Below are 230,686 nucleotides of genomic sequence, written 5' to 3' on the forward strand. Positions count from 1 at the left end.
AAAAAGGAGGCTCAGGAAAATGTATAATATCTTATTAGTAGACGATGAGAAACTTACACTGGATTTTCTTTCTGTTTCAATTCCCAGGCAAGATGCTGACTGGAATATTTCACAGACATGTTATGACGGTATTTCTGCTTTAGACTGGTTAGCAAAGAATGATGCAGATCTTATTATAACTGATATTAAGATGCCCGAAATGGACGGGCTGACATTATGTCAGGAAATATTAAAAAACAGGCCCCGCCAGAAAATCATAATCCTTTCTGGTTATGACGAATTCCAGTTTGCCCAAAAAGCCATCAAATTTGGTGTAAAAGACTATTTATTAAAACCCATTTCTCTGCCGAATTTAAAAGAAACGCTAAATACCATAAAAGCCGCACTGTCTGCAGAACAGGCCGAAGAGTATATCTATCACAGCTTACTGGAACTGAACGAAGAAGGGAAGATACAAATTGTATCACGCTTTATCCAGGCGATTATCAATAACTCTTATGTCGAGACCCAATCCCTGCACCCGATGATACATCGGATGAAAATAAACCTTCTGGACGGCGCCGGAATCATTTTGCTCATAAGTATAGATGAAGATATCTTACTCTCTAACGAAATACCGGCAAGTGACATTCCTTTATACAAATATATCCTTTATCGATTGACACTTGAGCTGGCAGAAGAACATCCGGCAAATATATGGATCAGCCTGGATCACAACGAAGATGTGGTGGTGCTTCTGTCAGGGGAAACATATCAATCGGCGTCTCTTCTGGCGAAAGACTTTTTACAGGAAGTCCGGAAAAATAAATTTCCAAATATGGAATTGTCGCTTTCAGCAGGCCAAAGCTCTGCATTCGAGGATATTTTAATGGTAAATGACGCTTACCAGGAGGCGGCGGCTGCATTAAACTGCCGGATATTCAGCCGCTCCAGCCAAATTTATATTTATGAAGAAACAGAGGACATCCTCATATCACGAATCCACAAAATAAACCATTACGTAAAAGCGCTCCATTCGGCAATTGTCAAAGATCAGACCGCTGACCAGCCGCTGATTATTGATTCCATAATCGCATTACTTCCTGATGATGCCCTGCAGAATAGAATTGCCGTCAGCCTCTACTTGATAAAATCTTTAAAGGCCATCCAGAACCTGTGGAACCCGGATGATATTATGTATATTTTATCCTCAATACCGCACATATCCACTGAGCCGGAGATTTCAACGAGTAAATATCTGATAAAGGTTATCGGCCTGCTTTCAGACCGGAAGTATGCAGATATAACTTTTGATACCGACGCGAACCCGGAAGCTAATATAGTCAGTAAAGCACAACAATATATACACCTGCACTATGCTGAGCCGGTCAGTCTTGCATGGATTGCCGAAGAAATCGGCGTTTCACCCAACTATCTCAGCACACTGTTCCATAATGAGATGGGGGAATCTTATATTAAATATCTGACTGGCATACGCATGAAAAATGCGGTCAACTATATGAAAAATAATCCTAATATGAAAATTTATGAGATTGCCGAAAAAGTTGGATATGTGAATGTAAAGCATTTTTCTTATGTCTTTAAGCAATATTACTCGGTCTCTCCCGGCGAGTACCAGCAAAAAAGAGGCTGGGAGAATGAAACAATCTGAGGTGGGAAGGATACTCTCCTTCCCACCTCTTCTATCACTGTTCTAATTGAACAATAACCTCGTATGGCTGTAGTTTCAAAATCTGATGCTGCCTGTAATTTGATAATAAGGTTCCTGACTCCTGTTTGAATAATTCACATCCGACGGTTTGGTCAGAAAAGTTCGCCATTACAGTCATGACTGTATTGTCAAGTTTTCTTTTATACGCCCATATATACTCGGATATTGGATTCAGCAATTCATATTTACCATAGACAATGACCTTATAATTCTTGCGCAGTTTGATTAATGTTTTATAATAACTCAGGATTGAATCGGGGTCATTTCGCTGTTTCTCTACATTGATATCCTGATAATCAGGATTCACTTTCATCCATGGCGCTGCCTTTGAAAATCCCCCATAGCTGCTGTTATTCCATTGCATCGGTGTTCTTGCATTATCACGTCCCAGATTAAATACACATCTAAGAAATTGATCCTCTGTCATAATTTTTTGTTCTTCAACCAGATCACGGTATGCATTTTTAGCCTCAATATCTTTATAGTCTGCAAATGATTCAAATCTGGGATTTGTCATCCCAATTTCCTGCCCCTGGTATATATAGGGCGTCCCCTGTAACATATACAGGCAGGTTGCCAGCATCTTCGCCGATTTTTCCCAGTACAACGGCGTTGATACATCCCCGAATCTAGATACAGAACGGGGCTGGTCATGGTTCTCAAAGTATAAACTGTTCCAGCCCTTGTCAGACAAGCCGTCCTGCCACTTACTCAAAACCTCTATCAAGTCTTTCAGACGATATCTGTTCTCCGTATATTTTCCAAACTGCCCGTAATCGATTGATACATGCTCAAATTGAAACACCATATTTAGCTCAGTGCCATCACAATTCGCGAATTTTGCTGCATCATCTACAGATGCATTCGGTGTTTCTCCAACTGTCATAATGTCGTATTTTGACAGCACTTTCTCATTCATTTCCTGCAGATATTCATGAACACGCGGGCCATTCTCGCAATATGGCGTCAAGTCACCAAAATCTCCGTATGCCCCGGTTACTTCTCCATCCGGAAAAGACGGATTTTTAGAAATCAGGCTGATGACATCCATCCGGAATCCATCTACCCCCTTATCCAGCCACCATGTCATCATTGAGTAAACCTCTTCCCGCAATAAAGGATTATCCCAATTTAAATCCGGCTGCTTTTTAGAGAATATATGCAGATAATACATATCCGTATTATCCTCATATTCCCACGCAGAATTATAAAACCAGCTTCCCCAGTTATTTGGAGCTCCTCCGTTCCTCCCCCTCTTCCAGATATAATAATCGTGATACTTGCTATCCGGCAAAGATCTGCTTTTGGTAAACCATTCGTGTTCATCCGAGGTATGATTTACGACCAAGTCCATCACGATCCGCAGGTTCCGCTTATGCGCCTCAATTAATAAGTGATCAAAATCTTCCATCGTCCCAAACTCTTTCATAATTGCATGATAGTCGCTAATGTCATAACCATTATCCGCATTGGGAGATTGATAAACCGGTGAAAGCCAGATTACATCTATACCCAGTTCTTTCAGATAATCCAGCTTCTGAATAATACCATTGATATCACCAACACCATCATTGTTGCTGTCATAAAAACTCCTTGGGTAAATCTGATATACTACCGCCTCTTTCCACCATTGTTCTCTCATAAAACACCTCACATTTCCAATTTTAACATTGTTTTGCAGCTTGTCCGCACACCCGCCCGCAGGGCATGGATTCCGGTGTACACTTGGGGTTAAGCTGTAACGGTTCAGACAAGCCTGTACTGTTACTATAAGTTTCTTAGCTAAGGATATTTCAAGAGTTTAAACTTGTTTCTATGGCCTGTCAACAGGTTACGGACATAACCTGCTTAGTATACAAAAAGGAAAGGGATAATATATGTAATATGCACATATATTATCCCTTATCCTTCACCGAATTTCTAATAACCAACCGAACCGGCAGCAGAAGATTATGAGTCCCGGTCTCCTTTTCATTAAGTAAATCCAACAGCATCTCGAATGTTTTTTTAGCTTTTCTCGTTATATCCTGATTTATAGTTGTCAGTTTGGGGTGGGAAATACTTGAATACTGATTGTCATCATACCCCGCAATCCCAATATCATCGGGAGCTTTAACCCCCTTCCTGCCTAAATAATTAATACCTTCAACGGCTAAAATATCTGCAAGGAAAAACAGTGCTGTTCTTTTATTCTTATCAGCAAATTCAGCCAGCTCCTCCAACTGTTTCTGCCTCTTTTCGTATACGTCGCTGGCTATAATCATCGGATATGCCTTTAAACGAGAACCTTCTGCCTTTTTTATTGCCTCTTCATACCCCTGCCACCTGGTATAATCGACGCCCACATTACGGTTACCTATCACTAAAATATCTGAATATCCAAGATCCAATAAATATTTAGTCATCAGGTATCCACCCTGTTTGTCCTGCGTTCCGACATTATAAAAATTATCATCTAATATATTATATAAATCTACAGCAACTATAGGTCTCTTTATTAACGCTGCCAGCTTATTATACTCTGTGTGCGTGAAAGTAATTGCCACAAGACCGGCAATGTTCCAGGTCATCACCATCTGATAGATCTCTTCGATACTTTCCGAAGCATACAGCATCATATAGTATCCGGCTTTTCTTATCTCTCTCTCCAGTACGCCAACAAGCTGCCCGTAAAAAGGGTCCGACAAAAATGTATTCTCATAGGATTTACATGTGTGGATTACCACACCGATAATAAGAGGCTTCCCATTTATAAGCGCATTTTTATCCATTCTTTTTACATACTTTGTTTCCTTCAGCACTTTCTCAATTCGTTCGATATTTTTTTTAGAAACTTTTTTTGTCTTTCCATTAATAACATTTGATACGGTTGCAGTACTCACACCCAGCATATCCGCAATCTCTTTAATCGTAGCCATAAGAACCGCTCCTAACATTATTTATGAATAAAATATACCATATCCCCATATTTTAAACAACTCTGCTATAGCCGTGACCAGCTCGGGAGTTTGACAGATAGTTAATTATTATTCTATTTATTAGTTTGCAATTATATAATCACAGGCGCTTTGAATAAATAATAGGAATAATCAAATAATAATTTGTCACCCAATTATGGTATAATTGATGGGTAATGGGAAAATGCATTCCGCTTTTGGATGTTAATTTTTATTTTTGCGTCTGATTGATATGATCAGGACACTTGCTAATATTACCAGTAAGATTGTAGGAACGAAGTATGAATATTTGCCCTGATTGGGTTGGTTTTTGGACTGTTTGGTGGTATCGGGGGGCAGGTCTTCGTTCTCGGGAGCAGACTGTTCGGATTGGTCTGCCGGCTTTGGCTGTTGAGCTTCTCCCTTTACGGCTTCGCCATCTACGGACTGAGTATTTATATCCGTAACGGGCTGGATTTCATCGTAGACCATTGCTGCGATAAGCTGCTGCCCTTCCTGGCTGGGGTGGAGGCCGTCGCCCTGGACGAAGGCTACGATATTGGAGTTGAAAAGGTCTACGACCTGGTAGTCGAATTCTTCTGCTCTTTTTTCGATGATACTGTTCATATTCTGGATGATGTCTTCTACAACCTTATTCATGGTTCCGGGAAGCTGCATATTATAAATGGGGTTGTAGATATTGGTTACGATAATTTGAGCCGTGTCTTTTTTCTGCTGGGTTATAGTCTGCATGGCAGTGGCCCACTCTGCCTCAAAACCTCCATAGTCCCAGCTGCTTAAGGCATCTATGATCTTGAGGATCAGTAACGGATTTTTTTTGACCGCTTCCTGAAGTTCATTCAAAGCCTGAGGTGCACTCCTGAATTTGGTGTCGGAATTCAGGATTTCCTGGGCTTCTTTTTTAAATTCGTTCATAAGGTCGTTGGACCCCATTGTTACAAATATAAGATCCGATTTGTTAAGATTTCTTTTTACCGTATCCCTGGACAGAACCTTTTCATTGAGGCCCTGTGTGTCCAGGCCGTTTTTCGCGTAATTCTGATAGTCAAAATATATCGCATTTTCATCGGCAATCTGCTCGGTCACAAGACGGCCGTAGCAGTCTATTTGATTGACTTTATCTGAAGAATACCCCTTTGCGATGCTGTCCCCAAGAACCGTACAGGTTATAATTTCCTCCCATGCCCTAACGGGCAGTGCCTGCTGCAGGCTGAGGATTACGGCCAGCAGCAGGGCTGATGCTGTTTTCAGGTATTTCTTCATCTGTCCCACTTCCATTTCTGTTTATTCTAATACCCACCTGGTACTGCTTCCCTGCTCTGTCTTTGTCACTGCAAGTTTCCATTCGATCTGTTCTTTTAATTCATTTACATGGGATATGATTCCCACGATTCCTTTTTCACCTGCCAGCTCCTGCAGAATCTGGATCGCCCGCTCTCTTGCCGCGTCATCCAGGGAACCGAAGCCTTCATCCACAAACATCGTCTCCAGACTGATTGCGCCTGCCGTGTTCTGTATGATATCTGACAGTCCCAGCGCCATGGAGAGGGATGCCATGAAAGATTCGCCTCCGGACAGTGTCTTCACATCCCGGACGGAATCGTTGACAAGGTGGTAGACATCCAGATCCAGCCCGGCCTGCCCCTGGCTGCTCAGGTCTTTGATTTCCCGGCACTGCAGGATAAATTCGTTGGAGGTCATCTTGCTGAGCCGCCGGTTGGCGGCATGGATGATCTGCTTGAAATATTTTCTCTGCACATAGGTTTCAAAATCCAGCTTAATACTGCCGTTCAGGGTTCCATTGGCCGTACGGCTCAAGTTGTTGACCATCTCGTACTGCATTGTCAGACCTGCTTTTGTTTCAAAATACTGTTTCAGCTTTGCCCTGGCCTCTTTGTTTTTCTGGTTCTGGCTGTGCAGCTGAAGCCACCTGTCTTTCTGCGCTTTCTGTGAGATGAGCACCTCTTCCAGCTTTTCTTTTTCTTCCTCCAGGTCTGCAGGCTGCTTTCCCTCGCTCTGCTGGCATAGCATTTCATACCTTGTTTTTACTTCGAGGCACTCTTTTTCATACTGGCTGAGTGCTTCGGCTTTCGCTTTGCGTCCTTCTGTCCATTCCAATGCACTGCTGTATTCTTCACGGGACGCAAATTTCTGTGCTTTTAACTCTTCCTGAAAATATTCTTCCTCTTCTTTCTGCTTCGTATTCAATTCCTGGAGCTGTTTTTCCTGGCTCTCCAGAAGTCCGCTTCTGCGCTTCATTTCTTCCATCAATTCCCGGAAATCTTTTCCCTTTTTCTGGAAATTTTTCTTCATTTCTTTTAAATCAGCTTCCAGCTGTTTCAAATGTGCTCTTGCTTCATCCTCTAAAAGGGAACCTCCGGCCATGATATCTTCCGCCGCTTCCTCCAACAGTTTTCTTTCGGAGTCCAGGCGGCTTTTGGATGCCTGAAACTGTTCCTGGCAGGCGGTACGCTCCTGCTCTTTTTGATCCCGCCTTTCCTTGGCCTGCTGCACTTCTTCCTGCCCCGGAGCGCCCTTTAGTATCTCCGCCCTGTGGGGGTGTTCTGTAGAACCGCATACAGGACACGGCTGGCCTTCCTTTAGTTCCTTTGCCAGAATACCGGCCTGTTCCTCAAAAAACTGCTGGTACTTTTTCTCGTAATCCGCAGAGGCCGCCCGGCACTCCTTGAGCACACGTTCCATTTTCTTTAACTGTTTGTGATACTGTTCTTCCAGTTTCCTGATATTCGCATATCTGGGCAGAATATCTTTCAGACGGAGAATCTGTTTTTGAAAAACGGGTTCCTTTTCCTGCAGCTCTTCCTCCAGCTGCTGCAGTTCCTTTTCCTTCTCTGCCGAAACTGCCGTCTGCTCCTCCATCCAGCTTTTTGTCTGCCCCACTGTTTCTTGCAGACGCTTTGCTTCCAGGCTGGTCCGTTTATACTGTTCTTCTTTAACAAGAACTTTTTCGGCCCGCTCACCGTCTTTGATCTGGCGGCTGATCTCTTTCATGCCGCTCTTTTTTTCCTCCAGCTCCTGCAGCCTCTTTTGAACCTGCTCTTTCGACCGAAACAGAATGTTGACCTCTTCCTGGCCGCGGATCGCGGCATTGAGATTCTCGGCCTGCTTCTGCAGCTGTGTATGTTCTTTCTCGGCCTCTGTCTCCATGGACTTCCCCTGCCTGCAGATTTCCTTTAATACGTCCATGACCTCCTCTGCCGGAGGAATTTTCAGCGCCGAAAGCCGCTCCCACTTAGCAGACTCAGCGCTTTTGGCATAAGTCTCCACACGCTCCATCTCACGCAGGCAGTCTTTTGTATTGTCCTCCATGCGGATATAGAGCTGTTTTGCCTCCTCCTTTAATTCTTCCTGTACCTGCCAGTACAGCCTGGTCTGAAAGATTCTGGAGAAAATCTTCTTGCGTTCTTTGGACTCTGCATGGAGCAGTCTCAGGAAATCTCCCTGAGCAATCATTGCGATCTGGGTGAACTGGTTCACATCCAGACCTATGATTTCCTCGATTTTATTATCAATGTCCTTCTTCTTTCCCTGTACCTCTCTGCCGTCTGGCATGAACAGGCTTACCTTGGCCGTCTCTTTTACAAGACGGGGCGAGCCGTCCGCCATCCGGCGCTTTCCGATCCGCAGATATTCGGGGTTTCTTCTGACCGTATATTCTTTTCCTCTGTAGGAAAATGTATACTCTACGAAAGTATCCGTCTCTTCTGATGCATACTGGCTGCGCATCATATTGCCATCGCGCCTTCCTCCGCTGGTTTTATCGTAAAGCGCGTACGTGATGGCATCAAAAATCGTGGTCTTTCCTGCACCGGTGTCTCCGGTGATAAGAAAAAGGCCATGCTGTATTTTTGTAAAATCTATTTCTTCCACATCTGCATAAGAACCAAATGCAGACATTATCAACCTTACCGGCCTCATCTTATTCCCCCTTCACCTTCTCAAATACCTGTTCCAGAAATCCCCTCTCTTCCTGAGACAGCTCCCGGCCCTGGATTTCCTCATAAAACTCCCCAAATACAGACAGCGGATCGGTCAATTCCACCTCATCGTCGTACTCCTCCAAACGCTTTCTGGTACGGGCATTATCCATCCGGATCTCGAGAATGTGGGGATATACTTTTTCCAGCTGTTCCTTTGGCCTGTACGGATCCACCTCATCCGTCAGCGTAATGCTGATATAGTCCTCACAGCTTCCGTTCTCCGCCTGCCCCATGATCTGCTTCATCTCTCCGCGGACCGTACGCACATCCCTGAGCGGATGCAGCGGCAGAAGCTCTACGTGCACCTCTTCCCCCTTTTTGCCGAGTTCCACCACATGAAGCGACTTCGTATCTCCCGCCTCACTGACGGAATACTTCAGAAGGGTCCCGCAGTAACGGATAAAGGGCTCGCCGGCCTGCTGTGCCCGGTGCAGGTGTCCGAGAGCCACATAATCAAACTGCAGGAGGGGCGCGATGTCAACATTGTCAATCCCGCCCACGGAAAACAGCTCCGAATCGCAGGTCTGCGGCGTTTTCCCGTTTCCCGTATAGAACTGGTGGGACAACAAAACATTGCGCTTCTCCCGGTCCGGTGCTTCCCGTTCCAAGATACGCGCGACCGCTTCGCTGTAAGTCTCCGGAATCTCTTCCTCAAAAACACCGCGGACATACCCCGGCTTTAAAAATGGTAGCAGATAAAAGTCCACATCCCCGTATTCGTCACAGAGTGTTACTTTCTTTAAATATTCATCCTTTTCCCTGGGCGCTTCACCTGCAATATATATATTCTGTCTGCCCAGAATTCGGCTGGCGTAGTCGAGCCGCTGGGCCGAATCATGGTTCCCGCTGATCAGAATAACCGCCGGTTTTTCGTCCACGTCAGCCAGTTCCGTCAGAAAATCGTCAAACAGAGAGACCGCCTCCGCCGACGGGACGGACTTGTCATAGATATCTCCGGCTATTACGACTGCGTCAGGTTTAAGCTCCTTCACCTGACTGACCACCTCGTTTAATATATGTCTCTGATCCTCCAGAAGGCTGTAATGGTGCAGTTGTTTGCCAATATGCAGATCAGATAAATGAAAAAAACGCATATGTTTCCTCTTTCTACTATGTTTTCGTTATTTTAATTCACGCTCGGATATCATTCGATTGAACTGATAAATTTTCTTACAAATTCCTTCTTTTCGAGCTCCGTCATCTTCCTGTATATCATATCAAATTACAAAAGAATTTGATACATCTGTTTTCCTGTAATTTATTTCCCGCAGAATACGGTATTAACAGTTTAGAGCGTGTCGGAGGATTTACTGCGCAGACCGTATGAAAACATAGTGGTTGCATGCATCCTATCTACGCTCCACTGCGGTTCGTGCTATACGTACGCCACCCCTTCGCCTCAGACGAATTTTATAATTTAAAAATAATTTTTATCGCTTGACATTCCAGGTATTGTGAAATATAATTTAAATCCAAACAAAAATATTGAAAGCTTTGTTTTCAGAACAATATCCAGTGGATTTTTGCAGTGTAATTGAGTATAATATAGGTAAGCAGATAAACTGCTTTTCACACTTGCCAATAAGTGTTTTTTGGTCGACGAGGCCACTATTGGATGGATAATTTGACCGACGAGGTCTCTCTGGTCCGCCAGAGTAGGGTATGGTTAGCGCCGTACCCTTTTTTCATATAGAGAACAAGGAGATATGATATTGAACGAGTATCTTAGAGCACAAAATAAAACAAATGAAGCTGTCATAACGAACGCTTTTAACTCAGATGAACTTAACAGATTTTCAAAAGCTGATTTTCGTTGGGCTGATAACAGAACAAAACAATTCCGGCATAGGACTGTCAAAAAAGGGGAAATCTATCAGTTCGAATTCGGGAAGAATTATAAACCAGAAATGTCCTATGAACACCGTGGACTGGTAATCGGGGTTAAAAAAAAGTTATTATATGTGCTTCCGGTTTTTTCATATGATTCGTCTAAACACCCGGATGTTTATCATCCTGTTGAGTCCCCTGCTTCAAAAAGTGATTTGTTCCTGATGAAGAGCAGTGATTTTCCATTTTTAAGCCATGACTCTGTACTAAAGCTCAATGACATAAGAACTGTTAGCATCAACCGGATTCTTTACCAGCAAACCGGCCAGATTCCAATTTTATCTGATACATATAAACAGATTGAACAACTTGTCCTTCAAAAATATTTTCCTGGTTTTTATCATGAATTTACACAAGAGCGGCAAAACATTTCTTTACTCGAAGAAAAACTTAAAGAAAGCGTAGATAATCAAAAAGTACTAGAGGCAGAGAACAGAAAATTACAGAATGAAATTCAGTCACTGAAAGATAAGCTAAAAGCCGTCGAAAAACAGTGATTTTGCAAAAGGTACTTCCACACAAACCGGAAGTACCTTTTTCTTTCATCTTTTTATTGACATCCTATATCCCCTCAGTAGCAGTCCCTCCACCCAGGGCAATGTAGCTTCTCTATCTACAGCTTCAGGCCCCGGTATCGATCCAGGCATGCATATATCTCCTGTTTTCTCGGCGCTGCAAGGCACGCCACACTGGAGCCGCTTTCACACAAACTACCCAGTCCGTCTTTTTTTATCTTATTCTCCAACTCCTCCACAACCTTCTGCAGAGTCTTTCTTCCGTCTAAAAAATGTTTTTCCGCATATTTTACACAATACCCCAGAGCAGACACCTGCTCACTGTCAACGAGCTGCTCCACATAGCGCAGGTCTATGGTTTCCCGGTTAATCTGCACAGCCTCCCGGCCCATCGTCTTCATCTTTACCCTGTCATTCCCGCGAAATGCCGGATTTCCTCCCGGGCATCGTGTGAACACGGGTGCTGCTGCTTTTTCATCCGGCCCGCTGAGCATTGGAAAACTTTCGGCCTCTCTTTTCGCAAGAGCGGTGATATCTTTCGGCACATATCTGTCCATCTGGATAATGCAGTCCGCAATATGGAAATATGCCCCGGAACTTCCTGCCACGATGGCAGTTGATATTCCATACTCATCATACAATTCCCTGATCCGTTCGATAAATGGCGTGATGGGTTCCATATCTCTGTGTATCACGCGCTGCATCAGCTCATCCCGTATCATAAAATTCGTTGCGCTTGTGTCTTCATCGATCAGCAGCAGTTTTGCCCCCGCCTCCATGCTCTCTATCACATTCGCTGCCTGGGATGTACTTCCGCTGGCATCCTCTGTGTAGAATCCTCGTGTTTCCTTCTTATTGGGAAGGTCATTTATAAACATGGAAATATCTGTTTTCTTAATGCTGCGTCCATCCTCTGCGCGGATCTTCATTGCGGTGGCGTCTGTAATCACATACTCCCTGCCGTCCCCCGCAATATGGTTATAAACCCCCAGTTCCAGCGCTTTCAGGAGCGTAGACTTTCCGTGGTATCCCCCGCCCACAATCAGTGTGATTCCTCTGCGGATTCCCATTCCCGTTATTTTTCCTCTGTGAGGCAGTTCCAGCGTCACTTTCAGTTCCTCCGGGGAAGCAAAGGCAACCGCCCCTTTCATTGGCCGGGAAGAAATTCCGGATTCTCTGGGCAGAATAGCTCCGTCCGCCACAAAAGCAGCCAGTCCCAGAGCAGGCAGCTGCTCCCGGATATACTGCTGGTCATCCGCTAGAAATGCTGTCTGTTCTATTCTTTTTTTATCGCTTTTCTTATAATACAGAGAGTTTTCCACACAATCGGGCAAAAAATCAAACAATATCTTCATTAATTCCCTGGCATTGATGGTTCTTCCGTTTGCAGGAAAACCGGCCTCAAGCCTTAGTACCAGATCCCCGGTCCGAACATCAATACTGCATGCCGTACGTTCCAGTATCTCCTGTCCGCATCTGCTGACAGAGATCAGGCCGCTCTTGCCCGAACCTTTGGCTTTGAATGCATACTTTTCAACACCGCGTCCGAACTGGCGTGTCAGATAATCCTGCAGAGCAATCCGGCGGTGCACCGTCTCAAACAGCTCTTTTGGAAACCCTGCCGCCGCACCTTTTATATGAATACTTAATTTTGAAGGGGAGGCAAATGGATCTCCCTGTACATGATCGATGGAAAGCTGATACCCGGGGAACTGATAAACACCCTTCGTATCTTTGTAGGCAGGATAACTCTTGTGGTCAATCCTGTTGAGTAAATTTTTTAGTTCTGTTGATGTCTGCATCTTAATGCACTCCTTTTCTATTTTTTGTTCCGGCAGCACTCTCCGGTGTGCCCTATTCTTTTATATCCATCACTGTCCCCATGAAGACAGGAAGTTTCGCCTCACAATCGATGAGCATATAAATAAATGGCCGGTTCAGATATACTATCTTGCGCTCCGTTGGATCAGCCATGGGGGCTCCATCCAGCACCTCTACTGCCGTCGCTGCTCCCGCCTTGGTTCCTTTCTCATCCACCGCAATATAGGTTTTGTGTAATACACGATTAATATAAAGATTCCCCTTAGTTGATGTCCCCAACCCGCTAAAGTCTGCCTGTCCAAAATCAAAGGCATCTGGCATACCCAGCCCCTTCAGAATCTCACTCATCTCTGTATCATACTCATTTTCGAATTTAGGAATCGCCGCATCCACCGGTACGCTCTGTGAGTTGTTCAGAAGGCTCATCAGCTTTTCACCTGTTAAGGAAGAAATATATTCACTCATGCTTATCCCCTCATTCGGAAGCAGTCCTGCAAACGCATATTTTCTGTCTTTATAATATTTAACCAGGCCAGTTGTGTACTCATCTTCCAAGTATTCGTTCTCTTCAGAAAACATCATCTCAGCAATCTGCTCACTTCCGTTTTCCGTTGTAAAAACATCCGCCATGACTTCATTTTCCTTATATATGTTCTCCCATTCGGCATCAAAAGCAATCGCATTGATCAGATACATGATCGCTTCATCCGGAATCTCATCCAGTATATCTTCTATCATACCGTCCGTTTTATCGCTGACCCAATTGTTGATGTCCTTGAGCGTGGAATTATCAAAAGGCGCCTGGTAAAGCTCCGCGTCATACCAGTCTGCGTTTGCCTGCAGAAAATCCGGATTCACGGTCAGACTCTCATCCTCTTTAAACCAGATTGAATTGGCAATATCCAGCTTGTACTTATTGCCGGAAGCCAATGCCTCTTTATAAGCATAGAGGTATGGATTCAGTTCTTCTACGCTCAGCCCCAGCACATCCTCCATCTGTGTGAGGGTCTCCCCTTCTGCCCCATTCGCGGTCATAGCAAGAGCATAGAGCACAGAAACAGGCGATATCAGCACCTCAGAGTTTTCTTGCCGGCTGGCCTCAAACAGGCGCACCGCAAAATCTGCGGCGGCAACAGTATCCTCGTCACGAAGCACGGCTTCTTTGCTGACATCATTGGCCTTTACACCTTTCATTAAGTCTGATGCCTGTACCTTTTTGCCGCAGCCGGATAAAAGAAATGCGCCTGTAAGTACTACTGCAATACAGAATGAAAACATGCGCTTTTTCATAAGGGATCTCCTTTCCTTATTGTATTGAACATGATTGTCAATTGACAGGGGCCGATTTACGCATATTGTATCATTTACAAAGACAATTGTAAAACACATGGGGGCGACTTTTTCAAGAAAATCGGGATTTAGCGACGAGCTTTAGCCTCGGCGCGGATGGGGACGCTCCATAAAGGGATAGCCGAAAACCTCCCGGAGAACATCCATGTCCTTTCAAAAACGCGGCCGCGGACCTAAGAAATTCTAGGCGGGAAACAGCCCTGAAAATGGAGCACCACTGACACATCACGAGAAATCCGATGATTTCTCGCGCTGGGTCAGCTGATTTTTGGATTCGGAATCCAAAAATCTCTCCATTTTCAGGGCTGTTTCCCACCAAGAATTTCTAAGGTCCGCTTTGAGCGTTTTNCCGAAAACCTCCCGGAGAACATCCATGTCCTTTCAAAAACGCGGCCGCGGACCTAAGAAATTCTAGGCGGGAAACAGCCCTGAAAATGGAGCACCACTGACACATCACGAGAAATCCGATGATTTCTCGCGCTGGGTCAGCTGATTTTTGGATTCGGAATCCAAAAATCTCTCCATTTTCAGGACTGTTTCCCACCAAGAATTTCTAAGGTCCGCTTTGAGCGTTTTTGAAAGGACATGGATGTTCTCCGGGAGGTTTTCGGCTATCCCTTCATGGAGCTGGCGCATCCAACCGGTAGGAAAAAGCTCGTTTCTAAGGAGGGGCCTCAAACGGGGGCAGCGTATGGATATAGAATTGGTGGCACTTTTATGTCCCCAGTAGGTGTAAAAAGCAAGGGGATACGCTTCCGGTATCAAAATAATTCAATACGCATCTTGAAGATGAAAAGACACGCATAGCCAATCCACATCCGCTGCCCTGGTCCGGGATCCCACCCGGTTGGCGAGCTCACCTGCCGATTGGATGAGCCAGCTTTATGACAGGGAGGCCGGGGAGGTGCTGGGGCTGTATATGCCGTTGCGAAATGCTGGAATGCGCTTAGTGATTCTTGAACAGCCGATGCCGGATAGGCGGGGAAAAACTTGATCTCCAAATCAAGTTTTTACTGAACCCAGCGCGGGAAATCATCAGATTTCCCGTGATGTGTTCAGTGTACCCGCCTATCCGGCATCGGGTGTTCTAGAATCACTTTGCAGCACGGGTGCATATCGCAACGGCATATACAGCCCCAGCACTTCCCCGGCCTCCCTGTCATAAAGCGTCCCCATCCGTCGACTAGGCTAAAGCTAGCCGACTAAATCCCGATTATGGTTTATAAGTCTGATTGCCAAAAGGATATATGACGTGATATACTAGAAATCAGAGATATCGAAAAGCAATCGCTTTTCATTTTCCAAACGGCGTTTCGCCGAAGTATACCAACACAAAAACTTATTTAACAGCGGAAAAACTTTGATTGAACTTTGTAAGAAATTCTAGTCTTTTGTACCTTCTAAATCCGTGGAATGATAAATAAAAAGCAGGGGATTTCCTTTTGTGTACAATTGCAGCTTTTTCTGCACATGAAAGGAGATTTATGGCAAATGATAACTTTATCATGTTACCGACTGTAGACTTCTGTTTTAATAATCTAATGCAGAATTCTAAAGTCAGAAGAGGCTTTATAGCAGCTCTATTAAAAGTTTCACCCAATGAGATCGAAGATACCTGTATTCTTCCAACTCTGCTTTCCAGGGACACCCCGGATGATAAGCTGGGTATTCTGGATGTGAGGGTACTGCTAAAGGATCGAACCCAGATGAATCTGGAAATGCAGGTAAAATATTTTGAATACTGGGATGAACGTATCCTGTTCTATCTCTGTAAAATGTTTGACAGTCAGCTTAAAAAGGGAGACTCTTATGACAATCTGCAAAAATGTATCCATGTAAGTATCCTGGATTTCAACCATTTTCCTGGTGACAACAGTTGTTACCGCAGTTTTCATTTCCGGGATGACCGGACGGGCAGCCTTTACACTGATAAAATGGAGATTCATATACTGGAACTCAAGAAACTGCCTGCAGGTATACATACCGAGGAGAATATTATTGCATGGGTGAAGTTCTTCAATGGGAAAGACAGAAAGGAGTTTGAACGAATGGCTAAAACAAACGAATATCTGGATGAAGCGTATCATACACTGGTAAATTTGAGTGCGGATGAACAAAAGCGGCTCGAATATGAGGCGAGGGAAAAAGCTCTCAAGGATTATAATACTCAGATTAGCAGTGCCGAAAAGAGAGGGATTCAAATTGGACAGCACGTCGGGGAGCAACGTGCCCGCCAGGTTTTCAAACTGCATATTCGGGGAAAATCTTTCGATGAGATCGCCGAATACTGTGATTTAACTGTTGAGAAAGTAAAAGAAATTCTGGAATAAACCTTGTTAAAAACATCCATTTGGATAAACGAAGCCTGTGCTGTCCCGGTGAAATATTTGACAGCCAGCACTTGGATATCTGAATATTGTGCAAAAAAAGTCTTGCAGGTATATACAGTATTAAAAAATACTGTATATACCTGCAGATTAACATTTGGCAGCCAAAAGCTCTTTTTTCATAAACACCAGAGATTATATATCAGCTTAATCCCTCTGTTTTATCATCATTTTCCAGCTGTTCCTAAGTTTCTGTTTACTTTATCTCCAGTACTTTATAGTCCTGATCTTCTACTGTCTTTTTTAATTCTTCATCTGAGATCTCTGCACTTAAGGTTACGACTGCGGTTCCTGACTCGTGGCTTACTGCCGCTTCATCCACCTGTGAAAGCGCCTCCAGGCTCTTCTTTACTCTGGCCTCACAGTGTCCGCACATCATACCCTCAATTTTCATAGTTTTTTGCATCGTTGTTTCCTCCTCTTTCTTTTTGATTTTTATTTTTTTATCTTTCGCTGCATCATACATTTTAAATAAGTTAAGCCTGAGTGCATTTGTTACTACACAGAAGCTTGACAGGCTCATTGCGGCTGCACCGAACATGGGGTTTAATTTCCATCCGAGCAGCGGGAACCAGACACCGGCTGCCAGCGGAATTCCAATGACATTGTAGATAAATGCCCAGAATAGATTCTCATGGATATTCCGGAGGGTAGCCCTGCTTAACCGGATTGCAGCCGGCACGTCGCTCAGGCGGCTTTTCATCAGGACTACATCTGCCGCATCGATTGCGATATCTGTACCAGCGCCGATGGCAATTCCGATATCCGCCCTGGTCAGTGCGGGTGCATCATTGATTCCGTCTCCCACCATGGCGACTCTGCCCTTACGCTTCAGAGAACGGATCACGTTTTCCTTGCCGTCCGGCAGTACGCCCGCGATCACCTCATCCACTCCGGCCTGACGACCGATGGCCTTCGCTGTCCGCTCATTATCACCGGTCAGCATTACCACATGAATCCCCATGTTCTGTAATTCTTTGACAGCCCGGGGACTGTCTTCCTTAATAACATCTGCTACTGCAATGATGCCAATGAGCTGATTGCTGCGGCTGAAGAATAACGGTGTCTTTCCGTCTTCGGCCAGCTGTTCTGCCTTCTTTCTCATTGCTTCCGGAACTTTGGTATTCTCACTGATAAACTTGAAGCTGCCTCCTGTCAGAAGATCTCCGTCCATTCTGCCGGAAAGTCCATTGCCCGGGAGCGCCTGAAAGTCTGTGATCTCCTGGACATTTTGTATGTCCCGCTCCTCTGCAAGCATAAGGACAGCCCGTGCCAGGGGGTGTTCGCTTTTTTTCTCCAGCCCATAAGCCATAGCCAGGAGCTCTTCTTCTTTCACGCCTTCTGCCGGAAGCATATCTGTTACTCTGGGCTCACCGCTTGTTATTGTCCCGGTTTTATCAAGTGCCACGATCTGCATCTTTCCGGTCTCCTCAAGGGAAACCGCTGTCTTGAACATGATCCCATGCTTTGCCCCCATACCGTTGCCGACCATGATCGCAACCGGCGTCGCCAGGCCCAGGGCACATGGGCAGCTGATAACCAGTACGGAGATTCCTCTTGCAAGAGCGAAGCCGATGGTCTGCCCGGCAAACAGCCATATCAGAATTGTCAATGCTGCAATCGCAATAACCACCGGCACAAATACACCGGATACCCGGTCTGCAACCTTGGCAATGGGCGCCTTTGTTGCCGCCGCATCGCTGACCATCTGAATAATCTGGGAAAGTGTGGTGTCTTCACCGACCCTGGTCGCCTCACACTTGATAAAACCAGAGTGGTTCAGCGTTGCTGCCGATACCGGATCCCCTGCAGCTTTGTCAATCGGAATGCTTTCTCCGGTCAGAGCAGACTCATTTACTGCACTGCTTCCTTCTATAATAATACCATCCACCGGTATATTTTCCCCGGGTCTTACTACAAAGATATCCCCTTTTACTACCTGATCAATGGATACCACTGTCTCTGCTTCTCCGCGCAGAACAATCGCTGTCTTCGGCGCCAGTTTCATCAGGCTCTTAAGCGCATCTGTGGTTCTGCCCTTGGATCGTGCTTCCAGCATTTTTCCTACGGTAATCAAGGTCAGAATCATAGCCGCTGATTCGAAATAAAACTCATGCATGTAGTTCATCACCCCAGCCATATCGCCGTGCATCTGTGCATCAGTCATTGCAAACAGCGCATAGGTGCTGTAGATGTATGAGGCCCCCGCGCCAAGCGCGACCAGAGTATCCATATTCGGCGCCCGATGCCACAGGCTTCTAAAGCCGCTGATGAAAAACTTCTGGTTCACTACCATGATTACCGTGGTAAACAACAGCTGAATCAGTCCCATTGCCACATGATTTCCATCCAGAACTGCCGGAACAGGCCAGTTCCACATCATATGTCCCATCGATACATACATCAACGGAACCAAAAAACAGAGCGATGCGATCAGCCTCTTTTTTAGTATTGGAGTTTCTCTGTCTTTTAAAAGATCATTTTCCGCCGGAGCCTTTGTTGAAGCGCCTGATTTGTCACCGGAAACTTTCGGGGCGGCTTCGTAACCTGCCTCTTCTACTGCTGCAATAATATCAGAAGCCGAAGCGCCGCCTTCTACTCCCATGGAATTTGTCAGCAGGCTGACCGAACAGGACGTAACTCCGGGAACTTTAGCGACCGCCTTTTCCACGCGGGCACTGCAGGCTGCACAGCTCATTCCTGTTACTGAATATTGTTCCATCTTCTGCCTCCTATCTCATTAATTTCTGTAAAGTTACAACCAACTCGTCTATCGTCTCTTCCTTTCCTGCCCTGATGTCATCCGCAACGCAGGTTCTGATATGATTCGCAAGAAGTACTTTATTAAAACTGTTCAGAGCGGCATTAACTGCCGACACCTGTATCAGAATGTCTGTACAGTAAGTATCGCTCTCCACCATTCTTTTTATTCCACGGATCTGCCCCTCAATCCTGTTCAGACGGTTTACGAGATCCTTATATTCCTTCTCTGAACGTTCTTTTTTCTTGTGGCAGCATTCCTTGTTCTCTTCCATTTGTATCACCTCTTTCCAAGGTCATTATATACCCCCACCAGGTATATTGCAAGTGGAAATATTAAAAAATATATTCAAAGGGGGGCGCCTTTGGGGAGCCGGACTTCTGCGGGGCAGGAAACTTCTGGGCTCCTTTTCGAAGGCTGGCCGTTTGCCTAGAGTCACTAGATAAAACCACAGCGAATAGGGAGGCACCAACCGGCATTCACCCCGCAATTCTGATGAATTGCGCGGCTCAGGCCGGCTTAAATGCTGCTTCGAAAGCAGCATTTATCCTCCCTATCCGCTGTGGTTTTTATCAAGTGGCTCTATGGCGCTCTCTATGCCTTCCGAAAAGGTGCCCAGAAGTTTCCTGCCCCGCAGAAGTCCGGCTCCCCACAGGCTGTGTGCTTCCAGTAGGATGGATATGCTTTTTTGGAGGAGGTTCTTGCGGTTGAAGCGGATGGGATTGGATACACGGTGGTTGTAATCTTTTGTTTGGTAATAGCTTTTTGGGATTTTGTTCCTTCTTTTGTTTTATTTTAAACAGCTTTTCTTTGAACGCATTTTGCGACTTCCTGGGCTACTTTGGAGGCTACCCGTTTGTCGAATGGTGAGGGGATGATATAGTCTGGGTTCAATTCTTTTTCGTTTACCAGTGATGCTATTCCACGGGCGGCTGCCAGCTTCATGTCGTAGGTGATGTCTCTTGCGCCTGCGTCCAGTGCTCCCCTGAAGAGACCGGGGAAGGCAAGGACGTTGTTGATTTGGTTCGGGTAGTCGGAACGTCCGGTTCCGATTATTTTTACTCCTGCTTCTTTGGCATCTTCGTAAGTGATTTCCGGCGTGGGGTTTGCCATTGCGAATACGATTGGTTCCGGCGCCATCGTGCGCACCATTTCTTTTGTCAAAATGTTTCCCGCGGAAACTCCTATGAAGACATCTGCCCCCCTGACTGCATCCTGGAGGGTTCCGGTGATTTTCTCCGGATTTGTAAGTCTTGCCAGCTCCAGTTTATGCCCAACGGCAAAGGAACATCCTTCCGCCAGTATCCCTTCCAGGTCACAGATCGTCATATGCTTTACCCCTGCATGAAGCAGCATTTTGGCAATTGCGGTGCCTGCGCTGCCCGGACCGTTAAGTACAACTTTTATGCCGTCTATTTTCTTCCCCACTACCTTAAGCGCATTCATCAGAGCAGCCGTCGTTACAATTGCCGTTCCGTGCTGGTCGTCATGGAAAACCGGTATGTCCAGTTCCTTTTCAAGTCTCTGCTCGATCTCGAAACATTTGGGCGAACAAATATCCTCCAGGTTAATACCGCCGAAACCTGGGGCAATGCGTTTCACGGTCTCAATAATTTCTTCCGTATCTTTCGTATCCAGACATATGGGAAATGCATCCACACCTCCAAACGCTTTAAACAGGATGGCTTTTCCTTCCATGACCGGCATCGCTGCTTTCGGGCCGATGTCACCCAGTCCCAGCACTGCCGTACCATCCGTTACAACAGCTACTAAATTGCCTTTTGCGGTATAGTTATATGCTTTTTTCTCATCCCTGTGTATTTCCATACAGGGCCGGGCAACGCCGGGCGTATAGGCGGTACTTAGGTCTTCCCTTGTTTCCAGGGGAACTTTACTGCAAACCTCGATTTTCCCATGGAATTTTTCATGCATATGCAGTGCTTCTTTTTCGTAATCCATAACTGACACCTCTTTCTTCTTCCTTTACCTGTTATTTGTCTATCCTGTTGTACGATTCACCTTTTTGCATCCTTATGCTTCTATTTATTTTTTGAGCAGCAGCTCTTTCCCTGATATCCCGGGCTCTGTCATATTCTTCACATCCAGTATTTCATTCAGCTCCGCCTCATTGAGCAATCCCTCATCCAGGATCAGCTTTCTGACAGGGACTTTACTTTTCAAAGCCTCTTTCGCCAGTGCAGCAGATTTCGCATAGCCGACATGAGGACAGAGAGCCGTCACGATCCCCACGCTGTTATCCACTAATTCTCTGCAGCGTTCCTTGTTTGCTGTAATCCCATTTACACAATTATCCACAAAAGTCTCCACCGCATATGCCAGTGTATCAATTGACTGAAACAGGCAGTAGAACACGATCGGTTCAAAAGCATTTAATTCCAGCTGTCCTGCTTCGGCAGCCATTGTGATTGTCATATCATTTCCAATAATAAGAAAGGCAACCTGGTTCACAACTTCCGGGATGACCGGATTCACCTTCCCCGGCATTATGGAAGAACCATTCTGTTTTGCTGGCAGATTGATCTCCCCAAAACCGCATCTTGGCCCCGAAGACATCAGACGGAAGTCATTTGCAATTTTAGAAAGCGTTACGGCACAGGCCTTAACTGCCCCCGATACAGCCACAAACGGATCCAGATTCTGGGTGGCATCGATCAGATCATATGCCTGCACAAAATCCATTCCGCTGATCTGTGCAAGGTTCGGAACGATCCGCCGCAGGTATGCTTCATCCGCATTAATACCGGTCCCGATCGCCGTCCCGCCTAAATTCAGAGTCCGCATCTCCTCCTGCGCTTTTTCCATACGGTTAAGATCTCTTTGTATTGCCGCGGAATAAGCCCTGAACTCCTGCCCGAGCCTGATCGGAACTGCATCCTGCATCTGCGTCCTGCCCATTTTTACGATAGAGTCAAATTCCTCCGCCTTCACGCGCAGAGCCTTATGTAAACGCTCCAATTCCTTCCTGGCATTCTTGAGCAGCTTCAGAGAAGTCATCTTCCCCGCCGTAGGTATTACATCGTTGGTTGACTGTCCGCAGTTGACATGGTCATTCGGATGCACAATGGAATAGTCCCCCTTCTGCCCACCCAATATCTCAATTGCACGGTTGGCAATCACCTCGTTAGCGTTCATATTAATGGAGGTTCCTGCGCCCCCCTGAATCGGGTCTACTATAAAAGCATTGTGCAGCTTTCCCTCCAGTATTTCATCACAAGCTTTTACAACCGCCTCAGCAATATGTTTATCCAGCAGTCCGGCCTCACAATTAGTGATCGCCGCTGCCTTCTTAATCTGCGCCAGACTGTTGATAATCTCCGGATGCATTGACAGCCCCGTAATCCTGAAGTTTTCTGCAGCCCGCAGAGACTGAACCCCATAGTAGACCCCTTCCGGAATATCCTTCGTTCCAATCGAGTCCTTCTCAGTCCGGCACTCCATTCCATCCACATTTTTTGTCATAACCATAATATAAGACCTCCTAACCATAACTTCCATTTGCTAGCCATATTATAAATCCAGAATTTTCTATAATCAAAGACATATATTTGTATATCAGATATAAGTATTTGATTATATTCGGGGCATCCATCTGTTTTCTCAATATTCTCAAATTTCGTTTTGCAAGTTTTATGTTAAGAACTTGCAAATTTATATTGACAGCATTATGTGGAAGGTGGTAAAGTACTCTGAAATACCCTAATTTCAAATACGCAAAAATATTATATGAAAGTCAGGAGGTAAAATTATGCATTCCTTGATTCAAAAGTTTATTCTTCCCAAAGAACTTGAAAACATTGTCTCCAACAGCCCAAGTGTGATCATTCCAGAAAGCAAAGAAATGCTCTTTGAACTAATCTTTGGAAATGAGCACACCGACGAAATTGAAGTCCTCTATAATGTAGAAGGCAGAATGGTGCTGGAAGCCACGGTCGCCCGCTGCCGCAATGGCGCTGCCGTCAATTTTGCCGAAGATTATATGCGCCGCCGCGATGCGGATTCTATGCGGATTGGGGATGATCTGCCAACTGATAAGCTCCGGTTTCAAGATGCTTATGGTTATGAATTTTCTTCCGTCAAAGAGCAGACTTTTCAGTGGCTTTCAGGTCAGGAGATAATCATCATACCGTTTAAAGCCGGAGGGGTTGAGTATGGCTACAATTCATTGCTGGTCTGTCCCCGCAACGCTGCATTTTTTGCATTTGCCGTTTCACAGCTTCAGGCGTTTGTGAATGCAAGAACGATAGAAGAACCGTACAGGCCGCGGGCAATTGTCTATGTGGCGCCGCCGTTCCGGCATACTCATTTTCACGGCAGACAGGTCTGTGTACACTGCCGTACCAGCGAATTGCATGAAGTATTTTCCTACAATCTTTATCCCGGCCCTTCTGCCAAAAAAGGGATTTACAGTGTACTTCTTGACATTGGTGAGCAGGAAGGCTGGGTAACGGCCCATGCTTCAGCAGCCCGCATTATTACGCCCTATGAGAATGAAATGGTTATGATGCATGAAGGTGCATCCGGAGGCGGTAAGAGCGAACTGCTGCAGGATGTGCACCGTGAGTCTGACGGCCGCGTCCTTCTTGGCGTCAATACACTGACGGGAGATAAACGCTATATCACCATGAGCGATACCTGTACAATCGAGCCGGTTACGGATGACATGGCGAACTGCAATCCCCGCATCCAGACAGGCAGTGGGAAACTGGCGCTTACAGATGGCGAGGATGGCTGGTTTGTCCGGGTAGACGGAATTACAGAATACGGATGCGATCCGCTTTATGAAAAAATTGCTGTTCACTCTAAGGAGCCGCTGGTATTTTTTAATCTTCAGGCTGTTCCGCGTTCGACCTGTCTTCCGTGGGACCATACCATTGAGTCAGATGGAAAACCATGCCCGAACCCCCGGGTCATCATACCGCGCCGCTTGATTCCGAACATCGTCACCAGCCCGGTGGAAGTCAATGTGCGGAGCTTTGGCGTACGGACTCCTCCGACCACCGCAAAACATCCGGATTACGGCATACTCGGACTGATGCAGGTCATTCCGCCGGCAATTGCATGGCTGTGGCGTCTGGTCGCGCCGCGCGGATACAATAATCCAAGTATTAACGGAAGCTCTCCGCTTGCCGCCGAGGGAGTTGGTTCCTACTGGCCATTTGCGACCGGGCAGCGGGTAAAACAGGCGAATTATCTTTTAGAGCAGATCCTAAGCTGCCCGAAAACAAGATATGTATTGATCCCCAACCAGCACATCGGGATTTACAAAGTTGGATTTGCTGCCGAATGGATTTCCCGGGAATACCTGGCCCGCCGCGGAGGCGTTAATATGAAAATGGACCGTCTGACCCCGGCCCGCTGTTCCCTGCTTGGATATTCACTGAAACAGATGAAAGTAGACGGCCAGTCGATTTCTTCCAAATTCCTTCGTCCGGAAAACCAGGAAACCCTTGGAGAAGCAGGCTATGATAAAGGCGCGGGGATTCTTTACGACTTCTTTGAAAAAGAACTTTCTGTTTACGATACAGAGGAACTTCATCCGGTAGGAAAAGAAATTCTGGAATGCTTTAAAAACCGAGGTTCTGCAGAGGATTACTGCAAGATAATCAAATTAGGACTCCAGCCGTAAGATGACAGATTAGATGGCGGATCAGGAAAAAGATCACAAAAAGGAGGCTGTGCACAGCTGATATGAATCAGTCAGTGCAGCAGCCCCCTGTTTACATCCTTTTATAGAATTTCTTACACTTCGAATATCAAATCGCCATAGGATGGCATCGGCCATACATCTTTATCCACGATCATCTCCAGCGCATCTACCGGTTTCCGTAGATTTTCCATAGCCGGAAATACAGCGGAATGATAGAAGTTCGCCTGTACAGCGCCCTCTTCCTTCTCTGCTGCTTCTTCCGTCACTTTAATCAGTGTTTTCAGATTGGTTTTCGTTTCGACAAGAAGCGCTGATACTTCATTAAGCAGTTCACTCTGCACACTGGTATCTGCCCCGGCAGCCTTTACTGCAAGAATTGTATCTGCAAGTGTCTTTGTATAGTTCATGATTGCAGGGATGATCTGCTTGCTCGCCATATCGATCATGGTGCGGGCCTCAATGTTGATGGCCTTGGCATAGCTTTCGTACTGGATTTCCGCACGTGATTCCAGTTCAGCCCTTGTAAAGACATTGAACTTCTCAAACAAGGTTACCGCCTTTTCAGTCGTCATTGCCGGAATTGCTTCGACCATGGATTTGATGTTCGGAAGCCCCCGTCTTTCGGCCTCCGCTACCCATGCTTCTGAGTAGCCGTCACCATTGAATACGATCTTCTGGTTTTCTATCGCATATTCTTTGATCAGATCGTGAACAGCCATATCAAAGTCGTCAGCTTTCTCAAGCACATCGCATGCTTCTGAAAATGCCTCCGCTACGATTGTGTTTAACACAATATTCGGGGCAGCTACAGAGTCGCGTGAACCAACCATGCGGAATTCAAATTTATTTCCGGTAAATGCAAACGGGGAGGTTCTGTTTCGGTCCGTTGCGTCCTTCGCAAGATCCGGCAGAGTCTTCACTCCGGTCTCCAGCTTTCCGCCCTTAAGGCTATGTGTTGCCTCGCCTGTGCTGACCAGCTGCTCCAGTACATCCTCGAGCTGTTCGCCGAGGAAAACAGAAATGATAGCCGGCGGAGCCTCATTTGCACCTAATCTGTGATCATTTCCCGGGTCTGCAGCCGATTCACGCAGCAAATCTGCATGCCTGTTAACCGCCTTCAGAATACAGGTCAGCACCATCAGAAACTGTGTGTTTTCATGCGGGGTCTTTCCCGGTTCGAGCATGTTGATTCCATCGTCCGTAGTCAGGGACCAGTTATCGTGCTTGCCGGAACCATTCACACCTGCAAAGGGCTTTTCATGGAGCAGGCACTTCATGCCATGCTGGCATGCTACCCTCTTCAGAGTCTGCATTACCAGGTGATTGTGATCTACTGCAATATTCGCTTCCGCATAGATGGGAGCCAGCTCATGCTGTGCCGGCGCTACTTCATTATGCTGTGTCTTTGCCGATACACCTACCTTCCAGAGTTCTTCGTTGACATCCTTCATGAAGGATGCAACTCTCTGGCGTATCGTTCCGAAATAGTGGTCATCCAGCTCCTGCCCCTTCGGAGGCATCGCCCCAAACAGCGTACGTCCTGTATAGATCAGGTCCTTCCTCTGTCTGAATTTCTGCGCATCTACCAGAAAATACTCCTGTTCCGGTCCAACAGATGGAGTCACTTTTTTAGATGTCGTATTTCCAAACAGACGGAGCAGTCTGAGAGACTGTTTGCTGACAGCCTCCATAGAACGGAGCAGAGGTGTCTTCTGATCCAGTGCCTCCCCCTTATAAGAGCAGAATGCCGTCGGTATACAAAGTGTCGCTCCCGCAGCGTCCTGTCTCACAAATGCCGGTGAAGTACAGTCCCAGGCCGTATATCCTCTCGCCTCAAATGTAGCGCGCAGCCCTCCCGACGGGAAGGAGGATGCATCCGGTTCTCCTTTGATCAGTTCTTTTCCAGAGAAGCTCATCAGCACTTTGCCGCTCGGCAGAGGCGCTGAAATGAAGGAGTCATGCTTCTCGGCGGTCACACCTGTCAGAGGCTGGAACCAGTGCGTGTAGTGAGTTGCCCCCTTCTCGATCGCCCATTCCTTCATTTCATGTGCAATGACATCGGCTGTTTCAAGATCCAGTTCCTTTCCTTCCTCTATCGTTCTCTTCAGGTTTTTATAGATTTTTTTCGGCAAACGTTCCTGCATCACAGTATCGTTAAAAACATTTTCCCCAAAAATCTCTGCAACATTGACTAGTTCTGCGCTCATAAATCCTTCCTTTCTCTTCGCTTTTCAAATTTGTAGAACCGGGCAGACTTGCGAATCCCCGTTTTCAATTACTTTATTTTATGGGCCGGCATAAGGCTTATGTATACCCATAAAGTAAAAGGGCACTCCAAGTTATCTTGGAACGCCCTTGTTCGTATCTACGTTTGTCAGTATACCTCAATCGTCCAGGAAATTCAAGTAAAAATTAAAATTTTTATTCAGCTTTACCAACTGATCCAAACAATTCCATTTTTTCCTTAACGGTCTCCATAATTGCATCTGTACCTGGTTTCAGTAACTTACGCGGGTCAAAGCCTTTTCCTTCCAGGTCTTTTCCAGCCTCAATATATTTACGTGTAGCAGCCGCGAATGATAACTGGCATTCTGTATTTACATTGATCTTTGCTACGCCCAGATCAATTGCCTTTTTGATCATATCTTCCGGAATTCCTGTACCGCCATGAAGCACCAGAGGCATGTCCCCAGTCAGCTGCTGGATTGCATCCAAAGTCTCAAAGCTCAGCCCTTCCCAGTTGTCCGGGTATTTTCCATGGATATTGCCGATTCCTGCTGCCAGGAAATCAATTCCAAGGTCTGCAACCATCTTGCATTCCTGCGGATCAGCACACTCGCCCTTACCGATCACGCCGTCCTCCTCGCCGCCGATGGAGCCGACTTCTGCTTCCAGAGACATTCCGTGTTCTTTTACGATCTGCACAAGCTCTTTTGTCTTTGCAACGTTCTCCTCGATTGGATAGTGGGAACCGTCAAACATGATAGAAGAAAATCCTGCTTCCACACACTTCAGGCATCCTTCGTAGCTGCCGTGATCCAGATGAAGTGCAACTGGGACAGTGATGTTGAGTTCTTCCATCATCCCATTTACCATACCTACCACTGTCTTATAACCTGTCATATATTTTCCTGCGCCTTCCGATACACCTAAAATTACCGGAGAGCTGCACTCCTGGGCTGCTGTCAAAATTGCTTTTGTCCATTCCAGGTTGTTGATGTTAAACTGTCCGACTGCGTAATGGCCAGCCTTTGCCTTTTGAAGCATTTCTTTTGCTGATACTAACATATAATCCTCCTTCACTACTATGACTTGCCGGGGTAAACCGGTAAGCATGTTTGTTATCAAATCTTTTTACATTATAGCTTATTGATGGGGAAAAGACAATCTAAAAATCATAATTAATGCTGGCAGGGGGGACGCCAGAGGCGGAACGGGACGGGGACAGACGGAAGCATCTATGTGTCTGGTATGCGGACGCTGCGCTAAGCAGCAGTAAGAGGAAACGCACAAAATCTGCCTGCACTGTACACATTCACCGCCTACTCTGATGAGTAGACGGCTCAGGTGTACAGAAAAGTTGCTTCGGTAGCAACTTTTCTCCGGCAGATTTTGTGCGTTCCCTCTAACTGCTGCTAAGCTCGTTTTATGCATACCAGACACATAGATGCTTCCGTCTGTCCCCATCCCATTCCGCCCCTGGCTGGCTCATCCTGTCAGAAGGAATTATGACCGTCTCCGACGGTATCTTAGGCCGGGTGCGGCGGATGGGGGCGGATGGGCGGAGATGTTTCGGCGGTGGTATTTAGGGGAGGGTTATATTTTTTTGGACAGGTTTATATTGTCATTGCGGACTCGTAGGCTGCCCATATTGCGTCCATTACGTTGGTGGGCTGTTTGGCGTCTCCTATTAGGTGGACATTGTCTGCTTTGATTTTTTCATATAGGTTCTGATCCGGGGTATAACCGACGGATACTACTATGTGGTCGGCTGGGATTTCGTGTTTTACTTTCATTCCCTGCGGGCCGAGGGCGAACATGCGCTTTGCGCGGTTGGCAGCGTTCGGATAGTTCTTTTCTGTTTCACATACAACGGCAATCCCTTCTTTGTAGCTCTCGACTACTGCGTTTTTGATTACTTTGACTTTGTAGTAGTCAAGCAGTTCCATTAACATGTTGTAGTTTGCTGCGGCAAGGCCGAAGGCGTTCAGGATGGTGTCGGCCATTTCTACTATGGTTACTTTTTTGCCTTCCCGGCCTAACATGTAGGCTATCTCGCATCCTGTTAGACCGCCTCCTACGATTAGGACGTTGTCGCCTTTTATGTCGGCGCTTCTGAGGGTTTCTATGGCGTATGTGACGTTTTCGGCATCGAATCCCGGTGTGTCCAGTTTCCTTTCGTTGGCTCCTGTTGCTACGAATATCTCGTCGTATCCTGCGGACATTTCTGCTGTTGCTTCTGTATTCATATGTACATTGACCGGAAGGTCGCTCATTTGTTTTTTGTACCATTTCAGGAGATTTTTATCATCGTCTTTGAAGTCGGGGGTTGCTGCGGCTACAAAGACGCCTCCGAGTTCTCCTGTTTTTTCAAACAGATCTACTTCATGGCCGCGCAGTGCGCAGACTCTTGCTGCCTCCATGCCTCCCAGGCCGCCTCCGATTACCATGACTTTTTTCTTTGTCTCTGCCGGTTTTAATGCGTAGCTCTTTTCTCTACCGCAGGCCGGGTTGACCGCACAGCTGATGTCTTTGCCCTGGAAGATTCTTCCCAGGCACCCCTGATGGCAGGATATACATGGACGTACGTCATCCAGGCGCTCTTCATAGAACTTGCGGCCCAGCTCCGGATCTGCCAACAGCGGTCGGCCCATGCCCATGATATCGATCTGGCCCTCAGATATTGCTTTTTCGGCAAGTTCAGGATCATCAAAACGTCCTGCACATACGACTGGTATATTTACTGCTTTTTTAACTGCCGCCACATCCTTTAAGTTGCAGGCTTTTGGCATATACACCGGCGGATGCGGCCAGAACCAGGAATCATAGCTTCCATTATCGCAGTTGAGCATATCGTAACCGTATTCCTCCAGCATTTTTGCAACTGTTACGCCTTCCTCTAAATCCCGACCCATTTCTTCGAATTCTTCTCCCGGAAGCGCTCCGCGGTTGTAATCCTTCACATAGCTGCGCACACTGTAGCGCACGGATACAGGGAAATCTTTTCCACACTTTTCTTTGATGGCCTCCACGATCTCTTTGGGGAATCTTAAACGGTTCTCCAGGCAGCCGCCATACTCGTCCGTACGTTTGTTGTAGAATCCGATTGCAAACTGATCCAGCAGATAGCCTTCATGGACGGCGTGGATTTCAACGCCATCGCAGCCAGCCTGTTTCACCAGATACGCTGCCTGTGCAAAATTTTCAACGTATTTGTGAATCTCCTCTTTGGAGATTCCCCTGTTCTTTATGGTTGGATCCCATACATTTTGAATCGGCGCCGGCGCCGGAAGCATCTTCCAGTCTGTTTCGTTCTCAATATGCCCTGCTCTCCCCGTCATGGCCGTCAGTTGGACAAATACCTTGGAACCATATTCATGGACTCCGTCCGCCAGATATTTCATCGCAGGTACATATTCATCCGGAAAATTAACCGGATTTCTTACCGGAATCGGTATAATCGGCACTAATCCTGTCACGATCAGACCGGTACCGCCTTTGGCACGCTCAATATAATAGTCCGCGCCGTCCTTTGTATATGCTCCGGTCTTCTGATTCATCAGACGTGGTGAAAACACACCCATCGGCATCATGGCAATGCGGTTTGGCACCTCTGTGTTTCCTACTTTAATCGGCGAAAATAAATGTTTGTACTTTGTAGACATAGACAACTCCTTTCAGCTTTTCAACAAGTTCTGTTAAAATTATAACACTTTATTTGGTGCAAATCTATTGACACAGAATACAATTCGCCGAATGTTATTTTGTTAAAATTGACTATAAACGATACTGTTCAGACCGTGCCGTGCACCCCGCTGCACGGCACGGAGCCGATGACGTGATGGTCTCGGGGCATCTGCACCTCGCCATAGGCGACTTTAAATGGGCAGATGCCGTTACTGTGCACGCCGGCAGGGTGTGCACAATAACTTATAATTGTACTACCGCCTTGTCAAAAAGGGAATACTCGTGTTATCCTAAAAAAAGATTTACACAACATAGACACGGCATGTATCATACCGAATTAGGGGGATTTATGAAGCCACAGACTAACCGCCAGAGACAGGCAATTGCAACAAAACATAAGATTTTCTCCTGTGCAGTATCTCTGTTCGCAGAGAAGTCTTATGAAAACGTAACGGTCCAGGATATCTGTGATAAGGCAGAGGTATCCGTAGGCGCCTTTTATCATCATTTTAAAAGCAAGGAGAATATATTGGACGAGGGTTACCGTCTGTTTGACCAGCAGTCCGAAGAAGCCTGGAAGAACGGACACCCCGATTCTCCGCTGGAGGCCATCCATTTTCTTATCTCAGGGCAGGCCCGCTCTATGGAAGATATGGGCGCCATGGCCGCACTCCAGTATTTTAAACATCAGCTGTCCAGCAGAGAAAAATATATCCTGAACAAGGACCGATTCTTTTATCAGACGATCTATCACGCCGTGCTGGAAGAGACCTCCGCCGGCACCCTTCTGGGCGATCCGGCCGCGATCACAGAAGACATCCTGGGAATTACCAGGGGAATGATCTATGACTGGTGTCTCCACGAGGGCGGATACGCCCTGTCAGAACGTACAAACCACGCGCTGGATATGATTCTCAGCTATTACCAAAAACAGGGGACGAACTAAGGGGGAGAGCTGTCATTAACGCAGTATTTTCTCGACATAGAGGGAGGTAAATTGAACATTACCAGACGATTTGCCCCCCTTTTTGAAATTTTAAGAACAAAAAAATACCGGAACCCTCATTCTCAAAGGATTTCCGGTAATTAGTTAAATGACTCCAAGGGGAATCGAACCCCTGATTCCAGCGTGAGAGGCTAGCGTCTTAACCGCTTGACCATGGAGCCATGTTCTATATTGCTTTCACAAGCGAATTTCATTATACTACACCATTTCCAAATATGCAAGCACTTTTTTAAATCTTTTGTCGATTTTTTCAACGATTTTTTTAATATTTAAAAATCCCTAAAAACGATGTCAAATTTCACCCCCTATTATAACCCTCCCCAATCGACGCTCTTAACATCCGATCGGATGCACTCAGCGAAATAAAGGGATAGCCGCCAGCCTCCTAAGGGCGCATATGCCGTTGCGAATTGCTAAAGCAGGCCTAAGAAATTCTAAGAAGCAGCCAGCTGCGAAAGTGGGGAGCATTTATGATTCCGAATCATAAATGCGGATGGCCCAGCGCGAGAAATCATGGGATTTCTCGTGATGTGCCATCCCGTGCCCCACTTTCGCGGCTGGCTGCTTCTTAGAATTTCTTAGGTTTGTGTCCGCAATTCGCAACGGCATATGCGCCCTTAGGAGGCTGGCGGCTATCCCTTTATTTCGCGCCCCCCTCCAGTCATTTCCGGCATCCACACCCTCATATCCCCTTCTTCCCGGTTCCCCCAGGCAAAATAGGGCACAGCAGTGAGCCGGACCTTTTCAGCGAAAGGCTTTGTTTCCGAATATAAGGAGTCCCATCCCTTCATATGTAATCCGTCCGCCTTAAGAAGCACCATTCCATTCAGTATCCCGCTGCTGCACGTGTACGCTTTTACCTCTGCGTCACATGGAATCCGATAGGCATGCAAAGGCCCCTCCTGGTCCACGGTCTCGAAACAGTATACCACAGGCCCTCTAAGGAAGGCCGCACATCCTGTATCTGCACGCACTTCCGGATTGGCGTACACTCTTCTTATTTTCAGGTCAAACTGTATCCGGACTGTATCCCCTTCCATCCATTCACGCCGCAGATACAGGTAACCTTTTTCTATTTTATCTGCCGCATCTGCTCTACTTCCGTTTACAAGCAGGGTAAACTCTTCTATATAATCAGGTATATGGATTGCAAGCGTAAAATTTTTCTTCGCCTTCGGGTATACCGTATAACATACATCCCCCTCCCACGGGTACCTGCTTTCCACATGAATCTCTGCTTTTTTCAGGTCAGCAGCCTGACCCAGATATAAATGTGAATAAATGATATCCTCTTTTTCAGACCATGCATACGTCCCCAATGATGTCATCAGGCGCACAATATTCGGCGGGCAGCAAGCACAGGTATACCATTTCGGACGTCTGGGCAATACATGTTTATAACCTGCCTGCTTTCCCGATACCCCCTGCACAACCTCCAGCGGATTGACATAAAAAAATGCTTTTCCATCCAGCTGCATCCCGCTCAGAATCCCATTATAGAGCTCTCTTTCCATGATATCCGCATATTGTCCATGGGCCTCAATATCCAGCATTCTCTTTGCAAACATGACCATGGCAATGGACGCACAGGTTTCGGCATATGCGGTGTCATTCGGCAGGTCATAATCAAGAGTGAAGGCTTCTCCTTCCGCTGTGGATCCGATCCCTCCGGTAATATACATTCTTTTATTGACGATATTGTCCCAGAGCCTCCTGCATGCATCATACATGGATTCATCTTTCATCTCCATCGCCAGATCTGCCATTGCCATATACATATAGACCGCTCTCACACTATGCCCCACAGCCTTGTCCTGCTCCCTGACCGGAGCATGGCACTGGGAATACTCCCGGTCCTCAGGATCCATTCCAAAATGTATCCATCCCCGTTTCTTTTTTTCCTCCAGAAAATAATCAGGATTCTTCCCCCGTTCCTCAATAAACCATGATGCAAGCCTTAAGTATTTCTCTGCCCCTGTTGCCTTATACAGCTTTATCAGCCCTACCTCGATCTCCTGATGCCCCGGAATTCCCTGCACCCTGCCGGGCCCGAACCGTGCCTCTATATGATCTGCCAGTCGTTCTGCAACTTTGAGCAGACTGGTCTTCCCCGTCTCATTATAATAGGCTGCGGCGGCCTCCATCAGGTGCCCTGCACAATATAACTCATGACACTCCTGCAGATTCTGCCACTTATGTTCCGGCTCCTTCAGTAAAAAATACGTATCCAAGTATCCGTCTTCTTCCTGGGCTGAAGCGATGCACTCTATGACTTCATCTGCACGTTTTTCCAATTCCGGATTGCTTCTTACCGATAAAGCATACGCAACTCCTTCCAGCCATTTGACCACATCGCTGTCTTGAAATACCACCCCATAAAATCCGTCTTCCCCCTGTCCGGCCGCATTCTTAAAGTTCGCTATGGCATGGCTTTTTTCGATACCGGGTATTTCATCCTTTAAAACTTTTTCCTGATAGGGGATGGCTTCCTCAATAATCAGGTTCTGTATTTTTGACCAAAATGCATCCTTTACTTCTATGTCACTCACTTTTGTCTGGTAAATACTTTCAAATGTCCTCATGTCGATTCTCCTCGTTCCAGCCGCATAGGCGCACCCTTACAACCTTTACATCCGGCTCCACCCAGATTCCAAAGTCTGCCTCATCTCCGTTTCTTCTTCTGTGCACCTCAAACTCTCCGTCTTCATTAAATACGCCTTCTTCTATCGATATAAAATCCAGGCTCCGGGTCAGATGAAAATCACTGCCCGCCAGGTAATTAACAGGCGTCTCACCGTCCGCCGGCAGCAGGTTCAGTTGAAATCCGTCCCCTGCAATTAAGAATTCATTCTCATCACTCTGAATGATAATCCCCCGACCGCGGCATCCTCCCCGCTTCTGCCTCTTAAGATAGTCTTTGTGCTGATAATTATGCCAGTTCCAATCAGTCCCCATGCGCCCTACAAGGGAATTGCAGTTTGTAAAATAAGCAATCCCGACGTAATGACCCAGTTCCAGGTATTGGTACTGGGCGTACTCCTCCTGCATAACCGCCGTCATCGGTTTATCGTGGTAGCGGACAAGCCCTGGCGCCAGCGCCCCCAGAATCTGCAGACTTTCCGCAACAGCCTGCTCCTGGGCGCCAATCTCCCCATCATTTAGGATACTTTCAATCCCAAAGGCACAGATTCCGATTGCCCTATAGTCTGCAACCGCAGAAAACATGAACCTTGAATTCCACTCCAAAAGCCCGGACTCCGGGATAAAAAGAGGATTATCATTTCTGCTGTAGCAGTCACAGCAAGCCATATACCCCTGATTTGTCTGCTGATAGTTATCGGGAGAAATAAAATCAAGCGCATCCGCCACATACTTCCATACATCCATTACCAGGCTGACCGCGCCTCCGGAAGGGTAATCCTTCCCCGGAATCTTTAATCTGTGATTGTCCACCCACACGTTCGTGTATACCGTCGTTTGATAGCATGTACGTCCTCTGCGGGCAACTTCGTTTACATACCCTGCAACCGCATATGCGGTGAATATCTCCTCCGCATGCCTGCCGAAAGCTTCGCTCCAGCTTTGGGTCTTTCTGCCATTCGCTTCCCAGCATCCCGCAACCTGTGAATCCGGAAATGCGACCAGCATTCCCAGCATTTTCTCCGGCAATGGACAAGTAAACGCCTCTGTTGCCCGGCTCCCATAATCTCTTGCGGGGCCGTTCATAATGCCGGGTTCATTCTCTGCCTGAACAGCAAGGATGGTATCACCCTCAGGATCCAGGATGGCAAGACGCTCCATTAACTTTTGAAAAGCCTTCCCGTCCGCCTCCATCGTTTCCCGGCAGTGCGGCGATAAAACAGGGATCTTCGCCCCATTTTCTGCTACTACCCTGTGAAAACGGCGGCCGTCCAGTTTTACCCAGGACGGTGCATACTTGCAGGTACCGTTTTTCCATGTACCAAACCAAAGCACGATCAGATAGAGGCCGTTTTCTCTCACTTTATGGTATATCTGTTCCACATCACCAAAATAAAACTGTCCTTCCTTCGGCTCAATATTCTCCCAATAGACCGGTATCTCTACCGTGTTGCCGCCAACCGCCCTGACTGCTGCGCACGCTTCATCGACCGACGCGCCGTAAGAACTGGAGTTATGGGCCTGGCCTCCTACTACGAACACCTTTTTCCCTTTACTTTCCATAAATCTTTTCATACTTCATCATCCTTTCACTGCCCCGTTTGTGATCCCGCTGATTAACAGTTTCTGTGCAAACAAAAAGAAAATAATAACCGGTATCATGGACAGGCAGGCTGATGCAAACCCAAGATTCAGATTAATGGTAAACTGTCCGAAAAAGTGATACTGCTGAATGGGCAGTGTCCGCATGGCCTCTTTCTGCAATACGATAAATGACATATTGAATTCATTCCACATCCAGAGCACATGCAGAATCCCCACAGTGGAGGTAATCGGCTTCAACAGCGGAAATACAATTTTCCAAAAAGTCTGCCAGATATTGCACCCGTCAATCCGCGCAGCGTCCTCCAGCGCCACCGGTATAGATTTGATGAATCCCATGACCAGATACGATGCGTATGGAAGGCTTGTGCCGATCATCAAAATGATGATTCCCCGGTAAGTGTTGAGAAGCCCCATATTCTTAAACATCTTATAAACCGGTATCATAATCACCTGAAAAGGTATCATGATACCAATAAACAAGGCGCTTCCAAACATTCTGTACAGCCGGCTTTCCTGATTACGGCATATACTGTAAGCCATCATTGCGCTAAATAACACAATTCCCAAGGTAGATACTACCGTTATAAAGATACTGTTTCCAAAAGACTGCAGGAAATTGCTTTTCTCCATAGCCTCCGCAAAGTTGCTCAAATCAAGCCCCTTTGGCAGGCTCCACGTAGATACCGCCGTTTCCGCCGGGGTCTTAAAGGCTGTTACAATACAGATATAGAAGGGGACCAGGAAGATAACCGCCAGCAAAAAAAGCAGTATATTAATCCACATTCCTTTTTTAGAAAATCTTTTTGTTCTCATGCCTCTACCTCCCTGCTCCTGAGTACTTTGGACAGGATTCCCCCGCAGACAATCAGAATCAGTACAAATACAATTGCCACAGCCTGCCCATATCCTGCCTGATAGTATGAATACAGGTTTTTATAGATATGTATGGACACCATCTCACTTGCTTTCCCCGGTCCCCCTCCTGTTGCCGCCATTGTGGTCGCAAATTCTTTGAGACCTCCGATCAGGGTCATTGTCACGCATACTGTAATAGACGGCATCAGCATCGGAACCGTCACACTTTTAAAACTTTGCAGGGCATTCGCTCCATCCACTCTGGCCGCCTCATATAGTTCACGGGAAATATTAGACAGCCCTGCGAGATAGATCACCACATTAATTCCCAAGCCATTCCACAATGCAATTAATACAATACCCGGTATTACAGTCTTATAGTTTCCGAGAAGGCTCATCCCGCCGAACAGAGGGGCCAGCGATTCCCGAAATAAAAAGCTCCAGATAAATGCAGCCAGTACCGTACTCAGGCATGTCGGAAAGAAGAACGCAGTCCTAAGCGCGCCTCTGCCTTTAAATGCACGGTTCAGCCCCAAAGCCACCGCCAGAGACAGCACATTATTCGATACAGTAATTAAAATAGCAAAATAAAAACTATGGCCTACTGAATTCCAGAAATCCGGCGACCTCAGCAGCAGCAGGTAGTTTTTAACACCCACATATTTCATAACCTGGCCGATTCCGTCCCAACTGGTAAAAGACACCTGGATTCCGGAAATAAACGGAATAACGATGGAAAAAATAAACAGGGCGAAACCGGGCAGAAGCAGCGCCGTATACCAGAATTTTTCTTTCGCTTTCTTTCGCTTTTGCATATCATGCCTCCATATGTCAGAATGTGCTTCCTTGTTCTTGCTTCCCGCAGCACGGAATCTGCAGCTCATGTTTACGTCGCCGCAGGGTCCGCGTGCAGGTATAGTAACAGATCAGGCAAGCCCGAACTATTGTAACAGTTCAGACAGGCCTGAACTGTTACCAGTTATAAGCATTACGTGTAAAATCTGCTTGTCTACTGTCTTGATTGTATCTCGTCAAACTTCTTATCCAATGCAGCGGCTGCATCCTCGGGTGTTTTAATTTCCCCAAGCAGATATTTCGTCAGAATCTCCACATTTGCATCGTAATATTCGCCCGTAAACTCATTCTGCATGGATGATACATCGAAGAGTTTTCCTTCATTCATATATGCACTGATTTCACCAAGCGCAGGATCGGCCGCGTCCGGGAGATCTTTGATAACGGATAGCCTCTTGGCGTCGTTCTGCCAGATATTTCCTGACTCCTTACCTGTCATTACCTTTAAGAAGTCCATGACCTCCTGTTTTACCTCTGAGCCTGAATATACGACAAATCCGTCGCCGCTCCATGTCGTCAGCCTGGTATCTTCCGGTTTTTCTGTAGCCGGCACAGGGAAACACTTAATTTCTACATCAGGATTCTTTTCCTGTATGGCACTGATTGACCAGCTGCCGTTAATAACCATTGCCGCTTCTCCTGTAGCTACCATTTCTGTGGCCTTATTCCAGTCTGTGCCAAATTGCTCTTTATTTCCATAATTATGCCGTTCTTTGAACTTTTCCAGGGTCTCCAGAAATGTCTTATCGTCCGCGAATTTGGCATCCCGTGCTTCCAAGTCTTTCATCCAGTCAGGATTCTCCCCCAGAACCTGCTGTAGCATGTCCGCACGGTAATCATTTGTGATTGTCCATGCCTCCTGCGCTCCAAATGCAATCGGAACAACTCCGCTGCCCTCCAGCTTCTTTAACACATCAATAAACTCTGTATATGTCTCCGGAAGCTCTGTAATTCCTGCTTTTTCAAAGACTTCTGCATTATAATAGGCGGCCGACGCATTTGCTTCGAATGGCATAAAGTAGTTCACTCCATCCACTTTTGAGCTTTCCTTTGCACTCTCAATCAGATTGTCCCAGAATTCTGCGCCGCTCAAATCCTCCACATAGCCATTCTCTTTAAACTGTTTCAGGTCTGACGCTGTCAGGTCGAACAGATCCGGGGCATCATCACTTGCAATTTTTGCTTTTAATAAAGTCTGGTATTCATCATAGGAAACCGCCTGTATGTCAAACTCGACACCTGTTTCCTCCGTATATTGCCGGGTGATCTCCTCGATCCATTTTCTGGTGGAATCCTCACTGTAGTGATGAAGCCATTTAATTGTCTTTTTATCTGCTTTCGCTGAGCTGCCGCCAGAAGCATCCTCTGACTTTCCGCCGGAGCATCCCGTTGCAAGTATGGCTGCTGCCATTCCTATGGCAAATAATCTTTTGAATTTCTTGTTCTTATTCATTTTTCCTCTCCTAACTGTTATTTCACTGACTGCCGCACTCATTTCCCTGCGGCATATTATTTTGGGTCCATAAAGATGTTTCAGAAACCGGCGCCGGATTTCTTTTTCATAATTGAATTATATTTCCATAGTTCCCTTTAGTAAACTACATAAACCTTCGAATAAGTGTCAATTTCTTATATATTGTCAACTGATTATTGTATAAGTTTTTGATCATTGATAAAATTCTAATATGGCATATATGCGTAAGACTTTTTGTTTTCTGCCAAAAACTTATACAATAACACGATTTTATGACTGTGTTTTGCCATTGTACGTTTATATAACATAAAAATATGGGTATATTTCTCAGGATGGAGGTAATATAAGAAAAATGCAATTTCTGGAATTTAAAATAGACACCCCCTTATCCTATGATATGGCGGGTAAATTCGAGGCACCGTCTCAAAACTGGATGCATACGGATGAGTATCCCTTGAAAAATTATGAGCTTATCATTCCAACAAAGGATACTTTATATCTGAATTTCGCCAAAAAGAACCACACGATCCCTACCGGTTCTTATATCCTTCTCCCGCCCTGGCAGGCGCCTATGAACCGCAGGATTGGGTTCAGGCCCTCTGCCTGCTCCTTCTACTGGGTTCATTTTGAGGCGGGACATGAGATCATACAGAAAGACATCCCGGCATTGGAGGTAGGAAGCTATAAGAATGCTTTGGCCAAAAACACGCTCTCCATCCCAAACGAAGGAGAGCTTGCGAATGTAGATAAAATCGTCATTCTCATGAAGCAGCTGCAGGATGCCGTTAAGGAACAGTATCCCCCGGGAATCCTGAATTATTTTACTACAACCATACTTTGTGAGCTTCATTTTCAAATGAATCCACTGCTCATTAACAGTGTATCCCAGAAAAAAAGCCAAAAGCAGATATATTACGATATTATTGACTTCGTAAAGCAGAATATCAACCGCCCGCTAAAGGTATCCGATATTGCCGCACATTTTAATTATAACGAGTCTTACCTTTCCCACTTTTTCACCTCGGTTGCTGATATCCCCCTAAAGCAGCTGATCCTGAACCTTAAAATCGATACTGCTAATATCCTGCTTGTGGATACGAATATGACAATCAATGAGATTGCCGCCGAGCTGTCCTTTTCCAGTGCACAGCATTTTGTGAAAGTGTACAAGAGAAAAACCGGACTGACGCCAACTGCATATAGAAATGCTTTTTCACAAAGGCTGTTGTACCACAAGTAAACCATGGTAACAGTTCAGGCAGGCCTGAAGTGTTGCAAACCGTGCGCAGCTGCCCCAAGCCCATCATATGATCGGCACCGGTACAGCGCAGTAGAGTGCACGGTCTGCACAATAACCGGAGAACTTTTTATAAATACAAACTTTAAAGGAGATTCTATGAATAAAAATTATCATCTGCCCAGGTTAAACCGCCAGTCCTTTTATACAAATCCGGCAGCTTACACTGAACCGGGCACAATACCGACCAATCCGGACCCCTATGTTATCAAGTTTAACGGAATCTATTATTGCTATTCTACCGACGAAAACGGAGTCAACGTCAGCAGTTCAGAAAACCTGACGGTCTGGAAGTTTCTCGGCAGGGTTGCAAAGGAGGAGGACAAGCATGATTACTGGGCCCCTTGTGTCATATATGATAACGGTACCTTTTATCTCTATTGCTCTAACACGGGGATTAGCACAAAAGACAATCATCAGGAATATCTCCAGCTGTATACTGCTGCCAGCCCGGAAGGTCCGTTTACTTATGTCAAAACTTTTTTCCAGAAGTTTTCCATTGACGCGCACGTTGTCAGGGACTATGACGGAACCGTCTATTTGTTCTATTCTGTAAATGATTATATGGGAACAGATGAATACCGCCCGGGAACTTCAATTCTCGTGGATCGTCTGATTCATTTCACAGAATTGGCCGGAGAAGAAAAGCCGGTTGTAACCCCCTCTATAAAAGAGGAAATGTTTGAAGAAAACCGTTTCGGGGATGAAAGAGACTGGTATACCGTAGAAGGCGCTTTTTTTCTGCGCAGACATAACCGGGCATATTTGCTTTATGCCGCAAATGCCTACGTACGGGAAAATTATTACCTTGGCTATAGTTTTGCAGAGGGAAATTCGCCCATTCCCGATATTTGCTGGCAGAAATATCCCTCTGACCATACATATTCCCCTCTGGTCTGCAGAAATAAAATGGTGGAGGGCACGGGCCATTGCTCCGTGATACAAGCGCCCAACCTGACCGATGACTGGATCATTTACCATGGAAGGAATCAGGACCGCCCGCTAACGGCACAGACAGAAGAAAGGGTAATGCGCCTGGACCCACTGTATTACAGTGGCTGCCGCCTGCTGACAAATGCGCCTTCTTATGAGGCGCAGGACTGCCCCGAGCCGCCTGCCTATTCGTGTTTTGGAGAATTGGACAGACCGGACTTTCAAAGCACAGAACAAAATGGGATTGTCAGAAAGATCCTGAACCGCAGTTTTGAAAATTATGTGATGGAATGGGATATCGTCAGCCAGCCCACCCACATGGGCGCAAGATATGGTATCTTATTATCTTATTTGGATCACGCAAATTATATCGAATTGCTTTTTGACAGCGGCAGACGCAGCGTTACTGTAATAGAAGAAACTAATCATTTTAAAAAGACAATTTCCAGTTACAGGCTTTCCGCCGTCTACAATCATGAAGTATCCCATCATATACGGGTACTCCGAAATTATAGTCACTTTATGATTTATCTGGACGGAATCTTGATCCTGGAACCAATGATTGATACAGCCTACGGAAAAGTCGGCTTTGTCACCCGGTATACATCCGCTTCCCCTGCATTTTTTGCGGTCACGGAACACACCGGGCTTTATGGCCGGGATTTGTTTTGGCTTTCAAAAATCTTTCGCAGCAGTGAACCACTTTTATTTGACACCGCGGTACACTGCATGACAAAGGCCCCGGCAGTATTGGAAGAGATAAAACCTGCCCGCAGCTATAAAAAATCCATCGAATGTAATCTGCTTAGCAGCGCTTCTTTTCTTCGGGCCGATCTATATGAACAGGAGCAAAAGGTACTTTCCATATTGGTGAAAGGCGGGATTTATCTGATTGTCGGCTATGAAGGCGGACACGGGACCGTGGTGGCGCAATGCCCTTATGCCGAAAAAAACTTTACGCTCTATTTCACGCAGAAAGGGAACAAAACCGCCTTATATCTGGAGCATAATTACTATGCGTTTCAACGTCCCGCAGACAGATCCCAGACGCTTCGTCTGACTGCTTATGAGATTGAGATTGTGGGATATGAAACATCAAGCCTGGCAGGCATATAGCCCGCCAGGCTCCCTATGACTCCCTGCTGCCCTCAATTCTTCCCTTTACGGAAAGATGTTCAATACTTCTCTCCGCCACCATAATCCGAAGCCCCTGCTTCTTGTTTTTAATCACTACATCATCATGTTCCCCGCCGAACTCTCCGTCCAATGTCCATGGAATCTCTTCCACGGATTCAAAACGAATATGGCCTGTGCGGAAGGAATACATATGCTTGGAATCAATCTGCTTAATTACAAGGGAAGCAATAATTTCGTTGAGCTCTATGGGGTTCTTTGGGGTCTTAATCAGCGTTACCTCAAATTCACCGTCATCGAACACTACATCTTTGCCGATAATGCCCTTAAACCCCCCCACAGACCTGGAGTTAGTCACCATGCCAAATACGAACTCATCCTCCAGCACTTCATCGTTATATGTCACCTTAATATGGTAAGAAGGGATATTAAAAATACGCTTCGTGCCCTCCAGCACATAGGCCAGATGCCCCAGCACATTCTTCATACTCTGCTTTGTCTCGTAGGATACATCTGTAAACAAGCCAAACGCGGCAATATAGACAAAGATATCGTCATTAAAAACACCCACATCGCATGGAAACGGAACCCCGTTAGCTGCAGTATCCGCCGCCTCCAGCATATCCTTTGAGATATGCAGGCTGTTGGCAAAATCATTCGTAGTCCCTGCCGGGATATAGCCGACCGGCACCTGCTTATCCCTTTTGGACATTCCCGTCACCACCTCATCCAGCGTGCCGTCACCACCGCTGCAGACAACCAGATCGTAATCGCCCTCATAACTTATGGTCTTAGACAGTGCATCGTGATAGCGCTGCGTCGGATATACCGTCACCTCGTATCCTCCCTTTACAAAAATGTCCAGTACGTCGGAAAGTTTCGGTTTTAACAGCCCCGTTCCGGCGTTTGGATTGTAAATAAACAGCATTTTTTTCATAATCCAGATCTCCTCCATCCTATCCAAACAACAGATCAGCCATAACGCTGACCACAATTATTACTCCATATCCATTCATTATAAAAGAGGCTGCACAAAAGTACAACCTCTTTCCATATAGTTCTTTCTTCTTAATTCTTTATCTCCCGTTATTCTATTTTAAAATGCATCTGACTATTTTTTCTTAGTAAAAAAGGTTTTAATTCCTTCTGCAGCCTTCTGCTCATCTTCGCCTTCTGTTACTACCGTAAGCTTCTCGCCCTCTGAAAGGTTCAGGCTCATCATCCCCATAATGCTTTTTGCATTGATCTTCTTCCCATCTACCCGAATATAAATTGAACTTGAGTACTGGCTTGCCTCCTGTACTAACAATGCGATTGGTCTTCCGTCAAGTCCCTTGTCCTGTTTCACAACAACCGGTGTTTCAATCATAATAATCCTCCTTGTTTTTGCCTAACCTTCTCTGCCATCTCGCTCAGTTTTCTAAGTCTGTGATTGACCCCAGACTTTCCAACGGGCGGTGATAAGAGTTCCCCTAACTCTTTGAGTGTCGCATCGGGATGTGAAAGGCGGGCAAGCGCTACTTCCTCCAGTCCCTCCGACATTTTTTCAAAACCTATTGTATCTCTCAGATATGTAATATCCTCCACCTGTTTGACTGCGGCTGATACTGTTTTGTTGATATTGGCAGTTTCACAATTTACCTTGCGGTTTACGGTATTGCGCATCTCTTTTAGAATCCGGACATTTTCCAGTTCCATGAGGGAAATATGCGCTTCCATAATATTCAGGATATCCACTATCTGCGAGCCTTCCTTTAGATACACAACATAGGACTTCTTCCGCTGGACAATCTTGGCATCCATGGAGAATCCACATATCAGCTCCCGAATCTGACGTGCCATCTTCTCGGAGGCACAGACAATCTCAAAGTGATACGACTTGTTTGGATCACTCATCGAGCCTGCGGCGAGAAAAGCACCTCTGATAAAAGAGCGTCTGCAGCATGTCTGCTGTACAACGAGAGGATTCACAATGTGGACCTCTTCGAATTCTGACTGAAATTCTTCGATCAGTTTTGCTGCCTGAAGGATACGAAGCGCGTCTTCATGCCGTTTTACCACCACAGCATAAGAGACACTTTCCTTCGCAATGTTCCTGCGGATAGAGATATCAGCTTCTATATTAAATGTTTTTGTGATCAATGTAAAGCATTTTCTTGCAACAGCCAAATTTTCCGAATGAATTTTTACGCTGTAATGCCCATAACTATTGATTACGATAGAGCCGCACATACTGATCAGGGCTGCAAGTTCAGCAATCTGGCAGTGCCTTGCGGTGTTCCATTGCTTCGAAAGTTCTTCTTTCACATTTCCAGAAAATGACATAGCTCTCTCCTATTTCGCCTTCGTTATAGCATCTTTCCCAATATCCCGGTGTTCGATACGCACTCCATAACTTTCCTTCGGCTCCAGAAACTGGTACAGGGCGTTTGCAAGCGTAACGGACCGATGCTTGCCGCCAGTACATCCTATGGCAATCACCAGCTGATTTTTTCCCTCCAGTATATAGTTGGGTATTAAAAATTCCATCATTTCAGTTAATTTCCCCAGAAATTCCCTGGCTTTGTCATTGTCCATTACATATTCGCGCACTTCCTGGTCATTGCCTGTCTTCGGCCTCAAATCCATAATATAATATGGATTGGGAAGAAAACGGACATCAAACACCAGGTCGGCATCCTGCGGGATCCCATATTTAAATCCAAACGACATCACCGTGATATAAAGGTTCTTAAAATCCTTCCCTTCCACAAAAATTTTTTCAAGCTCCAGCCGCAGCTCTCGTGTAAGCATCTTGCTTGTATCAAGTATATACGTGGACTGCATTTTTAAGAACGCAATTTTTTCTCTTTCTTTTGCAATGCCAATATCAATGTGCCCTGCTCCGCCCAAAGGATGCTGCCGCCTGGTCTCCTTGTAACGCTTAACCAGAACATCATCCCCGGCATCCAGAAACAGAATCTCGTAGCCCAGCCCGAGCTCATCAATCTGCTTTAGCTTCTCTTCCAGTCCTTTAAAGGCCTGGCCGCCCCGGATATCAATCCCCAGGGCCGCCTTGTCTATCTCGGTATCCGGCGCCGCCAGCATCTCCGCAAACTTCTGAATCAGAGGAATGGGCAGATTATCCACACAGAAATACCCCATATCCTCCAGCATCTTCAGCGCAGTGGATTTGCCGGCGCCCGACATACCAGTTACAATCACAAATCTCATTTCAGAATTCTCCTATCCGTTTCACTTCCGGCTCCAGCCTGACGCCGGATGCCGCCTCCACCTTATCAGCAACCTGCTCCATCAGGGAGATCACTTCTGCTGCCGTAGCGCCGCCCCGGTTAATCACGAATCCGCAGTGTTTCTGTGACACCTGCGCATTTCCCACCTGAAATCCCCGCAGCCCTGCATCCTCTATCAGCCTGCCTGCAAAATACCCCTCCGGCCGTTTGAACGTGCTCCCCGCGCTGGGGTATTCCAACGGCTGCTTTGACACTCTTTTTTCTTTCAGCTCCTCCATATAAGAACGGATATCACCGGCATCTCCCGGCTCCAGCCTGATCACTGCTTCCAGAACAATATAATTCTTTTTGGCAACGATACTCGTTCGGTACCCCAATTCCAACTCATCTTCCCCGAGCGTCTTTACCTCACCTTCCGGAGTCATAACAACCACGCTCTCCAGAACCTGCTTCATCTCACCTCCATAGGCCCCTGCATTCATCATCACAGCTCCGCCCAGTGTCCCCGGTATCCCGGATGCAAACTCAAACCCCTTCAGGCTGTGCGAAAGAGCCTCCGCCGCTATCCTGGACAACAGAGCGCCTGCCTGCGCATAAATCCGATTCTCCTCAGCATGTATCCCACTCATATTTTTATAAATCTGAATCACAACGCCTCTATATCCTTTGTCTCCCACCAGAAGATTGCTGCCGTTCCCCAGAATATAATAAGGCACCTCTTCCTCTTTGCACAAACCGATGACCTTTTTTACGCCTTCGGTATCACAGGGAACTGCAAAATAATCCGCCGGCCCTCCTATACGGAATGTCGTATGGCGGCTCATTGGTTCATCTGCAAAAACGCATTTCTCTCCCAGTATGTCACATAATTTTTCGTATAAACTCATACATGATCTCCAATTCTTTTGAACTTTCACCTCAATCATACAACAAACCCCCGCCAAATTCAACGTTTAGTACGCAAGCTTTAGACTTGCGGAGGGGAGGGGGCGCGAAATGAAGGGGACGCGAAATGAAGAGATCGCCAAAAGCCTTCCAAATGCACCTATGCCGTTGCGATGTGCGGACACGAGCCTAAGAAATTCTAGGAAGCCGACAGCTGAAAAAGCGGGGCACAGGCGACACATCACGAGAAATCCGATGATTTCTCGCGCTGGGTCGCCTGATTTTGTGATTTGGTGATCACAAAATCTCCCCGCTTTTTCAGCTGTCGGCTTCCAAGAATTTCTAAGGCCCGCTTTAGCACATCGCAACGGCATAGGTGCATTTGGAAGGCTTTCGGCGATCCCTTCATTTCGCTGGGCGTATCCAGACGGTAGTTAAGACCCCATCTTGGGGGAGGCTGCGTAACGGGAGCAGCGTATTGATTCGCTTGGTGGATCATTAAAGCCCCATTAGTTTATTAACGGCACGAGTGTACCTGACAGAAAAATGAGCAATTACGCTGTAAAAACACAAAAGTTCCCCTTTACAATTGAGCTCACTTTTTACTGTTCAAAATTTTCGCACATGCAATGCAGTAAATTGCGGAATAAGGTATACCCAAAGGGCACCCCGTAACACATACCCTGACGGGCAGGTCTGCAGTAAACTGCCGAACAATGTATAACTTGCTCTTTCTATGTACCGGATCTATCCAGTATCACCAAACGAATCCATACAATGCCCCCGTCATGGAGCCCACCCTGGCAGGCAGGCTTATCTGCCGATTGGATGCACCCAGCAAAATGAAGGGATAGCCGCCAGCCTCCGAAGGGCACACATGCCGTTCTAAATTGCTAAAGCAGGCCTTAGAAATTCTTAGAACCAGACAGCCGCGAGAGTGGGGAGCTTTTATGATTCCGAATCATAAAAGCGGATGGCCCAGCGCGAGAAATCATCGGATTTCTCGTGATGTGCCATCCGTGCCCCACTCTCGCGGCTGGCTGCTTCTTAGAATTTCTTAGGTTCTGTGTCCGCAATTTAGAACGGCATGTGTGCCCTTCGGAGGCTGGCGGCTATCCCTTCATTTTGCGCCCCCTCCCACCGCACCACTAAAGCCGCACACGAAACTCCACTTGCAAAAAAGCCCCGAATGTTGTATATTTAGGGGGTATACATGCTTTGAGCAATTACGCAATAAAATAATAAAGGAGTGAACAGATAATTGGACTCGAGTGATGCCATACAATTTGTTATATTAATCGTTTTATTGATACTGTCTGCATTTTTTTCATCCGCGGAGACGGCGCTTACCACGGTGAGCAAGATCCGCATGCGTTCTCTGGCAGACGACGGAAACAAACGTGCCAGGATAGTTCTGGACGTTACGGAAAAACATTCCCGTAAGATGCTGAGCGCAATCTTAATCGGCAACAACATTGTAAATATTTCCGCTTCCTCATTAGCCACCACACTGGCCTACAGCTTCGGTGGTTACATGGTCAGCATTGCAACGGCAATCCTGACAGTTGCGATCCTCGTATTTGGAGAGATTACTCCAAAGAGCATGGCAACCTTAAATGCAGTGAAGCTGTCCCTTGCCTATATCCCGGTGATCCGGGCATTTATGGTGGTGATGACCCCATTTATCTTCATCATTAACCTGATCTCACATGGAATACTGTTTATATTCCGCATTGATCCCAATGCCAAGAACAGCGCCATGACAGAGGACGAACTTCGTACGATTGTGGATGTAAGCCACGAAGACGGAATCATTGAATCCGAAGAGAAGGAAATGATCTACAATGTGTTCGACCTGGGCGATGCCCGTGCCAAGGATGTAATGGTGCCGCGTGTACACGTGACATTTGCAGATGTAAACAGTACTTATAAGGAACTGATTGATATTTTCAAAGAAGACAAATTCACACGTCTCCCTGTTTATGAGGATACAACCGATAATGTTATCGGTACCATTAATATGAAAGACCTTCTGCTTTTTGACAGTACGGAGCAGTTTTCTGTGCGCAACATACTGCGCGAAGCATATTTTACTTACGAATATAAAAATATATCCGAGCTGCTCGTGGAAATGCGGGATGCCTCTTTTAATATCGCTATTGTGCTGGATGAATACGGTGAAACAGCCGGTCTTGTTACTCTTGAGGATATTCTGGAGGAAATCGTAGGGGAAATCCATGATGAATATGACGAGAAAGAAGATGACTTCGTAAAGCAGCTTGGCGAAAACGAATATATTATCGAAGGCTCCATGAGCCTGGATGATGTCAATGACCGTCTGGACCTGGAACTGCAGTCTGAGGATTATGACTCCCTCGGCGGTTTTATTATAGAGCATCTGGACAGGCTGCCCGAAGTTGGTGACGAGGTTACGACAGACAGCGGAATTATGCTGGTCGTTGAAACACTGGATAAGAACAGGGTGGAAAGCGTACACGTCTATCTGCCTGAGAAGAAAGCAACCGATGAAGAGGACGGAGAATCCGAGGATCCGGATGACGTCCCGTCAAAAAAAGAATATGGAGAACGGCATAAGGAATACGGCGGATCATAATTCTGCCATGCCAATCATCCTATCGGACTTCCAATTGGCGTCTGAACTGCGCGTAAGCAGTCAGGCTCCATGCGGGGGTCCGATTTTCTTTGGCAGACAGGAACATCCTGGCATTTTCTACATATCATAAAATAGAACAATGTGAAAGGAATCTTTACTTATGCCTTATTCAATCATGTTAGATGCAGGACACGGGGGGCGTGACCCAGGCGCCGTATATAATGGACGCCAGGAAAAAGACGATACTCTGCGCCTTACATTAGCCGTTGGTGAAATTCTTCAGAATCATGATATCGACGTAGAATACACCAGAACTACGGATGTATACGAATCTCCTTATGAAAAAGCAATGGAAGCAAACAATGCGGGGGTGGATTTTTTCATTTCCATACACCGGAACTCTTTTCCCACAGACAACGTAGTATCAGGGGTGGAGTCACTGGTATATGATCTCTCCGGAATTAAACTTGAGATGGCTGAAAATATCAATGAACAGCTCGAGGCCGTAGGATTTGTGAATCTCGGCGTAAAGGCGCGCCCCAACCTGGTGGTGCTCCGCCGCACAAAAATGCCTGCTGTTCTGGTGGAGGTTGGATTTATCAATTCCAACACAGATAACCAGCTTTTTGATGACAATTTCGACGCAATCGCCCAGGCAATCGCTTCCGGGATTCTCGACACACTGGAGATGGATCAGGTGATCGATCCGCCGGGATATAAGGTACAGGTGGGCGCTTTCCGAAATCCCACCTATGCGAACCGGCTGCTGAATGAACTTCTGGAACAGGATTTCCCCGCATCTATCGTCGATACGGACGGATTCTTCCGGGTTCAGGTCGGCAATTACGATACTCTGGACGATGCAACAGCCATGGAACAGCGTCTCAAAAGAGCCGGCTATCCAACCATTATTGTCAGCCGATGACATCTGTCCCTTTTGCCTGCGGTTTTTCCTGCCATGCAGCTCCCCACGATATGGCAGGAATGCCCCTGGACAATACCCTCCGCGAAATGTATGGATTCCCAACATTTGATTTTTTTTCTATTTGTGTTAAACTGGAAATAATATTGGCTGTCCATGCAGGAATGGAGGAAAACTATGGAAAGCATTGAACAAATAAGTACCGGACTGGCGGGGGCAGACGAGGTAATCGGCGGCCTCCGGCCCGGTGATCATATCATCTGGCAGGTGGACACTCTGGAGTCCTACGCATTTGCCGCCCGCAAGTTTGTCAGGCAGGCTGCCGCGGACCGCAGGCGCATCCTTTATATACACTTTGGCAGTCACGCGCCCCTGGTGGATGATGCCGCACTGAAAGACGAAGGCGCTGATTTTCAAATGTATACCATCGATGTCTGTCATGGTTTTGAATCTTTCACCAGCGATATATACCGGATTATCACGGCAGAGGGGAAGCATTGCTTCTATCTGTTCGACTGTCTCACCGAGCTGCAGCAGCACTGGTGCTCCGATTTGATGATCGGGAATTTCTTTCAGGTGGCCTGCCCTTATCTGTCGGAGTTCGAGACGGTTTCCTGTTTTGCGCTTGACAGGAATGCCCATACGCAGGATACCATTGCACGGATCCGGGAAGCTGTGAGGCTTCTTTTGAATCTCTATTTTGTAGACGGAAACTATTATCTGCACCCGCTGAAGGTCTGGGAACGCTACTCCCCCGTTATGTTTCTGCCCCACCTGCTTACAGAATCCGGCGCAGAGTGCATCACGGACAGTGCAAGCTCTGCCGAGTTATTTTCCAGGCTCCAGATTCATACTAAAAAGCTGGATTACTGGGATGTAAGCTTTGAGGAGGCCAAGCCCTATCTGAACGCCGCTTCCGCAGAGCAGGCATATGTAAAAGAGAACCTGCTGAATCTGCTCATCGGACAGCGCTCCAGAATTGCCTCTCTGAGCAGGGAATACTTCACACTGGCGGATCTGATTCAGATCGGCAGCCGGGTGATCGGTACCGGATATATCGGCGGCAAGTCGGTGGGCATGCTTTTAGCTCGCAAAATACTGGAAACGAAAAACCCGGATTTTTACCGGGAACATATGGAGCGGCACGATTCCTATTATATCGGCTCGGATGTGTTCTATACTTACATTGTACAAAATGGCTGCTGGCGCCTCCGGATGGAACAAAAGACGGAGGAAGGATATTTCCGTGCGGCTCCCGCACTTCGGGAAAAGCTTTTGACCGGGCATTTTCCTCCTGCAATCAAGGAGCAGATCATGGTCATGCTGGAATATTACGGCCAGTCTCCCATCATTGTCCGCTCCAGCTCTCTTCTGGAAGATAACTTTGGAAATGCATTTGCCGGAAAATACGACAGTTTCTTCTGTCCCAACCAGGGATCACCGGAAGACCGTTATGATGCTTTTCTCGAGGCCGTGCGCAAGGTGTATGCCAGTGTCATGAGCCAGGAGGCTCTGGAATACCGCAAGAACCGAGGCCTCTCCGGCGAGGACGAGCAGATGGCTCTGCTGGTGCAGAGAGTATCCGGCGATTACCACGGCAAATACTTCTTCCCCCATTGTGCCGGAGTTGGTAATTCTTCTAATCTGTTCGTTTGGGATAAGAACACCGATCCGTCCAAGGGGATGCTGCGTCTCGTATTCGGAATGGGCACCCGCGCCGTAGACCGGGTTAATTCGGACTATCCACGGATTGTGGCGCTGGACAAACCGGAGCGCCCTCCCCTGCTCAACTATGGAGATGAAAGGAAATTTTCCCAGCACTACGTGGATGTGATTAATCTGGAGGAAAATGAATTCCAGACCGTGCCCATCGAGGACACCGCAGGTCTTCCTCTGAAGACCAATATCCGGCTCTTCATGGAACCTGACTACGAGCTTGCCAGACATTTCCGTGAAATCGGCCAGCCGGGCCGCAAAGTTCCGGACATTGTCAGTTTCACCCGCCTGCTGAGGCATACGGATTTTCCCAGGGCGCTTGAAAATATTCTGGCCGTATTATCGCATACTTACGACTATCCCGTAGACATCGAATTCACCTGCAACTTCAATAAACAAGAAGATTACCGGATCAATCTGCTGCAATGCCGCCCCCTGCAGACAAAGGGTCTTGGAAAAACCATAGAATTCCCTGAAAATACGGGCAGGGACCGCAGCTATTTTTCCTCAAAAGGAAACTTTATGGGGGGAAATGTCCGTCTTCCGGTCCACTATATCATTTTTGTAAAAATTAAACCTTACCTGGAGCTGAATGAGCACCAGAAATATGCCATAGCCAACCAGATCGGCACCCTGAACCGTCTGCTTCGGAACCGCCACGCCGTCCTGATCGGCCCCGGCCGCTGGGGAACCACCACGCCCGCCCTGGGTGTCCCGGTGCGTTTCACAGACCTGTGCAGCATGGATGCCATCTGCGAAGTATCCTACGAGAATCTGGGCCTGATGCCCGAGCTCTCCTACGGAAGCCACTTTTTCCAGGATATCGTAGAATCCAACATCTTCTACATCGCCCTGTTCCAGGGGGACAGCCAGGTGCATTTTGACGAAGAAAAAATACTCGCACACCCAAACCTCCTGGAGAACCTGCTAAAAGAAACCACAGAAGAAGAAATCTATTCCGACGTCATCCACGTAGCAGAACTCCAAGCAGAAGGGGTGGAGATATATTCCGATATTGTGGGGCAGCGGGTGGTTTGTGTTTAGAGGGGAGGCCGCCTGTGGAGAGCGGGATGGGAAGGCTGCGGAAACACACGGCGGGTGATTTCGAAGCTTTCCATTTGCGAAGAGCCCGTAACATCAAACCGGGAGCCTCACATGGTCCAACAGCATTCACTGCGTAATCCTGATGGATTACACAGCTCAGGCTGTTTCAGAATCTGCTTCGGAAGCAGATTCTGCCCATGTGAGGCTCCCGCTTTGATGTAACGGGCTCTAATCGCGCATTCTACACTTCCGAAATCACCCGCCGTGTGTTTCCGCAGCCTTCCCATCCCGCTCCCCACAGGCTACGTGCATCCGGACGGTAGGTTCGCGGATCGCAATCTCGGACGGGATAAAAACGGTTGCGGCGGATTGAATTCCTATACAGAAACGAATCGACTGAAGAGGTATACTCAAGATATGTATACTTGCATTGCGTATCCTCGCCCAGGCCTTAACTACACGCCCAGCCATTCCCATCCGCAGCTCCCGTCCCCAGCCCGTCCCGGTTTATGCCCCACCATCCGCCTTGATGCACCAGCGAAGTGTCCGGATGGACGGGAGGCTGCGGGGGTGTATATGCCCTTTTAAACTGCTCAAAGTGCGCTTAGTGCTCCTTGGGGACAATACTGCCGGGAATGTGGGAGGAAACATGATTCCGAATCATGTTTCCGGATGACCCAGCGTGGGAAAATATCAATTTTCCCATGCTGTGTCATCCGTGCCCACATTCCCGGCAGTATTGTCCCCTAGGAGCACTTAGCAAACGGCCGCAATTTAAAAGGGCATATACACCCCCGCAGCCCTCCCGTCCATCCTGGCACGGAGCGTCCCTCCGTCTAGCAGTACCCGTCTGGTGTCCCCATAAACATAATCTGCCCCCCTTTTGTGCCGCCCCCAGGCCCCAGATCGATTACCCAGTCGCTGTTTTGGATGAGCTGCTGGTTATGTTCTGCGACGACTACGGTATTTCCGGCATCTGTTATGCGGTTCAGGAGTTTCAGGAAGTGTTCGATGTCGATTGGATGCAGGCCGGTTGTGGGCTCATCCATGAGATACAGGCTTTTTTTGCCTGAACTGTTCCCGATTAGTTCTTTTGCAAACTTGAGGCGCTGGCACTCTCCTCCTGATAATGTTGTCAGGCTTTGGCCCAGTTGAAGGTAGCCCAGACCTGCCTCCCGGAGAAGATACAGGATTTTTGAGATTTTGGGGATGCCCTCAAAATGGTCGTCGGCTTCTTCTATAGAAAGGTCCAGGATGTCTTTGATGGAAAGACCTTTGTATTTGACGGACAGCACCTGCTGCCGGAACTGATTTCCCCTGCACACGGGGCATACGGCTTTTGTATCCGCAAAGAACAGCATATTGTTGTCCACATAGCCCAGGCCCTGACAGTTTTCGCATCTGCCGCCTGGGGTATTGAATGAAAAATGCCGGGAAGTCAGCCCCGCTTTTTTTGCAGACTCAGTTTTGGCGAAGACCGCCCTGATTTCTGTATATACTCCGGAATAGGTTGCCACATTTGAACGTTTCATTTTCGAGATCGGCGCCTGCCCAATCTCTATGATACTGTCAAATTGTTCCAGGCCTTTTACTTGATTCCCCTGTTTTACTGCGGAACCGCCTGCCGGGCATAGATGGCTTGATTCCCCTGGATGCACCTGGTTTTGCGCTGTTTTTGCTCCGCCTTTTGCAAGAACTTCGAAAATAAGGGTTGACTTTCCGGAACCTGAGGGGCCCGTAATGGCAGTAAAACAGCCGACTGGAATATCTGCGGAAAGATGGTCCAGATTATATTTTACGGCGTTCTGAATCCTGATCTTTCCCTGCGCACTCCGGTAATCCTGTTTCACGGGATGGGGCGCCTGAAGATAGGTTCCTGTCACGGATGCTTTCTGCCGCATGATCTCTTCCAGGGTACCGGATGCGATGATTTCTCCCCCATGTCTGCCGGATCCCGGACCGATATCTATGATATAATCGGCGGCAGCCATGATATCGGTATCGTGCTCAATGACGAGCACCGTATTCTCCAGATCCCGCATCTTTTTTAGTATTTCCAGGAGTCCCGCCGTATCTTTGGGATGGAGCCCTGCAGTTGGTTCGTCCAGTATATAAATCACACCGGATAATTCCGAATCCAGTGCGGCCGCCAGCCGCAGTCTCTGCAGTTCGCCTCCCGACAGAGTAACGATCTGCCTGTCCAGAGACAGATAGCCCAGCCCCACTTTGATAAAGCGGTTCAGTTTAGTCTTTATATCCCGAATATAGGCGTTTACAAGCGCTGCATGCCGTTCTGCCATGGAAACTTCCAGCTGCCCGATCCAGTCCTCTAATTGTTCCAGAGAATAAAACGACAATTCCGGCAGGCGGGTGCCATTTACAGTCACATTTCTGCTCAGTTCGCAGAGACGCTCGCCTTTACAGTCCGGGCAGTCGACAATATCAAAATACGCCTCCAGTTGTCTGGCCTCCCCATTCTTATCTGCCAGCCGCCTCCATAATATCGGCAGCACTCCCTCGAACCTGCCTGCAGCGGTTGTTTTAGGAGGACTGATACCGGGGAATTCCGTTTTAACCCGGCTGCTGTCTATGCCGTTGTATAAAATCTCTTTTTGTATCTCACTGAAACGCTCTACGGGGATGTCTTTGTCTCCTAAAATACCGTAATGCTCAAAAGCGGCATATAAGACTCCCGTCTGATATTTTCCATATTGTTTTTCCCAAAAACGAACCGCACCGTTTTCCAGCGACAGGGTTTCATCGACCACCTGTTCCTTTTTCACGGTATGCACTTTTCCCAGTCCCTCACAGGCCGGACAGGCTCCTTCCTTTGTATTAAAAGAGAAATAGGTGCGGGTAATCTTGTCCATTCTCTTTCCACATTTACTGCAATACATATAGACGTAGAAATCCGCATTGATCTTCTCCGTCTCTTCCCTGCAGTCTGCCGCCGAAATAATCCCGCCGCAGTGCGGGCAGGTACGCATCCCCAGCTTCTCATAGATCATCCGCAGGTCCGTATATATATCCGACTGGGTTCCCACCGTAGAACGGGGATTTCTGTTTCCATCCGTCTGGGAAATCAGGATGGCCGGGGAAGCGCCCTTAACGCTCTCTACATCCGGCTTGTGGATTCCCTCCAGCGTGATTGCCTCGAGATACTGCCTCTGACATTCCTGAAACAGAACATCGATCAGCAAAGTAGACTTGCCCGAGCCGGAAAGCCCCGTAAATACAACCAGTTTATTTTTGGGTATTTGGAGCGAAATATTTTTCAGATTGCCTTCGTTCGCACCAATAATTCTGATATCACTCATGTGATACCTCCTCTTCTTCTTTTTTGCCGGACACCGCACATCCATTTTCAGGTTACATAATCTCAGTATACAATATCACACAGAGGAAGAGGGATTTTTTTAGTGGGGCTGCGCTGAGGCTTTTGCGTCTGTGCTATCGGAGGCCGTAGAAAAAGGAAGGGAGACAGGACTGCTCCTGTTTCCCTTCCTTTTCCATTACGCCGGCCTACTGCTGCCGTCCTGTATCCGATCGCCGGTTTCGTCCGGTTCCCGAACCCATTGCAGCTTTGCAGTCTCTCACAGCGGCCGCTTACCCAATAATAAGTCCTTCCTTTTCCATAACCTGGATGACTTGATTTACATGCTTTTCACAGATTTCGTCTGTTGCAGCTTCTACCATAACACGGATGACCGGTTCGGTTCCGCTTTCTCTGACGAGTATGCGACCCTCGCTGCCCAGGGCTGCGGTTACTTCCTCTACTGCCTTCTGTACCGCCGGATTTTCACGCGCTGTTTTTTTGTCTGTCACGCGGACATTCTTCAGCAGCTGCGGATAGATTTTTACATCTTCACACAGTTTGGCAAGACTCTGCTTCTTTTCCATAATAACTTCCATGATCATCAGGGAAGTCAGCACACCGTCTCCGGTTCTTGCGTGCTTGCTGAATATGATGTGGCCGGACTGCTCCCCGCCCAGCACGTAACCATTCTGAAGCATGTTCTCATACACGTATTTATCGCCGACTGCCGTCTGCTCATAGTTCATGCCCACTCTATCACAGGCTTTGTAGAGCCCCAGATTGGACATTACCGTTGTAACGATGGTGTTATCCTCCAGGCGGCCCTGCTCCATCAGATACTTCCCGCATACATAAAGGATCAGGTCGCCGTCTACTACATTGCCGTTTCCATCTACTGCGATACACCTGTCTGCATCACCGTCAAATGCAAATCCGACATCCAGTTTCTTTTCCCTTACATACTGCTGCAGTATCTCTATATGTGTGGAACCGCAGTTGGTATTAATATTTGTTCCGTTCGGCTCATTGTTGATGACATAGGTTTTAGCCCCCAGCGCATCATAGACACTCTTTGCAATGCTGAATGCGCTTCCGTTTGCACAGTCCAGTCCGATCTTCATGTCTTTAAAAGACCGGGTAGCAAGTGAAATCAAATGTCCGATATAGCGGTTTCTTCCTGCCGCATAGTCAATTGTGCAGCCGATGTCTTCCTTTGTTGCCAGAGGGAGTTCTTCGATCTCACCGTCAATATAGGCTTCTATCTTTGCTTCAACTTCGGCCTCCATCTTATGGCCCTGACCGTTAATCACCTTGATTCCATTGTCGTAGAATGGATTATGGCTGGCAGAAATCATCAGGCCGCAGTCAAAATCTTCCGTCCTCACAACATAAGATACACTTGGTGTTGTTGTAACATGGAGCAGATATGCATCCGCTCCCGATGCGGTTAAGCCCGACGCCAGTGCGTATTCAAACATATAACTGCTTCGTCTTGTATCCTTGCCGATTACGATTCTGGCCTTGTGCTCCCGGCCAAAATACCAACCCAGATAACGGCCTACCTTAAAGGCGTGCTCCACTGTCAATACTACGTTTGCTTCTCCTCGAAATCCGTCTGTCCCAAAATATTTGCCCATATACTTTTCCTCTTATTAATTTGTCTGGTTACATATAATAATGCTTCCTGTTATGGCAGCATTTATTACCATTATATTCTCATCTTCTCCAGGATACAACTATTTTTTTACATACGCCGGACTGCTCAGTCATTACTATTCACGGCCGAAGGCCGCGCATAGTAACGCCCTCTCTCCCCATAGTCAGTCTTTGTGTGCATTATTAGCCTTCCATTTTTTCAATAATTGCTCTTGCTACGCAGATCCCATTGGCTGATGCCTGCTGGAGTCCCCGCGTCACTGCGGCCCCGTCTCCCATGGCGCGCAGACCTGAAACATTTGTTTCAAATTTTTTATCTACAATGACTTTGTTGGAATAGAATTTTACTTCTACACCATACAGAAGGGTCTCGTCACTGGCAATTCCCGGTGTTACTTTATCCAGAGCCTTGATCATCTCATCGATGGAAACCATGATCCGGTGCGGAAATACGAGTGACAGATCTCCCGGCACTGCGTCTTTCAGCGTTGGTGTGATATTATTTCGTAGCAGACGCTCCTCCGTTGTCCTGCGGCCTCTGCGGAAATCACCGTATCTTTGGAGCAGAATTCTGCCGCCGCTCAGCATATTACCAAGCTGTGCAATATGTTTCCCATATTCGGTCGGAGTTTTGAAGGGTTCCGTAAAGTTCTTGGACACCAGAAGCGCAAAGTTGGTGTTATGCGTTTTCATGTCTTTTGATTTATATGCATGCCCGTTCACAACGGCCAGCCCATTTTCATAATATTCCGTTGCCACCTCACCGGATGGATTCGTACAGAATACTCTCACCTTATCATCAAATGTCGGCGTATAGTACACCAATTTCGCTTCGTAGAGTTTTTCATTGAGTTCCTGCATAATCTCATCACGAACTTCCACGCGGACGCCTACATCGATTGTTCCGTTTTTCGTCTCGATATCATGCCCCTTGCAGATGTGTGAGAACCACTCGGATCCCTCTCTTCCTACTCCCGCCACGACCTCCGGCGCATAGAAGGTGTCTCCTTTATCCGTCACGATTCCCTTTACTACGCCATCCTCGATGATAATATCCGTCACCATCGTTTTAAACAGGATTTCCACGCCTGCGTCCAGAAGATGATGCTGGAGGCGCGTGTAAATCTTATAGCCTTCCTCCGTCCCCAGATGGCGGATCGGACATTCTATCAATTTCAGATTGGCACGGATTGCTTTGGAACGAATATCAGTAATCGCTTGCTGGTCTTCAATACCATACACCTTCTCGTCGGCTCCGAACTGCAGGTAGATGCTGTCCGCTTCGTGAATCATTTCCGTGGCTTTATCATACCCCAATATCGCCGGAAGCGTTCCTCCAACATCCGGTGACAGGGACAGCTTGCCGTCAGAAAACGCACCGGCCCCAGCAAAACCGGTTGTAATCGAACAGGGCTTGCAGCCTACGCACACCTTTGTCTTCCGTTTCGGACACTGTCTCTCTTCAATACATCGGCCCTTCTCAACCATCAATACACTCAGATCCGGCTTCTGACGCTTCAGTTCATACGCACAGAAAATCCCGGACGGACCTGCACCAATAATTATTACATCATACTGTTTCATCTTATCCCTCAGCTTTCTCTGAATTCAATTTTCATGTCCCTCTAAGTTATTCGAAGTGTGTGGGAATTGCGTGGGGGTCTGACCCTTTTGCAAAGGGGTCAGACCCCCACGCAATTCCCACACACTTCCCACAATAGAATAGTAGCATACAATTTTCCGGAGAACAAGGCTATACAATTCGCCCAATTTAGGGTAATATATAAGAAGTATAACTTATTATAATGAAGCAAGCCTTATATCTAAGTTTCCTGCATCCAGTACATTGAATAATCATTAACTTGCTGTTATTTTGGGATGTACTGACCGGAGACTTGAGTATAAGGCCTTTATAAATATAACTTGGAGGTTTTATATGATTAAATTAGTAGCCAGCGATCTAGACGGCACCCTTTTGCAGGGAGGTGCGCAGGAACTTCCCCCGCGTTCTATTGAACTGATACACAAACTAACAGAAAAAGGCATTCATTTTGTGTCAGCCAGCGGAAGGCAGTATGATAACCAACGTATCGTATTTGATAAGATTAAGGACGAGATCTCCTACATTGCCGAGAACGGCGCTCTTTGCATCCACCAGGGCAAAGTTATCTCACGTGCCTCAATCGATGACAGCCTTGCTGCCAGAATTATTGCAGAAATCAAACGGGAGAAACACTTTGAGATCGTCGCATCCCGGGAGGACGCCTGCTTTATCGAGGACAATGATCCTGCCTTTGTTAATCACATCGTAAATGTGATGCACAATACTACCAAAATCGTCGACGACATCTCAAAAATCGAAGGCCCTTTCCTGAAAATAGCAATCGGCAACATGTCAGATGGTCCTCATATCGTAGATAAATATCTCAAGCACCTGCAGGATATGTTCAGTAATGAAATCAACGTAGTAACATCGGGAAATATCTGGATCGACTTTATCACCCCGGGCGCCAACAAGGGAACCGCACTGGAAAGAATGATGGAGCTTTTCCATCTCAAACCAGAAGAATGCATGGCCTTCGGCGACCAGTATAATGACATTGAGATGCTCCAGTGCGCCGGAACCAGTTATGCCATGTCCAATGCGGCACCGGGGATCTCCTATTACTCCACTTACGTAACAGACTCCGTAGAAGAAGTACTCGAAGATCTCATCGTGGAACTTGGATGAGTGAGGGGGGGATGGGTCGAGGAGGTCCGCCGCCCTTGCGCCCCCCGCTTCAGCCTGGCTGGGCTTCATCCGATCACAGTACAGCACACTCATTGGGAGGTGTTCAGCGGTGTAAGCGTATGAAATCCCCTTAACACAGCATAGCTGGCGCCAGTACAAACGAATACAAGAGAGTTCTCTCTTTTATTTGCCTACGGCAGTATTATAATCCACCTTCTCCTCTCAATACTGTCCCGCTATACCAGCCCACATCCGCCTCTCCCGTCCGGCTCCCGTCAGATGCAAGCAGTTATTTTGATGCGCCAGCCGCAGGCCCCGGACATAGGGATGGCTGGAAGCGTAGGAACGGTTGTTAGCCGGAGTTAAGTAAAAGAGACGGAAAACCAGGGTGAAAATTGTGATTCCGAATCACAATTTTCCCTGGACCCAGCGCGCGAAGCCTATCAAGGCTTCGGGTGATGTGTCCAGGTTGCCCTGGTTTTCCGTCTCTTTTACTTTACTCCGGCTTACAGCCGTTCCCCCGCTTCCAGCCATCCCTATGTCCGGGGCCTGCGGCGTCCCTTCCCAATCCGCCTACATCCCTAAGCCAAAACTAACGGTATCTCTTCTGCTTCTGCGCGGTTAACATAATCTTTGTTGACTTGATTGTCTGTTATGATCTTATATACATCTTTTAACGGACAGATGACGGACAAGTATCCGCCGCCGAACTTGCTGCTGTCCGCCAGTACGTATATTTTTTCCGTTGCTTTAAGGATTGCCTGTTTTACCTGCATCTGGGATGTGGCTATGGATGTGATTCCCACGTCAAAATTAATTCCGTGTACGCCTATAAATGCCTTATCCACATGGAATCTGGATATGTCCTCCACGGCTTCGTCTCCTATTGTGGCCGCCAGGTTTCCCCCCACCGGTCCGCCTACCATATACAGTTCAACATGCTTTAATCCGGCCAGTTCGATACCGGACATAAGTGAATTAGTCACCACTGCTATGCTTTTTTCCGGATGCTGCTTGATATGCAGCGCTAAATAGAAGCTGGTAGAAGAATCATCGATGATAATTGTGTCCCTGTCTTCAATGCACTCGTACGCACACGCTGCAATCGCTCTTTTCTTGTCCGTGTTCCGGTAAATGCTCTCTGCTGAATACTTTTTTTGAGGATTTTCTTCTATTTTAAGCGCACCTCCATGAGTGCGGATCAGAAGACCGGCCCGTTCCATGCATTTTATATCGTTCCTGATTGTTACTTCAGAACACCCCAGCTCTGCACTCAATTCATTTACACGAACCTTTCCTTTCTCTTCAAGTTCCTGCAATATTTTTCTTCTGCGTTCCTCCATATTTTTCTCCCTACGAATTTCAGAAAAGTACCCTAATCCACACACCACAATTATAAGGAAATATGACGGTTTCCTATTATCATATTTTAGCATACTTTGGAGCCCACAAGAACAGCATTTTCCAATTTTTTCCATTTTTTTAAACTTTTTTAACAAATAAAGCAAACCAACTTCCGTTATCCTCGAATTTCTTCTTCGTTTTATATGTTTGACTATATAAAGGTAACAATACTCCCCGTCATCCCACTAAAAACTGCTTTATCCATTTCTTCAAAATAATACGAAACAGATTGCTCATATACCCAAATTAACCGACTGGTTTTTCCTGCGCAGTGATCGTTATAAGAAGATTGACAGTATGATTCTACCAGGTTCCGGAACTTTATTTGAAATGCAGAAAAACACACAGTCTAATGCAGATCTTAGACTGTGTGTTTCATTCAGATTAGTTATTTATATTTTCAAATATCTTCTTCAAAGACTCCTCGTAAGGCGGTCTGGCGATACCATACTCCGTTACGATCCCGGCAATCAATTCATGGTCGGTTACATCAAAGCATGGATTATACACCTTCACGCCCTCCGGCGCCATACGGTTCTTATACCACATCTCCGTTATTTCTTCTGCGGAACGTTCTTCTATCGGTATAGCCTCTCCGGTCTGCAGCGACATATCTATTGTTGATGTGGGAGCGCATACATACAATGGAATGCCATAATATTTGGCAACCGCCGCAACCACGGAAGTTCCGATCTTATTGGCCGCATCACCGTTCGCAGCTACCCTGTCACAGCCCACGAATACGGCATCAACCCAGCCCTTCTTCATGACCGATCCCGACATATTATCACAGATCAGTGTTACATCCATCCCTGCTTCCTGCAGTTCAAAAGCCGTCAGCCGTGCGCCCTGCAGAAGTGGTCGTGTCTCGTCTGCAAAGATACGGAATCCATATCCTCTCTCCTGCCCAAGGTACATCGGCGCCGTTGCCGTACCGTATTTTACTGCAGCCAGTTTGCCTGCATTGCAGTGGGTCAGCAGCCCATCGCCGGGCTTCACAAGAGTCAGTGCATTCTCACCGATTCTTCTGCATACCTCAATGTCTTCTTCTCTGATACGCTGCGCTTCCCGGCGAAGCAGTTCCTTCACATCTTCCACACCGCAGTCCGGACAGGCCATATGGTCTTCCACTACTGCCTCCATCCGTTCCAGCGCCCAAAAAAGATTCACCGCAGTTGGCCTGGATGTGGCCAGGTAATCCTTTGCCCGCTGAAAAGCCGCACGAAATTCCATCATATCATTCGTCTTCAGATCCTTAACCGCCAGATAAACACCTATGGCGGCCGTCACTCCGATGGCCGGAGCCCCCCTTACTTTCAGCAGGTAAATAGCCTCCCAGATGTCTTCAATATCAGTGAGGGAAAGCAGTTCGATCTTTCCGGGCAGCTGCGTCTGGTCAATAATTACCAGCGCGCCACTCTCCTCATCCAGAGATACCGTATCATATTCAAGAATTGTTTTCGCCATTAATCAATTCTCCTTTACCTTATATTATCAAAGCAGGCACACCCACTTTAATTACCTGTACAGAAAAAGGGTTATTCCCACCTTTCCTCAATATCGCCAATCATATCTACCCGCCTCTGATGGCGTCCGCCCACTTCGAAGTCCGTATCCAGCCACACTTCCACGATCATCTTCGCAAGCTCAGGCCCAATCACCCTTGCCCCGAATGCCAGAATATTGCAGTTGTTATGCATTCTGGCCATACGCGCAGTAAATGGCTCGCTGCAGACTGCCGCACGGATCCCTTTTACCTTATTCGCAGCCAGTGAAATGCCAAGCCCTGTCCCACATATCAGAATGCCCTGATCCACCTCATGATTTGCAACCGCCCGCGCGACGATCTCGCCATATTTGGGGTAATCGCAGCTCTTAGCACTATTTGTGCCGTAATCTACAACCTCATGGCCCCTTTCCTGCAAGTATTCAATAATCTCCGCTTTCATCTCCAACGCTGAATGATCGTTGCCAATACCTATTCTCATCTTTTCCACTCCTCAGTAAAATTTATAGTAACAGTCCAGACAGATCTGTGCATTTACTGCGCAGACCGTGCGAAAGCATGGCGCCACTGGCATCCAGCCCATCGCAAAGCGGTTTAAACAGCTGGATGCAGAACAATTCAGACTTGTCTGAACTGTTCAATATATAAGCCTGCTTCCTTTATCTGCAGTGGTACAGATCTGCCCCGGCAGATAAAACCGTCCTTTATTTTATTGTCTACCATCAAGTCTGAAATGTCAAGTAATCTAATTTTCTTATTACCGCCCTCCGAAGAGTGTGGTTACTGTTCACCCTACGGGCGTGCACAGTAACAGCATCTGCCCATAAAAGTAGCCTACGGCGAGGGGTGCTATGCGCCAGCGGCGCATGTTAAGCACGGACCGAAGCGGAGCGGAGACCAGATGCCCCGAGACCATCACTTCATCGGCTCCGATGCCGTGCAGCGAGGTGCACGGCACGGTCTGAAAAGTAACAGAGTGTGTGCAGTAACAATCTTGCCCCAAAGATAATATTACAGAGCCAGCCGGAATATCTTCTCCACATCTTCTTTTCCAAGTTTTACAAACCCGCCAAGTGATCCGCCTCTTCCGTCACCGTAGCAGCTCTTTTCCGCCATGGCAGGGATATCTTCTTCCTTTGCGCCAAGCTCTGCGAAGGATACCGGCATCCCAATTGAACTGAGGAAGCACTTGAACGCATCAATTCCTGCAAGCGCAGTGTTCATCGGGTTTTCGAAGTCCATCTGGCATCCCCACAGCCTGACTGCAAGCTGTGCAAATCTCATCGGATTGTGTTCCACGGTATACCGCATCCACGCCGGGAATATGACTGCAAGCCCTGCACCGTGTGCACAGTCATACATTGCGCTAAGCTCATGTTCGATATCATGGCTGGCCCAGTCCTGCTGCCTTCCCACACCGCATGTATTATTATGTGCAACCATACCTGCCCACATAATGTTGGCACGCGCTTCATAATGATCCGGATCAGCAAGTACACGGGGCACTTCTTTTACCATGGTAAGAAGTACGGCCTCACAGAGCCTGTCTGTAATCTCAACCTCAGTTGAGTTTGTAAAATAGCGCTCCAAAACATGTGCCATAATATCGGTTGCACCGCAGGCTGTCTGGTAAGCCGGCAGCGTCTGCGTCAGTTCCGGGTTCAGGATGGAAAATGCCGGGCGGATTGCTTCTCCTGTAGCTCCGCGCTTGAACATGCCCTCTTCTTTCGTGATCACGGAATCAGGTGATCCCTCACTGCCGGCCGCCGCGATCGTCAGGATGGTACCCACGGGCAGCGCTCTTTCAACCGCCTTCCCCTGATAAAAGTCCCAGAAGTCGCCCTCATAAACCGCCCCTGCGGCTATCGCTTTCGCGGAGTCAATCGTACTTCCCCCGCCAACAGCCAGTATGAAATCCACGCCCTCATTTCTGCACAGATTGATGCCCTCATATACCAGTCCGCTCCTCGGATTCGGTTTCACGCCTCCAAGCTCAACATACTCAATTCCCTCTGTCTCCAGGGATACCTTCACTCTGTCCAAAAGGCCGGAACGCTTTACGCTGCCGCCGCCATAATGAATCAAAACCTTACTTCCACCAAAACGCTTTACGTAATGCCCTGTCTCCGTTTCTTTTTCTCTGCCAAACACAAAATAAGTAGGACTGTAAAATGTAAAATTTTCCATAATATTTCTCCTCCGTCTTTATTCATAATCTTCTTTCATAAATGTTATCTCAAAGCTGCCCATTGCCTCTTTCAGATGATCAGCGCTGCGCGGCCCGTACAGCGGAACACATGGAAAATCCCTGCATGTGAAGAAGCCAAGAACGACCTGCGTCACCGTTGCCTGATACTTCTCCGTGAGCATCCGGACTCTTTCTGCCAGTCTGATATTTTCCTTTGTATAGTAAGGCGAATCCAGTACGGAATCTTCACCCTTTTCGATGAAATTATGGAAAAAACCGCTGCAGATTCCCATGTATGGCATCGCCAGATTCGCAAAGTTTTCCTTATGATATTCCTGCATCTCATCATCCATATACCGAATGGTATCGTCCTCCAAAGGCATCATAAAGCGGGAACCTATATTGAACAGCATCTGGTTTGCCGCAAATCCCCGGTACCCCTTCTCCCGGCAGCAGCTGTCCGCCGCCTTCATCCGGCTGGTGCTCCAGTTCGAACAGCAATAGTATCGGATCTTTCCTTCCCTTACAAATGTCTCCATCGTCTCGATTAATTCCTCCACCGGTATGGACTCATCATCCCGATGATAAAAATACAGGTCTATATAATCCGTGTGCAGTGCCCGGAGAGACAATTCCACATCATGCCTCATATCGGCTTCCCTCATCCGGCTTTTATGAAGATCCGGTTTTGGGCAGGCCATGTCGGGATGTCCGCCCTTCGTGATCAGCACGATCCTGTTTCTCTTTCCGCTTCTCTCCAGCCAGTCTCCCAGAACCCGCTCACTTCTCCCAATCTCAGGTAACACCCAGTCGGAATACACCCGCGCAGTATCATAAAGATTGCCGCCCATATCCAAAAAAGCATCAAATATGTAATCTGCCTCCTTGCCGTCCCACTTCAGGCCGGCATTCACGCATCCCATCCCCATCGGGGATAATTCCAGATCCGTGCCCGGTATCACAATCTTCTTCATTCGCTCGCTCCTTTCCAATATTTAAGTGCCGGCAGCAATCTATCTCTTACAATTGCCCCGACACTTCTATTATAAATATTCTCTTTACTTTTGTATATACTTCTTCAACGCTTTTATGAGAAGCCAGACAATATAAACAAAAACCGCCAGAACCGTAATGTTTACCGCATTAGCCAGCCCTACCCAAAAGGAAGAATTCCACCACATTATGACGAGAAATATCATCACAACCGCCAGGTAGATGCCCCATCCCACCAAGGCTCTTCCTCTTTTTCCCGGCCTGTCTGGTTTTTCCGAGCCGGTTTTACCGCATTCATCGTGTGACTCCCTCTCCGGTATCAGAAGATAATCCAGAGAGACTCCCAGTATCCGCCCCAGTTGTATTACATTCTCCGTGTCCGGTATCGTATCATTCAGCTCCCATTTGGATACGGCCTGCCGGGATACCCCCAGCAGCGCCGCCAGATCTTCCTGGGACATCCGCTTCTCTTTCCTGTGTTTCTGTATCTTTTCGCCCAGAGTCATATTCTTCGCCTCCTCGTCTTATTATGCCGCTCTTGCCTTACTATACCATCCACTCTTTTTCCTGGCCACCAGATACACTTTACATCGCCGCAACCCGGAGTTGCAGATCGCTTTTACAGGGTATTTTTCCCTAATTTTTATCACGCTCCAGAGCGGGTCTGAAGCGGGTTACACAATTCGTTTATAAGGACTGCGCCCGTTTCTGAAGTAGCGTACATAGCGCACCGCCTCGCAGCCTGCAAGGACGGCTCCTAAAACCATGAATTTATCCGAATACGCCCCCACTACGAATGGCAGAATCGGAGAAGGAAATGTAAAGTACAGAACCTGTGAGAACAGCATCAGCACCGCTGGTACATCTATCAGTATTATTTCCACCCATAGAAAACGTTTCTTCATAATCCCGCCCAAAAGTGTAACCACCACGGCCACCGCCAGCCAATATAGAATCATGGCAATCGTCGCCATATGCCTGTACCCAAGTTCATAAGTCCTTTCAAGCCTGATAGAAGCATAAATATTCACCCACTGATAAACCCCAAATATAACATATACACCAAAAACCAGAATCACTGCCCTCAGCTCTTTCAACGTCTTCATACCTATCCCTCCGCTTCTGTAAAACTTCCCATAAAAAGTACTTTTACACATTCAGTTTAACACAACCGGAGGTTATCCACAATAAGGACGCTCCATGAAGGGATAGCCGAAAGCCTCCCGGAGAACATCCATGTCCTTTCAAAAATGCGGCCGCGGACCTAAGAAATTCTAGGCGGGAAACAGCCCTGAAAATGGAGCACCACTGACACATCACGAGAAATCCGATGATTTCTCGCGCTGGGTCAGCTGATTTTTGGATTCGGAATCCAAAAATCTCTCCATTTTCAGGACTGTTTCCCACCAAGAATTTCTAAGGTCCGCTTTGAGCGTTTTTGAAAGGACATGGATGTTCTCCGGGAGGCTTTCGGCTATCCCTTCATGGAGCTGGCGCATCCAACCGGCAGGAAAAAGCTCGTTTCTAAGAAGGGGCCTCAAGCGGGGGCAGCGTATGGCATTGAATTGTCGGGACTTTTATGTCCCCAGTAGGTGTACATAAGCAGGGGGATACGGCTAACAGTTCATACACATCTTTAAGATGAAAAGACACGCATAGCCAATCCACATCCGCTGCCCTGGTCCGGGATCCCACCCGGTTGGCGGGTTTTCCTGCCGATTGGATGAGCCAGCTTTATGACAGGGAGGCCGGGGAGGCGCTGGGGCTGTATATGCCGTTGCGAAATGCTGGAGTGCGCTTAGTGTTTCTTGAACAGCCGCTGCCGGATAGGCGGGGAAACACTTGATCTCCGAATCAAGTGTTTGCTGAACCCAGCGCGGGAAATCATCAGATTTCCCGTGATGTGTTCAGCGTACCCGCCTAGCCGGCAGCGGCTGTTCTAGAAACACTTAGCAGCACGGGTGCATATCGCAACGGCATATACAGCCCCAGCGCCTCCCCGGCCTCCCTGTCATGAAGCGTCCCCGTCCGTCGACCAGGCTAAAGCTAGCCGACTAAAACCCGATTTACATATTGTCTGGGATGCAATTCCTATTCCAGATTCGCGTGCAAAGAGAACATCTCTTCCTGGGTCCTTCCCATACGCTCCATCAAAATCATGATTATATTATCACAGATCAGCCATGTTGTCTGCTCGAATGCATTTCCCATAGGCTGTACAGATGTAGTCGAAGTCTCCAGTTCACTTTTCGGTGTCACACCAGGAACCTGGATCACCGCATCCGCCATACTGCCGATAGATGCCTGCGGGAAAATAGTAATTACCGCAACCATTGCTCCCTGTTTCTTCGCCTTATCTGCCATCACCTTCAAGCTGCCGGTTTCCCCTGAGCCGGACACGATAACCAGCAGATCTCCCTTCTGGATCGAAGGTGTAGTAGGTTCACCCACGAAGTAAACGGTAAGCCCAAGGTGCATCAGACGGTTGGAGAATGCCCTTGCCACAAACCCGGAACGGCCTGCGCCTGCAACAAATATGCGGCTGCCTTCCTGAATCTTGTCTGCAAACTGTTCCAGCTCCTCCTGCCGGATCTGTTTCGCATTTTCCATCAATTCTTCCAGAATTTTTTTCAAAATCACTGCTTCTGCCATTCTATTCACACTCCTTCATACTGTCTTTAATCGCCTTTGCTGCGCCGGCCGGGTCTGCCGCATGTGCAATCCCGCTTCCCACAATCAGTACCTCAGGCTTTAAAGCCGCATATTCCGGAGTCGTCTCAGGGCTGATGCCGCCGGCAACAGAGATTTTTGCCTTCTCGCAGTGCTTTGCCATGACACGCAGGTCATCTATAGGTTTGCGTCCCGCTGCCTGCTGGTCTGTCCCCACATGCACGGCCATTCCATGTGCCCCCAGTTCCTCCAGCTCACGGATGCGCTTCGGCATATCCGCAACGCAGATCATATCCACCACAATCTCTTTACCATAATGCTCCGCGGCGTCAATGCATCCCTTAATTGTCAGGTTATCTGTTACGCCCAGAACGGTTACATAGTCTGCACCAACTTTCAGGGCTTCTTCTGCCTCGTAATATCCGGCATCCATAATCTTCATATCCGCCAGCACTTCTTTATCGGGAAAGCGCTCCTTAAATATCTGAACCGCGCGCATCCCCTCCTGATAAACAAACGGAGTTCCGATCTCTATGATGTCAATATGCTCCCGCACCTTCTCTGTCAGCTCCAGCGCTTCATCCATTGTCAAATCATCCAGTGCCAATTGTAGTTTCATGCTTTTCTCCTTTTATGAATGGCAACAGTTCAGGCAGCCGTCTGAACTGTTACTATGAATGCTCTTTTACGGTAATAAACTGCTTTGGAACATATACTATTCTGCCGGGTAACGGTAATCCGGTTCTCCGATCGCTCCGCCATTGCCCAGTTCCAGAATAAAACCAAGCTTATCCTCTGAGTCCACATAATAATGGACATCGTTATCAATCCATCCGGTCTGCATGACTTTCATTCCCTTTGCCTCCAGCTCTTCCACATAAGCCTTCAGCTCATCATTATCCGGAATGACCACCTTGAAATGATGCAGGCAGGAACCTTTTCTTTTCAGCGTATCCCAATATACATTCGGCCCTTCGATTGGCTGGATCAGTTCCAGTTCAATGTCCTCATGCCAGCAGACAGCGCAGATAAAGTCAAAACCTTCTGTCTGAAGCTCGCCGTTCACATAGAAATCATGGCATGTGTCCGGACGGAAATGGCGCACATCCCATGGTCCGATCCCAAGAATATCCCAGTAATTCTGCATTGCCTTGTCCACATCTTCCACCAAGATAGCTATCTGTTTAATTAATCCTTTCATTTCCTGTTCCTCCTATTATAATTTTTTACTGTATCCTTCTTGCTTACATTCGGTTATTCCAGATTGGCATGATATTCCCAGAGTCCATCCAGGTCAATCTTTTTATCTTCGATCATCATCATTGCCGTCGTATCGCCAAAGAGCAGCAGAGCCTGCTCAAACAGGGACGTCATGGGCTGTCTGGAATGAATCTCATCTTCCATCTTCGCCCTGCTCTCCACCGGAATCCGCAGAAACAGGTCTGCAACATCCCGTAGACCGCTTGACGGATTACTTCCGATATGGATTACCTTTGCTCCCGCCGCTTTTGCCTTTCTCGCGATTCCGGCGGGAAACAGTGTTTCTCCGCTCCCGGAACCTACCACCAGAACATCCCGGGGGGTAATAGCCGGCTCTGTTATCTCACCTACGATTACGGCCCGTATCCCCAGATGGGCATATCGTTTTGCCATAGCCTCCAATGACAGCAGAACCCTTCCCACACCGACAAAAAATACTTTTTCAGCGCTTTGGATCATCCCGATATAACGGAGCACATCATCGGCATCGATTGCCTCCAGCGCGCATCCACACTCCTCTATGATCACATCATGCATTTCCTTATACTGTTTCTTTTCCATGGGAACCGCCTTCTTTCTCCAAAAATGCTGCCACTTCTGCTTCTTTCGGGATAGATACCTGCGCCCCCATGCGGGATACACAGATTCCCGCAGCCGCATGCGCAAAACGGATGGCGTCCTTCATACTGTCGCCCTTGCACAGGCGGATGGCCAGCGCCGCGCCGAATGTATCTCCTGCAGCAGTGGAATCGACTGCTTTTACTTGAAAGCACGGAATCAGTTCCGCTGCCTTCCCGTCATAGAGTAAAGCACCGCGGGACCCCAGTTTTAGAATCACATACTGGGGGCGCGCCTGATCATACAGCCATTTTGCTGCTTCAACGGCGCGTTCCTCCGTATCGGGATTGATCCCCGTCAGCGCCTCTGTCTCCGCCTCGTTGGGGGATAAGATATAGAGCCCCTGCAGCCGCTCCAGAGGGATACTCATCGCAGGCCCCGCATCCAGGAACACGGGAATGTCCCGCTCTTTTGCCAGTTCATATGTACGATATACGGTCTCCTGAGGCATCTCCAGCTGCATAATTACCATATCGAACTTTTCCGCCTCTAAAGCCGCCTTAACGTCTTCCGCGCATATGCTGCCATTCGCTCCCAGTGCTACATAAGAAACATAGCGCCCGTCAGAATTCAACAGCATCAGCGCAAGTCCTGTCTGCTTCTCTTTGTCAGTTACAATATACTCCGTATGGACTCCGGCTTTTTTCAACTCGTTTTTCAGGGACTCCCCGTTCGTATCTTCGCCGAGCCGTCCCACCATCGTAACATCCGCTCCCTGAAGAGCTGCCGCAATGGCTTGGTTGGACCCCTTTCCGCCTGTAGCATATCCATAATTGCCGCACATAATGGACTCTCCGAATCCCGGTATGGAATTTGCCCCCTCCACGAAAAGATCCATATTCATGCTGCCCACAACTAATATTTTCGGTTTCTCCATAACATCCTCCTGACCGATTCACTTTATTTCCAATCCTTAACTGATAACTGCGGGGCCTCACTGCAATATACATTTGAGGAACCCGCAGAATATATCAGCTGATTTTACTCAGCCTCTGATTTCTTCTCTTGTCAAGGACGAAATTGATAATCAGAACACCAATCAAAGCTATACCCCAGATTAAATCTCTGTAGTAGTTGCTGATGCTTGGGAACATATTCAGATAGGATGACATCATCTGAAGTATGACTACCGCAACGGCGATTCCGGGAATGGTGCCGAAGCCGCCATTCGGATTCACACCGCCCAGCACTGCAATCAGGATACACTGCATCGTGTAACTGCTTCCGAAATCTGCTTTTGCAGAGTTGATTCTTGCAAGACTCAGAAGCCCTGCCACTGCGGATACCAGGCCGGAGAGCATATAGGTACGAATTAATACGGCATTACAGTGGATACCTGCAAATTTGGCCGCTTTTTCATTTGTTCCGACAAGGTATACTCTTGTTCCGAATTTTGTCTTGCTCATAATAAATGTCATGACCACAATCAATATCAAAAATACTACAAAAGAGAGCGGCACATAACCGAACAGCGCTGTAGTCGCAAAGCCGGTATATCCTTCGGGAATACCGCTTACCGTACTGCCGCCGGAGAATATAATCGCAATTCCCATGAACAGCTGGTAGGTTCCCAGCGTAGCCAGCATTGCTGGTATCTTAAGGTAAGATACCAAAAATCCATTGAATGCACCGCAGATCATTCCGACAATCAAAGCAACAAGGATTGCCAATGCAATACTTCCGTTCCCCTGCATCATCAGCCCTGCGATAATACCGCAGAGATTTGCGATATATACGGTAGACAAATCAATTCCTCCGGAAATCATACAGATCCCTACACCAATTGCCATCAGCCCATACTCGGAAAGCTGTTTTGCCATGGTCTGGAAGTTCCCGATCTTGATAAACTCACTTGGCTTTGTAACACAGGCTATCACGATGAAAGCAACAAGTATTATTAATAAACGTTTGATGTTACTGTCCATTTTTTTCATATTATGCCGCCTCCTTCTTTAACCTGGTCTTTACCTTGGCGCCGGCATGGCTCTGAATTGCAGAGATTGCCGTACCTATGATAATAATGGCTCCAATAAATACCTTCTGCCAGTAAACAGAGATTCCAAGAAGAATCAGACTGTTGGATACCATCGTCAGAAGCAGTGTTCCGAGCAGGCATCCCTTCAGGGTTCCGATACCGCCCGTCATTCTCGTGCCACCCAGAATGATGGCCGCAATAACGATCATCTCACCGCCCGCATACTCAGTCGGCAGATATCTCATGGACATGACTGCATAACAGAGTCCTGCCACTGCAGCTATACCGCCGTTTACAACAAAGATTCCGAAACGGATTCCCTTCACGTTAAATCCGGCTCTCTCTGCGGATACTTCGTCGCCGCCGATTGCATACACACCGCGTCCCACAACTGTTTTATTCAGAATCAGGTAGGCAATGATGTAAATAACAATCATAATAACAAATGTCAGCGGCAGTGTGGAACCCAGCCCGCTTTTTGCATTCTTAACTGTTAATAATGACGCTTTTCCAAATGCTGCAAGATTCGCCGGCAGGTCCATTCTCTCTGCCTCGAAAGCCCCCAGCAGGATTCCGCTGAAAATGGAGCTGGTACCCAGTGTTACGATCAGACTTGGAAATTTATACTTTACAATAATGATTCCGTTGAGCGCTCCCATGATACATCCAAATACAATGCCGATAATAAATGTAATGATCCACGGTGCGCCATCCAGCCCCAGACTGTTCGTTACGGTCAGAGCCAGGTAACTGCTCAGCGCCGCAATCAGCGGAAAGGATACATCCGGACCAGTGCTGACAAAAGCCAGCAGTGCACAGATTGCGTAGATAGACGGAACTATCATGGAACGGAGCAGGTCTACGATATTATTGTTAGCGAAAAACAATCCGGATCTCGCCTGTATTACAAGTGACAGAACTACAATGATTAAAAACACATAAAATTCTGTCTGCTTAATCAATCTCTTGAAAAATTTATTCATTTGCACTTCACCCCTTCCCTAGACCGTAGCCTGTGCAAGCGTGCCCGCATTCAGGTCGTCAGCCGACAGATTGCCTGTCACATGTCCCGCCTGCATGACCAGTGCCCTGTCACAGGTTGCAATTACTTCTGACGCGTCATCGGATACAACAATAATTGCCATACCGCTCGCAGCCAGTTCTCGCAGCAGTTTATGGATATCATATTTGGCGCCGATATCCACGCCTACTGTAGGTCCGTTCAGAATTAATACTTTCGGGTGGTTCGCAAGCCATCTGCCGAGAACGACCTTCTGCTGGTTTCCTCCTGAGAGTGTCTGAACCGGGAATTCGTGATTCTTGGTGGCAACCCCGATATCCTTCACCCATTTCGCGGATTCTTCCTCAACCTTTTTACTGCTCAGAATGCCGGCTTTATTAGCCAGCTGGTCCATCTTGCTGACCGTGATATTCCGGATAATCGACTGGGGAAGGAAGAGCCCTTCTGTCAGACGGTCCTCGGGAACCAGGGCAATCCCCAGTTTCTGGGCTTCTGATACACTCTTGATATGCACTTCTTTTCCATCCACCAGCAGCTGTCCGCCTGTTGGCTTGAGCATTCCGAATAATGCCAGAGACAGTTCCGTACGTCCGGATCCCAACTGCCCTGTGACGCCCAGGATCTCTCCCTGATGCAGTTCGAAGCTTACGTTCTCAAATCCGGGAGCGGTAAGGTTTCTTGCTTCCATAACCACATCACCGTACTTGTTTTCATTTACTTCTTTTACAACCTGCGTATCAAAATGACGTCCCGTCATGTAGTAAGCAAACTTTTCCTCTGTCATCTCTTTGGTAGGACAACTGATAACATTTTCGCCATTTCTGAGGATTGTAATGCTGTCTGAAATCTCAAACACTTCATCCAGCTTATGGGATACAAAGAGGATTGTGACCCCATTCTTTTTCAAATCTGTGATAATCTCAAAGAGCCTGGTTACCTCCTTCTTGGTCAGAGCGGTTGTGGGCTCATCCATGATAATCAGTTTTGCATTATCGAGCAGTGCTCTTGAGATTGCAATCAGCTGTTTATCGGCAACCGGAAGCGTCTCAACCAGCGCGTCCAGATCCACATCGAAATTAATTTTTCGGACTGCTTCTTCTGCAATCCTGCGGAACTCCTTTTTGTTGACCAGTTTCTTCTTATTCGCCAGTACCTGGTTAAATGCCAGATTTTCAATTACTGTCAGATTCGGGAAGATTGAAAAATCCTGGTAGATAACCTGGATTCCGGCCTTGATGGCCTCTGCAGGTGTCATGATCGGAAAGCCCTTTCCATCCACTTCTATAGAACCTGCGTCCGGTTTGTAGAACCCGGAAATGACCTTGATAATGGTAGATTTTCCACATCCATTTTCACCTGCCAGACAATGCGTTTCCCCCCGCTTAATTGTCAGATCCACACCTTTGAGAGCATGGACACCGCCAAATGATTTCTTAATTCCTTTTACACAAAGGATATTTTCACTTCCCATCATGTCACCTTGCCTTTCTGTCCTCACTGGGGTAACGTAAATAATCCACCACTTTTCACTTACGTTACCCCAGTCTGGAAAAAAACCGCACATCCCACACGGATGTAAGATGTGCGATTATTACTGTTTTTCCAAAACTCACTTACCTTCAGCTGCCGTCCGGTAAGTCTGATTTCCATTTATAAAATTTAGAAATCGTAGTCGTTGATGTTGTCTTTTGTGATTGTAAGGTCAGCCTGTCCGATGAGACATCTGTTGTCGCCTTCAACCATAGTGATCTTATTGTATCCATCGATACCAAGGTCAGATCCTTCTCCAACTTCCTCACCTGCAAGAATCATAGAAGCAACTTTACACATAACGTATCCAGAGTCTTTTGGATCCCACAGTTTGATTGTGGAGATTGTGCCTGATTCTACGTATGGCTTAAATTCGTTCGGTGTACCTACGCCAACAACCTTAACGTCCAGTCCGAGTTCCTCTACAGCCTTAGCGATACCTGGGCAGTCTGTAGATGCAACACCTGTGAAGCCTTTCAGATCCGGATTTGCTTTCAGGATTTCTTTTGCTCTTTCATAGGATGTATCAATGGATTCTTCTGATTCTGCTGATGGGATTGCACCGTCATTGATCAGTTCCATGTCCGGATATGCTTCCTGCTGACGTTTGTACTGCGCATTTGCATATTCCATATGTGTTGTAGATGTTGTGTAAGCTACCATCAGAGCGTACTTGCCCTTTTCACCCATGTCTTTTGCAAGAGCATCCATGATTGCTGCACCGAAATCGTCCGCTGTAAATGCTTCGGTATCGAATAATGTGTTCTTCTGGTTGGAAGCTTCGTGTGTGATAACTACGATGCCCTGCTCCATAGCGTTCTTCAGGGATGCTTCGATTGCGCCCGGATCGATCGGCACTACACAAAGTGCGTCAACGCCCTGGTTGATCAAATCGTCAATAACCTGTACCTGAGAAGCTGCATCTGCGTTAGCCGGTCCTTTCTGGATTACGTTGATTCCGGTCTCTTCACCGAATTCGTTAACGCCGATTTCCATCCGTTTGAACCAGTTTGCTGTGTTATCCTTTGTTACAACTGCGATTGTCCACTCAGACTTGTCTTTGTCAGACTTGTAATTTGCAATATCAAACAAATCAGTACTGCTTCCTTTGTCTTCCGTTGTGGTCTCTTTCGTTTCCTTCTTTGTGTCTGAGGACGTGGTGGTTTTTTCACTGCTGCATGCCACCATTGAGAGTGTCATTGCTGCCGCTGCCATAATTGCGACAAATTTCTTGAGATTTTTCATAACATTTTTCCTCCTTTTTTGAAAAAATTTATGTGATCGCTCCATGCTTTCGCATGGCCCATTACGGGCATTGTTGCTGCAGACATTATTCTACATTCCGGTGTCTGCTGACCATCTCTTCTTTGCTGATTCCCATCTCTTCTCTCAGCATCATAACCAGCACATCATAGAGAATAAAGAGTGCCTGTTCAAAGAGATTTCCCATCAGCTGCTCTGTAGGAACAAAATCCCCGGTGGCTTTATAAGCCGCTGCCGGCACATTTACTGTCAGGTCTGCAATAGATAAGAGATAACCTTCATTTGATGGCGTTATCAGCGCCAGTGTGGCGCCGTTGTCTTTCGCCATCTTTGCTATATAATTCTCATGACCCACATTCGCGGAGCCGCATGCACAGATCATCAGGTCTCCCTCTCCGATGGACGGTGTGGTATCATCCCAGATCCAGTAAGACTGCTTGCCAAGATGCATCAGCCTCATGGCAAAGGACCGGGTAGACAGTCCTTCCCTTCCCGCTGCCAGCAGGAATATCCTGTCTGTTTTCTTTATGAGTTCCAGAAGATCTCTTACATTGGAATCATCCATTCTGTCAAATACTTCTGTCAGTTCTTTCATCGCCATAGACGATAATTCTTTAAATCTGTCTCCCATATTAACCTCCATTCTCATAATTCCTGAATCCTTAAGACCGGCGTCAGTATGATCTGCTTCAGCGGCCTCTCGGGATATGCGATCCTGTCATTTAGAAGCCGTATTGCCTGACGGCCCATCTGGCTGGCATCCCGCTCAATATAGTTGAACTTGTTGTGAATCACATCGAATGCCTCAATTCTGTCCAGCCCGATACATGCAATATCTCTTGACAGACGCTCGTCCCTTTCATAGAGTGCTTTCAGAAAGCCGAGGCTGGTTCTGTTGTTACAGGTTAGCACTGCGGTGGGGCGGTCCTCCATAGAAAGCAGCTTTTTGGAAAGCTTATATGCTTTCGTCATCCGGTAATCCCCTTCAAATATGTACCGCTTCTCCAGAGGAATACCTGCATCGTGGATGGCTCTCTCATAACCTTTGTAGCGAACCCTGGCCAATACCCTGTCCATCGTCGCATTCAGAAGGCCGATCTTCGTGTGCCCCGCCCTGATCAAAGCCATCGTGGCCTCATACAGACCCTTCTCATCATCAAAAAAAACTCCGTCATACTCCTCCAGACTGTCCGTCTGGCGGTCCATAATCACGATTGGGGCGTTCAGATCTTTCAAAAGCTTGTTGATCTCTCTCTGCTGTTCCCTGGTTGTATAATCAACCGCCGGTGTGTAAAGCAGCCCTCTCACTCTGTGCTCCTTCAGCATCAGCAGCGCTTTCTTATCCTTGTCCGCGCTGTCATCTGAATTGCAGCAGATTAAAGTATAATTGTATTTGTCTGCGATCTCCGTGATCCCCCTGAGCATCTCCCCGAAAAACGGGTTATCAACCTCCGGTACTATCACACCGATCGTATTCGAGCTCTGCCTCGACAGGTTCCGGGCCGTAGCCGAAGGAGAAAAATGGCGCTTCTCCATTATCTCCAGAACCCGTTCCTTCGTCTCCGTCTTAACGGAAGCTGATTCATTCAACACCCGCGACACTGTCGCCTTCGAAACGCCCGCCTCTTTTGCAATATCATTGATCGTAAATTCTTTAGGCATATTTCATTTCCCCCGCTGAATGTTTGTAACCGGTTTCAGTAAAATCATTATTGCACACAACCTCCCCCTCGTCAACCCCTCATCACATTTTCCTCATACTTTCGTCGTTTTTAATGTTTTTAGCACCACATTTTTGTATATATTCCACAAAATAATCGACATATTTTTATCTTTCCATTATCCTCCATATTTCGACATCATCCCCCATATTCCCCCAAAAAGAAAGCGGTTTCTGAAAAACAACTCGAAAAATGTCCCTCATTCCCCCAATTCTCCCCCGTCACATCCAACTCCATCCGCCGTCCCCGTTCCGCGCTCCCTCCATATGCGGCCACATTTCCGTCATGATGAACCAGCCGCTTGAACCGAATACAGGGCTGGCTAAAAACGTAAAAGGACTGTTAGCTGGAGTTAAGGAAAAGAGACGAAAAACCGGGACAAAACTTGTAATTCCGAATTACAAGTTTTCCTGGGCCCAGCGCGCGAAGCCATCAGGCTTCGGGTGATGTGCCCAGGTTGTCCCGGTTTTTCGTCTCTTTTCCTTTACTCCAGCTTACAGTCCTGTCCCGTTTTAAGCCAGCCCTGTATTCGGTTCAAGCGGCGTCCCTTATGCGTTTCAACTGACCGCAATAACCCGCCGCATAAGCCGAATCCCCTCCCGCATTCCATCAATCCCATTCATGAAGCTGGAAGATCCGGCCACAAAGATATCCGCATGTTTTTTAGACATTTCCCCTGCCAGTTCATAACTTACGTTTCCATCAACCTCAATCTCTATATGCTGATATCCCCGTTCGTCAAGATAGTTCCTGCAGTCTTCGATCTTCTGGATCGTCTGCGGGATTGCCTTTTGTCCCGCAAACCCCGGATTTACGGTCATAACAAGAAGACCGTCCATGTCATCCAGGACGTACTGGAGTTCCTCCACTCTTGTCGAAGGATTAATCGCAACCATTGGCTTTGCACCTGTGGCCCTGATTGCCTGAAGTGCCTTCTGCAGATGCTGTGTGCTCTCGGCGTGGACAGAGACATACTCCCCCTCCTGGAAATCAAACCACGCAATTTTCCTTTCCGGATTGTTTATCATAAGATGTACGTCCAGCGGTATATCTGTTGTCTTTCGGAGCTGCCGTACATAATCCGTCCCCAGCGTATAATTGGGCACATATTCACCATCCATAATGTCAATATGAAGGTATTCTATTTTTTCTTCTTCAAATATTTTCAAATATTCATTCAGTTTGTCGATTTCCACACACATCATGGATGGTGATATCTTCTTCATTGCTACCCCTCCTCATTTGGATATACCGTTTTTTCAAATTCTACCAGCTGATCATATTCCTTTTCCACAATTCTGGCCATCTCCGGTGTGAGGCCTGACATATGCTCTGCTTCCAGCCAGGCGTTGGCCATCTCGATCCCCATTTCATTGCCTATGATAAAACCGCCCATGCACAATACATTCGTATTATTCACCGCTTTGGCCCTCCTGGCCTGATACAGGCTTTCACACAGGGCCGCATAGACGCCTCTGTGCTTGTTGCATATAATGCTGACTCCCATACCCGTACCGCATATCGCAATGCCCCTGTCGTATTCCCGGCTCTGAACGCCCTGTGCCACCGCTACTGCCGCTTCCTGGAACAGCACGGGAGCCTCCGGATCTATATCTGTAATATCGTAGCCTTTCTTTAGCAAATCTGCTTTGATCGCATTCTTCAGTTCAAAACCTGCCGGATCGGCACCCATAATAATTTTCAAGATGATTCCTCCTGCCATAATCGATATTTTATGTAACCGCTTTATTAATATTAGTTATATATGGCAATAAATGCCCATATTTAAGGTATTAAGAAAATTTTGTACACTCTATTTTGCTGTAACCGGTTACAAGTTGTTATAAATATAACTCCTTTCCACACCATTTGTCAATGAACTGGCTTTTTATTTTCTAATTTCATAAAATCCCACAAAAAAACCATCAGCATACGGCTATGCATCTTATTTTACATTGTGTAATCTGCACAAACCGTCTCTGATGGTTCATTTTTATCTTCTTTTAAAGGCTCTGCTTTACGAATGGGGATTCAATAATAATATGCCGGTAAGCCCTGTCTGGAAATGCAATGCGGTTAATCAGCTGTTCCAGGGCTTTCTGCCCCATCTGATATGCGTCCCGCTCTATGTAATTGTAGGGAATTCCCAGGATATTCAGCATCTCCATCTTATCAAGGGATACGTTCTTGTAGTCTAAAGGTATTGACCTGCCGCTCTCATACACCGCCTCCAGAAATCCCTTTGTAGTATCATTATTGCAGGTAATTACTGCCGTCGGCTGAACCGGAAGCTTCATCATCTCTTTTGTCATCATATAGGCGCTCTGTATGCTATAATCCCCGAGCATAATATATTCCTCCGGTATGGTCAGTCCGGCCTCTTCCACTGCCCTCTCGAATCCACTCTGCCGCTGCCTGCCCAGCACCCTTTCCTGCGTCCCGTTAATGATTGCAATCCTTGTATGCCCCGCCTCAATCACTTCACGTGTTGCTTCGTACATCGCCGCGCTGTCATCAAAAAACACGCCGTCTACCGGCAGATCTATGTTCCTGTCGGCAATAACCACCGGTGCATCCAGAGTACGCAGGTAGCGGTTCAGTACTTTTCTCTCGTTCTTTTCCTCATAGGAAACTGCCGGTACGTAGATCAACCCCCGTACTCTGTGTCCGGCCAGAATCTCCAATGTCTGCAGATCTTTTTTCTTACTGTCATCCGAATTAAAGCACATGATGGTCAGTTCATTTTTATCGGCAACGTGTATCATACCGCGAAGCATTTCGCCAAAAAACATATTGTCCACCTGCGGCAGTATTACTCCGATTGTACTGGATTTCCTGTTCGACAGATTTCTCGCCGTCACCGAAGGACGGTAATTTTTCTCCTCCATCACCCGCTGGACTGTTTTCCTCGTTTTCTCATCAACTACGTCCGGATGATTCAGTACACGTGACACAGTTGCTTTAGATACACCTGCACATCGGGCTATATCGTTGATTGTTACATTTGGCATCTCTTTAGACCTCGGTTTCATTGGTATCATAATAATTTCGTTTGCTTTCATTATAACTCATCTTTTCCGGGGTTACAATAATAGAACCCTATAAAATCCAGTGTTTTCCATGCTTTTTCCATAAGAGCCGAAAAAGCATATGGACCCCCGGCCGGTATATACACCTGCCAGAAGTCCATATCTTTATCTGATACCAACATTGGTATAAATTTAATGTAGAAATGTAAGAAAGTTATATACGATAGGCACCAATATTGCCGGGAGCATGTTCCCCACCTTGATCATCTTCTTAAACGCCAGATTCACACCGACACAGAATATAAGGACGGAACCTATGCAGGACAGATTCGAAATCAGTGTCTCGTTCATGTAGCCCGATATCAACGAAGCCCCCAGGGTAATTCCTCCCTGATAGACCCCCAGAGGAATCGCAGCAAACATCACTCCAATTCCCAATGTGGATGCGAATACCATCACAATCACAAAATCCAGAAGCGATTTGGCCAGGAGCATCGTATAGTCGCCTGTCAGTCCATCCTGTATAGAGCCTACGATTGCCATTGCTCCGATGCAAATCACCAGTGTAGCCGTAACGAATCCGTTCACAAACTGGGTATCTTTCTTAGCATTTACAAGGGCTTTCAAGGTATCTCCCAGATGTTCCATATGCAGTTCTATATTCAGTGCTTCTCCCAGAAGGCTTCCAAGTACCAGAGAAAATACAAGAAGCATGGTATTCTGCGTCTCCAGCGCCCCTTGCGGGGTAATCTTGAGCAGCCCGGTAAGTGCCCCGCCTATTCCAATAAAAATAGTTGCAATACCGCATGCCTGCATCAGGATATCCTGAAAGCGCTGCCTTAATCCGTTTTTAATCAGTAAACCAATCCCGCTGCCTGCAATTACAGCTGCAACATTGACAATTGTTCCTAACCCCTTCATGCAAATTCTCCATTATCCTGGTAATACACTCCCTGATCTGCGCTGATTTGTCCGCACGCTTTTCCCTCGTGCAGCAATCCTTCCTCTACCGCGTTATTCTGAGCAGTTCTTTTTGCCGCCTCTGTCTCACCGCTGTTCTTCTCAAAAAGCAGGCTTTCGTAGTCTTGTTCCGGCATCGGCCTGTAGAAGACATATCCCTGTATCATATCACAGCCAATGCCGCGCAGTACTTCCGCCTGTTCCTCCGTCTCGATTCCCTCAGCCACTGTTACCACTCCAAACTGCTTCACCAGCTTAATAATCCCCTCTACAAGGAGCCTGTCCTTTTCTTTAGACGTGATATTCGGGAAAAAAGCAGCATCTATTTTCAGGACGTCAACATTCAGATTCTGCACCGTACTAAGTGAAGAATATCCTTTTCCAAAATCATCGATGGAACTGGAGAACCCGGCGCTGTGAAGATCCTCAACGATCTTGCTCAGCTCATCCCAGTTATCAAACAGAATGGTCTCCGTAAACTCGATCTCCAGAAGACTGGGGGGAATGTTATACTTATCCCGTATCTCTGTGTAGATGCTGACAAAATCGCTGTTATAGAACTGGAGGCGGGATACATTAACTGAGACCGGAAGCGCTTGCAGTCCATCATCCAGCAGATGCCTCAGCCACCTGCAGACTTCCTCAAAAATATATCTGTCCAGAAGAGGTATTGTGTAATTTTTTTCAAAGACAGGGATAAAATCACTTGGTGGAATGATTGTGCCATCCGCCTTCTGCCAGCGCGCCAGCGCCTCTGAACAGACAATCTGGTTTGTCTTCAGATCCACTTTGGGCTGATAGTAGACTTTAAATTCTTTATTCTCAAGCGCACTTCCCATACAGCTTTCAATATCTTTTTCAAGGAACAGCTGCCGGCGTATGCTCTCGTTATAAAAGCGGTATCTGTCAAACTTGCCCGTCTTAACAGCCTTTCTGGCAAAATTTGCCCGGTCCATCAGGCCTTCTATTTTCAGGCTCTCTATTACATCCTCAAGACAGCAGAGCCCGCAGCAGACGGATAGAATATGTCTGTTTCCGGAATTGCGCATATAATCTGTGATCTTTTTGTCAACCTCTTTCTGACGGTTCAGGACATCCTTTTTAGTCTCATAGTGTCTTAGAATCACAAAATTATCGGCATTGACCCGCCCGACTACCTCTTTTTCATCCAGGTCTTGTTCCAGTATGCCGCCGTATTCTTTCAGTATACGGTCTCCCCATTCATAGCCGAATACATCATTTATATACTTAAAATCTGCAAAATCCACATAAAAGACAGCGTATTTCAGCCCGCTGTTCTCATCCAGAAACTCCTGTGCAGTCTTTTTAAACTTATCTACTGTATAGACATTAGTAAGGATATCCCTTCCTGCTTTATCCTCCAGGCTTTTATTCGCATGTTCCAGATTCAGCATCTTTCTGAGGCTGGACCAGAAGATCAGAAGCCAGATAAGAACAATGCAGATAATCAACACAACTGTCATCCGAAGAAGGTTCGTTGTACGGTGTTTAGAATATGCCTCTGCTGCAAACACCGTTTCGTTCGCCTGATTAAAATAAATCTCACTGTTTTCAAGCAGCACTTTTGCATCCGTATACCCACCCCGGTAATTATAGATATCTTCTTTCAGGCTTGCCCATTCGGTTGCCAGTTCCCCCAGGCACGCCCTGTATTCTTTATCGTCAGGAAGGATCAGACCATATTTGCCTTCGCCCGCACTCAGATTGTCCATAATGTCGTCCAGGTATGTAATCAAACTATCACTGGGCTGATTGTTCATTTCCAGCTTCACGAGACGCTGGGTGGCGCCGCGGACAATACCGACATAGTTAATTAACTGGCCATAAGACTGCGAACTATAAACCGAACGTAACACAAACACAATTAGAAGATCCATGGCAAGAAAAAAACCAAGAAGAGCATACTTCCATTTTGCTTTCATTCCATTTGCCCTGTGCCTTTGTAACCCAGGGAAATCCCCTGTACAAAAACGCTCCCTTTCCCTCATACTTAATAAATCCTTTATAGATAAGTATAACATGCACAGGTTAATATTTCCACACTAAATGAGCCTTTAGAACAGCCGTATTTTCCGTCTTCGCGAACACTTTATCACGGGACAGTCACAGAACTTCATATCCCGTCCGCCCACCGCCGTATCAATGTCTGCTCTGTCCGTTCCCCATACATTCACTTGGACTGCAGCCGACAAATAAGATTTGCAACAAGAAAATTTCTGCATATACTAATAAAAAAGGAATTTTTATTTATGGCTAATACAATTTATACTCCAATCACCGGTATGATTCGAAACATTACACCATTTTCCGGAGAATGCTGTTCCCAGCTCATCAGTCTGATGACAGATAATGGTCCTGTTAACTTTGTATCCTCTCCCGATACTTACATTGTGAACAATACTTTTTTACTGCCAGGCATGCGTGTCACTGCATTCTTTGATCCAAATCAGCCTGTACCGCTCATCTACCCTCCGCAGTACAGAGCGGCTGTTATCAGTCTTACAATGCGCAATGAACAGATTGCTTATGGGTTCTTTGACCGGAATCTGCTGGCGGCTGATCAGTCACTGCAGTTAAATATCGGTCCTTCAACGAATGTTGTAACGGGGAATGGACAGCGTTTTAACTGTACCATCGGCGGACGAAACCTGATTGTGTTCTATAGCAATACTACACGGAGTATTCCGCCTCAGACTACACCGAGAAAAATCATTGTTATGTGTTGATCTATCGCTTGTAGAATTGATTTGCATTTTAACAAAAAAACCGCAACCCTTGAATACTCAAGGATTGCGGTATTTTTATTATAATTCAGTGCTATGAAATCAATGATTAATCAAGAATCTTAGCAACTTTTCCTGATCCAACTGTACGACCACCTTCACGGATAGCGAATCCAAGACCCTCTTCCATAGCTACCGGGTGAATCAGTTCGATTGTCATCTCTACGTTATCTCCAGGCATGCACATCTCAACTCCGTCCGGCAGATCGCAAACACCTGTTACGTCTGTTGTTCTGAAGTAGAACTGTGGTCTGTAGTTGTTGAAGAATGGTGTATGACGTCCACCTTCATCTTTTGTCAGAACGTATACCTGAGCTGTGAATTTCTTGTGGCACTGTACTGTACCTGGTTTGATCAGAACCTGTCCTCTTTCGATTTCAGTTCTCTGAACACCACGAAGCAGAGCACCGATGTTATCTCCAGCCTGAGCCTCATCAAGCAGTTTACGGAACATCTCGATACCTGTTACAACAGTTTTCTTGATGTCTTCGTGGATACCGATGATCTCAACTTCATCAGATACATGAAGTGTACCACGCTCTACTCTACCTGTAGCAACTGTACCACGTCCTGTGATAGAGAATACGTCCTCTACAGGCATCAGGAATGGCTTGTCTGTATCACGCTGCGGATCTGGAACCCAGCTGTCAACTGCGTCCATAAGTTCCATGATCTTGTCTCCCCATTCTCCTGAAGGATCTTCAAGAGCTTTCAGAGCTGATCCCTGGATGATCGGTGTGTCATCTCCCGGGAACTCATACTCGTCAAGAAGTTCACGGATTTCCATCTCTACTAATTCAAGAAGCTCTTCATCGTCTACCATATCGCATTTGTTCATGAATACTACGATATAAGGTACACCTACCTGACGGGACAGAAGGATATGCTCTTTTGTCTGAGCCATAACACCGTCAGTAGCAGCTACTACAAGAATAGCTCCGTCCATCTGAGCAGCACCTGTGATCATGTTCTTTACATAGTCAGCATGTCCTGGGCAGTCAACGTGTGCATAGTGACGTTTGTCTGTCTCATACTCAACGTGAGCTGTAGAGATTGTGATACCACGTTCTCTTTCCTCTGGAGCTTTATCAATGTTTTCGAAATCAACTGCTGCGTTACCAGCAACTCTCTGAGAAAGTGTCTTTGTAATAGCAGCTGTTAATGTTGTTTTACCATGGTCAACGTGTCCGATGGTACCAATATTAGCATGTGGTTTTGTTCTTTCAAATTTAGCTTTTGCCATTTTGAATAATCCTCCTTAATATATAGCCCATTTTCGGGCATTTTATTGGTTTTCGCTTTTACTCGGCTAATTCTGATTATATTTCAAAAGGCCGGGTTTTTCAAGCCTTTTTCTGATATTTAGGCATTTTTATTGGATAACACTTTTTCCTGTACAGACTTCGGTACCGGCTCGTAGCTCTCGAAGAACATGGAGTAGTTTCCGCGTCCCTGTGTCCTGGAACGGAGGTCTGTGGAATAGCCAAACATCTCGGACAATGGCACAAATGCGCGGACAATTTTACCGCCGCCCAGATCATCCATACCTTCAATACGTCCACGGCGTGAGTTGATATCACCGATGATATCTCCCATATATTCTTCTGGCATTGTGACTTCTACTTTCATGATTGGCTCAAGAAGTACGGGTGATGATTTTCTCATGGCATCTTTGAATGCGAGAGAGCCGGCAATGTGGAATGCCATTTCACTTGAATCGACTTCATGGTAAGAACCGTCATATACAGTCGCATGAACACCAACAACCGGGAATCCTCCGAGGATACCGGACTTCATAGCTTCTTCGATACCCTGGCCTACAGCCGGAATATATTCTTTCGGAATCGATCCGCCGACTACGCTGGAGTCGAACTTGTAAATCTCTTCTCCATTGACATCCATTGGTTCAAATTTAACTTTACAGTGTCCGTACTGTCCACGTCCACCTGACTGTTTTGCATACTTGCTGTCTACGTCTACAGGTTTTGTGAAGGACTCTTTGTAAGCAACCTGCGGTGCACCTACGTTAGCCTCTACCTTGAATTCACGCAGAAGTCTGTCTACGATGATCTCCAGATGAAGCTCACCCATACCTGCGATGATTGTCTGTCCTGTCTCTTTATCTGTGTGTGCACGGAATGTCGGGTCTTCCTCTGCAAGTTTTGCAAGGGATTCTCCAAGCTTGCCCTGAGAAGCCTTTGTCTTTGGCTCAATTGCGAGCTCGATAACCGGCTCTGGGAATTCCATGGACTCCAGGATAACCGGATGCTGTTCGTTACAGATTGTATCACCTGTTGTTGTGAACTTGAATCCGATAGCAGCAGCGATGTCTCCTGCATATACTTTATCCAGTTCTGCTCTCTTATTGGCATGCATCTGAAGGATACGTCCAACACGTTCTTTTTTGCCTTTTGTTGCGTTCAGCACGTAAGAACCGGAGTTTATGGAACCGGAGTATACTCTGAAGTAAGCAAGCTTACCTACAAACGGGTCTGTCATAATCTTAAATGCCAGTGCTGAGAATGGTTCTTCATCAGATGAATGTCTCACCACGTTGTTTCCGTCCGCATCCACACCTTCGATTGGCGGGATATCTGTCGGAGCCGGCATATATTCGATCACTGCATCCAATAACTTCTGGACACCTTTGTTTCTGTACGCTGTACCGCAGCATACCGGAACAGCTGTACACTCGCAGGTTCCCTTTCTCAGGGCAGCCTTCAGTGCTTCAACAGAAGGTTCTTCACCCTCCAGGTATTCCAGCATCAGATCGTCGTCTAATTCGCAGATCTTCTCGACTAATTCTGTACGATACAGTTCTGCGTCGTCTTTCATATCATCCGGAATCTCTACTACAGAAATATCTTCGCCTTTATCATCATTATAGATATAAGCCTGCATCTCCATTAAGTCGATGATTCCTTTGAATTCGTCTTCTTTGCCGATTGGCAGCTGAAGACAAATTGCATTTTTACCAAGTCTGTTCTTGATCTGCTCTACAGCATTGTAGAAATCAGCTCCCAGAATGTCCATCTTATTGATGAACGCCATTCTCGGTACGTTGTATGTGTCTGCCTGACGCCATACGTTTTCTGACTGGGGCTCAACACCGCCCTTAGCACAGAATACACCTACGGCACCATCCAGCACACGAAGTGAACGTTCAACTTCTACGGTAAAGTCAACGTGTCCCGGTGTATCGATAATATTAATTCGATGTTCCAGGGCACCCGGCTTTGGCTGCGTCTTTTCTTCCAAAGTCCAGTGACATGTTGTAGCAGCTGAAGTAATTGTGATACCTCTCTCCTGTTCCTGCTCCATCCAGTCCATGGTCGCAGTACCCTCGTGAGTATCACCTATCTTATAGTTTACACCAGTATAATACAGGATACGCTCAGTCAATGTTGTCTTACCAGCATCGATATGAGCCATGATCCCTATATTCCTGGTCCTTTCTAGTGGATATTCTCTTCCAGCCAAGATTTTTTCCTCCTAATTAAAAACGGTAGTGAGCAAATGCTTTATTTGCCTCTGCCATCTTATGCATATCTTCTTTCTTCTTCACTGATGAACCAGTGTTATTGGCTGCATCCAGAATTTCATTTGCAAGCCTTTCTTCCATTGTCTTCTCACCTCTGTTGCGAGAATAGGTTGTTAACCAGCGAAGTGCAAGAGCCTGTCTTCTGTCTGCTCTTACTTCGATCGGCACCTGATAAGTTGCACCACCGATACGTCTTGCCTTTACTTCGAGAACTGGCATGATATTATTCATTGCTTCCTCGAAAACCTCGATAGCCGGCTTATCAGCCTTTGCCTCAACTCTCTCAAACGCTCCGTATACAATCTTCTGTGCTACACCCTTCTTACCATCTAACATAATGTTGTTGATAAGTTTGGTAACAACCTTATTGTTGTATATTGGATCCGCTAATACATCTCTTTTTTGAGTATGTCCTTTACGTGGCACGGTCCTTCCCTCCTTAATCATTATTTCCGGTCTCTGCCGGGATTAATTCATCGGTACTCACATGTGTCTTTCTATGGAAATCGCGCTTCATGTGCTCGTGGCCGCGGGACCTATCTATAAAAGTCAGCGCTTCATCTTTTGAATGATAATAAGCGCCTGCATAAATCCGCAACCTTTGCTTATTGAACTGCTAATGTTCAATAAGATTCGATAATCATAGTTCTGTTTGTGATACGATTTAACTGTTTAGTTACATAATCTGCTAATTAGACAAACCTTTAAAAGCCGCTTTTATTTTGCGTCTTTTGGTCTCTTAGCGCCGTATTTAGAACGAGCCTGTCTTCTCTTAGCAACACCTGCTGTATCAAGTGTACCTCTTACGATATGGTATCTTGTACCTGGCAGGTCCTTAACTCTTCCTCCACGGATCAGAACAACACTATGCTCCTGCAGGTTGTGTCCTTCACCTGGGATATAGCTTGTTACTTCGATTCCATTAGAGAGACGAACTCTGGCGATTTTTCTCAGAGCTGAGTTAGGCTTCTTTGGTGTAGCTGTCTTAACAGCTGTACATACACCCCTCTTCTGTGGTGCAGATACATTCGTAGCACGTTTCTGCAGAGAGTTGTATCCTTTCTGAAGTGCCGGTGCTGTAGATTTCTTTTCAGAAGTCTGACGTCCTTTTCTAACTAACTGGTTAAATGTTGGCATTCTTTTTCACCTCCTATGATTCTTTCGTTTCCTTCTCACTTATGTGGAAAGGGGTTGCAGATAATCGTAATTATCTTGATTTACGCGCCAAAAAATAATGCCTTTTTATGCACGCTAAATTAGTTTATTACGTTTTTGCGGGAAAGTCAAGGGATTTTCGATGATTTTTACGGAACTTTTTTGTTTCTTGATGTTCAAAGGGGTCAGCCCCCTCTGCAAAAGGGTCGGCCCCCTTTGCAGAAGGGACTGGCCCCTCCTAACAGTTTAGTACGCTTTTCCCCAGTAGACCATATGCTTCGCCGGTTTTCCGCAGCAGATGCACACGTCTGAGAGATGTTCTTCGTCATCCGGGATACATCTGGAAGATGCACCGCCTGTCTGGGTTTTGATTTCGTCTTCACAAGCCTCGTCGCCACACCACATTGCTTTGATAAATCCACGGTTGCCTTGGAATTTTTCGTTCATTTCTTCCATCGTTACCGCACTGTCTATATGAGCATCCAGAAATGCTTTTGCCCTGTCAAACATATCTTTCTGGATTGTTTCCAGAATGTCGCCCAGTTTTGTGGTGATCTCATCCATGGATACGACGATCTTTTCTCTCGTATCGCGCCGGACTACTACAACCTGATTGTTTTCAATGTCTTTTGGACCGATTTCTATTCTGGTCGGGATGCCGAGCATCTCCTGCTCACTGAATTTCCACCCGGGACTCTTCTCCGAATCATCGATCTTCGCCTTATAGCCCGCATCCTTCAGGGCGCCAAGCAACTCGTTCGCCTTCTCGAGAACGCCTTCTTTGTGCTGGGCAATCGGAATCACTCTCGTCTGAACAGGTGCAATTCTCGGCGGCAGCACCAGACCGCTGTCATCGCCGTGCACCATGATAATGGCGCCGATGATTCTGGTGGACAGCCCCCAGGATGTCTCGTATACACTGTGCAGCTCGTTATTCTTATCCGCATATTTGATGTCAAATGCATCCGGAAATGCATTTCCGAAGAAATGGCTTGTTGCGGACTGCAGTGCCTTTCCATCGTGCATCAGCGCCTCCACTGTGTATGTGTCCTGCGCCCCGGCAAACTTTTCACTTTCTGTTTTCCGCCCGGAAATCAGGGGAATTGCCAGGTCATCCTGAATAAAGTCTCTGTATACATCACGCATGGTTAGTGTCCGCTGCTCCGCCTCTTCGTAAGTTGCATGGATCGTATGTCCTTCCTGCCACAAGAATTCTCTGGAACGCAGGAACGGTCTCGTGGTCTTTTCCCAGCGCAATACGGAACACCACTGATTCCATACTTTCGGCAGATCCCGGTAAGACTGCACTGTTCTGCTCCACAAATCACAGAACATGGTCTCTGATGTAGGCCTGATGCAGAATCTTTCCTGCAGTCTCTCCAGGCCTCCGTGGGTCACCCATGCTACTTCAGGAGCAAATCCTTCAATATGGTCTGATTCTTTCTGAAGCAGTGCCTCCGGGATCAGAACAGGAAGATAGACATTCTCTACTCCGGTCTCTTTAAACCGCCGGTCGAGGCCGCTCTGGATATTCTCCCAGATTGCATACCCATTGGGCAGATAATTCAGGCATCCCTTTACTCCCGAATAGTCGCACAGCTTTGCCTCACGGACTACATCTGTATACCATTGTGCAAAATCCTCGTCTCTTGATGTGATTGATTCAACCAGTTTCTTTTCCTTAGCCATAATATGTCTCCTTTTCCATTCTCCAGGGCCCCTGCCCCGTATTTCATGTGTTGGAAAGTCGTGCTGTCCCGGTGTTTTTGTATACTCAGGTATTCGTGGTATGCCGGTTATACATTATTCTGCAGCTTGCTGCAGATCCGCCCGCAGGGCATGAGTTACGGGATGCCCTTTGGGTATACTTAAATATACAAAAACGCCGGGACCTTCTTCCCCTCCAAAAAGGGACCGAAAGTCTCGGCGGTACCACCCTAATTAACTGCATCCCCTGACGCAGCTCACTCAAACACCGTTAACGCCGGTTCTACGCCGTGCTTTCACACAGCAGCTCCCGGGCCGGTTCTATACATTCTCCGCAAAGGCCTCACACCTAACGGCCTCCTCTCTGTATCGTTTCCTGCATATACTATTCCCGTTCATCGCCTGTAGTAACTGTGATTCTACTCGAAAACCCTCTCTTTGTCAAGGGATTCTGCTCCGCTAATCTTAATCCTGACGGCTTCGCCTTGTATCAGTTCAGGAAAGTCTGTCCTGTTACGTTACCTTTCATTCCCTGCGGACTTATACAGTAACGTCATCTTATCCCTGAACCTGCAGCAGCTTCTGTTTCAGCTCGCCCTCCAGACGCATCATCTCCTGCTCTGCCTCACGGCGTTTCTGTCTGCCCTCCTGCTGGATGTGCATCACTTCGTCGAGCGTAGAAATCAGAGATTCGTTCGTCATCTTCAGCGTTTCAATGTCTACAATACCGCGTTCTGACTCTTTGGCAGTTTCAACTGTTGCCATTTTCAGTTTCTCGGCATTCTTACGCAGCAGCTGATTTGTCATGTCTGTCACTTCGCGCTGGGCAGCAGCTGCCTGAGCCGAATGCTCCACACCGAGAGCCAGAACCATCTGACTCTTCCACAATGGTATGGTATTTACGATCGTGGACTGGATCTTTTCAACCATAAGGGTGTCATTCCCCTGCACGAGGCGGATCTGAGGCGCGGTCTGGATTGAAATGGTGCGGGTCAGCTCGAGGTCATGTATTTTCTTTTCAAATCTGTTGCACATGGAGTCCAGGTCTCTGGCGGCCTGTGCATCCTCCGGCAGTCCGTCTCTCTGGGCCTTATTCAGCAGTTCCGGAAGTTTCGTGGTGCGTACCTCCTGCAGTTTCTTTTTTCCTGCCAGTATATACATGGAAAGTTCTTTAAAGTAGGTCAGATTCACCTCATACATTTTATCCAGTATCGCAATATCTTTTAACAGCTGTACCTGATGGTTCTCAAGTACTTTACATATCTGGTTAATGTTTGTCTCCGCCTTAGTATACTTTGACTTCATGGCATTTATTTTGTTAGAAGTCTTCTTAAATATCCCCAGGAACCCCTTCTCTTCCTCTTCATCAAAATCCTTCAGCTCTTTCACTACGCCAGACAAAAGGTCTCCGATTTCCCCCAGGTCTTTCGTCTTAACGTTCTCCAGCGCCGTCTCAGAAAAGTCCGCCATCTTCTTCTGTGTGCCTGCCCCATACTGAAGAATAACGGAAGAATTGGTCAGGTCGATCTGGTTTGCAAAGTTATCGACTGCCCGTCTTTCTTCATCCGTCAATATGTTGTCATCAAATACTACTTCTTCTTTCTCCACGACCTCTACTGCCTGTTTTTGCTCCTGGAAAGGTTCCAGCGTCAGTTCAGGGGTTGCTGCAAATCCTTCAAATTCGTTGTTCATTTTACTTCCTCCATCCGGTAAGTCTGCATCTAATTTTTTTCTACTTTTTAAAATCGTCCTTGGTAAGTCCCTCCTGTGCCAGCATTGTGTTCAGAACCGATATATCGGCCGATACATTCCAGGCCGTATCCTGGAACAGGCTGTCCAGAAGTTTCTCAAACGCTGCATTTAAAGTATCCAGAGTTTTCTCGATCTCACTCTTGGATGAAATAATATTGGCTCCCTGAACCGGCTGTGCATCCAGCTCCTCATAGGCCTCCAGAAGCTTGACTGTTGTCGGAAGATAATACTCCATCATCCGCCGGATATCCGGTAAATTCTCCGGATTCTGTTCAACCCGGTCAAAAATCCGGTCCACCAGGGTCTGTATACGGGATATCTTTGCCGAAATCTCTTCCCCCGGAATCGCATCATTACATTTTTCGATCTTTTTGATATACTCATCCCCCGCCCGGATAATCTCTTTTACCTGCGGGTCCATATTCATATCCTCCTCAGCCCGGCGCGCTTTCTCCAGACGTTCCTCCTGTTTCTGCTTTTCTATGCGCTGCATGAGGTCTGTATACTGGGCATAGGCCTCATTGCTGACGATCAGGCAGGTTCTCTGGCCGTCCAGATGCCCTTGCATGAACCAGCCTTTATTGATCATCTTTTCAAGATCTTTTACGATATACTTGGGGGGTTTTTTCAAACGCTGTGCCAGCTCCTTGATTTCACAGTATTCTTTTCCGCCCATTTCTCTGATATATACACGGAACCGCTTCACTTTTCCAAGAAGACTTGTCCCGACACCAGCGAGAATAGCCCCAACCCCCAGAAATGCCCCCAGCACACACGCTGTTACCCGGAAACTGCTGCTGAAATCAAAAGCAGTAATTCCTACAACCACAACGAGTATCAGCAATAAAAGCATGGAAATTCCCAGTGTATAACCTGCAGCAGCGAGAATAACCCCTCCGACTTTGGTTCCGGTCGTGCTTACAAACAGACGGGTATTCTTCTGAACAGACGGGGAATTCTGCACGTTCCGGTACTGCCGGCCTGCAGCCGCTGCGCGGTCCTGCGTTCTTTGTCCCTGCCATCCCTGTTCCCGTCTTTGTCCGGAATCCGGGTTCCATCGGTAACCTGCGTTTTCCTGCCCCGGGCCTCCCTGATACCTGTATGTATTCCCGTTGGACTGCCGGCGGCTGTTCTGCCAGGATTGATTTTTAAAGTTCTTCGCAGTCTTGTCAACTGCATCCCCTACAGCATCCCCCATTGTATGAATACCTTTTTCCAGTCCATCCATGGCATGATTAACGGTATTTGTAATTGTCTGGTTTAACCTGTTAAAATCCTGGGAATCCACAGCATCCTGCACCGTCCTGCGGATATCTTCCCCAAATCGTTCCCAATCCTGGTTCTTCATCTTTTCCACCTACCTTGTCAGAATATATACAAAAAATCCTGCATAAAACAGCAGAAACAATAAGCCTTCCAGCTTAGACAGTCCCTTTCTGCTGACAGCGCACACATACACCAGAAAACTTGCCGCGATCAGGATCACCGTATCCCAAACCGCAAAAGCATTTACAGTAATCGGTGTAATAGATGCGGAAGCCCCTAAGATCAACAGAATGTTAAATATATTAGAGCCAACCACATTGCCCAGTGCGAGATCATTTTCCCCCTTTTTAGCTGCCACCATTGAAGTTACCAGCTCGGGCAGGGAAGTCCCCAATGCTACTATAGAAAGCCCGATAAATGTCTGACTTAATCCAAAACTCAGTGCAATCTCCGTCGCGCTGTCCACAACAAAGTTGCCGCCGATGATGATGCCAGCTATCCCAATTACAATATAACCCACACTGCGAAGAGGAGTCAAGACTTCATATTCTTCTACAGGCTCTCCCGACTGTTCTATTTGCCTGCGGGAGTACATGGCATCGGTCACTGCGACGCATAAAAATCCGATAAACAGAACCAGAAGAAAAATTCCCACGCCTCTTGTAAGTACGTATTCTCTGTCATTTTCAAGTATGCCGCTGAAATGAAATCCGGTAAGCCCCAGCAATAAAACCAATGTGATTATTATAGAAAACGGGAACTCTCTTTTCAGTATAGACCACTTCACCTGAATTGGACGCACCATCGCGCTTGCCCCAAGTACAACCAGCAGATTAAATATATTCGAACCGATCACATTACTGACTGCAAGGTCATTTTTCCCCTGAAGTGCAGCCGTTATACTGACGGAGGCCTCCGGCATGCTTGTCCCAAAAGCGACGATTGTCAGGCCGATAATGATTGATGGCACCCGTAATATCTTTGCAATGCTTGAACTTCCGTCCACAAAAAAATCCGCACCTTTTATCAGCAGAAAAAAACCTATTATTAACAGCAGATATGTTATCATACTTGACCTCGCTTTTCTTTTATACGATAATCAGTGTAGTCAGATTTTTCTGAAAAGTCAAGGATATACCAGCAAAGGAGTAAATAAAATGAACCCGGACATCTTATATGAAGACGAGGACATCATCGTTTGTGTCAAACCGGCCGGAATACCAACCCAAAGCAGCCGAATAGGAACCCCCGATATGATCAGTATTCTGAAAAACCATATCCATAAAAACAATCCCAGAAAACAGCCGCCCTACCTCGCCGTCATCCACCGCCTCGATCAGCCGGTGGAAGGCCTTCTCGTATTTGCCAAGACGCCTGCTGCCGCCCGGGAACTGAACAAACAGCTGACCCGGTTCGGATTCGGCAAGCATTACCGTGCGCTCCTCACCGGAATCCCCGCCGCCATAGAGGGAGATCTGGCAGATTACCTTGTAAAAGACGGCAGAAACAATACGACAAAGGTCTGCACACCTGAAACTCCGGGTGCAAAAAAAGCGCTCCTGCATTATAAAATTATAGAATCCAGTCCGGATTCTGCCTGTTCACTGGCGGAGATCACCCTGGAAACAGGCCGCCACCACCAGATCAGAGTACAGATGGCACATATGGGAACCCCCATCGCAGGTGACAGAAAGTATGGCCGGGAATCCGAGAAGACTTCTGAGTCCTGCGGGCTTCAGCTGTTTGCCTGCCGTTTGAAGTTTAAACATCCGCGCACAGGCAAAATAATGGACTTCCAGACAGACCGGCTTAAATCAATAAATATCGTCGCATTGTGAAATTTATAACAATCAGGTGCAAAGGGGTCAGACCCCTTTTTTGAAAAAACAGGCTGCTGCAAGCTCGCAAGAGCTGCAGCAGCCTTCCATTTACTACATTTACATTTCCCCAAGAACTGTTTCCGGCTCGTCCTCTATTGACTGGGAATACTTCTCCAGGATTGTACTTTGAATACGCTCTCTGGTCCCGGAATTGATTGGGTGCGCGATGTCACGGTATTCACCGTCAAGAGCTTTCTTGCTCGGCATTGCGATAAACAGGCCCTTCTCACCTTCTATCACTTTAATATCATGGACAACAAATTCGTCGTCAATTGTGATAGAAACAACTGCCTTCAACTTCCCTTCCTTTGCCACCTTGCGCACACGCACATCTGTGATTTGCATAATGTTCAAGTCTCCTTTCTCCGCCTGCATTAGTTCTGCGCCCTATTGAGACATGACTCAATAAGCCTAACCTTTATAATGCATACCGTTCGTTTTTCTCAACTACCACTTTCACACCATTCTCACCAACATGCCTTGTGTTCGCTCTTATCGTATCGCGACTCTCTACTACACAGTTTTCAATGTAAGTATTGTCCCCAAGATAAACGTCGTTCAGGATGATAGAGTTCTTGATAACGCAGTTATTGCCCACAAATACTTTTTTGAATAAAACGGAATTTTCAACGGTTCCGTTAATAATACTTCCGCTTCCAATGAGACTGTTCTTAACAACCGCCCCCGGATTATACTTAGCCGGCGGAAGATCACTGACCTTGGAATTCACCGGTGGAAGCTCCTTAAAGAAATAGCTGCGCACCTCCGGTTTCAGGAAATCCATATTTGTCTGGTAATATGCGTCCACTGTTGAGATGTTACTCCAGTAGCTGTTTATCTTATAACCGTATATTTTCTTCAGATTCTTATAACGAATCAGAATATCGGTTACAAAATCATGTCTTTCCTCTTCTGCACAGTGCTCGATGAGGTCGATAAGCTGTCTTCTCCTGATGACATAGATACCAGTAGAAATCGTATGTGAGTGAGCCACCATCGGCTTTTCCTCAAACTCTTCAATCCTTGCGGATTCATTCATGCGCACGGTGCCAAAGCGGGTAGCGTCCTCCCCGGCTTCCAGATCCTTGCACACAACGGTAATGTCTGCCTTCTTCGCGATGTGGTACTCAAGCACTTTATTATAGTCAAGCTTGTACACCGCATCTCCTGATGTAATGATTACATACGGCTCATGGCACTTCTTCAGGAAATCCAGATTCTGATAGACAGCATCCGCCGTTCCACGGTACCAGTATCCATTCTCCGCCGTAATCGTAGGGGTGAATACGAACAGCCCCCCCTGCTTTCTTCCAAAATCCCACCATTTAGATGAATTCAAATGTTCATTCAGGGATCTTGCATTATATTGCGTCAGCACAGCAACCTTCTGAATATGGGAGTTTGCCATGTTACTCAATGCAAAATCTATTGCTCTGTAACTGCCCGCTACCGGCATCGCCGCAACAGCACGTTTGGAGGTCAATTCCATCATCTTTCTGTTGTTTCCGCCTGCTAAGATTATACCTACTGCTCTCATACACGATCACCTGCCTTTATTAATGTCTCTCCGCTTGCAAGTACTCCGGCGCTGTAATCCTCTATGGACGTAACACCGCTAATGGCGGTATTCTTACCGATCTGCACTCCGGACGGTATTACTGAATTCTCCCCGATGGTTGCGAGGCCGCCGCTATAAACATTCGGTTTTTCTTTGTTCGGGACTTCGCTTCCGATCCCGATCACAGTATCATTGCCAACCTTGGTTCCCTCGGCAATAATCGCCTTATCAATCACGCAGTTATCTCCAATGGTAACATCCCTCATGATAATGGAGTCTCTGATAATGCTCCCCTTACCTACAGTTACACCGCCTCCAAGCACAGAATTATGAATCTCGCCGTAGATCTCCGAACCGTTGCTGATAATACATCTGTCAACTACGGACTGTTCCGAAATATACTGTGGTGGAATATTGGCACTGTTGGTATAGATCTTCCAGAATTCTTCATAGAGGTTGAACTCGGGGATAATATCGATTAATTCCATATTTGCTTCCCAGTAAGAGCTCAGTGTTCCGACATCTTTCCAATAGCCGTTATACTCATATGCAAACATCCGCTTGCCATTCTCGTGGCAGTACGGAATGATATGCTTCCCAAAATCACAATTCGGCTGTTCCGAAAGTTTAAGCAATGCATCCTTCAGTACCTGCCAGCTGAATATGTAGATACCCATTGATGCCAGGTTGCTGCTCGGTTTTTCCGGTTTCTCTTCGAATTCTTTGATCCTGCTCTCATCATCTGTAACGACAATACCAAAACGACTTGCTTCCTCCATCGGTACCGGCATGGCTGCTATGGTGACATCCGCTTTATTCGCCTTATGGAAATCCAGCATCACTTCATAATCCATCTTATAAATATGGTCACCGGAAAGAATCAGCACATAGTCAGGATTGTAAGTCTCCATATAGTCGAGGTTCTGGTAAATCGCATTCGCTGTCCCTGTATACCACTCACTGCTTGTACTCTTCTCGTACGGCGGAAGAATCGTCACCCCTCCGACATTGCGGTCCAAATCCCACGGAATTCCAATTCCTATATGAGTATTCAATCGTAAAGGCTGATACTGTGTTAAAACACCCACGGTATCAACGCCTGAATTAATACAGTTACTGAGCGGGAAATCAATGATACGGTACTTTCCGCCAAATGCAACTGCCGGCTTGGCCACTTTTGCGGTAAGGACTCCCAATCGACTGCCCTGTCCTCCTGCTAACAGCATTGCAATCATTTCCTTTTTAATCATGTCGTCACCTCATTTCTAGTTAGTTGGGTTTATTATAACACACTTTTATCTTCCGCACACATTTTTTACAAATTTTTAGCGGAACGTTTTGCCTTTTTGTTAATTTTGCACAAAAAGAACATCTTTAAAATTTCCCCATATATAGTATAATATAAAAAGCAGTTAATGTTTATGACAAATTTTAAGATTTTTTTAAAGGAGAAGGAATAAATTTATGTATAAGATCAATTTCAAAAAACCAATTCATATCCATTTTATAGGGATTGGCGGCATCAGCATGAGTGGTCTGGCCGAGATACTTCTTAAGGAAGGATTTACAGTATCTGGTTCTGATTCCAGAAAGTCACCACTAACTCAGCAGCTGGAAGACAAGGGCGCCCGGGTATTTTACGGACAGAAGGCCGGCAATATTATAGATGGGATTGAATGTGTGGTTTACACTGCTGCCATCAGCCGTGATAATCCGGAGCTGATTGAAGCCGTTGCACGTAAGATACCGATGCTTACAAGGGCAGAACTGCTTGGACAGCTGATGAAAAACTATAAGAATCCCATTGCCGTTTCCGGAACACATGGGAAGACCACAACCACCTCCATGATTTCTCATATTCTCCTGGAAGGAAATCTGGACCCAACCATATCCGTTGGCGGCATTCTGCAGGCCATCGGCGGCAACATACGGGTGGGGAATTCCGATACCTTTATTACGGAAGCCTGTGAATATACAAACAGCTTTCTGGATTTTTACCCCAGAATCAGCGTTATCCTCAATATAGAAGAAGATCATCTGGACTTTTTCAAAGATCTGGAAGATATCCGTCATTCATTTCACCAGTTTGCATCCCTGCTCCCCCCAGACGGAACTCTTGTTATCAATTCAAATATACAGAACTATGAAGAGATCTGCGACGGGCTTCACTGCAGCGTCATCACTTACGGAAGCTCGCCGGATTCCAACTACAGTGCACAGAATATCAGTTACGACGAGAAAGGCTGCGTCTCTTTTGACCTGCTTCGGAACGGAACTCCCGCAGAACACGTTGTTCTTTCTGTCACCGGAGACCACAATGTTTCCAATGCGCTTGCTTCTATCGCAGTTGCGGAGCTGCTTGGAGTTCCGGCTGATATGATACAGAAGGGGCTGATCTCCTTCTCAGGGACAGACCGCCGTTTTGAATACAAGGGTATCCTAAACGGTACCACAATTGTAGATGATTATGCCCACCATCCCACAGAGATTGCCGCAACCTTAAAGGCTGCAAAGCACTATCCCCACGAAGGGCTGTGGTGCGTATTCCAGCCCCACACCTACACCCGGACAAAGGCATTTTTTCATGAATTTGCAGAGGCTCTGTCCCATGCAGACCATGTGGTCTTAGCAGATATCTACGCCGCAAGGGAAACGGATACGCTGGGAATATCCTCCAGCGATCTGGCGCAGGAGCTCTCAAAACTGGGAACCGACTCACACTATTTTCCGTGTTTTGAAGAAATCGAAGATTTCTTAAGAGAGAACTGTAAACCCGGTGACCTGTTGATAACTATGGGCGCCGGAGATGTAGTAAATATCGGGGAAGAACTGTTAAAATAAAACTTATCCACACTTTCCCCACACAGTTATCTACAAAAAACTCTGTTTTACCCACTAAAAAACACTTTGTCCCTCAACAATAAGGTGCTATAATACCTATACGCATAAGAGTTAAATATATTTAAGACTAATACTGCACCCGCCTGACCTTCCCGCTCAGCGGCCTGATTAACCCCGATTTAACCGGCGCAGATATGACTGCGCTTTCTAAATCTGCCTTAATCATCCCACTAAGCGGAACATCCAGCCGGGCATGTATACGATCTGACATACTCTGGTAAGAAAAGTTCACCGTTCAGGCAGGCCTGAGCGGTTGCAAGAAAAGCGAAGGGTGGGGAAACATAATTTATGAAAACACTGACATTGAAGAATAAATTCCAGACAAACGTGACCCTGGTCACAAATGATTTTATAGATAACTATATGATCCAGGCGAACGGTGAGTTTGTAAAGGTCTATTTATTCCTTCTGAGGCATCTCGATGATCCCTGTTCTTCTCTCACAATCTCTACGATTGCTGATTGTCTGAACAACACCGAGAACGATATTCTGAGGGCCTTCAGATTTTGGGAATCCGAAGGGCTTTTAAGCCTGGAAAAAGATGAAGAAGGCCGGATCATTGGAATTGAACTGGAACGGACGCCCTCCATCGCCCCGAGAAAAGTAACCGCCTTAAAGGGCGCTCCTGCCGCTGCAAAGCCGACAGCCAGGGAGCGGAAGCCTACTGCACAGCCAGCCTCGCAGCCTGCAGCTGTGTGTCCGGCTGAGCCCAAGTCAAAAGCAATTCCCCTGACTTCCTTCAAAGCGCAAAAAGAATTGAAGTCGCTTCTTTTTATAGCGGAACAGTACCTCGGCAAGACCTTGTCCAGCACCGATGTGGACGCTATTACATATTTTTATGAGACGCTCGGCATGTCAGCCGATTTAATCGAATATCTGATTGAATCCTGCGTTGAGAACGGTCATAGAAGTATTCACTATATTCAAAAAGTTGCCCTCTCCTGGTCAGACAGTGGTGTTACTTCGGTTGAACAGGCCCGCCAGCATTCCTCAGCATACAATAAGAACTGCTACACCGTTCTGAATGCATTTGGCATTAAGAACAGAGGACCCGCGGCAGCTGAACTTTCTTATATTAAGAAATGGACGGAAGAATTCGGCTTTACTCTCGATATCATTCAGGAAGCCTGCAGCCGGACTATAACGGCTACCCATCAGCCCAGTTTTGAATATGCTGATTCGATCCTCACAAAGTGGAATGAAAATCAGGTAATCCATCTGAAAGATATCGCTGTTCTGGACGCAGCATTCCAGAAAGAAAAGTCTTCCAGGAAGTCTTCTGACTCCAGGCAGAAGCCAGTCTCCAAGAATCTTAACAACTTCGAAAGACGCGCCTACGACATGGAGTCGCTGGAAGAGCAACTATTAAACAGTAATTAAAAGGAGCATAAACTTGGGACTTAAAGCATCACAATATCAGGCCATTATGCGTGATTATGAACAGCGCCAGCTCCGTAATCACGATAGATTGACCAGACATTATGAAGAGGTGTATAAAAAGCTTCCGGAATTTAAATCGATCGATGAATCCATTTCCATTCTCTCCGTCCAGTACGGCCGCAAGCTGTTGAATGGGGACGACAAGGCCATAGATTCCCTGAAAGAGGAACTGGCGATTCTGCGAAGCAGTAAAAAAGATCTTCTGCATTCCGGAGGATTCCCTGAGAATTATCTGGAACCTATTTATGACTGTAAAGACTGTATGGATACAGGCTACATTGGCAATCAGAAGTGCCACTGCTTTAAGAAGGCGGTGATTGGCATCCTCTATGAACAGTCCAATCTGAAGCAGGTTCTAAAGCAGGAGAACTTCGGTACCTTTTCTCTTGATTACTATTCAAACAATTATATAGACACTAAAACAGGGCGTTCTTCCATGCAGGTAATACAGGATGCCCTTAAGCTATGCCATCATTTCGCCGACACATTCGGAACAGAATTTAACAACCTCTTCCTTTACGGGGACGTAGGAGTAGGCAAAACTTTCCTTTCTAACTGTATTGCAAAAGAACTGATGGACAGAGAATATTCCGTTCTCTACTTTTCATCTTCAAAGTTTTTTTCAATTCTGGCCAAGAATACATTTGACAAAAACAATATTGATGCACAGAATATGTATGAGTATATATTTGACTGCGATTTGCTGATTGTCGATGATCTTGGAACAGAATTCACGAACTCATTTGTGGCATCACAGTTTTTTACCTGCATTAATGAACGGCTGCTCAGCCGCAAATCAACCATTATATCAACCAATCTGTCTCTGGACACTCTGGCCGACCTTTATACAGAACGGTCATTCTCCAGAATAACCAGTAATTACACGATGCTCAAACTGATTGGAGATGATATCAGAATCAAAAAGAAATTAATCAAAAACAGGGAGGAACACTCATGTTACACCGCACAGAAAGAACTCTAGAAAACATTCCAGTAGGCGCTCTGGGCCTGATTCCGGTCGTGGGCTGCGAGGAACTCGGAAAAAAGGTCAATGATTACCTTGTCAAATGGAGGAGGGAAAGTGCCATTGAGCACAAGGATGATGTAGCATTCTCCGGATACGAAAAGGACACTTACATTGTAGACTGTGCTGTGCCGAGATTCGGTTCCGGCGAGGCAAAAGGCATTATCAATGAATCCGTACGCGGGATGGATCTCTATCTTATGGTAGACGTATGCAACTACAATATCACCTACTCCCTGACGGGCAATATTAACCACATGTCACCAGATGACCATTTTCAGAATCTGAAGCGCGTCATTGCCGCAATCGGCGGTAAAGGCCGGCGTATTAACGTCATCATGCCATTTTTATACGAAAGCCGGCAGCACAAAAGAAACGGGCGGGAATCTCTGGACTGTGCACTTGCACTCCAGGAACTTGTCCGCATGGGCGTGGACAATATTATCACTTTCGATGCGCACGATCCAAGGGTTCAGAATGCAATCCCTCTGAACGGCTTCGAAACTGTACCGCCGACTTATCAGTTTATCAAGGGCCTTCTGCGCAATGTTGACGACCTTCAGATTGACACGGAACACATGATGATTATCAGCCCGGATGAAGGCGGCACCAACCGTGCCGTATACCTTGCCAATGTCCTTGGCCTTGATATGGGTATGTTCTACAAACGCCGCGATTATACAAAGATAGTCAACGGACGCAACCCCATTGTTGCCCATGAATTCCTGGGAAGTTCCGTAGAGGGCAAAGACGTCGTCATCATCGACGATATGATCTCTTCCGGTGACAGTATGATTGAAGTTGCGACCGAATTAAAGCGCAGGAAAGCAAAGCGAATCTATGCCGCAGCAACATTTGGCCTGTTCACCAACGGAATGGACAAGTTCGACAAGGCATACGAGGACGGTGTTCTCACAGGAATTCTGACAACGAATTTAATCTACCAGTCTCCGGAGCTCCTGTCCAGGCCATATTATATCAACTGCGATATGAGCAAATATATCGCACTGCTGGTCGATACGCTCAACCATGACGGATCCATCAGCACACTGCTTAATCCGAACGAAAGAATCCAGCATGTTCTTCAGGAATACCGCAATAGATAGGACTAACTTAATTTTTAAATTTTATAAAAACAGTCCTCACAGGCATTTTTAAGTCTGTGAGAACTGCTTTTTTCATTTCAGGTTACAGGTTTCATTTGAATTGGTCTTGTTATATCTCTAGTCTGTCATGGACAGCGCCATTCGAATCATGTCGTCAAAGCTTTCCTGCCGTTCCTTTGTCGAACACTGTTTGCCATTGAACATCAAATCTGCTATTGTGCACAAAGCCACCGCCTTCTTTCCTGCTTCAGCTGCATTGATATACAGCGCCGCAGACTCCATTTCCGCTGCCAGTATTCCCATACTGGTCCATTTATCATACCATTCGTCCGAATAATAAAAACCTTCCCCAGAAATGACCGGCCCCACACGAACCGGAAGCTGATGCTCTTTCCCATAGGCCGCCGCCTTTTCAATCAAAGAATAATCCGCACAGGGCGCCAGAGTCCCCGGCAGTTCAAAATGTACCGCATAGCCGTTATCCGTTGAAGCAGCCATGGCTATCACAATATCCCGCAGCTTCAGGCTTGGATGCATGCCTCCCGCTGACCCGACACGAATAATACTGTCCACGCCATAAAAATGAAACAGCTCATATGAATAAATACTCATAGAACCAGCACCCATACCGCTTGCCATCACAGAAACTTCTTTCCCTTGGTATGTCCCCGTATAACAGTAAATGTTCCGCACATCACTGACCAGCTTTGGTTCACCCAAAAACTTCTCCGCAATATATTTGGCCCGCAGCGGGTCGCCCGGCATTAATACAGTCCTGGCAATCTCACCGTATTTTGCCGCATTATGAATAGTCGGTGTCTGACTCATCGTTATGCCTCCAATTATAATTTCCCACCTAATGCTTCATAGAATGTTTCCTGATATTTCTGTCCATCAATAGCAAATACTGTCCGGACTTTCGGCAGATGTTCCCAACGGAAGTGATCTCTTCTGTCCCATATTGTCATCCCCCTGGTCAGTTGGCCGCCGCAGTCAATCGCCACATTAATTTCCCTCACATCCGTCATGATATCCGGATTCAGGAAGCAGCACATTGCCGTTGTGTCAATCGGACCGTTAATCATAATTCCCTGATCTTCAATGGAATTATTTCCGTCAATATAGTCGATAATTTCCAGAGCATATTTTGCCTGACGGTTATTCAGGCCTTTTAATTTCTCGATTGTCTCCTCTGAAATGTTCACCGCCTCCGGATTGAATGCAATGTCCAGACCTATAGATGTCAGCTTTACATCCGATTCATAGACGATTTTCGCAGCTTCCGGATCTACATAAATATTCCATTCACTCATGGGATTATCTCCGGTAGCATTGCGGAAGGCATACTCTGTAATTCCATAAGCGCCGCCAATATGATAAATCTCCTTAATCAGCGGAATAATTTCGGGTCGGCTCATAAACGCAACTGCAACATTTGTCAGACAGGATGTACAGACAAGCGTCACCTCGCCCGGATTCCCAAGCACCGTATCTATGATCATCTGCGATGGTGACTGATCTGCTGTTTTCAACTTAGGCTCCGGGAAGAAATGATTCCCCAGTCCATCTTCTCCGTGGCTGTACGGATCCTTTGGATACTCACGCAGCATTGGATGCATCATCCCCTGTGCCACCGGGATATCGCCCCGATCCATGTATTCCAGAATTTTAAGGGCATTCGCCGCTGTTTTATCTGCCGGCAGGTTGCCGCTCTCTGTTGTAATCCCCAGGAGTTCCACGTCCGGATGCGTCAGCGCCATAATAATGCACACGGAATCATCCGTACCCGGATCACAGTCAATTATAATTTTTCTTTTCTCGCTCATATCAATCCATTCCTTTCCTTATATTTTATCAATCCCCGGAAACCAGTTTTCTTTCCCGGCGGCTTCTTTCTCCCTGTCCATCTGATGAAGAATTGCGATTCCTTCCAGGGCCAGTTCTATAGAAACTTCTGTTCCTGCCCCTGCTTCAAATTTCTGACCGGAGATAAGATTGTCTGTAACATTAAAAATCGCTCCGCCTCTTCGTTCAAACAGATTACACATTGTCATAATAATAGACGATTCCCGATCCGTGTTGAGCACGCCTGCGCGATTATATGTACCCAGCTTCTGTATATTTTCCGGCTGCAGATAGCCTCCCACAGAAGGGCGCCCATTTCCGACAAAGTCACTGTCCATACACGCAGTTACACCCAGCTTATAGGGGAAACGATACTGCTCGGCTGCCTGAACCATTGCATTGATGACTTCGTAATGACAATATGCAGGAAATCCATCCGCAACATAAGCCCGTGAGGTTCCGTCCTCCCGGTAAACTCCCGTAGTGATCACACAGTCTCCGACTTTCACTTTCTCTGCCACGCCTCCGGAAGTACCCACCCTGAGAAAAGTGGAGCAATCTGTATATTCCATAAAGTCATTGATCGCCAATTCCACTTCCGGACAACCGCTGCCACCGCTGACACAGGTGATTTTTGCCCCTTTATATGTACCTGTATAGCTCAGAAACATACCGGAATTCCCAATGCATTCAGCAGCCGTAAGGCGCTCGGCCAGACGTTCGGCCGGATCCTTTCCGTAGGCCGCCAGAGGGTCACGTACCAAATAGATAAGATAATCTCCCACTTTGTCGATATCCACCTGTGTAATGGCGGGTTTGTTATCCATTACCAGGCCCGGATAGGGAACGTTTTCCCAATATTCATACCTTTCCTGCATCAGCTTGATTGACGGCTTGTTCCGAATAAGTTCACTCTTCTTCATGATATCCTCCTATTCCGACACGATCTTTATATAACACTCTCTGTTACGCGGGCCGTCAAATTCAAGAAAATAAATTCCCTGAGAATGTCCCAGCAACAGATTTCCATCTTCAATAATAAAAGACATGGAAGGACCGATCAGCGTACACTTTACATGCCCCGCAGCATCCTCCGGAGTATCATGCTGATGTTTAAAATCCACTCTGGTCGGTATCAGGCGGCGGATTTCGTCCTGAATGTCCTCGTGCCCCAGCGGATCCCAAAATGAATTCACGGTCAACGCCGCCGTTGTATGAGTAATAAACGCACACATAATCCCACTCTTTACACCGGAATTCTTCACACACTCTTTGATCTGATCTGTCAGAGATATCACTCCGTCTTTTGTTGTTCGAAACTGAATTCTATCCAGCATTTTCAAAACCTCCATCGTTTATCATTTTTAATCCAGCAATACCTTTTCTGAGACCGTGGTAGAATACACGCCTTTTTCTTCTTTCCAGATCCCCTCAAATCCCCGGCTGTAAGGTTCCTCCTTCATTGCCGCAAGATATCCGGCAATGAGAGCCGGAACCATATGCGCAGCCATAGGCTGGAACAGACAGTTCTCAGAATCCGGGGTGAGAAAACGGTATTTTGCCTGAAGGCTTTCATCATTGGTTACCAGTACAAATTCTCTTCCCATCTGGTTCAGCCTCTCTGTCAGCTCGCGGGTACGGCTCTGCGTCTCATTGCCTTTTGCCGCAAACACCATGGTCAGTGTCCGTTTTACATCTTTCACAAAATAATTCACATGAAACCAGTTCTCGCTGTCCAGATGAACAGAAGGAAGTCCCACTGCCTCATACATTTTCGCATGGGCATACCACGCAGTTCCGTAATCGGCGCCGCAGCCTATCATTTCGGTACTGGCCGCTTCTTGAAACGTCCTGGCGGTTTCCAGCGCCAGTTTGCATACTTCTTCTTTGTTATTCAAAAATTCTGCCGGCAGTCGTTTCAGTTCCCGGCGGTACGCATTCGCCTGATCCATCGTATATTTCAGGCGTACTTCGCCCATTCGGATCGCCAGAAGATAGACGATCATCTGCAGTACTGCGTAGGAGCGGATTCCCGGCGATCTTTCGAATTCCGGAATTGCGGGAACAATCACCTTTTCTGCCGCTCTTGCAAGAAGTGAATCCGCATTCGATGTAACTGCAATGGTCAGCGCCCTGTGCGCGCGCATTCTCTCTACCGCCTCAATAACACGGGCTGCCTGCCCGGAATTGCTGATTGCGATTACAAGGGGATCACAGGGAGATTCTCCCACCCATTTCATTTGATAATACCTGGACAATGTGAGGGGGTCTGCCACTTCAACAGGAATCTGAAGAAAACTTTCAAATGACCGCTTGGCGGCCAGGCAGGCGGCATAGCCATCCCCACAGCTTGTCAGAACCACCTTTTTTATAGAGTAAATCTCCGGCGTTGTCAGTATATACCGTACCTGAGGCTCTATCTCAGGATAAACTTCGTCCAGCAGATCAGGCACACTCAAAACCTGACGCAGCATGGAATTCTCAAATCCACTCATTTTCATACCTCCTCCTTACATGATGCTTTTGCCCGTGCTAATGCACGCTCTGTTATTTCTTTTGTAAAAAGCGGGGGTGTACCGTACTGCGCAATAATTTCTGCCGCAGCTGCCGCCCCCATACAGCCTGCCATCTGCGGCTCATAGCCTTCGCAGCAGGCATAAAGTACAGCACCAGAAGAACTATTTCCGCCTCCAGTCGTATCAATAACCTGAATTCCCGGTATGCTCGGACACTGATAGGTTCTTCCCCTCACAAGCATATGCGCGCCCTCAGCACCCCTTCTAAAAAATACCCAGTTTGGAGAAGCCGCAAGAAGTCTCCGCTGCGCTTCCTCTTCATCTGTTGTCCCATATAAAAGGCAGGCCTCGTGTCTGTTAATCGAAAAGACATCAATATCCTTTAAATAGGCCTCAATCACATCTATATTCTCCGGTCTGCAGGCATCTTCGGAGATTTCCCACATCAGCTTGTAGCCAAACCGAAGTTTTCCTCCGATTAAAGCATCGAGATAATCCCGCTCCACGTCTTTAAATACATAAACCCCCTTCGTATTCTGATCGCAGCAGCGAAATACTTCATCTGGCGAAGGATCAAGTGACCGAAACTCCTTCAGCCCAATATTGGGCTCATCCGTTCGGCTGCCATCCGGATAATACTGGATCACAATGGTCGGAGATATATCAGAACGCAGAACCAGTCCCTTTGTTGACACCCCATTATCCTTGTACCACTTTTCATGACGGGGCAGGTATTCCGGCCCGATTCCTCCGCATACTGCCACCTTATCCGTAAAAATCCGCACTCCTGCCAATGCGTAAAATCCCGCGCTTCCGGGCTGATTTCCAAAAACAGTACCATCAGCCAGATGTATTTCATCTGTAGAAACTGTTGTCGCAATTACATATTCCATCTTAAACCACCTTTTTCCATTTATTCTCTGCTGTAAATCGCAGAAATGCTATTTTTTTTCAAGATGAAATCCATCAATAAAAACCGCACTTTCATCCACTACATACCCCGCTGCTCCGCAGAGGTATGCACCTTCTTTGTCTTCCGCCATAATCGTCACATCACCAAAAGATGCTTCCAGCTTATTCCCGCACAGGGTGAACTTCATTGGATATTTTACAAACTGCGCGTAGTGAACACGGCCTTCGGCCAGAACAGTTTCCTTGCCATCCCTGTGTTTTATAATCTGGAACATATCCCCTCCAGATACAACTGCAGCATAATACCTTCGGTGTCCCGTGCTTCTCGCGGCCAATCCTCCCCGTTTATGCAGGCTGAACTTTAACGTGGACGAAACCGTGTAATCTGTAAAATCTCTGGTTCCAATCGTGGCAAGCCCCCCCGGTTCATCATGGCTGATACAATAAGTACAATTTAGATTCGGTGAGAAACACTTTGCGCTGGATACGAACATTTTTGCCCAAAATGGGTTGGTATCCCACATATCCCGCATCATAATCCCTTCCTGATTCAGACATAGGGGTGTATTGCTCCAGTCAATGCTTCTTATAAAAACATCGCCCCGGTAGCGTTTTATACTCGAAAATTCCAAGCCAAACCGTAGTACCGGCAGTCCGCCGTTATCCGGTATATTCCATGAGAGAACCGTTCCCTTTGAGCTTAACCGTGTCCATTCCCCATCCGTTCTCTGCAGCTGTCCATCCCGGTCTGCATACCAGATATAAGGGCGCATATCCGGCCCGTCCTCTCTCGGACAATCCGCACACACGGTTACAGTCTGTCCGGTATAGAGCGTCGGCGAAACATAGGTTTCGTAATTCCGGTATTCTTCATGTATGTCCAAAAATGTAGCCACACTGACATGAGCATTCATTCCCTCGGCCAGTATATCAAAATTCAGCCTGAGACCGTTTCCGGCTCCAATTTCATTTCCGTTGGATATCTTTGGTGCACATTTCGGGTATTCCACATACGGGCAAAGAGTAAATCCCTGCACGCTTCCGGGATACTCAAACGCAAAGCGTTCCCTTCGCTCTTCCCCTTCAATCCCCCGCACTGCCTCGGCGGCGCGTACAATTCTTTTTGTCTCTTTCACGGCATCAGACATTCCTTCACCGCCGTCAGAAGTGATGACCAGCAGCCGGTCCGCTACAGGCCCTCTAAAATCCGGTCCTGACTCAATCCCCTCAATTCCCAGACGGATTCCGTTCAGACAGCCTACATTTCCTGCATTGCAGTCTGTATCCCAGGCTGCAGATGCCCCAATCTTTACCGATTCCGCAAAATCATCACCGGCACAGAGAAGAGACGCCAGCACCATCGCATGATTAGGTACCATATGGCAAGGCCCGGGATAAATGTGGTATCCATATTTCTCATCCAGCCGTTCTCTGACTTCTCTCCAGCCTGACTCCGCTTTACAGATGTTTCTCACATCGTCAACCAGAGATCTCAATTCTTCTGATTGTATAAATCTGACGTTTTCATCGAATAGTTTTTCCAGATTTCGTTGATCGAAAGCTGCTGCTTCCATGGCCCCTAGGAATCCTGCCGCATCTACGGCAATGCCGTCATGGGACACGCTGGCACAGGCGCGTACCAGATAATCTGCATGTTCCGGATCCCCCGGACACATCATGGCATAAGCGTCCATAAAAATCTGAGCGCCGATCTGCTGGGAGAGAACCGGACCATTTTTCTCCATAGAACCACTTTCCGGCGCGGGAATGCCATTCTTCAAATGAAGATAAGCCGTATGCTCCGTAGCGTTTCCCAGACCGCCCCACCAGAGAATCGACCGGTCTTCTATAATGTAATTCAGCCAGGTATCCCCGATCTGCCTGGCAGTCAGGTACTTCGGATATCCGTTGTCCTCCATCGCCCTGAAAAACGCAAAGGTACCGGAAAGGTCGTCATCCGCCACGATCAACGGAAGATTCAGTTCTTCATGAATATAGTACGGCACATCACCAAAACGCTCTATAATACTCTGATACGGCCATCCTTCTACTGGCCGGCCCAGATATACACCGATCATCTTTCCCAGGACCCCGGCGTAAATTTGATTTTTATATTTTTCTGATAATCCCATCTCTTATCTCCTTCCTAAGCCGCAGCCCTGCCGCAGCAATACCGGAAACTATGCCTCCAAAAAGTAAACTACGCTTTTATCCTTTCACGGCTCCGCTTACCATTCCTTCCACAAACCTTTTCTGCATCAATACAAAGAACAGAATGATCGGAGCCACAATAATCACGGTCGCAGCCATGTTTGTACCGTGGTTCGCCGTATTTGTACCGTTCAGCGACATCAACGACAGCATGGCTGTAAAATTCTTCTCTCCTGTCAGGAAAGTAGAAGACACCAGAAATTCATTCCATGAGTTTAATCCTGTAATAATTCCCACCGTCACTAAACCTGGCGAAAGAAGGGGCAAAATGATATGTCTGATCACCTGCAGTGTACTGGCGCCGTCAATACGCGCAGCCTCCTCGAGCTCTTTTGGAATCGCCATAAAAAATGAACGTAAAAGAGAGATTGCCAGGGGAAGTGAAGTGGCGGACAGAATGAAGGATACCGCCACATGATTTCCAAGCCACCCCATTTTTGCATACACGCGATACAAAGGAACAAGAAACAGGTACACAGGCATTGTCATCGTAATCAGAAAATAACTATGTATGACGGTAGTGCCACGTACTTTCCGCCCGCCAATCACATAGGCTGCCAGAGAAGCAAACAGAAGTACTACGATCACCGTGCAACCGGTGTACACGATACTGTTTATAATGCTTTGGCCAAAATTCCCATCCTGCCACGCCTTCACATAATTCGCAAACCCGGCCGAAAATTTGACAGACAGCGGATTCATGATGATATCCACATGGGTCTTAAAGCTGTTCAGCAATACCATCAGCATGGGCAGCATACAAATAAAGGTGAGAAAGATCAAAATAATCATTGATAAAATGGATCTTTTTTCTTTTTTCATGTCCGATTCTCCTTCCTATGATTCGTTGCGGCTCATTCTCGCGTACATAAGCGATGCGACCAGTCCCAGCACCGACATCATCACGGCAATTGCTGCAGATTTTCCAAACTGGAACAGACTGAACGCATAGTTGTAAGTCAATGTTCCCAGCATCTCTGTCGCATGGGCCGGCCCGCCGGAAGTTAGCAGGTATACGTAATCAAACTGAAGGAAGGACTGTATTACAATCAGAACCAACATCATTTTGAAAGTAGGCAGCATGCTCGGGAAATAAATATACCGGAAAAGCTGCCAGCCATTACAGCCGTCCATCGTTGCAGCTTCCACATAATCCATTGGGGTCTGCCTAAGAGCCGAGAAAAATACGATCGCAAGATATCCCCAGTAATGCCAGATATCCGCGGCAGCCACGCCAATCAGCGCAGCGCTCGGTTTTGTAAGCGGGGACGCCATCCACGAAAGTCCAAAGGTAGTTTTCAAAAAACCAACCAGACCGGTAAGGGGACTATAGATCATGTTCAGCCAGATCAGGGCATTGGCAATTGGGGCAATCACATAGGGGAACAGGAACATCACCTGAAACAGAGCGCTCTTTTTCTTCTGCTTCAGAAGGCATACAGCCGCGATCAGGGCAATCGACACCGGAATGACCAGATACATGCCCATCCATTTACAGTTATTACCCAAAGCCTTAATAAAAACATCGTTACCAAGTAATTCCTTATAATTCTGAAGACCAATAAAAGTCATATCTTTTGATACGCCGTTCCAGTCCGTAAAGGAGGAAATAATCGTCGTAACAGACGGTATCAGAATTACGCAAGTGCTTAGAAGAATCGCCGGAGCCATCAGCAGATAATATTGGGTTTTTTGCTTTACTCGTTCAAATGACATCTAAACGCCACCTCTTTCTCTATTCCAGATATAAAAATGGCGGCAGCCTTTCATTTGCGGCCGCCGCCACAGGATTCAACATTCCTCTTCCAGCCAAAAGTGCACAGCAGCTTCATCTGCTTCCTTTGCCGCGCAAATATGCCGTATTTTACTTTCCTGCAGGTGCAGGGCAGATTGGATAAGATCCCGCGTCAAAATCTTTCTGGAACGCATCGTCGATTTCTTTCATGAATGTCTCTGCATCTTTATCACCCAGCCAGACGGAATCTACTTTATACATCAAGTCAAATGCCTCTGCCGGCATATAGGAAGAATTATAATAACCAAAGTTCCCCTCATCGATTGCAGCGCATGCTTCGGTAATCCCCTGCATGAACATCAACGGAAGACCGCTGAACTGTCCCATATCGATCTCGTTTAATGTGGTCAGCGGTACTGCCCAGTATCCCGGCCAGTCCTTTGCCATCTTAGCTACAAAATCATTTGTCATCATCATATCCAGGAATTCTGCACACTCATCTTTATACTCCGTCTGTTCATTGATTGCCAGAAGCCCGGTAGCCCCTACCGTGTAGATAGCTGGTGAGTCCGCACTCGTTGCCGGGAATGCGGTGAATCCGAACGTATCTTTGTCAGCGTAGGACATCAGGTTCTGGATGAACTTCATAGGTCCAAAGTAGAACGGGGCCCTTCCCTCAGCGAGGAGTGCTGCGGAGTCTGCCCAGTCAAGTGACAGGTAATCCGTTCCCAGATATCCTTTTTGATACCATTCTGCTGAAGTTTTAATTGCATCTGTCAGGGAAGCGTCTGTCCATGGCAGTTCATCTGTCAGAGCCGCATATACGTTGTCAGCGCCCCCAAAAGAGTTCAGGAACAGAGAGGTATAGTCTTCATTCGTTGGCTGCCAGCCCTTGCTTCCTGTAACGGATCCATACATGCCTTTTTCCATAGCCTCATCCATAATCTTGGTCAGCTCATTTATGGTTTTCGGAACCTCCCAGTTATTTTCTTTCAGCACTTCCTTGTTATAAACCATACCAATTACATTCATACCCATTGGCAGAGAATAAAGGGAGCCTTCATACATACCGGAATCATACATACATCCCAGGACCTTATCCTTCCATCCGTATTTCTCAGCATATTCATCAAGGTTGGCATATTTTCCTGCCTGAATATAGGTCAGGGCAAGTGACGGAGATGATTCGTATACGACATCCGGCCCTTCGTCAGCTGACAGAGCGACTGCCATATCCTTGTTTACAGAAGAACGATACTCTACTGTCATATGGAAACCGGGATGCGCCTCATTAAACTTGTCCACCAAATGTTTGGACATTGCTTCCTGCTGCTCGGAAGTTGCGCCCCAGAACCACATAGATAATTCCACGGTATCGTCATCTGATTCACTCTTACTTTCTTTCGCATCATCAGAACCTGTTCCGCCGCTTCCGCCACAGGCTGTCAGCATACTGAAACACATTGCCAGTACTAACAAGATACTCAACACTTTTTTCTTCATTTTACAATCTCCCTTCTTTTTTGGTAAAACGTTTTCGCTAACTGGTATATTGCAGCTTTATGCTTATAAATTATCACTCCTCGTTATTTTTGTCAATATAATCATAACATTGCATTTCTTTTTTGGTAGTTTTCCATAAATCAAGAGCATGTTTTTTGTTTATGATTCTGCGAAATTATTTTCCTACTTTCCTTATACCCCTTAGTTAAATCGTTTTATCAAGTATTTTTTCAATTTTTTCTAATAGCAATTGCGGATTTTCAATTTCTCTGCTATAATTTATTCCATAATACAGCGGAGTGGAGTGAGTAAGTCCACTTCTGTTCCCCCTTACCTCAATCTTTGAAGGGGAATACCATAAATATCAGTTTATTTGAAGGAGGCCCCGCTTTGACTTGTACGATTCGTGACATTGCCCAGGCTGCCGGCGTATCCGCTTCCACTGTTTCACTCGTTTTACGCGGCAAAGAAAACCGCATTTCCGAAGAAACAAAACTGCGGGTTCGTCAGATTGCCAAGCAAATGAATTATGTTCCCAACCAGGTTGCTGTCTCACTGGTTACGAAAAAAACCCATACCATTGGATTGATCTATGCCGACATGCTTAACCCCTTTTACTCGGAGCTGGCCGTTGGAGTAGAACGTAATGCGCAGCTTCACAATTACAGTCTGCTGATCTGCAACTGTGATGAACAGGTGGAGCGCTGTATCCATAGTATAGATTTGCTGGAAAGCCGCTGTATCGACGGCTTTATTCTTCAGCCCCCGGAAACGATCAACGCCAGCCCCAAACAGCTGCATGCACTGCAGGAGAAATTAAATACCTGCCGTACTCCCTATGTGATTCTGGATCGTGCGATTCATAACGTATTTCATGATTATGTCTCTGCCGACCATCAGCTGGGAGGATATCTGGCTACAGATTATCTGATTCGGCTTGGACATACCCGGATCGGTTGTATTACGGGTTCCCTCTCTGACTACGGCTCCAAACGCCGTCTGGCCGGATATCAGGAGGTTCTCTCAAAACACGGGATCTCTTATGACCCGTCTCTGATATACGAGGGATTATACCTGATTGAGACAGGTTACCGCGGCGCCATGGAACTGTTTAAAAAAGATATCACTGCCATTTTCGCCTTCAGCGATCAGATTGCGATCGGTGTGCAGCGCGCCGCTTCGGAATGCGGAATTTCCATCCCGGCAGACCTTTCTCTGGTAGGTTACGATGACAGCACAATTTCTCACCTTTGCGCCGTTCCTCTCACCACGATCCGTCAACCAATTGAACTGCTCGGACGCCGTGCATGCGAACTTTTAATTGACCGGATCGAAGAACCTGACCGGGCTCATCAGGATTATTTATATCCGCCTGTGCTGATTCAGAGGAGCAGTTGCTCCCTGCCCCGGCATAATACTACTTTGCTTCATGAGGGCAGAAATGTACCCCCAAAGGATACCCCGTAACTCATGCCCTGCGGAGGAACCGCAATGGCTGCGAAATAAGATTTTTCCAAGATTTTTTATAAAAGTAAAAAGGGCCCTGCTCTATCCACAATATGTTCTCTTTCCAGGCAGAAAAGTATAATGATAGTAACTTGCCTGTTAATGAAGAGAGCATATCTGATAGAACAGTGCCCTTTTAAATATTATAATTATAAAAAATCATTAATCCTTACAAGAGCCCTCCTACAGAGAGGAACAGCGGGGCAAATACAAGCGCAACGATCGTCATAAGTTTTATCAAAATATTGATTGACGGTCCTGAAGTATCTTTAAACGGATCCCCGACCGTGTCGCCTACTACGGCTGCCTTATGGGCTTCACTGCCCTTCCCGCCATGGTGGCCTTCTTCTATGTATTTCTTCGCGTTATCCCAGGCTCCGCCTGAATTGGCCATAAATATCGCCATCAGTACGCCTGTTACCAGCGCTCCTGCGAGGAGTCCGCCCAGTGCATCGGTGCCCAATACGATTCCAACCACAACCGGCACTGCAACTGCCATCACACCCGGCAGAAGCATCTCCCGAAGGGCCGCTTTTGTAGAGATCGCAACACAAGAGGTATAATCCGGTTTATCTGTCCCCTTCATAATACCCGGTTTCTCGCGGAACTGCCGCCTTACTTCTTCAATCATCTTATAAGCGGCTTTTGACACGGAGTCCATGGTTAATGCGGAGAATAAGAATGTCAGCATCCCGCCAATGAAAAGCCCGATGATGACCTTATAATCCAGCAGGTTGATAGACTGCAGCTTGACAGCCTCAGCATAGGACACAAACAGGGCCAGCGCAGTCAGTGCAGCTGAACCGATTGCAAAACCTTTCCCCATGGCTGCAGTTGTATTTCCCACAGAATCCAGCTTATCGGTAATCTCACGTACGGATTCATCCAGTCCGGACATCTCTGCAATACCGCCTGCGTTGTCCGCAATCGGGCCATATGCATCTACCGCCACCGTAATACCGGTTGTAGAAAGCATACCTACTGCCGCAAGTGCGATTCCATACAAACCGTTCGCCTTATACGACACAAAGATACCTGCACAAATCAGAAGGAGCGGAAATGCAGTAGACTGCATGCCGACTGCGATACCACTGATAATTGTGGTTGCCGGACCTGTCTCTGACTGGTTGCCAATCTTTTGAACCGGTTTATAATCTGATGATGTATAATACTCTGTTACACTTCCTATGATTACTCCCACAACAAGGCCTGCGATTACCGCAATGGCCGCCTGGAAACCGTCAAATAACACTTTACTAAGTACAACGGATGCAATAATGACAAGAATCGCAGAAACGTAGCTGCCTCTTGTCAGAGCCTTCTGAGGGCTGGACTTTTCATCTCCTCTTACGAAAAATGTACCGATGATCGATGCCAGCAGACCACAGGCCGCTATTACAAGCGGAAATACCACTCCGGATACTGCTGCCCCGACAGCGCCAAGAGTCAGTGCCGATACAAGGGAACCTACATAAGATTCAAAAAGGTCCGCTCCCATGCCTGCCACATCCCCTACATTATCGCCTACATTATCCGCAATTACTGCCGGATTACGCGGGTCATCCTCCGGGATCCCTGCCTCTACCTTTCCAACCAGGTCCGCTCCCACGTCGGCCGCCTTGGTATAGATACCTCCGCCCACACGGGCAAACAGCGCGATGGACGAAGCTCCAAGGCTGAACCCTGACAGGATGTCTACATTGCGGGTGATGATATAAACCAGGCTCACTCCCAGTGCACCAAGCCCCGCAACACACATTCCCATAACTGCTCCGCCGGAAAATGCAATGGACAATGCCTTATTCATGCCGCTCTCTTTTGCCGCATTTGCCGTCCTGACATTTGCCTTCGTCGCCACATTCATGCCAAAATAACCGGCAAGCGTTGAAAATAGAGCGCCCACCACAAAGCATACTGCTGTAACCCAGTTGCCGATGCCCACACCGATCAGTATGAATAGCACCGCAACGAAAATAACCAGAATTTTATATTCTGATTTCAGGAAAGCCTGTGCGCCTTCACTAATTGCGCCGGCAATTTCCTTCATTTTGTCGTTCCCGGCATCTGCTCTGCTTACTTTTACCGCCAGATATGCGGCAAACAGCAGTGTCAGCACTCCAACTGCCGGAACCAAATACAATAACCTTTCCATAATAACCTCCTAAAAACCAATCCCTTTTAACATATTCCCGGCCTATAAATGATTCAGCACCTCCTTCTTTACCGGGTCTGTTGATCTCATTCTAGCAAAGAATGCAGGAATTAACAATGTATTTTGCAGAAATTGTATTGTATTTGGGAAATTTATTCAATTGGAAGAACTTTATGCACTCCGCATTCCGCCCTCCGTCAATTATCAGAATATCTAAAAGAGGGCGGACGGCGGAGCATTGTGGATCTGTTGAGTTATGCCCCGGTTCCTACTCTTCCGGAACAATGATAAGATCTTTTGGAAAGTGGTTGAGTACTTCGCATCCGTCTTCCGTGATGAGCACAATGTCTTCGATACGGACGCCGATCCCCTCATCCGGCAGATAAATTCCAGGCTCTACCGAGAAGCACTGTCCTGGTTTGATGATGTCTTCATTGACGGAAGATACATCGCCGAATTCGTGGTCTTCCAGGCCAATGGAGTGGCCTGTCCTGTGTGTGAAGTATGGGCCGAATCCTTTTTCCGTGATATAATCACGGCATGCAGCATCTACATCACACATTCTGTTCCCCGGCCTGGCGGCCTCGATTCCTCTTCTGTTGGCCTCTGCGACAATGTCATAGATCTCTTTTGCCCGGTCAGATACTTCTCCTATGAATACAGTTCTTGTCAGGTCCGATGCATAGTTGTTTTTAAATGCGCCTATATCCAGAATTACACAGTCTCCACGCTTTCCTCTGGAGTCATCTGTTACATGATGCGGATCGGCTGCGCCCTTAGCATACGCTGTGATCGGTTCGAAGGATACGCCCTCGCATCCAAGTTCCTTGTATATCTCGCGGATCTTGGCGCTCAGTTCCCTTTCTGTGAGTCCTTTTCCAACCCATGGGATCAGCTTTTCTACCGCAGCATCATTCAATCTGGACGATTCCCGCATCAGCTCCTGTTCTTTTTCATCTTTGATCATTCTGATATAGTCAACAATCATGGAACCGTTCACAAAACGGCTGCCAGCCTCCAATTCCTGTAATCTGAGCAGGAATTTCGCCGGCCAGATTTTATCGATGCCAATTGTTTTATCTTTCTCCACATACTGTGACAGAATCTCAACACCATCCTGTATGTCGTTATACCAGACCAGATCAACCCCAAGATCTTTCTCCTGCGGGAACAGCTCATTGATTACCAGCTTGTGGTTCCCATTCACATTCAGATACAGCGCTAATAATCTTTCTCCCGGAACAATCATCTTTCCCGTCAGCCAGAAAATGGTGAGCGGATCCGCAATGATCATCTGCGGAACGCTTTTTTCTTCCATTGCCCCCAGTATTCTATTTAATTTACTTGTGTCCATTCATAAAACCTCCTTTTTTCTGCATATTTTATGCTTTCTTATAAACATACCTCTGTCATTGTAAGGCTATTCATATGGCATGTCAATAAATCCCCGATGGTACATATTTCCTGCTTCTGTGGGGTGTTTCTCCCTGCTGCAGATCTGGTTTTTACATGGTCTTATTAATTTAATGTGGATTTTTTTTAGGTTTATGATATGCTTGATAATGAGGTGATTATTATTGATGAAAAAAATACTTAGAAATCTGGGGGCTACTCTTCTGTTTCTCGCAATCTCGAGTGTTTTATCCTTTTTATTTTTCCATTTGGGAAATAAAAGTTCCGCAAATATTGCTTTATTCTACATTCTAGCACTCATTCTGATTGCGCTTAACACGGACGGCTACATTTATGGAATCTGTGCTTCGGTCTTCTGCGTTGCAGCGGTAAATGTATTTTTTACCTATCCTTTTTTCCGGATGGATTTTACCCTGGACGGCTACCCGATCACATTTCTGGGCATGCTGGCAGTCAGTATTATCACCAGTACCACTACCACCCGTATAAAAAAACAGAAGGTAATACTGGACGAAAAGGAACGTAAACTGGCAGAGACAGAAAAAGAAAGAATCCGTGCCAACCTGCTGCGTGCGGTTTCCCATGACCTGCGCACACCGCTTACGACCATCATCGGCTCTTCCGCCTCTTGTTTGGAGGATTATGACGACCTTACAGATCAAGAAAAGAGGGAACTGATACACAATATCCATGAGGATGCAGGCTGGCTTTTAAACATGGTCGAAAATCTGCTGACCGTCACCCGGATTCAGGATGATTCCGGAAAAGTGAAGAAGTCGCCTGAAGTCGTGGAGGAGGTCATTTCCGAGGCAATTACGAGAACCCGGAAGCGCAATCCTAAGATAAAGATTTGTGTAAATATGCCGGAAGATTTTCTTATAGTTCCCATGGATGCAACTCTGATCGAACAGGTGCTGATTAACCTGATGGAAAACGCCTGCGTCCATTCACATACTGAAAAACCATTAGAGCTGACCGTAACTAACGAGCGTGATTATGTCAGCTTTAAAATCCGGGATTACGGCATCGGACTGGATGAAATGCAGCTCCCTTATATCTTTGAGGGAAAATACACCCGCAGTGCGGCCGACAGCTACAGAGGCGTCGGAATCGGCCTGTCAATCTGCAAGACTATCATTACTGCACACAGCGGCACGATTACTGCCGCTAACCATGAAAATGGGGCTGAATTTACTTTTACACTGCCAAAGGAGAGGGATCATGAATATGACGCATAAAGTTACAGTTCTGATAATTGAAGATGAAAAGAAAATCCTGACATTTGTAAGTAAAATATTGAAAAAACACGATTACAAGGTCTTATGCGCAGACACCGGCAAAGAGGGGCTCAGTCTGATCGGCTCTCAATGTCCGGACATTATCCTGCTGGATCTCGGCCTGCCTGATCTTGACGGATGTTCGATTATTCAGGAAGTGCGGGCCTGGTCCAGCATACCGATCATCGTAATCTCCGCCCGCTCAGCAGAAAAGGAAAAAGTGGCCGCTCTGGATCTGGGCGCGGATGATTACATCACAAAACCATTTGGCACCTCAGAGCTCCTGGCCCGCATCCGGGCATCCCTGCGCCACAGCAACAGGCTGTATACGGATAGTTCTCTGTACATACGCCCCTACCAGTGCGGCAGTATGCTGCTGGACTTCTCCAAGCGCATTCTTACCATTGACGGGAAAGCGGTACATCTGACGCCTATCGAGTATAAAATAGTAGCCTACCTGGCACAGAACTCCGGTAAAGTCATAACTTATGCCTCGATTCTGTCAAATGTATGGGGGCCCTATGCAGACAGTGATAATAAAATCCTGCGCGTAAACATGGCAAATATCCGCAGAAAAATAGAAAACGATCCCGCGCAGCCGCAGTATATTTATACAGAAGTAGGGGTTGGGTACCGCATGAAAGAAGACGAATTTGACAGCAATTCCCAGCCTTCTTCCGTGTAATCCGCAGTCCGTTTCCCCGTTAAAGTACCGCTAAGAAAACGCCCAAACTCTTTTGGTATACTGCCTTTTCCTTTACAATAAGTCATAAAATGATCAGGAAAAGGAAAGGGAGAGATAAGGCTATGGAAAATATAGGAATGACTATCTTAATGGTAGTGGGAGGCGCTGTGGGCATCTTTTCATCACTTTATATTGCCGTCAGTTTTCCGGCGCTCATTATATGGAAAATATACCGCAAAATACGCTACGGGTATAAGCTGGTGGATTAATTGGCGGATGATCATAAAGACGGACGCCCAAAAGAGAAGGACAACTTGAAGGGGCCGTCGGGAAATGATTGATTCATACTATATATTGCTGCATGACTTCACAGTCTGCCTCAATATGTAGTTTGTAAATTTCATTTCCCGGCGGCCCCTTTATGTTGTCCTGAAAAGGGATTTTGCTATCCCCCAAGGAATCTCACTTTTACTCGGTGACCTCGATTATGGGTGAAATAACTTCCTGGTTTATTACATCTATAAATCCTACGTCTGTAACTGCATACATTGGTATGGCTGCCAGGCAGATGAAGGACAGGAACATAAATGGAATGGTAATCGGTGAACCGAGTTCGTGGATGATTCCGTTGAGTTTCCGTTTCTCGTCCGCAAGCTCTTCTCCTGACAGGTCTGAGAGGAGGCCGCAGATCGGGTAAGATATCTCCGCCAGTATCTCGCCGTTTTTGACGATGTTCTGGCCGCCGCCTATTTCAATCAGGTGGTTGACCGCTATGGCCATGTCTTCGAAGTTTGTTCCCATTACGATAATGTTGTGGTTATCGTGTCCTACGGAAGAGGCAATTGCACCCTCTTTGAGATGGAACCCTCCCATGAATGCTTTGCCGACGTTACCGTTTACCCCGTAACGCTCTACCTGCGCAATGTAGAGTACGTCCTGCTCCACGTCACATTGTACCACACCATTAACTACCGGCAGTTCCGCCTCACGCCCCTGCGTGATCGGTATCCATGGCAGGGTATCCATTACCTTTACTTTTACCTTTTTTGCTCCCTCTGGGGCTTCGATCCGGAAGCTTTCCGGGGTGATTGGGTTTTTCAGTTTCGTGGTGTTTAACAGGCATGGTGCATGCTCTGCCTTTGGATAGGATATGAGGCACCTGCCATTGTCCACGATTTCTTTTCCGCCAGCGATGACGCTTAATACGCGGAAGTCTTCTTCCCCGGTTGTAATGTTGATATCCGCCCTGCGCCCGGGCGCCAGGCCGCCGATTTCATCGTCCAGGTGAAACGCCCTGGCAGCATTGAGGGAAACCATCTGTATAACGGTCGGGAAATCGACTCCCGCCTTCAGTGCCCTGCGCACTGCTTCATCGAGATGTCCATTGTCCACTGCATCGACGGTATGAAGGTCATCCGTAACGATACTGACTCTGGATGTATCCAGTTTCTCTTCCAGGATCGTTTTCAAGCAGTCTGCAAGGTTCTGGGCAGCTGATCCCTCTCTGATCATAAGGTGGCAGCCATTCCTTAATCTGGCAGCCGCCTCCTCTCCGTTCAGGGATTCGTGATCCGTGGTCACTCCGGCTGCAAGGCAGGTATTCAAAGCTGGCCCCATCATATCCGGGAGATGCCCCTGACAGGTCTTCCCAGGCATCTTGTTCGCTTTCTCCATGGACTCCAGCAGATCCGGAAATCCGGATAAGACGTATGGTCCCACAATTTCAGACAGGCCGACCGCATCTTCTCTCTGCAGCGCTTTCTGAATGATTTCGCCGTTAAAATGTCCTCCGCTTGTCTCCAGGTTGGGGGCAAACGGTACATGGGACGGAACAACAAAATACAGCTTCAGGTCCGTCTCCTTTGCTTCTTCGAGCACCGCTTCGATGGCTTCCAGGCCGCCCACAACGCCGACCTCATGAAGATCTGTCATAACTGCTGTGGTGCCGTGCTTTAATACCAGTTCCGCAAAGGAACGGATTGCCAGGCTGGTGCTTTCGGGATGAATATGTCCGTCAATGAATCCCGGGGTAATATAATTTCCTCCCGCATCAATGACCTTTGTATTATCTCCGATTGTATAGTCCACGTCTCCGACCGCCGCAATCGTGTTTCCGCTTACAGCCACACCGCCCTCATAGATCTCTTTTGTATATACATTTACAATCTTTCCATTCTTAACAACGATATCCGCAGGTGTTCTGCCCGCCGCAACTTCTAATAATTTTTTGTCCATATATCTTTTCCTCCTATCTGATATCACACTTTGTTATCTGAAACATACTCCTGCTTCTCATGCACTCAGCTTGTCTCTTAGCAGCGGATAACCGGAAACCGGTCGGGCAGCGTGATTCCAGCTCTCCTGTATATCGCCTCGCTCCGTTCCTGGGCCTCTTTTACGATTGCATCTTCATCCAGTGTCAGCACTTTCCGGTCCTTCATCAGCCATTTTCCATCACACATTGTACTTTCAATGTTCGTGGAATGCATCGCCGTCACAAGCGCCGCTATTCTGTCGTTTACCGGCATCATGGACGGACCATGCGGATTAATCACAATCAGATCCGCTTTTTTGCCTGGTTCCAGGCTTCCGTACACCTGGTCATCCAACAGCGCCCTCGCACCGTTTTTGGTAGCCATACATAAGATATCCTCTGACGGTACCACTGTGGAATCCAGCCGCCATCCTTTATGAATCAGCGATGTGAGCCACATCTCATCCACCATGTCCATGCGGTTGCTGGAAGATGCTCCGTCAGTCCCTATGGAGACGCAGATTTTCTTATCCAGCATCTGCGGGATCTTGGCAAAGCCCAGAACACGCATGGCAGAAGCCGGGTTGTGGGAGACTTTGACATCATATTTTTTGAACAGATCGACTTCCTCGTTTGTCAGCCACACGGTATGTACTGCCAGCAGATTTTTATCCAATACTCCCAGACGGTGCAGATGTGTTACCGTTGGCTCCCCGTAAACTTCTTTCGTATACTCAATCTCGGATTTAGCCTCCGCTACATGCATATGCACGCCCACACGATATTGATCCGCCAGTTCCTTTGTTCTGACAATCAGATCATCCGTATTATTAAAAATCGTCCTCAGCCCAAACCAGATCTGGACTCTTCCATCGGCAGTATTATGGAACTTTTTCAGATCGTCCACCTGCTGATCGAGTTCTTCCTGCATGGTCTTCTGCCAGATCGGAGGGAGCCCCTCCCCACAGTCCATGACGGATTTGGCAAGCTTTCCCCGCAGCCCCGCCTCCGACACGGCTCTTACCATACCACTGACAAACTGGCCGCCCGGCTCGGCAAAACTGGTCACTCCGGAGCGGATCAGTTCGAGACAGCACATCAAAGTCGAAACATATGAATCCTCTTCTGTCATGTTACTCTCAAAGGGCCACATTCTTTTATGAAGCCATGTCATAAAGTCCACATCGTCGCCGACACCGCGGCTGATCTGCTGGGATGTATGTACATGCGTATTGACAAATCCCGGAAGAAGATATCTGCCATTCAGGTCAATTACTTCCGCATCCGGCTTAATCAGCCCAGACTCCACTTTACCTGCTGCCAGAATTTTATCGTCCTGTACCAGAAGGCTGCCGTTTTCATATACCTGGTTTGACTCATTCATGGTTAGAATATAACCATTTTTAAAATATATTTGTTTTGCACTTCCCAATCCATTACCTCCTTTTTCTGACTTTTTGTTCATTATAACGAATATCGTTCGCTTTGTCAATTCACCTATTTGACTGAATAATCTGTTTCTGTTATAATACTGGCATTCAGTTAAAATTACCTGGGAGGTCGTTATGGATTTATCTAAAATCGGTAAAACAATCAAAGACAAACGGCAGGAGATGAACCTGTCACTGCGAGAACTTTCTGCGCTATCGCAGGTAGCAGGAAGCACCATCAGCCAGATCGAAACCGGCAAGACATCCCCAAATCTGCTGACGCTGAAGTCCATCTGTGATACCCTTGACATCCCCGTTTTCTCCCTGTTTTTAGAGGAGGATTCACAGGTACAGCTGGTCCGTTTTGGAGACCAAAAATCATTTGTCAGAAACACAAGCAATGGAAAGGCTTTGACAGAATCTCTGATCATACACGGAAAGAACGAAATGTACGCCGCCACTGTTACAATCCCCTCCGGCGCAGACTCCGGCGAATACGCACGCCATGGCGGAGAGGAATTCGTATACGTGCTGCAGGGAAATGTTACGTTTGAACTCGAAAACAATGGCAGTTATGAGCTGGAAGAACATGATACTCTATATTACCCTAATTATATCGGACACCGGTGGATGAACAAAAAAGAAAAGGAAGCAAAAATCCTGATGGTTTCCACTTCTCCCTATACGTTCTGACCATACCACAATACAGAATACATGAGCCGGGCTGTACTGATCATCCAGTACAGCCCGGCTCATGTATTTTACTGCCGGTACTTTATTTCTAAACGCGTAGATAATCTTCCTGGAAATACCTGGCCAGATTCAGGATTGTTTTTTCCAGGTCTACAACAGTATAGAGTTCTTCTTCTGCCTGAAGAATTGCCTTTTCGATCCAGATCTCCATGAGCGGCCCGGCCTCCGGTCTCTGTATCTCTCTGCAGTTTTCCACAGAAAGGATATAGGGCTCACCCCAAAGTTCAATGCCGAGCTGATAATCCCGGTACCGGCAGACAATTACAATATGTCTGGCCGATGATTTCTCTTCCAGGTCTTTGGTGTGAATAACCGGTATTATCATCCCTTTATAATTGCATACTCCTGTAAAACATTCTGGAAGACAGGGAATTTTCGAGATTTGCAGCCCGGGACATATCTCTGTAATATAAGGAAATTCAAAGGCGTATTTTCTTTCTCTGCCCTGAATGCAGAGCAATTCCGTAGTATTCTCTAATTCCATAGGTTCCCTTTCTCATATAATCCAAACAGCATCTCCAGATCCAGCGCAGTACATACCTTGCCGTTTCCCATAATACTCATACCGCTGACTCCCGTCTTTCTTCGGAAGTCAACCCCGAAGAGAGCCGGCAGCTGTTTTACAACAATTCTCTTTTGTTCATACATACGGTCTGCCATGATGCATCCCTCTTTCTCCGTACCGTGCACATAGACAAGCACCGCAGAATCCGGGCTCTCCCCTTCCAGGCCGTAGAACTTCCGGAGGTCAATCATTGGCACCATTCTGTTCTCAAACAGGATGTAGGAACAGCCTTGATTCTCCTGTATGTTTTTTTTATTTTCTCCATACTCCAGAAACTGATACACGTAGCGTGCAGGCATGGAGAAACGGTATTCGCCCACACGGAAACGAATGCATTCCATGGTAGCCAGTGTCAGCGGCACGGACAGCGTAAATGTACTTCCCCTGCCCTGCTCGCTTTCAATGAAAATATTGCCTCCCGCACTTTCCAGGACGCTTTTTACCACATCCATTCCCACGCCGCGGCCGGAATACTCAGACACTTCCTCTTTCGTGGAAAAGCCGGGCTGCAGGATCAAATCCAGAATCTCCTGGCGGCTGTACTCTTCCACAGGCTTGGTCAGCATGCCTCTTTCTTTGGCCTTCGCGCATATCTTCTCCTGATCCAGTCCCCGACCGTCATCTGCTATAGAGATCAGAACCTCTCCCACGGTACTCTCCACAGAAAAGACCACCTTTCCCCGGCGGTCTTTTCCGGCGGCAGTCCGCTCTTCGGGGGATTCGATTCCATGATCCACTGCATTTCTGATCAGGTGTACCAAAGCCTCGGACACATAGTCCACCACACTTTTATCAGCTTCTATATCTCCACAGTTGGAAACAAACTCCACTTCCTTATCTTCATCCCTGGAGATATCCCTCAGAATCCGCCTCAGCTTCGGCACGATCCGGTCGAGAGGCACCATGCGCATCTCCATCACAGTCCGCTCCACCTCACTGACAAGGCGTTCAAGCTGGTGTGCAGCCCCTTCCCTGATATCGTCCATACCGTTGGATTCCAACTGGTTCTCAAGGGACATCATTTGTATCAGCATCTCTCTTGCCAGATTCTGCAGTTGGTCCAGCCTGTCGCTTCGCACACTGAGAAACTCTGCTTCTTTATTCTCTGCGGCTTCCCTGCCCTGCTGGTTCGCCTCTTTTGGCGCCGGCGCTGGCAGACGCTCCTGGATAACCCTGCACGTCTCCACAAAGAGTCCCCGCTTCAGAATCTCCAGTACTTCTTCTTTGCGTTCGCTTACAAAGCGGATCATCAGGCCCTGTTCGCTGATGATCCCGGAAGTTTCCGGAGCATGCTCCAGATCGGAAGGATATGTTTCCAGATCGCTGCACATTCCTTTCATCTGCCGGACCAGCATAAAGGCCCTGACATTCTCCATTCTGCAGCCTTCTTCAAACAAAATCTGCACAATAACGCCATTCTTTGCCGCCATTTGAGGCGGTATCACATCCTGTTCTGTCTCAGGAACCTCCTCTTTTGTCTCCTCCTGTTCTGACACCTGGCCATTGCTGATCCGGCTCAGATATGTGTCAGCATTTTCCTCCAAAGCCTCTGCATCTCCCGGAACGTAATCCGGCTGAACCATGCGTTTGAGCTCATCTTCCATATAATCCAGCACGGCGAACAACAGGTCAAACAAGTCCGAAGGCACCTCTTTGATCTCTCCTTGCTGCTCCCTGTAATACGAGAATAAATCCTCCACCTTATGCGCCAGAGAGGACAGCTGTTTCAGCCCCATCATTGCGGATGAACTCTTTATCGTATGCATTACACGGAAAATACTGTGGATATCTTCTTTTGAGAAGGCATTTTTCCTCTCAGTGTCCAACAGGACAGCACTCAGCTGCCCTGTCAATTGTTCTGCCTCCAGCAAATATACCTCTAACATCTCTTCTGCATCCGCATCAAAAAATCCCATATTCTTATTCCGCCTGTTCTATGTTCTCATACCATACACTACAGTTTTTCCCATGTCTCTTACCATAGTATAAAGCCTGATCCGCCTTCTCCACACATTCCTCGATCCCTTCCTGCCGCCCATACACATGCATTCCCAGCGTAATGGTACAGGAAAATGTATCACTTCCACAGTTTATCTGAAATCCCTCGACTTCTTTACGGATTGCCTCACTGATCTGGAATGCCTCCGTCTCCGTCACGTTAAACAATGCAACCAGAAACTCCTCGCCGCCCCAGCGCACCACCTTATAATCCCTGCAGATCCCTTCCATGATGTTTGCAATACAGACTAGCGCCATATCACCCGCTTCATGCCCATATGTATCATTCACCATCTTAAAGTTGTCTATATCCGCCAGTATCAGAACGTTCTTCCGTTCCTCCCCTGTACATTTGGTGATATCTTCCACAAGGTCTCCAATCACGTATCTCCGGTTATAAAGCCCCGTTAGCCCATCCCGAAACGCCATATAATTTAATTTTTCCATATTGGAGAGCAGTTCCTTGTTCTGCCTGTCCAGCTCATCCTTCTGCAGCTTAAGCTGAAGATGCGTATTCACTCTGGACATCAGTTCCCCTTTTACAAAAGGCTTTTTAATATAGTCACAGGCTCCCATATTGAAGCCCCTGACTACGTCATCGTCCTTATCTTTTGAAGTCAAAAATATAATGGAAGCGTTATTCTTATCTGCTTCCTTTAGTTTTGGAAACAACTCATAGCCGTCTGTGTCCGGCAGAACCACGTCCAGAAGAATCAGGTCCGGCTGATACTGCCCCATCATCTCCTGTGCCTCCTGCCCCGTATGCGCCTCGCATATAAAGACAGCGGCATCACTCAGCGCAGCCCGTATCTGCTTGCAGATAAGCAGGCTGTCATCCACTACCATTACTATTTTTTTCATCTCCGTGTCCATCGTTCTTCCTCCATCGTTATCCATCTATTTCCACCTGCAGCCAGGATCACAAACGCTTAACAGGGTGGCGTACCGTGCTCACTTCCATTATCCCGTCTTCCGCTGAAAATGTTATCGTACGCCCATAATTGCTTCCTGTGTCCTCCGCTGTAAGACGTATTCTTTCCTCAGACAATACCTGTTTTACTCCTATCACATTCCGTTGACCAATATCCCAATCATTCTCCGCAGTGCCAAACATCTTGGCACCGCCTGCAATTTTTGCCGTAATATACCGTCTCTGTGCACCTTGTCTGCACATCTCATCCAGCAGCTTTCTGGTGCCGTCAGCTGCAAATTTATATTCATTTTTCTGCCCAACCGCATAGGTCCTGTCCGGCAGAATAATATGGGCCATACCTGCGATCCGGATTTTTACATCATACAGGCAGACTCCCACGCAGGAACCCAAAGCATAGGATACCAGCAGTTGACCGGGTCTTGCAGTTTTTCCCTCGGAAATCCCAACTATAATCTTCTCCATAGGTCTACTCCCTGAGTTTTTTAAGCATCAAATCCAGCGAATCCAGTTCCGGCCAGAATAAAATCCGCCCTACAAACGCATACTCTCCCATATGGAATATATTTTCAATCAGCAGAATGCTGTCGCTTACCTTCAGGTGCCTGGCCAGCGGAACCCCCAGTATGGCCCCGCCCATGTCAATGCAAAGATCAGGCACCGACACATCTGTTTCCATTCCTGTCAGTTCTGCCAGAGCGCGTATGTAAGAACCGCACATGATGTTCCCCAGTTCGCTCAGCAAAGACCGCTCCATTTCATCCAGACACGTCAGGCAGCGGTCCGGCTCACCCAGCATCGTTTTCAGGATTGCTTTGGTAAACGCTTCGTCTATCAGGAATAAAAACATCCCCTGCAGTTCCCCGCTCACCTGAACCAGGATCCCAGTCTGCACTGCTTCCTGGATTCCCAGTGTCTCAAATACATCCTGATATCTTACCAGGCGGATACTCGGTATTCCTATCTCAATTACATGCCCCATCATCGCTGAAAGCGAAGAAACGGCATTGCCCGTTCCGATATTGCCCAGTTCAGCCAGCATATCCCTTGTTTCATTATCTAAATCAGTATAAATATTCATACGTGCCACTTCTCTCATTCCTGTATTTCAAACTGCTCCACCAGTTCTTTCAGCAGCTGCGCCTGAGCGGAAAGCTCTTCGCTTGCCGCTGCGCTTTCTTCAGATGTCGCCGAATTCCCCTGGACAATATCTGAAATCATCTCCACACTCTTTCTGATCTGTGTAATTGCCACTGCCTGCTGCGTACTCAATTCGGATATCTGATTGACCATATCATTGACTTTCTGTGCCCCCTCTACAGAATCCTGAAGCGTGTTTGCCGTAATTGCAACCGCTGAACTTTCTTCCTCTACAACCTCTGCATTCTTCTCGGCCAGTTCCGCTGTCAGCTTGGATGCCCCGGCCGTCTTCGAAGCAAGCCTGCGCACTTCTCCCGCTACCACAGCGAACCCTCTGCCGGCCTCTCCCGCGCGGGCTGCCTCTACTGCGGCATTAAGCGCCAGTATGTTCGTCTGGAATGCAATGTCCTCAATCTCCTTCACAATTCCTGCAATTTCTTTTGAGTTTGCTCGTACTTGCTCAATACCGTCCTCTAACCGCCGCATCTGGTTATTGTTTTCCAGAAGCTTCCTGCCCACATCCTCCGCAAACTCTCTGGACATCACGGCGTTCTCAGCGTTTATCTTCACGCTTTCTGCAATCTCATTGATGCTGACAGCCAGCTCTTCGATAGAACTTGCCTGTTCCGCTGCTCCCTGTGCCAGTACCTGTGCCCCATTTGAAACCTGTTCCGCCCCTCCGGATACCAATTCGGCACTGCTGCTGATCTGTTGGATTGAACTGCTCAGCATGGCGCCGATATCCTCCATAGACCTGCCCAGCATTATAAAGTCCCCTTTAAACTCTACCCCGCTGTGATAGTTTAGCCTGCCTTCCCCAAGCGCACGCATCCCTTTTTGTATCTCTGATACATAAAGATTCAGGGAGTCCGCTGTAATACGTATATCATCTGCAAGTTCTCCAAATTCATTTTCAGACTCATAATCCAGGTTGATGCACAATTTCCCGTTTGCGATCTGATTTGCTGCATCCTTTACCTCCCGGATCGGCCTCACTACGCTTCTAGTGATAACGGTCCACAGCCCTATGGTGATCAGAATACATACGGTGGCCAGAATAAACATAATTGAAACGATACGTCTGCTCATCGTGGCAGCTGTATCTACACTCTCTTTCACATCCGCCTTGCATGCACTTATCACTGCTTCCAGTGCATCCCTTGTAACCTGAGACTGGGGTTCGTACTCGTTATAGTACGCATCAAAGGCAGCACTGTCATCTCCCGCCTCGAGATAAGCAAAAACCTGGTCCCTTTTTGTTTTTAACTGTGTAAACTGCGGGGTCAGCTCTTCAACCTCTTCCTTACCGCTCACATAGCCTGTACGTAGGAATTCCGCGCACTGATCGACATTTGCTGCATATTCTTTCGTCCTCTTCAAATATTGCGCTCTATCGACGGCATTATCCGTTGTCGAAAGAATCAAAAGATTTCTTCCTATGCTCTGCATATCCGCTATCATCTCCATTGAAGCCTCCATATTGGCAAAAGGTTCCGTATACAGCTTTTCAATCCTGTCCGACAAGCTTCTGATATTCACAACCGCTGCGCTTACGGTAATCACATAAAGCACGACGATACATGCAAATGCCACGATCAGTTTCTTTCCTACTTTCAGATTCTCAAAATGTTTTTTCATCCGGCAATTCCTTTCATTCATCCCCCTGTTAATCTCCAAGGCAGTATTTTACGACCTTCAGCAGCTCTTCCTTTTTAAATGGCTTTACGATAAATTCCTTTGCCCCTGCCAATATCGCTTTTTGAATCATCATCTCCTGGCCTATGGCAGAACACATCACAACTTTCCCCTCCGGACGTATGCGCATAATCTCTTCCAAGACTTCCATTCCGGACTTTCCTGGCATCGTGATATCAAGGAGCACAAGATCCGGCATCTCCTTCTGATACATCACGATTGCTGTTTCGCCATCTGCCGCCTCAACTATTGATGAAAATCCGCCGCCTTCCAATGCATTGCGTATTGTCTTCCTCATAAACATCGCGTCATCCACGATCATAATTTTCTTATCCATGTATTCTCCTCTTCCCTTTTGTTAGATTTATCCCTTTACGCCGCCGTTCTTCCTGTACACCGACGGATATACCTGCTCGAGCGTCGTCTCGTCACGGGATAAAAGCTCCGCGTGGCCGATAAAAAGATATCCGCCTGGATTCAGGCTCTCCTCTAAGCGTGCAACCAGTTGTTGTCTGGACGCTCTGTCAAAATAAATCATGACATTCCGGCAGAATATGAGATCAAACCGGGAAGCTTCTGTCAGCGCCTCCATAAGGTTATGCTTCCGGAAACGGATATTGTACTTGAGATTATCATCTATCCGGAAACTGTCCCGGTCCATATCCATACAATACTTCTCCTGCCATGCCAGAGGGATATTTTCTATCTCACGGCGCGGATATATCCCCTTTTCCGCCTTGCCAAGCACCTCTTCCGATATATCTGTTGCCAGAATTCTGGTGCTGACGGCCATATTGTGTTTCTCTTTAAACTCATCCAGGCACATAGCCAGCGTGTAGCATTCCTCACCTGTGGCACATCCTGCACACCATATCTGGCAGATCCCGTACTTCTTGCCAAACAGTTCGGGAAATACCTTATCCGCCAGAATAGAAAAATGCACGGATTCACGCATAAAATATGTATAATTTGTGGTCAGCCTGTTCACCATGCCGCCCGCAATCTCTCCCGTACCGTCACTTCTCAGAAGCTTCATGTACTGCGCAAAAGAGGTGACCTGATACCGTTCCAGTTCTTTGGACATCCTGCACTCAATTAGCACTTTCTTTTTATCCAGGTTTATGCCGTAGTGTAATCTGAAATATTCTACAATATCCGCAAACTCCGGCTCTGTCAGCCTAATCACATCTCTTCTCCCCCACTCCGTTTATCACTGGCATCAGATCATCCAAGAACTCTTCCTGTGCGCCTATATCAGCGCATGGTATTCCTATCATACAATCCTCCTGCTCCAGGAGTATTCCGCATGTGTACTCCATGCTTTCCGCACCGACCTGTTTTGTTCCGCTCATCTTAGCCGGATTATAATAGACCGCAATTTTCCCCTGATAGTCTGCTATACCCAGGATCTCTTCCGCTGCCCCGGGTACGCGCTGAATCATAGGCCTGCTGATCACTGCGGTTACTCTTTGTTTGTCTGCGTACAACTGCCTGCTGCCATACTCCAGTCTGATATAGGTGCTGCCAGGCATCCTATCCGGCACGCCGGGCTTCATCCCCCTTTTGACTTCTGCGGATTTCTCCGGCTTTGCCAATATCCCGGGATCCAATGCATATGCCCATACCGCCTCTTCGTTTTTCAGCTTATAGGCGGCTTTCAGATATCTGTTCCCGCTGCAAAGCACCAGATCCGGCAGAGGTATCAATTCCTCGTCGTCCACCTCCAGCATACCGCTTATATGCTCTACCAGCAGCCTGTGACCGCCCTCCTCTTTTAACAGTATTATATATTGTCTGTCGGACTTCCCCATACACCCGCTGCCGCCTGTCATTTGGGATACATCGGCAACAGGCAGGCCATCGGGGATAGTCCGTCCGTCCAGTATTCTCTCTATCTTAGAAACAGGAAGCAGATAATTGAGACCGTCTGTGCTAATAAGCAGATATAGTTTTTCTAAACCGTCCATTTTTCTACCGCCTTCCCTACAATACAGTTAACCTAACTATACTGCATTTTTAGGGGAAACTCAAGATCAGAGTTCTTTTATTTGCTGTTTTATCCTGCCCTCTATTTTCTATCTTTAGCATATTATATTTATGAACAGCAAAAGACTGTCTTAAATAAGGCTTATCAGCAATAATTTCCCCTTAATCTTAAAAACAGACCCCGTGATCAGCGCCAAAGAGTATGTTCCTCTCCAGCCTGCTCACAGGGTCTGTATATTATACCTTATTCTGCAGTTAACTGCGGATCCGCCCGAAGGGCATGCGTTACGGGGTGCCCCTTGGGTATACTTTATTCTTCCCCAAAGACCAGTTCTTCGTCAAGCTCCAGTTCTTCATCAAAGTCAATCTCATCATCGAGTTCAAGCTCTGTGCTTAACTTCACATCACGGTATTTTCTCATACCCGTACCTGCCGGAATATGTTTACCGATGATGACATTCTCTTTCAGACCGATCAGGTGGTCCACCTTACCCTTGATTGCTGCCTCTGTCAGAACCTTCGTCGTCTCCTGGAAGGATGCCGCTGACAGGAAGGAATCTGTTGCAAGAGAAGCCTTGGTGATACCAAGCATGATCTGTTCGCCTGTTGCAGGCTCTTTGCCTTCCGCCTCCAGCTGTTCATTCACTTCTGTGAATTCCAGGACATCTGCCATGGTTCCGGGCAGGAATTCGCTGTCTCCTCTTTCCTCGATGCGGATCTTCTTCAGCATCTGGCGCACAATGACCTCAATATGCTTATCGTTGATCTCAACACCCTGCAGACGGTATACGCGCTGCACTTCCTGGATCATATAATCCTGTACCGCACGCAGTCCCTTAATCTTCAGGATATCATGCGGGTTCACGCTACCTTCTGTCAGCTCGTCACCGGCTGCCAGCTTCGCGCCGTCCTGAACCTTGATACGTGAACCGTATGGGATCAGATATGCCTTGGATTCGCCTGTCTCGTCGTTTGACACGATGATCTCGCGCTTTTTCTTTGTATCGCTGATGGTTGCAGTTCCTGCAAACTCAGTAATAATCGCCAGACCTTTCGGTTTTCTTGCCTCAAAGAGCTCCTCGACACGGGGAAGACCCTGTGTGATATCGTCACCGGCAACACCACCCGTATGGAACGTACGCATGGTCAGCTGTGTTCCAGGCTCACCGATGGACTGTGCGGCAATAATACCGACGGCCTCACCGACCTGCACCGCTTCGCCCGTAGCCATGTTTGCCCCATAGCACTTGGAGCATACACCGTTCTTGCATTTACAGGTAAGAATGGTACGGATTTTTACCGTATCTAAAGGATCACCCTTCGCATTCACACCCTTTTTCATGACTCTCTCCGCACGTCTCGGAGTGATCATGTGGTTCGCTTTCACAAGAATATTCCCGTCTTTATCTCTGATGTCCTCGCAGGAGAAACGTCCTGTAATACGCTCCTGGAGACTCTCAATCTCTTCATTTCCGTCCATGAATGCCTTGACATACATTCCCGGAATATCTTTGCCTTCCTCCGCACAGTCGCTGTCGTGGATGATCAGTTCCTGTGACACGTCGACAAGACGTCTTGTCAGGTATCCTGAATCGGCCGTACGAAGAGCTGTATCGGACAGACCCTTACGTGCTCCGTGCGCAGACATGAAGTACTCCAGTACGTCCAGACCTTCACGGAAGTTGGACTTGATCGGCAGCTCGATGGTACGGCCTGTCGTATCCGCCATCAGACCACGCATTCCGGCAAGCTGTTTGATCTGCTTATCGGAACCACGGGCTCCGGAATCGGCCATCATGAAGATGTTGTTATACTTATCCAAACCGGACAGCAGGGCCTCCGTCAGTTTATCATCGGTTGCCTTCCAGGTCTCGACCACTTCTTTGTAACGTTCTTCCTCCGTGATCAGACCACGCTTGTAGTTCTTTGTGATCCTGTCCACAGTATCCTGTGCTGCCTCAATCATCTGCGGCTTCTCAGGCGGCACGGTCATATCGGAAATGGATACGGTCATCGCTGCTCTTGTTGAGTATTTGTACCCGATCGCCTTTACATCATCCAAAACCTCTGCAGTCTGTGTTGCGCCGTGGGTATTAATGACTTTTTCCAAAATCTGCTTCAGCTGTTTCTTACCCACGTGGAAGTCTACTTCCAGCAACAGCTCGCTGCCTTCGGCCTCGCGGTCTACAAACCCCAGATCCTGAGGGATAATCTCGTTAAACAGCAGTCTTCCAAGTGTTGCATCGATCACTCCTGTCTTCTCACTTCCGTCCGGCATGGTCTTCTTTACGCGGACCTTAATTCTGGAGTGCAGGGTAATATATTCATTTTCATAGGCCAGGATGGCTTCGCTCACGCTCCTGAAGAACATGCCCTCGCCCTTTGCTCCCGGTCTTTCCTGGGTCAGATAGTAGATACCAAGTACCATATCCTGGGAAGGAACGGCAACAGGGCCGCCGTCCGACGGTTTCAGCAGGTTATTTGGTGAAAGCAGGAGGAAACGGCATTCTGCCTGCGCCTCCACTGACAGGGGCACATGGACAGCCATCTGGTCTCCATCGAAGTCGGCATTGTAAGCCGTACATACCAGCGGATGCAGCTTGATCGCCTTACCTTCTACAAGGATCGGCTCAAATGCCTGGATTCCCAGCCTGTGCAGCGTGGGGGCACGGTTCAGCATAACCGGATGCTCTTTGATCACTTCCTCGAGCACATCCCATACCTCAGGCTGCAGCCTCTCAACCATCTTTTTCGCATTTTTTATATTGTGGGCTGTCCCGTTCGCTACGAGTTCTTTCATCACGAATGGCTTAAACAGCTCGATTGCCATCTCTTTCGGCAGACCGCACTGATAGATCTTCAGCTCCGGCCCAACCACGATAACGGAACGACCGGAATAGTCAACACGCTTTCCGAGCAGGTTCTGGCGGAAACGCCCTGATTTACCTTTCAGCATATCGGACAGGGATTTCAGCGCCCTGTTTCCAGGTCCTGTTACCGGGCGGCCGCGGCGGCCGTTGTCAATCAGGGCATCCACTGCTTCCTGCAGCATACGCTTCTCATTGCGGACGATGATATCCGGTGCTCCCAGTTCCAGCAGTCTCTTCAGACGGTTGTTTCTGTTGATAATTCTCCTGTACAGGTCATTCAGGTCGGATGTCGCAAAACGTCCGCCGTCCAGCTGTACCATAGGGCGCAGATCCGGCGGGATGACCGGAATCGCAGTCAGGATCATCCACTCGGGCTTGTTTCCGGATTCCCGGAATGCCTCTACAACTTCCAGACGCTTTACGATTCTCGCACGTTTCTGTCCGGTGGCATTGGTAAGCCCCGCCTGCAGTTCGGTATATTCCTTCTCCAGATCAATTGCCTGCAGAAGTTCCTGGATCGCCTCGGCTCCCATTCCTACACGGAAGGAACCATAGCCCCATTTTTCTTTTTCTTCCTGGTACTCGGCCTCTGACAGTACCTGTTTGTACTGCATATCCGTCTCACCCTTGTCGAGAACGATGTAGGAGGCAAAATACAGCACTCTCTCCAGTGTCCTCGGTGAAATGTCCAGGATCAGGCCCATACGGCTCGGGATTCCTTTAAAATACCAAATGTGGGATACCGGCGCCGCCAGGGCGATATGCCCCATGCGCTCACGGCGCACGGAAGCCTTTGTCACCTCGACTCCGCATCGGTCGCAGACCACGCCTTTATAGCGGATCTTCTTGTACTTTCCGCAGTGGCATTCCCAGTCCTTGCTTGGTCCGAAAATCTTTTCGCAGAAAAGCCCGTCTTTTTCAGGTTTCAATGTTCTATAGTTGATGGTCTCCGGCTTTGTTACCTCGCCCCTTGACCAATCCATTATTTTATCCGGTGAAGCCAGCCCGATTTTGATCGCATCAAATGTTAACGGTTGGTATTGTTGTTCATTATTACTTGTTGGCATATAAATGGCTCCTCCTATTCTTCGTCATCCACAAACTCATCTAATTCGACATCGGCGTCATCGTCAAAGTCGTCTTCTTCAGGTTCCACGTCCTCAAGTTCTTCTCCAACAAACTCCTGCTCCGTAAATCCATGCTCCCCGTAAGGTTCGTTTTCATCACGGTATTTTCTGTCGCCTTCGATAATAGAATGCAGATCAGTCTCGCCATAATCCACGGTTTCCATAATCTCAACTTCTGTATTGTCATCCCGCAGCACGCGTACATCCAGCGCCAGTGACTGGAGCTCTTTTAAAAGTACTTTGAAGGACTCCGGTATGCCTGGTTCCGGGATGTTCTCGCCCTTAATGATGGCTTCATACGTCTTCACACGTCCGACAACATCATCGGACTTCACGGTCAGGATCTCCTGCAGAGTATAGGATGCACCGTATGCCTCCAGGGCCCATACCTCCATCTCTCCGAAACGCTGTCCGCCGAACTGTGCCTTACCGCCCAAAGGCTGCTGTGTAACCAGTGAGTAAGGGCCGGTAGAACGTGCATGGATCTTGTCGTCTACCAGATGATGCAGCTTCAGGTAATGCATGTGCCCGATGGTAACCGGACTGTCGAAAAACTCTCCCGTACGGCCATCGCGCAGGCGCACTTTACCGTCGCGTGTCAGCGGAACTCCCTTCCACAGCTTTCTGTGCTCTCTGTTATCTGAAAGATATTCCAGCACTTCCGGAAGCAGTTCGTCGCCGTGCTTAGCAGCAAATTCTTCCCACTCCAGATTGACATAGTCATTTGCCAGATCCAGGGTGTCCATAATGTCGATCTCGTTCGCCCCGTCGAATACCGGTGTGGAAATATTGAATCCAAGCGCCTTAGCGGCAAGACTCAAATGAATCTCAAGTACCTGTCCGATGTTCATACGGGAAGGCACGCCCAGCGGATTCAGCACAATATCCAGCGGCCGTCCGTTCGGCAGGTAAGGCATATCCTCTGCCGGCAGCACACGGGAAACAACACCCTTGTTACCATGACGTCCGGCCATCTTATCCCCGACGGAAATCTTTCTCTTTTGTGCGATATAGATACGTACTGCCTGATTAACACCAGGAGACAGTTCATCGCCGTTTTCTCTTGTAAATACTTTGGCATCCACGATGATACCATATTCACCATGAGGCACCTTCAGGGAAGTGTCTCTTACTTCGCGGGCTTTCTCACCGAAAATCGCACGCAGCAGTCTCTCTTCTGCTGTCAGCTCTGTCTCTCCCTTCGGAGTTACCTTGCCGACCAGAATATCCCCTGCACGCACTTCCGCACCAATGCGGATGATTCCCCGCTCATCCAGGTCTTTCAGCGCGTCATCGCCGACACCCGGAATATCTCTTGTGATCTCTTCCGGCCCCAGCTTTGTATCACGGGCCTCCGCCTCATATTCTTCAATATGCACGGAAGTATACACGTCGTCCTGCACAAGCCTTTCGCTCAGCAGTACGGCATCCTCATAGTTGTAACCTTCCCAGGTCATGAATCCGATCAGCGGGTTCTTTCCAAGAGCCATCTCACCGTTGGAAGTGGACGGACCGTCTGCAATTACTTGTCCTTCCTCCACCCTCTCACCTTTGTCTACGATCGGTCTCTGGTTGTAGCAGTTGCTCTGGTTACTTCTTAAAAACTTGGTCAGTTTATAGGTCTTCTTGGTTCCGTCATCGTGGCGGATTGTGATATCCGTCGATGTGGAACGCTCAATGACACCGGCCTTTTCTGCAACGATGCAGACACCGGAGTCTACTGCGGCCTTTACTTCCATACCTGTTCCGACAACCGGAGCCTCCGTGGTAAGAAGCGGCACCGCCTGACGCTGCATGTTGGATCCCATCAGCGCACGGTTGGCATCGTCATTTTCCAGGAAAGGAATCAATGCTGTCGCTACGGAGAACACCATCTTCGGGGAAACGTCCATGAAATCAAACTTGCTTCTCTCGTACTCCTGTGTCTCCTCTCGGTAACGTCCGGATACATTTCTGTGGATGAAGTGGCCTTCCTTATCCAGAGGCTCATTGGCCTGTGCCACATGGTAATTGTCTTCCTCATCCGCCGTCATGTAGACTACCTCTTCCGTGACGATCGGATTCTCCGGATTTTCCTTATCTATCTTGCGGTACGGAGCCTCGATGAATCCATACTCATTGATCCTTGCATAAGTTGCAAGGGAGTTGATCAGACCAATGTTAGGACCTTCAGGGGTCTCAATCGGACACATTCTTCCATAATGGGAATAGTGAACGTCCCGCACCTCGAATCCGGCACGGTCTCTTGACAGACCTCCCGGTCCCAATGCGGACAGACGTCTCTTGTGTGTCAGCTCACCGAGCGGGTTATTCTGGTCCATGAACTGTGACAGCTGGGAAGAACCAAAGAACTCTTTTACAGCTGCGGTTACCGGCTTGATATTGATCAGTGACTGCGGAGAAATTCCTTCCTGGTCCTGTGTGGTCATCCTCTCGCGGACTACTCTCTCCAGCCTGGACAGACCGATTCTGTACTGGTTCTGGAGGAGTTCTCCTACCGCACGGATACGTCTGTTGCCCAGATGGTCGATGTCGTCGTCATTTCCCATTCTGTACTCCAGGTGAATGTTATAGTTAATAGAAGCTAAAATGTCTTCCTTTGTGATATGCTTTGGAATCAGATCGTGGATATCTCTGCGGATTAAGTGCTTTAATTCCTCGATGTCTCCGCCGCTCTCCTCCAGGAGCCCCTCCAGTACAGGATAGTATACCTGTTCTGTAACGCCGGCTTCTCTTGGATCAATGTCTACGATTGCCTGAAGGTCTACCATCATATTAGAAAGAATCTTAATGTTACGTGACTCTTCTTCTCCTTCTACCCACAGATAAGGTACAGCTGCATTCTGTATGGTATCGGCAAGTTCCCTTGTGATGACCGTTCCCTTTTCCGCAACGATCTCCCCGGTCAGAGGGCTTACTACATCTTCTGCCACTCTCTGTCCCTTGACACGGTTCTTGAGCGCCAGTTTCTTGTTGAACTTGTAGCGTCCAACCTTTGCGAGGTCATAACGTCTTGGATCGAAGAACATACTGGTGATCAGGCTTTCTGCGCTGTCCACTGCAAGTGGTTCGCCTGGTCTTATCTTTTTATATAACTCTAATAAACCTTCCTGATAGTTCTCGGCTGTATCTTTGCCAAAACTTGCAAGGATCTTTGGCTCTTCACCAAACAGGTCGATGATTTCTGCATTTGTTCCGATACCCAGTGCACGGATCAGCACAGTGATCGGCACCTTTCTCGTTCTATCTACACGTACATAAAAAACGTCATTGGAGTCTGTCTCATATTCAAGCCATGCACCACGGTTTGGGATGACTGTTGCGGAATAAAGTTCTTTTCCCAGTTTATCGTGGGCAATCCCGTAATAGATACCCGGGGAACGAACCAGCTGGCTTACGATTACACGTTCCGCACCGTTGATTACAAAGGTGCCGGTCTTCGTCATAAGCGGAAGATCTCCCATAAATATTTCATGCTCGTTTATCTCATCGTTGTCTTTGTTGTAGAGCCGTACTCTGACTTTCAAAGGCGCAGCGTATGTTGCATCACGTTCTTTACACTCTTCGATGGTATACTTTACGTCATCCTCGCAAAGCGTAAAATCGACAAATTCCAGACTCAGATGACCGCTGAAGTCAGAGATCGGGGAAATATCGTCAAACACCTCTTTCAGTCCTTCATCCAGAAACCACTGGTACGAGTCTTTCTGGACTTCGATTAGATTCGGCATCTCTAATACTTCTTTTTGTCTGGAATAGCTCATGCGTGAACTTTTTCCGTTTGTGATGGGACGAATTCTGTTTTTCTCCATTGACGTTTCACTCCTCATATATTTTTTGGCGGGCTACGAGTCGCCCTTCGTTAGTTCTCTTAATCAGGAAAAGAGCCCTGTGACGTAAAGACAGTCACTACAATGGCATACCTTTCCACAATAGCGCATTTTCTACTATATCACAAAGCTCTTTTCATTGTCAACATATTTCTTACTAATTTACGAAAAACCTCTTGACATCTGTCGATTTCTGTGGTAATAACGAATTCATTCGGCTTATGAGCCTGCCTGAGACTGCCAGGTCCATAGGACATACATTCGGTGTTTTCCAGTACTCCGGCGATTACAGCGGTATCTGTGTAACCGGGAAATGGAGTGATTTGCACGGTTTTTCCCGTCACCTCTTCTGCAGCGCGTTTCAGTTCCCCCAGAAGTACAGAATCTGGGTGTGTTTCTATAGAAGGCCGGTCACCGGTTACCGTATAGCTTCCCTTAACTCCCGGGACCTGCTGTTCGCCATACGCAACGGCCTCTCTTACGATCTTCTCCGCCTTTTTCGTATCCACCGGGGGAACGAGGCGCATATCAACCGTTGCCATGCACTGATCCGGAACTACATAGGGGCTGTACCCTCCCCGGATCTGCCCGAAGGTTACAGTTGAGCGTCCCAGCTCCGGATGAACCGGGCACTCTGCTATTTTCTTTCTTATATAAGTAATCACAAATGCCAGACCCGCGATTGCGTCTGCACCCGCTTCGGGCATGCTGGCATGGGCAGTCATTCCCTGCATCTCCAGTTCGAACCAGGTGCGCCCTTTGTGCGCCATCTGAATCCTGCCATCCGTAGGCTCCATGTCCACGACCCAGTCCTCTGCCGTCACCCAGCCGTCAGCAACCGCCTGTTCAACGCCCCGCATATCCCCTTCCTCATCCACCGTTCCGATAAATACCAGAGGGTATTCCAGCTCCAGGGTCTTATCACGGATCTTGGCCGCTGTTTCCGCAAAAACAGACAGCGCACAGGCCAACCCGCCTTTCATGTCACAGCTTCCCCGGCCAAAAAGTTTTCCGTCTTTTATCTCCCCTGAAAATGCCTCCTTATCCCATCCGGAGCCTTCCACAACCGTATCCATATGGCAGATAAAAACCAGCGCCGGGTGGGAGACCTTTCCCGGAAGAACTGCCCTTATGTTCCGCCGCCCTGGCAGCACCTCAGAATTTTCCGGCTGTACTCCCGCACATACCAGATACCGTTCGATCAATCTGCTTACTGCTTCTTCATATGTGCCCGGATTCGTACTCTCTTTTTGCACCAGCTCCCGGGCCAAATCAACCGCATCCCATTTCTTGTGTTCCATTGCATCCTCCCCGATTACTGACTGTTTCCTAATTATACCATATTAGATTTAGATCTAAAAGGCCCCCCTCCCTTCTTCCCGCGCTTAAAATCAGAAAAACCGGGGCAGTATGGCGGCATTACATGAAATCATAAAGACTTCTTGTCATACTGCCAGGCTGCCCCGGTCTTTCTTATTCTTCCTTTACTCTGGCCTGCTGTCAGGTGGTAAACTCTGCTACTTCCTGAACGCGAGAGCGTTCCACCTCAATTCGTTCTTAAACTGGCGGATTGTTGTTTCATGATCGATATATACAGCCTCGATCCCCATGGCTGCTGCCCAGTCCCCCATCTGTTCTGCCGTCAGGTCATAGGAGAATGCGGTGTGATGCGCACCGCCTGCCAGAATCCACGCCTCCGCTCCCGTCTGCAGATTCGGCTGCGGAGTCCAGAATGCAGTTGCAACCGGAAGTTTCGGCATTGGTTTCTCTGTCTTTTTACAATCAACCGTATTGATAATCAGACGGAACCGATCCCCCAGATCAATCAAAGACGTTGCAACGGCCGGCCCTTCTTTGGCGGTGAACACAAGACGTGCAGGGTCTTCCCTGTCTCCCATGCTCAGCGGCTGCGCCTTGATACTGATCGGCCCGTCTGCGATGGATGGGCAAACCTCCAGCATATGTGCCTGCAGAATCCCTTCTTTTCCAGGCACTAAATTGTAGGTATAGTCCTCCATAAAAGAAGTTCCCTTGGCATCTTTGATTCCCTGGGTCATGATCTTCATAATGCGAACCATGGCTGCGGTTTTCCAGTCTCCCTCCCCGCCGAATCCATAGCCTTTTTCCATCAATCTCTGAATCGCTAGACCGGGAAGCTGTTTCAGGCTGCCGAGATCTCCAAAATGGGTTACGATTGCCTGATAATTTTTCTCTGTTAAAAACCGTTCGAAACCGATCTCAATCCCGGCCTGCACTGCCACATGCTCCCGAAATTCCTTTTCATCCCTTCCCTCAAGAAGGATTTCATATTTATCGTAATATTCTTCTACCAGTGCATCGATATCCCCTCTGGAAACCTGAGCCACTGCTTCTGCGATCTCATTCACCGGATAAGCATCTACTTCCCAGCCGAACTTGATCTGGGCTTCTACTTTATCGCCCTCTGTAACTGCCACGTTCCGCATATTATCGGCTATGCGCATAACACGTACATGGCTGCTCTCGATCACGCCCACACCCGTGCGCATCCATGAACCGATCTTCGCCTGTACCGCTTTATCGCCCCAGAAACCAACAACTACTTTACGTTCCATTTCCAACCGGCTGAAAATATGGCCGTATTCCCGGTCTCCATGTGCCGATTGGTTCTCATTCATAAAGTCCATGTCTATCGTATCATAGGGGATTTCCTGATTAAACTGTGTGTGCAGATGAAGCAGCGGCTTTCTGTACTCCTGCAGCCCCAGAATCCAGGACTTGGCCGGTGAGAACGTATGCATCCATGTAATGACCCCTGCACAGGTTTCATCCGTATTTGCCTCATTGAACGTCTTTCTGATCAGCTCGTTCGTAATAAGCGTTGGTTTCCATACTATTTCGTACGGAATTTCCCCGGACGCATTCAGCGCCTCCACAATCTGCCTGGAATGCTCCGCCACATGCGCCAGACATTCGTCCCCGTATAAATCCTGTGATCCCGTGCAAAACCAAAATTTGTACTGTTTTTGTTTCATGATAATACCTCCATTTCATAAGTATACGTAAAGTTACCCGTAAGGGGAGCGCAAGGGGGGCAGATCCCTCTGCAGAGGGGTCTGACCCCCTTGCACTCCGTTTTCAGAATATTCTCAAATTATTGTCCGTAGTAGGCGTCCGCCCCATGTTTTCTGTAATAGTGTTTGTCCTGCAGCTCCTGCGGTGCCGGCAGAACCTGTGGATTTATCATCTCGCTTCTGGCTGCCATCTTGGCCACCTCCTCCAGCACCACCGCGTTATGCACCGCTTCGCAGGCATCCTTCCCCCAGGTGAAAGGACCGTGGTTTTTGCAGAGTACAGCCGGCATAGAAAGATAATCTTTTTCTTTGAAATAATCTGCAATCAGGACTCCCGTGTTTTTTTCATATGCCTCATCGATTTCTTCTTTTGTCAGGTTTCTGACACATGGTATTTCACCGTACATATAATCGGCATGGGTGGTGCCGTAACAGGGGATTCCCCGGCCTGCCTGCGCCCAACTTGTCGCCCAGGCGGAATGGGTATGTACGATTCCTCCTATATCCGGAAATGCACGGTATAACTCCAGATGGGTCGGGGTATCCGAAGACGGGTTATATGTCCCCTCTATTTTGTTGCCTTCCAGATCCATGACTACCATATCTTCCGGGGTAAGTCTGTCATAGTCCACGCCGCTCGGCTTGATGACAAACCTCCCGGTTTCCTTGTCCAGGCCGCTTACGTTTCCCCAGGTGAATGTCACCAGGCCATATTTCGGAAGCTGCATGTTTGCCTCATAGACTTCCTGTTTCAGTTTTTCTAGCATCTTTATTCCTCCTAATACATCATATAATAATTAACTGCCGCTTAAGCAGACATAAATTACCGATAGCACTGCTCCCCCGGTTCAGAAAGAATGCGCACCGACTTTCGGATGATCATTTCCGGCTTCAGTTCTACGCTTTCTATTTCTTCCCCGCCATCCAGCATTATGAGCATTCTGGATGCCGCCAGGCCTGCAAGTTCTTTTACGGGATTCTGGGCCGAGGTAAAAGGGATTTCACAGCGTCCGGCCAGCTCTGAATTGTCAATCCCTACAATGGAAAGATCCTCCGGAATCCGAATGCCTGCACCCTTACAGATCCCCACCAGCTGATTGGCCACCTCGTCGTTGTAGCAGACACAGGCCGTACATCCCTTGAGCCTCCGCAGGTACCTGCCCTGATCCTCCTGCATCTCCTTCAGTTCACAAGTATCTATCCATGCAATCCGCTCGCTCTTTACCTTAATATCTCCCGCCATCAGGGCATCCACATAGCCCGCGTAACGCTTGTGCCCCTGCCCGTCATCGGATTTAAATATTCCCGCGATCTGTCTGTGACCGCACTGCAGAAGATGCTCCGTCACCATCCGCCCGGCAAGATAATCGTCCAGGCTCACATGCACTCCCTGCAGTTCCGGATAGTAACTATTCAAAAATAAAACCGGTATTTCTCTCTTCTCCAATTCCCGGTAAATGTCCAGATTAGGGTTCGGCAGACCGCTTTTGGTAGGTTCTGCAATAATTCCATCCACAGAATCTTCCCGCAGAAAACCTTTCAATATCATCCGCTCTTTTTCTACCGCATTATAGGTAAATGAGATCTGCAGCGTATAGCCTTCGCGGGACAATTTGGACTCCATCTCCCGCAGCATGCTGGGGAAAATGTACTCGTCTACATAAGTTGTCATAACAGCAATCCGCATGGTTCTGCTGCGCTTTTTCTCCCCCCGTTTTTCCTGCCCTTTTATATAAGTCCCACTTCCTCTGACCCTTTTCACTACCCCCCGGGCCTCCAGGACAGATACCGCATGCCTTGCCGTCTGCCTGCTCACCTGAAAAAGCGAAACCAGTTCATTTTCGGAATAAATCCGTTCCCCCGGCTTTCGCTTTCCCTCATCCAGTTCACGCATAATACAATCTGCAATCTCTTCGTATTTTGCCTTCTCCTCAGCCATAGGTTCCCTCCCTTCCCTTATTGAGCACTCTTGTTGTCTGCGTCCCCTTTAATTTCTCTCCCACCCAGGAGCCTGTTATTAGGGGGCTCTCTGGATATACCTTGTTTACGGCTTTGCTTTCAGGGCTTCCCCATAGAGACATGTATTCTATATATCCTTTGGTTATATTATAACTTTATTATATATTTTTTTTAAATTCAAGACGGAGTCTTTCATAAATGTACATACAACTACTCCTGTTTTTTTGTATTCTGTGCATATAATTTTAAAAGTTGTATGTGTACAACCTTCATTTATAGTATACCCAGACACATAAAAATACCTCATTCATAAAGCTTACCTTCCGCTTTATAAATGAGGCTTTTTACCGTAATTATATAAAACCGCTAATATTCGCCGACTAATGTAGTTTTCAGCAGGTTGGTGTTTCCGGATTTACCCAAAGGTACTCCTGCTGTCAGCACAACTATTTCCCCGTTTTCTACATAGCCCTTTTTCTCTGCGGCCTCGGTGGCATGCAAAAACAGAATTTCCATACTATACTCCTCCCGGATATGCACCGGCAGGACACCCCATGACAGGTTCAGCTGGCGGCACGTATGCTCATCCGGTGAACACCCTACAATCATGCACCCCGGACGGTACTTTGATATCATACGCGCCGTACGCCCGGACTTGCTCACTGTTATAATTGCCTTAGCCCGCAGGTCAATTGCTGTCATACAAGTGGCATGTGAAATGGCTGTCGTCATATCTGTCCTGCTCTCCCTGCCGCGTATGCTGAACAGCTGATTATAATCGATGTCACTTTCCGTCCGCACCGCGATCTTCACCATCGTGCGCAGCGCTTCCACAGGGTAGCGTCCGGCTGCCGTCTCCCCGGACAGCATAATTGCACTTGTCCCCTGATAAATTGCATTTGCAACGTCGGTCGTCTCCGCCCTGGTGGGCCGCGGATTTTTCATCATAGAATCCAGCATCTGCGTGGCCGTGATCACCTGCTTCCCTGCGTTGTACACCTTTCCGATGACAGCCTTCTGTATCACAGGAACTTCCTCCAGCGGTATCTCTACTCCCATATCTCCCCGGGCAATCATGATGCCGTCGGCCGCCTCAATAATGCTGTCGATATTGTCCACACCCTGCTGATTCTCAATCTTGGCGATAATATTAATAAATTCACCTCCGTTTTCGTCCAGAATCTGCCTGATCTCATTTACATCTTCCGCAGAACGAGTAAAGGATGCGGCAATAAAATCAAACCCTTCCCGAATCCCAAACAGAATATCCTCCCGGTCCTTCTGACTGATAAAAGGCATATTTACACTGACTCCCGGAAGATTCACGCCCTTATGGTCAGAGATCACGCCTCCATTCACGACCCTGCAGATTACAGAGCTGCCTTCGATCCGCTCCACGACCAGCCCCACCAGTCCGTCATCTATCAGAATGCTGTCCCCTGGTTTTACATCTTTATACAGATCCGCATAAGTAACCGATACCGCCTCCTGTGTGCCCTCTATCTCTTCCGGTGTCAGAAGAAACTCCTGCCCTTCCTGCAGCTCCACTCTGCCCTCTTTAAACCTGCAGAGCCGGATCTCCGGTCCCTTTGTATCCAAAAGAGCGGCGATCGGCTTATCCAGCCGCTGCCGGACTGCCTTCAGCTCATCCAGACGTTTTTTCTGTTCCTCATAGTTCCCGTGAGAGAAATTGAATCTCGCCACATCCATACCTTCTTTGGCCAGCTGTTCCAGAACCCCTTCCCGGTCAGTGGCCGGTCCCAAGGTACAGATAATTTTTGTTTTCCGCATACAAAATCCACCTTTCTACGCCAGCAGGCTGCCCTCATATCTGCTGACGTTCTCTGATTTTCCAATGACAACAAGGATATCGCCTTCTGCAAATATATACCCGGGACTGATCTCCGTCTCGGTTATTCCTTTATGTTGGATGGCAATAATATTCAGCCCGGTTTTCTGTCTGAACCGTGTCTCCTCCAGGCTTTTTCCTATCACCCTCGTCGGCACCATAACTTCCGATATCTCAACATTATTGTCCAGTGTAATCGAATCCATCACACTGCTTACAAGCATTTTCTTGGCCAGGCGCAGGGCCATGTCGCGCTCCGGATATACAACCTCGGCGCCAATCTTCTCGAGCACCTCCCCCTGGTCTCTGCTGATAGCCTTTGCAATGACCCGCTTAACACCAAGATTGACTACGTTGAGGGTAACAAGGATGCTGGTGTCAATCTTCTCTCCAATGCAGACAACAACCGTATCACAGTTTTGAATGCCGATTTCCTCCAGCACTTCCTTCGTCAGTTCATCTGCAACATACGCAAAATCCGTATAACGCCGCAGTTCCTTCACTTTATATTCACACCGGTCCACCACAATCACTTCCCTGCCGGCTTCAGCCAGTTTTTGCGCCAGCGCTGTACCGAACCTGCCTAATCCTATAATCCCATAACTTTCTGATAATTCTTCTTTTAACATCCTCTTCAACTCCTAACCAATTGTAATATTTTCCTCGGTAAATACCGCGGTGGACGGTTGTTTAAAGCTCCACATTGTAACAATTGTAAGCGCCCCCAGCCTTCCGATAAACATCGTCATTATGATCACCAGCTTACCCGCTATACTCAAATCCGGCGTAATGCCCGTGGAGAGCCCTACCGTTCCAAAGGCAGACGTACATTCAAAGAGCAGCTGCATAAAGGAGTACTCCGGTTCGAGCAGACACATCGTAAATGTTGACGCACAAACCACAATCATCGACAACAATGTAATAATAAATGCCTTAAACACCACTTTTTCCGGGATTTTCCTCTTAAACGCAGTACAGTGCTGGTTGGTTGCCGTACTTTTAATAATATTGAGAAGTACAAACAATGTACTTGTCTTAATGCCTCCTCCGGTTGAGCCCGGTGAGGCTCCGATAAACATCAGTATCGTCAGGATAAATAGTCCCGCAGAAGTAAAGCTTCCGATCGGATATGTTGAGAATCCCGCTGTCCTGGCAGAAACGCTCTGAAAAAAGGCCCCCAGCCAGGTTATGTCTTCCGTACACTTTAGTGATAACGTCCCCACCGCAAGCAACACAATGCTGGTGAGGATTACCGCTTTAGAATGAAGGGACAGCCGCCGGAAGTTTCTGTTTTTCAGTACATCCAGAATGACCAGAAATCCCAGGCCGCCGAATATAATCAGTCCGCAAGTTGTCAGATTCAGGAGCACGTTTCCCTGATATGGTATCAGGTTTGTCAGTCCTCCCAGAATATCAAACCCCGAGTTATTAAATGCGGCTATGGAATGAAACATGCTGATTCCCAGTGCATCCAAAGGTGAATATTTTTGTACAAACACCAGAAAACTCAAGACCGCTCCTACACCTTCGAAGCACAGTGTCATAAAGAGCACATGCTTCACAAGTATGACCATGCCCTGAAAGCCGCTTACGTTCAGTGCCTCTTTCACCAGCAGCCTTTCTTTGAAGCCAATCTTTCTGCCTGCTGCCAGTATAATGCCCACGCCCACAGAGGTCACGCCCAGGCCGCCGATCTGTATCAGCAGCGCCACAACCGTTCTGCCAAAAACCGTAAAATGCTCCGCCGTATCAATCGCAATCAGACCGGTCACGCAGACAGCGCTTGTGGAGGTAAACAGAGCGTCGATCCAATGTACCTCGGCTCCCTCTCTGACAGAAACCGGCAGTTTTAATAATACGGTCCCCAAAAGAATTACACAGGCAAACCCCAGCGTAATCAGCCGGGCCGGCGACTGCTTCTTAAAGAACTCTTTTCCCGCCTGCAATATGAAATTCACAATAATTAACGCTTCCTTTCGTACTATAATTATAAGACTGTACAGAAAGCGCCTGTTCTTTTTTTCCCATCCTGCTCATGCACAAATCCGAATACAATCCTCCATAGAAGTGTATTCACATCCCTCACAAAATGGAACATTAATAAAATAACGCATGGAATTACAGCTATTTTGAATAAAACAGCCAAAATAGAATCAAAATAGACCTTTACCTTCAGATTCCAGTGATTAGGGCTCTGTTCTCTGCCTACAGAAAAAGAGGATGCCCGCGCCCCTCTGTCAGATACAGCAGAATCTGCCAGCTGACCGTTCGCACGGCTGATCTGTGCCCCACCGGGAGCAGAACTTTCCCTGTGCTGCACAGATGTTATAGAATGCCCTGAGACGAGCAGACTTACCGTAAATAACAGTACAGTAAATAAACAGATAGCAATGATTATTTTATTTTCACTTTTTATCTTCATATCCCTTACTCCTGCCTGCTCAAATGCTTCTCTGACACTGTATTTCTTTTCTATTAGATATATGCATTATAGGGCTGAAAGTTCAGGTTGTCAATCCTTAATCAATCCGAAAATCACAGAGGATTTTTTATAGCTGCGAGCACTTAGCGGCCGTATTTTGGCCACTTACGTGCGATGCATAAAAAATAGTTGGCAAGGTCTTTTCGCGCCTTACTTTTTTTATATCGTAACAGTTCATGAAAGCCCGGACTGTTACCTTGCATCACAAAAACAGCCATACCTGCACTAAAGCAGATATGGCTGTATATTAGCGTTTCCGTTACAAAAGCACCCGATTATTTCAGGTTAACTTCTGCTCCTTCACCTTCCAGTTTCGCTTTGAGTTCTTCAGCTTCTGCCTTAGAAACTGCTTCTTTCACTACCTTCGGTGCTCCGTCAACTAATTCTTTTGCTTCTTTTAATCCAAGTCCTGTGATCTCACGAACAACTTTGATTACTTTAACCTTAGAAGATCCAGCGGATACGAGCTCTACATCAAACTCATCTTTCTCTTCTGCTGCTGCACCTGCTCCGTCTCCTGCTGCTGCAACTACAACGCCTGCTGCTGCAGATACACCAAATTCTTCTTCACAAGCTTTTACTAATTCATTTAATTCTAATACTGATAACTCTTTGATCGCTTCGATCATTTCAGCTGCTGTCAATTTAGCCATTTTAATATCCTCCATTTTAGATTATTTTCCGGGCTCCCTGGCCCTCATTTTAATTTCTCACTTTTCGGTTCCCTGAAATCTCAGGTAATCCAGATCGGCTTACTCAGCCGGTGTCTCTGCTGCTTCCTCTGCAGGAGCTTCTGCTGTCTCAGCCGGAGCTTCTTCTGCTGCCGGAGCCGCTTCAGCTGCACATGCATCTGCGCCGCCCTGTTCTGCAATCTGCTTGATAACACGAGCAAAATTGGTAATAGGGGACTGCATACTTCCAAGCAATTTGGAAAGTAACTCTTCTCTTGAAGGAATCTTGGACAGTTCTGTCAATCCAGCTACGTCATATACATTTCCTTCAACTACGCCGCCCTTTAACTCAAGTTTCTGTGCATCTTTTGCAAACTTGCAAAGGATTCTGGCCGGTGCTGTTGCATCTTCTTTCGAGATCGCGATAGCGCTCGGTCCTTCCAGACAATCTGTAAGTCCTTCGAACTCAGTTCCTTCGATCGCTCTCTTAATCATGGTGTTCTTGTATACTTTGTAAATAATACCTGCTTCTCTGAGCTGTTTACGAAGTTCTGTATCCTGAGCTACTGTCAATCCACGGTAGTCAACAAGAACAACTGACTGAGCATCTTTAATCTCTTCTGAAATTGCCTCAACGATTGGTTGTTTTAATTCAACTTTTGCCACGTTCTGGTACACCTCCTTATTTTATTTGTGCGTGTACTGCCAAAAATAAAAGCCCCTGTGTCCAAAGACACAGAGGCTCAATGATTCACATTAAGAATCATGATCTTCCTCGGCAGGCGGTTCAAACTTATGCCTTACGGCACCTGCTGTCTTCGGCAGTCAATTGCTATATTAGATTAGCACTAATTAATATGCTTGTCAATAGTTTTTTTAAGAAACGCAACGCGGCTTCATATCACAACAAATACTTCTTGCCCAAATCAAATACAGGCCTTCCGTTTTCGTCCCATACCACTTCGATCATCATTGTATGTCGGTTCGGATCGTATAACGGATCTCCTGTAATCTCATCATAACAGCGGGCATGAAATACGCAGATATCTTTTGTTCCATCTTCTGATTTCACAAAAGAATTGTGACCCGGTCCAAAGACCCCTTTTTCCTCATCCGTACATAAAACCGGATTCTTGCTTTTCTTCCAATTATTAGGGTCAAGTATGTCCTCAGATCCATGGACAGACAGCAATCCCATACAATACGCCTTACCGGTATCACTGGCAGAATAAGCCACATATATCATCTGATCATGTTTTATGACTGCGGGACCTTCATTCACCCAAAAACCAATCCGTTCCCACTGATAATCAGGTGTTGACAGCAGCACCTGCGGAGTTGCAAGTTTGTCTGGCCGTTCCATTTCCGCAATGTACAGATTCGAAATCTTTTTTCCTGTTCCCGTTTTCTCGGCCCAGATATAGTAGTATTCATTATTGTGCTCCATAATTGTGGCATCCAAAGAAAAGTCCTGAAATGAAAATTCATCACCGTCCGCCGCCTGCATCTGTCCCAGCTCTTCCCATTCATCCAGAAACGGATCATTGCCTTTACACGCAAGTACATAAGGCCTGATAGCCCAAATATCATCCACGTCGCCCGCCGCGTAATAAATGTACCATTTCCCCCATAGATAATGGAGCTCCGGCGCCCAGATATGAATACTTTGTTTTCCTGACAAATGCCGTTTCCACAAAGTTTTTTCTTCCGCCTCTGCCAGGCCTTTGAGGCAATTGGCCCGTCTTAATACAATCCTGTCATATTCCGGAACAGATGCGGTAAAATAATACATTCCGTCAAAATGTCTGTATACCTGCGGGTCTGCCCTGTTCGTTATAAAAGGGGTATTGTATAATGTGGTCACATAATTTTCTCTATTCATATTGCTTCACCTGAACCCGTATCATATTCCAAGAATAGGGCCTTATTTTACAGTCTATATTTTTATTTCCGTCCAGCGCGATCCGGTTGCACAGTGGCTTTACATTTTCATGATTGCATCTGTTATCCGCCTTTATATCGTTATGGAATAAAACGGTATGTTCCGCCTCATGTTCCACACAGAATCCCTGCAGATTCACATCCAATTCTGCTGCTTCGTTTCTTCTGTTCACAAGAAATATAACCAATTCATCTGCTTCTTCATTGAGGATGGCCACCTGATCCAGATATGGAACCTCTTTGTTTTTCTTAGTCCGATAAGACGGCGCCTTTAAGACACTCTCCATTAGAACGCCTCTCCCATATGCAGCCATATGAGAAAATGGGTAAAAAATCGGCTGTACCCAGACCCCGGCTCCCGGTTCCGTCATGATAGCGGCACTGATGTTGGTAAGCAGGGACTGACATGCCGCTTTTACTCTTTCACAGTTTTTAATCATGGCCATCATCATACTTGCAAAAAGCAGAGCATCCTCCATTGTGTAAATCTGTTCACTGAATGCCGGCGCCACCTCCCAGTCTCTGGCATTAACGGAATCCGCCACTTCCCCGCCGGGAATCTCCCAAACTCCCCATTCATCAAAACAGATATCGATTTTTTTATCTGACCGCTTTTTGCTTTTTACAGTATCACAGATTCCGATGACTGTCTGAATATATTCTTCCATTTCTACAGACTGTGACAAGAATTCATCCGTTCCTCTCTCCTGTCCGCCGTAATATTGGTGCAGGGAAATATAATCTGCAAATTCATAAGTGTATTCCAATACAATTCTTTCCCAGTCTGTATACGTTGCCACATCTGTTGACGAACTCCCGCATACCACTGTCTTTATATTTGGGTCCAGAGATTTCATGGCATGCGCTGTCTGCCCCGCCAGTTTTCCATAGTCCTCGGGGGTTTTGTGTCCAATCTGCCATATCCCGTCCATCTCATTCCCAAGACACCATATCGGAATCCCATAAGGATCCTCATGGCCATTTTCACATCTCCAGTCACTATATCGGGTTCCCGCCGGCAGATTACAGTATTCCAAAAGCGACACTGCATTTTCCACGCCCCTCGTTCCGAGATTTACCGCAAATAGAGGCGTGATCTCTGCCTTTTTGGCCCAGTCCATAAACTCATCCGTGCCAAACTGGTTTGTCTCTATGGATTTCCATGCTATTTCCCTGAGCCTGGGCCTTTCCTCTTTTTTTCCCACGCCAGCCTTCCAGTTGTAACAGGATACAAAATTCCCTCCCGGATACCTGACACAGGTAACGCCCATCTCCTTCACTTTCGAAATCACGTCTTTACGGAACCCGTCCTCGTCCGCTTCCTGGTGTCCCGGTTCATAGATCCCGCTATAGACCACTCTTCCCATATGTTCTACAAACGAACCATATAGAAGAGGATTAATTTCTGCTTTCCGAAAGTCTTTGTTTATGATCAGTTCTGCTTTATACATATTTTCCTCCCCCTATTCCTTAACTCCAGAAGTAGCAATGCCTTCGATAAAAAACCTCTGTCCAAATAAAAACAACAATAGCAGCGGGCAGATAGAGATTACTGTCGCAGCCAATGTGGGACCATATTTGATGGAATTGCTTCCTACAAGTACTGCCAGGCCGGCCGACAGCGTTCTGTTTTCTACTGAACTCGTCAGCATCATCGGGTACAAAAGGTCATTCCAGTTATTCATAAAATGATAGATTCCCAGACTGATCAACGCTGGTTTTGACAGCGGTATTACAATACGTCTGTAAATCTGCAGGTTGTTCAGCCCGTCCAGCCTTGCTGCTTCTTCCAAAGATTTCGGAATCCTGGAAAAAAATGAGGTCAGCATATAGATCCCATAGGCGCCGGATGCCCTTGGCAGTATAAGGCCCAGCAAAGTGTCAAGAATTCCCAGCTTGTATTCTTCTATGTATAAAGGAATCATAATAATCTGAAACGGCACCATCATCGTTAATAATATAATCGTGAACAGTACGTTTTTCCCTCTGAACTCCATTCTCGCAAAAGCATACGCTGCCAGTGAATCAAACAACAGGCTGACCAATGTCACGCTGCCCGCAAAAACAACGGTATTCTTCAGCATACTCAATATGGGAATCGCCTCTATCACGTATTCATACTGAGAAGTCAGCCATTCCTTCGGCAGAAAAGCAGGCGGCCATCTAATGACATCTGCATCAGACTTAAAAGAAGAAACTACCAGCCACAGCAGCGGAATGAACACAAGAAGGGCAACGATACATAAAATCACATTACCGGTCACCCCAAATATCCTTCCTTTTTTCTTCATACCTGTTCCTCCTTTCTGCTGATATATTTCCTCATACAAACTGTAATAATGGCTATGATAATGAACAGGTATACAGATATTGCCGAAGCGTATCCCAGATCATGTTCCGTTTTGAAGCCTCTGTCATAAATATAACTCACCAATGTCTCTGTTTTATGCTGTGGCCCGCCTCCGGTCATAACATATATTTGGTCGAAAGCCTGAAAGGCAAGGATAAATGTAGTAACTGCACAAAATCCTATGGTCTGCTTTATAGAAGGTATCGTGATATACAGAAACTTTTTCAGCCCTGTTGCACCATCCAGATCCGCCGCTTCATATAAGGAATACGGAATATCCAGAGTCGCAGCAGTTATAATTGTCAAGGTATATCCAAAATTTCTCCAAACGGTGACCATAATGATTACAGCCATCGCATACGTGGGGTCGGACATCAAATTAGGCATCACGATACCTATTTTCTTAAGCAGGTATGCCAGCATCCCTGAATTGGAATTTAGCAGCATAGACCATAAGATACTGATCGCAGTCATAGAACAGACATATGGAATATAAAAAGATGCTCTCAGAAACTTATGCAGTTTTGTGTTTTTCTGCATGAACATGGTCAGAACCAATGCCAGTAATATCTGAACAGGTACTTCTATTACAGTGAATATAAGAGTATTTTTGGTCGCATTGAGTACACGGGCATCCTGAAACATCTTCAGATAATTCCCAATACCTGCAAATGTAATGTCCTTCATATATAAGTCCATATTCATCATGCTTATCACAAATGCAGAGACCAATGGGATAAATACAAAAACAGTCAGAACAATCATGGATGGGAGAATAAACAAATATGCCGTCTTTTGATTTTTTCCTGCTATTTTTTTTGTCTTCTCCATATTGTTTTACTCCTTTCGCAGTGAAAGTTCTGAAAAAATCAGAACTTTCACTAACCGCCATTATTTTGAAACAATCTCATCCAGTCTGCCTGCCGCATCCTGTACTTCCGTTTTGACATCCGAACCCATCAGGATATTTTCCATCATTGGTTTCATAACGTCATTATCGATCTGAGTTCCATATTCGTACCCCAGATGCCAGTCTCTGCCTATGGAAGAGGCCTCAGAAACACTGTTTAATATCTCATTCGATTTGATATCTTTATCTTCAAGCAGTGAATACGACCAAACCGGGAAACCATTGCGAACGGACCATTCCTTAAGAACGTCATCTGTCAGCCAATGTGCCATAAACTTATAGACCGCCTGACGGTCAGCATCATCTGTCCCCTTCGGAATCATGTAAGAACAGCCGCCCTCTGCTGAGTATGCTCCATCGCTGCCTGACGGCATGGCTGCAATCCCGTAATTCATGCCCAGATCATTGAGTATATTTATGTTCCAAGGACCAGCCAGACACATGGCAATCTGTCCTGACTGGAACATAGTGTCTGCTTCCGCAGACGCCAGACCGTCCGGTGATACGCCAGCCTGCTTTAATTCCTGAAGCCAGGTAAGTGTGTCAATATTTTCATCTGAAATCAAAAGATTTTCGTTTGTGGCTGTGTTAATCACATCTCCGCCATTTCCCCAAAGATACTGCACATAATATCCAAAATCAGTCGGCATGGCCAACCCATATTTTCCTTCTTCCACATTGGTCAGTGCCTTTGCACACTCTTCAAGCTCTTCAAATGTAGAAGGGGGAGCATCCGGATTCAATCCTGCATCACTGAACATATCTTTGTTGTAGTACAGATACTGCAAATTGTACTGCATCGGGACACCGTATAATTTATCCCCCACATAGGATTTCGCTACCACATTTTCATAATAATTGTCTTCATTCGTATTGGTGGTTTTCCAAAAATCACTGATATCTTCCAGTGACTCGTTATTCACATATTCCTGGATGTACTCAATACCCACCAGGATAAACGATGGTGCAGTGCCTGTAGATATGGCTGCAGGAAGCTTTGATTGGAGAGTATCGTTGTCCATGATATCCACTTCTACCTTAATCCCATCTTCATTTGTCTCATTATAGTCATTGATAATTTCTTTTAAAACGTCACCGTCAGAGCCTGTGAACACAGTCCACAGCGACAGCTTCGTTTCATCTGTTTTGGTGCTTTCATCCTTTTTCGCCTCCTGTTTTGTGCAGCCTGCAAACAAGGAACACACCATTGCACACGTTAGTAAGATACTGCTGATTTTCTTAAATTTCATAATATCCTCCTCCTATAGAATTCCTTTCTTTGTTAAATGGATTTTAATATAAAAACCTTAAATTTCTCTTAAAAATGAATAGTTTTTTTGCACTTTAACCTATTTTTTCAATAATACCATGATTTTTTTATATTTTTTGCACAATCTCTTGATTTTTCATTTTTTAATAGATATATTGTATTAGAGGTGATTGAATGAAAGTTTTGATTATTGAAGATACAAAACCCCTGGCGCAGACTCTCGCCGATCTGGTCGGAGAAGCAGGCCATTTTGCTGATCTTGTTTTTGACGGTGACACCGGTCTTGAATATGCGAGAAGCGGTTTATATGATGCGATCGTATTGGATGTCATGCTCCCCGGCATGAACGGATTTGAAATACTTAAAAGTATCCGAAATGAAAAAATAACAACTCCTGTCATGATGTTAACGGCAAGGGGGGATCTGAAAGACCGTATTTACGGATTAGACAGCGGAGCCGATTACTATCTGACAAAACCTTTTGAAACAGAGGAGTTCTCCGCCTGCCTCCGTGCCATTATGAGAAGGCAGAGCCCTATCATTGATGAAGATATGTCATTTGATGATATCACGCTCTCGACATCGCTGCATGAGTTAAAATGCGGTGACAAATGCATTAAATTAAATTCCAAGGAATATGAGCTTTTACGTCTTCTGATGCTGAACCGAAACAACATACTCTCTAAGGACATAATCATCAACAAAGTCTGGGGTTATGACTCTGATGCGACATATAATAATCTTGAGGCCTACATCTCTTTTCTTAGACGAAAACTGCATTTATTATCTTCTAATGTGACAATCTGTATCACCAGAAAAGTAGGATATTATCTAAAAAGCAGATAGATATTCCATTTCCTGAAGAATGTAAAAGGAGACACATGATCAAAAAGCTGCGTAAACAAATCATTGCCACTATCATGAGTGTATTTTCGATTCTGCTGCTTATTATACTTGTAAGTATCTTTATCTCTACCAAAGAAACTTTAGAAAGCAGCTGCTGGGATAAGCTGGAATCGGCCATCTATAAAACCTATTCCAATAAATCCCCGCTTGTTCAGGACACATCCCTGCCTATACTTGTTGTCACAGTAGATTATAAAAACAATGTAAAGCTGCTGGTGAACGACATTGAAAATCTTTCTACAGATGATATCAAAGTGCTTGTCCATGAAGTATTGACAAGCAAATCCAAATCATCCATAATTGACGGACATTTACGTTTTCTTAGAAAAAGTATCGGCATCTCCGACATCCGGATTGCCATTGCGGACATACAGACAGAACAATCGCTCCTGAGAAAACAGTTTTGGCAGCTGTTAATCATTGGAGTCATTTCAATCCTTACCTTTGGGATCTTAAGCGTTGTGTTATCTGAAAAGTTGACAAAACCGGTTCAGAATACAATCTTGTCTCAAAAAGACTTTATAGCCAATGCCTCGCATAAGCTCAAAACACCTCTGACAGTAATACTGTCAAATTCTGAGATGCTGCTGAATGCGGATGAAAATTTTGACAGGGCGGACCGCCATTCCAGGCAAAGATTGAATTTTATACACAGTGAATCCTTAAGGATGAAAGACTTGATCGAGCAGCTTCTCCAGCTGGCCAAACTGGACAGTTCAACATTGCCGGTCCATAAAGAAAAACTGGATTTTAGTTTTCTTGTATGCAACAGCATTCTTACATATGAGCCTATTATATACGATTTAGGAAAAAATTTAGATTTTAATTATATAGAAAATCTTACTGTATCGGGAAATGCTGAAAGTCTGAGACAGGTTGTGGACATCCTGATTGATAATGCAATAAAGTATTCCGCTCCTGAAACGACGATATCTGTTTCACTGACGGCTCCCAAACGAACCGTACAGTTTACCGTTGAAAGCTGTGGAAATCCTATCGGTTCCGGAGATATGAAGAGAATCTTCCAGAAATTCTACCGGATTGGTACAGACTCCGCAGGTTATGGACTGGGGCTCTCCATCGCTCAATCGATCATCGAAGAACATAACGGCTCCATCTGGGCGGAAACTGACGGAATATCTAAGAACAAATTTATCGTTCAGCTTAACAGCGTTACAGATTGATACAGGTAAAACGAACGCAAAAAAGTCCCGCCCAAAAGGCAGGACTTTTTTCTCTATGTCATCAAATTCTGATTAAGCCAGCTTCATTGGGTTGATTTTTACACCAGGTCCCATTGTGGATGTCAGTGTTACACTCTTCAAATACTGACCTTTTACAGCTGCCGGTTTTGCCTTGATGATTGCATCGATAAGCGTCTGGAAGTTGTCCGCTAACTGTTCCTCGGTAAAGGATGCCTTACCGATCGGCACATGGATAATGTTTGTTTTGTCCAATCTGTACTCAATCTTACCAGCTTTGATGTCGTTGATGGCTTTTGTTACATCCATAGTAACTGTACCAGCCTTCGGGTTTGGCATCAGACCTTTTGGTCCGAGTACACGTCCGAGACGTCCAACAACGCCCATCATGTCAGGTGTAGCTACGACAACATCAAATTCAAACCATCCCTCGTTCTGGATCTTCGGGATCAGTTCGTCTCCTCCCACGTAATCTGCTCCAGCTGCTTTTGCCTCTTCAGCTTTTGCATCTTTCGCAAATACAAGGATACGAACCTTTTTACCTGTTCCGTGCGGCAGTACAACTGCACCACGAATCTGCTGGTCTGCATGACGTCCGTCACAACCTGTTCTGATATGAGCTTCGATTGTTTCGTCAAATTTAGCTACTGCTGCTTTTTTAACTAATGCTACTGCGTCTGCCTTCTCGTACAGGTTTCCCTTTTCGATCAGTTTCGCAGCTTCGATATATTTTTTTCCTCGTTTCATCTTAAATAACCTCCTTGTGGTATTGGCGGGATCGTGCCCCTCCCACTTATTTCAACTTCGTTAAGTGTACTAAGCTCGAAAATACCTTACTTAATCTACTATTCTTCAACAACTACACCCATGGAACGGCATGTTCCTGCTACCATGCTCATAGCTGCCTCAAGTGTTGCAGCATTTAAGTCCGGCATCTTTGTCTTTGCGATCTCTTCTAACTGAGCTTTTGTGATCGTAGCAACTTTTGTCTTGTTCGGAACACCTGAACCGGATTTGATGTTGCAGGCTTTCTTGATCAGAACTGCTGCCGGCGGTGTCTTTGTTACGAAGCTGAAGCTTCTGTCATTGTATACTGTGATAACAACAGGAATGATCAGGTCTCCCTGGTCTGCTGTTCTTGCGTTGAACTGCTTTGTAAATTCAACGATATTCACACCGTGCTGTCCAAGCGCAGGACCTACCGGTGGTGCTGGTGTAGCTTTACCAGCTGGAATCTGTAATTTAATATAACCTTCTACTTTTTTTGCCATTTTTAATTACCTCCTTGTGGTATTGGCGGGATCTGAATCCCTCCCACGGTTTTTAATCCATCTTTCTTACTTCTGCGAAACCGAGTTCAACCGGTGTCTCACGGCCAAACAGCTCTACATTGATAGACAGGTTCTGCTTCTGCTCATTCAAAGACTGAATGACCCCCACAGTCCCTTCCCATGCACCGCTGAGCACGGTCACGGTATCGCCTACTGCAAACTCTACGATGACGTTCTCCTGCCTGATTCCGAGTCTGTTCATCTCTTCTTCCTCAAGCGGAACAGGTTTGGATCCGGGACCAACAAAGCCGGTCACGCCTCTGGTATTACGAACTACATACCAGGTATCGTCATTCATAATCATATGAATCATGACGTATCCCGGAAACATCTTCTTCTGGCTGGCTTTCTGGACACCGTTCTTCAGTTCGATCACTTCCTGCATAGGAACCCTGACCTCCAGAATCTGATCTTCCAGATGACGATTTTCAATTGCCTTATCAATATTTGCTTTTACTTTGTTCTCATACCCGGAATAGGTATGAACTACATACCATTTTGCCTCTGACATAAAATCACCTTTCTGCTGCGGCTGTTTACTTAACCAACAGATCAATTCCATATTTTAGGATTGCATCGATTACCGAAATCAATACCCCCAATAATAAAGAAACCGAAACGACTGCCGTGGTCTGTTTTGCAAGTGTTTTTTTGTCTGGCCAAATGACTTTCTTAAACTCTGCCTGAAGCCCTTTAAACCAGCTCTTCTTCTGAGTTTTTGCTGTTTTCTCACCCATGCCATCCACTTCCTTCCAACGACTATTTCGTTTCTTTGTGCAGTGTGTGTGATTTACAGAACTTACAGTACTTCTTCGTCTCCATGCGGTCCGGATGAGCTTTCTTATCCTTGGTCATGTTGTAATTACGATGCTTGCATTCTGTACATTCCAGTGTGATTCTTGTGCGCACAACTTCCACCTCGCTTTTTTCTTATTCACTACGTGTTACATGATGGTTGCGAAGCCATCTAAATTTAGGCATAAAAAAAAGACCTACTTCCATTCGCTAGAGCATTGTACCACAGCAAGCGGACAGAAGTCAAGCCTTTTCGCCAATTCCGGCTATTCTATCACGTGATTTCTTATAATTGCACGGATGCTTTCATTCAGATAGGGCTTCAGCTCCTGATAACTGATCGGATCGTTCTCCAGTATCGTACTGTATGACGTGGAACTGGCAAGCTCTATAATAAGGAAAAGCATGGTCTCGGGCGCCCTCAGTTTTACATCCGGATTTTCTGTTACCATTTTATGAAAGAAGCCCATGACATCTATTTCTGCGTCTGATTCATTTTTCGTAATTGCCTGCCTGAAGATGCCCCAGCTCAGGTTCTTAGAGATAAAACGCAGCACCGCCCTGCTTTTCGCCATCTCGTCCAGGACATAATCTACTATAAATATAATTTTGTCCTCAAATACCGGGATCTGCGCCTGCTCTAATGCATCGTGGGCCGCCATGAAAAGCCGCCCTGCTGTCTTGGCAATCAGCCTGTCCCGGATCTCATACTTGTCTTTAAAATAGAGATAAAATGTCCCCTTTGCCACGCCTGCCTTCTGAACGATGTCGTGGATCGATGTCTTGGAAATCCCCTGTGTCAGAAACAAGTCATATGCACTTTTAAACAGTGCCTCTAATTTCTGCTGCTTGTTTTCGTCAACTTTTCCCATAATATTCCCCACTCTTTCGATTATTTTTTCGTATCTGTCCAGACCATTATAATTTCAAAATGACCCAAAGTCAACTTTTCTTTTAAATATTATTGACTTTTGGTCATTTTTATTGTATATTACTTTTAGTCTTAAAAAATGACTAATAGTCATAATTTAAAAGGGAGGCATGAAACATGGTAAATGCAGGTAAAAAAATAGTGAAGTATCGGGTTGTCATCCTGATACTCGGCATTTTACTTCTGATACCATCGGCTTTGGGATTCCTAAAAACCAGAGTCAACTACGACATACTTTATTATCTGCCCGACAATATCGATACGATGAAGGGGCAGAACATCCTGATGGATGAATTTGGAAAGGGCGCTTTTGCAATGGAAGTTGTGGAAGGCATGAATACCAAAGATGTTGCTGAAGTAAAGGAGAAGATTAAAAGTGTAGACGGCGTTGCAGACGTCATTTGGTATGATTCCATAGCGGACACTTCCATGCCCATTGATATCCTGCCTGATAAACTGAAAGACGTGTTCAAAACTGAGGATGCCACTCTGATGGCGATCTTTTTTGATGACACGACTTCCGCAGACAGCACTATGGATGCCATAACGGAGATCCGCAGTGTTACAAATAAACAATGCTATCTGAGCAGCATGTCTGCAGTGGTCACCGACATCAAGCAGCTCTCTGAAAAGGAAACGCCAATCTATGTACTCATCGCCGTTATCCTGAGCTGTATTGTGCTTTCTGTATTTATGGACTGCTGGATACTGCCTGTTTTCTTCATGCTGAGTATTGGAATGGCAATCCTCTATAATATGGGAACCAATTACTTTCTCGGAGAGATTTCCTATATTACTAAGGCTTTGAGCGCGGTGCTCCAGCTTGGAGTTACCATGGACTACTCTATCTTCCTGTGGCACAGCTATCAGGAGAACCAGCAGCGTTACCCGGGAGATAAGGAGCGGGCAATGGCCCACGCGATTTCCAATACATTTTCCTCTGTAGTCGGAAGTTCCGTCACAACAGTGGCCGGTTTCATTGCACTTTGCTTTATGAGCTTTACTCTTGGAAAAGACCTCGGCATTGTCATGGCAAAGGGCGTCATATTCGGTGTCATAAGCTGTGTCACCATACTGCCCTCCTTCCTGCTTGTTTTTGACAAGCTGATTCAGAAAACAACGCACCGCTCCATTATCCCGAGCATGGAGAAGCCTGCAAAATTTATAACAAAACGCTTTAAGGCCTTCATTCTCATCTTCATCGTACTGCTCTTCCCCGCTCTCTGGGGATACAGCAAAGCGGAAGTTTACTATAACCTGGATGCTACCCTGCCGAAATATCTGGAAAGTATCAAAGCAAATGACAAACTGGCGGACGAATTTGATATGAATGCCACTCATATGGTTCTGGCAAATGCAGATCTTCCGGCCAAGGAGGCAAAAGCGATGCTGGATGATCTGTCCGATGTAAAAGGGGTCAAGTTCGCGCTTGGGCTCGACAGTCTCATCGGTTCCGCCATCCCCCGGGATGTTATACCTGACGGACTGACAGAGACATTAAAGGCCGGTGACTGGCAGCTGATACTGGTACAGTCCGAATACAAGGTAGCGACAGACGAAGTTAACCACCAATGCACTGTGCTGAATGATATCGTAAAAAAATACGATTCTTCCGCTATGCTGATCGGCGAGGCCCCCTGTACGAAGGATCTGATCACGATCACCGATAAGGATTTTAAGGTGGTAAGCGCGGTTTCCATTATTGCCATATTTATTATAATTGCACTCGTGTTTCAATCTATATCACTGCCGGTGATCCTTGTTGCCGTCATTGAATTTGCTATCTTCATCAACCTGGGAATCCCCTATTTTACAGGGACAAAAATGCCCTTTATCGCTTCCATTGTCATTGGAACAATACAGCTGGGGGCAACCGTTGATTATGCAATCCTGATGACAACCAGATACAAAAAAGAACGGTGCAGAGGAAAAGCAAAAAGAGATTCCATCCAGATTGCGGTTTCTGCTTCTGTCAGTTCAGTTATTGTGTCCGCCCTGGGCTTCTTCGCCGCCACATTTGGAGTGGGGCTTTATTCCGATATTGATATGATATCCGCCCTATGTACCCTGATGGCCCGGGGGGCTGTCATCAGTATGTTTACAGTTATTTTCATACTGCCATCCATGCTGATGGTCTTTGACAGAGTCATCTGCGCTACTACGAAAGATATGCGCGGATGTATCAAAAAGAAAGATAAGCCGGCCGATGAGGCCTGCGCAAATGCCTGAGCTGCGGAAATAAATGATTGAAGTCAACTGATTTATTGAGGAGGTAAACTGATATGAAAAACAGAGAATATAAGACACTCGTAGCAATCGCACTGGCTATGTCCATGGCAGCCGGCACACTGGCCGCGCCTGTTGCCTGTTATGCAAAGGAGAACACGGCCAGAACGGAGGAATCCGCCGTCAAAGATACCAAGACATCCGAGTCCGGCGTCAGGCCTGTAAAGGACGAAACTGTATATGCCAAAATAGACGGCAGCGGCTCCGTAACAGCCGTCACGGTGTCAGACCAGCTGAAAAATGTGAAGGACGTATCAGAAATTAAAGATGTTTCCACGCTGGAAAATATCGAGAATGTCAAGGGCGATGAAGCATTTACCCAGAAAAGTAACAGCATCACCTGGAATGGAGACAGCAAGGACATCTGCTATCAGGGGACGACAACCCAGGCTCTGCCGGTGGGCGTTAAAATCACATACACGCTGGACGGCAAATCCATCAGTGCCGGCGAGCTGCAGGGTAAAAGCGGTCATCTGCGGATACGCTACCAGTACCAGAACACATCGGGAAAAAACGGCAGTGAGTATACGCCGTTTCTGATGGTAACCGGACTGATTCTGGATGCTGATAAGTTCACGAATATTAAGGTCACGAACGGGAAGCTTGTCTCCGACGGTGACAGAGACATGGCTCTCGGCATGGGGCTTCCCCGGGTAAAAGAAAACCTGGGTGTGACTGATTTAGATATACCGGATTATTTTGAGCTGGAGGCAGACGTAACAGACTATGATGCCGTGGAGGGTATTACAATCGCAACTAACGATGTGTTTAACAGCCTGGAGACGGATAAACTGGATGATCTGAATGACCTGAAAAGTTCCATGAATAAACTCCAGGATTCTGCAAATCAGCTGGTGGACGGTTCGGGAGAATTGAAAAGCGGGCTGGATACACTGCTTTCCTCTTCCGGCACACTTACGGACGGGATCGGACAGCTGGTTTCGGGCAGCAGCGCCTTAAAGGATGGAACCGAAACACTGGCCTCAGGCAGCAATGAACTCAGGGACGGAAGCGCCGCCCTGGCTGAAGGAGCCTCCCAGCTGCTGGACGGAACCGGCGCACTAAACACAGGCGCCGGAGAACTCCATGCAGGATTGAATCTGGTTTCCGGCAAGGTGACCGATGAGCTTCTTCCCGGAGTTCAGGCACTGGATGCAGGCGTCCAGGAGATGCAGAAGTCTCTTGGCGCCCAGCTTCCTGCATTGTGCCAGGGAATCGCTGTCCTGAATGACGGGATCGCCCAGACCGCCGCTGGTGCTGCGGCTCTGGATGCAGGAATCCAGCAGGTAAGCGACGGAGCCGCGGCTCTGGACTCAGGTACCCGGCAGGCAGCTGCGGGGGCTGCGAATCTGAATAGCGGTATACAAGAGACTGCTGCGGGTACCGGTGAGCTGTCCGCTGCCGCGTGGCAGCTAGCCAATGCCCTCTCAGCAGGCCCAGAGAGTCAGGCTGCAGGCGATACTACCAGCAGCTGGGATGAAGTAACACAGCTTCAGGAACTGGAAACCACCCTCCAGGGCTGTGAGGATCTGCCGGAAGGCACACTGGAAGTCCTGGAAGGCGTGATTGGCAGCCTCCAGGCAGACCAGAACGAACGGGACACCCTCGCCAATACTGCTCCTGCATCGGATAACAGCGCACTTTCCCTTCTGGCCCAGAAGGTTGCTGCAGGAGCCACGGCAATAGACACTGCGTTCCACGGAGATGGTACAAATCCCGGTATTGCAGACGGAGCGGCATTCTTAAGTGCAGCGCTGAATGATGGGGATCCCGCCAGCGGAGTGCCCAGTATCGCCTATGCGGCATCTGCTCTAAATAACGCATTGAATACCGGCGATTCCAGTACTGGCACCGCCAGTATCCGGGCCGGTTCTGCCGCGCTGAATGCAGCCCTCAACACCGGCGATGCTTCAACCCAGACCCCAAGCATAAAAGACGGAATCAGCTCCCTCAATGAAGGAGTTAACGGTGAAAACGGACTCAGTACCCAGGTAAATCAGGGCGTGTCCCAGCTCAAGGCCGGCACATCACAAGTTCTTGGCGGGATCGACGGGAATGCAGGTCTTGCAGCAGGATTGAAGCAGTTATCCGAAGGCGCATCCCAGGTAAACACCGGTGCCGGAACCTTGCACGAGAAGATGGGGGAGGCCGGCGATGGCGCTTCCAGTCTTATGGAAGGCGCTTCCCGGATCGCATCCGGTGCAGGTGACCTCAATACCGGAGCAGGCACGCTTGCGGCAGGCATCCAGACACTGCAGACCGGTTCCGGCGCGTTGATCGACGGCGTAAAACAACTCGATGACGGCGCAAAAACACTGAATGACGGCATGATTCAATTCAATGAAGAAGGCATCAAAAAACTGGTCAGCGCATTTGACGGAGATCTCGACGGACTGCTAGATAAGCTGAACACGATGATAGCTTCTTCTAAAAAATATACGAATTTCTCCGGAATTTCAGACGGAATGGACGGTGAAGTGAAATTCATCTTTGTTTCTAATAAATAATGTGATCTAACACAAAATGAAACGTAATTTATGATGTAAACTTTGCGTTATCTGATTCTTCGGAAGCAGCAAAACACTGTCTTCGTCCCGGCGGCTACATGACTTTTTTTCTCATGTGCGCCGGAACTGCAGCGGTATTTTGCTGCTGTCTGATTTTTAAAGTAATTTTTTGACACCTCCTCCCGGATGCCCCCATGATCCCACCATAAAATCCCGGTGCACTGAAATTATTGGAGTATTTGCGCCTTAGCCTGCATATAATAACATGTATAGAAATATCATAAGGAGGGGCTATATGATCTATTTTATAATAGGCGTGTTTTTGTTTTGTCTGATCACCTTTGTTTTGTTTTGCATCCTGCACTGCAGCACTCTTTATGACCGACTGACAGATGACGAGCAGCAGGAAAAATTTCTGCGCCTTTACATGGACAAGTAATTATTTGCAGCAGCCCGGGCCTGCGTTATTATTACAACTATTCATTGCCTCTTCTTTGTTTTCCCTTTATAATATTTTATAATATCTTATTCTGCAGCTAACTGCCGGACAAGTTTCGAAAGGATGAAAACAATGAAGAAGCCAGGTTACTATTCTTCCGGTGAGTTTGCGCGCATGGCCCACGTCACCCTGCGCACAATCCGTTATTACGATAAACAGGATATATTAAAACCCTCTCTTGTCACAGAGTCGGGAGCACGTTTTTATACGGATGCCGATTTTGCGCGGCTTCAGCAGATTCTCTTGCTGAAGTACCTGGGTTTCTCTCTGGATGACATCCGTCAGATGACCATAAATGATTCCGATTACCACTTTATGCTGAACTCACTGCATATTCAGCTAAAGCTCGTTCAGGATCGGATCGAGCAAATGCAGCTCGTTGAAAAAGCAATCCAGGATACCGCGGAAGTGATTCAGAAGGAGCATAACATTGACTGGAGCCAGATGCTGAATCTCATCCATCTGACCAGCATGGAAAGCAGTTTGAAAAATCAGTATCAGAATGCTTCTAACATTTCTGCAAGAATCAATCTCCACAGCCTATATTCCCAGAATCCACAGGGCTGGTTTCCATGGATCTGTGAACAGTGCCGGATTGAGCCGGGAATGGAAATCCTTGAAATCGGATGCGGAGACGGGACACTTTGGCAAGAAAACCTTTCAAAGCTGCCGGCACATGTTCATATCACACTGTCCGATATCTCTGAGGGAATGCTCCGGGATGCCCGCCGGGCTGTAGGAGCAAAGGACTCCCGTTTTTCTTTTGAGGCCTTTGACTGCCACCGGCTTCCCTTCGAAGAGCACAGCCTGGATCTGGTTATTGCCAACCATGTGCTCTTCTACTGCGAGGATATCCCACAGGTATGCAGCGAAGTACAGCGTGTTCTGAAACCGGACGGCCGCTTTTTGTGCAGCGCCTACAGCTCCCGCCATATGGCGGAAGTCAGCCGACTTGTACATGAATTTGACGAAAGAATCATGCTTTCGGCAGACAAGTTATATGAAAAATTCGGCCTTGAAAATGGCGCCGGTATCCTAAAGGAATATTTCGCGGAAACAGACTGGAGACTCTACGAAGATTCTCTGCTGATCCCGGAACCGGAGCCGCTGATCTCCTATATTCTTTCCTGCCACGGCAACCAGTATCAGTATATTTCAGAACATTATACGGAATTCCGTTCATTTGTAAAAAAGAAAACAGCAGGTGGGTTTCATATTACAAAGGAGGCCGGATTATTTATCTGCACTCCCAAAAAGTAATGCTTCATCCATGCCCAACTGAGTTTTTTCCATAAAATTCTTAAGAATTTATGAAAAGGCTTGAAGGTGACCTAAGGTCACCTTTTATAATACACACACAGCTTGAATCAGAACAACTAATCTTTGATACCAGTAGTCCATACAGATAAAGGAGATTTCTTATGAAAGGAATTATTTTAGCAGGAGGTTCAGGGACGCGCCTCTATCCTCTGACAATGGTAACCTCCAAACAGTTACTGCCGATTTATGATAAACCCATGATTTATTATCCGATGTCCGTGCTCATGAATGCCGGCATCCGCGATATTTTAATTATTTCCACGCCGCAGGATACTCCCAGGTTCAGGGAGCTTTTAGGCGATGGACACCAGTTCGGTGTGGAACTTAGTTATGCAGTGCAGCCAAGCCCGGACGGTCTGGCTCAGGCATTTATCATCGGCGAAGAGTTTATCGGAAATGATACCGTTGCCATGGTTCTCGGTGATAACATTTTTGCCGGCCACGGGCTGAAAAAAAGGCTGAAAGCTGCGGTAGAAAACGCAGAATCAGGCAGAGGCGCCACCATCTTTGGCTATTATGTAGATGATCCGGAACGTTTTGGAATCGTTGAATTCAATAACGAAGGAAAGGCCATTTCTATAGAAGAAAAACCTGCAGCGCCCAAAAGCAACTACTGTGTTACCGGCCTGTATTTTTATGACAACAAAGTTGTAGAATACGCAAAAAGCCTGAAGCCAGGGGCCCGCGGGGAACTGGAGATCACAGACCTGAACTGTATCTATCTTGAAAATAACAGATTGAATGTGGAACTGCTCGGTCAGGGCTTCACCTGGCTGGATACCGGAACTCACGAGAGCCTCGTGGAAGCCACTAATTTTGTTAAAACGGTGGAATCTCACCAGCACCGCAAGATTGCATGCCTGGAGGAAATCGCCTATATGAACGGATGGATCACCAAAGATGACGTTCTGGAGGTCTATGAAATATTCAGGAAAAATCAGTACGGCCAATATCTGAAGGACGTTCTGGACGGTAAATTTCTGGATGTCCTGCATTAATAACTGCTGAAAACAAAGAATATACTATAAGGAGACTATCAACATGACAATAATCGTAACCGGCGGCGCCGGATTCATCGGAAGCAACTTTATATTTCATATGTTAGACAAATACCCGGACTACCGCATTATCTGCCTGGACTGTCTGACTTATGCAGGCAATCTCTCTACGCTCGCACCTGTAATGGATAACCCGAATTTCCGTTTTGTTAAAGAGAGCATCACAGACCGCGCTGCTGTAGAGAAATTATTCGAAGAGGAACACCCTGACATGGTCGTAAACTTTGCTGCTGAAAGCCACGTAGACCGTTCTATTGAGAACCCGGAAGTGTTCTTGGATACAAACATCAAAGGAACCGCCGTACTGATGGATGCCTGCCGCAAATACGGCATCAGCCGTTATCATCAGGTATCAACCGACGAGGTATACGGCGACCTGCCTCTGGACAGACCGGATCTGTTCTTCACCGAGGAGACGCCGATCCACACGAGTTCCCCTTACAGCTCCTCCAAGGCCGGAGCAGACCTGCTTGTAATGGCCTACTACCGTACCTATGGGCTTCCGGTCACCATCAGCCGCTGCTCTAATAACTACGGGCCATATCATTTTCCGGAAAAACTGATTCCGCTTATGATTGCAAATGCGCTAAACGACAAGCCGCTCCCGGTCTACGGCAAGGGAGAAAATGTCCGCGACTGGCTCTATGTGGAAGACCACTGCAAGGCAATTGATCTGATTATCCACAAAGGACGCGTAGGGGAAGTCTACAATATCGGCGGGCACAACGAGATGAAAAACATTGATATTGTTAAGATCATCTGTAAAGAACTCGGCAAACCAGAGAGCCTGATCACTTATGTCGAAGACCGCAAGGGCCACGACATGCGCTATGCGATTGATCCAACCAAAATCCATAGTGAGCTTGGCTGGCTTCCGGAAACTAAGTTTGCGGACGGCATCAAAAAGACCATCCAGTGGTATCTGGATCACAAAGACTGGTGGGAAAACATTATTTCCGGCGATTACCAGAACTATTATGAACAAATGTATGGGAACCGCCAGGAATTATAATTCGTTTTTTAATGAAATGGAGTGACTATATGAAGGTTTTAGTAACAGGTGTTAAAGGACAGCTCGGTTATGACTGTGTCAATGAACTGAGGAAACGGGGCCATGAAGCTGTAGGTGTTGACATTGAGGAAATGGATATCACCGATGCAGCTTCCGTAGACAGCGTGATTAGAGAAACCAATCCGGATGCGGTGATACACTGTGCTGCCTGGACTGCGGTAGATGCCGCTGAGGAGGAAGACAACAAAGAAAAAGTACGTCTGGTTAATGCAGTCGGAACACAGAACATCGCAGATGTCTGCAGGGATCTGGACTGCAAAATGCTCTACCTCTCCACAGACTATGTATTTGACGGCCAGGGCACCAAACCGTGGCAGCCAGACTGCACAGATTATAAACCGCTGAGCGTATACGGTGAGACTAAGCTGGCCGGAGAACTGGCTGTTTCCCGGACACTGGACAAATATTTTATTGTCCGTATCGCCTGGGTATTTGGCAAAAACGGAAAAAACTTTATAAAAACCATGTTGAATCTGGGCAAGACACATGATACCATTAAGGTTGTCAGCGACCAGATCGGAACTCCGACTTACACGTTTGACCTTGCAGTATTGTTAGCAGATATGATTGAAACAGAAAAATACGGCTACTATCATGCAACAAACGAGGGCGGATACATCAGCTGGTATGAGTTCACCAAGGAAATCTTCCGCCAGGCTTTCGAGATGGGGCGGACGGAATACTCTCCCGAGCGGCTGAACGTCATCCCGGTTACCACGGAGGAATACGGCATATCAAAGGCTGAACGCCCGTTCAACAGCCGGCTGGACAAAAGCAAGCTGACAGAAAACGGTTTTACACTTCTCCCCACATGGCAGGATGCCGTGCGGAGATATTTACAGGAAATTGAATTTTAGAAAAGAAGTTCTGAGATCTAAGCAGATAAACTTAGTAATACAAGGGCTGAAAGAATGTTTTTGGCCCTTCAACAAAGACTGAAACAATATCAGGAGGTAAAGATGGGACAGATTAAAGTAGAAAAAAATGTTGGCGGCATCCATGGGCTCTGTATCATCGAACCTGCCGTCCACGGCGATTCCAGGGGATATTTTATGGAAACTTACAACCAGAAGGATATGGAGGACGCAGGTCTGTCCATGCATTTTGTGCAGGATAACCAGTCCAGTTCAAGCAAAGGCGTACTGCGCGGGCTCCATTACCAGAAGGAATATCCCCAGGGAAAACTGGTAAGGGTCATCAAGGGGCATGTATTTGATGTTGCCGTTGACCTGCGGAGCGAATCCGAAACTTATGGCAAATGGTTTGGTGTTGAGCTGACCGAAGAAAATAAAAAGCAGTTTTATATACCGGAAGGCTTTGCACACGGATTTTTGGTACTCTCTGATGTTGCAGAGTTCTGTTATAAATGTACGGATTTCTATCACCCCGGCGATGAAGGCGGGCTTGCATGGAATGACCCGGAGATCGGCGTCTGCTGGCCGCAGGTGGCCGGCGAGTATAGGGGCAGCGCTTCCGCTGACGGGTATCGGCTGGAAGACGGGACCGGGCTTATATTGAGTGAGAAAGATCAGATGTGGGATGGGTTTCGGGGGACTTTTAAGTTTTAGGGGACTCTGAAACCTATAGATCTTTATTTACCATCCATATTTATTGGTTTGGATCTTCGATAAACAGTAAGTACATAATCACAGAAAGTAAAATCAGCCGCAAAGTTGCGGCTATTTTCTTGTCTTTTTTTATTTATTAAGTTTTATTGATATGGGATTTTCAATGGCAGTGTAGTATCGTTCTTCTGGCAAATACATGGATACGGTATAGTATTTTCATCCTGACACACTCGGTTCTTTATAGTGTGAATATGTCTTCTTGCTTTCTTTTTACATTCACTGAAATAAATATGTAATCTTAAACAGTTTTAAAAGTATTATGAAATTTTTATAATCGATGTGGATTTTTCTTTTTCATCTCATGTTATGTATCAATTTCCGATCTTAATACAGAATCAGCAATTAAATCATGGCCTGCTAGGATGCTTTGCATAATGATTTCTACCGTTATTGGAATATTGAAAACGCCTTCCTCAAGTCTAAACTAAACATTTCTCTTATCATTTTTCCAATATTTGTGTTCATACTAAGTATGTTGTTCAGGATCGTTTCTCCAAGGTAATTGGTCGCTTGTGCTTTTTCCTTCTCAAGTAATAAGATATAAGAAAAAGCGTAAGATTTCCTTACAGATAGTTTCCAGCAATCTTAGCGCTCTTCTCTTCCATCCTCTTTTCTTCTTACTGCTCTTCTATTGGCTGCCATAATCAACGGCTATGACGGGCAATATGATTTCTAGTATTGAATCCCTTTTATTATTTTCTTCTAATTTCCTAAGCGGTAGAAGTTAACGGAGTCTCCTGCTCTTTTGATTAGTCAAATATCATATATCATAATTATCGGCACATTCTTTTGGATAACTGTCTAAGTGTATATTGGAGGTAAATTGACTGGGCTGGGAATGTACTAATAATAACAATTATTTGGAGGTAGCAATACATTTTTCAATACGAATAGAGGAATTTGTTAAAGCAGTTCATTGATATTTGTATAATATTTCCCTTTTTAAGACAAGGGCAACATCCGTAACAGGTCTAACTGAAAGAATCATTAACAAAGATAGGAGCACAAAGTCGGATTAAAGATGCAGTCAGATACAAAACTTTCTTTCAAAACTGGATTATTTTTTTTAATAAAAAAGATGCCAATAAGAGATTTTTTCATCAAATTTTATGGTTTCAAGAAAATTAGGTGGTAATAGGAGTCAATGAATATTTCTATGTCAAATGCAGCTGAACGACAAAAATTTGTTTTGGAAGAGAGTTGCAATGAAAGTTATAAAAAATAATTTGATTATATGACTTTGTGAATACTGTTGCTAAGTAAGAGATAGCCGCATCATAATCTAAAGGTATTGCTAAATTTAAAGATGAATAATAAAGGCAATTCAATAGGCTGCTAAATAGATAACCTAAGAATAAAGCCCTTTAAAAAATTGGTTCAAGTAATTTGAACACTCAATAACGAGAAAGATGGTATGTAACATGAAGCGAGTAATTACATATGGTACTTTTGATCTTCTGCACTATGGGCATATTAATATTTTACGTCGTGCCAAGAAATTTGGCGATTACCTAATAGTAGTTTTGTCAACAGATGAATTTAACTGGAATGAAAAGCAGAAAAAATGCTACTTTTCATATGAGCAACGTAAGCAGCTTTTAGAAGCAATTCGTTATGTCGATTTAGTAATTCCTGAAACGTCTTGGGAACAGAAAAGGACAGATATTCATGAGTACCACATAGATACTTTTGTTATGGGCAATGACTGGGAGGGGAAGTTTGATTTTCTGAAAGATGAAGGCATCGAAGTAATTTATCTTCCAAGAACACCAGAAATAAGCACTTCTCAGATTAAATGTGATTTGAATAATAAAAGGAGCATGTAAGTTAGATGGATACACAGCAAGTATTACATAAGATGCACGATCTTCATTTGATTTTAGCAGATGAGTTAAAGCATATCTGTGAAAAAAACGATATAAAGTACTTTTTGATTGCTGGTTCCTTACTGGGGGCAGTCAGACATCAAGGATTTATTCCATGGGACGATGACATGGACTTTGGCATGAAACGAAATGATTTTGAAAAATTTATTAAGGTTTGCGAAAAAGAAATAGATTGTGATAAATTTTATCTTCAATACGACAGAAATGACAAATACTATACTTTCAATTTTGCGAAATTAGCACTTCGAGGAACAAAAGTTATTGAAGCTTTTTCAGACAAAGTTAATACGGAAACTGGAATATATATAGATATTTTCCCAATAGATAATCTGTCGGACAAAGCAGTTCAAAGGATTGTTCAATTGAAAAGCTTTTTTATTGTACGTAATTTGCTGTGGATTAAGTGCGGTTATGGAAATGAAGAAAGAAAAAAAGAACTATCATATAAGATTGGAAAAATAGGGGCCACTTTCTTTAATATAGAAATGCTAAAAAAGTGGAAGCACACAATTATTACAAGATATAAAGATGAAAATACCGCATTAGTAGTAACAAGCGATGGAAACTACGGCCTAAAAAAAGAAACTTTAAAAAGTGATTGGGTTGAAAGCATCCGGGAATATCGTTTTGAAGACAGATCGTTTCCAGGAATTGCTGATTATAAATCGTACCTAAGCTATTTTTATGGAGATTACATGGAACTACCGCCTATTGAGGAACGAAATCATCATGGGCGCTTAGATATTGATTTCGGAATTTATGAATAAGAGGTGTTTAGCATGGAATTTTCTACACTAGACAGAAAAGTATTCTTAATAACAGGTGCGGCGGGATTTATAGGCTACTATTTATCCAAAAGAATTTTCAAGGATATCGATAGAGCTGTAGTCATTGGCGTTGACAATATGAATGATTATTACGATATCCGGCTGAAGAAAGCACGTCTGGCGGAGTTGGTGGCTCACCCCTCGTTTGTTTTTATTAAAGGTAGCATTGCAGATAATATGTTGATTAAGGGAGTTTTCGAGAAATACAAGCCTTCTATTGTAATTAATCTTGCAGCGCAGGCTGGCGTACGATATTCCATCATCAATCCTGATGTCTATATAGAATCCAACATAATTGGTTTCTACAACATTCTGGAGGCCTGCCGTCATTCCTATGACAGCGATCAGCCCGGCGTAGAACACCTGGTGTATGCGTCCAGTTCTTCTGTTTATGGCGCTAACAAAAAGGTTCCCTATAGCATAGAGGATAAGGTGGACAATCCGGTATCACTCTATGCAGCGACTAAGAAATCTAACGAGTTGCTAGCACACGCCTACTCTAAGCTCTACAACATTCCTTCAACGGGCCTGCGTTTCTTTACGGTGTATGGCCCTGCGGGCCGTCCGGATATGGCGTACTTTGACTTCACTAATAAGCTACGTCAGGGTAAAACTATACAGATTTATAACTATGGCAATTGTAAACGGGACTTTACTTATGTGGATGATATTGTTGAGGGGGTTATGCGTGTGATGAACAAAGCTCCTGATAGAATAACGGGCGAGGACGGCCTGCCATTGCCGCCCTATGCGGTGTATAACATAGGTAACAATCAGCCAGAGAATCTGCTGAACTTTATAAAGATACTTCAAGAGGAGCTAATTCGTGCAGATGTGTTGCCGGAAAATTACGACTTTGAAAGTCACAAGGAGCTTGTACCAATGCAACCGGGCGATGTACCAGTAACGTATGCAGATACGAACGCAATAGAACGTGACTTCGGATTCATGCCCAGTACCAGCCTTCGTGACGGATTAAGGCGATTTGCAGAATGGTACAAAGAATTTTATATGTAAACAGTCCCACATTGTTTCAGGAAATCTGAATTTTAAATTTAAATGAAAAATAAAACCACAGCGTGGAGAGAGAAAATGATTATGAGAAAGTACAAAGATTTAAAAATTGCAGTTGCCGGAACTGGTTATGTGGGCCTTTCGATAGCTATATTGCTAGCACAGCACCATAAGGTGACAGCTGTCGATATCGTACCGGAAAATGTGGAACTGATTAACAACAAAAAGTCACCGATTCAGGACGAATACATTGAGATGTATCTGGCAGACAAGGATCTTGATCTGACAGCAACACTAGATGCAAAGCAAGCATATAGCGATGCCGACTTTGTGATTATCGCCACACCTACAAACTATGATTCCAAAAAGAACTTTTTCGATACTTCGGCCGTGGAGACGGTGATCAGACTGGTCATCATGTACAATCCTGAAGCCATTATAGTGATCAAGTCTACAGTTCCAGTTAGTTATACCGAGAGTATCCGTGAAAAATTTCATTGTAATAATATCATTTTCAGTCCTGAATTTTTACGCGAAAGCAAAGCTCTTTATGATAATTTATATCCTAGCCGTATCATTGTTGGCACTGATATTGGGGACACATTTCTCGTAAAGGTGGCCCATACCTTCGCAGAATTATTACAGGAGGGGGCTATTAAGGAGAACATTGATACGCTGTTTATGGGATTCACTGAAGCTGAGGCAGTCAAACTTTTTGCGAATACCTACCTTGCACTACGCGTGTCCTATTTCAACGAGCTGGATACTTATGCCGAAATGAAAGGATTGAACACACAGCAAATTATTAATGGCGTGTGTCTTGATCCTCGTATAGGAACCCATTATAACAATCCTAGTTTTGGATATGGTGGCTACTGTCTGCCAAAAGACACAAAACAGTTATTGGCAAACTATCAAGACGTGCCAGAAAAACTTATCGAGGCTATCGTGGAGTCCAACAGAACGAGAAAAGACTTCATTGCTGATAGGGTTCTGGAAGTTGCAGGTACTTATGAGGCAAACGATAGCTGGGACAAAAACAAAGAAAAAGAAGTGGTAGTTGGCGTATATCGATTGACTATGAAGAGCAATTCTGACAACTTCCGTCAGAGCAGCATCCAGGGGGTTATGAAGCGTATCAAAGCAAAAGGGGCCACTGTAATCGTCTACGAGCCAACACTGAAGAATGGAGATAAATTTTTTGGCTCGCTAGTTGTGAATGATCTGGATAAATTCAAAGCGCAGAGCATGGCAATTATTGCAAACCGCTACGACAGGCACTTGGACAATGTGAGGGAAAAGGTGTACACCAGAGACATTTTTCAGAGGGATTAAGGATGGTAGATAAAGGACAAAGTAAAAAATTATGTTTCGCGGCATCTTCCGGTGGACACTTTGAGCAGATTGCAATGCTTAAGCCTTTGATGGATAAATACGAAAGCTGTGTAGTAACAGAAAGAACAGAATATAAATCGTCAATCAAGGGGCAAAAAATGCATTACTTGCATCAGGTTAACAGGAAAGAAGTAACTTTTCCTTTTTGGATGATTGTAAATGCACTTAAAAGTATAAAAATTATTATAGAAGAAAAGCCAGATATGGTTATTAGCACAGGAGTATTAGCAATGATTCCGTTGTGTCTGATCACGAAGTTTCTTAGAAAAAAACTGATATACATTGAATCTTTTGCAAAAATTTCTTCTCCAACAGAATCAGGAAAGTTAATATATAAATTTGCTGATCAGTTTTATGTGCAATGGGAATCAATGCTGAAATTCTATCCAAATGCGATTTATTTGGGAGGGATTTATTAGGGAGTAATAACGATGATTTTTATTACATTAGGTTCACAGAAATTTCAATTTAATCGACTGTTGAAGGCAATAGATGAATTGGTTGCAAACGGATCAATAGCAGATAGAGTGTTTGCCCAGTGTGGATATAGTAATTACAAGCCACAGCACTTTGATTGTAAAGATTTTATGGATAGAGATGCGTTTACCGCAGAGATAGCAAAGGCTGATATAGTTATTACGCATGGCGGAACTGGAGCAATTATTGGAGCTTTAAAACAAGGAAAGAAAGTAATTGCAGTTCCAAGGCTGGCAAAATATGGAGAACATGTTGATGATCATCAGCTACAACTTATAGGTCAGTTTAAGGAACTAAAGCTTATATGTGAATGTCAAGATGTAGAGAAAATTAGTGAGGCGTTGAAGACTGTTAAGAAGACAGAATACAGAGCTTATGTAAGCAATACTGAGGCGATTATAAATAGCATTGAAGAGTTTATTAAGAAGTAAGATGGAGTTTTATTATGAGTATAAAAACTATGTGCCGTTCTATAATAAATGGAGCTGCGGCATTAATAGGACCAGAAAATGCATTAAAACTTGAAGCCTCCTTGCGGTTTCACAAAAGAATTGATTTAGATAGTCCGCATACTTTGTCGGATAAGATTTGTTACTTAGAATTTAGAAAAGAAAATCCTTTATCTATAATCTGCTCAGATAAATATGATGTTAGGGCTTATATTAAGAGTAAAGGATTAGGTGAAATACTTGTTCCGCTTATAGGAGACGTATATTCGGATGCTGAATCCATTGAGTTTGAAAAACTCCCGCAAAAATTTGTGCTTAAGGCTACTTACGGCTGCTCAATGAATTTGATATGTGCAGATAAAAATTTTCTGAATATTGAAGCTGCGAAACAAACAGTCGGTGAATGGCTAACAAAGGGATTCAACAGAGATACATTGGAACCACATTATCATAAAATAAAAAAACGTATTATTTGTGAGCAGTTTTTAGAAAATGCAGAATCTATATTGGACTATAAGATTCATTGCTTTAACGGAACTCCCAAATTTATTTTGGTTTGTAGCGAACGAGATAAGGGATTGAAACTAAATCTTTACGATCTTTCTTGGAACCCAATACATGAAATACGAGGAAAATATATAAATACTAATGAAATTGCGAAGCCCTCCCGATTAAAAGATATGATCAAAATAGCCAAAACATTGTCAGAAGACTTTGATTTTGTAAGAGTAGATCTTTATCAAATCAAGGATACCATCTATTTTGGCGAACTTACTTTTACTCCGGATGGAGGAATGCTTTCATACTACACTTCTCAGTTTGACGAAAAAATGGGAGAACAATTAATGATAACGGAGCAATAACGATGGAATTAGTGTACATTTTTGAAGAGCCGGAATATGGCAAAGACAAAATTAAAAAGTTAATATCTTTATCTAAGGTATTAGAAAGTATTAATACTACAGATACAGTTGTTGTTAAACCTAATTTTGTACAGGAGTCTAGAGTTCAAGATGATGACTGGGATTATGTTATTACTCATCCGGTTATTATTTCTGCGGTATTAGAGCTTTTGTGTGAAATTCTTGATCAAGATGGAAGAATCATTTTAGCGGATGCTCCGATGACAGGTGCATCGTTTGATAAAATTCTGTCTCATTTACCAGTAGAAGAATGGAAACAGTACTGCGGTGTAAAGAAAATTCCATTTGAAATCATAGACTTAAGAGACGAAGAATGGGAAATGGCGTCAAATGGTATCATATTAAATAGACAAAAACTATCTGGTGATCCATTAGGAAAAGTTTTGGCGAATTTACAAAGAGAAAATAGTGAATTTTTTTACAAATCGGCTACAACTCAAAAGTTGTATGGTGCAGATTATAATATTAAAGAAACTAATAACGCGCATAATGGGGTAGATAATTATTACAGTGTGTCAAAAACGGTGATTAGTGCAGATGTTTTTATTAATTTACCTAAATTAAAAACACATAAAAAGGCCGGAATAACTTGTTGCCTAAAAAATCTTGTAGGCATTAATACAAATAAAAATTTGTTACCCCATCATACAATAGGAACGCCTAAGGATGGTGGAGACCAGTTTGAATCTAGTTCTTCCAGCGCCTCCATTGAAAGCGGAATTACTATGGCCGCCAAAAATATGGTGGTTAAATTTAAAATCTTATCCCCACTGCTTATTCCATTAAAAAAAATTGCGGTTCTTTTCTGGGGAGACAACAAAAAGACGGCACGCAGTGGAGGATGGTTTGGAAACGATACTTTGTGGAGAACAATCTTAGACTTAAACAAAGTAATGTTCTACGCTAACTCGGATGGTACATTTCGAGAAGATAAGTGCCTGTCGAAAAAAAAGTATATTGGAATTGTCGATGGAATATACGCTGGGCAAGGAAATGGGCCTCTTGAACCAGACCTTATTAAAGCTGGCTTGTTAATTTGTGGAACAAATCCTGTTGCTATAGATTGTGTAGCAGCTAAATTGATGCACTTTGATTATAAAAAGATTCCGCAGCTGTACCATGCATTTGACATCAATAAATATAGGTTAATCGAGAGTACATATGAAGAAATAGAATGCGTATATAGAAACAAAAAGCAAAAACTATTAGATTTAGAAAGCTCTGATTTGTTTTGGAAAGCAGCACTTGGATGGATCGGACATATTGAATTGTGATCCTGATGGGATGAGATTGACCAGACGCAAAATTATATGCAACAGACAATATTTGGTAGACTCAGGTGAGAATACAGGAGAAGATTGTTGTATTTGTATTGGAGATTATAGAGGGATTATAAAATATGCATAAACATATATTAGTAATTAATACAATCGGGTTGAACTACGAAGGTATTACATTTGTCATATATAATTACTTGAATTCAATGGATAGATCAGATATGGACATTGATTTTATTGCATTTGAATCAATTAAAAAAAAACTTAAAGATACATTTGAAGAGTTGGGGAATGTATTTAATGTGCCAGATAGAAAAAAGAATACTAAGGCTTATATTAAATCGTTACATTCAATCTTAAAAAACGGTTATGACGTGGTGCATATCCATGGTAACAGCGGAACAATGTTAATTGAATCGGCCCTAGCAAAAAAATGCGGTGTAAAGCGCGTGCTATGCCATTGCCATAACACTTCATGTGAACATCCTTATTTAAATCGATTATTTAAGCCTGCTATGAATGCGTGTGTCTCACTGCGGCTTGCTTGTTCAGAGGCATCTGGAAAATGGTTGTATGGTAACCAAACATATACTGTTCTGAACAACGCTATTGATTTAAAAAAGTTCCAATTTTGTGGGAAAATGAGAACTGAAGTTAGGGCAGAATTTGGATATATATCCAGGTTTGTGATTGGGCATATTGGCTATTTTAGCCTAGTAAAGAATCAAACATTTTTGATTGATATATTTCATGAAGTGCACAACCTTCTACCAGAGGCGAGGTTGTTGCTCATTGGTGAAGGACCGATGCGTAGTGAAATGGAGCAAAAGGTGAAAGCACTCGAAATGGACGATGTTGTGACTTTTACCGGACAGCGTAGCGATGTGCAGCGATTGTACCAAGCGATGGACTGTTTTGTAATGCCCTCTCTCTGGGAAGGGCTCCCTCTTGTTATACTTGAAGCTCAGGCTAGCGGCCTGCCTGTACTCGCCTCCGATGTCATAACTGATGACGTAAAATGCACAGAGCGTATTCAATTTATGTCGTTGACAGTAAAAGCAAGAAAATGGGCTGAGCAAATTGTACAAATTAGAAAGCGGAACTTTGACAGAAACAAAGATATAACGAATGATTTTAGAGGTCATGGGTTTGATATAACAGTTGAAGCGAATAGACTGAGACAGATTTACATGGAATAAATAAGGAAGGAGATTGTATGCGGATTATAGAGGACTATAAACATTTTGTTGTGGGGGGGACAGGTAAAAAGATAGCCACTCTTCTGTTCAATCCATGTTTTCACAGCGTATGCTTATTTCGCCTGTCCAACTTCTTCTATCGTATACACCTCAGTGTAATCAGCAAAGTTATATGGTATATTAATAGGATGTTATTTCATGTTGACATAGATTATCGGGCTGATTTAGCTGGGGGATTTATGCTAGTCCATGGCCTGGGTACCGTTATAGGTAAAACAGTGATTTCAAAGGGCTGGTTAACTGTTTATCAAGGAGTTACACTTGGAGGCGGAAATGGGAAACCGTGCAGACAGGATGAGGATGGCGTTGAGAGAGGGATGCCATTATTAGAAACGGGATGTACAGTTTATGCAGGTGCAATCGTGGTCGGTGGAATACTAATCAAGGAGAATACAATAATTAAAGCAGGAAGTATAGTTTCAAACGATATCCTTTGATTTGAATGTGCTTGTAATAATTCGGAAGCTTTATCTTTGAATTAATCTATTTTATATCAATCTGAACCTAATAGTATTATTTAAAATAATTCATTACAAGTAAACTATATACTTTGTGCATTAAGCTGTAAAGGAGGTAAAATGAAAAATATTCTATTTGTTGGTAACGGCCTCGGTAACGGCGGAGCAGAGAGAGTTATTAGTCTGCTTGCTAATGCCTTAATAAATGAAGGGGAAAATGTCTATATTTTATCTTTTGTAAAAGCAGATAAAACATATAATATAAATCCCCATGTTAATATTATTAGTGCATCTAACGGTAAAAACTCCATTGATAAGAAGATAAGAAGAATTATTATGATAAGAAGAGTTGCAAAAGAACAATCTATCGATGTTGTAATTGCTTTTTCTTACTATTATGTAATGGCTGCGATCCTTGCCCTAGCCGGAACGGGAATTAAATTAATTGGTTCTGAGAGAAATGATCCAGCTCAATTGGATAATAGGACGATCTTAAAAATATTTCGGAATATGTTATATAAACGGTTGGATGTACTGGTGTGTCAAACCGAAGATGCAAAAAAATATTTTCCTTTAAAGATTCAAGATAAAATTATTATTATTATGAATCCTGTTACAGAGTGTCTTCCAGAAGCATATTTTGGAAAGAGAGACAATCGAATCGTATCTTTTTCAAGGTTAGAACCTCAAAAAAATATTCCTATGATTATCGATGCCTTTGCAATGCTGCATAATGAATATCCAGAATTGATTCTTGAATTATATGGGGAAGGTAGTCAAAAATCTGAAATTATAAATTATATCAAAGAACGTAAACTTGATAATTTCGCATTTGTACGCCCATTTGCAATAGACATACATGAGAAAATCAAAAAAGCTGCTATGTTTGTACTGGCTTCAAATTATGAAGGATTATCAAATGCTATGCTTGAAGCTATGGCAATTGGTCTTCCAACAATTTGCACAGACTGCCCTTGTGGTGGAGCAAGAATGGCTATTCAAGATAATATAAATGGATTTTTGATCCAAGTAGGAGACACTGTAGCTTTATATAGAAAAATGAAATTTATAGTAGAGAATAAGGAAAAAGCTAGAAATATAGCAATGAAAGCCACGACTATTAGAAACTCATTGAATAGTAAACATATAATAGCAAAATGGCGCGAAGTGATATAATAGTATAAAAGGATTTTAATCTATGAATATAGGACGAATAAAACCAATCAATATTATGGAGTGTTCTGGATTGTTGTATACATTTGCGGTCTCTTTTAGTGCAAGTACCGGAACTCTCTTTGTAAAGAGTACACGAGTACTTATTTTTGCTATTTTTGCATTTAATATATTTAGATCAAAAAAATTAAAAAAATTACCTTTATTATACTACACATATACAGGCACTTTTTTTGCTTTTTGCTGTTTTTCGATCATTTGGGCTGTTTCTAGAAAGATTGCTGTTAATTCAATCACGACATTGCTTTACATTATTATTATAAACTGGATTCTCTTTATTACTTTACATAAAAGGCCCAGCTATATAGTGGATATCTTTAGGGCTATTATTTGGGGGGCAATTTTTCATGCCGCCAATATATATCTGCAATTTGGCTTAACAATATATTTGTTTAATCGCGGCGGTTCAAATGGCGTTGAAAATGCTAATACATTAGCATATGTTACCTCAATAGCTGTTATATTATGTATCGTTATTACGTCAAATAATCTCGTAAAAAACAAGCATTTATATCATATCCTGTTAGTCTTGAATATTATCTCTGCTATATTGACTGCCTCAAGAAAAGTATTCTTATTTATTGGAGTATTTGTAACTGTTTATTACATCCTAAAATCCAACAATTCAATCAAGATAATTAGAAATATTATTTTAGTCTTGCTTGCCTTGTTGAGTATTATGGTTTTGATATTTAGAGTGCAATTTTTATATACACTTGTTGGATCTAGAATTGAAACTATGATCATTGGTTTTTTAGGAGGAACGACAGATAGTAGTGTTGGTTTTAGATTACATTTAATCGAATGGGGAATAGAATGGTTTAAAGAAAAGCCGTTGATTGGACATGGAATTGATTGTTATAAATTTTTATTGGGGACAAGATATTCAAATACTTGGGTAGGCTCTGCAGGGGTATATGCCCATAATAATTATATTGAATTGCTTGTTGATGTAGGACTATTAGGAACTGTGCTATATTATGCTGGTTATGTTTTAATAATTGGTAAATATATTAAGATACGGAAACTAAAGAATAATTTGGCAATAGCAATGTTAGCTATAGTTCTTTCTTTGCTAGTGACAGAGTATGGACAAATATCTTATTCCATTGCTTTTTTGCAGGAAGTTATTATGTTGATTTGGTTTATAGTTTTTAACCATAGTTCTTTTTGTAAATATTAGAGGAATATAAATGACGAACTCAATAGATAAGAAAATATACAATGCCACAAAATGGTCCTCAATAACTGAGGTTGCTGGAAAATTGGTAACTCCAGTTTCGAATATTATTCTAGCAAGAATACTAACACCGGACGCATTCGGTATTGTTGCTACAGCCTCAATGATATTTAGTTTTGCGGATATGTTTACTGATTCTGGATTTCAAAAATATCTTGTACAGCATGAGTTTAACAGTAAAAGAGAGAGAGAGGACTATGCTACTGTTGCATTTTGGACAAATATGGTGCTTTCAATAATTTTTTGGTTGCTTATCTCAATTTCTAGTGATCAACTTGCGATACTTGTTGGAAGCCCAGGTTTAGGAAGAGTATTTATTGTTTCCTGTATTTCATTGCCATTAACTTCTATGAGTAGCATTCAAATGGCCTTGTATAGAAGAAATTTTGACTTTAAGACTCTTTTTTTTGTTAGAATGATTGCTGTTGTAATTCCTTTAACTATAACAATACCACTAGCTATTTTAACAAATAGCTTCTGGGCGTTAATTGTTGGCAATGTTTGTGCCAATCTCTCTAACACTATTGTTCTGACTTGGAGATCTTCTTGGAAGCCTAAACTATTTTACGATGTTAATATATTGAAGGAGATGCTTTCCTTTAGTGTCTGGTCATTGATAGAAGCAATTTCTATTTGGATGACCAGCTATCTAGATGTATTTATCGTGGGAACATATTTGACAAGCTACTATTTGGGACTATATAAAACATCTATGAATACAGTTAACCAAATTATGACTCTAGTTACTTCTGCCACAATGCCGGTATTATTTGCGGCTTTGTCCAGAGAACAACATGATTTTGTGAAATTCAAACGTATATATTTTTCTTTCCATCGAAATGTCGGGCTGTTGCTTGTCCCCATGGGTGTTGGTATTTTTCTGTATCAAGATTTAATAACAAAAATTTTATTAGGCAGTCAATGGACAGAAGCAGCACCATTCATTGGGATGTGGGGATTTGTGAATGCGTTAAAAATTATGTTTAGCAATTACTGTTCCGAGGCGTATAGGGCAATGGGAAAACCCAAAGTTTCAGTATTCGTGCAGATTTCACAGTTAATTGTTTTAGTACCCTCCATAATTTATAGTGCTCAAATAGGATTTCAATTACTATATATTATGCGATGCTTGGTATCCTGTGAGTTAATTTTAGTTAATTTATCTGTTGTATATTTTGTTTTACATATTTCCCCATTACATATGTTCAAAAATATCGTTCCAGAGATTGGAGCTACTATCATAATGGCTTGTACTTCATTGGCTTTACGTAAAGTGTCTTCAGGAGTTGTTTGGAGTTTTGTTTCTATTGTAGTTTGTGCTATTGTGTATTTTGTTATAATTTTGCTATTTCCTAGTATACGAGATCAGTACATGTTACCAATAAAAAAATATAGCATGAAATTTCGAGGGAAGAAATAATATAATTAAGCACAGAAAATGCGATTATAGTTCGTATGTATAAAAGAGTAAAATGGCGAAGGTTCTAAAATATATTCTTTTAATTTAATTGTAGCAGGTGTTTTAGGGAGCTTTCTATGCCCTTCGGTAAAATACTATGAAGTAAAAAACAGTTCATACCAATAGCTGTCTTTCAAGGAGAAAAGTAGAGCGTTATTGGGATGTATATCTAACTGGTTTAAGGAGGATGTCTGTGCAAAAGGTAGAAATTCATTACAGAAATAAACAAATTGATGGGCTAAGAGCAGTAATGATTCTGATGATTGTAATATTTCATCTCACTTGTCGTTTCCAACAATTATATACTAACTCGGATATACCGTTTGTAAAATATTGGGGAGGAATTGGTGCACTAGTATTTTTAATGATCTCCTCATACTTTGCAGCCGAAACTAAGATTAGCCAATTACCAATAAAAATTTTCAGGTTGTGGCCTGCATATTTTATAAGTATTACAATTACTATGTTCGTACTATCCGTTCTCCCCGTTGAGGGAAGAATGTGTACCTGGAAAGATTACTTAATAAACATATTCTTTTTGAATGGATATATTAATATACCATATGTGGATGGAGCACATTGGTATATAACAACATTAATTTCTTCTCTAGTTGTTATTGCATTAATTAATAAGTCACAATCCAATGAATGTATAGGGAGCTTTTTAATTTGGATTATAGTGTCCATATGCTTTAAGATTACAAAATTGACAATGTTTACACTCTTAATAGCTGGGTCATATTCAGGAATAGTAAGTATTGGTATTGCTATCAAAAGATACATTAAATTCTATAAAGAAAAAAAAATAGCCTTGTGTAGAAAATGGTTACTTTTATTATTAATAGGACTTGGTGCAACGGGATATTTAATGGGGATGATAAAGACTGTAGAAGCTGGGATTGCAATTATTATTGTGGGTGGTTCAACATTAGAAAAATTTCCTATATTAAATTGCAGGTTATTACAATTTATTGGGGCAATCTCATATCCTTTATATCTGCTTCATCAAAATATCTCATATGCAATAGAATTGTATATGATACGACGTATTGGGAGTTTTTCAATCATCTATTCAGTGGTTGCATTTACTTTTGTTTTTATATTGGCAATTATTGTGTACAAGTACGTTGAAAAACCGTTTAATAAATGGCTAAAAAAAGCTTTTTGAATATAAACGCCGTAAGCACCAAGTATTAGGGTGGCTGGTATTTGACCACGTTTTGCTCCATAATAAGTGTAGCTAGATGCAAGCATTTCGCTCCAAAATGTATCTTCGGTTTTGATAGAGGCTGACATTTTACTACAGAATTATGGAGGTGTTTAAAACAATGTCTACTTACAAAACCAGAGTACCGGCCGACCAGCAGTATCAGCTGATCATGGAGTGCCGGAACAGCGGCCTTGCGGATTACCAATGGTGCAAAGAGCACGGGATCCATCCGGGTACTTTCTACAACTGGGGTATACGGTAAACCATGAGTACTGGCTCATTTTTTGACCGCCGTTTCCGGCGGCCAGGTCTACACATTGGTCGTTTTAGACTTGCTCCGGCAGGTCTCAGGTAACTGATCTGACCAGGGAAGTAGTTCTTCTATAAAGCTGTATTCCGTGTCATCTTGATGGTCTTTCAAAACTGTCAGGACATGGGCCAGATAACGGAACGGATTCAGGTTATTCGCCTTTGCTGTTTCCATTATGCTGTAGATGATCGCGCTGGATTTCGCGCCATCGATACTGTCGATCAGCTTCCACGCATGTTTATGCAGGCAGAAGCTGCGGAGCGCTCCTTCTGTTACGTTGTTGTCAAGAGGGACTTCACCATCATTCAGGAACACTTTCAAGGCCTCTTCCTGATTGATACAGTAATTGATCCCTTCCAGTGTTTTCCCTTTGGAAAGACGGCCTAAGGATTGAACTTCCTTTGTCCACGCAAAGAAAGCAGCCGCCAGAGGTTTGCCTGTGATCTGCCGCTGCTTCTTCCGATCATCCGGCTCCAGATCGGATAATTGATTGTCCAGATGATAAATGGCTCCAATCCGCTTTAGTGCTTCATATGCAACAGTATCTTTTGCGGTTTTTTGTGCCCCTTTCGGAAGGGCTTTTAAAGCATCCGAGAAATACCGTCTTGCATGTGTCCAGCAGCCGGCAAAATGATATCCGGATTTTCCCGGTCCAGCTTCCTGTAAGCGGAATAGCCGTCGCAGACAACCACCCCTGAGAAGCCCTTCAGAAATTCTCTTGGATGGTCTGCTTTTCGGGTGCGCTGATATTCATACAGGATGATCGGCGTGTCTGTGTAAATCTTACCGGTGCGGTAGACCCACATATAGCTCCTGCTGTTTGCGGGGCGTCCGTCTTTCGATACCATAACTGGGGTCTCGTCCGCCTGCACCACATGGAAACGATATAACTCTTTATGGAAGTAATCATAAAGGATACCAAGATACCGGTCTGCACACTGGATCATCCAGTTCGCCATCACCTGCTTGGAAATATGGATGTCATTCCGCAGGAATTCCTGGCTGATCCGATACAAAGGAAGCCCGTTTACATACTTAGCATTCATGATACTTGCTGCCAGAGAGGGGGTAAGGAGGCTGTTTCGGAGCAGATCTTTCGGACGGTCTGCCTTAACGATCGTCTGATTGTCCCTGCCGGAATAGACGGCTACATGATGTTCTTCAACTGTATACACGGCTGGCTGGACATGGACTCTTTTGTAGACTTCATCCGGAAGCTGCTTCCAGCCGTCCCCCCAAAGAGTTCCTGTAGTTTTTCGTCCGAAAGACTATGTGGGATCACTTCAACTGGAAGATCCTTTAAATCTTCCTCACGTTTCCCTTTCCTTTTTCGGCGGCTGACCTGGATCACATCCTCTTCGGCAGGCTCAACGACATAAAGAGTTTCTGTCAGGGCTTCTGCTTCGATAAAGATGAGTTCCAGTTCTAACTGGCCTGCGATGACATCCAGCTTTTCAGAAGAACGCCCATAGCGTTTATTGTTTGCATCAGCGATCTGCTCGATCAGTCGCTCCATATTTGCGTTCAGCTGGCTCATTTGATCCTGCATGGACAGGATCACTGCCATGAGTGTTTCCCTGCTGAAGCTATTCAGTTCTTCTGGTGTATAGATCTTTGACATGTCCGGTGCTCCTTTGTTTTGCTGGAACTATTGTACCGCAAAACAAAAAGCGAACCATGCAAAAAGATCCTTCGTCATTCTCACCATAGGATAAATACTCCGAAAAGCCGAAAAAACTATTAGTTTTTTCAGTTTTTCAGGGTACTTATCCACACGGCAGCTTGCCGCTGGTAAGTACTCCATAATTGAATGAATGCAATAAGGCCCAGTTGTGGATAACTTTCACGCCCCGCAAGGCGGTGAAGGTGAAAAGATTTTTGATTTTCTCCGTTTTGCACAATGCCTTACAGGAGATCCTGGGGATGTACTTCCTGAATCGGATGTCTGGAGACAATTTCCAGCCCCTGCATCAATGCATGATATTGTTCCGGTGAGATCTCCAGTGCCTCTTCTTTTGTACGGGGCCAGCTGAAACCGCCAAGCTCCAGCCTTTTGTAAAGGAGAAGAAATCCGTCACCTTCTTATCCGAATATTCGGATAAGAAGGTTTATGGTCGGGAGATAGCTTCACTTGGTGCATACAATGCACTTTCCCAGGCACAGACCCCAAAGATCCCAAAGACAGTTTTTCCTTATTTTTCCGCTGAAGAGATCCGGATTTTATTGGGCATTCCAACAACCCAAGGTAAAACTGGCAGCCGGGATGTTACATTGTTGGCTTTGCTTTATGATTCTGGTACAAGAGCACAGGAGATATGTGACATCATGATCGGTGATATAACGTTCGCGAAAACTTCTACTGTCAGGATTCACTGGAAAGGAAACAAGGCACGCGAAATTCCTATTTCTTCAGATGTCGTGAAACTGATAAAAAGATATCTGGCAGCAGGAGGAAAGCTTTGAAAGATAACAGGGATGAGTATCTGTTTCCAAACCAAAGATCTGACCGGATAACAACTGCATGTACTCGAAACCTTGTCTGTAAATATGTAACCTTGGCAAAAAGCAATAATCCAAATCACTTTAAGGAAGAAGATTATTCGCCACACAGTTTCCGCCATAGCAAAGCAATCCATATGCTTGAAGCTGGGACACCACTCATATATATAAGAAACTTTTTGGGTCATGAATCTGTTCAGACCACAGAGATTTATCTGCGCATACATCAAGGCTCTGTTTCGAAGATATTGAAAGAAAGAAAAGCTGAAACAAGTATACCGAATATACTTGAACAACCGTATTCAAAAAATCAGGATATACCCGATTTCATTCAGTGAATATTTCGCGTTTGGATGTCCGAAATTGTGGTATCTGTCAAAACGGGTTCACGGTACTGTGCTTAGCGGAATATACACACATCAACAAGATAGTGAATGGGAACATCAAAAGGATGTTTTAGAAGCATTCTGTTGTTAATGTTACCGTGCCGTCAGAACTGGTTTTCCAAATCCATCAGCCACCCACGACATCTGAAAGCGTCTTTACCCATAAGCTTCTATATAATACAGATCTAAAAAGAATCAAGCTTGTACAGAAAGATAAAGCATAGAGTTTTCTAAAGAAGCTGAATTTTTAAGTGTGCAACCCAAATCTTAACAGATTCCTTTATTCCCTTACCCTCTTCGTTCTTGCAAAAAGCAAACAAATAAAAGAAGAGTGTAAAGAATGAAAATATTATAGACATCTAAAACGGCTGATAGATTGCCACAAGACTATTCGTGATAATTTTTTTACGATTACCAAATCACTCCTTATTACATTTTTTTCGTTATAGCTTGGATTTAATCGTCTTTATAGTTGAAATCAAAAAGTCTCTATTAAAAAGAACAGCATAAATTATTACATATATTAGTGACATCAAACAATAGATTGGATTCTTTGTATAATACACGAATACCGAAATCAAAACTGACAAAAACGCTGCGACTAGATTCTTACTAATCAAGCGTACTGATACATATTTTTTGACATCAAAGTAACGGTATATTGCCATCGCAGCATATGCAACTAATGTAGAAATAGATGCCGCATACAACCCAATCACTTTAATCAAAAGCAGGTCAACCCCAACATTAATAATTGCTGCAAAAAATGATGTTTTCGCAATCTCTGTGGACTTTTTCAAAGCCACATAAATAACGCTGTATAAACCAACAACAACCTGGAATAAAACAGCAACCATTAAAATTGGAATTTGATAGTAGGCTTCATCATATTTATTGTTTACCATTAATTTAAAAATAAATGGCATACAGGCGATAATTCCTACATCAACGGCAGCAAATAGGTTGAACATCGTGTTAACTATGTCTGTCAAAAAATCATCTCTGTCACTATCATTCATATGGAGTGACACAGATTCAGTCCATGACAAATTGAATATATTATAAAATGTTACATAAATTGTCGGAAATTTGTTTGCAACAGAATAGATACCATTATAAAAAACACCGATAAAATGTGAAACAATGGTTCGATCTGATGCACCTACAACCCACCATGAAAGCTGATTCGGAACCAACGGCATAGAATATTTGAACACATTTTTAAATAATGTTTTATTGTATGCATTCACCGAAAAATATCGCCACGTTTTCATTGCCAAAAATAAATAAACACAGGTTACAAGTTTTGCCAACAATGTGGCCATAAACATTCCATAAGCCCCCCAACGAAAGCCAGCAATAAAAATAACATTAAAAACCACTGTCGTTGATGCTGATAAAAAACTTCCAATAGAGTATATAGTGTTCTTTCCAACCCCTCGCGGAAATTGTAATAGTGTATTCAAAAAAATATTTGCAAGAACATCGAGTGCAAGGAAAAATTTATACTTAATTGATATAAATCCTTGGAACACTAAAAAAAACACAATATATAAAACAGCCTGTGCTATATTGGTCAAAAACACTGTGGAAAACAATTCCTTCTGCTTGTTTTCATCATTTCTATAATCTATTAGAAATCTGAAAAGCCCGTTTTCAAATTGCCAATTGCATATAGGTGTCAGCAAAGTAATATAGGTATTAATCAAATCTACGATACCATACTCGGTTGGCTCCAGTAACGATGTATATAATGGCAAAAGTAGAAAACTTACAAATTGAGTACAGATTTTTCCCACCGTCAAAATAATTGTGTTTTTTGCTAATTCCTTTTGACGATTCATAGGTATCCTTCCTTTTATTTATTCTAATATAGTTAAAACATCTCCTGCTTTGCGCCTTGGGGATGCCGCAATTTTACAATTTGTTTCTGGCTTCAATCTATAAACTGCAATCAAGCCATTGATATCGTAGTTAGATGGAATACCTGCCAGCTGATGCATTGCCTTGCTCTTCCCAGGCAAAGATGCATTTAGCGGGCAAGCATATAAACCATACGCCTGCAATGCATACAACAAATTCATTGTGTAGACTCCAGCATCATAAACAGGTAATTTGATTTCGTTAGATGAATATAAAGACAAATCACTTGTCACAAATAGAAACAAACTGACATGTCTGCCAAACCCCTTACATCCGCCGTGAAGATTCTCTATTTCTTCAAATAGTTCTTTTTTTTCCACTGCAAAAACGTGCGTCGCCTGGCGGTTGCATGCACTTGGTGCGGTATTAGCCAATTCGATAGCATCAATTAATAATTGATTTGCGACCGGTTCCCCATCCACGTCATAAAGCCGAACAGAATGCCGTTTATAAAAAATATTTTGACAATCTTCAGCAGAGAAATTATCTTGGTCTTTTAAAGAGTATGGTCTTAACTGCTGAATCTTACTATCTTCAAACAGCTTTGTATTCACATAATCGGCATCAGAAAAATCATATGCTTCATTTGTTTTATGATACAAATACAGAATAGATATTGCGTTTTCAATTGCAAAAATATCTGCACCTTTTATTTTTTTATATGCAGCAATATTATCCTGCAAATCAATTACATTCTGTCGTCCAAACCCTGGTCTAAAATCTGTATGACTCACCCCTTTTTCAAGAATATGTGTTCCTATAATAATTAACCTTCTTCGAGATCTCTCATCATAATGCCCTGACAAGTCCGTAGCATATTCTAAATAGTCATTTTCATAATTCGAGAAATTATCTTTGATTCTCTTATCGGATTTATGTTTATTTTTTAAGTACACAATCTTTTTTACAACGGGTATTTGTTTTAAGAGAGCTTTGATTTTCACTATATTCATTGCTATCGACTCCTCTCTTCGTAAAAATCAGGTTTTCGATTTCATATGCAAATTTATATTTCGAGAGCATTCTTCAAATAGTTAAATGACTTATTTTGCTCACAATTGATATGGTCTTGTGCTTTATTATAGTCAAGGAAATTTTCTTGTAAATACGTACTTATCGACTCTCCATTATACACAGACACATCAATATCTAACTGTTTAAGCAAGCACTTAATTTTAGATTCTTTATCTCTTCTTCCACATAAAACAATTTGCTTTTGATTCTTCAGCGAAAAGACTGTTCCGTGAAACGAATCCGTTATAACCAGCTCCGCATAAATAAATGCACTTACCCATTCAGTAAAAGTAGCATATGGTAATGACAAATCTGCCCATTCCAGTTTGTTTCCTACCGCTACAATTAAAAATCCTTTCTCTTTCGCGTATCTTAGGATTTCTTGTGAGTACTGTTTCCAGTCTGAAAAAGAATAGGTTAAAATATATTTCTTTTCAGAAATCTTTATTTTATATTCATCGAATTTATATAAAAAAGTTGGGTCTAAAGTTATTTTCGATTTAATGCCCGTATTTTTCATTATAAACTCTGCTGTATTCGCATCCCTTACAGAAACTGCGCTCATCTCTTTCAAGGATTTTTCATATCCTTCTGGAAGTGCTTCATCTACATCTAAATATTCACAACTTGGTGAGTAGGTTATCTTTTTTGTATGAATGCCAACACCGTAATATATTTCATCGCACAATGGATGCTTTAAGTTAAATATCGCGTCACTTCCAAACACAATATAATCTAATCCCAGATCATCAATTTCCTCCGCTGAATGTACCGGTTCGCTTTCTTGAAATTGCTTACAATCCCCTAATACTCTGCATTTTTTTAATCCAGCAAATGTCTTGTCAAGATGTATTATGCGTTTCCACTTAGGCGGTAGATTCGCATTAAGCAGAGTTTTTTTATAATTATCAGGTCTATAATTTACCATACAACAATCAAAACCCATACTTTCAATAGTGTTATAAAGTGCCAAAGACTGAGCTACAGCACCATAATTTGCCCCAAAATACCATGTCATTATCCCCACTTTCTTTTTCACTTTGCCACCTCATCTTCATCCAAATAAATTTTTTTTCGAGGAAGTACGAACACAAGATCCCCTTTTTCATTTTTCCTTACTCTGAAAACCAAATATAACAAAATAGTATAAAGAATCATCAGTGTTCCTTCTATATTCTGAAGCGGAAATATAAAAATACCTCGAATATAGAAGTTCATAAAAAAGATCAGAACAATCAAATCCCCAATATAATAATGTTTGATTGTAGCCAAGCGCTTTAATCCTCTATTAAGAATTATTGCAGCTATGAAAGGAGCCACTTTTCCAAATTCTATTATTAATCCTCCAACCCATGTATAGAAAATATCGCCTCTAATACCTGTCTGAGATAGAATTAATGACCACTTCTCATTGGCCATGATAATTGCTGATTCTCCAAAAATATAGCGATATATCATCGAGAAGTATGCACGTCCATTCGTAGTTCCTTTAATATTGTTAAATAGAATACCATCAAAATTGTTGATTGGCTCGCCCAAATACTTATACATAAAGAACACCGCTTTGTCTCCGAATCTTGACAAGGTAATCGAAGCAAAAAAGATGCCTCCTACTACAATAACAGGAATCGATAACATAATAACCTTACGCTTACTTTCCGCACTAAGCCAATCACGCATTAGATAGATTGTACATGCGTATAACAGGAAAACAAATATCATTTCTCCTCTTCCAACTTGAACAATGATTATGCGTATATTGTTCAATAGTGCAGAAACAGCAAAAACTGTCACAAGTTTCCTGTGTTTTTCATACGCGATAAACATAATAACACTCAATCCTGTTGCGAAAATTCGAATTCCGCTATATAGCAAAGAAATCCTATTAAGCCATGCGTTTTTTGTTATTGCTGATAAGCCATCATCGCCGTAAACAGTTGACCGAAGGTCACTTAACATTCCGGTTCCCGATTTAACAACACTTAACATCGATGGAATATCTACTACAAAAAACAAAATCTGGATCATTGAGCATACAACCATTATTGCGATTAACACTCTATGGTTTAACGAATCAATACTTTCAATTTTGTTCAACCGCATTAACGGCGCCATCGCAATCATAAAAACTATATATAAGTATATGCACGGAAGTAAAGTTTGTTCGCTTGCATGTACAGAGGAGGCGTATAAGGGTTGTTGAATGAACAAAAAACTTGACCATGCCGAAACTGTATATAAAATCCAAACAAATACTCCCACACTGAGTTTATATTTCATATAGAAATATATAAGCGTAATAGTATATAGAACTGCATTAACCAACAAAACTTCTTCAGAACTCATTGCTTTTCCTCATCCATTCAACTTCACATAACCTTTTCATTATTCAAAAAACTCATCTTCCAGCATCAAGCACAGACAATGGTAAACAGGAAGATGTAATTCCTGAATCATATAAGTTTCTGCCTGCGGAACCTTGATGCAAATATCGCTCATCTGCTCCAGTTTGCTATGATTAGCGCCGGTTAAACCAATCACCTTCATCCCCTTCGCATGGGCAGTTATTGCTGCAAACAGTATATTTTTACTATTGCCACTTGTTGAAATACCAAGGAATACATCTCCTTCCTTTCCGTAACCATTTACTTGTTGTGCAAAACAAAGCAACGGCTCAGAGTCATTCATATAAGCGGTAGACAGAGCTAAATGCCCATCCAATGCAATAGCAGGAAGTGCCCCCTGTAAATTTTGTGCCAGAACTGTACCAAATTCCTCGTTTTCCCCAACAAGTTTCATAGTAAAATCTAAATCTGGCTTTCTGGGAAGTTTAAATCCTTTCATCAATTCTCCGACAATGTGTTCTGCATCCGCAGCAGAACCGCCATTTCCAGCAATTAACAATTTTCCGCCATTTCTATATGATTCTTCAAGGATTAAATATGCCTCTACAATCTCGTTCTCCACACTTTTTAATGCTGGATAACGCTCACAAAGAAAATCCATATGCTTTTTAAGCTTGTCTTTTAATTCTTTCATGTTTCAATCCCCACAAATTTCTGTTACAAATAATGTTTTACAAATCCAAGCAACGACTTTACATTCACTGTCTGGCCATAATCTTCATCGCTGTTACTCAAAAGCACAGTCCTGCATCCAGCGTTGATGCCAGCCTTAACATCATTCTCACCATCACCAACCATCCACGACTGTGACAGATCAATATTGAAGTCTTCTGCTGCCTTCAACAGCATGCCCGGCTTCGGTTTACGGCAATCACACTCGATTTTCAGCACCGGGCGCTCGCCTTCATATCCTTTGTGCGGATGATGTGGGCAATAATAAATGGCATCCAGATATGCCCCCTCTTTTCCAAGAAGGGTTTCCATCTTATTATGGATTTCTTCTAGTTCTTCAAAGGATACTTCACCACGAGCAATCACCGGCTGATTCGTCACCAAAATGGCAAGATATCCGGATTCGTTAATTTTACGAATTGCCTCAGCCACACCATCAATCAGTTCAAAGTTATTGATATCTCTAAGAAAACCAACATAATTATTGATGGTGCCATCTCTGTCAAGAAATACTGCCTTTTGCGTATTTCTCAAATTCTTTCCAGAAACACGACCTTCTTTATAATCGGTACATACTGAATAGTAACGGTCTGGTGTTCCCATATCCTTAACATATTCCGGACTATCATAACAGAACATCTTTTCTGTACCAGCTAACGGTTTCAGGAGCTGGCGGTCCAAATCAATTTTTATCATCCTACCATTTTCTCCGATTTTACCGACGGAAGCAGCATCAACACCAGCAAGTTTCAGAACATCTGGGTTGATAACATGAAGACCAGCGTTTACACGATTTCTGTAATACTGCGGCCGTTCATCCTCTTTTGCAAGCCACTTCACTACTGCACCATTCTTATCTGCAATAATCAAGCAACTATCATATGGATGGCTATTCGGGTGGGTAAAGAGTGTTACCAGCCCACCATGTCTCCGATGAAACTCAACAAATCGGTGAAAGTCCACATCGAACATTGCATCCGCATTCAAAAGAAGAAAATCAGTATTCAATTTATCTTTGATTTTAAACAATGCACCTGCATTACCTAGCGGTTCATTTTCAAAATAGTATTCGATATGAACGTCAAACGGTTTACCTGTTGCTGGAGAGGTTCCTGAGCCATCACCGAAATAGTCCATAATAATATTTCCAAGGTGGCTTACTGTGATGATAATATCATCAAATCCCTGTTCCTTTAGGCACTCAATTTCTCTTTCCAAAACCGGAATACCTTCAATTTTTATCATCGGTTTAGGAATATCACTCTCCACAGAAGAGATGCGAGTACCTTTTCCGCCTGCCATAATCACAACTTTCATTTTCTTATTCCTTTGGTACATAATTTTCTGGTGTATAATGAATCACACGGGTACCGCTATCTTCAAATTTAAATGGTATGTACAGCAACTTGCTCATTGCCCGGTGTACAGCATCTTGGTACTCAGGCTGTACATAGAATACGAGGAAACCACCACCACCCGCACCAAGAAGTTTTCCTCCTAAAGAACCAGCAGCGATACCTTTTGCATAAAGCTCGTCAATGCTATTTGTAGAAACAGCAGAACCGGTCTGACGCTTAAGTTTCCAAGTATGATCTAACATTCTTCCAAAATCATCCAAATCACTTTCTTTATCTGTTAACACTTTTTCTGCCTCGTCAACCAATGACAACATCTCTCTCAACTGTGCTGTTTTATCGACCTTACCAGCTGCATTTGCCTTCTGCACATCTGAAGAGAAACGAGTAAACCCGGTAAAGAACATCATCAGATTCTGATTAAGCTGCTTCTTTCTCTCTGGCGAGATGATTACAGGCAGAACTTCATAGCCATCTGCATTGAAATTGATGCGATTAAATCCACCAAAGGATGCTGCAATCTGATCCTGCCAGCCACCGGCTTCCTGGCACAACTTACGTTCCAGATAAATTGCTTCATCTGCCAGTTTCTTTTTGTCAGCATATTTGCCCTTTAAAGCATAAAAGGCATTCAGCATCCCGACCGCAAAAGAACTCGATGTTCCTAAACCAGAACGCGCTGGAAGATCTGCCTCATACGTGAGACGAATCTCATGCATATCCAACATCTTCATTGCGTTTCGAATTGCCGGATGCTGAATATTATCAATATTGGTCACACGTTCTGTCTTTGAATAAGACAATTCTGTGGAATAATCAAAAAAACATGGTAAGTGACGTACATTCACATAACAGTACTTATCAAACGTGGTAGACAAGACTGCGCCGCCATTCTCTTTAAAAAATATTTCCATATCTGTTCCGCCGCCGAAAAAGGACATACGAAACGGTGTCTGTGTAATAATCATTTTGAATCATGCCTCATCATTTCTATTTTGTCGCGATATATATTTGAAAAATTATCGTATGAAAATCTACACTCAACGAAATCTTTCGCTTTTTTAGTCATCCTATCTTCTTCAGGATTTTGATTATAAATATGCCTGATAGTCTGTTCATAGTCTTCTGGAGATACACAATGAAAATATTCTTCTCCATTATGTGCCGGTATGCCTTCAATCCCAATTTCATTCGTAAGAACAGGCACACCAGAAGATAACGCTTCCAAAACTTTTATCTTAATTCCCGCACCTAACAGCAATGGTGCCACAAAACACATTGCATCAGAAAAATAAGGGTCAATGGAATCCACAAATCCGGTAACGTGCACCCTATCTGATTCATATTTTATTAGAAAATCGGGCGGATTACCTCCCAGAATAACAAATCGAATATCAATATCCGATAATCTGGGAAGAACATTTTCTACAAACCATTTAGCGCTCAAACTATTTTCTTTTCTAGACATTGCCCCAAAAAACAACACATCTCTATGGTTAGATTTTCTTTCCAGATAGGACATTTTTTTATAATAGGGGATCAAACCGATAATTCTGCTTTCAGTAATTCCGTTTTCTACAAGAACCTTTTTGTTATCTGCGTTATGCGGCAATATCAGATCACAGAGTTTCAAGTTATCTACTTCTACTTTTTTTTCATTTCTGTATTTTTGACTCCATATTATCTTTTGCAAACCCTTATAAAATTCTGCTTTTCTTTGATACCCTACAAAAGTAACGTCATGTTCTGAGGCAACTAGTTTTGATGTAGGAAATAGCTCATGTACAACCCTGGCCATTATAACCATATTAGTCCATTCTAAGATTACAACATCCGGGACATATCCCTCTTCTTTATATTTAATCAACATCTCCCTAATTTCCCTTTCTTCAGTATTGGAAATTAGCTGTGCGTTTCTATTGAAAATGCTATATTTTGATTCAATATTTGCTAACTTATTTATTTTCTTCCTATTTGGATCTCCCCAATAAATAATATGGTGTGTTAAACTTGAAAGCTCTTTTTTTATTACCTCTCGCTCTTTATATTTTCCGCATGATATCAGTCTTATATCAAACCTGTCATCATTCAGAAATTGAGTAAAGTAGTAATTAAAAGTATGCCCACCCCCAGATGAATCTGTACTTATCGGAGCATACATTGAGAGCCATAATATTTTTGTTTTTTGCATAATCCAACCTCTTACTCTATCTCCGTAACTCCTAAAATTAAAATCACGCTGGTACATTAAATATTCTGACTTCATCGATTTCCTAACAATATGGCTGATCTCATCTGTATGCTCATACTTAGTGACCCATATGTTGGTTTTCTTGATAACGTCAACTTAAGACGCGATATAAAATTCATTCGATAACCTGCAATTTGACGGAGCCACATTTTATTGCAATTACTAATATCATCCGCATATAATCGTAGTATCTCCTGAGCTTGCATATCAATTGTAATAGTCGGTCTATCCATCATTTTCTGAATCGCATATTTTATTTTTTCAAAGTTTCCTTTTTTTACACCTACAACATTATTTTCATGCTGACGATAATTCATGTAAGGCGTGTGATTATAAATTATTTTTCCGCCTATAGACAGACAAACTCTGGTAATGTAAGAATCATGCATTGCTATTATATCTGGAGACTCGTGTGCCCTCAAAAAAGAAACAAGTTGATGATTCATAATCATAGTGCAACCAATAACATTCGATGCACACATTACCGTAAAGATGTCATTACATGGCGTCTTCTTATATAGATTGACCCCGTAAGGATTTAAGTTCGAATCGACCAACCGCACATTTGAATAATAAATACAAGGTATTTCGATATCTCGTATTTTTTTTATTCCCGTTTCAATCTTATTACTGTCCCAGACATCATCTTGATCGCAAAAGCAGTAAAAGTCATATTCACCGCATTTCCAAAGAATATCTATAAAACTTTTTGCTGGTTTCAAATTTTGACCGCAGAACCAGGTCACATTACTATTCTTTGTAGAGTATTCTTCTAATATAGTCCTTGTACCATCTTGAGAGCCGTCATCTCTCAAGATTATATGTACCTCAAAGTTTCCTTTTTGCTCTAACAACGAGTCAATTTGACTTCGCAAATATTTTTCTCCATTATAGGTAGAGACAAGTATTGCAACTTTCATAAGTCACTTCCCTTTACTTTTATCCATTTATTGCATACATTATTTTTGTAACTCATTTCACTTTGATTATTTTAGTCTTAATCAAAAATTGTTTAACATTTTGCCTTAAACATTGTTTGGGGAAAGCCTCAAAAACAAGTAAATTAAATTTTTTCTTTCCAATATCACTAAAGAATTTTTCCCTTCCTTTTGGTGCGATAGATGGCTGCTTCAACTGGTGGTTATTTTGAATTGCATTTTCACTATCAACACTCTCTAAATGCAATTCTGTTGTTTCAATCAGTTCAATTCCTTTTGAGGTTTGACATAAAATAAGAGAAACCCCTTTCTTTTGTTCTTGAATAGGAAGTTCGCTTCCCCACGAATCTCCCAAACTCAAATCGGATACCCTCCTTTTTTGAGCATAATGACAACTATAACAGTTTTCTGTGTAAGTTAACGAATTTAGAAAGGCAATTGAGTATTTATCACTCACACCGTTTGTAATTATCCCTTTGTAATCTCCATACAGCATAAACTTGGCTTTTACTCTAAATTTTATGTCATTAAGCTTCTCAAGTGATTGGCTATACTGTTTCAAAAATATCTCTAATATTTGAGGTGAAGGTGTCCCATGACAAATCAGGTCAATCGTATAAAGATTTTTACCCAAAGTCTTTCCAACAAAATTCTTTAGTGCTGATACTTGACATGGAAGACCTATAAAAAGTGCCTTTTTCCCGTTATTTAGCGCATTTTTTATCTGTTTATAGGCGCCACTTGGATTACTTTTTACATATTTCGACCCTACAAATTTTTCTAATTCGCTAATCTGTTCAGCACTCTCAAATCTAAACTCTCCATTTCTGAAAGTACAGCCCCATACAATTCCTCCATTTTCAACAAAGGAGAGTGCTATTGCCGTTGCTAGACCACCAGAGGAACTTCTTTTTCTTAAATTCTCATTTACCGCCCAGCCTTGGCTCCATTGAATTGGTTCATTACATTCCATCGGATTATTATTTTGACATACTTTGTGGCAAGCATTACAATTCACACATTTGCTTTCATCTATCACAGCGTTATACGATTTTAAGTTGTCTACTATGGATATGGCTTCTCTGGGGCATATATCTATACAAGCCATACACCCCGAACACTGATTAATTTCACAAACGTTTTTCATTCTGCCACCTCTAATGTTTCTATTTCACTCCAACATATTCTTTAATATTTCAATAGACTCACTTCTTTTTTCTTCCAGTATCTTATTAACTTTTGAAAAATCAATAGGAGTCATCGCCAAATTTACATCTTCATCTCTCAAAATCCGATCTGATAAACCAGTCAATCTTAAAATACTCATATTGCGAGTTCCTGTGTTGTTATTTGGGAGAACTTCCACAAACGGGGTATTTAAATTAATTGCAAATGCTGTTCCATGAAAAGAATCTGTAATTATACATTCTGCGTTCTTTATGTACGAAAGGAAATTCTCTACAGACGGACACCAAACAAACCTTCCCGGTCTGTTAATCTGATGGAGCGAAGCTGATATACGGATCAATGGGAGAGCCTTCGCTCTTGCCACTTTCTCTGCATATTCACCCAGTCTTTTAGCATTATGAAGCTGATATACCAGAACATATTTTTTTTTCTTTTTTTTTCCTATATAAGCGGACCATTCTTCCTGTGAAAGCAAAAGAGTCGGATCGATAACTTGCTGCGCCTTAAGTCCCATATTATGTAAAAGTTCCACAGCGCTATCTTCCCGAACAGCTATTTTTTCATATCGATTCAACCATTTTTTATAATAGCCACTTATCTGAGCAGCCATATCCGTATGCCCAAAACTGGCTGAGTAAGCAACTTTTTTTGAACTATCCGGTACAAACGAAAGACAATATGAGCTATCATAGGAACCATCTTCTGTTGGCCCCCACACTTGATCACTTCCTGTCATATAAATATCGGCCGTAGGTGTATATTCAATTAAATCCTTTTGAGATTCATATAGTCTCGACAGGTTAAGATAAAATTTCTGCTCACGTTCAAATTTTTTACCAGAAAAATAACTTTCCGGCTGTCTAAGTGCTAAATATATAAATCTTTTTATAGGAGTTTGATTCCACTCCTTCTTACGCTTCAACAACGTTTTTTCATGGTTCTTGTAGGACTCATCTGTTCTTACATAATTGATGATTTCACAACTATATCCAAGGTTTTCAATTGCCTTCTGCGTTGCAAATGCTTGTAATAGTGAGCCGTAGTTTGCTATCGCATGTCTTGTAATTATCGCAACTTTCATCTTATTCTCCAGTTGTACTACTATACTTATATCTTTTTTATACAATTCTCTTGTGTCGCCTATCTTTTTGGCAGGATTCCCCTCCACAATCGCATAAGATTCTATATCGTGCGTTACAATGCTTCCTGCCGCAACCAATACATCATTTCCTATTTTCACGTTATAGAGAATTATGCTGTTTCCACCTATCACTGTATATAACTTCTCGGAATTTTCAGCCCTTATTTTATAAGGCTTTCAGATCCTATCTCAAAAAATCACCCACTTTTTTGCAAAAAACGCTTTACAAATCGCTCAAAATTTGCGGCGAAGCCGATTGATTATATTTTATTTCAATCGACTGGAGGCGATTTCTTTCTTACCTTGTAATCCCGGCGGATATACCGCCTATCAGGATACTTTCGTATCCGATCTCCTGAAATTTTACCCTGATCCCTTTGGGTTTTCTAAAAGCACATGGAATTATATCGTACAGTTCTGGTATCTCAATCTTTCCCTGACAGATTCCATTATGCAGGACTGTTATTCTGTCTTTGGATCCGCACCAAGACTCCCCTCGTGTATGCTGCATTCCTACCTGCTTGCTTTAAAGCTGAAAGTAACTTCCATCACCATCTGGTGCCGTATGCTTAGGGAACCTCCTCTTTATGCCATCCTCAGCGGATTCCCTTTCGGGGATACCCCAGTGTTGGGGCTTTTTACAATTTTTTTCCAGCATCTGGCAGGAACAACCTTTCTTCCAAGGACCGTTTTCCCTTATTTTCCGTCTCTACAAACAACAGTTCCTCAAACGTTCCATCCACAAGGGGCTGATCGATCCGGAACATCTGGTTCTTGCTGGTGATGGCCCCCCTGTCCGGACTGCCGCGCAACAACAAAAAAACGGATCTGCGATTGTAAGGAAGAAGCCTGTTCTTCCTGTAACTGCAAACGCCATTATTCCCAGCCGGACTGCAACTGCGGATGGGACTCTCATCGGGAATGCTATTTCTTCGGTTACCACCTACGAATTTCTTGAAGATTTTGTGTTTATGAAAAAAAACGCCTTCTTATATGCGGTTCTCCTGCTTCCCAAACATACTTGCATTAATAAAAACCTTATGGATATTCCAGTTTTATTCATATAAAGCATTTCTTCCTAAATTTACCTTTCTCAACACTGCTTACCCACCCATTACTTCTTTTCCATCTGACTTGCGATATCTGCATCCACAATCTCTTCCCCGGTTCGATCTTTTAGCTGCTCCATACTCGACTCACTCAAACCATTGTTAACTGTCGCACACATATCACAGGTCGAATACTTATCCAATTCTTCCTTCGTCACATTACCATCACGGTAATCCCGAACAATCTTATTTTCGTACATGGAATACGGGTGCTTGCTGAATAATGCTTTAGCCTTATGAATTACAACCCATGTCGCAGGTTTCCAAATATATTTATGCATGGCAGGACTTACAGAACCAATCATCCAGCAATCTCTATCGCAACAACGTACTTTCTTTCTTACTTTCTCTGCCTCCGGACTGTTCCACAACTCGTTCCAGGTCTGACAATTCAGATTACCCATGACCTCTTTATCCTTGGTTCCATTACACGGCATCACATCACCATATGGATCAATAAAGAAGGTATCAAAGCTCATATCACACGGAAGCAGACGCTTTTGTCCATAGATATAATTGATCAGGCCATGATTAAAATAAGCACGGAACCACTTCTTCGGGCTATTGCTGCGGAGCAGTTCATTGACCAGATTCTCAAAGTTCTTCGCAACCATCGGGCGGTCATGGATGATATTCTTCGCTTCCACGAAGTAGAAGCTGTTATGTAAGCTGGCTGTAGCAAATTCCATACCCATCTCATCGGAAATCTTATAGAGCGGTATGAGGTCTGGTGCATTTTTATCCTGCACAGTCATGCCAAATCCTACATCCTTCATGCCCATTTCGCGCAACTTTTTAAGGGTCTGATAGCCACGCTGATAACCATTCTGCAGTCCACGAATTTCATTATTGGTCTGCTCCAACCCCTCAATGGAAATGCGGATACCGATCTGCGGAAATTCTTTGCAGAGATCCACAATACGGTCTGTAAAGAAACCATTTGTAGAAATTACAATACGGTCAGACTTCTTATAAAGTTCTCGCACAATCTCCTTCAAATCTGTCCGGATAAAGGGTTCTCCACCAGTGATGTTCGTAAAGTACATCTTCGGCAGCTTCTTGATCGTCTCAATACTGATTTCTTCTTCCAGTTTGGAAGGCGCTTTATAACGGTTACACATGGAACAACGAGCATTACACCGATAAGTCACAATGACCGTTCCATTCAGTTTTTTCTCGCTGTTATTTTTCTTCGCCATCTTTTTATCTCCCTTTGCAACAATATCTTTTGCATTGTCTGTGGATTTCGCAGTTTCTGCTGACTTCTTCTTTCCTCTATAAATCTGCATCAGTTTTTTGGTATATTCTTCAATATCATCAAAACTGATATCCTTACAATTTCGGCTGTAAGCATCTGTTAACTCTTTATCAACCCACAGCTTCCGGATTTTTTCTTTTAGTTCATCCTCATAACCGCTCTCAAAAAGTTCACCCGTTTTACCAATCTTAATCAGCTCTGGAATACCGCCGATATTCGCACCCAAAACTGGCGTGCCATACATCTGCGATTCCATCACAGAGAACGGGCAGTTCTCATACCACTCAGATGGGTAAATGGAAAACCGTGCCTCCCGAATCAATGTTTCCAAGGCTTCTCCAGTATGGAAGCCTACATTCTGAATATTCGGAATCCCTTTGATTTTACTTTCCAGTGGTCCTGTACCGGCAAAAACAAACCGCACATCCGGCAATTCTTTGCAAACCTTGACGAGCGCATTGATTCCCTTTTCTTTACTGAAACGTCCGAAGTAAAGAACATAGTCTTTCTTCTGAACATCTTTCCATTCAACTCTGTCCACAAAGTTATGAAGTGCTACTGTTTTCCTAGCAAACAACGGATTGCTGTCCATCTTCGTTTTCAAGAATTTGGAACAACAGATCATAGAATCAATGTACTTATACGCTCCGTTCAGTTTCCAGAATTCGGCTTCCATCGTTCCGATGGCACTCTTCGTAGTACTTCCGTGGATACACTTTCCCTTTGTGCAATTCAGGAAATGTCCGCCAAAGCATTTCTCGCAATTTTCTCCTGTATTCGGGTTATTACACATATGGTTCGGACATACCAACTGGTAATCATGTGCCGTAAAAATAATCCGGCATTTGTTGCCCTCTTTACGCCATTTCTGAATTTCCAGAATGATACTGGGCGTCAATTGGTAATTAAAGTTGTTAATATGCAGAATTTGCGGTTTAAAATCTTCCAGCACCAATCGCAGTTTTTTCCGTGCTTCCGAGGAATAAATCGTCTTAAGCGGATATGTCACTTTTACCAGCTTACTCCCACCGTGGAAATCCATATCTGACGTGTAAGCATTCACTGCGTTCCCAACGCAGCGTCCCTCATGCTCCATTCCAAAATACTGGACTTCATGTTCCTGGCTTTTCAAGTAATCTCCCAGTTTAAATATGTATGTTTCTGATCCGCCATTCGGATAAAGAAATTTGTTGATCATTAATATCCGCATATGTCCTATTCTCCATTAACTTCTATATAATCTAAGCGTCTGCTTCACCACATCATCCCAGTTGTACTTCGGGCAGATAAAGTCAGTTGCTTCACTTTTCAGCTTTTTCACTGCTTCCAGGTGGTCACAAGCGAACTGTAACTTCTCTTTCAGATCACTCACATCCGACTTCTTAAAAACCAGCGACTTATTCTCCACAACCTCAGCACATTCAGCAATATCTGAAGTCAAGCAACAGTTCCCATAACTCATTGCCTCCAGCAAGCTCAAAGGCATTCCTTCCAAATCAGATGGCAGACAATACACATACGCATTACTGTACAGTTCGTCCAGCATCTGTCCCTGTATAAAACCAGTGAAGATAATGCGTTCATCGTCTTTTGCCAGTTCTTTTAATTCCTGTGTAAAAACATCTGTATCACTAGAACCTCCAGCAATCACAAGTTTCTTGTCCGTCATAACTTGCTTAAAAGCTTCTATCAAATATGTAATTCCCTTTTCAGGAACCAATCGTCCAAGAAAAAGAATATATTCATTCTTGCCAAGTGAAAATTTTTCTCTAATCAATCGAGGTTCACGAAGTATCGGTCTGCTAACTCCATTTGGAATAAACACCGTCTTTCTCCCATAAGTGTCCATGAAATATTTTTGTACACCTGCGGAAAGGACGATGATCTCATCCGCATATTTCGCAGCGATATTTTCTCCAAATTTGATATACCTGCTGGCAAACCCACCCCATTTTGCGCGTTGCCAATCAATGCCATGTATCGTTGCAATACATCTTTTACCAAACAATTTCGGCAGCCACAACATAGCGCAAGGGCCTTCCGCATGAAAATGAACCACATCATATTTTCCAATAGCAGCATGGATTGCACCAAAAAATGAAGATGTCATTGCCGCAAGCCTTTTTTTATTAATCGTAGGAACGGATTTCAGCTTTACGCCCTTATATTCATTCAAGAAATTACTGTCGAATTCTTTTCCACTCACATGATGACCTGATCTATTGTAACAAGTAACTGAATGTCCCTCTTTCACCATACGAGTAGATAATTCCTCCACTACAATCTCAATACCGCCTTCCCTTGATGGAATGCGCTTATGCCCCAACATCGCAATATTCAATTTATTCTTCATCTGCGCGCACTCCTAATCTATTACTTATTTCAGTTTGCTTTCTTGTCTATAAACACTGTGTTCATTATTAACGCTCACAGTGCGGAATCATGTAAAAATCTTCCTATTATAAATGCACCATCTTCTTACCGTGACAGGTCTACCATATAATTTCAGTGCATAGCTTCATCAAAGCACGTCTACACTCCATTACGTGTTATCATGCATTTTTCCCGTCAGCACTAAGGCAGGTTTCCCCTATGATTACGTGTTATCGTGCCCTATTTTCCATATTCCAACGAAGCTCGAAAAACGCACATTTTTTGTGCAAGTTGCACAATGAGTTTATCAGTTGCCCTTTCCAATTGCTCCGCTCCCATAGGTCTACATTTCATTTCGTGTTATCATGCCCCTTGGTACGGGGCATAAATAATGACTTTTTAGATCGTCATAGGGCAGCATATTGGCACTGATTTTATGGGATAGACATTTGTAGGAGCTGTAATTATTACAAAACCCACAGTACTATATGCCTCTTTAGCATCCAGTGTTGCGATCAAATCCAGCTATTTTTCTGCAAGATATTTTTCAATATAATCGTCCTGGATCGGAATTTTCTGTTGTTAATTAACTCAACCTTCTCAGGAATGATGTCCACAGCAAAAACTTAATGATGCTGTGAATGGAGAGTAGCAATAGAGAGACCAACGTAACCGGTACCAGCAACCGCGATGTATTTCTTCTGAGGCATTTTTTACTCTCCTTAATCTGTTTCTTTACTTTATCTATATATAAACCACCATTTTTCAGTCGGAACTAGCGTATTCATTTCATCCCGAAGCACCTACCTCCGGAATGTTCTTATCATTTTCACTTATCTTGTTGGCAAAAAGCTAAACGATAACTACACCGCCTTTAGCCTGAACGAGGCAGGTTCGTATTTTCCAGGTCATAGAACAGATCAATATTTCCTGAATACATAATGACGAACTTACCACCCAAACCGTATTTCTTTTTGAATTCCAGCACTTTTGAATGGTTTTCCGGCATCGGGTAAAACTCATTTTCATCAATCCAGTTGTTGATCAACACGGTCTTAGGAACCAGCTTTCCTTCGAATCTTTCCTCGACAGCCTCACCCAGATCACGGGCAACTGTACTCACAAGGTTACTCCGTTTACAGCTGAATTTGTCGAACCACATCATGGTGTCGGTGATCAACGTGCTCTTGGTTTATCCAACGACCAACACTTGCTCCGGGTTGAAGTTCTGTATGTTGTATAACTACTTGGCGTGTCTCACCCATTCCACCAACGAAATAGGAAACAATGTTCTTTACTCTACTCTTCTTGTTGGTCTTACTGAATTCCAGCACTCGGATTCGAACTACTTTCACACCGTAGATTTCTTCTTCGTAATATTTCTGCGTCTTGTATTTAACTTCAATAGTTCCAGAGTAACTCGGAACTACGTAAATCGGCATAATTTTTAATATATCCAGCATGCACTTCGCTAATTTACGGAGACTATTTCCCGTTAACACTGTATCTTGAGGATAGTAATGAGCAGATATCAAATTTTTTTAAACTATTTGATATTTTGCTTTGTTCCTCACAAGCTCTATATCTAACAGTAGATGTGATACCCTGAATTATCCACCTTGTCATCGGTTCTGTACGTCTCCATCTTTTTAGAGCCGTAAACACTGGAGGAAAAGCCTGTTCAAGAGGTTCCATGCCATTCTGGTATTGTTCCATATATCAAGAAGCCGCCATTTCTTGGCGGCTGAGACATCCAAAATATAACTCCTTGTTTTCCAAACATAAATGTACTCCTCGTAGTGAGAAAAAAATACGGCACAATATTCTTACCCCAATTCTTTTTTATCTTATTGAGCCGTACTTCCCGAATTCAAAATACCGCCATATTGTTATTATTCTCTCCACAACACTTTTGTGTATTGTACTTCAACCTTAATGTGCAAAGGTACTGCTAAGCCACACAAAATACCAGCATATTGAACATATCAGGCACGCCCTCCATAGATTCATGGAGGCATTGTCCAAATAATGAGATGTCAAGAAAGGGTAGTGAGTTCAGAAATTAAAAACTCTTTTAACAGCCCAATTCTGTGTCTCCATATTAGCTTCCTGTTTTCCAGAATTTATGTTCAAACATAACTAAAAAGCAACGCATGTCATGGCCTCCAACTCCAAATAATTGTTATTATTTTGAGTTTAAATTCCCTAAACCGCCCCCTTCTGCCCCAGCACAATCAATACCGTCCGCCAAATAATCTTAAAATCCATCATCAGCGTCCATTCTGTTATGTACTTAGCATCCAAAGCCACAACTTCCTCAAAGTCCACAATATCACTTCGGCCACTCACCTGCCACATCCCAGTCAGTCCCGGTCTCATAGCCAGCCGCTTCCTGTGACGCACTTCATACTGTTCATACTCATCCACCGTTGGAGGCCGTGTGCCTACAAGGCTCATGTCCCCCTTCAGGACGTTCCAGAACTGCGGAAGTTCATCGATACTGCTTTTCCTTAAAAAGTGTCCGATGGGGATGATCCGCGGATCGTTATCCATCTTGAACATAAAGCCGCTCATCTTGTTCTGTTCCATCAGTTCTTTTTTCCGCGCCTCTGCATCAGGGTACATGGTACGGAATTTGTAAATCTTAAACCGTCTTCCGTTTCTCCCTACTCTTTCCTGAGAAAAGAAAACCGGTCCTGGTGACTGCTTCTTAATAATCGGAGCAAATATGATAAATGCAATCCCGGTTATTATCAGTCCTACCAAACCTCCTGCAACATCCATCAGCCGTTTGAAGAACAACTGCCTCGGCGTCGCGAACTTCATACTGGAAGACAAGACCATATAACTTGCAAATCTCTGGATTCTTTTGTTTTCAACCTGCTCTGTAAATCGAGCCAGGTTTACATGGGATACCAAGCCCATGCCCACGAATATGCTCATCAGCCTTTCGGCGTCTTTTTCCTGCCCGGGCAGGTCTATGAACACTTCGTCTATGATGCTGTCTTGTATGTATTTGATGATATGGTCTTTATCGGCCACTACGGGTACATATTTGATACTGGTTCCAACCTGGTCGGCTGTGTCATACAGCGCGCAAGCGGTCAGCTGGTAATCTCTGTATGGCTGAAGCAGACCTTCGATTGTTTCCTCAATCCGCGCTGAGGTAGATATGATCAGCACTTTTCTTCTGGCTTTCTTACCGCTTATCCGCATGCGTATGATCCGCTTCCAGAATAATCTTTCCACAATCATAAAGCACATGCTCATAGGGCACATGGATAAAACTATTGCCCTTGAATAGGAACTGGATTCTTTAAATATGAACATCCATATAATAAGCCCTACTGTGACAAACCCACAGTGTAATATTGACTGCTTTATCTCCGCCATGTAACCGCGGCGTATGATATTTTCATAACTGTTTATAAAGAATACTGCCAGCAGGCTTACAAACACGATGGCCCAAATCATACTCTGATACTGATCGCTCAGACCGCCCTCTGGAAAACCGTTTCTTATTAAATAAGAAATGAAAAATGCAACCTCAAGGCACACAATGTCCAATATCGTAAAGTCTAAATGTTTAGCCCAGCCCTTTACAATATTCTGATACATGCTTCTCCCCCATCCTCATACTACTTAACGGATACTAATCGGTTTCTCATTCCATATACGGTATCACTCTTCGTTTCCATAGTTTCCATAGTACTTGCCGTAATATCTTCCGTAGTATCTTCCATAATATTGGTTCAGCTTCATATCAACCTTGTTCAGTACAACTCCTAAGATCGGGCATTCTGATTTTTCCAGCTGCTTTTTAACATTTTTAGCAAATTTGTAACTGATCGCCTGAGATGCAATTACCATCACAGCAGCATCGCATTGTTTTGCTATGATCGCGCTGTCAATTACACTTCCAAGAGGCGGTGCATCTATAATAATGTAATCATAAACTTTTCTGGCGCTACTGATTAAGTTTTCAAAGCGCTTGTGTCCCAGAAGCTCTGCGGGATTCGGCGGTACCACACCTGCAAACATCACAACAAGGCCGGCTTTCTGCGTCTTGTACATGATGTCACCGACCTCAGCCTGACCGGCCAGAAAATGAGACAATCCTTTTATGGATCCTGTTACCTTATGGCGGCCGGCAAGTACTGACTTTCTAAGATCTGCATCAATAAACAACACCTTTTTCCCTGCCTCTGCTAAAGAACTGGCTACAGAAAGGGATACTGTGCTTTTTCCTTCATTTGGCGTACAGCTTGTAAAAACGATGACCTTATTATCCGCTCCGGAAAATTCGATATTCGTACGGAGGGTCTTATACGCCTCATTACTTCTGAAATCCTTGTCCATGCCTTTCAGCACCATTTCCTGCATTACACTTATCCTCCTATGACCCTGCTTTCCAGCTGCAACTCTTTCAGTTGCTCCAAGGGTGTCTTAACTTTCTGTTTCGCTTTTTATCTTTCTAAGCATGGATGACGCGTTAACGAAAAATATCTTTCTCATGTACGGCTCCCCATATTTTTTCTTTACATATGCCGCTGCCTTTTCCATTCTGGGGGCTCTGCTCTCCGAGTGGTGTGCATCCGTGCCTACGCCAAACACCATATCCTGATTCATCAGATCCTTTACAAACTGCCTGGCCTTTCTCCCGGAATCTCCAATAATACTGCCCGAGTTAATCTGTATATTAACCCCCATGTTCCAGATATGCTCTGTCAGCTCAAACTTATCAACCAGACAAAGATATCTCTCCGCATGCGCAAGAATCACTTCGTACCCCGCTGACTGTATCTGCTGCAGTCCCTGTTTGATATAGGAAAAATTATCTCCTGGTGAAAACTCTACCATGACCTGATTTCTTCTGTTCATTGTGAGTATCTCACCCCGCCTGATCTTTTCAGGAACATCCTGTCCAAAATATATTTCCGTACCAAGATAGATTCGGAATTTGTCATCAATGTTCTGTGCGGCTTTACGGACTAAAGTTAGTTTCTTTCTTAATACGTCAGGATGCTCGTGTCCTCTGCGGGGATGGTAATGGGGAGTCGCTATCATACAACGGATGCCTTCATCATAAGCAATGTGCAGCATCTTCTCTGTCTCCTCCATATTGGCAGCCCCATCATCTACTCCAGGAAGGATATGGCAGTGCATGTCAATATATCTTTCCATCAGGCTGGCCTCCTAGTCATTCCTGTGACTTTCTATCTATATATCTGTACTATGCATTAAAACATAGTATTACACCTTTTTCTTTTACCAGATACAACATTTAGTTTATCGCTTACTTTCCCATTTGTCAAGAAATCTGTAGAATTTGTACTAACATTGCGTTTTATTGTCATATTATGCAAATTACCAGAAAGCCCGCAAATACGCCACAATTCAATTTATAAACTTTGTTTTTTTATGATTAATTGGTACGAAGTGCGCAAATAACAGACTTTATCACAAAATGCAGAGCAGACTCGCACACTTCTATATGTGTCTGCCGCTTTTTTTACAGAATTTGCTTTTTTATATGCCGCCGTAATTACACTCTGTAAATGTGCTTCTTTTTGTAACTTATTGGAATTGCCCGCTTTTCGGGTATATACCTTATGGCGGCGTTTGCATCCCCCCCGGAGGGTTTTGTATAATAGGAAAGTGCTAGGCAATTTCCTATTATACAAAAAAATCTCTTTCTGGCAATTACTGTCAGAAAGAGATTTGATTTGCTTATTCTCATTTGTTGTTTTATAAGTACAAATTATTTGTTATAAGCTTTTTTTCTGTTCAGGCCGTAAGCTCCAGCTGCTGCTGCCATTGCTAATACGCCTAATGCAAGAACGAGTGAAGACTCGCCTGTCTTTGGTGATGTTCCAGTTGCTGTTCCATTACCGCTGTTTGTTAATGTGCTGTTGTCAACAACGATTGCTACTGGTGATAAGCTGTCGAAAGTACCTGTGATAACGCCGTCGCCAACGCTTCCTGTTACGTTCTTCCAGCTGCCGTCAAAGTGAAGCACTGCTGCTTTTGTGTTTGATGTTGCTCCTGCTAACGGGAAGCTGATTGTCAGCGGGCCATTAGCAAAATCCCAATCCGGTGCTGTCAGATCAAATGATGTTACCAGTGTTCCGTTCGGAATAACTGCTGTGATGTCTGCAGCGCTTGGTGTCTGTGTTGCAGCGGCAAATGTTACGGTAACCGGATTGCCGTCCTTGTCTGTGGCTTTTGTACCACTCTGGAAATTAGCTGACGGGCTTCCTGCAGCAAATACACCCATGGTCATAGTAAGAAGCATTACGGCTGATACTAAAACCCCCACTAATTTCTTCATTCTACTTTTTTTCATGACTAGTCCCTCCTAAGTAAAATAATAAAATTCTAGTTCATTTCCATATTGTATCACATATCCTTCAATTTGTAAAAGGTTTTAACTACCATTTTTTGTAATTCGTCCTCATTTGTATAAAATTCGTCATGTTCTGCACCGGCCCGTTCTTCTCCGGGAATCGTCTGGATTTCGCCGGACATCTCATAATTGGATAACGCCATAATCTCATCCGCGCTCATATCCGTCGTGAAATAAGGGTTTGCTCCTGTCATGAGTTTGGCATATAGCTCTGTATCCCTCTGGGATGCATCCTTTAATTGTGACATCAGCGCCATGACGAACTGTGTCTGCCGCTCCATTCGGTCATTGTTGCTTCCTGTAACGTTGATATCCCGGTAACGTACATACTTTTCTGCCTGTTCTCCCGTCAGAGTAAGGGTTTTCCCCTGCTCAAAGACAGGATCTACATAGGTATAATCCTTGGGAACCGTAATCTCAACGCCTCCCAGCAGATCATTCACCGTAGAGATTCCGTCAATACTCATTGCAATGGATGCACTGATTGGAACACCGTACATCAGGTTTGATACTGCCTTCTTCATCAGCCAGGCACTCTTCTTCTCACCATCTCCGTATGCATACTGGAGCGCAATCTGCATTTTCTGTGTCGTTAAGTACTCTCCTTTTTCAGAATATACGTCTACATTCGTCATTGTATTTCTGGAAATTTGGAAAAGCTGGACCGTCTTCTCTTTCTCATTAAGCGCCATCAGTATAATGCTGTCTGCCTGACCGCCGTCTCCCATGAACTGAGCATAGTCCATATCACCCTTTTTATCCACCCCCAGAAATACCACCGCCTTAATATCCCGGTTGTATTCATATGCCTGTCCCTGGTAGGTTATATTCTTTGAATCTGATTTGGTCTCACTCTGCGAGGACGAAGCGGACTTTTTAGAAGGCACCTGCGCCTTTTCCTGTCTGGACTTCATAAAGAATAATGTGCCCGCGATTATCACGAGAATGATCACTGCGATAACACCCACGATCAAACCTGTATTCTTCTTCCCATGCCCTGTAGGCTTATTCCCGGTATGACCTGAACCATCCGAACTTCTTTTATTATTGTGCTTCATATTCATACTCATCTGTCAGTACAGCTCCTACTAAATACCTGTTATCCGGTCTGTCGCCAATACAGGTGCTCATTGTAATAATACGGCTTTCCGGCCCCACCTGCACATTGTCATTAAAATTGCTTCCTAACTCCCGGACTGCTTTCAGCGAATCCAGATAAGCCTGCTTCTGATGATTCATCGTAAAATCAAAGGACAGCAGAATATGTCTGTCGTCATAAACAACTGCCTCAAAAACCTCATATGTGAGCTTCTTCTCCTGTGTGTATATATACACTTTTGAGTGTTCCTGAAAATACGTTGGGTCTTCATAATTATGTAAATTCTGGAACATGGAGCCGTCCAGCATGTCGTGTCCGTAAATTACAGTATTAAAATCAGAAAAATCTTTTGCATTCAGATTCTCCGTATAGATTGATCCCGGCAGGCCCGCCTGCCCGTCTATTGTGTTGTCCAGATAATACGTGTTATCCGTAGCACTCTGTACGATCGGATAATTGATGTTCGTATCCGGGATGGAAATCCATGCGTAAATATCGGGATTAGTCTCCTGTAACTGTTTAAAATCTATCGGATTCGGTTCTTTCGGGGCCTCCGGACTTTTTGGTTCCTCTGTTTCTTTTTCCGGTTCCAGGTTCACCTGTTTCTGAACCTCATCGTAAGCGTTGCTTCTTTTGTCCTGTCCTGCAAAATAATAAATGATATAACCAATGCATGCTGCCGCAATCAAAACCAGAACTACGGTTAAGGCTGCTTTTGTACTTTTTTTCAACTTCTGAAACCTTCTTTCTTATTTCTTATGAGCCTGCGAAGAGCCTGACTTTCTTTTTTTCTTTTTCTTCTCCCCGCCATACTTGCTCATGCGCTGTTTCTTTGTTGAAGATTCTCCTGCCTCCAGCGGAATTACCGCTAATGTATTCATATTAAGATACTTTCTTACATCATCCTCTGTCTTAATGGAATCATCCAGCAACAGCAGAACGATAATAATTGCTATTGCAAGCAGTGCCGCAAGCAGTCCGCCTATTGCCACGTTCTTCTTCAGAACAGGGCTGGAGGGGTACTCTGAAATGACAGCTTCCTCCACGATGCTTGGCTTGTCCGTACTCATGACTTCTGCAACTCTGTCAGCGGTTGCATTGGCCATTGCGTTGGCGATGTCTTTTGCCAGTTCCGCATCCGGATTCTCCACACTGATTTTCAAGATACGGGTGTCTGCAGGATTGGATATAGAAATAGTCTTCACCAGGTCTTCATAAGTCGTATCCAGGTTCAGCTCCTCGATTACATTTTCCACAACAGGCCTGCTTGTAGCCAGCGTCTCAAAATCAACCGTGAGCTGTGTCCCCATCTGTATATCCGCCAGAGATGTCACACTGGTTGTCTTCGTTAGAATATAGATCATAGATGAAGAAGTATATTGCGGCACCATCAGGAACTTGGTCGCGGCACCTGCAATCACTGCTCCGGCAGCCAGGCAGAGTATAATCAGCCATGCTTTCCGCCAAAGCGCGTGAATTATCTCTAGTAAATCAATCTCTATTTCATCATCTCGTAATTGCTCTTCCATTATAAAAATCTCCCTCTTTAATCGCTAGAATCTGTTTTATTCTAGCACAGGAGACGACAAAACACAACTGGGAATGACAAAAAATACGGGGATTTGGAGAAGGATGTGAGTGATGCCTGCTGCGAAGAGAAGCGTGGCAGGCCAGGTTCATCCGGCAGGCCGGTTAGGGCTTATTCTCAGGAGATTGATTACTGTTGAAAAATTGAATCCTCTTTTACGATTTTCCTTACCGGGAACTGCACCTCTGAGAGCCATTCTGATTCTGTTTCTTTGTTCCATACTCCGTCTATATAGGATTCCCTTGGGCTGCCACAGATTTCATAGCCGTTTTCTTCTATAAATCTTATGACCGCGGCGTATGCTTCCGGGAATCTTTCATATGAACCTTTGTGCAGTACGCATGCGGCAGTTTGTACTTCTGGTATTACTTTGAACTGAACTAGTTCTGAGTCAGGTTTTTCTTCGGTGACTGCTTCACATATTTCTGCGTCTATGTCTTCTTCTCTGTGTTCTCCGTCATGGTAGATGGTGAAGCAGTATTCCGGCTCTGCACAGACGCACCCCAGACGTTCCATTTCTTTTCCCATGGCGGGCATGACATCAAACATGGCACCGTAGTCCGGCAGGCGTTTTTTCATGTATGCGACGGTTACCTCAGGTATCTTTTTAATGAGGACATGGTAATTCGTATTTATATTTTCAGAAGATAAGTAACATTCTACCTGTGCCAGTTTGGCAGTTTTCTCTGCAATCTCGGCCAGGAGCTGGCGTTTTTTTGCCCGCAGTAATACTTCCTCTGATTCACCTCTCTGTATCCCTTTTATTTCTTCCAGGGAAAATCCCATGTTCCGAAGCACCAGTATCTGGTGTATGACAGGCAGCTGGCCGGCTGTATAATAGCGGTAGCCCGTTGCAGTATCTACACTGACCGGTTTTAACAGGCCCTGCTCGTCATAATAGCGCAGTGTTTTTACGGTTACGTGGTTCATGCTGGCAAACATGCCGATTCTATATAATTTGAAGGGTTCCTTTATATCGCAGATGTGCTCTTTTTTCATGGTTGTCCGCCTTTCCTAATACAGGGTCTCTGGAGTTACTATTCACGGACAATAGGCTGTGAATAGCACCCCTTTGGAGACCCTGCACAATAAAGTTTTTAACATATGCTGTTTTTCAATAGTAAGTTACTCCCACCGGAATGTCAATTTAGATAGAACACAGCAGATAACGGTAATAGTTACCATCAGAAGAACTGTGCCGCTGATATTTTCAACCGCACCACCCATTGATACCTGCTTCATCAGCTTGATTCCCTGCGTCAGCGGCAGGATGGACGCCACATTCTGCAGTCCTTTTGGAAATAGTTCAAAGGGAATTGTTGCACCTGATAAAAATAACATGGGAAAATATACTGCTGTGGTTATTACGTTTGCCGCCTTTACCGTTTTACACAAGCCCGCAATTAGCATTCCGACACTGTACATAGCAGCCATTACCAGCAGATAGGATGCCAGAAACAAAAGTACATTTCCCTTCATCCGATATCCGAATACCACTACGGAAACCAGTGAAACCGCAGCGCATGAGACAAGTGCTGTTACCACGCCGCATACGACCACTGCTCCCAGAAGCATCATTGGGCTGCAGGGTGTCACGAAAAAGTGTTTCAGGATCTTTTTATCGCGGTAATCTGCAATTGTCAGTGGTATTCCCATAAATGCGCTGGCGCAGATACCTACCGCGGTCAGCGATGCAAATGCGCTTTCAAGATACGTAAGGCTTCCTCCTGATCCGGCAGTTTTGTTTCCTGCAATTACGGCAATCAGCACCAATACTCCTACCGGCATGGCAACGCCGAAGATCAGGCCGTCGGGGCAGCGCAGTCCCAGCTTTTGTTCTATTTTATATAAGGTTCCAAATTGTCTCATGCCAATTCCTCCTCTCCCATATACCACAGATACGCATCTTCCAAATTGTCATATGGACTCGTCTGGATGATTTCTTCCACTGTCCCCTCTGCGATCTTCTTTCCCGCTTTTATCAGCATGATCCTGTCACACAAACTTTCTGCTTCTTCCATATAATGTGTGGTCAGGAATATCGTCATACCGTTTTCCTTTAATTCCCTGAGAGACTGCCAGACTTCCCTGCGCGCAGCAGTATCCAGCCCGGTTGTCAGCTCATCCAAAAATACCAGTTCAGGATCCGGCATTAACGCAAGCACTACCGACAGTTTCTGGCGCTCTCCCCCCGATAACTTGTCCACTGGCTGTTTACGCCGTTCCCACAGCTTAAACCTGCGCAGCAGATCACAATAATCCGCCGGATTACGGTAGAGTACGGATAGCTCTTCGCATATCTCCTCAACCCGAATGTTGTTCTGAAAGTTAGAGGACTGCAGCTGAACCCCTACTTTATGAAAGAGCTCTTTCCGTTTCTTTCCCGGCTCCATTCCCAGTAGTTCCACCTGTCCTCCATCCGCTTTTTTTAAACCCAGGATGGCCTCAATTGTCGTACTTTTTCCAGCCCCGTTGGGTCCAAGCAGCCCGAAGACCTCACGGCTGTATACCTGAAATGACAGATTGTCAACCACGGTTCTGTCCCCAAACTTTTTTGTTAAATGTTCTGCTTTCATACATGTTCTCATCTCTCTGCTCCTCCTTACAAATTCATCCTACAGTCTCCCGTAAGGGAAGAGTCAAGATGTTTTTTATATTTCTGAATCCTATTTCTGAATCATGCAGAATATAACAAAGTGGGCAAGCCCACAGGGGCTTCCCATCCCCTCACTCATGAGGGGCTTGCACACTTTGGCACCGCCGCGATGCCGCCTTGCGGCTATATACCTTATCGCGGCGTGTGCATCCCCCGGAGGGTTTTTATGATATAGGAAATTCCAAAGGAATTTCCTATATCATAAAAAAATGCCCTGCTGAAAACATCTAAAAAATGTTTCGGGCAGAGCAGTTTCTTCTTATTATAATGGATATAAATTTAACAACTTTTAAGTATAAAGATCTTATCACCATATGCGATGTAATTTTATAACACTTTAATTATTTAGAGCGGATATATATTTAGCCGCTTAATCTTTCCATTTTCATCCGTTTTCTCCAGAAAAGCGGTTACCGGCAGTATTGTATCTCCATACTGAATAAAGTACCACACCTGATTATCCCCATTGTATTTGACACTGTATATTTTGAATGGTCCTCCATTAAAGCCAAACTTATGGTGAAACATCATTTCTACGGCCATTTTCCCTTCCAGATGCATCGTATCGCTTCCAATCTTTATTAAGGAAGCATCGTGAAGAACCCCGTACTCATTAAACAGGTCGGCCAGCCCCACATTATCACCACGCTGCATACAGTCCATATATTGTTCTAAAATTCTCATCACTTTCTCTCCCTTCTAAAAACGCTCTGAACGCAATAATGCATCAATTCCGCCGTCTACAAATAAGATAATTCCATTGATCCCGCTGGCCAGCGGCGAAACAAGGAATAACATGCCGTTTGCAATTTCCTGTGCATCTAGAAATTCTTTTCTTCCATACCGCGTTGGAATCGGAATCAAAAGCGCCGCATCCCGCTGCGCATCAGTCATTCCCTGTGTCATTGGAGTCGTTGTGTTGCCGGGGGCAACCGCATTTATACGCAGACCGTCCACTGCCCACGCAGGAGATACTCTCCTTACCCACCTGGCCAGAGCATGCTTGGAAGAGCTATAGGCGGATGGAGCCATTGTACGCGGTATATCTGCCGCCATCTCCAATATCCGTTCTTCGTCCATGACGTTTGACATCATGTCTACCCAGTCACACCGGACCGTATTATTTGTCACCGAATTTGAAGAGGTCATAACACAGCTCCCGTTCTTTTTCTTCAGCAGTGGGCGCAGTCCCTCTGCAATCTCAATTCCCGCAAAGAAATTCAGACTAAATATCAGCTTAGGCGGTGCAGTGGGCCCCACGCCGGCATTGCAGAACAGCCCGTCAATCCCATCCGGATAGCGTAGTTTTACTGCCTCAATTGCATTCTGGCGTTCTTCACTTTTAGAAAGATCTGCCAGGAAATCTCCCTCTTTTAAGTCAATATTAAAAACCTCATGGCCCTGCTCCAGCAATGTCGTCCTTACAGCAGCCCCGATACCTGTTGTTCCTCCTGTAATAATATAAACACTCATAATAAACCTCCCTTTTCAAAAGTGTATTCCAAAACTGTACATTTACATTACCACGCAATAAATATACTGTCAATTTAAATAATATTTTAACAATAGTCTGATAAATTTTAAACATACTTTTATTTTCATCAAAAAGATTCATAAAAACACTTGACACCACAAACTGATACTAATATAATTGCAGTATAAACTGTAACTATCAGTATTACATTTATATTCACAGCACTGCGCAGAAAACAAAAAAGATAAAAATCAGGAGGTGCCAAAGATGAGTCAACTCACTTTAACAAGCAATAACTTTCAGGAGCATACAAATCAGAATACAACCCCCATAATTGTGGAATTCTGGGCGCCATGGTGCGGTTACTGCCGCCGTCTGGGCCCCGTAATCGACCAGCTGGAAGAAGACCTCCAGGGTACAGTGGCAATCGGAAAAGTCAATCTGGATGACGAGCCGGAACTAGCGGAAAAGTTCGATGTGGACACGATCCCCTCCCTGTTAATGTTCAAGGACGGCCAGCACAGTGAACTGCTTGTTAATCCGGGCTCGAAAGCAGAGATACAAAAGTGGATAAAGGAGGTATAGAGGATGAAAGAGAAGGAATATGATGTTGTGATTGTGGGCGGCGGCCCCGGCGGTTATACCGCGGCCCTGTACGCCGCCAGGAGCGGATTTTCCGTTCTGGTACTGGAGAAGCTTTCTCCGGGCGGACAGATGGCGACTACCGAACAGATCGATAATTATCCGGGATTTGAAGACGGTATAGATGGCTACACACTGGCCACAAAGATGAAAAAGGGCGCAGACAGATTCGGTGTGGAAACCGCTTTTGCCCAGGTAGATGAAATGGAACTCACCTCCAATCCCAAAAAACTTATCACCTCAGAAGGAGAAGTTCTTGGACGCACTGTGATTCTGGCAATGGGCGCCTCTCCGCGCGAACTGGATGTCCCCGGAGAGCAGGAGATGCGTGGACATGGCGTCGCTTACTGTGCGGCATGCGATGGGATGATGTATAAGAATAAGACCGTGGTAATCGCAGGCGGAGGAAATACTGCGGCTGCAGACGCTATTCTGCTCTCTAAAATCTGCAAAGAAGTACATCTGGTTCACCGTAGGGACCAGCTCCGTGCATCACGGATCTATATCGAGCCGCTGAACAACAGCAATATCATTTTCCACTGGAACACACGGATAACCGGCGTTCTTCACGAAAAGAAAGTCATCGGAGCCAAACTGGAGGATGTCAATACAAAAGAAGTGTCCTACCTTCCCTGTGACGGGATCTTCGTGGCAGTTGGCAGAGTTCCTGATACAGCCATTCTGGAGGGACAGGTTACGCTGGATTCCCACGGCTATATTCAGGCCGATGAGACAACACGCACAAATATTCCCGGCGTATTTGCGGTCGGAGATGTCCGTACAAAACCCATGCGTCAGATTATAACAGCAGCATCTGATGGCGCTGTAGCCTCTAAATACGCGGAAGAATTTCTAAGTGGAATGTAGAAAATTGTTTAAAAAATAGGTCTGATGGATAAATAATCTACTGAAAGAACCAAATTTTTGAAAATAGTTTCACAAAGACTCACTAACAGAGCGAAATGGGCAGGAACAAATATAACTGAAGGGTGATAACATGACAGGAGAATTTACAATCGCGGTGCACGCACTGGTCTTTCTGGACCATAAGAAGGAAACGCTCTCCAGTGAAGAGCTGGCAGCCAACATCTGCACAAATCCGGTCCGGGTCAGAAAAGTGATGGCAAGGCTGAAAAAATATAATTTACTCGATACCAAAGAAGGCCTGAGGGGCGGCTATAGAATTGCCAGGAATCCAGAGGATATCAATCTGAAACAAATTTGTGATGCTCTGCAGATGGATATTGTAAAGCCCTCCTGGCATTCCGGAAATATTGATATGCCTTGTTTGGTCGCATCCGGAATGGCCGGAGTCATGGATGGAATCTATGGCAGTCTAAATAAAATCGGAAAACAATATCTGGAGAGTGTTACAATAAAAGACATTGAGGAGCAGATTTTCGGAAAGGCAGATTAAACCAGAGGAAACTTGAATATGGCAGACTCCTGTTGAAAAGTCTATATAAGGGTAACAGCTCAGTTTGTTGTAGCTGTTACCCTTAAGATTGTATCATCAGATACGGCTTTCTTTTTTCATGATTTCGAAAAGACTTTTTGTATAGGGGGCCCTGCAGATCCCATGCTCAGTTACTATTCCAGTAATTAATTCATGATCTGTAACATCAAATGCAGGATTATAGCACTTAATCCCGCCCGGCGCCATAGGCTTTTCATAGTAGTCCGCGGTAATTTCACCGCCATCCCGCAATTCAATTTCTATCTCAGCGCCCGTAGGACAGTCCATATCAATGGTAGAAGTGGGACCCATCACGTAAAATGGAATGCCATAATATTTTGCCAAGACTGCAACGCTGCTTGTCCCAATTTTATTCGCTGTATCCCCATTCGCTGCGATGCGGTCGCATCCCACAAAACAAGCCTGAACCCATCCGTTCTTCATTACCATCCCGGCCATATTATCACAAATTAAAGTCGCGTCAATATCTGCCTGCATCAATTCGTAGGCCGTCAGTCTTGCTCCCTGCAGCAATGGCCTGGTTTCATCCACAAATACATGGAAATGAATCCCCTGCTCTTTTCCTAAAAATACAGGTCCGAGTGCTGTTCCATATCTGGACGTTGCCAATGGGCCGGCATTGCAGTGGGTTAGTATTCCGTCCCCGTCTTTTACTAATGTAAGTCCGTATTTAGATATGTTATAACAGGTGTTAATATCTTCCTCCTGAATTTTTTCAGCTTCGGCTTCTAACAGATCAACGATTTCATTTATTGAATGATTTTTGTTATTCAGTACAACCCACTTCATTCTTTCCAGGGCCCAGCTCAAATTCACGGCTGTTGGGCGCGAACTGTTCAAATATTCTGCATATTCAACAAATCGACCCAGGAATCCGTCATAATTCTGTTCTGAAATTGTCTGGCTCAGGCAGTAGATACTATAAGCCGCAAAGATTCCAATGGCCGGCGCCCCTCTCACTTTTAAGTAATAAATGGCGTCAAACATGTCCTCAGCCTTTTCAACTGTCAGATATTCCTCTGTATTTGGTAATTTTGTCTGATTTAATATGATTACTTTTCTCTTATCATTACTAAGCTTTACATTATCCATCTTATTTCCTCAATTAATAATTCTATCAAAAATATTTACAATCGACTTATTCATCAATTTTTTAAATACCGGCGCCGCCCTGTCCGTCATTTCTTCAACCTCCTGCTGGCTTAACGGATTCTCGGTCATCCCACTGCCCATATTAGATATACAGGAGATGCCGCATACTTTCATACCCATATGATTGGCTGCGATCCCCTCACAGGCTGTGCTCATTCCAACTGCATCAGCACCAAGCATCCTGTACATTTTGATCTCCGCCGGTGTTTCAAAGTCAGGACCGGTAAGCTGGATATAAACCCCTTCCTGCAAATGAATCCCTAATTCCGCGGAAGTTTCTTTTATTACTACTCTTAAGTCCTTATCATATACTTCACTCATATCGCAGAAACGCGGACCCAGCTCTTTCACATTCTCTCCAATCAACGGTGAGGGCACAAAACTTGCAATCTGATCACGAATCAGCATAAAATCTCCTGCTTTATACTGTTCATTTATCCCGCCTGCCGCGTTAGTTAAAATCAGGACTTTGGCTCCCATCAGCTTCAATAAACGGATCGGCAGCACTACATCATGGACATCATATCCTTCGTAGCAGTGCACGCGCCCCTGCATGGCCGCAATGGGAATGTCCCTGAGATATCCAAAGATAAAACGGCCTTTATGACCCGGCGCAGTGGAGACTGGAAAGCCTTCTATATCATGATAATATAAACTGCTTACGATCTTAATCCCATCGGCATAATTACCAAGCCCGGAGCCCAGTACCAGTGCAATCACAGGCTGGAAATCTATTTGTTCCTTAAATGATTGATAGCACTTTAATAATTTTTCATATTCTCTGCTCAAATACTTACCTGCTTTCTATTACTGTCAACAATCCGCCGTATCTTTTTTCCTCACACTGGAACGGATCATCAGCTGACAGTCCAGACATATTTTATCGTTCTCTATTTTTTTTCCTTTAATCTTATCCAGCAGCAGTGACATCGCCCGTCTTCCCATTTCAAGGCCCGGCTGATAGCAGGTTGTCAATGGAGGATTCAAATATTTTGAAAAAGAAATTCCATCGAAACCTGACACCGAGATATCTTCCGGAATCTGCATGCCCAATTCCATACATTTACTGTAAACTCCGTATGCCATCAGGTCATTAAAACAAACAATAGCTGTAACATCACAGTTTTTTATCAGATATTCTGCCGGCTTCTCAGCCGATTCTTCCGTAAAGTCACCCTCGGCAATCAGCTTCTCATCAAAAGTGATTCCCTGTTCCTGCAGTGCCTTTTGATAACCTGCCAATCGTTTTTTTACAATTGCATACTGTCTGGGTCCGATAATACAGCCTATTCTTTGATGCCCGCTTTCTATTAAATACTTCGTCATTTCATACACGGCCTCTTCATCGTTCACATATACCTGACCGACCTCCTTCATATGATCCAGTTCGTCAAAAACAACGATCGGTATATTGGAAAGCTTATCCATTAAGCTATTAAGTTTATCTTCAAAATATCCAATAAAGATGATCCCGTCTACGCTTCTGGAAAAGATCAAATCAAAATTGGCCTGTTCATTATCCGTAGTCCCATTTGTATTATATAAAAGGAGACTGTATTTATCCGCCAGGGCGATTTCATTCATGCCGATCATAATGTCATGGTAAAATGGATGGCCCACATCCGGAGAAAGAACAGCTATCGTATTCGTTTTATTTGTTACAATGCTCTTGGCATTTTGGTTCGGTCTGTAATTGGTTGCCCGGACAGCTTCCCATACTCTCTCCTTTAACGCCGGATCCACCCCATATTCACTGCTGTTTATTACCCTTGAAACAGTCGAAATAGACACACCTGCCATCTTTGCTACATCTTTAATTGTCGTACGCATATGAATCTCCTCCTAAATACAATGGCATATTATCTATTTTAACATATATTTGGAATTATTTAGAAACTACTTATCCATCCAGGCTTTTTAGTGATGTGATAAAATATTTCATAAACATTTCCCTGTCTGCATCCAACAGCACTTTTGTATTGGGTGCGCAGTCCTGGTTCCATGGCCTTGTGTCTACAACGCTCATGCCTCTTGTTAATTTTCCGGCTGTCTCAATGTCTACATAATAATCCTTATATATAAATATTTCTGGATGAAGCAGATACATAACAGCACATGCATCAAAAACAGGAGTTGTATTCAGACCATTTTTCTTTGAGTACAGCGTATAAAACTGGAATAGATCATAGACAAATTTTGAGGATTTTCCGCCCTTTGAAAATTGTTCTACTTCTTCAAATGTTATTGCTGTCTTATCTGTTACTTCCAGCCCGGACTGGATAATTTTTACCCCGGATTGATATACAATTTCTGCCGCCTCCGGATCCACATAGAAATTAAACTCTGCTTTGCTTGTTATATTACCGGAATAAACAGAACCGCCCATTAAAGATATACACTCTATTTTATCCTTTAGCATGGGGTATTCCTTCAAAACTATTGCTACATTAGTTAACGGACCGATTGCCACAATTGTGACTTTTTCTTCCTGTTTTAAAATACGTCTGTAAAAATCAAGTGGATTTTCCTCTGACACCTCTGCTTTGATTTCGCTCACAAAAGGGCCGTCCATGCCGGATACGCCATGTGCTTCTGGGGCCGTCTTCAAGACTCTCATTAATGGCTTTTCCGCCCCTCTGATGACAGGTATCTCCTTCTCTAATATGGTAAGTACTTTCAATGCATTCATTGTTACCTTGTCAATGGTCTGGTTACCCGCCACCGTAACGATCCCCAATATATCCAATGCTTCCGG

193 protein-coding genes, 1 tRNA gene, 4 pseudogenes and 2 other annotated features (2 of these 200 only partly in view) are annotated in these 230,686 nt (G+C 45.1%); of the genes and pseudogenes, 53 read left to right on the plus strand and 145 right to left on the minus strand.

The genetic code is table 11. The features are described from left to right. Together BN1938_RS17960 and BN1938_RS17965 are read left to right on the plus strand one after the other, a co-directional pair. A protein-coding gene (locus BN1938_RS17960) for a sensor histidine kinase (protein ID WP_050641860.1) crosses the window boundary here: on the plus strand, positions 1–27 show its final stretch. Its footprint begins 1,803 nt before the window's first position; the window shows 27 of its 1,830 coding nt (coding positions 1,804–1,830); the start codon falls outside the window, past its left edge; it ends in the stop codon at positions 25–27. Next, complete coding sequence (locus BN1938_RS17965; RefSeq protein ID WP_050641861.1) at positions 20–1,651, plus strand: response regulator; 1,632 nt, start codon at positions 20–22, stop codon at positions 1,649–1,651. The genes BN1938_RS17960 and BN1938_RS17965 overlap by 8 nt, the downstream gene beginning before the upstream one ends. A 34-nt stretch (positions 1,652–1,685) precedes the next feature. Here the strand turns inward: BN1938_RS17965 and BN1938_RS17970 are convergent, their stop codons facing one another. From BN1938_RS17970 to BN1938_RS17990, 5 genes are all read right to left on the minus strand, one after another. Beyond that, on the minus strand, positions 1,686–3,353 hold the full coding sequence (locus tag BN1938_RS17970; RefSeq protein ID WP_050641862.1) for a glycoside hydrolase family 13 protein: 1,668 nt from the start codon (positions 3,351–3,353) through the stop codon (positions 1,686–1,688). A 253-nt stretch (positions 3,354–3,606) separates the two neighbouring features. Beyond that, positions 3,607–4,629, minus strand: coding sequence for a LacI family DNA-binding transcriptional regulator (locus tag BN1938_RS17975; RefSeq protein ID WP_050641863.1), 1,023 nt, complete (start codon positions 4,627–4,629; stop codon positions 3,607–3,609). 243 nt (positions 4,630–4,872) lie between these two features. Then, positions 4,873–5,931 carry an SGNH/GDSL hydrolase family protein gene (locus BN1938_RS17980; protein WP_050642746.1) on the minus strand — a complete coding sequence of 353 codons (1,059 nt, stop codon included), beginning with the start codon at positions 5,929–5,931 and terminating at the stop codon, positions 4,873–4,875. 21 nt (positions 5,932–5,952) lie between these two features. After that, positions 5,953–8,607, minus strand: a complete 2,655-nt coding sequence (locus BN1938_RS17985) for an AAA family ATPase (protein ID WP_050641864.1) — start codon at positions 8,605–8,607, stop codon at positions 5,953–5,955. Position 8,608: 1 nt separating this feature from the next. Further along, positions 8,609–9,763, minus strand: a complete 1,155-nt coding sequence (locus tag BN1938_RS17990; protein WP_050641865.1) for an exonuclease SbcCD subunit D — start codon at positions 9,761–9,763, stop codon at positions 8,609–8,611. A gap of 618 nt (positions 9,764–10,381) precedes the next feature. On the opposite strand from BN1938_RS17990, the gene BN1938_RS17995 reads away from it, so the two are divergent. Beyond that, positions 10,382–11,053 (plus strand): type II toxin-antitoxin system PemK/MazF family toxin, encoded by a 672-nt coding sequence (locus BN1938_RS17995; protein WP_050641866.1) that lies wholly within the window; start codon positions 10,382–10,384, stop codon positions 11,051–11,053. Positions 11,054–11,169: 116 nt separating this feature from the next. On the opposite strand, the gene BN1938_RS18000 is transcribed toward BN1938_RS17995, so the two are convergent. Together BN1938_RS18000 and BN1938_RS18005 are read right to left on the minus strand one after the other, a co-directional pair. Then, a complete protein-coding gene (locus BN1938_RS18000; protein WP_050641867.1) occupies positions 11,170–12,873 on the minus strand; it encodes an ABC-ATPase domain-containing protein in 1,704 nt (567 codons plus the stop codon). Between the two features lie 52 nt (positions 12,874–12,925). Next, positions 12,926–14,182 carry a serpin family protein gene (locus tag BN1938_RS18005; protein ID WP_050641868.1) on the minus strand — a complete coding sequence of 419 codons (1,257 nt, stop codon included), beginning with the start codon at positions 14,180–14,182 and terminating at the stop codon, positions 12,926–12,928. A 1,544-nt stretch (positions 14,183–15,726) separates the two neighbouring features. On the opposite strand from BN1938_RS18005, the gene BN1938_RS18015 reads away from it, so the two are divergent. Then, the gene (locus tag BN1938_RS18015) at positions 15,727–16,572 is read left to right on the plus strand and encodes an Rpn family recombination-promoting nuclease/putative transposase (protein WP_050642747.1); all 846 of its coding nucleotides are present in this window, start codon (positions 15,727–15,729) and stop codon (positions 16,570–16,572) included. Between the two features lie 253 nt (positions 16,573–16,825). On the opposite strand, the gene BN1938_RS18020 is transcribed toward BN1938_RS18015, so the two are convergent. From BN1938_RS18020 to BN1938_RS18035, 4 genes are all read right to left on the minus strand, one after another. Continuing rightward, a complete protein-coding gene (locus BN1938_RS18020; protein ID WP_050641869.1) occupies positions 16,826–19,351 on the minus strand; it encodes a heavy metal translocating P-type ATPase in 2,526 nt (841 codons plus the stop codon). A 10-nt stretch (positions 19,352–19,361) separates the two neighbouring features. Next, the gene (locus BN1938_RS18025; RefSeq protein ID WP_050641870.1) at positions 19,362–19,664 is read right to left on the minus strand and encodes a metal-sensing transcriptional repressor; all 303 of its coding nucleotides are present in this window, start codon (positions 19,662–19,664) and stop codon (positions 19,362–19,364) included. Between the two features lie 521 nt (positions 19,665–20,185). Next, a complete protein-coding gene (locus BN1938_RS18030) occupies positions 20,186–21,349 on the minus strand; it encodes an NAD(P)-dependent malic enzyme (RefSeq protein WP_050641871.1) in 1,164 nt (387 codons plus the stop codon). Between the two features lie 84 nt (positions 21,350–21,433). Beyond that, positions 21,434–22,876, minus strand: coding sequence for an aspartate ammonia-lyase (locus BN1938_RS18035; RefSeq protein WP_050641872.1), 1,443 nt, complete (start codon positions 22,874–22,876; stop codon positions 21,434–21,436). 280 nt (positions 22,877–23,156) lie between these two features. Between BN1938_RS18035 and BN1938_RS18040 the strand changes: the two genes are divergently transcribed. Beyond that, the gene (locus BN1938_RS18040) at positions 23,157–25,037 is read left to right on the plus strand and encodes a DUF4914 family protein (RefSeq protein ID WP_050641873.1); all 1,881 of its coding nucleotides are present in this window, start codon (positions 23,157–23,159) and stop codon (positions 25,035–25,037) included. Positions 25,038–25,150: 113 nt separating this feature from the next. On the opposite strand, the gene BN1938_RS18045 is transcribed toward BN1938_RS18040, so the two are convergent. From BN1938_RS18045 to BN1938_RS18055, 3 genes are all read right to left on the minus strand, one after another. Further along, positions 25,151–27,265, minus strand: a complete 2,115-nt coding sequence (locus tag BN1938_RS18045; protein WP_050641874.1) for a glutamine synthetase III family protein — start codon at positions 27,263–27,265, stop codon at positions 25,151–25,153. A 214-nt stretch (positions 27,266–27,479) separates the two neighbouring features. After that, on the minus strand, positions 27,480–28,346 hold the full coding sequence (gene fba / locus BN1938_RS18050) for a class II fructose-1,6-bisphosphate aldolase (protein WP_050641875.1): 867 nt from the start codon (positions 28,344–28,346) through the stop codon (positions 27,480–27,482). Between the two features lie 548 nt (positions 28,347–28,894). Beyond that, on the minus strand, positions 28,895–30,943 hold the full coding sequence (locus BN1938_RS18055; RefSeq protein WP_050641876.1) for an oxidoreductase: 2,049 nt from the start codon (positions 30,941–30,943) through the stop codon (positions 28,895–28,897). A gap of 371 nt (positions 30,944–31,314) precedes the next feature. On the opposite strand from BN1938_RS18055, the gene BN1938_RS18060 reads away from it, so the two are divergent. Continuing rightward, a complete protein-coding gene (locus BN1938_RS18060) occupies positions 31,315–31,911 on the plus strand; it encodes a TetR/AcrR family transcriptional regulator (protein WP_050641877.1) in 597 nt (198 codons plus the stop codon). 149 nt (positions 31,912–32,060) lie between these two features. On the opposite strand, the gene BN1938_RS18065 is transcribed toward BN1938_RS18060, so the two are convergent. From BN1938_RS18065 to BN1938_RS18090, 6 genes are all read right to left on the minus strand, one after another. Beyond that, positions 32,061–32,132: transfer RNA gene (locus tag BN1938_RS18065), tRNA-Glu, on the minus strand. A gap of 471 nt (positions 32,133–32,603) precedes the next feature. Continuing rightward, positions 32,604–34,553 carry a glycoside hydrolase family 127 protein gene (locus BN1938_RS18070; protein ID WP_050641878.1) on the minus strand — a complete coding sequence of 650 codons (1,950 nt, stop codon included), beginning with the start codon at positions 34,551–34,553 and terminating at the stop codon, positions 32,604–32,606. After that, a complete protein-coding gene (locus BN1938_RS18075; RefSeq protein ID WP_050641879.1) occupies positions 34,540–36,186 on the minus strand; it encodes a DUF5597 domain-containing protein in 1,647 nt (548 codons plus the stop codon). Before BN1938_RS18075 ends, BN1938_RS18070 begins: the two co-directional genes overlap by 14 nt. Positions 36,187–36,192: 6 nt before the next feature. Then, complete coding sequence (locus tag BN1938_RS18080; protein ID WP_050641880.1) at positions 36,193–37,029, minus strand: carbohydrate ABC transporter permease; 837 nt, start codon at positions 37,027–37,029, stop codon at positions 36,193–36,195. Next, positions 37,026–37,886, minus strand: a complete 861-nt coding sequence (locus BN1938_RS18085) for a carbohydrate ABC transporter permease (protein ID WP_070102501.1) — start codon at positions 37,884–37,886, stop codon at positions 37,026–37,028. The genes BN1938_RS18080 and BN1938_RS18085 overlap by 4 nt, the downstream gene beginning before the upstream one ends. 194 nt (positions 37,887–38,080) lie before the next feature. Then, positions 38,081–39,379 carry an ABC transporter substrate-binding protein gene (locus tag BN1938_RS18090; protein ID WP_050641882.1) on the minus strand — a complete coding sequence of 433 codons (1,299 nt, stop codon included), beginning with the start codon at positions 39,377–39,379 and terminating at the stop codon, positions 38,081–38,083. Between the two features lie 373 nt (positions 39,380–39,752). Here BN1938_RS18090 and BN1938_RS18095 point away from each other — a divergent pair, with 373 nt between their 5' ends. Further along, entirely contained in the window at positions 39,753–40,640 is an 888-nt protein-coding gene (locus BN1938_RS18095) for a helix-turn-helix transcriptional regulator (protein ID WP_050641883.1), read from the plus strand. Between the two features lie 156 nt (positions 40,641–40,796). Next, positions 40,797–42,746, plus strand: a complete 1,950-nt coding sequence (locus tag BN1938_RS18100) for a glycoside hydrolase family 43 protein (protein WP_050641884.1) — start codon at positions 40,797–40,799, stop codon at positions 42,744–42,746. Positions 42,747–42,759: 13 nt separating this feature from the next. On the opposite strand, the gene BN1938_RS18105 is transcribed toward BN1938_RS18100, so the two are convergent. From BN1938_RS18105 to murB, 5 genes are all read right to left on the minus strand, one after another. After that, positions 42,760–43,701, minus strand: a complete 942-nt coding sequence (locus BN1938_RS18105; RefSeq protein WP_050641885.1) for a diacylglycerol/lipid kinase family protein — start codon at positions 43,699–43,701, stop codon at positions 42,760–42,762. 174 nt (positions 43,702–43,875) lie between these two features. Beyond that, positions 43,876–44,133, minus strand: a complete 258-nt coding sequence (locus tag BN1938_RS18110; RefSeq protein WP_050641886.1) for an HPr family phosphocarrier protein — start codon at positions 44,131–44,133, stop codon at positions 43,876–43,878. Beyond that, the gene (whiA, locus tag BN1938_RS18115) at positions 44,130–45,089 is read right to left on the minus strand and encodes a DNA-binding protein WhiA (protein ID WP_050641887.1); all 960 of its coding nucleotides are present in this window, start codon (positions 45,087–45,089) and stop codon (positions 44,130–44,132) included. The genes BN1938_RS18110 and whiA overlap by 4 nt, the downstream gene beginning before the upstream one ends. A gap of 9 nt (positions 45,090–45,098) precedes the next feature. Beyond that, positions 45,099–45,977 (minus strand): RNase adapter RapZ, encoded by an 879-nt coding sequence (gene rapZ, locus BN1938_RS18120; protein WP_050641888.1) that lies wholly within the window; start codon positions 45,975–45,977, stop codon positions 45,099–45,101. Between the two features lies 1 nt (position 45,978). Further along, the gene (murB, locus tag BN1938_RS18125) at positions 45,979–46,884 is read right to left on the minus strand and encodes a UDP-N-acetylmuramate dehydrogenase (RefSeq protein WP_050641889.1); all 906 of its coding nucleotides are present in this window, start codon (positions 46,882–46,884) and stop codon (positions 45,979–45,981) included. A 1,259-nt stretch (positions 46,885–48,143) separates the two neighbouring features. Here murB and BN1938_RS18135 point away from each other — a divergent pair. The 3 genes from BN1938_RS18135 to BN1938_RS18150 all read left to right on the plus strand — a co-directional run bounded on the left by BN1938_RS18135 (position 48,144) and on the right by BN1938_RS18150 (position 53,178). Beyond that, positions 48,144–49,496: an HlyC/CorC family transporter gene (locus BN1938_RS18135; protein ID WP_242843885.1), complete on the plus strand. Its 1,353-nt coding sequence runs from the start codon at positions 48,144–48,146 to the stop codon at positions 49,494–49,496. Between the two features lie 160 nt (positions 49,497–49,656). After that, positions 49,657–50,421 carry an N-acetylmuramoyl-L-alanine amidase gene (locus BN1938_RS18140; protein WP_050641891.1) on the plus strand — a complete coding sequence of 255 codons (765 nt, stop codon included), beginning with the start codon at positions 49,657–49,659 and terminating at the stop codon, positions 50,419–50,421. Between the two features lie 174 nt (positions 50,422–50,595). Further along, on the plus strand, positions 50,596–53,178 hold the full coding sequence (locus BN1938_RS18150) for a PEP/pyruvate-binding domain-containing protein (protein WP_050641893.1): 2,583 nt from the start codon (positions 50,596–50,598) through the stop codon (positions 53,176–53,178). 836 nt (positions 53,179–54,014) lie between these two features. Here the strand turns inward: BN1938_RS18150 and BN1938_RS18160 are convergent. The 3 genes from BN1938_RS18160 to BN1938_RS18170 form a co-directional block, all read right to left on the minus strand. Then, a complete protein-coding gene (locus tag BN1938_RS18160; RefSeq protein WP_050641895.1) occupies positions 54,015–56,495 on the minus strand; it encodes an excinuclease ABC subunit UvrA in 2,481 nt (826 codons plus the stop codon). 289 nt (positions 56,496–56,784) lie between these two features. Next, complete coding sequence (gene glmM, locus BN1938_RS18165) at positions 56,785–58,131, minus strand: phosphoglucosamine mutase (RefSeq protein ID WP_050641896.1); 1,347 nt, start codon at positions 58,129–58,131, stop codon at positions 56,785–56,787. Between the two features lie 202 nt (positions 58,132–58,333). Further along, positions 58,334–59,734 (minus strand): NAD(P)/FAD-dependent oxidoreductase, encoded by a 1,401-nt coding sequence (locus BN1938_RS18170; protein WP_050641897.1) that lies wholly within the window; start codon positions 59,732–59,734, stop codon positions 58,334–58,336. Positions 59,735–60,086: 352 nt separating this feature from the next. Between BN1938_RS18170 and BN1938_RS18175 the strand changes: the two genes are divergently transcribed. After that, on the plus strand, positions 60,087–60,881 hold the full coding sequence (locus BN1938_RS18175) for an HAD family hydrolase (RefSeq protein WP_050641898.1): 795 nt from the start codon (positions 60,087–60,089) through the stop codon (positions 60,879–60,881). A gap of 581 nt (positions 60,882–61,462) precedes the next feature. Here the strand turns inward: BN1938_RS18175 and BN1938_RS18180 are convergent. The 23 genes from BN1938_RS18180 to BN1938_RS18290 form a co-directional block, all read right to left on the minus strand. Continuing rightward, positions 61,463–62,224 (minus strand): DeoR/GlpR family DNA-binding transcription regulator, encoded by a 762-nt coding sequence (locus BN1938_RS18180; RefSeq protein ID WP_050641899.1) that lies wholly within the window; start codon positions 62,222–62,224, stop codon positions 61,463–61,465. Between the two features lie 445 nt (positions 62,225–62,669). After that, positions 62,670–63,752, minus strand: coding sequence for an S-methyl-5-thioribose-1-phosphate isomerase (mtnA, locus tag BN1938_RS18185; protein ID WP_050641900.1), 1,083 nt, complete (start codon positions 63,750–63,752; stop codon positions 62,670–62,672). Between the two features lie 71 nt (positions 63,753–63,823). After that, positions 63,824–64,273 (minus strand): ribose 5-phosphate isomerase B, encoded by a 450-nt coding sequence (gene rpiB, locus BN1938_RS18190; RefSeq protein ID WP_050641901.1) that lies wholly within the window; start codon positions 64,271–64,273, stop codon positions 63,824–63,826. Between the two features lie 530 nt (positions 64,274–64,803). Continuing rightward, entirely contained in the window at positions 64,804–65,979 is a 1,176-nt protein-coding gene (locus BN1938_RS18195) for an iron-containing alcohol dehydrogenase (RefSeq protein ID WP_050641902.1), read from the minus strand. An 18-nt stretch (positions 65,980–65,997) separates the two neighbouring features. Next, positions 65,998–66,954 carry an aldo/keto reductase gene (locus tag BN1938_RS18200; protein WP_050641903.1) on the minus strand — a complete coding sequence of 319 codons (957 nt, stop codon included), beginning with the start codon at positions 66,952–66,954 and terminating at the stop codon, positions 65,998–66,000. 84 nt (positions 66,955–67,038) lie between these two features. Further along, positions 67,039–67,479, minus strand: a complete 441-nt coding sequence (locus BN1938_RS18205) for a helix-turn-helix domain-containing protein (RefSeq protein WP_050641904.1) — start codon at positions 67,477–67,479, stop codon at positions 67,039–67,041. 168 nt (positions 67,480–67,647) lie between these two features. Further along, complete coding sequence (locus BN1938_RS18210; protein WP_050641905.1) at positions 67,648–68,079, minus strand: hypothetical protein; 432 nt, start codon at positions 68,077–68,079, stop codon at positions 67,648–67,650. Between the two features lie 985 nt (positions 68,080–69,064). After that, on the minus strand, positions 69,065–69,625 hold the full coding sequence (gene hxlB / locus BN1938_RS18215; protein ID WP_050641906.1) for a 6-phospho-3-hexuloisomerase: 561 nt from the start codon (positions 69,623–69,625) through the stop codon (positions 69,065–69,067). Between the two features lies 1 nt (position 69,626). Beyond that, positions 69,627–70,262 carry a 3-hexulose-6-phosphate synthase gene (gene hxlA, locus BN1938_RS18220; RefSeq protein WP_050641907.1) on the minus strand — a complete coding sequence of 212 codons (636 nt, stop codon included), beginning with the start codon at positions 70,260–70,262 and terminating at the stop codon, positions 69,627–69,629. 96 nt (positions 70,263–70,358) lie between these two features. Beyond that, complete coding sequence (locus BN1938_RS18225; protein WP_050641908.1) at positions 70,359–70,844, minus strand: VOC family protein; 486 nt, start codon at positions 70,842–70,844, stop codon at positions 70,359–70,361. Positions 70,845–70,897: 53 nt separating this feature from the next. After that, positions 70,898–71,464 (minus strand): SIS domain-containing protein, encoded by a 567-nt coding sequence (locus BN1938_RS18230; RefSeq protein WP_050641909.1) that lies wholly within the window; start codon positions 71,462–71,464, stop codon positions 70,898–70,900. Then, complete coding sequence (locus BN1938_RS18235; protein ID WP_050641910.1) at positions 71,445–72,398, minus strand: ribokinase; 954 nt, start codon at positions 72,396–72,398, stop codon at positions 71,445–71,447. The genes BN1938_RS18230 and BN1938_RS18235 overlap by 20 nt, the downstream gene beginning before the upstream one ends. A gap of 94 nt (positions 72,399–72,492) precedes the next feature. Continuing rightward, a complete protein-coding gene (locus tag BN1938_RS18240; protein WP_050641911.1) occupies positions 72,493–73,455 on the minus strand; it encodes an ABC transporter permease in 963 nt (320 codons plus the stop codon). Between the two features lies 1 nt (position 73,456). Beyond that, positions 73,457–74,479: an ABC transporter permease gene (locus tag BN1938_RS18245; RefSeq protein WP_050641912.1), complete on the minus strand. Its 1,023-nt coding sequence runs from the start codon at positions 74,477–74,479 to the stop codon at positions 73,457–73,459. Between the two features lie 18 nt (positions 74,480–74,497). Further along, positions 74,498–75,991 (minus strand): sugar ABC transporter ATP-binding protein, encoded by a 1,494-nt coding sequence (locus BN1938_RS18250; RefSeq protein WP_050641913.1) that lies wholly within the window; start codon positions 75,989–75,991, stop codon positions 74,498–74,500. Positions 75,992–76,176: 185 nt separating this feature from the next. Beyond that, positions 76,177–77,292 carry an autoinducer 2 ABC transporter substrate-binding protein gene (locus BN1938_RS18255; protein WP_050641914.1) on the minus strand — a complete coding sequence of 372 codons (1,116 nt, stop codon included), beginning with the start codon at positions 77,290–77,292 and terminating at the stop codon, positions 76,177–76,179. An 85-nt stretch (positions 77,293–77,377) separates the two neighbouring features. After that, complete coding sequence (gene hxlB, locus BN1938_RS18260) at positions 77,378–77,941, minus strand: 6-phospho-3-hexuloisomerase (protein ID WP_242843886.1); 564 nt, start codon at positions 77,939–77,941, stop codon at positions 77,378–77,380. A gap of 14 nt (positions 77,942–77,955) precedes the next feature. Then, positions 77,956–78,972, minus strand: coding sequence for a LacI family DNA-binding transcriptional regulator (locus tag BN1938_RS18265; protein WP_050641916.1), 1,017 nt, complete (start codon positions 78,970–78,972; stop codon positions 77,956–77,958). Positions 78,973–79,588: 616 nt separating this feature from the next. After that, entirely contained in the window at positions 79,589–80,257 is a 669-nt protein-coding gene (locus BN1938_RS18270; protein ID WP_050641917.1) for a ribulose-phosphate 3-epimerase, read from the minus strand. A gap of 2 nt (positions 80,258–80,259) precedes the next feature. Then, a complete protein-coding gene (locus BN1938_RS18275; RefSeq protein ID WP_242843887.1) occupies positions 80,260–80,736 on the minus strand; it encodes an RpiB/LacA/LacB family sugar-phosphate isomerase in 477 nt (158 codons plus the stop codon). 298 nt (positions 80,737–81,034) lie between these two features. Continuing rightward, positions 81,035–82,093 (minus strand): LacI family DNA-binding transcriptional regulator, encoded by a 1,059-nt coding sequence (locus BN1938_RS18280; protein ID WP_242843888.1) that lies wholly within the window; start codon positions 82,091–82,093, stop codon positions 81,035–81,037. 159 nt (positions 82,094–82,252) lie between these two features. Continuing rightward, positions 82,253–82,981 (minus strand): DUF554 domain-containing protein, encoded by a 729-nt coding sequence (locus tag BN1938_RS18285; protein WP_050641918.1) that lies wholly within the window; start codon positions 82,979–82,981, stop codon positions 82,253–82,255. Continuing rightward, positions 82,978–84,963, minus strand: a complete 1,986-nt coding sequence (locus BN1938_RS18290) for a putative bifunctional diguanylate cyclase/phosphodiesterase (RefSeq protein ID WP_082203116.1) — start codon at positions 84,961–84,963, stop codon at positions 82,978–82,980. The genes BN1938_RS18285 and BN1938_RS18290 overlap by 4 nt, the downstream gene beginning before the upstream one ends. 327 nt (positions 84,964–85,290) lie before the next feature. On the opposite strand from BN1938_RS18290, the gene BN1938_RS18295 reads away from it, so the two are divergent. Next, on the plus strand, positions 85,291–85,767 hold the full coding sequence (locus tag BN1938_RS18295; protein ID WP_050641919.1) for a hypothetical protein: 477 nt from the start codon (positions 85,291–85,293) through the stop codon (positions 85,765–85,767). 106 nt (positions 85,768–85,873) lie between these two features. Here BN1938_RS18295 and tuf read toward each other — a convergent pair whose 3' ends face one another. From tuf to BN1938_RS18335, 8 genes are all read right to left on the minus strand, one after another. After that, positions 85,874–87,067 (minus strand): elongation factor Tu, encoded by a 1,194-nt coding sequence (gene tuf / locus BN1938_RS18300; RefSeq protein ID WP_025654562.1) that lies wholly within the window; start codon positions 87,065–87,067, stop codon positions 85,874–85,876. Positions 87,068–87,186: 119 nt separating this feature from the next. Further along, positions 87,187–89,304: an elongation factor G gene (gene fusA, locus BN1938_RS18305; RefSeq protein WP_050641920.1), complete on the minus strand. Its 2,118-nt coding sequence runs from the start codon at positions 89,302–89,304 to the stop codon at positions 87,187–87,189. A gap of 16 nt (positions 89,305–89,320) precedes the next feature. Next, positions 89,321–89,791, minus strand: coding sequence for a 30S ribosomal protein S7 (rpsG, locus tag BN1938_RS18310; protein WP_025654560.1), 471 nt, complete (start codon positions 89,789–89,791; stop codon positions 89,321–89,323). 291 nt (positions 89,792–90,082) lie between these two features. After that, on the minus strand, positions 90,083–90,502 hold the full coding sequence (gene rpsL / locus BN1938_RS18315; RefSeq protein ID WP_009001705.1) for a 30S ribosomal protein S12: 420 nt from the start codon (positions 90,500–90,502) through the stop codon (positions 90,083–90,085). 264 nt (positions 90,503–90,766) lie between these two features. After that, a complete protein-coding gene (gene proS / locus BN1938_RS18320) occupies positions 90,767–92,209 on the minus strand; it encodes a proline--tRNA ligase (RefSeq protein ID WP_025654559.1) in 1,443 nt (480 codons plus the stop codon). Positions 92,210–92,426: 217 nt separating this feature from the next. Beyond that, positions 92,427–92,635 (minus strand) — a binding site (T-box leader). 150 nt (positions 92,636–92,785) lie between these two features. Then, entirely contained in the window at positions 92,786–93,919 is a 1,134-nt protein-coding gene (locus tag BN1938_RS18325) for a toxic anion resistance protein (RefSeq protein WP_050641921.1), read from the minus strand. Between the two features lie 40 nt (positions 93,920–93,959). After that, a complete protein-coding gene (locus BN1938_RS18330; RefSeq protein ID WP_050641922.1) occupies positions 93,960–95,327 on the minus strand; it encodes a 5-bromo-4-chloroindolyl phosphate hydrolysis family protein in 1,368 nt (455 codons plus the stop codon). Between the two features lie 9 nt (positions 95,328–95,336). Further along, a complete protein-coding gene (locus BN1938_RS18335; RefSeq protein WP_174518403.1) occupies positions 95,337–96,314 on the minus strand; it encodes a calcium/sodium antiporter in 978 nt (325 codons plus the stop codon). Between the two features lie 88 nt (positions 96,315–96,402). On the opposite strand from BN1938_RS18335, the gene BN1938_RS18340 reads away from it, so the two are divergent. Further along, on the plus strand, positions 96,403–97,083 hold the full coding sequence (locus BN1938_RS18340) for an RluA family pseudouridine synthase (protein WP_050641923.1): 681 nt from the start codon (positions 96,403–96,405) through the stop codon (positions 97,081–97,083). Between the two features lie 99 nt (positions 97,084–97,182). On the opposite strand, the gene spoVG is transcribed toward BN1938_RS18340, so the two are convergent. The 3 genes from spoVG to BN1938_RS18355 all read right to left on the minus strand — a co-directional run bounded on the left by spoVG (position 97,183) and on the right by BN1938_RS18355 (position 99,933). Then, positions 97,183–97,470, minus strand: coding sequence for a septation regulator SpoVG (spoVG, locus tag BN1938_RS18345; protein WP_025654554.1), 288 nt, complete (start codon positions 97,468–97,470; stop codon positions 97,183–97,185). 73 nt (positions 97,471–97,543) lie between these two features. Then, positions 97,544–98,662 (minus strand): glucose-1-phosphate adenylyltransferase subunit GlgD, encoded by a 1,119-nt coding sequence (gene glgD / locus BN1938_RS18350; RefSeq protein ID WP_050641924.1) that lies wholly within the window; start codon positions 98,660–98,662, stop codon positions 97,544–97,546. Then, positions 98,659–99,933 (minus strand): glucose-1-phosphate adenylyltransferase, encoded by a 1,275-nt coding sequence (locus tag BN1938_RS18355; RefSeq protein WP_050641925.1) that lies wholly within the window; start codon positions 99,931–99,933, stop codon positions 98,659–98,661. The genes glgD and BN1938_RS18355 overlap by 4 nt, the downstream gene beginning before the upstream one ends. Positions 99,934–100,147: 214 nt before the next feature. Here BN1938_RS18355 and murC point away from each other — a divergent pair, with 214 nt between their 5' ends. From murC to BN1938_RS18375, 4 genes are all read left to right on the plus strand, one after another. Beyond that, positions 100,148–101,524, plus strand: coding sequence for a UDP-N-acetylmuramate--L-alanine ligase (murC, locus tag BN1938_RS18360; protein ID WP_050641926.1), 1,377 nt, complete (start codon positions 100,148–100,150; stop codon positions 101,522–101,524). Between the two features lie 348 nt (positions 101,525–101,872). Next, the gene (locus tag BN1938_RS18365) at positions 101,873–102,964 is read left to right on the plus strand and encodes a DnaD domain-containing protein (protein WP_050641927.1); all 1,092 of its coding nucleotides are present in this window, start codon (positions 101,873–101,875) and stop codon (positions 102,962–102,964) included. Between the two features lie 13 nt (positions 102,965–102,977). Next, entirely contained in the window at positions 102,978–104,006 is a 1,029-nt protein-coding gene (locus BN1938_RS18370) for an ATP-binding protein (protein ID WP_050641928.1), read from the plus strand. Then, a complete protein-coding gene (locus tag BN1938_RS18375; protein ID WP_050641929.1) occupies positions 103,979–105,154 on the plus strand; it encodes a ribose-phosphate pyrophosphokinase in 1,176 nt (391 codons plus the stop codon). The genes BN1938_RS18370 and BN1938_RS18375 overlap by 28 nt, the downstream gene beginning before the upstream one ends. 117 nt (positions 105,155–105,271) lie before the next feature. Here the strand turns inward: BN1938_RS18375 and deoD are convergent, their stop codons facing one another. The 10 genes from deoD to BN1938_RS18430 form a co-directional block, all read right to left on the minus strand. After that, complete coding sequence (deoD, locus tag BN1938_RS18380) at positions 105,272–105,982, minus strand: purine-nucleoside phosphorylase (RefSeq protein ID WP_050641930.1); 711 nt, start codon at positions 105,980–105,982, stop codon at positions 105,272–105,274. Positions 105,983–105,996: 14 nt separating this feature from the next. Continuing rightward, positions 105,997–106,980 (minus strand): nucleoside hydrolase, encoded by a 984-nt coding sequence (locus BN1938_RS18385; protein ID WP_050641931.1) that lies wholly within the window; start codon positions 106,978–106,980, stop codon positions 105,997–105,999. Between the two features lie 18 nt (positions 106,981–106,998). Continuing rightward, positions 106,999–107,922: a nucleoside phosphorylase gene (locus BN1938_RS18390; protein WP_050641932.1), complete on the minus strand. Its 924-nt coding sequence runs from the start codon at positions 107,920–107,922 to the stop codon at positions 106,999–107,001. A gap of 9 nt (positions 107,923–107,931) precedes the next feature. After that, positions 107,932–108,336 (minus strand): secondary thiamine-phosphate synthase enzyme YjbQ, encoded by a 405-nt coding sequence (locus tag BN1938_RS18395; protein ID WP_025654545.1) that lies wholly within the window; start codon positions 108,334–108,336, stop codon positions 107,932–107,934. 27 nt (positions 108,337–108,363) lie between these two features. Continuing rightward, positions 108,364–109,494: an SIS domain-containing protein gene (locus BN1938_RS18400; protein WP_050641933.1), complete on the minus strand. Its 1,131-nt coding sequence runs from the start codon at positions 109,492–109,494 to the stop codon at positions 108,364–108,366. 2 nt (positions 109,495–109,496) lie between these two features. Continuing rightward, positions 109,497–110,408, minus strand: a complete 912-nt coding sequence (locus BN1938_RS18405; RefSeq protein WP_050641934.1) for a carbohydrate kinase family protein — start codon at positions 110,406–110,408, stop codon at positions 109,497–109,499. A 48-nt stretch (positions 110,409–110,456) separates the two neighbouring features. Continuing rightward, the gene (locus tag BN1938_RS18410; RefSeq protein ID WP_050641935.1) at positions 110,457–112,559 is read right to left on the minus strand and encodes an ADP-ribosylglycohydrolase family protein; all 2,103 of its coding nucleotides are present in this window, start codon (positions 112,557–112,559) and stop codon (positions 110,457–110,459) included. A gap of 76 nt (positions 112,560–112,635) precedes the next feature. Continuing rightward, positions 112,636–113,460: a carbohydrate ABC transporter permease gene (locus tag BN1938_RS18415; protein WP_050641936.1), complete on the minus strand. Its 825-nt coding sequence runs from the start codon at positions 113,458–113,460 to the stop codon at positions 112,636–112,638. Between the two features lie 15 nt (positions 113,461–113,475). Then, positions 113,476–114,354: a carbohydrate ABC transporter permease gene (locus BN1938_RS18420; protein ID WP_082203061.1), complete on the minus strand. Its 879-nt coding sequence runs from the start codon at positions 114,352–114,354 to the stop codon at positions 113,476–113,478. A gap of 148 nt (positions 114,355–114,502) precedes the next feature. Next, complete coding sequence (locus BN1938_RS18430) at positions 114,503–115,876, minus strand: ABC transporter substrate-binding protein (RefSeq protein ID WP_242843889.1); 1,374 nt, start codon at positions 115,874–115,876, stop codon at positions 114,503–114,505. Positions 115,877–116,266: 390 nt separating this feature from the next. Between BN1938_RS18430 and BN1938_RS18435 the strand changes: the two genes are divergently transcribed. Beyond that, entirely contained in the window at positions 116,267–117,343 is a 1,077-nt protein-coding gene (locus BN1938_RS18435) for a LacI family DNA-binding transcriptional regulator (protein ID WP_050641938.1), read from the plus strand. Between the two features lie 208 nt (positions 117,344–117,551). On the opposite strand, the gene BN1938_RS18440 is transcribed toward BN1938_RS18435, so the two are convergent. Together BN1938_RS18440 and BN1938_RS18445 are read right to left on the minus strand one after the other, a co-directional pair. Next, positions 117,552–119,534 carry a sodium-translocating pyrophosphatase gene (locus tag BN1938_RS18440; RefSeq protein WP_050641939.1) on the minus strand — a complete coding sequence of 661 codons (1,983 nt, stop codon included), beginning with the start codon at positions 119,532–119,534 and terminating at the stop codon, positions 117,552–117,554. A 268-nt stretch (positions 119,535–119,802) separates the two neighbouring features. Next, complete coding sequence (locus BN1938_RS18445; RefSeq protein WP_050641940.1) at positions 119,803–120,888, minus strand: M24 family metallopeptidase; 1,086 nt, start codon at positions 120,886–120,888, stop codon at positions 119,803–119,805. A gap of 226 nt (positions 120,889–121,114) precedes the next feature. On the opposite strand from BN1938_RS18445, the gene BN1938_RS18450 reads away from it, so the two are divergent. The 3 genes from BN1938_RS18450 to BN1938_RS23730 all read left to right on the plus strand — a co-directional run bounded on the left by BN1938_RS18450 (position 121,115) and on the right by BN1938_RS23730 (position 123,178). Beyond that, complete coding sequence (locus BN1938_RS18450; protein WP_050641941.1) at positions 121,115–122,185, plus strand: sensor histidine kinase; 1,071 nt, start codon at positions 121,115–121,117, stop codon at positions 122,183–122,185. Next, positions 122,175–122,909 carry a response regulator gene (locus BN1938_RS18455; RefSeq protein ID WP_050642754.1) on the plus strand — a complete coding sequence of 245 codons (735 nt, stop codon included), beginning with the start codon at positions 122,175–122,177 and terminating at the stop codon, positions 122,907–122,909. The genes BN1938_RS18450 and BN1938_RS18455 overlap by 11 nt, the downstream gene beginning before the upstream one ends. Positions 122,910–123,031: 122 nt before the next feature. Next, positions 123,032–123,178, plus strand: a complete 147-nt coding sequence (locus tag BN1938_RS23730) for a hypothetical protein (RefSeq protein WP_167702487.1) — start codon at positions 123,032–123,034, stop codon at positions 123,176–123,178. A gap of 199 nt (positions 123,179–123,377) precedes the next feature. On the opposite strand, the gene BN1938_RS18460 is transcribed toward BN1938_RS23730, so the two are convergent. After that, positions 123,378–125,144, minus strand: coding sequence for an adenine deaminase (locus BN1938_RS18460; RefSeq protein ID WP_050641942.1), 1,767 nt, complete (start codon positions 125,142–125,144; stop codon positions 123,378–123,380). Positions 125,145–125,221: 77 nt separating this feature from the next. After that, complete coding sequence (locus BN1938_RS18465) at positions 125,222–126,595, minus strand: amidohydrolase (RefSeq protein ID WP_330581587.1); 1,374 nt, start codon at positions 126,593–126,595, stop codon at positions 125,222–125,224. Between the two features lie 133 nt (positions 126,596–126,728). Here BN1938_RS18465 and BN1938_RS18470 point away from each other — a divergent pair, with 133 nt between their 5' ends. Next, entirely contained in the window at positions 126,729–127,286 is a 558-nt protein-coding gene (locus BN1938_RS18470) for a helix-turn-helix domain-containing protein (protein WP_050641944.1), read from the plus strand. An 88-nt stretch (positions 127,287–127,374) separates the two neighbouring features. Here the strand turns inward: BN1938_RS18470 and BN1938_RS18475 are convergent, their stop codons facing one another. From BN1938_RS18475 to BN1938_RS18600, 26 genes are all read right to left on the minus strand, one after another. Next, a complete protein-coding gene (locus BN1938_RS18475) occupies positions 127,375–127,830 on the minus strand; it encodes a chemotaxis protein CheW (RefSeq protein ID WP_050641945.1) in 456 nt (151 codons plus the stop codon). Further along, positions 127,821–129,827: a chemotaxis protein CheA gene (locus tag BN1938_RS18480; protein WP_050641946.1), complete on the minus strand. Its 2,007-nt coding sequence runs from the start codon at positions 129,825–129,827 to the stop codon at positions 127,821–127,823. Before BN1938_RS18480 ends, BN1938_RS18475 begins: the two co-directional genes overlap by 10 nt. A 4-nt stretch (positions 129,828–129,831) precedes the next feature. Next, entirely contained in the window at positions 129,832–130,806 is a 975-nt protein-coding gene (locus tag BN1938_RS18485) for a GGDEF domain-containing response regulator (RefSeq protein ID WP_330581588.1), read from the minus strand. 22 nt (positions 130,807–130,828) lie between these two features. After that, a complete protein-coding gene (locus BN1938_RS18490) occupies positions 130,829–131,305 on the minus strand; it encodes a chemotaxis protein CheD (RefSeq protein WP_050641947.1) in 477 nt (158 codons plus the stop codon). Between the two features lie 4 nt (positions 131,306–131,309). Then, the gene (locus BN1938_RS18495; protein ID WP_050642756.1) at positions 131,310–131,921 is read right to left on the minus strand and encodes a chemotaxis protein CheC; all 612 of its coding nucleotides are present in this window, start codon (positions 131,919–131,921) and stop codon (positions 131,310–131,312) included. A gap of 14 nt (positions 131,922–131,935) precedes the next feature. Continuing rightward, complete coding sequence (locus tag BN1938_RS18500; protein WP_050642757.1) at positions 131,936–133,618, minus strand: methyl-accepting chemotaxis protein; 1,683 nt, start codon at positions 133,616–133,618, stop codon at positions 131,936–131,938. Between the two features lie 28 nt (positions 133,619–133,646). Continuing rightward, the gene (locus BN1938_RS18505) at positions 133,647–134,012 is read right to left on the minus strand and encodes a response regulator (protein ID WP_050641948.1); all 366 of its coding nucleotides are present in this window, start codon (positions 134,010–134,012) and stop codon (positions 133,647–133,649) included. A gap of 27 nt (positions 134,013–134,039) precedes the next feature. Next, complete coding sequence (locus BN1938_RS18510) at positions 134,040–134,861, minus strand: CheR family methyltransferase (protein WP_050641949.1); 822 nt, start codon at positions 134,859–134,861, stop codon at positions 134,040–134,042. Further along, positions 134,854–135,642 (minus strand): CheW domain-containing protein, encoded by a 789-nt coding sequence (locus BN1938_RS18515; protein ID WP_050641950.1) that lies wholly within the window; start codon positions 135,640–135,642, stop codon positions 134,854–134,856. The genes BN1938_RS18510 and BN1938_RS18515 overlap by 8 nt, the downstream gene beginning before the upstream one ends. 329 nt (positions 135,643–135,971) lie before the next feature. Further along, complete coding sequence (gene rpoC / locus BN1938_RS18520) at positions 135,972–139,598, minus strand: DNA-directed RNA polymerase subunit beta' (RefSeq protein WP_050641951.1); 3,627 nt, start codon at positions 139,596–139,598, stop codon at positions 135,972–135,974. A gap of 14 nt (positions 139,599–139,612) precedes the next feature. Continuing rightward, positions 139,613–143,470: a DNA-directed RNA polymerase subunit beta gene (locus BN1938_RS18525; RefSeq protein ID WP_050641952.1), complete on the minus strand. Its 3,858-nt coding sequence runs from the start codon at positions 143,468–143,470 to the stop codon at positions 139,613–139,615. 140 nt (positions 143,471–143,610) lie between these two features. Further along, entirely contained in the window at positions 143,611–144,789 is a 1,179-nt protein-coding gene (locus BN1938_RS18530; RefSeq protein WP_050641953.1) for a M20 family metallopeptidase, read from the minus strand. A gap of 216 nt (positions 144,790–145,005) precedes the next feature. Further along, a complete protein-coding gene (araA, locus tag BN1938_RS18535; protein ID WP_050641954.1) occupies positions 145,006–146,502 on the minus strand; it encodes an L-arabinose isomerase in 1,497 nt (498 codons plus the stop codon). A gap of 119 nt (positions 146,503–146,621) precedes the next feature. Continuing rightward, on the minus strand, positions 146,622–147,308 hold the full coding sequence (locus BN1938_RS18540; protein WP_050641955.1) for an L-ribulose-5-phosphate 4-epimerase: 687 nt from the start codon (positions 147,306–147,308) through the stop codon (positions 146,622–146,624). Between the two features lie 56 nt (positions 147,309–147,364). Next, positions 147,365–148,480 (minus strand): GntR family transcriptional regulator, encoded by a 1,116-nt coding sequence (locus tag BN1938_RS18545; protein WP_050641956.1) that lies wholly within the window; start codon positions 148,478–148,480, stop codon positions 147,365–147,367. Between the two features lie 386 nt (positions 148,481–148,866). Next, entirely contained in the window at positions 148,867–150,291 is a 1,425-nt protein-coding gene (pyk, locus tag BN1938_RS18550) for a pyruvate kinase (RefSeq protein ID WP_050641957.1), read from the minus strand. Positions 150,292–150,306: 15 nt separating this feature from the next. Further along, positions 150,307–150,978: a potassium channel family protein gene (locus tag BN1938_RS18555; protein ID WP_050641958.1), complete on the minus strand. Its 672-nt coding sequence runs from the start codon at positions 150,976–150,978 to the stop codon at positions 150,307–150,309. A gap of 12 nt (positions 150,979–150,990) precedes the next feature. Beyond that, complete coding sequence (locus BN1938_RS18560) at positions 150,991–152,307, minus strand: TrkH family potassium uptake protein (RefSeq protein ID WP_087148807.1); 1,317 nt, start codon at positions 152,305–152,307, stop codon at positions 150,991–150,993. Between the two features lie 29 nt (positions 152,308–152,336). Then, positions 152,337–152,771, minus strand: coding sequence for a hypothetical protein (locus BN1938_RS18565; RefSeq protein ID WP_050641959.1), 435 nt, complete (start codon positions 152,769–152,771; stop codon positions 152,337–152,339). A gap of 335 nt (positions 152,772–153,106) precedes the next feature. Next, on the minus strand, positions 153,107–153,475 hold the full coding sequence (gene rplL, locus BN1938_RS18570) for a 50S ribosomal protein L7/L12 (RefSeq protein ID WP_173005675.1): 369 nt from the start codon (positions 153,473–153,475) through the stop codon (positions 153,107–153,109). A 108-nt stretch (positions 153,476–153,583) separates the two neighbouring features. After that, positions 153,584–154,168, minus strand: coding sequence for a 50S ribosomal protein L10 (rplJ, locus tag BN1938_RS18575; protein WP_025654513.1), 585 nt, complete (start codon positions 154,166–154,168; stop codon positions 153,584–153,586). Positions 154,169–154,204: 36 nt separating this feature from the next. After that, positions 154,205–154,342 (minus strand) — a sequence feature (ribosomal protein L10 leader region). A 61-nt stretch (positions 154,343–154,403) separates the two neighbouring features. Continuing rightward, on the minus strand, positions 154,404–155,384 hold the full coding sequence (locus tag BN1938_RS18580) for a glycoside hydrolase family 43 protein (protein ID WP_050641960.1): 981 nt from the start codon (positions 155,382–155,384) through the stop codon (positions 154,404–154,406). After that, complete coding sequence (locus tag BN1938_RS18585; RefSeq protein ID WP_050641961.1) at positions 155,377–156,894, minus strand: arabinosylfuranosidase ArfA; 1,518 nt, start codon at positions 156,892–156,894, stop codon at positions 155,377–155,379. Before BN1938_RS18585 ends, BN1938_RS18580 begins: the two co-directional genes overlap by 8 nt. Before the next feature lie 12 nt (positions 156,895–156,906). Beyond that, positions 156,907–157,734 carry a carbohydrate ABC transporter permease gene (locus tag BN1938_RS18590; protein ID WP_050641962.1) on the minus strand — a complete coding sequence of 276 codons (828 nt, stop codon included), beginning with the start codon at positions 157,732–157,734 and terminating at the stop codon, positions 156,907–156,909. Further along, positions 157,731–158,624 carry a carbohydrate ABC transporter permease gene (locus BN1938_RS18595; RefSeq protein ID WP_050641963.1) on the minus strand — a complete coding sequence of 298 codons (894 nt, stop codon included), beginning with the start codon at positions 158,622–158,624 and terminating at the stop codon, positions 157,731–157,733. The genes BN1938_RS18590 and BN1938_RS18595 overlap by 4 nt, the downstream gene beginning before the upstream one ends. A 60-nt stretch (positions 158,625–158,684) precedes the next feature. After that, a complete protein-coding gene (locus BN1938_RS18600; protein ID WP_050641964.1) occupies positions 158,685–159,953 on the minus strand; it encodes an ABC transporter substrate-binding protein in 1,269 nt (422 codons plus the stop codon). A gap of 194 nt (positions 159,954–160,147) precedes the next feature. Between BN1938_RS18600 and BN1938_RS18605 the strand changes: the two genes are divergently transcribed. Both BN1938_RS18605 and BN1938_RS18610 read left to right on the plus strand, forming a co-directional pair. Next, a complete protein-coding gene (locus BN1938_RS18605) occupies positions 160,148–160,819 on the plus strand; it encodes a response regulator transcription factor (RefSeq protein ID WP_050641965.1) in 672 nt (223 codons plus the stop codon). Between the two features lie 35 nt (positions 160,820–160,854). Continuing rightward, positions 160,855–162,063, plus strand: coding sequence for a sensor histidine kinase (locus tag BN1938_RS18610; protein ID WP_050641966.1), 1,209 nt, complete (start codon positions 160,855–160,857; stop codon positions 162,061–162,063). A 72-nt stretch (positions 162,064–162,135) separates the two neighbouring features. Here the strand turns inward: BN1938_RS18610 and rplA are convergent, their stop codons facing one another. The 6 genes from rplA to BN1938_RS18635 all read right to left on the minus strand — a co-directional run bounded on the left by rplA (position 162,136) and on the right by BN1938_RS18635 (position 165,079). Then, positions 162,136–162,828, minus strand: a complete 693-nt coding sequence (gene rplA, locus BN1938_RS18615; RefSeq protein WP_025654505.1) for a 50S ribosomal protein L1 — start codon at positions 162,826–162,828, stop codon at positions 162,136–162,138. A gap of 98 nt (positions 162,829–162,926) precedes the next feature. After that, positions 162,927–163,352 (minus strand): 50S ribosomal protein L11, encoded by a 426-nt coding sequence (gene rplK / locus BN1938_RS18620; RefSeq protein WP_025654504.1) that lies wholly within the window; start codon positions 163,350–163,352, stop codon positions 162,927–162,929. Positions 163,353–163,404: 52 nt separating this feature from the next. Then, on the minus strand, positions 163,405–163,923 hold the full coding sequence (nusG, locus tag BN1938_RS18625; RefSeq protein WP_050642759.1) for a transcription termination/antitermination protein NusG: 519 nt from the start codon (positions 163,921–163,923) through the stop codon (positions 163,405–163,407). A 25-nt stretch (positions 163,924–163,948) separates the two neighbouring features. Continuing rightward, positions 163,949–164,149: a preprotein translocase subunit SecE gene (gene secE, locus BN1938_RS18630; RefSeq protein ID WP_009001658.1), complete on the minus strand. Its 201-nt coding sequence runs from the start codon at positions 164,147–164,149 to the stop codon at positions 163,949–163,951. 22 nt (positions 164,150–164,171) lie between these two features. After that, positions 164,172–164,321, minus strand: coding sequence for a 50S ribosomal protein L33 (gene rpmG, locus BN1938_RS23160; RefSeq protein ID WP_009001657.1), 150 nt, complete (start codon positions 164,319–164,321; stop codon positions 164,172–164,174). 152 nt (positions 164,322–164,473) lie between these two features. Continuing rightward, positions 164,474–165,079 (minus strand): TetR/AcrR family transcriptional regulator, encoded by a 606-nt coding sequence (locus tag BN1938_RS18635; protein WP_050641967.1) that lies wholly within the window; start codon positions 165,077–165,079, stop codon positions 164,474–164,476. Between the two features lie 176 nt (positions 165,080–165,255). On the opposite strand from BN1938_RS18635, the gene BN1938_RS18640 reads away from it, so the two are divergent. The 23 genes from BN1938_RS18640 (at position 165,256) to BN1938_RS23500 (ending at position 190,877) form a co-directional block, all read left to right on the plus strand. Then, a complete protein-coding gene (locus tag BN1938_RS18640) occupies positions 165,256–167,367 on the plus strand; it encodes an efflux RND transporter permease subunit (protein WP_050641968.1) in 2,112 nt (703 codons plus the stop codon). Between the two features lie 53 nt (positions 167,368–167,420). After that, entirely contained in the window at positions 167,421–169,931 is a 2,511-nt protein-coding gene (locus BN1938_RS18645) for a hypothetical protein (RefSeq protein ID WP_050641969.1), read from the plus strand. Between the two features lie 295 nt (positions 169,932–170,226). Continuing rightward, positions 170,227–170,370, plus strand: coding sequence for a hypothetical protein (locus tag BN1938_RS23495; RefSeq protein WP_153919697.1), 144 nt, complete (start codon positions 170,227–170,229; stop codon positions 170,368–170,370). 132 nt (positions 170,371–170,502) lie between these two features. After that, positions 170,503–171,690 carry a MerR family transcriptional regulator gene (locus tag BN1938_RS18650; RefSeq protein WP_050641970.1) on the plus strand — a complete coding sequence of 396 codons (1,188 nt, stop codon included), beginning with the start codon at positions 170,503–170,505 and terminating at the stop codon, positions 171,688–171,690. Between the two features lie 161 nt (positions 171,691–171,851). Next, positions 171,852–172,748, plus strand: coding sequence for a glucose-1-phosphate thymidylyltransferase RfbA (gene rfbA / locus BN1938_RS18655; RefSeq protein ID WP_050641971.1), 897 nt, complete (start codon positions 171,852–171,854; stop codon positions 172,746–172,748). Between the two features lie 43 nt (positions 172,749–172,791). After that, positions 172,792–173,820: a dTDP-glucose 4,6-dehydratase gene (gene rfbB / locus BN1938_RS18660; RefSeq protein ID WP_050641972.1), complete on the plus strand. Its 1,029-nt coding sequence runs from the start codon at positions 172,792–172,794 to the stop codon at positions 173,818–173,820. Positions 173,821–173,849: 29 nt separating this feature from the next. Continuing rightward, positions 173,850–174,737, plus strand: coding sequence for a dTDP-4-dehydrorhamnose reductase (gene rfbD, locus BN1938_RS18665; RefSeq protein ID WP_050641973.1), 888 nt, complete (start codon positions 173,850–173,852; stop codon positions 174,735–174,737). 102 nt (positions 174,738–174,839) lie between these two features. Beyond that, a complete protein-coding gene (gene rfbC / locus BN1938_RS18670) occupies positions 174,840–175,448 on the plus strand; it encodes a dTDP-4-dehydrorhamnose 3,5-epimerase (protein ID WP_050641974.1) in 609 nt (202 codons plus the stop codon). Positions 175,449–176,929: 1,481 nt separating this feature from the next. Beyond that, positions 176,930–177,334, plus strand: coding sequence for a glycerol-3-phosphate cytidylyltransferase (tagD, locus tag BN1938_RS18675; protein WP_050641975.1), 405 nt, complete (start codon positions 176,930–176,932; stop codon positions 177,332–177,334). Positions 177,335–177,339: 5 nt separating this feature from the next. Beyond that, on the plus strand, positions 177,340–178,161 hold the full coding sequence (locus BN1938_RS18680) for a LicD family protein (RefSeq protein ID WP_050641976.1): 822 nt from the start codon (positions 177,340–177,342) through the stop codon (positions 178,159–178,161). Positions 178,162–178,173: 12 nt separating this feature from the next. Further along, on the plus strand, positions 178,174–179,238 hold the full coding sequence (locus tag BN1938_RS18685; RefSeq protein ID WP_050641977.1) for an NAD-dependent epimerase/dehydratase family protein: 1,065 nt from the start codon (positions 178,174–178,176) through the stop codon (positions 179,236–179,238). Positions 179,239–179,319: 81 nt separating this feature from the next. Further along, positions 179,320–180,570 carry a nucleotide sugar dehydrogenase gene (locus tag BN1938_RS18690; RefSeq protein WP_050642760.1) on the plus strand — a complete coding sequence of 417 codons (1,251 nt, stop codon included), beginning with the start codon at positions 179,320–179,322 and terminating at the stop codon, positions 180,568–180,570. A gap of 2 nt (positions 180,571–180,572) precedes the next feature. Continuing rightward, positions 180,573–181,049: a PssD/Cps14F family polysaccharide biosynthesis glycosyltransferase gene (gene pssD, locus BN1938_RS18695; RefSeq protein WP_050641978.1), complete on the plus strand. Its 477-nt coding sequence runs from the start codon at positions 180,573–180,575 to the stop codon at positions 181,047–181,049. A 12-nt stretch (positions 181,050–181,061) separates the two neighbouring features. Continuing rightward, positions 181,062–181,538 (plus strand): PssE/Cps14G family polysaccharide biosynthesis glycosyltransferase, encoded by a 477-nt coding sequence (gene pssE / locus BN1938_RS18700; protein ID WP_050641979.1) that lies wholly within the window; start codon positions 181,062–181,064, stop codon positions 181,536–181,538. 14 nt (positions 181,539–181,552) lie between these two features. Beyond that, positions 181,553–182,419, plus strand: a complete 867-nt coding sequence (locus BN1938_RS18705; protein WP_050641980.1) for an ATP-grasp fold amidoligase family protein — start codon at positions 181,553–181,555, stop codon at positions 182,417–182,419. 2 nt (positions 182,420–182,421) lie between these two features. Beyond that, positions 182,422–183,753 (plus strand): DUF362 domain-containing protein, encoded by a 1,332-nt coding sequence (locus BN1938_RS18710; protein WP_050641981.1) that lies wholly within the window; start codon positions 182,422–182,424, stop codon positions 183,751–183,753. Positions 183,754–183,878: 125 nt separating this feature from the next. Continuing rightward, positions 183,879–184,955 (plus strand): glycosyltransferase family 1 protein, encoded by a 1,077-nt coding sequence (locus BN1938_RS18715; RefSeq protein WP_050641982.1) that lies wholly within the window; start codon positions 183,879–183,881, stop codon positions 184,953–184,955. Positions 184,956–184,972: 17 nt separating this feature from the next. Then, the gene (locus BN1938_RS18720; protein WP_050641983.1) at positions 184,973–185,452 is read left to right on the plus strand and encodes a serine O-acetyltransferase; all 480 of its coding nucleotides are present in this window, start codon (positions 184,973–184,975) and stop codon (positions 185,450–185,452) included. A gap of 141 nt (positions 185,453–185,593) precedes the next feature. Next, the gene (locus tag BN1938_RS18725) at positions 185,594–186,649 is read left to right on the plus strand and encodes a glycosyltransferase (protein ID WP_050641984.1); all 1,056 of its coding nucleotides are present in this window, start codon (positions 185,594–185,596) and stop codon (positions 186,647–186,649) included. Between the two features lie 22 nt (positions 186,650–186,671). Next, positions 186,672–187,889, plus strand: coding sequence for an O-antigen ligase family protein (locus tag BN1938_RS18730; protein ID WP_050641985.1), 1,218 nt, complete (start codon positions 186,672–186,674; stop codon positions 187,887–187,889). 10 nt (positions 187,890–187,899) lie between these two features. Beyond that, complete coding sequence (locus tag BN1938_RS18735) at positions 187,900–189,366, plus strand: lipopolysaccharide biosynthesis protein (protein ID WP_050641986.1); 1,467 nt, start codon at positions 187,900–187,902, stop codon at positions 189,364–189,366. A gap of 232 nt (positions 189,367–189,598) precedes the next feature. Beyond that, complete coding sequence (locus BN1938_RS18740; protein WP_050641987.1) at positions 189,599–190,573, plus strand: acyltransferase family protein; 975 nt, start codon at positions 189,599–189,601, stop codon at positions 190,571–190,573. 160 nt (positions 190,574–190,733) lie between these two features. After that, positions 190,734–190,877, plus strand: coding sequence for an IS66 family insertion sequence element accessory protein TnpA (locus tag BN1938_RS23500; protein WP_330581589.1), 144 nt, complete (start codon positions 190,734–190,736; stop codon positions 190,875–190,877). A gap of 48 nt (positions 190,878–190,925) precedes the next feature. Here BN1938_RS23500 and BN1938_RS24280 read toward each other — a convergent pair whose 3' ends face one another. The 4 genes and pseudogenes from BN1938_RS24280 to tnpB all read right to left on the minus strand — a co-directional run. Further along, positions 190,926–191,609: an IS66 family transposase gene (locus BN1938_RS24280; RefSeq protein ID WP_330581606.1), complete on the minus strand. Its 684-nt coding sequence runs from the start codon at positions 191,607–191,609 to the stop codon at positions 190,926–190,928. Continuing rightward, positions 191,507–192,100: an IS66 family transposase gene (locus BN1938_RS24285; RefSeq protein ID WP_050641989.1), complete on the minus strand. Its 594-nt coding sequence runs from the start codon at positions 192,098–192,100 to the stop codon at positions 191,507–191,509. The genes BN1938_RS24280 and BN1938_RS24285 overlap by 103 nt, the downstream gene beginning before the upstream one ends. Further along, on the minus strand, positions 192,073–192,546 hold the full coding sequence (locus tag BN1938_RS24290; RefSeq protein ID WP_082203064.1) for an IS66 family transposase: 474 nt from the start codon (positions 192,544–192,546) through the stop codon (positions 192,073–192,075). The genes BN1938_RS24285 and BN1938_RS24290 overlap by 28 nt, the downstream gene beginning before the upstream one ends. Positions 192,547–192,830: 284 nt before the next feature. Continuing rightward, positions 192,831–192,995, minus strand: a pseudogene (gene tnpB, locus BN1938_RS24295) (IS66 family insertion sequence element accessory protein TnpB); the annotation flags it as partial. A 153-nt stretch (positions 192,996–193,148) separates the two neighbouring features. Here tnpB and BN1938_RS24300 point away from each other — a divergent pair. Beyond that, positions 193,149–193,762, plus strand: a pseudogene (locus BN1938_RS24300) (tyrosine-type recombinase/integrase). 491 nt (positions 193,763–194,253) lie between these two features. Here BN1938_RS24300 and BN1938_RS18765 read toward each other — a convergent pair. From BN1938_RS18765 to BN1938_RS23510, 12 genes are all read right to left on the minus strand, one after another. After that, a complete protein-coding gene (locus BN1938_RS18765) occupies positions 194,254–195,654 on the minus strand; it encodes a lipopolysaccharide biosynthesis protein (protein WP_050641991.1) in 1,401 nt (466 codons plus the stop codon). An 18-nt stretch (positions 195,655–195,672) separates the two neighbouring features. Then, positions 195,673–196,686, minus strand: a complete 1,014-nt coding sequence (locus BN1938_RS18770) for a nitroreductase family protein (RefSeq protein WP_050641992.1) — start codon at positions 196,684–196,686, stop codon at positions 195,673–195,675. 53 nt (positions 196,687–196,739) lie between these two features. Beyond that, complete coding sequence (locus BN1938_RS18775; protein WP_050641993.1) at positions 196,740–197,786, minus strand: polysaccharide pyruvyl transferase family protein; 1,047 nt, start codon at positions 197,784–197,786, stop codon at positions 196,740–196,742. Continuing rightward, a complete protein-coding gene (locus BN1938_RS18780) occupies positions 197,783–199,093 on the minus strand; it encodes an O-antigen polymerase (RefSeq protein ID WP_050641994.1) in 1,311 nt (436 codons plus the stop codon). Before BN1938_RS18780 ends, BN1938_RS18775 begins: the two co-directional genes overlap by 4 nt. Positions 199,094–199,132: 39 nt before the next feature. After that, complete coding sequence (locus BN1938_RS18785) at positions 199,133–199,786, minus strand: D-sedoheptulose-7-phosphate isomerase (protein WP_050641995.1); 654 nt, start codon at positions 199,784–199,786, stop codon at positions 199,133–199,135. Between the two features lie 23 nt (positions 199,787–199,809). Next, positions 199,810–201,141: a D-glycero-beta-D-manno-heptose 1,7-bisphosphate 7-phosphatase gene (gmhB, locus tag BN1938_RS18790; RefSeq protein ID WP_050641996.1), complete on the minus strand. Its 1,332-nt coding sequence runs from the start codon at positions 201,139–201,141 to the stop codon at positions 199,810–199,812. A gap of 4 nt (positions 201,142–201,145) precedes the next feature. Then, entirely contained in the window at positions 201,146–202,147 is a 1,002-nt protein-coding gene (locus tag BN1938_RS18795) for a GHMP family kinase ATP-binding protein (protein WP_050641997.1), read from the minus strand. Continuing rightward, positions 202,144–203,370, minus strand: a complete 1,227-nt coding sequence (locus tag BN1938_RS18800) for a glycosyltransferase (protein ID WP_050641998.1) — start codon at positions 203,368–203,370, stop codon at positions 202,144–202,146. Before BN1938_RS18800 ends, BN1938_RS18795 begins: the two co-directional genes overlap by 4 nt. Positions 203,371–203,441: 71 nt before the next feature. After that, a complete protein-coding gene (locus BN1938_RS18805) occupies positions 203,442–204,350 on the minus strand; it encodes a glycosyltransferase (protein ID WP_050641999.1) in 909 nt (302 codons plus the stop codon). Between the two features lie 52 nt (positions 204,351–204,402). Continuing rightward, the gene (locus tag BN1938_RS18810; protein WP_050642000.1) at positions 204,403–205,515 is read right to left on the minus strand and encodes a Coenzyme F420 hydrogenase/dehydrogenase, beta subunit C-terminal domain; all 1,113 of its coding nucleotides are present in this window, start codon (positions 205,513–205,515) and stop codon (positions 204,403–204,405) included. A gap of 24 nt (positions 205,516–205,539) precedes the next feature. Further along, positions 205,540–206,829, minus strand: a complete 1,290-nt coding sequence (locus BN1938_RS23790) for a polysaccharide pyruvyl transferase family protein (protein WP_148487250.1) — start codon at positions 206,827–206,829, stop codon at positions 205,540–205,542. Between the two features lie 166 nt (positions 206,830–206,995). Continuing rightward, positions 206,996–207,208: a hypothetical protein gene (locus BN1938_RS23510; RefSeq protein ID WP_050642001.1), complete on the minus strand. Its 213-nt coding sequence runs from the start codon at positions 207,206–207,208 to the stop codon at positions 206,996–206,998. 76 nt (positions 207,209–207,284) lie between these two features. Here BN1938_RS23510 and BN1938_RS23515 point away from each other — a divergent pair, with 76 nt between their 5' ends. Further along, entirely contained in the window at positions 207,285–207,764 is a 480-nt protein-coding gene (locus BN1938_RS23515; protein ID WP_050642002.1) for a hypothetical protein, read from the plus strand. Between the two features lie 47 nt (positions 207,765–207,811). Here BN1938_RS23515 and BN1938_RS23995 read toward each other — a convergent pair whose 3' ends face one another. From BN1938_RS23995 to BN1938_RS18910, 17 genes and pseudogenes are all read right to left on the minus strand, one after another. Continuing rightward, the gene (locus tag BN1938_RS23995; RefSeq protein WP_050642762.1) at positions 207,812–209,005 is read right to left on the minus strand and encodes a radical SAM protein; all 1,194 of its coding nucleotides are present in this window, start codon (positions 209,003–209,005) and stop codon (positions 207,812–207,814) included. Positions 209,006–209,152: 147 nt separating this feature from the next. After that, positions 209,153–210,274: pseudogene (locus BN1938_RS24000) on the minus strand (glycosyltransferase); the annotation flags it as partial. Between the two features lie 15 nt (positions 210,275–210,289). Then, a complete protein-coding gene (locus tag BN1938_RS18835; protein ID WP_050642003.1) occupies positions 210,290–211,417 on the minus strand; it encodes a glycosyltransferase family 4 protein in 1,128 nt (375 codons plus the stop codon). Between the two features lie 467 nt (positions 211,418–211,884). Beyond that, positions 211,885–212,147, minus strand: a pseudogene (locus BN1938_RS24005) (UDP-glucose 6-dehydrogenase); the annotation flags it as partial. A gap of 164 nt (positions 212,148–212,311) precedes the next feature. After that, a complete protein-coding gene (locus BN1938_RS23740; protein ID WP_050642004.1) occupies positions 212,312–212,560 on the minus strand; it encodes a hypothetical protein in 249 nt (82 codons plus the stop codon). Positions 212,561–213,642: 1,082 nt separating this feature from the next. Beyond that, positions 213,643–215,055, minus strand: coding sequence for a sugar transferase (locus BN1938_RS18855; RefSeq protein ID WP_050642006.1), 1,413 nt, complete (start codon positions 215,053–215,055; stop codon positions 213,643–213,645). 63 nt (positions 215,056–215,118) lie between these two features. After that, entirely contained in the window at positions 215,119–215,820 is a 702-nt protein-coding gene (locus BN1938_RS18860; protein ID WP_050642007.1) for a polysaccharide biosynthesis tyrosine autokinase, read from the minus strand. 63 nt (positions 215,821–215,883) lie between these two features. Then, positions 215,884–216,621 (minus strand): CpsB/CapC family capsule biosynthesis tyrosine phosphatase, encoded by a 738-nt coding sequence (locus BN1938_RS18865; RefSeq protein ID WP_050642008.1) that lies wholly within the window; start codon positions 216,619–216,621, stop codon positions 215,884–215,886. A 577-nt stretch (positions 216,622–217,198) separates the two neighbouring features. After that, positions 217,199–217,783 (minus strand): LPXTG cell wall anchor domain-containing protein, encoded by a 585-nt coding sequence (locus BN1938_RS18870; protein WP_050642009.1) that lies wholly within the window; start codon positions 217,781–217,783, stop codon positions 217,199–217,201. A 53-nt stretch (positions 217,784–217,836) separates the two neighbouring features. Beyond that, positions 217,837–218,913 (minus strand): LCP family protein, encoded by a 1,077-nt coding sequence (locus BN1938_RS18875; RefSeq protein ID WP_050642010.1) that lies wholly within the window; start codon positions 218,911–218,913, stop codon positions 217,837–217,839. After that, entirely contained in the window at positions 218,888–219,673 is a 786-nt protein-coding gene (gene srtB, locus BN1938_RS18880) for a class B sortase (RefSeq protein ID WP_050642011.1), read from the minus strand. The genes BN1938_RS18875 and srtB overlap by 26 nt, the downstream gene beginning before the upstream one ends. 18 nt (positions 219,674–219,691) lie before the next feature. Further along, positions 219,692–220,471 carry a YveK family protein gene (locus BN1938_RS18885; RefSeq protein WP_050642012.1) on the minus strand — a complete coding sequence of 260 codons (780 nt, stop codon included), beginning with the start codon at positions 220,469–220,471 and terminating at the stop codon, positions 219,692–219,694. Between the two features lie 188 nt (positions 220,472–220,659). Then, positions 220,660–221,529 (minus strand): MerR family transcriptional regulator, encoded by an 870-nt coding sequence (locus BN1938_RS18890; protein ID WP_050642013.1) that lies wholly within the window; start codon positions 221,527–221,529, stop codon positions 220,660–220,662. 126 nt (positions 221,530–221,655) lie between these two features. After that, positions 221,656–222,399 carry an ABC transporter permease gene (locus BN1938_RS18895; protein ID WP_050642014.1) on the minus strand — a complete coding sequence of 248 codons (744 nt, stop codon included), beginning with the start codon at positions 222,397–222,399 and terminating at the stop codon, positions 221,656–221,658. Next, complete coding sequence (locus BN1938_RS18900; protein ID WP_050642015.1) at positions 222,396–223,118, minus strand: ABC transporter ATP-binding protein; 723 nt, start codon at positions 223,116–223,118, stop codon at positions 222,396–222,398. The genes BN1938_RS18895 and BN1938_RS18900 overlap by 4 nt, the downstream gene beginning before the upstream one ends. A 413-nt stretch (positions 223,119–223,531) precedes the next feature. Beyond that, positions 223,532–223,870, minus strand: coding sequence for a hypothetical protein (locus BN1938_RS18905; RefSeq protein WP_050642016.1), 339 nt, complete (start codon positions 223,868–223,870; stop codon positions 223,532–223,534). Between the two features lie 15 nt (positions 223,871–223,885). Next, on the minus strand, positions 223,886–224,659 hold the full coding sequence (locus BN1938_RS18910; RefSeq protein WP_050642017.1) for an SDR family oxidoreductase: 774 nt from the start codon (positions 224,657–224,659) through the stop codon (positions 223,886–223,888). Between the two features lie 268 nt (positions 224,660–224,927). On the opposite strand from BN1938_RS18910, the gene trxA reads away from it, so the two are divergent. The 3 genes from trxA to BN1938_RS18925 all read left to right on the plus strand — a co-directional run bounded on the left by trxA (position 224,928) and on the right by BN1938_RS18925 (position 226,719). After that, on the plus strand, positions 224,928–225,245 hold the full coding sequence (gene trxA, locus BN1938_RS18915) for a thioredoxin (RefSeq protein ID WP_050642018.1): 318 nt from the start codon (positions 224,928–224,930) through the stop codon (positions 225,243–225,245). A gap of 3 nt (positions 225,246–225,248) precedes the next feature. Continuing rightward, a complete protein-coding gene (gene trxB / locus BN1938_RS18920; RefSeq protein ID WP_050642019.1) occupies positions 225,249–226,169 on the plus strand; it encodes a thioredoxin-disulfide reductase in 921 nt (306 codons plus the stop codon). Between the two features lie 130 nt (positions 226,170–226,299). Next, complete coding sequence (locus tag BN1938_RS18925; protein ID WP_050642020.1) at positions 226,300–226,719, plus strand: RrF2 family transcriptional regulator; 420 nt, start codon at positions 226,300–226,302, stop codon at positions 226,717–226,719. A gap of 96 nt (positions 226,720–226,815) precedes the next feature. Here the strand turns inward: BN1938_RS18925 and mtnA (BN1938_RS18930) are convergent, their stop codons facing one another. The 4 genes from mtnA (BN1938_RS18930) to BN1938_RS18945 form a co-directional block, all read right to left on the minus strand. After that, the gene (gene mtnA / locus BN1938_RS18930) at positions 226,816–227,871 is read right to left on the minus strand and encodes an S-methyl-5-thioribose-1-phosphate isomerase (protein ID WP_050642021.1); all 1,056 of its coding nucleotides are present in this window, start codon (positions 227,869–227,871) and stop codon (positions 226,816–226,818) included. A 9-nt stretch (positions 227,872–227,880) separates the two neighbouring features. After that, on the minus strand, positions 227,881–228,720 hold the full coding sequence (locus tag BN1938_RS18935; RefSeq protein WP_050642022.1) for a purine-nucleoside phosphorylase: 840 nt from the start codon (positions 228,718–228,720) through the stop codon (positions 227,881–227,883). Between the two features lie 24 nt (positions 228,721–228,744). Then, positions 228,745–229,761, minus strand: a complete 1,017-nt coding sequence (locus tag BN1938_RS18940) for a LacI family DNA-binding transcriptional regulator (protein WP_050642023.1) — start codon at positions 229,759–229,761, stop codon at positions 228,745–228,747. A 70-nt stretch (positions 229,762–229,831) separates the two neighbouring features. Beyond that, on the minus strand, positions 229,832–230,686 hold the 3' portion of the coding sequence (locus tag BN1938_RS18945; RefSeq protein WP_050642024.1) for a nucleoside hydrolase. 72 nt of this gene lie beyond the right edge of the window; only the last 855 of its 927 coding nucleotides appear in the window; its start codon lies beyond the right edge, outside the window; it ends in the stop codon at positions 229,832–229,834.

The organism is Eubacterium sp. SB2, from assembly GCF_001244405.1.
GTDB classification, from domain to species: Bacteria; Bacillota; Clostridia; order Lachnospirales; family Lachnospiraceae; genus Faecalicatena; species Faecalicatena contortus_B.

Bases quoted from the DNA above. Each gene is read 5' to 3' on its own strand.
- BN1938_RS17965 (WP_050641861.1), top strand. From the start codon at position 20: ATGTATAATATCTTATTAGTAGACGATGAGAAACTTACACTGGATTTT.
- BN1938_RS17970 (WP_050641862.1), bottom strand. From the start codon at position 3,353: ATGAGAGAACAATGGTGGAAAGAGGCGGTAGTATATCAGATTTACCCA.
- BN1938_RS17975 (WP_050641863.1), bottom strand. From the start codon at position 4,629: ATGGCTACGATTAAAGAGATTGCGGATATGCTGGGTGTGAGTACTGCA.
- BN1938_RS17980 (WP_050642746.1), bottom strand. From the start codon at position 5,931: ATGAAGAAATACCTGAAAACAGCATCAGCCCTGCTGCTGGCCGTAATC.
- BN1938_RS17985 (WP_050641864.1), bottom strand. From the start codon at position 8,607: ATGAGGCCGGTAAGGTTGATAATGTCTGCATTTGGTTCTTATGCAGAT.
- BN1938_RS17990 (WP_050641865.1), bottom strand. From the start codon at position 9,763: ATGCGTTTTTTTCATTTATCTGATCTGCATATTGGCAAACAACTGCAC.
- BN1938_RS18000 (WP_050641867.1), bottom strand. From the start codon at position 12,873: ATGCAGACATCAACAGAACTAAAAAATTTACTCAACAGGATTGACCAC.
- BN1938_RS18005 (WP_050641868.1), bottom strand. From the start codon at position 14,182: ATGAAAAAGCGCATGTTTTCATTCTGTATTGCAGTAGTACTTACAGGC.
- BN1938_RS18015 (WP_050642747.1), top strand. From the start codon at position 15,727: ATGGCAAATGATAACTTTATCATGTTACCGACTGTAGACTTCTGTTTT.
- BN1938_RS18020 (WP_050641869.1), bottom strand. From the start codon at position 19,351: ATGGAACAATATTCAGTAACAGGAATGAGCTGTGCAGCCTGCAGTGCC.
- BN1938_RS18025 (WP_050641870.1), bottom strand. From the start codon at position 19,664: ATGGAAGAGAACAAGGAATGCTGCCACAAGAAAAAAGAACGTTCAGAG.
- BN1938_RS18030 (WP_050641871.1), bottom strand. From the start codon at position 21,349: ATGGATTACGAAAAAGAAGCACTGCATATGCATGAAAAATTCCATGGG.
- BN1938_RS18035 (WP_050641872.1), bottom strand. From the start codon at position 22,876: ATGGTTATGACAAAAAATGTGGATGGAATGGAGTGCCGGACTGAGAAG.
- BN1938_RS18040 (WP_050641873.1), top strand. From the start codon at position 23,157: ATGCATTCCTTGATTCAAAAGTTTATTCTTCCCAAAGAACTTGAAAAC.
- BN1938_RS18045 (WP_050641874.1), bottom strand. From the start codon at position 27,265: ATGAGCGCAGAACTAGTCAATGTTGCAGAGATTTTTGGGGAAAATGTT.
- fba (WP_050641875.1), bottom strand. From the start codon at position 28,346: ATGTTAGTATCAGCAAAAGAAATGCTTCAAAAGGCAAAGGCTGGCCAT.
- BN1938_RS18055 (WP_050641876.1), bottom strand. From the start codon at position 30,943: ATGTCTACAAAGTACAAACATTTATTTTCGCCGATTAAAGTAGGAAAC.
- BN1938_RS18060 (WP_050641877.1), top strand. From the start codon at position 31,315: ATGAAGCCACAGACTAACCGCCAGAGACAGGCAATTGCAACAAAACAT.
- BN1938_RS18070 (WP_050641878.1), bottom strand. From the start codon at position 34,553: ATGAGGACATTTGAAAGTATTTACCAGACAAAAGTGAGTGACATAGAA.
- BN1938_RS18075 (WP_050641879.1), bottom strand. From the start codon at position 36,186: ATGAAAAGATTTATGGAAAGTAAAGGGAAAAAGGTGTTCGTAGTAGGA.
- BN1938_RS18080 (WP_050641880.1), bottom strand. From the start codon at position 37,029: ATGAGAACAAAAAGATTTTCTAAAAAAGGAATGTGGATTAATATACTG.
- BN1938_RS18085 (WP_070102501.1), bottom strand. From the start codon at position 37,886: ATGCAAAAGCGAAAGAAAGCGAAAGAAAAATTCTGGTATACGGCGCTG.
- BN1938_RS18090 (WP_050641882.1), bottom strand. From the start codon at position 39,379: ATGAATAAGAACAAGAAATTCAAAAGATTATTTGCCATAGGAATGGCA.
- BN1938_RS18095 (WP_050641883.1), top strand. From the start codon at position 39,753: ATGCAATTTCTGGAATTTAAAATAGACACCCCCTTATCCTATGATATG.
- BN1938_RS18100 (WP_050641884.1), top strand. From the start codon at position 40,797: ATGAATAAAAATTATCATCTGCCCAGGTTAAACCGCCAGTCCTTTTAT.
- BN1938_RS18105 (WP_050641885.1), bottom strand. From the start codon at position 43,701: ATGAAAAAAATGCTGTTTATTTACAATCCAAACGCCGGAACGGGGCTG.
- BN1938_RS18110 (WP_050641886.1), bottom strand. From the start codon at position 44,133: ATGATTGAAACACCGGTTGTTGTGAAACAGGACAAGGGACTTGACGGA.
- whiA (WP_050641887.1), bottom strand. From the start codon at position 45,089: ATGTCATTTTCTGGAAATGTGAAAGAAGAACTTTCGAAGCAATGGAAC.
- rapZ (WP_050641888.1), bottom strand. From the start codon at position 45,977: ATGAGATTTGTGATTGTAACTGGTATGTCGGGCGCCGGCAAATCCACT.
- murB (WP_050641889.1), bottom strand. From the start codon at position 46,884: ATGAGTTTATACGAAAAATTATGTGACATACTGGGAGAGAAATGCGTT.
- BN1938_RS18140 (WP_050641891.1), top strand. From the start codon at position 49,657: ATGCCTTATTCAATCATGTTAGATGCAGGACACGGGGGGCGTGACCCA.
- BN1938_RS18150 (WP_050641893.1), top strand. From the start codon at position 50,596: ATGGAAAGCATTGAACAAATAAGTACCGGACTGGCGGGGGCAGACGAG.
- BN1938_RS18160 (WP_050641895.1), bottom strand. From the start codon at position 56,495: ATGAGTGATATCAGAATTATTGGTGCGAACGAAGGCAATCTGAAAAAT.
- glmM (WP_050641896.1), bottom strand. From the start codon at position 58,131: ATGGGCAAATATTTTGGGACAGACGGATTTCGAGGAGAAGCAAACGTA.
- BN1938_RS18170 (WP_050641897.1), bottom strand. From the start codon at position 59,734: ATGAAACAGTATGATGTAATAATTATTGGTGCAGGTCCGTCCGGGATT.
- BN1938_RS18175 (WP_050641898.1), top strand. From the start codon at position 60,087: ATGATTAAATTAGTAGCCAGCGATCTAGACGGCACCCTTTTGCAGGGA.
- BN1938_RS18180 (WP_050641899.1), bottom strand. From the start codon at position 62,224: ATGGAGGAACGCAGAAGAAAAATATTGCAGGAACTTGAAGAGAAAGGA.
- mtnA (WP_050641900.1), bottom strand. From the start codon at position 63,752: ATGGCGAAAACAATTCTTGAATATGATACGGTATCTCTGGATGAGGAG.
- rpiB (WP_050641901.1), bottom strand. From the start codon at position 64,273: ATGAGAATAGGTATTGGCAACGATCATTCAGCGTTGGAGATGAAAGCG.
- BN1938_RS18195 (WP_050641902.1), bottom strand. From the start codon at position 65,979: ATGGAAAATTTTACATTTTACAGTCCTACTTATTTTGTGTTTGGCAGA.
- BN1938_RS18200 (WP_050641903.1), bottom strand. From the start codon at position 66,954: ATGAAGAAGATTGTGATACCGGGCACGGATCTGGAATTATCCCCGATG.
- BN1938_RS18205 (WP_050641904.1), bottom strand. From the start codon at position 67,479: ATGACTCTGGGCGAAAAGATACAGAAACACAGGAAAGAGAAGCGGATG.
- BN1938_RS18210 (WP_050641905.1), bottom strand. From the start codon at position 68,079: ATGAAGACGTTGAAAGAGCTGAGGGCAGTGATTCTGGTTTTTGGTGTA.
- hxlB (WP_050641906.1), bottom strand. From the start codon at position 69,625: ATGGCAGAAGCAGTGATTTTGAAAAAAATTCTGGAAGAATTGATGGAA.
- hxlA (WP_050641907.1), bottom strand. From the start codon at position 70,262: ATGAAACTACAATTGGCACTGGATGATTTGACAATGGATGAAGCGCTG.
- BN1938_RS18225 (WP_050641908.1), bottom strand. From the start codon at position 70,844: ATGAAAGGATTAATTAAACAGATAGCTATCTTGGTGGAAGATGTGGAC.
- BN1938_RS18230 (WP_050641909.1), bottom strand. From the start codon at position 71,464: ATGGAAAAGAAACAGTATAAGGAAATGCATGATGTGATCATAGAGGAG.
- BN1938_RS18235 (WP_050641910.1), bottom strand. From the start codon at position 72,398: ATGGAGAAACCGAAAATATTAGTTGTGGGCAGCATGAATATGGATCTT.
- BN1938_RS18240 (WP_050641911.1), bottom strand. From the start codon at position 73,455: ATGAAAAAAATGGACAGTAACATCAAACGTTTATTAATAATACTTGTT.
- BN1938_RS18245 (WP_050641912.1), bottom strand. From the start codon at position 74,479: ATGAATAAATTTTTCAAGAGATTGATTAAGCAGACAGAATTTTATGTG.
- BN1938_RS18250 (WP_050641913.1), bottom strand. From the start codon at position 75,991: ATGATGGGAAGTGAAAATATCCTTTGTGTAAAAGGAATTAAGAAATCA.
- BN1938_RS18255 (WP_050641914.1), bottom strand. From the start codon at position 77,292: ATGAAAAATCTCAAGAAATTTGTCGCAATTATGGCAGCGGCAGCAATG.
- hxlB (WP_242843886.1), bottom strand. From the start codon at position 77,941: ATGGGAGACAGATTTAAAGAATTATCGTCTATGGCGATGAAAGAACTG.
- BN1938_RS18265 (WP_050641916.1), bottom strand. From the start codon at position 78,972: ATGCCTAAAGAATTTACGATCAATGATATTGCAAAAGAGGCGGGCGTT.
- BN1938_RS18270 (WP_050641917.1), bottom strand. From the start codon at position 80,257: ATGAAGAAGATATCACCATCCATGATGTGTGTGGAAATCGACAAACTG.
- BN1938_RS18280 (WP_242843888.1), bottom strand. From the start codon at position 82,093: ATGAAAGCAAACGAAATTATTATGATACCAATGAAACCGAGGTCTAAA.
- BN1938_RS18285 (WP_050641918.1), bottom strand. From the start codon at position 82,981: ATGAAGGGGTTAGGAACAATTGTCAATGTTGCAGCTGTAATTGCAGGC.
- BN1938_RS18290 (WP_082203116.1), bottom strand. From the start codon at position 84,963: ATGAAAGCAAAATGGAAGTATGCTCTTCTTGGTTTTTTTCTTGCCATG.
- BN1938_RS18295 (WP_050641919.1), top strand. From the start codon at position 85,291: ATGGCTAATACAATTTATACTCCAATCACCGGTATGATTCGAAACATT.
- tuf (WP_025654562.1), bottom strand. From the start codon at position 87,067: ATGGCAAAAGCTAAATTTGAAAGAACAAAACCACATGCTAATATTGGT.
- rpsL (WP_009001705.1), bottom strand. From the start codon at position 90,502: ATGCCAACATTTAACCAGTTAGTTAGAAAAGGACGTCAGACTTCTGAA.
- proS (WP_025654559.1), bottom strand. From the start codon at position 92,209: ATGGCTAAGGAAAAGAAACTGGTTGAATCAATCACATCAAGAGACGAG.
- BN1938_RS18325 (WP_050641921.1), bottom strand. From the start codon at position 93,919: ATGAACAACGAATTTGAAGGATTTGCAGCAACCCCTGAACTGACGCTG.
- BN1938_RS18330 (WP_050641922.1), bottom strand. From the start codon at position 95,327: ATGAAGAACCAGGATTGGGAACGATTTGGGGAAGATATCCGCAGGACG.
- BN1938_RS18335 (WP_174518403.1), bottom strand. From the start codon at position 96,314: ATGATAACATATCTGCTGTTAATAATAGGTTTTTTTCTGCTGATAAAA.
- BN1938_RS18340 (WP_050641923.1), top strand. From the start codon at position 96,403: ATGAACCCGGACATCTTATATGAAGACGAGGACATCATCGTTTGTGTC.
- spoVG (WP_025654554.1), bottom strand. From the start codon at position 97,470: ATGCAAATCACAGATGTGCGTGTGCGCAAGGTGGCAAAGGAAGGGAAG.
- glgD (WP_050641924.1), bottom strand. From the start codon at position 98,662: ATGAGAGCAGTAGGTATAATCTTAGCAGGCGGAAACAACAGAAAGATG.
- BN1938_RS18355 (WP_050641925.1), bottom strand. From the start codon at position 99,933: ATGATTAAAAAGGAAATGATTGCAATGCTGTTAGCAGGAGGACAGGGC.
- murC (WP_050641926.1), top strand. From the start codon at position 100,148: ATGTATAAGATCAATTTCAAAAAACCAATTCATATCCATTTTATAGGG.
- BN1938_RS18365 (WP_050641927.1), top strand. From the start codon at position 101,873: ATGAAAACACTGACATTGAAGAATAAATTCCAGACAAACGTGACCCTG.
- BN1938_RS18375 (WP_050641929.1), top strand. From the start codon at position 103,979: ATGTTACACCGCACAGAAAGAACTCTAGAAAACATTCCAGTAGGCGCT.
- deoD (WP_050641930.1), bottom strand. From the start codon at position 105,982: ATGAGTCAGACACCGACTATTCATAATGCGGCAAAATACGGTGAGATT.
- BN1938_RS18385 (WP_050641931.1), bottom strand. From the start codon at position 106,980: ATGAGCGAGAAAAGAAAAATTATAATTGACTGTGATCCGGGTACGGAT.
- BN1938_RS18390 (WP_050641932.1), bottom strand. From the start codon at position 107,922: ATGAAGAAGAGTGAACTTATTCGGAACAAGCCGTCAATCAAGCTGATG.
- BN1938_RS18395 (WP_025654545.1), bottom strand. From the start codon at position 108,336: ATGCTGGATAGAATTCAGTTTCGAACAACAAAAGACGGAGTGATATCT.
- BN1938_RS18400 (WP_050641933.1), bottom strand. From the start codon at position 109,494: ATGAGTGGATTTGAGAATTCCATGCTGCGTCAGGTTTTGAGTGTGCCT.
- BN1938_RS18405 (WP_050641934.1), bottom strand. From the start codon at position 110,408: ATGGAATATGTAATTGCGACAACAGTTTCTACAGATGAAATACATCTG.
- BN1938_RS18410 (WP_050641935.1), bottom strand. From the start codon at position 112,559: ATGGGATTATCAGAAAAATATAAAAATCAAATTTACGCCGGGGTCCTG.
- BN1938_RS18415 (WP_050641936.1), bottom strand. From the start codon at position 113,460: ATGAAAAAAGAAAAAAGATCCATTTTATCAATGATTATTTTGATCTTT.
- BN1938_RS18420 (WP_082203061.1), bottom strand. From the start codon at position 114,354: ATGTCATTTGAACGAGTAAAGCAAAAAACCCAATATTATCTGCTGATG.
- BN1938_RS18430 (WP_242843889.1), bottom strand. From the start codon at position 115,876: ATGAAGAAAAAAGTGTTGAGTATCTTGTTAGTACTGGCAATGTGTTTC.
- BN1938_RS18440 (WP_050641939.1), bottom strand. From the start codon at position 119,534: ATGGAAAGGTTATTGTATTTGGTTCCGGCAGTTGGAGTGCTGACACTG.
- BN1938_RS18445 (WP_050641940.1), bottom strand. From the start codon at position 120,888: ATGGACACAAGTAAATTAAATAGAATACTGGGGGCAATGGAAGAAAAA.
- BN1938_RS18450 (WP_050641941.1), top strand. From the start codon at position 121,115: ATGAAAAAAATACTTAGAAATCTGGGGGCTACTCTTCTGTTTCTCGCA.
- BN1938_RS18455 (WP_050642754.1), top strand. From the start codon at position 122,175: ATGACGCATAAAGTTACAGTTCTGATAATTGAAGATGAAAAGAAAATC.
- BN1938_RS23730 (WP_167702487.1), top strand. From the start codon at position 123,032: ATGGAAAATATAGGAATGACTATCTTAATGGTAGTGGGAGGCGCTGTG.
- BN1938_RS18460 (WP_050641942.1), bottom strand. From the start codon at position 125,144: ATGGACAAAAAATTATTAGAAGTTGCGGCGGGCAGAACACCTGCGGAT.
- BN1938_RS18470 (WP_050641944.1), top strand. From the start codon at position 126,729: ATGGATTTATCTAAAATCGGTAAAACAATCAAAGACAAACGGCAGGAG.
- BN1938_RS18475 (WP_050641945.1), bottom strand. From the start codon at position 127,830: ATGGAATTAGAGAATACTACGGAATTGCTCTGCATTCAGGGCAGAGAA.
- BN1938_RS18480 (WP_050641946.1), bottom strand. From the start codon at position 129,827: ATGGGATTTTTTGATGCGGATGCAGAAGAGATGTTAGAGGTATATTTG.
- BN1938_RS18485 (WP_330581588.1), bottom strand. From the start codon at position 130,806: ATGGATAACGATGGAGGAAGAACGATGGACACGGAGATGAAAAAAATA.
- BN1938_RS18490 (WP_050641947.1), bottom strand. From the start codon at position 131,305: ATGGAGAAGATTATAGTTGGGATTTCCGAGGGAAAAACTGCAAGACCC.
- BN1938_RS18495 (WP_050642756.1), bottom strand. From the start codon at position 131,921: ATGAATATTTATACTGATTTAGATAATGAAACAAGGGATATGCTGGCT.
- BN1938_RS18500 (WP_050642757.1), bottom strand. From the start codon at position 133,618: ATGAAAAAACATTTTGAGAATCTGAAAGTAGGAAAGAAACTGATCGTG.
- BN1938_RS18505 (WP_050641948.1), bottom strand. From the start codon at position 134,012: ATGGATAAGAAAATTATGATCGTGGATGACGCGATGTTTATGAGGAAG.
- BN1938_RS18515 (WP_050641950.1), bottom strand. From the start codon at position 135,642: ATGGACGGTTTAGAAAAACTATATCTGCTTATTAGCACAGACGGTCTC.
- rpoC (WP_050641951.1), bottom strand. From the start codon at position 139,598: ATGCCAACAAGTAATAATGAACAACAATACCAACCGTTAACATTTGAT.
- BN1938_RS18525 (WP_050641952.1), bottom strand. From the start codon at position 143,470: ATGGAGAAAAACAGAATTCGTCCCATCACAAACGGAAAAAGTTCACGC.
- BN1938_RS18530 (WP_050641953.1), bottom strand. From the start codon at position 144,789: ATGGAACACAAGAAATGGGATGCGGTTGATTTGGCCCGGGAGCTGGTG.
- araA (WP_050641954.1), bottom strand. From the start codon at position 146,502: ATGAAACAAAAACAGTACAAATTTTGGTTTTGCACGGGATCACAGGAT.
- BN1938_RS18540 (WP_050641955.1), bottom strand. From the start codon at position 147,308: ATGCTAGAAAAACTGAAACAGGAAGTCTATGAGGCAAACATGCAGCTT.
- BN1938_RS18545 (WP_050641956.1), bottom strand. From the start codon at position 148,480: ATGGCTGAGGAGAAGGCAAAATACGAAGAGATTGCAGATTGTATTATG.
- pyk (WP_050641957.1), bottom strand. From the start codon at position 150,291: ATGCGGAAAACAAAAATTATCTGTACCTTGGGACCGGCCACTGACCGG.
- BN1938_RS18555 (WP_050641958.1), bottom strand. From the start codon at position 150,978: ATGTTAAAAGAAGAATTATCAGAAAGTTATGGGATTATAGGATTAGGC.
- BN1938_RS18565 (WP_050641959.1), bottom strand. From the start codon at position 152,771: ATGAAGATAAAAAGTGAAAATAAAATAATCATTGCTATCTGTTTATTT.
- BN1938_RS18580 (WP_050641960.1), bottom strand. From the start codon at position 155,384: ATGAATAGAGAAAATTATGTGACCACATTATACAATACCCCTTTTATA.
- BN1938_RS18585 (WP_050641961.1), bottom strand. From the start codon at position 156,894: ATGTATAAAGCAGAACTGATCATAAACAAAGACTTTCGGAAAGCAGAA.
- BN1938_RS18590 (WP_050641962.1), bottom strand. From the start codon at position 157,734: ATGAAGAAAAAAGGAAGGATATTTGGGGTGACCGGTAATGTGATTTTA.
- BN1938_RS18595 (WP_050641963.1), bottom strand. From the start codon at position 158,624: ATGGAGAAGACAAAAAAAATAGCAGGAAAAAATCAAAAGACGGCATAT.
- BN1938_RS18600 (WP_050641964.1), bottom strand. From the start codon at position 159,953: ATGAAATTTAAGAAAATCAGCAGTATCTTACTAACGTGTGCAATGGTG.
- BN1938_RS18605 (WP_050641965.1), top strand. From the start codon at position 160,148: ATGAAAGTTTTGATTATTGAAGATACAAAACCCCTGGCGCAGACTCTC.
- BN1938_RS18610 (WP_050641966.1), top strand. From the start codon at position 160,855: ATGATCAAAAAGCTGCGTAAACAAATCATTGCCACTATCATGAGTGTA.
- rplA (WP_025654505.1), bottom strand. From the start codon at position 162,828: ATGAAACGAGGAAAAAAATATATCGAAGCTGCGAAACTGATCGAAAAG.
- rplK (WP_025654504.1), bottom strand. From the start codon at position 163,352: ATGGCAAAAAAAGTAGAAGGTTATATTAAATTACAGATTCCAGCTGGT.
- nusG (WP_050642759.1), bottom strand. From the start codon at position 163,923: ATGTCAGAGGCAAAATGGTATGTAGTTCATACCTATTCCGGGTATGAG.
- secE (WP_009001658.1), bottom strand. From the start codon at position 164,149: ATGGGTGAGAAAACAGCAAAAACTCAGAAGAAGAGCTGGTTTAAAGGG.
- BN1938_RS18635 (WP_050641967.1), bottom strand. From the start codon at position 165,079: ATGGGAAAAGTTGACGAAAACAAGCAGCAGAAATTAGAGGCACTGTTT.
- BN1938_RS18640 (WP_050641968.1), top strand. From the start codon at position 165,256: ATGGTAAATGCAGGTAAAAAAATAGTGAAGTATCGGGTTGTCATCCTG.
- BN1938_RS18645 (WP_050641969.1), top strand. From the start codon at position 167,421: ATGAAAAACAGAGAATATAAGACACTCGTAGCAATCGCACTGGCTATG.
- BN1938_RS23495 (WP_153919697.1), top strand. From the start codon at position 170,227: ATGATCTATTTTATAATAGGCGTGTTTTTGTTTTGTCTGATCACCTTT.
- BN1938_RS18650 (WP_050641970.1), top strand. From the start codon at position 170,503: ATGAAGAAGCCAGGTTACTATTCTTCCGGTGAGTTTGCGCGCATGGCC.
- rfbA (WP_050641971.1), top strand. From the start codon at position 171,852: ATGAAAGGAATTATTTTAGCAGGAGGTTCAGGGACGCGCCTCTATCCT.
- rfbB (WP_050641972.1), top strand. From the start codon at position 172,792: ATGACAATAATCGTAACCGGCGGCGCCGGATTCATCGGAAGCAACTTT.
- rfbD (WP_050641973.1), top strand. From the start codon at position 173,850: ATGAAGGTTTTAGTAACAGGTGTTAAAGGACAGCTCGGTTATGACTGT.
- rfbC (WP_050641974.1), top strand. From the start codon at position 174,840: ATGGGACAGATTAAAGTAGAAAAAAATGTTGGCGGCATCCATGGGCTC.
- tagD (WP_050641975.1), top strand. From the start codon at position 176,930: ATGAAGCGAGTAATTACATATGGTACTTTTGATCTTCTGCACTATGGG.
- BN1938_RS18680 (WP_050641976.1), top strand. From the start codon at position 177,340: ATGGATACACAGCAAGTATTACATAAGATGCACGATCTTCATTTGATT.
- BN1938_RS18685 (WP_050641977.1), top strand. From the start codon at position 178,174: ATGGAATTTTCTACACTAGACAGAAAAGTATTCTTAATAACAGGTGCG.
- BN1938_RS18690 (WP_050642760.1), top strand. From the start codon at position 179,320: ATGAGAAAGTACAAAGATTTAAAAATTGCAGTTGCCGGAACTGGTTAT.
- pssD (WP_050641978.1), top strand. From the start codon at position 180,573: ATGGTAGATAAAGGACAAAGTAAAAAATTATGTTTCGCGGCATCTTCC.
- pssE (WP_050641979.1), top strand. From the start codon at position 181,062: ATGATTTTTATTACATTAGGTTCACAGAAATTTCAATTTAATCGACTG.
- BN1938_RS18705 (WP_050641980.1), top strand. From the start codon at position 181,553: ATGAGTATAAAAACTATGTGCCGTTCTATAATAAATGGAGCTGCGGCA.
- BN1938_RS18710 (WP_050641981.1), top strand. From the start codon at position 182,422: ATGGAATTAGTGTACATTTTTGAAGAGCCGGAATATGGCAAAGACAAA.
- BN1938_RS18715 (WP_050641982.1), top strand. From the start codon at position 183,879: ATGCATAAACATATATTAGTAATTAATACAATCGGGTTGAACTACGAA.
- BN1938_RS18720 (WP_050641983.1), top strand. From the start codon at position 184,973: ATGCGGATTATAGAGGACTATAAACATTTTGTTGTGGGGGGGACAGGT.
- BN1938_RS18725 (WP_050641984.1), top strand. From the start codon at position 185,594: ATGAAAAATATTCTATTTGTTGGTAACGGCCTCGGTAACGGCGGAGCA.
- BN1938_RS18730 (WP_050641985.1), top strand. From the start codon at position 186,672: ATGAATATAGGACGAATAAAACCAATCAATATTATGGAGTGTTCTGGA.
- BN1938_RS18735 (WP_050641986.1), top strand. From the start codon at position 187,900: ATGACGAACTCAATAGATAAGAAAATATACAATGCCACAAAATGGTCC.
- BN1938_RS23500 (WP_330581589.1), top strand. From the start codon at position 190,734: ATGTCTACTTACAAAACCAGAGTACCGGCCGACCAGCAGTATCAGCTG.
- BN1938_RS24290 (WP_082203064.1), bottom strand. From the start codon at position 192,546: ATGTCAAAGATCTATACACCAGAAGAACTGAATAGCTTCAGCAGGGAA.
- BN1938_RS18765 (WP_050641991.1), bottom strand. From the start codon at position 195,654: ATGAATCGTCAAAAGGAATTAGCAAAAAACACAATTATTTTGACGGTG.
- BN1938_RS18770 (WP_050641992.1), bottom strand. From the start codon at position 196,686: ATGAATATAGTGAAAATCAAAGCTCTCTTAAAACAAATACCCGTTGTA.
- BN1938_RS18780 (WP_050641994.1), bottom strand. From the start codon at position 199,093: ATGAGTTCTGAAGAAGTTTTGTTGGTTAATGCAGTTCTATATACTATT.
- BN1938_RS18785 (WP_050641995.1), bottom strand. From the start codon at position 199,786: ATGAAAGAATTAAAAGACAAGCTTAAAAAGCATATGGATTTTCTTTGT.
- gmhB (WP_050641996.1), bottom strand. From the start codon at position 201,141: ATGAAAGTTGTGATTATGGCAGGCGGAAAAGGTACTCGCATCTCTTCT.
- BN1938_RS18795 (WP_050641997.1), bottom strand. From the start codon at position 202,147: ATGATTATTACACAGACACCGTTTCGTATGTCCTTTTTCGGCGGCGGA.
- BN1938_RS18800 (WP_050641998.1), bottom strand. From the start codon at position 203,370: ATGCAAAAAACAAAAATATTATGGCTCTCAATGTATGCTCCGATAAGT.
- BN1938_RS18805 (WP_050641999.1), bottom strand. From the start codon at position 204,350: ATGAAAGTTGCAATACTTGTCTCTACCTATAATGGAGAAAAATATTTG.
- BN1938_RS18810 (WP_050642000.1), bottom strand. From the start codon at position 205,515: ATGAAAAACGTTTGTGAAATTAATCAGTGTTCGGGGTGTATGGCTTGT.
- BN1938_RS23510 (WP_050642001.1), bottom strand. From the start codon at position 207,208: ATGCAGCATACACGAGGGGAGTCTTGGTGCGGATCCAAAGACAGAATA.
- BN1938_RS23515 (WP_050642002.1), top strand. From the start codon at position 207,285: ATGCCATCCTCAGCGGATTCCCTTTCGGGGATACCCCAGTGTTGGGGC.
- BN1938_RS23995 (WP_050642762.1), bottom strand. From the start codon at position 209,005: ATGGCGAAGAAAAATAACAGCGAGAAAAAACTGAATGGAACGGTCATT.
- BN1938_RS18835 (WP_050642003.1), bottom strand. From the start codon at position 211,417: ATGAAGAATAAATTGAATATTGCGATGTTGGGGCATAAGCGCATTCCA.
- BN1938_RS18855 (WP_050642006.1), bottom strand. From the start codon at position 215,055: ATGTATCAGAATATTGTAAAGGGCTGGGCTAAACATTTAGACTTTACG.
- BN1938_RS18860 (WP_050642007.1), bottom strand. From the start codon at position 215,820: ATGCAGGAAATGGTGCTGAAAGGCATGGACAAGGATTTCAGAAGTAAT.
- BN1938_RS18865 (WP_050642008.1), bottom strand. From the start codon at position 216,621: ATGGAAAGATATATTGACATGCACTGCCATATCCTTCCTGGAGTAGAT.
- BN1938_RS18870 (WP_050642009.1), bottom strand. From the start codon at position 217,783: ATGAAAAAAAGTAGAATGAAGAAATTAGTGGGGGTTTTAGTATCAGCC.
- BN1938_RS18875 (WP_050642010.1), bottom strand. From the start codon at position 218,913: ATGAGTATGAATATGAAGCACAATAATAAAAGAAGTTCGGATGGTTCA.
- BN1938_RS18885 (WP_050642012.1), bottom strand. From the start codon at position 220,471: ATGGAAGAGCAATTACGAGATGATGAAATAGAGATTGATTTACTAGAG.
- BN1938_RS18890 (WP_050642013.1), bottom strand. From the start codon at position 221,529: ATGAAAAAAGAGCACATCTGCGATATAAAGGAACCCTTCAAATTATAT.
- BN1938_RS18895 (WP_050642014.1), bottom strand. From the start codon at position 222,399: ATGAGACAATTTGGAACCTTATATAAAATAGAACAAAAGCTGGGACTG.
- BN1938_RS18900 (WP_050642015.1), bottom strand. From the start codon at position 223,118: ATGAGAACATGTATGAAAGCAGAACATTTAACAAAAAAGTTTGGGGAC.
- BN1938_RS18905 (WP_050642016.1), bottom strand. From the start codon at position 223,870: ATGAGAATTTTAGAACAATATATGGACTGTATGCAGCGTGGTGATAAT.
- BN1938_RS18910 (WP_050642017.1), bottom strand. From the start codon at position 224,659: ATGAGTGTTTATATTATTACAGGAGGAACAACAGGTATCGGGGCTGCT.
- trxA (WP_050642018.1), top strand. From the start codon at position 224,928: ATGAGTCAACTCACTTTAACAAGCAATAACTTTCAGGAGCATACAAAT.
- trxB (WP_050642019.1), top strand. From the start codon at position 225,249: ATGAAAGAGAAGGAATATGATGTTGTGATTGTGGGCGGCGGCCCCGGC.
- BN1938_RS18925 (WP_050642020.1), top strand. From the start codon at position 226,300: ATGACAGGAGAATTTACAATCGCGGTGCACGCACTGGTCTTTCTGGAC.
- mtnA (WP_050642021.1), bottom strand. From the start codon at position 227,871: ATGGATAATGTAAAGCTTAGTAATGATAAGAGAAAAGTAATCATATTA.
- BN1938_RS18940 (WP_050642023.1), bottom strand. From the start codon at position 229,761: ATGCGTACGACAATTAAAGATGTAGCAAAGATGGCAGGTGTGTCTATT.